The organism is Actinopolyspora sp. BKK2, from assembly GCF_011291845.1.
GTDB classification, from domain to species: domain Bacteria; phylum Actinomycetota; class Actinomycetes; order Mycobacteriales; family Pseudonocardiaceae; genus Actinopolyspora; species Actinopolyspora saharensis.
In genome coordinates this window covers 57,672-288,357 of record NZ_JAANTE010000004.1, presented here as the reverse complement: position 1 = coordinate 288,357, position 230,686 = coordinate 57,672, and the positions used below count along the sequence as shown (strand labels likewise).

Here is a 230,686-nt window from a genome sequence, read left to right as displayed (position 1 = left end):
CACTTTCCGCCCGGCGAGATCGCGCGGCACGGCGGCCGGATCGGTCAGCAGCAACCTGGCCAGGTCCACTATCTCTGCGGGGTCGGGCAGCCGCCCCTTGCCGGAGTCCGCCCCGGTCAGCCTGCCCGTGTCCGGTTCGGCCACAACGACTCCCCTGCTGCGCAGGGTCTCGACGTTGCGCCGGGTGGCGGCGTTCTCCCACATCTCGGTGTGCATCGCGGGAACGAGCAGCACCGGGCAGTGCGCGGTGAGCAGCGTCGAGGTGAGCAGATCGTCGGCTATGCCGTTCGCCGCGCGGGCGATCAGGTCGGCCGTGGCCGGGGCGACCACGACCAGATCGGCCTCCTGCCCCAACCGCACGTGCGCCACGCTCGGCACGTCCTCGAACACACCGGTCCGCACCGGGTGCCCGGACAGTCCCTCGAAGGTGGCCGACCCGACGAACCGCAGCGCGGCCTCGGTGGGAACGACCTGGACGTCGTGGCCGCTCTCGGTCAGCCCGCGCAGCACCTCGCAGGCCTTGTACGCGGCGATGCCGCCGGAGACCCCGAGAACGATCCGGGAGCCGCCCGACCCGCTCCTGCCTTCGCTCACGCGCCCTCGGAGTGCTGCAGGACGCCCGCGTGGATCTCGCGCAGGGCGATGGACAGCGGCTTCTCCCGCGGGCCCGGCTCGACCAGCGGGCCGACGTACTCCAGCAGTCCCTCACCCAACTGGGCGTAGTAGTCCTGGATCTGCCTGGCGCGCTTGGCGGCGTAGATGGCCAGCGCGTACTTGGAGCTCACGTTGTCCAGCAGATCGTCGATCGGCGGATCGGTGATGCCCTCGGCCACTAGGCTCGACTGGGACTGGGTGTTCGAGGACTGGCCGCCGGGAAAGGCGGTCAGCGAGTTGGGGATGCTCACGTGCGTGGCTCCTGTGCTCTCCGACGGCGATCGGGTTCGGTCGATCCGGGTGACTCGACTCGGCGCGTGAAACGCGCACCGGGCCGACATCCGCCCCGCCCACCGGCCGCTCCGCGGTGTCTCGCGCTCTTCGACGCGGAGCGCGACGAACCACTACGCGGTCGGCCGCACCTGGGCGGCCGACCGGAAGTCCGCAGCTAACCGGGGGTCGGACCGGTAATCAATCGTACCAACTCGTCCACCGCCCGCTGCACATCGGCGTTCACGACGGTGGCGTCGAACTCGGAGCGCGCCGCGAGCTCGGCACGCGCCGTGTCCAGTCGCTGCCGGAGAACCTCGGAGTCCTCCGTGCGACGGCCGGTCAGCCGTTGGACGAGATCCTCCCACGAGGGCGGCAGGAGCATGACGAGCTGCGCTTCGGGCATGCTGCGCCGCACCTGCCGGGCGCCCTGCAGTTCGATCTCCAACACCGCGGGTCGCCCCGCGGCCAGCGCTCGCTCCACGGGAGCGCGCGGTGTTCCGTAGTAGTTGCCCGCGTAGTGGGCGTACTCCAGCATCTCGCCCGCGTCCACCATCCGCTCGAACTCGGCCCGGTCGACGAAGTGGTAGTGCACCCCGTCGACTTCGCCCGCACGAGGGGCTCGGGTGGTCACCGACACGCTGAAGTAGACGTCCGGTGCCTGTTCGCGCAGTTCGTCGAGCACGCTCGACTTGCCGACACCGGAGGGGCCGGAGACGACGGTGAGCCGGGGAGTGCCCGTCCGGACACTCCCCGGCCGCACGCCGTCGTCCGCGTCGATCACGCCGCGTTGAACTCGGCGAGCAGCGCCTTGCGCTGGCGCTCGCCGAGACCACGCAGCCTGCGGCTGTTCGCGATCTCCAGCCGCTCCATGATCTGTTGCGCGCGGACCTTGCCCACGCCGGGAAGGGCCTCCAACAGCGCGGAGACCTTCATCTTTCCGAGGGTCTCGTCGTTGTCGGCACTGTCCAAGACCTCGGCCAGGCTGGTCCCACCGCGCTTGAGGCGCTCCTTGAGCTCAGCGCGGGCGCGACGGGCGGCAGCCGCCTTTTCGAGTGCCGCAGCCCGCTGCTCCTCGGTCAGCTGGGGAAGGGCCACCATGTCCTCCGTGATGTGGGTTTTCTTGATCGGTGCGGCGACGGTACCGACCCAGGTCAGGTCGCTACGAGGCGGGTCCTCCTTTTTCGAGTCGGTTTCATCGGCTCTTCCGCCGCCCGGCCTGTCAGGTGACTCGCCCACGACACTGACGAGCACCGGCCGCTGCAAGTACTACCAACAACCACGCTGCAGTGCACTAACCCGGGGCAAAACTGTTCCGAACTGTCCGATTTCCGGGCAGTTGAGCGACGCTCAGCGAGTCATAGCAGGTCAGTGCACGACAGAACGGCCGAATCAGCGGCTGTGTGAGCGAAACCGCACTCCACCCCTCCACCGGGACCGAATCGGACGATCGCGAGCACCGCCGCACCCGAGGCGCACTCCACCGAAAAGTGTTCGACATCACGTGTTTGCTGTGCTGTGCGCCTCCCGAAAACCTGGCGAGCGGTTCGTTCCGGCCGGGATTCCCGGCTCGAGGATCCCGGCTCGGGAGTCCCGGGCGAAGGACCGCCACGGGCCTTCGGCACGTCACCGGGCGAGGAAGTTCTAGCTCGCTCGACGGGGGTCAGCGGGACGGTCCGCGCGCAGGTGTCGCCACAGCGCCAGCAGCGCCACCACGGCCGGCAGCACGTAGCAATTGCCGACCAGGTGCTGCAGCGGTCTCCAGGACAGTTCGCGTCGCCGTCCGTGCGGCAGGAAGTGATAGGGCGCCACGACGACGATTGCGCCGCGAGGAGCCCGGACGCGAGAGGAGCGGGAACCTGTTGGCCGCCCCGGCGAGAACGCGCGGAAAGAGCACGCGGATCACCGGGCGGAGCCCGACCGCCGCGACGAGGAGCGGGCGGGAAAGTCGACGCCGCACGAGCAGCTCGACGGCGTGGTTCACGGGTCTTCGACGTCGCAGCGGTGAACGAAAACGACGCCGGGGGCGCGGTGTTGCTCCGAGGGGCCGCGAGACCGCGTCATCGCCCCGGAGCACACCACGCCCCCGTGATCCCGAGAACTCACCTGCCGGTGATTCCGGACAGGTCGTCGCGCATCCTCCGGGTCGCGGAGCGCAGGTCCTCCACCCCCGGACCGTGCCGCAGCAGTTCCCGCGCCACCGCGGGAATCACGTGCGGCAGCGCGGAACCGAACACGGAACGCAGCCCGCGCACAGTTCCGCCCTGGGCTCCCAGGCCGGGGACGAGCACCGGACCGTTCAGCTCGGACAGATCGAGCTCCCCGGAGCGGATCGTGGCGCCCGCGACCACGCCGACGTGCCCCATCGGGCTGGCACCCGCGTTGCTCTCCGCCGCCGCGTCCACGATGGACTGGGCGATCGTCGTGCCCTCAGCGGTGCTCGAACGCTGCAGCCCGGCCGACTCCGGGTTGGAGGTCCGGGCGAGCACGAAAACGCCCCGCCCTGCCTGGGCGGCGATGCCCAGGGCCGGAGCGAGCGAACCGTAGCCCAGGTAGGGCGAGACCGTTATCGCGTCGGCGGCCAGCGGCGAGTGCTCGTCCAGATAGGCGTTGGCGTAGGCGGTCATGGTCGAGCCGATGTCGCCCCGCTTGACGTCGTGGATCACCAGGGCCCCGGCCTGCCGGGCCTCGGCGACCACGCGCTCCAGCACGGCGATGCCCCGCGAGCCGTACGCCTCGAAGAACGCCGACTGGGTCTTGAGCACCGCCACCTCCCCGGCAACGGCCTCCAGCACCGTCATGGCGAAGCGCTCGAGGGCGGCCGGGGTCTCCTCCAGCCCCCACGCGTGCAGCAGGGCCGGGTGCGGATCGACGCCGACGCAGAGCGGACCCCGCGCGTCGATCGCCTCCCCGAGTCGCTGCCCGAAAGCCGCCTGCACCGCCGTCATCCTGCTTCACCCGTCCGATCACTACGCAGCGCTGCCTGCAACCGTTGCAACGGTCGCACACCGATGTTGCCCCGGATGGCCGCTTCCACACCCTGCACGGCCGCGGCAGCACCCTGCACCGTGGTGATGCACGGGATGTCCCGCGACACGGCGGCAGTGCGGATCTCGTAGCCGTCCACGCGCGGTCCCGGGTTCCCGTAGGGCGTGTTGAACACCATGTCGATCTCACCGGTCTTGATGAGATCGATGACGTCGCGCTCGGCTCCGGAACCGCCGTCGTCGGCGGCACCGGTCTCCGCGGAGGCCTCGTTGTGCTTGCGCACCACCGAGCAGACGATGTCGTTGCGCTGCAGCACCTCGGCGGTTCCCGACGTGGCGCAGATCTCGAACCCGAGGTCGGCGAGCCGCTTGACCGGGAACACCATGGACCGCTTGTCCTTGTTGGCCACCGAGACGAAGACCTTGCCCGAGGTCGGCAGTGAACCGTAGGCCCCGCTCTGCGACTTGGCGAACGCCTGCCCGAAGGCGGTGTCGATGCCCATGACCTCGCCGGTGGACTTCATCTCGGGCCCGAGCAGCGAGTCGATCCCGTGCCCCTCGGGGGTGCGGAACCGGTGGAACGGCAGCACCGCCTCCTTGACCGCCACCGGCGCGTCCATCGGGAGGTCGGCGCCGTCCCCCTGGGCGGGCAGCATCCCCTCCGCGCGCAGCTCGGCGATCGTGGACCCGAACATGACCCGCGCGGCGGCCTTGGCCAGCGGGGCCCCGGCCGCCTTGGAGACGAACGGCACCGTGCGGGAGGCGCGGGGATTGGCCTCGAGCACGTAGAGCACGTCGTCCTTGAGCGCGTACTGCACGTTGAGCAGCCCGCGCACTCCGATGCCGTTGGCCAGAGCCTCGGTGCAGCGCCGGACCTTCTCGACGTCCTGACGCCCGAGGGTGATCGGCGGCAGCGCGCAGGCGGAGTCACCGGAGTGGACCCCGGCCTCCTCGATGTGCTCCATCACCCCGCCGATGTAGACCTCGTTCCCGTCGGCCAACGCGTCCACGTCGATCTCGATCGCGTCGTCGAGGAAGTTGTCCACCAGCACGGGGTGCTCCGGGGTGACCTCGGTGGCACGCGCGATGTAGTTCTCCAGCGAGGCCTCGTCGTAGACGATCTCCATGCCCCTGCCGCCGAGCACGTAGGACGGCCGGACCAGCACCGGGTAGCCGATGTCGTCGGCGATCCGCTTGGCCCCCTCGAAGGAGGTGGCCGTGCCGTAGCTCGGCGCGGGCAGGCCCGCCTTGCCCAGGACCTCGCCGAAGGAACCGCGGTCCTCGGCCAGGTGGATGGCCTCCGGCGGGGTTCCGACCACGGGGATGCCCGCCTCGGTGAGCTTCCGCGCCAGGCCGAGGGGCGTCTGCCCGCCCAGCTGCACCACCACCCCGGCGACGGTGCCCGAGGCCTGCTCGGAGTGCACGACCTCGAGCACGTCCTCGAAGGTGAGCGGCTCGAAGTACAGCCGGTCGGAGGTGTCGTAGTCGGTCGAGACGGTCTCCGGGTTGCAGTTGACCATCACGGTCTCGTAGCCCATCCCGGAGTTGTCCGGAGCCGAGCCCAGCCCCATCGCCGCGTGCACGCAGGAGTAGTCGAACTCGATCCCCTGCCCGATCCGGTTGGGCCCGGAGCCGAGGATGATCACCTTCGGGCGCTCGCGCTGCCGCGCGACCTCGGACTCGGCGCCGGGATCGGACTCGTACGCCGAGTAGTGGTACGGCGTGGAGGCCGCGAACTCGGCCGCGCAGGTGTCGACGGTCTTGTAGACCGGGCGCACCCCGAGTCGGTGCCGCAGGGAGCGCACCCCGTACTCCCCGGCCAGCTCGGGGCGCAGCGCGGCGATCTGGCGGTCCGACAGCCCCGCCCGCTTGGTGCGGCGCAGCAGCTCCGCGTCCAGCACGGGAGCGGCCAGGACCTCCTCGCGCAGCTCGACCACTCCGGCGATCTGGTCCACGAACCAGGGGTCGATTCCCGAGGCCTCGTGCACCTGGGCGACGGTGGCCCCCATCCGCAGGGCCCGCTCCACCGTGTAGAGCCTGCCGTCGTGCCCGTTGGTCAGCTCGTCCAGGGTGGACTCCAGCGTCGCCCCCTCCGGGTCCGGCGCGGTCCAGAAACCGGAGCGCGCGGACTCCAGCGAGCGCATGGCCTTGCCCAGCGCCTCGGTGAAGTTCCTGCCCAGCGCCATGGCCTCGCCGACGCTCTTCATCGTGGTCGTCAGCCCGGTGTCGGCGCCGGGGAACTTCTCGAAGGCGAACCGCGGGGCCTTGACCACCACGTAGTCCAGCGCGGGCTCGAAGCTGGCCGGGGTCTTCCTGGTGATGTCGTTGGGGATCTCGTCGAGGCTGTAGCCCACGGCCAGCTTCGCCGCGATCTTGGCGATCGGAAAGCCCGTGGCCTTGGAGGCCAGGGCCGAGGAGCGCGACACCCGCGGGTTCATCTCGATGACCACCATGCGCCCGGTGCGCGGGTGGATGGCGAACTGGATGTTGCAGCCCCCGGTGTCCACCCCGACCTCGCGCAGCACGTCGATGCCCACGTCGCGCATGTTCTGGTACTCGCGGTCGGTCAGCGTCATGGACGGGGCCACGGTGACCGAGTCACCGGTGTGCACGCCCATCGGATCGACGTTCTCGATCGAGCAGACCACGACCACGTTGTCCGCGTGGTCGCGCATCAGCTCCAGCTCGTACTCCTTCCAGCCGAGCACGCTCTCCTCGATGAGCACCTCGTGCACCGGGGACTCCGTCAGCCCCAGCGAGGCCATCCGCTCCAGCTCCTCGTGGGTGTGCGCCATGCCGGAGCCGAGCCCGCCCATGGTGAAGCTCGGGCGGATCACCACGGGCAGGCCGCACTCCGCGACGAAGTCGCGCACCTCGTCCATCGAGTTGCACACCCGGCTGTCTGGGACACCGCCGCCCACCGAGCGCACGATGTCCTTGAAGCGCTGGCGGTCCTCACCGCGCTGGATGGCGTCGATGTCGGCGCCGATCAGCTCGACCCCGTACTTCTCGAGCACGCCCTGCTCGTACAGCGACACGGCGGTGTTCAGCGCGGTCTGACCGCCCAGCGTGGCCAGCAGCGCGTCCGGGCGCTCCGCGTCGATGACCTTCTCCACGAACTCGGGGGTGATCGGCTCGATGTAGGTGGAGTCGGCGAACTCGGGATCGGTCATGATCGTCGCCGGGTTCGAGTTGACCAGGCTCACTCGGATGCCCTCGGAGCGCAGCACCCGGCAGGCCTGGGTACCGGAATAGTCGAACTCACACGCCTGGCCGATCACGATCGGGCCGGATCCGATGACCAGAACGTGGTTGATGTCGGTCCTCTTGGGCATCAGCGTGCCTCGCTCATCAGTCGTACGAAGGAATCGAACAGGGGTGCCGCGTCGTGGGGGCCCGCGGCGGCCTCCGGGTGGTACTGCACGCTGAACGCGGGGGTGTCCAGCAGCCGCAGTCCCTCGACGGCTCCGTCGTTCGCGCAGTGGTGGCTGACCATCGCGCGGCCGAACTCGGTGTCGAAGCGCTCACCCGGCTCCCCGCGCACGGCGAAGCCGTGGTTCTGCGCCGTGATGGCCACGCGGCCGGTCTCGTCGTCGATGACGGGGATGTTCACCCCGCGGTGGCCGTAGGGCAGCTTGTAGGTCTCCCGACCCAGCGCCCGCCCCAGGATCTGGTTGCCGAAGCAGATCCCGAACAGCGGGATCCCCGCCCCCAGGACCTCCTTGGTCAGCTCCGTGGCGTGGTCCGCGGTGGCCGGGTCCCCCGGCCCGTTGGACAAGAACACCCCGTCCGGGGCGAGGGAGCGCACCTCGGACAGCGAACTCGTCAGTGGCAGCACGTGGGTCTCGATCCCCCGCTCGGCCATCATCCGGGGGGTGTTGGACTTGATGCCCAGGTCCAGCGCCGCCACCGTGAAACGGCGCTCGCCGCGCGCCCGCACCACGTAGGACTCGCCGGTGGTCACGTCACCCGCCAGATCGGCGCCGACCATCTCCCCGGAGGCGGCCACCCGGTCGATCATCTCCCGGTCCGTGGCCAGCTCGGCGCCGGAGAAGATGCCTGCGCGCATCGCGCCGCGCTCCCGGATGTGCCGGGTCACGGCCCGGGTGTCGATACCGGAGATACCGACCACCCCCTGCCTGCTCATCTCGGCGGGCAGCGAGCGCGCGGAGCGCCACGAGGAGGGCGTGCGCGCGGGGTCGCGCACCACGTACCCGGCGACCCAGATGCGCTGCGACTCGTCGTCCTCGTCGTTCCACCCCGTGTTGCCGATCTGCGGTGCCGTGGAAACCACGATCTGGCGGTGGTAAGAGGGGTCGGTCAGAGTTTCCTGGTAGCCCGTCATTCCGGTGCTGAATACGACCTCACCGAGGCAAGAGCCCTCGCTGCCGAAAGCCTCGCCGCGAAAGATCCGGCCGTCCTCAAGCACCAGGGCGGCTGGCGTCTGCGCGGTCATGTCTCCTCCTGCCGCGGAGTCGCGGTCTCGTAGTCGTGCTCGGATTCGGAACCGGTGGAGTCGGCGGGCGGCAGCGCGTCGAGGGCGCGCACCCATTCCCCCGGGTCGGTTTCGCCCTCGGGACGAAACCCGCTGTCCAGCAGGTGGTCCCCCACCTTCCAGGTGACCACCAGCATTCCCACGCCGGGAACGACCTTGTTCGCCAGTTTGTGGTCCACCCGTGCGTCGCGCACCGCCGAGACCGGTATCCACAGCGGGTCCGTTCCGACCCGCTCGAGGAGCAGCCCCGCGCGGTACAGCCGGGCCCGCGCGCTAGCGCGGTGCCCGAGCGTTCCGGCGCTGACCCGGTCCTGCCAGTCCCCCGCGACGGTCGTGCCCACGTAGAGCCCGTCGGCTGCGGGCAGCAGCTCGTCCTGCCGGGACGTCCCGGAAGGGGGGTCGGGAAGCAGCCCGGGCAGGTCCGCGTGCCTGCGCGCGCGGTTGAGCCAGCCCCGGCGCATCCCGTACACGACCAGCAGCGCGACCAGGGCCAGTCCCAGCACCCACAGTGCTCGTGCCATCAGGATCGACCTCCACGCGGTTCCACTTTGCCGTCCAGTGCGGTGACGCGTCCGCGCGAGATCGTCGCGAACACTCTGGCGGGCAGCACCATTCCCTCGAAGGGGGTGTTGACCGCAGTTCCGGCCAGTTCCGTGCCGTGCACGGTCCACTCGCCTTCCGGGTCCACCAGCGCGATGTTGGCCGGCTCCCCGACCTCGAGAGGACGCCCCTGGTCGGTCAGACCGGCGATGCGGGCGGGCGCCTCGCTCAGCACCCGCGCGACGCCCCGCCAGTCCAGCAGCCCGGGGCGGACCATGCCGCGGACCAGCACCGACAGCGCGGTCTGCAGCCCGAGCATCCCGGGGCGCGCGGCGGACCACTCGCAGTCCTTGTCCTGCTCGGCGTGCGGGGCGTGGTCGGTGGCCACGCAGTCGATCACCCCGGAGGCCAGGGCCTCGCGCAGACCGCGCACGTCGTCATCGGTGCGCAGCGGCGGATTGACCTTGTAGCGCGGGTCGTAGGTCTCCAGCAGCTCGTCGGTGAGCAGCAGGTGGTGCGGAGTCACCTCGGCGGAGACGCGGCCCCGAACGTCGCGGGAGCGCCACCAGCTCAGGAAGTCCGCAGTTCCCGCGCTGGACACGTGGCACACGTGCAGGCTTCCGCCGGTGTGCCCGGCGAGCATGCAGTCCCTGGCCACCACGGACTCCTCGGCGGGGGCGGGCCAGCCGGCCAGGCCGAGCCGCGCGGCGTTGCCCCCCTCGTGGGCCTGGGCGCCGGGAGTGAGTCGCGGGTCCTGGGCGTGCTGGGCGACCACGCCGCCGAAAGCGCCGGTGTACTCCAGGGCCCGCCGCACCAGCAGCGGGTCGTCCACGCAGTGGCCGTCGTCGGAGAACACGCGCACCGCGGCGCTCGAGCGGGCCATCGCCCCGATCTCGGCCAGCTTCGCACCGCCCAGCCCGGCCGTGACCGCCCCCACCGGGTGCACGTCGACCAGGCCGACCTCGTCCCCGCGCCGCCGGACGTGCTCGACGACGATCGCGTTGTCGGCCACCGGATCGGTGTTGGCCATCGCGAACACCGCGGTGTAACCGCCGAGCGCCGCCGCGACCGAACCGCTCTCCACGGTTTCGGCGTCCTCGCGCCCGGGTTCGCGCAGGTGGGTGTGCAGGTCCACGAAACCGGGCAGGGCCACTGCTCCCTCGGCGTGGACGACCCGGTCGGCCTCGACGTCGAGGTCCGCCCCGAGCGCCGCGATCCTACCGTTCTCCACGAGCAGGTCCACCGGATCGCCCGTGCCGTACGGCCGCACCGAACGCAGCAGCACCCGCCCTCCGGACTCCTCCGTCGGTCGTTCGACACCGTTCACGCCGCGTTCTCCTCTCCGGCCAACAGGTGGTACAGCACAGCCATGCGCACGTGCACCCCGTTGCGCACCTGCTGTTCGACGGCCGCGCGCGGCGAGTCCGCCACCTGCGGAGCGATCTCCATGCCGCGCAGCATCGGGCCGGGGTGCAGCACGACCGCGTGCTCGGGCAGCTTCGCCGCGCGGGCGGAGTTGAGGCCGTAGCCGACCGAGTACTCCCGCTCGGTGGGGAAGAACCCGCCGTGCATCCGCTCCGCCTGCACGCGCAGCGCCATCACGGCGTCCAGCCCCGGCAGCTGGGCGTCCAGGTCGTGCGTGACCTCGACGCCCCAGTGCCGCGCCCCCTCGGGGACCAGCGTCGGCGGGGCCATCAGCACCACCTCGGCCCCGAGGGTTCGCAGCAGGTGCGCGTTGGAGCGGGCCACCCTGCTGTGCAGCAGATCGCCGACGATGCCGACCCTGCGGCCGGATATCGATCCGAGCCGCTCGCGCAGGGTCGCCGCGTCCAGCAGCGCCTGGGTCGGGTGCTCGTGCATCCCGTCACCCGCGTTGACGACCTTGGTCCCGGTCGGATCCAACCACTCGGATATCCGGTGCGGAGCGCCGGAGGCCTGGTGCCGCAGGATCACGCAGTCCGCCCCCGCGGCGGACAGGGTGCGCGCGGTGTCCCGCAGGGACTCCCCCTTGCTCGTGGACGAGCCGGAGGCCGAGACGTTGATCACGTCGGCGCTCATCCACTTTCCCGCCACCTCGAAGGAGACCCTGGTGCGCGTGGAGTTCTCGTAGAACATCGTGATCACGGTGCGCCCGCGCAGGGTCGGCAGCTTGCGCACCTCCCTGCCCAGCAGGGTCTGCTTGAGCGCGTCGGCGGTGTCGAGCACGGCGGTCGCGGTTTCCGCGTCGAGCCGCTCGGCCGTGAGCAGGTGTCGCATCACTGTTCCTCTCCGGCCGAACCGGCGGCGCCGGAATCCGCGCCGTCCGGGTGGTCGGGCCTGCCGGTGGGATCGGAATCGTCCGCCGCGCTCCCGGAGGCGGACTCGGGGCGCCGCAGCAGCACGGCGTCGGTGCCGTCCACTTCGGTCAGGCGCACCGCGACGTCCTCGGTCCGGGCAGTGGGCACGTTCTTGCCCACGTAGTCGGCCCGGATGGGCAGTTCACGGTGCCCGCGATCCACCAGCACGGCCAGTTGGACGGCTCGCGGGCGTCCCTGGTCGCGCAGCGCGTCCAGCGCCGAGCGAACCGTGCGCCCCGAGAACAGCACGTCGTCGACCAGCACGACCAGCGCGCCGTCCACCCCTTCCGCGGGGACGTCGCTGGCCTCGAGCGGACGATTCGGCTGCTGACGCAGATCGTCGCGGTACAGGGTGATGTCCAGCGCTCCGGCGGGCGGGCGCACCCCGGTGAAAGTGGCGATGCGTTCCGCGACGCGCCGGGCGAGCGGAGCGCCCCGGGTGGGAACACCCAGCAGGACGACGTGATCACCGCCGCTGTCGAGCGCGGTCTTTTCGATGATTTGATGGGCCATTCGGGCGACAGTGCGCGCGACGTCACCGGCCGAAAGCAATTCGCGTTGCCCGGCCGGAGCCGTCGCGCCCGCCGTTTGGCGTGACGCCACGGGGACCTCCTTCCCCGCCTCACTGGACGGGCCGTTAAAGGACGCCTGGATCCCGGCAACCGCCGGGCTTGCCCTGTACGCTATCAGCGTCGGGGGGTCAATCGCCGGGGTGGTGTAGCGGGATTCGTGCCACATTCACGCCGAGAGCAACTTGACCTGGTGACGCTCGCGAGCGACCATTACTCTCCGTATCAACACAGAGCGTTCCTCCCCGGCAACTGAAACTAGGCTGACGGGGCGAATGAAACGGAGAAACGCCACATGGGCGACTACGCCAAGGCGCTGGGCAACAAGCTCCGCGCTATCCGCCAGCAGCAGGGTCTTTCGCTGCACGGCGTCGAGCAGAAGTCAGGCGGGCGGTGGAAGGCCGTGGTCGTCGGGTCTTATGAACGAGGTGACCGCGCGGTCACCGTGCAGAAACTCGCCGAACTCGCCGACTTCTACGGAGTTCCGGTAGCCGAACTACTTCCGGAAGGCCGTGTCCCCTCCACCGCTGAGCCGGCGACCAAGGTCGTCATCAATCTGGAGCGGCTGCAACAGCTCCCGGCCGAGAAGGTCGGTCCGCTGGCGCGCTACGCGGCCACCATCCAGAGCCAGCGAGGTGACTACAACGGCAAGGTCCTGTCCATCCGGACCGAGGACCTGCGCTCCCTGGCCATCATCTACGACATGTCCCCGGGAGAACTCACCGAGCAGCTCATCGACTGGGGAGTCCTTCCTCCGGAGGCCCGCCCGTCGCACGAGGAGTGACGACTCGGCGCCCGCATCCGCCCCGGCGGATGCGGGTCCACGCGGGAGGGTGAACCCGCCGAAACGTTTCGGTCCCGTCTCCCCGCGGTCGGGAAGACGGGACCGAAAGCCTCTCCACCACCGCGCCCGGCTCCGGGCGCGAGCACGCGCGGCGGGCGCTGCAGGGCGCGCAGCGCGGAGCGACCGCGCGGGAGGAGCCGGGCGCGAACGACGCCCCGGAGTCAGTCCTCCTCCTGGCCGCCGCGCCCCGCTTCGGCACGGCGCTGACCGGAGCCGTCGGCGGCGTCCTCGAAATCGGCGGAGTCCTGCGCTGCGGTCCCACCTCGGTGGTCCCGCTCCGCGGTGCCGTCGCGCGAACCGCGCATCGATTCGCGCTCGTTCTCGTCGATGCCGGACAACCTGCCCAGCACGCCGTTGATGAAGCGGGGGGAGTCGTCCGTGGATAACGCCTTGCCCAGCTGAACGGCCTCGTCGATCACCACGGCGGGCGGGACCCCGTCCCCCCACAGCATCTCGAAGAAACCGAGGCGCAGCACCGACCGGTCCACGATCGGCATCCGCGACAGCGCCCAACCCTCCGAGTAGTTGACGATCAGCTCGTCGATGCGTTCCCTGTGCTCGGCGACCCCGGAGACGAGCTTCACGGCGTAGTCGCTGACGGCGGGAGCCTCCGTGGAACCCACGCGCTCCTTGAGCAGGTTCTCGGGCTCCAGTTCCCTCAGGTCGGCCTCGTACAGTACTTCCACCGCGCGTTTGCGGGCCTCACTACGTTCGCCCAACTCATACCCTCTTTCCGGCGCGCGGCCCTCGACGGAACGGCCGTACCGACGAGCTGTTCGAACTGCGGAAGCCGGTCACTTGACACGCCCCAGGTAACGACCGTCCCGCGGATCCACCTTGATCTTCTCGCCGGACTCGATGAACAGCGGCACCTGGACGGTGGCCCCCGTCTCGAGCTCGGCGGGCTTGCTTCCCCCGGTGGAGCGGTCCCCCTGCACACCGGGGTCGGTGTGCGCGATGCGCAGTTCGACGGAGGCGGGCAGCTCCACGTAGAGCGGCTCCCCCTCGTGGCGGGCCAGTGTCACGGTGCTGTTCTCCAGCATGTAGCCGGCGACGTTGCCCACCGTCTCCGGCGAGACGCTGATCTGCTCGTAGGTGTCGGGTTCCATGAACACGTAGTCGACGCCGTCGTTGTAGAGATAGGTCATCTCACTGCGGTCGACGTTGGCGGTCTCCACCTTGACACCGGCGTTGAAGGTCTTGTCCACGACCTTGCCGGAGAGCACGTTCTTCAGGGTGGTGCGCACGAAGGCGCTGCCCTTGCCCGGTTTCACGTGCTGGAAACTGGTGACGGTCCAGAGCTGGCCGTCGATGTTGAGCACAATTCCGTTCTTCAGGTCGTTCGTGGTGGCCACGGTCGGAGTCTCTCCTGTGGTGCAGGCTGCAGATGTTCGCCGTTTCGAGCTGGCGCGCGACCGAGAAGCGGGTTCGAGCGCGCGTTGCCTCACCTAGAGAACGACGAGTTCCTTCGTCGTCAAGGTGAGCAACTCCGGCGTGTCCGCACGCGCGACCAGCGTGTCCTCGATGCGGACGCCGCCCCACCCCGGTAGGTACACACCGGGCTCGGCGGTGACCGCCATTCCGGCCCCGATGGTACCTTCTCCCCTCTGGGACAAGGCCGGTGCCTCGTGGATCTCCAGGCCAACGCCGTGGCCGAGACCGTGCAGGAACTGTTCGCCGTACCCCGCCCCGGTGATCACGTCACGTGCCGCCGAGTCGACGTCGCGCACGTCGGCGCCGTCCCGGATGGCCGCGCGCGCGGCCGCTTGCGCGGTCGCCACGAGATCGTAGACCTCGCGTTGCCAGCTCGCGGGCTCACCGAGCACGACGGTGCGCGTCATGTCCGAGTGGTACCCGTCCACGAGCGCTCCGAAGTCCATCTTCACGAAGTCGCCCGCGCTCAGCCGGGTCGACGTCGGCCGGTGGTGCGGCACGGCCGAGTTCGCACCGGTGGCCACGATCGTCTCGAAGGACGGCCCCGTGGCGCCGTTGTCCAGCATCCGGCTCTCGAGCTCCCGGGCCACTTCCAGTTCGCTGCGTCCCGGACGCAGCCCCCCGTGCTCGATCAGCTCCGCGAGTGCCCGATCCGCTGCCGCACAGGCCGCCCGCAGCGCTTCGATCTCGTCCGCGTCCTTGACCAGACGCTGCCGCTCGACCAGGCCGGGCGCGCGGACCAGCTCCGCGGAGGGGGCCGCGCTCTCCAGGGCGTCCCTGCCGTCCACCGTGACGTGCTGGCTCTCGAAGCCGACGCGGCGGTACGCCTCGACGCGGGACTCGACGTGCTCGGCGAGCCGCTGCGCGCTGGCCCTGTCGATGAGGTGCTCCAGGTCGGGCACCTGCTCGGAGGCCTGGGTCCGGTACCGGCCGTCGGTGCAGAACACCGTGTTGCGCTCGCTACCGGCAGAGTCGGCCGCGTGCACCAGCAGGGCCGCGTTGGAGCCCGTGAAGCCGGTGAGGTACCTGATGTTGAGCAGGTCGGTCACCAGCACCGCGTCCACCTCGCTGTCGCGCAGGTGGGCACGCAGGGCATCCCGGCGGTGTACGTGCGTTTCGGGCATGCCTGGCAGCTTAAAACCCGCCCCTCGGAAGCCACCAATTCGGTCGGGGCGAAACCGGTGTGCCGTTCCGCACTGTCGGGTGCGCTCGCCCCGCACTCACTCTTTCGAGTGAGCGAACTCCGGTGCACCTGTCCCGCCCGTCGGTATCGGGCGACCGGGTCCGGCGAGAGGCCGCCCGGCGAGCACATGCGGAGCGCGGAAGAGCGGGCGACCTCGATCAGTCGCCCAGCCGCTCCCCCGTCAGGGCCGAGAAGGCGTGCACCTCGTCCGCGCGGAAGCCGACCCGCACCCGCTCGCCCGCGCGCGGCGGGGTGCGGGAGTCGACGCGCACCACGAGCCGCTGCTCCTCTCCCTCCCCGGTGTCGACCACCCCGTGGCACAGCGCCTCGGCGCCGAGCTCCTCCACCAGCTCCACCGTGAGCGGGATCCCCTCGGTGTCCAGGTGCAGCGCTTCGGGGCGCAAACCGACCCGCAGGGTCTCGCCCCCCTCGGCCTCGGCGGCCCGCAGCACCTCGCGCGGCAGTGGAACGGTCGTTCCGCCGAGCGAGGCCCCCTCCGCGTCGAAGGGGGCGGTCGGCAGGTTCATCGGGGGCGAACCGGTGAACCCGGCGACGAACGCGTTCGCCGGGTGATCGTAGAGCGCGCGGGGAGTGTCGCACTGCTGCAGCACTCCTTCGTCCAGGACGGCGACCCGGTCGCCCATCGTCATCGCCTCGACCTGGTCGTGGGTGACGTAGACGGTGGTCACCCCGAGGCGGCGCTGCAGCGCGGCGATCTGGGCCCGCGTGGAGGACCGCAGTTTCGCGTCCAGGTTCGACAGCGGCTCGTCCATCAGGAAGACCTGGGGCTCGCGCACGATGGCCCTCCCCATCGCGACGCGCTGCCGCTGCCCTCCGGACAGCTCCTTCGGCTTGCGGTCCAGGAACTCCTCGATGCGCAACAACTGCGCCGCGTTGCGCACCCGCTCCGCGATCTCGGTCTTGTCCATCCCCGCCATGCGCAGCGCGAACCCCATGTTGCCCGCCACCGACATGTGCGGGTACAGCGCGTAGTTCTGGAAGACCATCGCGATGTCCCTGTCCCGCGGCGCCAGGTGGGTCACCTCGCGCGAGCCGATGTGTATGGCGCCGTCGTCGACGTCCTCCAGACCGGCCAGCATGCGCAGGCTGGTGGACTTCCCGCATCCGGAGGGTCCCACGAGCACCAGGAACTCCCCGTCGGCTACGTCGAGCCGCAAGCCGTCCACGGCGGGGTGCTCGGCCCCGGGGTAGTGGCGGGTCGTCCGGTCGTAGGTGATCGTTGCCATCGTCGACTCCTCTCTCCTGCCTTCTTCGAAGATCTCCGGTCGTGCTGACGACCGACGTGGTTCTCGCGGTGCCGGCGCTGGACCCCACCCGATCCACCGGCACCGCCCGCCCGCACCGTCAAGCAACCGGCACCGGCGACCTGCACCTCAACTCCCCGGCAGCACCTGAACCTTCCGCCCCGTCCCCGCGCGGAAGTCGCCGACCGCCTGCTCGTACGAGTCGAGCCCGAAGGCGTGGGTGATCATGGTCTCGGCGTCGACCACCCCGGCACCCATGAGCTCGACCGCTCGCCCGTAGCTGTGCAGCACGGCCATGCTGCCGACGATGTCGATCTCGTCGTTGTAGACCCGGAAGGGGGAGAACGAGGCGGTGGCCTCGCCGGGAGCCACGCCGAACTGCTGGAAGGTCCCACCGCGGCGCACCCGGGTGAGTCCGTCCTCGATGGCCGGGATCGCGCCGGTGCAGTCCACCACCACTTCCCAGCCGTCCGAGTGGTGCAGCCGAGCCGCGTCCGTGCTGGTCACGTCGGCGCCGAGCTGTTCGGCCACGCGGATCCGCTCCTCGTTGAGGTCGACGACCGAGACCGAGACGGCGCCGTTGCGCTTGGCGAGCTGGAGCATCAGCAGCCCCATCGTGCCCGCCCCGTAGATGAGGTAGTGCTCACCGAGCCCGCGGGGAAGCCGGTCGAAACCGCGCACCGCGCAGGACAGCGGCTCGATCAGCGCGGCGTGCGCGGTGCTGACCCCCTCCGGCAGCCGGTGGCAGTTGGCGGCGGGCGCCAGCGCGTACTGGGCGCAGGCACCGTCGCGGGTGACCCCGACGGCGTTCCAGTTCTCGCAGAGGTTGCCGCGCCCCACCTCGCACTGGCGGCAGGAACCGCAGAACAGCGAGGGGTCCACGGCCACCCGATCGCCGATCCGCGGCCCGGAGACCGCGTCACCGGTGGCGACGACCGTCCCGGCGAACTCGTGACCGGGGACGATCGGGTAGGGCGTCGGGGCGAAGTCCCCGTCGAGTATGTGGATGTCGGTGCCGCAGATGCCGCAGGCGTCCACTTCGACGACGACCTGACCGGCGCCGGGCGTCGGGTCCGCGACGTTGGTTACCGACACCTCGCCCGGCTTCTCGATGACTACCGCACGCATGAGTTCAATCGCTCCTTCGGTACTGGGGGACGTCACCGGGAAAGTCCTCGGCAGCGGGAACGGGGGTGACCCGCACCTCGGTGCCGCGCTCCCGGATGGCTGCTATCTCCTCGGCCGGGGTGGCCTCGTCGGTCACCACCAGGTCGTAGGCGTCGACGCCGCCGTGCGCGTAGGTGGCCGTCTTGCCGAACTTGGAGTGGTCGACCAGCAGCACCCTGCGCTCGGCCGCCGCGCACATGGCTTCCTTGATCTCGGCGAACTCCTGTATCGGGTGGAACAGCCGCCCCTGCGCGATCGCGGTGGCCGAGGTCACCGCCAGATCGGCGCGCAACCGCGAGAGCCCGCGCAGCACGTCCGGGCCGGTGCACGAGTCGAACTCCTCGCGGAAACGTCCGCCGATCATCAGCACCTCGCGCTCACCTCCGGCCAGCGCGCGGGCCACCCCGAACGAGTTGGTGGCAGCGGTCAACCGCTCGATCCCCGCGAGTCTGCGGGCGAACGGCAGCAGCGTGCTGGAGTCGTCCAGGATCACCGTGCTGTTCGGGCGCACCTCCTCGACGGAGGCCGCTGCCACGGCCTCCTTCTCGACCACGTGCAGCCCCACCCTGAACCGGGTCGCCGTCTCCATGGTCAGCGAGGGGAACGACTCCACCCGGCCGCGGAACTTGCGCAGCAGTTGTCTGGCCGCGAGGTCGTCCAGATCGCGGTGCATCGTCATGAGACTCACCCCGAACCGCGCTGCCAGCTCGTCTATGCGGACTCCTCCGCTGTCGACGACGACGCGCAGGACCTCCTGCCTGCGCTGCTCCACTGCTGCTTCCGACGGTCTGGCGGCGACCATGGGACCTCTCCGGGATTCGCTGTCGGGGTGTCGTGGGTGATCACTCGGGACTCGCGCGGGGCGGGCGAGCGCTCGTGCGGTCGGGGCCGCTCGTCGGACGAGTGCCCCGACCTCCTGCCGAGCGCGCTCACCCACCAGCCACCGCGGGGCCTCCCGCGATGCTCCCGCGCGGGCGGTCCCGACGGTGCGCAGGCCGCGACCCGAGCTCGGAGCCACCGCTCGCGGGACCGCGCGAGGTTCCGCCACCCGCACTGTCACCCGCACCGCCACGCGAACCCCGGGCCGCGAACACGTCACCCGCGCCTCACTCCTGCGGGTGCACCACGGCCTTGACCACCGTCTCGTCCCGCGCGGACGCGGTGAGGGCCTCGGGAACCGCGTCCAGCCCGAAGCGGTGCGTCACGAGCCGGTCCAGCTCCACCGCACCGGAGGAGGCGAGCGCTATGGCCGTCGGCCAGGTGTTGGCGTACCGGAAGGTGCCCGTGACCTCGATCTCCCTGGTCTGCACGTGGGACAGCGGCAGCGGCAGCTCGTCGCCGCCCATGCCGACGAAGACCACCCGTCCGGCCCGGACGACGGTGCGCACCGCCTCGGCCGCCGCGGTGGGGTTGCCGGAGCACTCCAGCAGCACGTCGGGTTCGTGGCCGGACTCGGCGAGCGGGTGGTGCCGGACGTTCACGGCCGTGCAACCGGTCAGTTCCTCGGCCATGCGCAACCGGTGGTCGACGACGTCGGTGACCACGATCTCGGTGGCTCCGAACGCGCGAGCGGTCTGGGCGGCGAGCAGACCGACCGGCCCCGCCCCGGTCACCAGCACCCGCGCGCCCGGCGCTATCCGCGCCTTGCGGCAGGCCCACACGGCGACCGAGAGCGGTTCGATCAGCGCGGCCGCCTCGTCGGACAACTCCTCGGGGACCGGGTAGGCGAACTGCTCGTGCAGCGTGACGTACTCGCTGAAGGCCCCGTCCACCGGCGGGGTCGCGAAGAACCGCACCTCGGGGCAGAGGTTGTAGCGCCCCGAGCGGCACTCGTGGCAGGACAGGCAGGGCACTCCCGGTTCGAGGGAGACCCTGGTCCCCGACTCCAGGCCGGTGACCTCGGAGCCGCGGGCCACGATCGTCCCGGAGGCCTCGTGCCCCAGGACCAGCGGCTCGCGGACCACGAACTCGCCGACCCTGCCCCGCTCGTAGTAGTGCGTGTCCGAGCCGCAGGTCCCCACCGCCGAGACCCGCACCAGCACCTCGTGCGGCCCGGGTTCCGGGATCGGACGCCGCTCCACGGCGACGTCCTCGACCGCGCGCAGCACGGAGACGCGCATCGATTCCGCTGATTCGGTCATTCTCCAGTCACCGCTCCAAGGGTCAGGCCGGTTACCAACCACCGGCGAACTGCCAGTCCCGCCAACATCATCGGGACCACGACGAAGGTGCCGATCGCGCAGAGCTGGCCCCAGTCGATTCCGGCTTGGGTGACCAGCTGGCTGGCCGCTATCGGCAGAGTCTGCGAGTCCGGGCCGCTGAACACGAGCGCGAAGGCGTAGTCGTTCCACGCGAACACGAGGCAGAGCACGAAGGTGGTGACCAGGCCTGGTTTGGTCAGCGGCAGGGCGACGTGCCGGAACGCCTGCCACCTGGTGCACCCCTCGACCAGCGCGGACTCCTCCAGGGCCGGTGGCAGGTCGGAGAAGAACGAGCTCAGCAGCCAGATCGCGAACGGGAGGTTGAACGTCATGTAGGCCAGCACCAGGCCGGGGATCGTGTCGATCAGGCCGACCTGGCGGAACATCAGGAACAGCGGCAGCACCACGGCGGCGATGGGGGCCATTCGCGTGGAGATGATCCAGAAGGACAGGTGCCGCTTGCCGCGCATCCCGCTGCGGGCGAGTCCGTAGCCTGCCGGTGCTCCCAGCACCACGGACAGCACCGCGGACAGCCCGGCCGCCGCCACGCTGTGCCACAGGTACGGGATCAGCTCGTTGCCCCCGGTGAACAACCCCGCGTAGTGCTCCCCGGTCGGGGTGAACAACCAGCTCGGCTCGGCCGAGGTGATGGCGGTGGCCGGTTTGAACGAGGACAGCACCATCCACACGAGCGGAACCAGGGTCCACAGCAGCGCGAGGCCGAGCACCACCGCGATCACGACTCCGGTGCCCGTGCCGGTCCGGTCCAGCGGACTCGACCGCGATCCCCTGCGGGCCGCTCGCCGCGCGCTCGCTCGCCGCCCGTCCTGCTCAGCGGTTTCCTGTTGCCCCGCCGATTCCGCCCGGCGGGGGTTCGGGGTGTCCACCACGCTCATCTGGCGAGTCCCTTCGTGTCCAGCATCCGCACGAACATCCGAGCCACCACTATGGACGCGAACAGCATCGCCAACCCGACGACGGCGGCGTAGCCGAAGTCGAAGAACCGGAAGGCCGTCTCGTACAGCCGCACCGGGACGATCTTGGTCGCGTTGGCCGGACCGCCGTTGGTGGTGACCCAGATGATGTCGAAGTAGCGGATCGCGTCCATCGCGCGGATCAGCAGCGCGACCAGCAGCACGTTGGATATCGAGGGCAGCACTATGTGCCGCAGCGTCTGCCAGCGCCCGGCACCGTCCAGCGCGGCCGCTTCGCGCAGCGTGGGCGGCACGGCGGACAGCCCGGCCAGGGTGATCAGCGCGATCAGCGGTGTCCACTCCCAGACGTCCATGGCCACCACGGCGGCGAAGGCCGTGAAAGTGCCGCCCAGCAGGTCGCCCTCGTAGCCGACCCGTTCCAGCAACCAAGTGTAGAGTCCGAACGTCGGATCGGTGAGGAACCTGCCCAGCAACCCCACGATCACCGGGGCGACGAACATGGGCAGCAGCAGCAGACTCAGCACGAGGTTGCGCCCGCGGACGAGCCGCCACAGGCACAGCGCCAGCACCACGCCGAGCACCATCTCCAGCCCCAGCGTCAGCGCGAAGTAGACCGCCGTCCGCAGCCAGAACCACCCCATGTCCGGGTCGGTGAAGAAGCGCCCCCAGTTCTTCAGCCCGGCGAAGTCCAAGCGCATCCCGCCGAGCAGCCGGACGTCGCTGAAGCTCATCACCACGATGGTCAGGAACGGCAGCACGGTCAGCGCGGCCAGCGGGATGATCCCGGGAAGCATCATGCGCCCGGTGAACCCGATGCGGCGCGCCGACCCGTTCCGCCTGCGCCGCACCGCTTCTCCTGCGTTCTCGGAAGCGTTCATTCCGCTGCCACCCACCCTCGGGAGACGATGCGGTCGATGTGGTCGCGCGCGTCACGCATCGCCCGGTGCGGCGCGACGTCCCCGGCCAGCATTCTCGACAGTTCGGTGTATATCGCGGTGTCGCACTCGTTCCACATCGGAATCTTCGGGCGCAGCCCCGAGTACTCGGGTTTCCAGGCCTGCTGCACGGCGGGTGCGGTCAGCATGGTCGGCATCCCGGTCGGGCGCTGCTGCGCGCGCCGGATCTCGGGGGTGCTGTAGATGGAGCTCCGCGTCGGGGTGGCCCCTCCGACCTCCCCGGTGAGGTTGCGCAGCTGGGTCTTGCGGGAGGTGGCCCACTTCAGGAACAGCCAGGCCGCGGCCCGCTCGTTGGGGGCGGTGTTGCCGTTGATCGCGATCCCGGCCCCTCCGTACATGTTCGCCGACCTCGCCGGGCCGCTCGGCAGCGTGGTGTAGCCGACCTTGCCGGGAAGGGCCCGCTCGTTGTCCGCGGCGAACTCGTGCCAGTTCGGGCACATCGCGACCCTGCCCGCGGCGAACGCCGCGCCGAGGCCGGTCCAGTCCCACGTGGTGGAGGCGGGGTCGGCTATGGAGAGCAGCCTGCTGTAGAACTCGGCTCCGGCCAGGGCCTCCTCCGAGCCGAGCGTGCTCGGGCCCGGATCGACCGCGCCGAAGCGTCCGACGTGCTCCCCGTTCTCGAAGTACTGCCCGCCGTGGGCGAACAGCACGTTGGAGAAGTCGCACATCAGGGAGTCGTGCTGCTTGGCCTGGTGGCCGGTGCCGTAGGAGACCTCGTCGACGTTGTCGTTGAACCACCGGGCGATCCGGTAGTACTCCTCCCAGCTCCGCTGCGGCCCCGGGGTCGGATCGAATCCCAGGTCGTCGGCCATCCGGTCGTGGTGGGCCTCGAACAGGTCCCTGCGGTACTGCCAGATCATCGTCGCGCAGTCGTAGGGCAGCGCGAGCACCCGGTCCCCCTCGCCGAACCGTCCCGAGACGTCCATCTGCAGCGGGAAGAAGTCGGCCAGGTCCGAGTCGTCCCCCGGCAGCGAGTCGTCGGATGCCGGTTCCCGCAGGTCGACCAGTCCGTCCGCGTAGGGAGCCAGCACCTGGTAGGAGTCGGCGTAGATGATCTGGTACTGGGACTGCCCGGAGGCCAGGTCGAGCGCGACCTTCTGCACCAGCGCGGACAGTTCCAGGGTCACGATGTTGACGTGGATCCCGGTCAGCGCGGTGAAGCGCTCCGCGTCGGCCGCGATGGCGCTGGTCGGGGCGGTGTTCTCGGAGACGAAGTTGAGCGTGCACCCCGCGAACTGTCTCCACGGGTCGGCGGTGTCGCGCCGTCGCACGTCGCTGCGCGCGGCGCAGCCGTTCAGCAAACCTCCGGCCGCGAAGGCGGCTCCGCCCGCGAGCGCACCCCCGAGGGTGCGTCTCCTGCTGATCGCGGACGGTTCCTGATCGACCATCAGCCCTCCCGACACTCACTCTTGCGTGTGATGCGAGCCATTCTTATCAGAGAAGACTCACTCTGTTAACACTTTCTGCGATATCTATTCATCGAGTACGCGCCACCGGCGTCCGCACCGACCGCCGCCCCAGCGCGCCACGACCGGCGCGCCGCGGCGGGATGAGGCATCGTCACGGGCGGAGAGGAGGGGAGCATGACACCGAGCCCGACCTCGCGCGGAAGCGACGAAGCCGAGGTGGCGATCGTCGGAACGGGGCCGAACGGCCTGGCCGCGGGCGCGCTGCTCGCCCGCAGCGGATTGCGGGTTCATCTCCACGAGGCCGCGGAGGAACCGGGCGGCGGACTGCGCTCGGCGCGGCTGTTCGACAGCTCGGTGCGCCACGACATCTGCTCGGCGGTGCACCCGATGACCGCCTCGCCCTTCTTCCGCCGCTTCGGACCGGTCCGGGACGGGGTACGGATGCACACCCCGGAGATCAGCTACGCGCACCCCCTGGAGGACGGCGAGGCCGCGCTGGCCTACCGCGACCTGTCCGAGACCAGCGCACGTCTGGGCGAGGACGGACCCGGCTGGCACCGGCTCATGCGGCCGCTGCTGGACCACACCGGACGAGTCACCGAAGCGATGCTGTCCGACCTGCGGAGACCGCCGTCTCCCCGCGCCGCCCTGCTGCTCGCCGAGCGGATGCTGCGGCACGGAACCCCGCTGCCCACTGGTTTCCGCGGGGCGAAGGCCCCCGCGCTCTTCGCCGGAGTGGCCGCGCACGCGGGCAGCGCACCGCCCCACCCGGCTGGAGCCGGTGTGGGGCTGCTGCTGGGCCACCTCGCGCACGCGGGAGGCTGGCCGATCCCCGAGGGGGGAAGCGACCGCATAGCGGCGGCCGCGCTCGACGACCTGCTGGCCCACGGCGCCCGCGTGCACACCGGACAGCCGATCGATGACCTGCGGCGACTGCGCTCGGCCCGCGCGGTCCTGCTCGACGTGGCCCCGCGCGGACTGCTGGCCATGGCCGGAGAACTGCTTCCGGACGGCTATCGCGGGCAGTTGGAGCGCTACCGCTACGGAACGGCAGCGGCCAAGGCCGACTTCCTGGTCTCCGAGCCGATCCCGTGGCGGAACCCCGAGATCTCACGGGCCGGCACGGCGCACCTCGGCGGAACGGCCGACAGGATCCGCGCGGTCGAAAGGGCCACCGCACGCGGTGAGCGAGTCCCGGACCCGTTCACGCTGGTCTCCGAACCGGGCAATCTGGACCCGACCAGGGCGGCACCCGGCAAGTACCCGGTCTGGGCCTACTGCCACGTGCCCAACGGCGACACGCGCGACCCGGTGGAAACGACCCGGAGGCGGATCGAGCACTACGCTCCCGGCTTCTCCGAGACCGTCCTGGAAAGCAGCGGGACCTCGGCGGCGCGGCTCGAGGAGTACGACGCGAACTACCCCGGAGGGGACATAAGCACCGGAGCCGTGGACCTGCTCCAGACCCTGGCCCGCCCGGCGTGGCGGCTCGTGCCCCACAGCACTCCGCTGCGCGGGGTCTACCTGTGCTCCGCCGCCACCCCGCCGGGGCCCGGGGTGCACGGCATGTGCGGCTACTGGGCGGCCCGGGCCGCGCTGCGCCGGGAGTTCGGCGTCAGGGAGCTACCACCGCTCGACTGAGGCAGCCGGCCACTCGATTCGCTACGCCGCGCAGCCGGCGCCGCGAGAACGCCTCGGAGGTCTCGGACGTTTCGCGCGAGAAGTCCCCGGCGCGGCGCCACCGGGGCCCGGGAACCGGTCACGCCTGGTTCTCGGTCACGTCGAGTTCTCGGCCAACCAGCGCAGGGACATCGCGTAACCGAACACACCGAAACCGGCGAGCACGGCGGTGGCGATGTCCGAGAGGTAGCTTTGCCCCCTGAACTCCTCGCGTCGGTGCACATTGGACAGGTGCACTTCGACCAGCGGGGCTTGCAGCTGGGCGCAGGCGTCGCGCACCGCCACCGAGTAGTGCGTCCAGGCCGCGGCGTTGAGCACGACGGGACGCCGCTCGTCGGCGGCCTCGTGCAGCCAACCGATCATCTCGCCCTCGTGATCGGTCTGGCGGATCTCGACCCCGATCCCGAGCTCGGCGGCAGTGCGCTCGCACAGCTCCACCAGGTCGGCGTGGGTGGCGTGCCCGTACTTGTCCGGTTCGCGCTTGCCCAGCCTGCCGAGGTTGGGGCCGTTGAGCACCAGCACGTTCACAGGAAGACCCCCCGGTCCGATGACTTGGCCCCGCCCTCGGCCAGCGCGGAGTAGGCCGCCGCGAGCAGGGACGGATCGGGGGCCTCGAGCCTGCCCGGCTTGGCCAGACCGTCCAGCACGACGAAGCGCAGCATCCCGGAACGGGTCTTCTTGTCCACCTTCATGAGCTCGAGCAGATCGTTGAGCGCGTCCGGGTCGTAGGAGGTCGGCAGCCCCAGCTGGTCCAGGACCGCGCGGTGCCGATCGGCCGTGGCGTCGTCCAGCCTGCCCGCGAGACGCGCGAGCTCGGCCGCGAACACCAGACCGATGCTCACCGCGGCTCCGTGCCGCCAGCGGTAGCGCTCCCGGCGCTCGATCGCGTGCGCGAGAGTGTGCCCGTAGTTGAGGATCTCGCGGTGGTGCGACTCCCGCAGGTCGGCCCCGACCGCGGCGGCCTTGACCCTGATCGCCCGCGCGACGAGGTCGGGCAGCACCGAACCGGTCGGGTCGAGCGCGGCCGCGGCGTCCTGCTCGATGAGCCGCAGGATCTCCGGGTCACCCACGAACCCGCACTTGACGATCTCTGCCGTCCCGGCGAGCAGTTCGTTGCCGTTGAGCTCCTCCAGGGTGGCCAGGTCCACGATCACCTTCGACGGCTCGTGGAACAGCCCGACCAGGTTCTTGCCCGCCTCGGTGTTGATAGCCGTCTTGCCACCGATCGCGGCGTCGACCATGCCCAGCATCGTGGTGGGCACGTGCACCACGCGCACCCCGCGCATCCAGGTGCCCGCGACGAAACCGGCCAGGTCGTTGACCGCGCCTCCGCCGAAGGAGACCACGACGCCCTCGCGGTCCATGCCGATCTTGCCGAGCACCTCCCAGCAGAACCCCGCCACGGACAGCGTCTTGCCGTCCTCCGCGTCGGGGACCTCCACCCGGTGGGCGTCCAGCCCGGCCTCGGAGAGCTCCTCGCGGACCGTCTCGACGGTCTCGGTCAGCGTCGGCTGGTGCACCAGGGCCACCACGGAGGCGTCCCCGAGGACTTCGACGAGCTCACCGAGAAGACCGCGCCCGACCAACACTTCGTAGGGTGTCTCGGCGTTGACTGGAATCCGCTCCGGCTCGCTCATCGTGTCCTCTCACTGAAGTGTTCTCGTTCGGGCTCTCGGACGCTTCGCCGGAGCGGAACCGCCCACCCGGTCCCGCCGCCGGAGCCCCGGCGTCGGGCGGCCGCAGCGCTCAGCCTCCGAATGTCCTTCACATTGTCGCGCCGGCGCTCCGGGCGGCCGAGGGGTGGGTGATCGACGGGGGCGCTGCCCGGCAGACCTGGCAGGCCCGGCAGGCCCGCTACTCCGCGGGAACACCACCCGCGGCCGCGTCCCCCATGCGCAGGACCGCCCGCTCGACCACCGTTTCCGGGTCGAGCTCGTCGGTGTCGACCTCCCAGTCCGCCACCTCGCGGTACAGCGGCAGCCTGTCCCGCAGCAACGCCTGGAACGTCGCTCGCGGGTTCACCCCGGTCAGCAGCGGTCGCGGAGCGGACAGACCGGTCCTGCGCACGCCCTCGGCGAATCCGACGGACAGGAACAGGACCGGTCGATCGGCCAGCAGCTTCCGGGTGCCCTCCGCCATCACGGCACCGCCTCCGAGGGCCAGCACCCCGGTGTGCTCGCCGAGCGCCTCGGCCACCGCGCGCTCCTCGATCTCGCGGAAGGCGGACTCGCCCTCCACGGTGAAGATCTCCGGTATCGGCCTTCCGGCCAGCCGTTCCGCGTCCGAGTCGGTGTCGCGGAACCCGACGCCGTACCGCTCCGCCAGCAGACGTCCGACGACCGTTTTGCCCGCCCCCGGGGGGCCGACGATCACGAGCCGAGGAGTCATTCCCCTGCCCTCCAGCTCTCGGCACGCCGACTCAGTGCCGCGAAGTAGCCTTCCACGTTACGCCTGGTCTCGCCGAGGGAGTCGCCGCCGAACTTCTCGAGCGCCGCCTGGGCCAGCACCAGCGCCACCATGGTCTCGGCGACCACGGCCGCGCGCGGGACCGCGGTGACGTCCGAGCGCTGGTGCATCGCCTGGGCCTGCTCGCCGGTGCGCACGTCCACCGTGGACAGGGCGCGCGGCAGGCTGGAGATCGGTTTCTTGGCCGCGCGCACGACCAGCGGCTCACCGTTGGTGATGCCGCCTTCCAGGCCGCCGGCCCTGTTGCTGGAGCGGTGCACCCACTTCGGCCCCTCGGCCGGGTGGAGCTCGTCGTGCGCGGCGCTGCCGCGGCGCCGGGCGTTGGTGAACGCCTCGCCGATCTCGACTCCCTTGAGGGCCTGGATGCTCATCAGGGCCTGGGCCAGCCGCGAGTCGAGCTTGCGGTCCCAGTGCACGTGCGAGCCCAGCCCCGGGGGCAGCCCGTGGGCGATCACCTCGACCACCCCGCCCAGCGTGTCACCGGAGGACTTGGCCGCCTCCACCTCCGCCATCATCCGCTCGGTGGCACCGCTTCCGAAGGCGCGGACCGGGTTCTCGTCGATGGCCGGCAGGTCCGCTGCGGTCGGCAGCGTCTCGCCCGCGGCGTCCACGTCCCCGAGCGAGACCACGTGGCTGACCAGCTCCACTCCCAGCAGCTGGCGCAGGAAGCACCGCGCCACCGTGCCGACGGCCACCCTGGCGGCCGTCTCCCGCGCACTGGCCCGCTCCAGCACCGGCCTGGACTCGTCGAAGTCGTACTTCTGCATGCCGGGCAGATCGGCGTGACCGGGCCGCGGGCGGGTCAGCGGCTCGTTCCTGGCCAGCGAGGCCAGCACCTCCGGGTCCACGGGGTCGGCGGCCATGACCTGCTCCCACTTGGGCCACTCCGTGTTCCCGATCCGCACGGCCACCGGACTCCCCTGGGTGAGCCCGTGGCGAATCCCTCCGACGATTTCCAGCTCGTCGGACTCGAAATTCATCCGGGGACTCCGGCCGAATCCCAGTTTTCGGCGTTCGAGCTGGGCGAAGATGTCGGACGTGGTGACCTCCACTCCGGCCACCATTCCCTCCAGCACCCCCACCAAGGCGGGACCGTGCGATTCCCCGGCGGTCATCCAGCGCAGCACGACTGTGATCCTGCCACGAAACGCCCTCCGCCCAGTACCTCGGGTGCGCTTCGGACGGCGGACTCCGGCAGAACGCCCCGGAGGACGTCGCTGTCCCGAGAAGCGTTCGAACCACGTGAGCAGTCGGCACCGCCGACCCCATCAAAAAACAGGAGCCCCGATCACCAACCACGCCGACAGCGCCATCGCCGGGCCGTGCGGCACGGCCCGCCTGCGCAGGAACCCGGCCGTCACCAGCGTTCCCACGGCGGCTCCGAGCATCACCACCGGCACCAGCAGCGGTGTCACCCCTCCGATCGCGAGCCCGAGCAGCACCGCGAACTTGACGTCACCGGCGCCGAGCGAGCAGGGCGCGATCAGGCGCACCACCGCGTAGGACCCTCCGAACACCACCGCCCCGACCAGTCCCCACAACGGCAGCCGGGTGGGGGCTCCGAGCACCACGGCGAGGAGCAGCGCTCCGAGAACGAGCGGGCAACCTCCCAGGGTGAGCACGTCCGGCAGCCGCCGGTGCCGGAGGTCGCAGGCGGTGAGCAGCACGAGCAGCAATCCCGTGATCAGCTGGGTCGGAAGCCACCACGGTGGGAATGCCCCGACCACCACCGAGGCCACAGCGCAGCTCCACACTGCCGCCACCGCGAGGTGGCACCAGCGGGCGGGCACCTCCGGGATCGGGCACCGACGTCGCGGGCCCCACCGCCCCGTCCGTCCGCGGAGCGGACCGGGCAGTCCCGCCGTCGCGGCGGGCACCAGCTCGAGAAGGATCATGCTCCGAGGGTCGCCGCTCCCGCGCCGCCGACGCCGTCCAGCTCAGCCGCCCCGGGGCGTGTCGGACGCGACGGACGCCGAGCCCCGGTTTCAGGGGCACCCGCCCCGGGGCCGAACGGGAGGTCGCGGCGGAGCGGGTGCCCGACGGAGCGGAAGGTCCGCTCAGGAGTCCACCGCGAACAGCGGGTCCCCGGCGGCGACCTGCGCGTCCTCGGTCAGATCGGCCAGTTCCTCCTTGGCCACCTCGAGCGCCACGACCGGGCACACCGCGGAGTAGCCCTGCTCCTCGACCTCGGTCGGGTTCCAGGTGACTATCCCCTGACCGGCCCGCACCCGGTCGCCCTTGGCCGCGTGCAGGGTGAAGCCAGCGCCCTCGAGCTTGACGGTGTCGATTCCGAGGTGGACCAGTATCGCCCTGCCGTCCTCGGTGCTCACCACGAAGGCGTGCGGGTGCAGGGTGGACAGCGTGCCGTCCACCGGGGCGACCGCCTCGGCGCTTCCACCGTTCGGTTTGACGGCCACCCCCGGTCCCACCATCTCCTGGGAGAACACCGGGTCGGGGACCTCACCGATCGGGGCCGCGAGTCCGGACACCGGGCTGCCTACTCGAATGCTCACAACAAGTCCTCGATATCGCTCGCGATGGTGTCCGCCTCCGGACCGACCACGACCTGCACGACGGTGCCCTGCTGCATGACACCGTGCGCACCAGCGGTCTTCAGTGCGGCCTCGTCGATCTTGGAGCCGTCCTCGATCTCGCAACGCAGCCGTGTGATGCACGGTTCTATCTCGACGATGTTCCCCTGACCGCCCAGGGCGGCCAGAATCGCCGCCGCCTTGTCCTCAGCCACCGAAGTCCTCCAATTACGATTCTGCTCACGCCGAAGCGTGCTCCCCCTCAGCCAACCATGCCGCCCCGCTCTCCTCCGATGTCGAACCGGCAACGAATCCGCCATCCGCTTGACACCCGTTCGACCGGAGGCGCAGGGTTCCCTCCAACTGGTTTAGACCTTACCGTACCAATCTCGGGAGACGGCACGAGCGACTCGACGGGCGGCCCGCCCGCGGTGCCCTCCACCCCGAGGGGAGCACCGCGGCGAACCGCACGCCCACCAACGAGACCCGTCCCCCAAAAGCACCGGCGTGTCCAGGAGGTACTCGATGAGCACCAGCGCCAGCCCGTCCTCGGGCGGCAGTAAGACCTTCGCCCAGTTGCAGCGGCTGGGCAAGAGCCTGATGTTGCCGATCGCCGTGCTGCCCGCTGCGGCGCTGCCACTTCGCCTCGGTCAGGACGACCTGATCGGGGCCATCCCCGGTATGGGCGAGGTCGGAGCCGTGATCAGCTCCGCGGGCGGGGCGCTGTTCGACAACCTGCCGCTGCTGTTCGCCATCGGTGTCGCGATCGGCTTCGCCAAGAAGGCCGACGGGTCCACGGCGTTGGCCGGGGCCGTCGGGTACCTGGTGCTTTCCGGAGTTCTCTGGGGGATGACCGACACCGAGGCCTCCACCGTCTACAACAAGGGCCCCTACGGGGTGCTCGGCGGCATCATAGCCGGTCTGGTCGCCGCCGGACTGTGGCAGCGCTACCACCGGATCAAGCTCCCCTCCTATCTAGGGTTCTTCGGCGGACGCCGCTTCGTCCCCATCGTTACCTCCGGGGTGATGCTGGTCATCGGTGTGGTGCTCGGCCTGATATACCCCTACTTCGACCTGGTGCTCACCGGTTTCGGCGAGGCGGTCACCGGAAGCGCCGTGGCGGGCGGTGGTATCTACGGAGTGGTCAACCGGATGCTGCTGCCCTTCGGGCTGCACCACATCCCCAACTCGGTGGTCTGGTTCCTCACCGGGGATTACCAGGGCGAACGAGGCGACATCAACCGCTTCTTCGCCGGCGACCCGACGGCGGGAACCTTCATGGCCGGTTTCTTCCCGATCTTCATGTTCGCCCTGCCCGCGGCCGCGCTGGCGATCTACCACTGCGCCAAGCCGGCACAGCGCAAGGTCGTCGGGGGGATCATGTTCTCGACGGCGCTGACCGCCTTCCTGACCGGCGTCACCGAGCCGCTGGAATTCTCGTTCATCTTCGTGGCCTGGCCGCTGCTCATCGTGCACGCGGTCCTGACCGGAACCTCGATGGCGCTGGTCAACTGGCTCGACATCCACCACGGCTTCGTCTTCTCCGCGGGCGGCATCGACTACCTGCTCAACTTCGGGATCGCGCAGAAACCGCTGTGGCTGATCCCCATCGGGCTCGGCTACGCGGTCATCTACTACTTCCTCTTCCGCTTCATCATCACGAGAATGAACCTACCGACTCCCGGCCGGGAGGAGGACGAGGACACCGAAGGAGCCGATTCCGAGCCGAGCGCCACCCCCTCGGGCAGCAACGGTGATTCCGGCACCCCGAAGACGGGCGGGACCTGAGGCACCGTCGGCGCACGGCCCGCGACATCGGAACAAGAGAACGGAAGCGAACGGATGCCAGAACGACACGTCACCGTCGCGAGCAAGGTGGGGCTGCACGCACGTCCGGCCGCCATGCTGGCGAAGGCCGCTGCCGCTCAATCGGTCAAGATCACCATCCGCAAGCAGGAGACCGAGCCCGTCGAGGCGGCCAGCATCCTGGGGCTGATGACGCTGGGCGCCGCCCACGGCGACGAAGTCGTGCTGGCCGCCGACGGCGAAGGCGCCGAGGACGCGCTGGACCACATCGCGGAGCTGGTCGGAAGCGAGCTCGACGGTTCCTGACCGAACGCGGGAACCGGTTCGCGGCGAGCCGGTTCCCGCGCGGCTCACTCGCCGCGCTCCCCGATCAGCGGCAACGGCAACTCCCCACCCGTCGCCGCGGAGAGCGCGTCACGCATCACCGCTCCGGGCGCCCGCTGTCCGGTGAACTGCTCCACCTGACCGAAGGACTGGTGCAGCAGCATGTCCAGCCCGGTCGCCAGCCTTCCGCCCACCTCGTGCACGGCGCTGGCCAGCGGGGTCGGCCACGGGTGGTAGACGACGTCGAGCACGACGGGCCCCCGGGCCAGCTCGTGGGCGCGCTCGTCGACGGCCCCTGCGGGCAGGGTGGAGACCACCACGTCCGACTCCGCGGCAGCGCGCGCCAGATCCGTGGAGCCCAGCCGCCGCGCGGTCACCCGCAGGCCCAACCGCTCGGCAGTGGCCAGCGCTTCCTCCGCCCGGGCGGGCTCGCGGACGGCGAGGGTCACCTCGGCGATCCCCAGTTCCGCGAACGCGGCCAGCGCGGCCAGCGCGGTGCCCCCCGCCCCGAGCAGCAGAGCGGCACCGCCCCCCGTGAAACCGCCCGCGGCGCGCAGCGCGCCGACGATCCCGTCCACATCGGTGCAGTCGGCCGCCCAACCGGCCTCCCGCCTCCGGACCAGCGTGTTGGCGGCTCCCACGGCGCGTGCCCGTTCCGTGGCGCTGTCCGCCAGGGCCAGCGCCGCCTGCTTGCCCGGCATCGTCACGGAAAGCCCGACCCAGTCCTCGTCCAGCTCCCCGACCAGCCGGTGCAGCCCGTCCGCGTCCCGCTCGACGCGCTCGTACGACCAGTGGTCCAGCCCCAGCGCACGGTAGGCGGCACCGTGCAGCACGGGGGACAGGGAGTGCTCGACGGGCGAACCGACCACTCCAGCGCGGCGGGGTCGTGGCTGCTCGTCCCGCGACGCCCCCTCGGTCATCCTCACCACCTCGCTCTTTCTCCTACCGGAACCGCCCGGACTCCTCGGCGCCGCGCGCTGAGCTGCGCTCATCAGACCCACCGAGCAGCTCGAGTCGTGGAAAATCTGCCGCTCCAGCGCGAACGCTCCGGGACTACGCAGTCGGCACCGCCACGAGCGGCCCGAGTCGACGAAATCCGAACAGGACTCCCGGCCGAAGGGGTCCACCCCAACGCAGGCGCTTACGAGCCTGCGCAGCCGCCACCGCCGCGGGTTCTCCCGTGGTGCTCTCGCGAGGACGGCCGGAGACGTTGTGCAGGTCGCTACCCGATGTCGGGGCCCCGCAGCGAGAGCCCGCGAGAGGTTCCGCCACCCGCGCCGCCACGCGAACCGGGATGTCGCGCTCTCCTGCTCAGTAGGCGCCGTTGCGCTGGGCCTTGTCCTTGGCCCTCTCGTGCCCCTCGATCGTCTTCGAGAAGCACGAGGTGCCGTCCTTCTGGCACTTGACGAAGTACATCCACTCCCCGGGCGGCGGATCGGCCGTCGCCTCGACGGCCGCCGCGCTCGGCGCGGAGATCGGGGACGGGGGCAGGCCCTTGCTCTGGTAGGTGTTGTACGGCCCCTCCTTGGCCCGGTTCTTGTCCTCGGTCAGCAGCGAGGGCTCCTTCAGCAGGTAGTTGATCGTCGAGTCGAACTGCAGCCTCATGTCGCTGTCCAGCCGGTTCTCCACGACCCTCGCCACCTTGCCGAAGTCCTTCTCGATCCCCTCGCTCTGGACCAGGGAGGACACCTTGAGCAGCTCGTAGGGGGAGTGACTCGTGCCGTCCGCGATCTCGGGGAAACCGAGGGACCGCATCTTCTCGAACGAGCTGCTCAGCACCGAACGCAGCACCTGGGACGCCGCGGCCGAGGGCTCCACGTGGTAGATGCCGGGCAGGATCAGCCCTTCCAGCCGGTGCTTCGGGTCCGGCGCCTCGGACGCCCCGGAGGCGGCCCACTCGGGAACACCGAGCTCGGTCAACGGCGTCTCGGAGGCGGCCTTGACCAGGCTCTCCTTGTTCGCGCAGTCGGCGGAGCCCCCGCTCCCGCCGCAGGCGGCCTGCCCCAGCAGCGAGTAGATGCCGGGAACGACCTCGTCGTCAGGACCCACGTGATCCGCGAGCTGCATCCCGCCGCGGATCTCGACCCGACCGGCCCTGGCCTCGTCCGAGACGATCCTGCTCACGGCAGCCGATCCGGACATCCTGGAGCGCATCGAGTAGAAGCCCGGCTGGATGCCGGTGATCTTCCTGTTCTCCTCGGCCGCCTCGACGAAGGCGGCGGGCGAGGCCACCACGTCCTTCTCCGCGAGCGTCCGCCCGATGGCGCTGGTGGTGTCCCCCTTCTCGACCTGGACGACCACCTCACCGCTGCCGGAGCCCTCGTAGTCCTCGTAACCGCCGAGGCTCAGCAGCTGCGACGTGCCGTAGACGGCGCCGCTGACGACGATCAGCAACACGAGCACTCCCGCCACGGCCGTGACGACCCTGCGCCGTCTCCGCCTGCGGAACCGTTCGTCCTCGGTTTCCTCCTGCCTGCGCAGATCCGATTCGTCACCGGCTTCGTCGGTGAACAGGTCGAGATCGTCGTTCACGCCAGTGTCCTCCCAGCGAGCCTTCCGCAAAGCCCCGTCCGCGTCACTCGGTCGACCGGGCCGGGCGCGGCGCTCCGCTCCGCCCCCTCCGGTTCGACACGGCGCACCGCGACGACCGGTCCGACCGAGTCCGTCAACCGCCTCGTTCCGCAGCACGGCGGAACGCGCGCGAAGCCGACCCGACGAGTACGGCCCCGATCATCCGGGGAACCCTCCTCACTCGCTTCGGCCACGCGCGTCCAGCCAGGACTGCAGGATCTCCACCGCGGCGGCCTGGTCCACCACGGCACGCTGACGCTTACCACGAATCCCGCGGTCGGAAAGCATCCGTGTGGCCGTCACGGTGGTGAGGCGCTCGTCACTCAACCGCACCGGCACCCCGCCGGCACGTGCTTCCAGGGCGTCCGCGTAGGAGCGCGCGATGTCCGCCGACCGTCCGTGCCGCCCCGCCAGGGTGACCGGAAGACCGACCACGATCTCGACGACCTCGTACTCGTTCACCAGCTCGACGAGCCTGATCAGGTCGGTCTTGCCGGACCGGTCCCTCTTGAGCGTGCTGAGCGGAGTGGCCAGCAGGGGCGCCGGGTCGCTCACCGCGACACCCACCCTGGCCTCGCCCACGTCCACGCCGATGCGCCTGCCGGGGCCCGGATCGGTGCGGCCCCCGGCTCTGGCACCGCTCGTCCCGGGCTCGGATTGTTCGGCACTCACGCCCGTGCCACCACCTGCTCCAGCTCCTTGCGCAGCGCGGCCACGGCGGTGTCGATCCCGGAGGGGTCGGACCCGCCGCCCTGGGCCATCTCGGCCTTGCCGCCACCGCGTCCACCGATGTGCGCGGCGAAGGACGGGACCAGCTCTCCCGCTGCCACTCCCCTGTCCTGGGCCTCGCGGTTGGCCGCGACGACGAAACCGACCTTGGAGGTCTCCGGGTCGCCGGAGAACAGCGCCACGACGGAGGGGCGGGAGCCGAGCTTGCCGCGCACCTCACCCGCCAGGGCCCGGAGGGAGTTGCCGTCCACGCCGTCGGCGACCTGCTCGGCTGCCAGGCTCACACCGTCGATGTCGACGGCTCGCCCGGCGATCTCGCCCGCGGACTGCAGCACCTTGGAGATGCGGAGCTGCTTGAGCTCCTTCTCCGCATCACGCAACCGGGTGAGCACACTGTCGATGCGGTCCGGCAGGTCCTCGGTCTTGACCTTGAACTTGTCGGCCAGCTCGTTGACGAGCATGTGCTCCTTGTTGATGTAGCGCATCGCGTCCATGCCCACCAGCGCCTCCACCCGGTGCACTCCCGAGCCGACGGAGGTGTCGTTGACGAGCTTGACGACGCCGAGCTGACCGATGGAACCCACGTGCGTTCCCCCGCACAGCTCCCTCGAGTAGTCGCCCATGTCGATGACGCGGACCTGGTCGCCGTACTTCTCCCCGAACAGGGCGACGGCCCCCAGCTCCATGGCCCGGTCCATCGAGGTGGTGTAGGACTGCACCTCGGCGTCGCTCTGCAGGTAGTCGTTGACTTCCTCCTCGACCCCGCCGAGCACCGACTCGGAAACGGCCGAGGGCGCGGTGAAGTCGAAACGCATCCGGCCGGGCGAGTTCAACGAACCCGCCTGGGCGGCACGCTTCCCGTAGGCGTTGCGCACCGCCGCGTGCACCAGGTGGGTGGCCGAGTGCGAACGGGCGATCGCGTGCCTGCGCTCCGCGTCGACGCTGGCCTCCAACCTGGTGTCCACCCCGACCTCACCGCCGAGGACCTTGGCGCGGTGCACGAACAGCCCGGGCACGGCCTGCTGCACGTCGGTGATCTCCAGCTCGACGCCGGGACCGACGAGCCGCCCCGTGTCGGCTATCTGCCCACCGCCCTCGGCGTAGAAGGGAGTGCGGTCGAGGACCAGCTCGACCTGGCTGCCCTCGCCCGCGGCCGGAACGGGGGTCCCGTTCTGCAGCAGCCCGAGCACCCGGCTGGTCCCCTGCAGGTCCGTGTAGCCGATGAACTCGGTGGACCCGTTCTCGTCCAGCAGGGTACGGTAGGTGGACAGGTCCCCGTGGGCGGTCTTGCGCGCCCGCGCGTCCTCCTTGGCGCGCTGACGCTGCTGCTCCATCAACTCCCGGAAGCCCTGCTCGTCGACGGACAGCCCCTTCTCGGCCGCCATCTCCAGCGTGAGGTCGATCGGGAAGCCGTAGGTGTCGTGCAGCTGGAAGGCCTTCGACCCGGGCAGCTGCGCGGAACCGGACTTGCGGGTCTGCTCCACCGCCGTGTCGAAGATCTTGGAACCGGCCGACAGCGTGGACAGGAAGGCCTCTTCCTCGTTGCGGATCACCGAGTCGATCCGGTCGAACTCGGTGTCGAGCTCGGGGTAGCCCGGCGACATGGCCTCCCGGACGATCTTGGTGAACTCCCCGAGCACCGGTTCGTGCACACCGAGCAGCCGCGTGGAGCGCACCACCCGGCGCAGCAGCCTGCGCAGCACGTAACCGCGCGTCTCGTTGCTCGGGGTGACCCCGTCCGAGACCAGCATCATGCCGGAGCGCATGTGGTCGGCGATCACCCTGAACCGGACGTCGTCGGAGTGGTTGTCCCCGTAGCGCTTCCCGGAGAACTCCTCGGCCTTGGCGATCACGGGCCGGACCAGGTCGGTCTCGTAGACGTTGTCCACTCCCTGCAGCAGGCAGGCGACCCGCTCCACGCCCATGCCGGTGTCGATGTTCTTCGTCGGCAGCTCACCGAGCACGGAGTGCCCGTCCTTGGGACTGCCCTCGCCCCTGATGTCCTGCATGAACACCAGGTTCCAGATCTCGATGTAGCGGTCCTCGTCGACGACGGGGCCGCCCTCGCGACCGTACTCGGGGCCGCGGTCGTAGTAGATCTCCGAGCACGGTCCGCCCGGACCGGGCACCCCCATGTCCCAGTAGTTGTCGTGCGCGTCCCTGCGCTGGATGCGCTCCGGGGGGAGGCCGCTGACCTTCTGCCACAGCCGCTCCGCCTCGGCGTCGTGCTCGTAGACGGTGACCCAGATCCGGTCCGGGTCGAAGCCGAAACCACCGGAGTCCTGCGAGTTGGTGACCAGGCTCCAGGCGTGCTCGATGGCCCCCTCCTTGAAGTAGTCCCCGAAGGAGAAGTTGCCCGCCATCTGGAAGAACGTGTTGTGCCTCGTGGTCTTGCCCACCTCGTCGATGTCACCGGTGCGCACGCACTTCTGGATGCTCGTCGCACGCGGGTAGGGGGCGGGTGCGTCCCCGATGAAGTAGGGCTTGAACTGCACCATCCCCGCGTTGACGAACAGCAGGTTCGGGTCGTCGAGGATCAGCGAGGCGCTGGGGACCACGGTGTGGCCCCGCCCTCGGAAGTGTTCGGTGAAACGTTTGTTGATCTCGTGGGTCTGCACGGTGAAGTCCTTCTACGCGGATGCGGCTGCCGGCGCGGAACAGGCGGGGCGCCTGGTCGACGTGAGCACGACGGGCTCGCGTCGAGGGTCAACGCCCCGCCCGACGAGCTCGGCGCGCCCGCGAGTCCGCACCGTCGATGGTTCCGGCCATCCTGGTGACGGGCCTGTCCCCATTGTCGGGGCCGTCGATGGTCCGCCGTTCGCGGCCACCGGTCACTATCCCGGTCCGCTCGCTCACGCTCTCGTGGAGTTCGTGCTCGCGCTCGGTCATCCCGGCGCGTACGTCCGCGCCGAACGAACCGACCGCTCCGGCCAGCTCGCGCACCGCGTCACCGAGTTGATCGGCCACACCGACCGGGGTGGCCTTGCGCGCGGTCTGGCCGACCTTGCGACTCAGCGCGACGCCCGCGGCGACACCGGCGCCGAACAACAACAGACGACTCACTTGCGCCCCCTTTTGCGCCTGCGGGAGTGCCTGCCCACGGGCTCCTCGCCGCGCTTGCGACGGGCGCGCAGGGCCTTGCTCACGCCGTAGGTGAAAGCGGCTGATTTCACCAGCGGGCTTCCCAGTGTAGCGGTGAACAGCGAGGACAGTGCGGACACGTTGCTGGAGACCGACTGGGCGTTGGCCGTGATGCCGTCGACGCGGTCCAGTTGGGTGTTCACATGGTCCAGAGTCGTGTTCGCGCCGGTGAACAACGGATCGGAATTCTCCTGCGCCTTGCGGATCGCGTTGGTCGCCTCGTCCAACGTGCGGCCGAGCTTGACCAACGGGATCGCCAGCAGCACGACCAGCAGCACGAAAGCGCCTGCTGCGATCAGCGCGGCGATCTCGGTGGGCGTCACGTGTCCTCCCGGGTTCCAGCTGATTCGTGCGGCCGCCCCGCCGAAGGGCTCGGCACGGCGGCTGTGATCGCGGTCAGGCTATCGCGCCCGTCGGGCCGACACGCGCACGGCATTCCGCGCAGGTCGTTTTCGACCGTTCGCGGCGGGGCCCACCGGTGCCCGCTTCCGCCGCGCGGGACGACCTGGCCGGCCCCGCCCCGGGCCACCGCGAGCGACGGCGCACCGGAACGGCTCCGCGGAGCGGAGCACCGCACCCCGGGTGACGCACCGGTGAGCGGGGTGGGGACCCCGCTGCCAGGTGGCAGGCGCAGAGTCGGCTACAAGTACACGATAGATTGCATTGTCGTCCACACTTCCGGCGGCGACGGAACATCAAGGGGGAACGCTCCGAATGGGCGGAGGGGCCGGCTCGGCCGGATTACCGAGAAAGCTCGCCAACCGCGGCACGCTGTCGGTCGTGTTGGTGTTCGCCTTCCTGCTGAGCCTCACAAGCGGGGTCAGCTCGGGAATGCACGCCGCCACCGAGCGCGACGTGCTGCGCGCCGACGGCGCGGACCGCCTGGTGGTCTCCTCGCTGCCGAGCATGACCACCGAGGGCGATCTCAACGCCAGGAAGCTGAACCTGATCAGGGCCGTACCCGGGGTCGAGCAGGTCATCCCCGACTACCCCTCCTCGCTGCGCTCCCCGAAGGACAGCTCGTTGCCGAAGTTCTCGCTGGCGGTGCACTCCTGGGGCAGCTACGTCCCGCCACCGCTGACCGGGGGAAGCGTGCAGGAGCCCCTGCCCCCGGACGCGATAGTGGTGCCCGCCCGCACCCAGGGGGCCGACTTCACCCGGTTCCTCGGTCGCGAGATCCGGCTGAGCTACACCGTCGCCTCCTCGGAACCGCAGGAGCCGCCGCGCGACGAGGGCTCCGACGAGGGAAGCGCCGAGGAGGAGAGCGCCGCCGAGCAGCAGGCGGGCGACGAGAAGGCGGCCGCAGGCCAGGAGGGCGACGAGAGCTCCAAGGAGGAAGGCGCCCAGGAGAAGGGTCCTCCGGCGGGGCAGGGTCCGGGCGCGCAGGCCCCGGAGGCCCCGAGCTCTCCCCCCGACTTCAGCGAGACCATCGAGCTCCGCGTCGCCGCGACCTACGACCACCGCTGGCACGCGGACGGATCCGACACGGCCTACGTCGCTCCGCGCACGGCAGCGATGCTCGCGGCCGCCGACTCGGGGCAAACGCCGGAGCAGCTGCACGGCGGACCGGGAGCCGACCGGCTCGGCATCCTGGTCGAGGAGGGCAGCGACGTGAACTCCGTCGGCGGGCGGCTGCGGGAGATGAACGTCGGCGCCTTCCCCGCGTTCGAGCGAGAGAAGAACCTGAACAGGACGGTCGAGCTCTGGCGCTACGTGGCCCTGTTCGGAGTGCTGATCAGCGCGGGCCTGCTCGGCGCCCACGAAGTGCGGCGAGCCGTCCGCGGTGGGCGCGCCGGGCGCGGCGAACTCGGTCGGGCCGCGAGCATCGGACTGGTCACCGGGGCGCTGGCCACCGGACTGGGAGTGCTGGCCGCCCTGGCACTGCGCGCCCCGATGGAGGAGTTCCTCGGGCTGCGGATCCAGTGGTTCACGCTGGTTCCGGGAGGCGCGCGGATCGCGATCTCCGTGCTCGCACCCGCCCTCGCCGCGGTCGCGGGAGCCGCGATCGGCTCGGTGCGCAGCCTTCGCACCGGGTGGACCGGGTGATTCCCGGACCGGTGCTTTCCGGGTGATCGTGGCCCCGGGGCGACCGCGACTCGAGCGCCCCGCGGTCACGATCACCGGGCCCGCAGGCCGAGCACGTCACGGTGGCCGCCGCGGAGTTCGTCAGAGCCGTCCCGTCCGCACAGCCGCGAGGAAGGACGAGAAGGCGGACCTGTCGAAGGCGGGCACCGCACCGTGCGGCTCCTTGGAGTCGCGCACCCCGACCCGGTCGGTCGTGACCGCGACCTCGACGCGCTGACCGCCGCTCGAACTGCTGCGGCTCGCTCTGCGCCAGCCGGCCCGCGAAAAGTCGGTGACAGCCATCGACTCCTCTTCCTCTCCTCCGTCAGTCGAGCGTCGAGGCCACTCTATCGATCAGCTCGCGCGACTCCTCCGCACGTGAGTTGGCACCTTGCCGTGCTGGGCCGCTCTTGAGCAGCGACTTCGGCACAGGAAGCACAGCCCCTCCGCGGCCGCTGGGTCACCGCGGAGGGGCCGGAGCTCACCTCATCCGTTGACCGGCGTGACCGGCCCGCCGCCGTCGAGCACCCCGACCACGTTGCGGGCGGCCAGCATCGCCATGGCCGTGCGCGTCTCCGTGGTGGCCGAACCGAGGTGCGGCGCGAGCGCCACGTTGTCCAGCTCGAGCAGCTCGGGCTCCACCTCGGGTTCGTTCTCGAAAACGTCCAGCCCGGCCCCGGCTATGACACCCTCCCGCAGCGCCCGCGCCAACGCGCGCTCGTCCACCACGGGGCCACGGCTGGTGTTGAGCAGCACCGCCGAGGACTTCATCCGCGCCAGCGCCGAGCCGTCGACCAGGTGACGGGTCTCGCTCGTGAGCGGGCAGTGCAGGGAAACCACGTCGGAGCTCTCCAGCAGCTCCTCCATGGGCAGGTACTCGGCGCCGACCTCGCTCTCCGCCCGCTCGTCGGCCCGGTTCCGCCCGGTGTAGACGATCTCCATGCCGAAGGCCCGCGCCCTGCGGGCCACCGCCCGGCCGATCTGGCCGAACCCCACGATTCCGAGCCTCTTGCCCTGCAGTCCGGAACCGAGCATGAAGGAGAAGTGCCACGCCCAGGGCGTCCGGGAGCGGATCAGGCGCTCGCCCTCCCCCAGCCTGCGCGTGCACATCAGCAGGAGCCCGAAGGCCAGGTCGGCCGTGGCGTCGGTGAGCACCCCCGGAGTGTTGGTCAACAGCACCCCGCGCGAGTCCAGCGCGGGAACGTCCACGTTGTCGTAGCCGACGGCGACGTTGGCCACCACGCGCAGCGAGGGACCCGCCGCGTCCAGCATCGCCCCGTCCACGCGGTCGTGCAGCATCGACACGACCGCGTCCGCGCCGCTGACCTCCTCGGCCAGCTCCTCCGGGGTCATGGCCCGGTTCTGACTGCACAACCGGACCTCACCGACCGACTCCAGCAGTTGCACCGCCGAGTCGGGTATCCACCTGGTCACCACTGTTCGGGCGTTCACTCACTCGTCCCTTCACCGAGATGGGTAGCAGGGACCCCGCAGGGGCCCGCTCGGCAAGCGGGAGAGCCGCTTGCCGCGTCCGTGGTGCCGCGCGAGTCCGCACGCGCGGGCCCGGCCGCCGCGCGGACCGGTCCCGCGCGAGGTGTCAGTCCCGCCCATCGGGCTCGCCGCGCACTATCCCGCGCAACTTCGGCAGCCGTTCGGCCAGCGTGCGCTCGCCGCCCCGGCCGCTCGGTTCGTAGTAGTCCGTGCCGACCAACCGGTCCGGCGGGTACTGCTGCGCCAGCACCCCCTCGGACCTGTCGTGCGGGTAGCGGTACCCGACGGCGTTGCCCTGCCGGGTCGCTCCCGCGTAGTGCCCGTCCCGCAGGTGGGCCGGAACCGTTCCCGCCTTTCCCGCTCGCACGTCGGCCAACGCGGCATCCACGGCGGTGATGATCGCATTGGACTTGGGGGCCGTGGCCAGATGCACGGTCGCCTGGGCCAGCGGCAACCGCCCCTCCGGCATCCCGATGAACTGGACCGCCTGACTCGCGGCCACGGCGCTCTGCAGCGCCGTGGGATCGGCCATCCCCACGTCCTCGCTCGCGTGCACCACGAGACGACGCGCTATGAAACGCGGGTCCTCCCCCGCCTCGACCATGCGGGCCAAGTAGTGCAACGCGGCGTCCACGTCCGACCCGCGGATCGACTTGATGAAGGCGCTGATCACGTCGTAGTGCTGGTCACCGTCCCTGTCGTAGCGCACCGCGGCCTTGTCCACGGTGGTCTCGACGGTGCTCAGGTCGATCGTGCCCGCCCCGTTGGTCTCCGCGGCCTCGGCCGCCGCCTCGAGGGCGGTCAACGCCCTGCGCGCGTCCCCGTTGGCGAGCGCGACCAGGTGCTCCTCGGCCTCCTCCGCGAGCCGGTACGCCCCGGCCAGACCGCGCTGCTCCGCGGCGGCTCGGCGCACCAGGTCCCGCACCGCCTCGTCGTCGAGCGGTTGCAGCCCCAGCACCAGGGAGCGGGACAGCAGCGGCGAGACCACGGAGAAGGACGGGTTCTCGGTGGTGGCCGCCACCAGCAGCACGGTGCGGTCCTCCACCGCGGAGAGCAGCGCGTCCTGCTGGGTCTTGGAGAAGCGGTGCACCTCGTCGATGAACAGGACGGTGGCCTCCCCGGAGTGCCCCAGCCTGCGCCGCGCCTCCTCGATCACGCCGCGGACCTCCTTCACGCCCGCGGACAGGGCGGACAGCGCGACGAACCTGCGCCCGGTCGCCTGCGAGACCAGCCCGGCCAGGGTCGTCTTGCCCGTGCCGGGCGGCCCGTGCAGCAGCACGGAGGCCGGAGCGGCCCCCTCGACCAGCCGACGCAGCGGAGCTCCGGGGCCGAGCAGGTGGTCCTGCCCGATCACCTCGTCCAGGCTCCGCGGACGCATCCGCACGGCCAACGGCGCGTTGTCGGCGAGCCGTTGCTCCGCGCGCTCCTCGGCGTCGTTTCCGAACAACCCGTCATCGAGAAGCCGGTCGTCGAACGAACCGGTGTCGAACAGCCCCTCACTCACGCCTTCGACGCTACCCGCGGCACCCCGCACCGGTGTCGCGGGACGACCCCGGCGCGGGGTTCACGAGAAAACCCGCGGATCGCGAGAGGCCTCGACCGGTGTGCCCCTCCGGTCGTCCGGCACCGGGCGTCCCCCGACGCGGGCAGCGCCGAAGGACGCCCGAGCGCTCGGTGCGCGGCGAAAGAACCCGCGGGGCGAGCACCTCCACCGACCGGAGGGCGAGCTCCTACCGGAAGCGGCCCCCGGGGATCACCTGGAGCTCGGCATGGCGAGCTCGACCTCGCAGTCGCTCTTGCGGCGCTGCTCCGCCCAGTTCTCCACCGCCTGGTGGCAGGCCAGGTCGAGGTGGCGCACCGGGGTCATGTCGACGTGCGCACTGCTGGTCACCGGCAACTGCTCCAGCTTGTCCTGCAGCTGGGGCAGCCGCAGGAAGGTGGCGTTGCCGTGCAGGCGCACCTGGGCGTGGTCCTCCTCGTCCTCGTGCTCGACCTCGACCGAGAGCCGGGAAACCTCCCAGGCGGTCTTGATCACGGCGGCGACCAGCCCGGTCAGCGTACCGATCAGCAGATCGGTGCCCAGGATCATGCCCGCCGTCAGCACCAGGACGAACGCCTCGGCCCGCTGCTCGCGGAGCAGCTTGGCCACCTGGCGCACCCCGAGGAGCTTCCAGCCTGCGTGCAGGAGCAGCGCACCGAGGGTCGCCAGGGGGATGTAGGAGAGCACCCCCGGAAGCAGCATCACGAACAGCAGCAGCCAGATCCCGTGCATCACCCGCGAGAGCTTGGTCCGCGCCCCCGCGTTCAGGTTGGCCGTGCTGCGCACGATGACGGCGGTCATCGGCAGCGCACCGAGCACACCGCAGATCGTGTTCCCGACCCCCTGGGCCATCAACTCGGTGTTGAAGCGGGTCTTGGGGCCGTCGTGCATCCGGTCGATCGCGGCCGCGCTGAACAGGCTCTCGGCCGAGGCGATCAACGCGAAGGTCAGTATCGACCCGAGCACGGCGAAACTGGTCGCGGCCCCGAAGGAGTCCGGGGTCACGAGGTTGACCGTCTCCAGCAGCGAGCCCACCTGGATCGTCTCCAGCGGAAGCCCGAGCACGGAGGTGAGCAGGGCGGCCACGCCGACGCCGACCAGCGGTCCCGGGATGAGGCGCAGTCGCTGGGGCATCCTGCCCCACAGGGTCATGGTCAGCAGGGTGACCACGGCGATGGCCAGCCCGGACCTGCCGGTGGAAGTGGTCAGCAACGAGTTGAGCAGTTCGGGGAGTCCGGAGAACTTGGCGCCCGTCTCGGAGGGCTGCTCCATCCCGCCGACGGGGTAGATCTGGCCCAGGATGATCACGAGGCCGATCCCGGCGAGCATCCCCTGCACCACGGAGGGGGATATCGCCCGGAACCACGTTCCTATGCCGATCAGCCCCAGCAGGATCTGCAGCAGCCCCGCGCCGAGCACGATCACTCCGAGAGTGGCCAGGCCGTGATCGGCGACGGCGGAGGACACCAGCACGGTCAGGCCCGCTGCCGGTCCGCTCACCTGCATGGTGCTACCCGGCAGGCAGCCGACCACGATCCCGCCGACGACACCGGTGATGATGCCCAGTTCCGCAGGGACCCCGGAAGCGACCGCGATGCCCACGCAGAGCGGCAGCGCCACCAGGAAGACGACTAGGGAAGCGCCGAGGTCGAAACCGAAGGTCTGCTTGTGCCGGCCTATGAGCCCCGCTGTGCTTTCCGAGTCGGGGCGGGGCGATTCGAGCTGTGCAGTCACGTCTCACTCCGTGTAGGTCATACAGGCCACGCGCGGCCTCATCGGACACGCGTGGTCCCGCAGGAGTCGTCAGTCGAAATAAGTCGCTGGTACGCGTGGCAACCTTTCCGAACACGAAGCCCTCGCGGGAGTCACTCGTTCTCGGAAAAGAAGTTCGAACGAACTCGCGTATTGGCGAGGGAGAATTCGGCGGACACCCGCGGACTTGGGCAGGCAGTTTTTCGAAGCCGATTCGGATCCGTTCGGTTCCGAATCGTTCGATCCCGAGTCAGCCCTCGGACGACTCGGGGCGCGGCCGAGCGGAATCGGCGTTTCCCGAAAAAGACCTGCCAGTGCCCGGCGGTGGAGCCTGTCGCCGCGCAGCCTCGAACGACTCCGCAGCTCCACGGCCCGTCCTGCCGGAGCAGTGAGCCATCACCTGCGATACACCTGAAGTCTGGCCTGTGAGTGGGCGGATTCGCACAAGCCGCGTCTACTCCCGACGGCCCGCACTACCCTCGAGCAGTCCTCGTGCCTGTCGTGCGTCAGGCTCGTCCGCCGCCCGGCGGCCTTGCCCAGCAGGACCTGGTTACCCTGTTCGCCGGCTCTGCGAACGAGCACGGCGACGCCGGAACGCTTGCGCAGCTTCTCGGTCTCGCAGGGAACTCCGTGCTCGGTTTTGTGCTCCGAGGACACCGACCTGGACACCTGAGCCGTCGCACTGGACACGTGCACGGGGGAGAAGACGACGAGCACCACCGCGAACAGCAGGAACAGCGCTGTTCGCAGCGCCGCACCAAGCCTGGTGTCCACTGTCACCCCCGCCGAACGCCCGGACGATTTCCTCGGCCGATCGCAGCTCTCCGCTCGGATCTCCACCGGGTCGCCCCGAGTTCTCGTCCGACGAAACCTCGCGCCACCCCACGAGCGGAAACCCCGACATCGAGCTGCATCGGTCGGCTCGATCCGCCGACACGTTCAATACTACTGAAGAAATGTTTCCTCGAGGTGAACCAGCACTAGTCCGAACCGGTGGGGAAATGCCGCACCGCCCCGCCCGGACACAAGAAAGTGAGAATTTTTTCAGGTCAGCCGGGGGTCACCCGCACTTGAGACCCACTGAAAGTGAAAAACGTCTCATTTCGAAGCCCGGCACGCGAGAACACGGCGGAGGCGCCCCCACCATTCCGGTGAGTAACAATTTTCTCGTATGCCGGGACGCGACTCACTCTTTCAGCGGAAAGCGGGATAGGGCCGCAGTTCCAGAATCTCGGAGCCGAAACGCTCGACCAGGGCACGCACGACCCGATCAGCGCACTCGGCCACCTCGCTCAATCCCGCCGACCGCGCGTCCTCACCCAGCCGACGCCAGCGGTCGGCCAGCGCGGTACTGCGTCGCGGCGAGGGCATGTGAGCGTCTATCGGACCGTCCGACTGGCCGTCGCGCGGCAGGAACCACCAGGTCGAAACCCACACCCAGAGCAGCTGCGCGTCCAGCAGCCTGGGGCGCAGCACTGCGTCGTCGTCCAGGTCCGACCAGACCTCGACCACCTCCGAACGCCAGGTGGCCAGCATGTTCTCCGCCATCCCCTCGGGCAGGGCGTAGGAGCACCACGAGGACGGGAACGGGAACAGCAGATAGGCCGCGTCCAGGGCGACGTCGCGCACACAGGCCCACTCGAAATCCAGGAAGCGCACCCCGTTGCCCGTGACCAGGCTGTTGTCCGGGCAGATGTCCGAAGGGCTGAACGAGCGGTACTTGGTCGAACCGAGCAGCCCGGAAGCGGTCGAGAGCCGCTCGCGCACCTCCTCCGCGGGCGAAACGCCCAAGGTCCGCTCCAGCAGCTCGGGAAGCTCGCTCAACGAGCGCCTGATGTCCACGGCCACCGGGTCGGCCCACGAGTCGCCCCCGACCCGGCGCATCAGCGCGTCGAAGTCGGCCTCCCTGCCTGCCATCGAAGTGTGCAGCCGCCCGAGCGCACGCGCCCAGGCGAGCATCGACCGCTCGGCCGCCTTCGGGTCGTCGCCGAAGAGCACGTCGGCCAGGGTGGCTCCCCGGCCGAGGTCCTCGAGCACGAGCAGTCGCTGCTCGATGTCCTGGGCGATCAGCTCCGGCCCCACCCGCAGCTCGGGCGGAAGCGCGGTGGCCAGCTGACAGCTGGCCGCCTCGTGCGCGAACGGATCGGAACACCCCTCGTCGGGGACGGCTCCGTAGTGCTTGATCACGAGCGTGCGCGGAAGCTCGAAAGGCGTCTCGGCCACCCGCACCCTCATGACGACCGAGCGACCACTACCCCCCAGATCCTCCGGATCGGCGAGCCGGACGGATGCCCCCGTTCTGCGGGTGAGCACGGCCTCGGCCGTACCGATCGTATCGGTGACCTCCGCACTCGCGGGCACGCGAACCTCCGGCGGACCGGTGGTGATTTCCACGCTCATCGTCTCCAGACCCTACCGCCACCGCCCGTTCTTCCACGGGCCTGACCGGTCAAGTTGTCCCCGGATCGGGGGTCGGTCTCCGCACCTGGACGGTACCGGAGAGAGCACGACCACCTCCACCGTTACTCGGACGACAACGGCTCGGCAACCCGTGCCGCCGTGGTGCATCACCCGGAACGACGAGACCCCGGAACCCCACGGGAAGCACGGGTTACCGGCTCGTTATGAAACGGCGACCCCCAGCAGGACTGCGTCGTCCCGGCCCGCGCGGGTGATTGCTCGGCGGAACCTCCCGCGGGGGCGCGAGCAGCTCAGGTGGCCCCTTCTGAGCCACCGCCGATCTCCGAGCGCTGCCGCGCCGGGGGGGCGAACCCGCACTCCCGGACCAGCACGCCCGGCAAACCACCGGGAGGGGACGACCGAACAGGTCACTCCGAGTCCGGACTCCGCTCGCCCGCCGCGTCGGCGGTCCCCTTGGAACCGCCGCCACCGCGCGCGGCCGGTTTGGCGTCGACCCCGGCCTCCTTGCGCTGGGCGGCCGTGATCGGCGCGGGCGCGCCGGTGAGCGGGTCGAAGCCGCCACCGCTCTTCGGGAAGGCGATCACGTCCCGCAGCGACTCGGCTCCCGTCAGCAGCATGCAGATCCGGTCCCAGCCGAACGCGACGCCACCGTGCGGCGGCGGGCCGTACCGGAACGCCTCCAGCAGGAAGCCGAACTTCTCCTCGGCCTGCTCCCTGGAGATCCCCAGCACCTCGAACACGCGCTGTTGCATCTCCCAGCGGTGGATGCGGATCGAGCCACCACCGATCTCGTTGCCGTTGCACACGAGGTCGTAGGCGCTGGCCAGGGCGTTGTCGGGATTCCGGTCGAACTCCTCCGCCCACTCCGGCTCCGGGGCCGTGAACGGGTGGTGGACCGCGGTGAAGCCGCCGCTTCCGACCGCCACGTCGTCGCTGTCGTCGACGGACTCGAACATCGGGGCGTCCACGATCCAGACGAAGGACCAGGCCTGCTCGTCGATCAGGTCACACAGCTGTGCGATCTCCAGGCGAACCGCGCCCAGCAGAGCGCGGGACGGGGCGGCCCGCCCCGCGGCGAAGAACACGCAGTCGCCGGGAGCCGCGCCCACGGCCTCGGCGAGGCCCGCGCGCTCCTCCTCCGACAGGTTCTTGGCCACCGGGCCGGAGAGGGTGCCGTCCGCGCCGACGAGCACGTAGGCCAGTCCCTTGGCACCCCGCTGCTTGGCCCACTCCTGCCAGGCGTCCAGCTGGCGACGCGGCTGGTCGGCACCACCCGGCATCACCACGGCCCCGACGTAGGGGGACTGGAAAACCCTGAAGGGGGTGTTGCGGAAGTACTCCGTGAGCTCGGTCAGCTCGATCCCGAACCGCAGGTCCGGCTTGTCCGTGCCGTAACGGGCCATCGCATCGGCGTAGCTCAGCTGCGGAATGGGCGTGGAGATCTCGTGACCTGCCAGCTCGCTCCACAGCGCGGCCACGATCCGCTCGCTGATCTCGATCACGTCCGCCGCGTCCACGAAGCTCATCTCGATGTCGAGCTGGGTGAACTCGGGCTGACGGTCGGCGCGGAAGTCCTCGTCGCGGTAGCACCGGGCGATCTGGAAGTAGCGCTCCAGCCCGCCGACCATCAGCAGCTGCTTGAACAGCTGCGGCGACTGCGGGAGCGCGTACCAGCTGCCCGGCTGCAACCGCGCCGGGATCAGGAAGTCCCTGGCCCCCTCCGGGGTGGAGCGGGTCATGGTGGGCGTCTCCACCTCGACGAAGTTCCGCTGGTGCAGCACCTCGCGGGCGATGCGGTTGGCTTCGCTGCGCATCCTGATCGCGCGAGCGGGCTCGGCTCGCCGCAGATCCAGGTAGCGGTGGCGCAGCCGGACGTCCTCGCCGACCTCCAGGTGCTCGTCCAGCGGGAAGGGCAGCGGAGCCGACTCCGAGAGCACCTCCAGGTCGGTGACGGTCACCTCGATCGACCCCGTCGGGATCTCCGGGTTCTCGTTGCCCTCGGGCCTGCGCACCACCTCACCGGTGACCCGGACGCAGAACTCGGCGCGCAGCCGGTGGGCCCGCTCGGCCATCTCCCCCTCGCGGAAAACCACCTGAGCGACGCCGGAGGCGTCACGCAGATCGCTGAAGATCACTCCTCCGTGATCCCGGCGACGCGCCACCCATCCCGCGAGGGTGACGGACTGCCCTGCGTGGTCGGCGCGAAGCGAGCCGGCCTCGTGCGTGCGCATCACGGGTGTTGATCTCCTCTTCGGTGTGTGGGCTGGCCGTTGTCGGCGCGGACCACTCCAGGTTAGCCAATGCCGCGCACGTCCCTCGCAGCAGGTTTCACCGGCGGCACCGGGTGCGGCCGCCGCCGGTCTGCCGCACCTGGCGCCGCTCCGAGCTCCGCGGTCCCCGAGTCGAGCCGGGCCACCCGCCCCGCGCGAACGAAGCAAAGAGGACATTCCCGACACCACTCGCCGTTTCGCGCGATCACATCTTCTTTCAAAGAATTCTCATCGACAAAAGAACGAACAACGGTCATCCTCCGAGGACGTCTATTTCTCGCAACCTCGTTGCACGCCCGTGATCGATACAATTAGCGTTCCGCACGAGATCGGTCGGCACGAGGAGCGGTGATGGTGGTTCCCCGCACACGAACACCTTCCACGTCGTCTCCGGTGGTCGGGCACGGACAGCGACACCTCTCGCCCGAGCTGAAGAACCTCCTGCACACGGGCCCCTTCGATGTCGCGCTGCGCGCCGCCATTCGCACGAGCAGGCTCAGCCTGGAACGCATCCAGCACCGCCTCCACCTCCGGGGAACCCCCGTGAGCATCACCGCGCTGAGCTACTGGCAGTCCGGCCGTCGTCGCCCCGAGCGCCCCGACTCGCTGGCCGCGCTCCGCGAGCTGGAGGACGTGCTCGGAATCCCCGGCGGCGCGCTCTCCGCGCTGCTCGGTCCGCCCAAACCACGCGGCAGGAGCAGGGCCGAGAGCTCGGCCCCTCCGCTGACGAGCATCTGGTCCGACAACGCCTCGGCCGCCGGGATGCTCAGCCGGCTGGACACCAGCGCGGACGCGCACCTCACCAGGCTCAGCCAGCACGACGTCCTCGACATCGACGGAGCGGGCAAGCAGCGCGGCCTGCACGTGCGCCAACTCGTGCAGGCCGAGCGCAACGGAGTGGACCGCTGGGTCACCGTCTTCGACAACTCCGGAACCAACGTCGCGCCCCCGGCGATCCGAACGCTGAACGGCTGTCACCTGGGGCAGGTCCTGTCCGACCACGAGAACGGAGTGGTCGTGGCCGAGCTGCTGTTCGAGCGCGCGCTGGAGAAGGGCGAAACCGCGCTGCTGGAATACGAGATCGCCCACGGCCCCGAAGGTCTGGTGGGAACGGACCAGGACCACACCTATTCGCGCAGATTCCGGCTCCCCGTGCGGGAATATCTCGTCGAACTGCGTTTCGACCCCGAGAATCCACCCGCGCGCTGCGAGAACTTCACGGTGTGCTCCGACGGTTCGGAACGGGAGGCACCCAGCTCGATGTCACTGGACTCCCGCGGGCGCACCCACGCCGTGGCGCTCGACTTCGGCAGGGGATCCTTCTGCGTGCGCTGGGAACCGGCCCGCAGCACCGCTACGATCCCGGCCGCGCGGCTCCCGCACGCCCTCGACGAGGAAGACCCGGGGGGCCACGCGCGACGGTTCCGCTGACCCGGACCGCTCCAGCCCCAGCTCTCCCGCGGCGCCCCCTGTCCCGACCGCGGCCGTCGAACCGCCCATACCATGATCCGGTGCCCGACGATCGCAGTTCCGAGGGAGTCCCGCAGCTGCCCGACCACGGCCACGGACACGGCCATGGACACGGACACGACGCACCACCGGCCTCCACCGGCACCAGAGCGCTGCTGACAGCGGTCCTCGCGCCCTTCGCGCTCGCCGCGCTGATCGGCGCGCTCCTGCTCTACCCCTTCGGCGAGCACCCCTCCCCGACCAACCCCACCGGGTTCGCCCGCACCCCAGTGGACGGGCAGATCGCGGGCGCCGAAACAGGCGACTGCACCCTGCCCGGCTCCGGAGCCGACCCGGCCACCTCCGCGCCCTCGGGAAGCGGAGCCCGGGGTGACTGCCTGCGGCTGCGGATCGAACTGCGCAACGGTCCGGCCGCCGGAGCGACCATCGAGCAGAACGTGCCGGTGGAACCCACCACTCCCGAGTTCGATGTCGACGACGAGGTCGTGCTCGCCTACTCGGGAACAGCTCCCCGGCAGGGCACCTCCTACCAGATCGTGGACTACCAGCGGGGTCACTGGATGCTCCTGCTCTTCGGGTTGTTCGCGGGGGCGGTGGTGGTGCTGGGCCGCTGGAAGGGCGTGGCCTCGCTGCTGGCGCTCGGGGCGGCCTTCGCCGTGATAGCGGGCTTCGTCCTGCCCTCCATCCTCGCCGGACGGAACCCGCTGCAGGTCGCCGTCGTGGGAGCGGGGCTGATCATGTTCTTCGTGCTCTACTCCACCCACGGGTTCTCGGCGCGCACTTCCACCGCCGTGCTGGGAACCCTGTCCAGTCTCGCCCTGATCGGCCTGCTCAGCTCAGTCTTCGCCGCGCTGACCCAACTGACCGGTTTGGACGATTCCACCTCGGCGCTGGTCGGCGCGCTGGGGCACGGCATCGACGCGCGGGGGCTGTTGCTCGCCGGGATCGTCATCGGCGCGCTCGGGGTGCTCGACGACGTGACGGTCACCCAGACCAGCGCGGTGTGGGAACTGCACCGGGCCAATCCCGACCTGCGGTGGAGGCAGCTGTACTCGGCCGCGCTCCGGATCGGGCGGGACCACGTGGCCTCCTCCGTGAACACCCTGGTGCTCGCCTACGCCGGCACCGCGCTGCCGTTGCTGCTCACCTACAGCCTGTCCGGGCGCTCGTTCGTCGACATCGTCACCACCCAGGACGTCGCCCAGGAAGTGGTCCGCACCCTCGCCGGCAGCCTCGGGCTGATCGCGGCCGTCCCGCTGACCACCGCGATCGCCGCGCTGATCGTCATGCGGGAGAAACCGAGCGCCGCCCCCGGCGGGCGGGCGCACGGCACGGACGCGGCGGAGCTGATCGCGCGCGGAGCTCGCTCTGGGGCCGCACGGGCCACGTTCGGCACCGGGAACGCCCCGGCAACGGGCGCCGAGCACCCGTTCCGCACCGATCCGGGCCTGGAGCTGCCCCCCACGGGGATCCCGCCGCGATCAACCGGATCCCCGCGCCCGCTGCGGTCCGAGCCCGCCGAGTGAACCGCGCGAGCCGAGCCGAACAACTCCCTCAGCCGAGCCCGGCCACGAACTTGGCCACGTCCTCGTTGGCCAGCCGCTGGGCCATGGTCCCGGAAGGGGCCACCGAGGCGAGCCGGTAGAGCGGACGATCCGCGGCGGCGTCCCCGCGCGCCTCGGACTTGAGCTGGGCCACGATCAACTCCGACAGCACCAGAGCCCGCGTGTCCCCCGTGCTCGCCAGCGTGTCGGCCAGCTGGCGGAGCTCGTAGACGCCGAGCTCCTTGCCCCCGGTGCCTGCGTACATGGCCAGCGCGACGTTCAGCGCCCGGTTCTTCGGCGGCCCCGCCACGAGCAGGCTGATCGTCCGCGCTCCCCGCACATCGGTGACGAGCACGTCGAGCCTGGTCGCCGAGCTCAGGTCCACTCTGCGGGTTCCGAAGGCCCGGGCCGCCACCTCGGTGCCGCTCAGCCAGTAGGTCTTCCTGGACTCGCTGAACGCCATCAGCAGCAGTGGCAGGGCCAGCACGACGAAGGCCACGAAGAACCCGGCCGGACCGGCGAACAGCCCCGCGATGCCGCCGATGGCGGCACCGACCAGCACCGCCGCGATCGCGACGCTGATCGCGCGCCTGCGCACCACGCGGCGGTCGAGCAGGTCCAGCGAGACGGCGCTCTCCTGCCCGCTCATCGGGCCAGCACCGTCCGCACCTGCTCGACCACGTCCTCCAGCGAGACGCTGCGCTGCTCGCCGGTGGCCAGCTCCTTCAGCTGCACCGAGTCCGCCTCCAGGTCGCGGTCACCGAGCACGAGCGCGTAACGGGCGCCGGAACGGTCTGCCGCCTTCATCGCGCCCTTGAGCCCCTTGCCGCCGTAGGAGACGTCGACCCGCAGGCCCGCCGCCCTCAGCTGCCCCGCGATCGAGACCAGTCGCCGCTTGCCCTGCTCGCCGAGCGGCACGCAGTAGACATCGCACCGCGTTTCGTCCCCGACGGAGACCCCCTCGACCTCGCAGGCGAGCACGGTCCGGTCCAGTCCGACCCCGAAGCCCACTCCGGACAGCTCCGAACCGCCCAGATCGGCCATCAACCCGTCGTAGCGACCACCACCGCCGATCCCGGACTGCGCGCCGAGCCCGTCGTGCACGAACTCGAAAGTGGTCTTGGTGTAGTAGTCGAGCCCCCGCACCAGGCGCGGGTTCTCCGTGAACGGGACCCCCAGGTCGCGCAGGTGCGCCTTGACCGACTCGTAGTGCTCGGCGGCCTGCTCGGACAGGTGGTCGGCCATCAGCGGGGCGTCGGCCACCATCTCCTGGACCTCGGGGCGCTTGTCGTCGAGCACCCGCAGCGGGTTGAGCTCCACCCGACGACGCGTCTCCTCGTCCAGCGGAAGCCCGCGCAGGAACTCCTGGAGCTTGGCGCGGTACTCCGGGCGGCAGGTGCTGTCCCCGAGGGAGGTGAGCTCGATGCGATGCCCGGTCAGCCCGAGCCTGCGGTAGCCCTCGTCGGCGACCGCGATCACCTCGGCGTCCAGCGCCGGGTCGTCGACACCGATGGCCTCGACCCCGACCTGCTGCAGCTGGCGGTACCTCCCGGCCTGCGGCCGCTCGTACCGGAAGAACGCGCCGCTGTAGTACAGCTTCAGCGGCAGCTGCCCCCTGTCGAGGCCGTGCTCGATGACCGAGCGGATCACCCCGGCCGTCCCCTCGGGGCGGAGCGTGATCGAACGTCCCCCCTGATCGGGGAACGTGTACATCTCCTTGGTGACCACGTCGGTCGACTCGCCGACCCCCCGCGCGAACAGGGCGGTGTCCTCGAACAGGGGGAGCTCGATGTAGCCGTACCCGGCCCTGCGCGCGGCCTCGCCCAGGGTGTCCCGCACGGCGAGGAAACGCGCTGATTCCGGGGGGTAGTACTCGGGGATGCCCTTGGGGGCGTTGAACATGCTCATTGCCGGCTTCTTCCGGGTTCGGTGGTTCCTGTCGTGCTCGCGAGCGGGTCAGCTCGCCGCGTCGTCGGGGGCGCGCAGGTCCTGCAGGAACGGGTTCCCCGCACGCTCACGGCCGACGGTGCTCGTGGGGCCGTGCCCGGGGAGCACGGCCGTCTCGTCCTCCAGCGGCAGGACTTCGGAGCTCAGCGTCCCCAGTATCCTCTCGTGATCGCCTCCGGGCAGATCGGTGCGCCCGATCGCCCCCGCGAACAGCGTGTCCCCGGTGAGCAGCAGCCGTCCGCCCTCCTCGGTGACGGCCTCGAACAGCATCGACCCACCCGTGTGGCCGGGAGCGTGGTGCACCGCGAACCGGATTCCCGCGACCTCCAGCGTCGTGTCCCCGGACAGCGCGCGCAGGTCCTCCGGAACCGTCACGGAGACCCCGTCGAAGAGCTGACGCCCCTCCGGTCCCAGAGCGGCTCCGGGATCACCGATCATGTACTCGTCGGCGGGGTGCACCCAGGCCGGTATCCCGTGGGCTCGGCACAGCTCGCCCGCCGAGAAGACGTGGTCGAAGTGGCCGTGCGTGAGCAGCACCCCCTCCGGGGTGAGCCCGTGCTTGTCCAACTGGCCGTTCACGGCGTCGACGGCGTCCTGTCCCGGGTCCACCACGACACAGGGACCGCCCTCGTGCGGCGCCAGGACGTAGCAGTTCGCCTGGAGCTGTCCGACTGGGAAACCGACAACAAGCACGGAGTGCTTCCCCTTCGCCTTCGGGTACGAGCTACGACCGGGGTGCGCACCGCTCGCCGCGCACCCGGATCACTCAACTGCTTCCAGCTTAGAGGGTCGGCGGCTCGGCCCGAGTAGATGGTTCCGCGGCGGTGTGCGGGTAGGCGGCTCCCGCTGCTTGGCGGGTCGCTCGGCGGAACCTCAGCCGGGGTCAGTCCGGCTGCTCAGGCTCGAAGCGCCCGCGTTGGAGTGGGCCCTCCGATCGGGAGTTCCGGTCCGGGAACTCTGCGCACTTCAGATGGAAGGTTCCGTTCTACACTCCCCTGCGAAATGATCCGCGCGGCGGCGCTTCGACCGGGCCTCCGCGCGGATCGGCCCCGTGTGTTCGACGACCGCACCCGACCGGGAGAGGAAATCGTTCATCCGCACGCCGGTGATCCGCGCAGCGCGGACCTACGGCCCCGGCCCGCGAGCGCGACCGGCACGCGGTGCGGGTTCCGCCTCGCGGAACCCGCACCGGCCGGGGGCTCACGTGCCGGAACCGAGCCCCCACGACTCAGCCACGCGGGGACTGCCCAGCCGACCGACCGCGACCACGGAGTGGGAACAGTTGTCCAGCAACGAACAACGCCGTCAAGCCGCCAAGAGCAAGCTCGAACGCCAGCTCGCTCGCCGGGAGGAGCAAGCGCGCAAACGCAGGACCGTCGCCGTGACGACGACCATCGTGGTGGTGATAGCCGCCGTGGTCGGGGTGTACTTCCTGACCCGAGCGGGCGGGGGCCAGAACAACGCGGCCGGCGCTCCCTCGAGCACCGGCGCCGCGGAGTCCACGCAGTCCCAGGAGTCGTCGGTCTCCATCCCGAGTGAGCGCGCTCCGGCCCCCTCCCGTCCGGAGCCGCTGCCCGCGCAGGTCTCCTGCGAGTACCGCCAGGCCGGCGAGCCGGCGAAACCGGTGGATCCCCCGGAGAACGGGAAGGTGAGCTCTGAGGGGACCGTCGACGCCACGATCGAGACGAACCGCGGCAGCATTCCGATCACCCTGGACCGCTCCCTGGCCCCGTGCACGGTCAACAGCTTCGTCCACCTCGCCGAGGCCGACTTCTACGACGGCGCGCCGTGCCACCGGCTCTCCACGCAGCAGCTGCAGATGCTGCAGTGCGGCGACCCGAAGGGCACCGGCAAGAACGGCCCCGGCTACCAGTTCGACGACGAGACCTACGAGAACATCGACTACGGGCGCGGCTACCTCGCCATGGCCAACTCCGGGCCGGACACCAACGGCAGCCAGTTCTTCGTCGTCTACGGCGAGGCCCCGCTGCCGTCCAAGTACACGGTGTTCGGAACCGTCTCGGACGAGGGGCTGAAGGTGGTCGACGAGGTGGCCCGCGCGGGCCACGACGGCGCCTTCTCCCGAGCGGGCGGTGGTCACCCGAACAAGAAAATCAACTTCGAGGACGTCAAGATCTCGTCCTGAGCACGGCGTGCCGGGGGCGGGGAACGTCCCCGGCACGCACCCGCCTCCGCCGGGGCGCGTCCCGGCGGAGGCGGGAACTGCGCCCCGCGCCCTCGAGCCCCGCGTCCGCGACCACCACGTCGTCGATCAGGGCCTCGTCCGGCGGGGCCTCGTCGGTCAGGACGCCGAGGTCATGCGGTAGACGTCGTAGACCCCCTCGATGTTGCGCACCGCCTTGAGCACGTGCCCGAGGTGCTTGGGATCGCCCATCTCGAAGGAGAACCTGCTCACCGCGACGCGGTCCTTCGAGGTGGTCACCGAGGCGGACAGGATGTTGACCTTCTCGTCGGCGAGCACCTTCGTCACGTCCGAGAGCAGCCGGTGCCGGTCCAGCGCCTCCACCTGGATCGCCACGAGGAAGACCGAGGAGTTCGACGGGGCCCAGTAGACGTCGACCAAGCGCTCGGGCTTGTTGCGCAGGTCCTCGGCGTTGTTGCAGTCGGTGCGGTGCACGCTGACCCCGCCGTCCCTGGTGACGAACCCGAGGATCTCGTCGCCGGGAACCGGGGTGCAGCAACGCGCCAGCTTGGCCCACACCTCACCGGCGCCCGCCCCCTCCACGCGCACTCCGGAATCCCCGGAGGACCTGCGCTGCTGCTGTTGGACCGTGGAGGGGGTGGCCCGCTCGGCGATCTCGTCCTCGGCCTGCTCCACCCCGCCGAGGGAGGCCACCAGCCGCTGCACCACGTGGTGCGCGGAAACCTGGCGCTCCCCCACCGCCGCGTAGAGCGCGGTGACGTCCGTGTAGTGCAGCTCCTTGGCGACCGAGCCGATGGAGTCGGCCGAGACCAGCCGCTGCACCGGCAGGCCGAGCCTGCGCAGCTCCTTGGCGATGGCCTGCTTGCCGGACTCGATCGCCTCCTCGCGGCGCTCCTTGGCGAACCACTGCTTGATCTTGGTCTTGGCCCGCGGCGAGGCCACGAAGGACAGCCAGTCGCGGCTGGGCCCCGACCCCTCCGCCTTCGAGGTGAAGATCTCCACGACCTCGCCGTTCTCCAGCTTGCGCTCCAGGGCGACGAGCCTGCCGTTGACCCTGGAACCGATGCACCGGTGCCCGACCTCGGTGTGCACCGCGTAGGCGAAGTCGACCGGGGTGGCCCCCGCGGGCAGCGTGATCACGTCGCCCTTGGGGGTGAACACGAAGATCTCCCTCGTGTTGAGGTCGTAGCGCAGCGACTCGAGGAACTCGCCCGGGTCGGCGGCCTCGCGCTGCCAGTCCAGCAGCTGGCGCATCCAGGCCATCTCGTCGATTTCGACGCCCGCGCCGCCCCGGCCGCGCCCCTTGGACTCCTTGTACCGCCAGTGCGCGGCGATGCCGTACTCGGCGGTCCGGTGCATCTCCTCGGTGCGGATCTGGATCTCGAGAGGCTTGCCCTCCGGCCCGATCACGGTGGTGTGCAGCGACTGGTACACGCCGAACTTCGGCTGCGCGATGTAGTCCTTGAAGCGCCCCGGCATCGGCTGCCACAGCGCGTGGACCACCCCCATGGCCGCGTAGCAGTCCCGCACCTGGTCGACGAGGATCCGCACGCCCACCAGGTCGTGTATGTCGTCGAAGTCCCTGCCCCGCACGATCATCTTCTGGTGGATCGAGTAGTAGTGCTTCGGCCTGCCCTCCACCTTCGCCGACAGGCGCGCGGCGTCCAGGTTCCCGGAGATCTCGTCGACGACCTGGCGCAGGTAGATGTCCCTGGAGGGGGCCCGGTTGGCGACCAGCCGCACGATCTCGTCGTACTTCTTCGGCTGCAGGATCGCGAAGGCCAGGTCCTCCAGCTCCCACTTGATCGTGGCCATGCCGAGCCGGTGCGCCAGCGGGGCGAGGACCTCGAGGGTCTCGCGCGCCTTGCGCACCTGCTTCTCCGGTGGCAGGAAGCGCATGGTGCGCATGTTGTGCAACCGGTCGGCCAGCTTGATCACGACCACGCGCGGGTCGCGGGCCATCGCGATGACCATCTTGCGGATGGTCTCGGCCTCGGCCGCGTTCCCGAGCTTGACCTTGTCCAGCTTGGTGACCCCGTCGACCAGGTGCGAGACCTCCTCGCCGAAGTCGGCGCGCAACTGGTCCAGCGGGTAGTCGGTGTCCTCGACCGTGTCGTGCAGCAGCGCCGCGACGAGCGTGGTGGTGTCCATCCCCAGCTCGGCGAGGATGGTCGCCACGGCCAGCGGGTGGGTGATGTAGGGATCGCCCGACTTGCGCTGCTGCGTGCTGTGCTGCTCCTCGGCCACGTCGTAGGCCCGCTGGAGCAGCCCCAGATCGGCCTGGGGGTGCAGCTCGCGGTGCACCGAGGCCAGCGGTTCGAGGACCTGCTTGACCTGGGTGGGTCGCTGCGCGGTTATCCGCCGGGCCAACCGCGCGCGAACCCGTCGGGGCGCCGAGGCCGGTCGCTGCGCGGAGGACTCGGTCGCAGGGGACTCGGCTTCTTGGCTCACAGCACGCTCCCGGGTATTCGAGGATCCGCTCGCCCCGGGTCCACTCCTCACGGCACACCCTAGGTGTCCGGTGTACGACCCGGACACCGAGCATAACGCCGCACCGGCCGATCGAACTTCCCCGTCACCCCTGTGCCGCGCTCGGCGGTCGAGAAGTGCTGCGGATCACCGCCGCCGTCATCGGCCGAACCGATCTGAATCGATTCCGCGACCCGTTCGGCCGATCGCTTCGCGAAAGCGCTCCACCCGCTCACGACGGGCGAGGCGGTCCCGCGAAAAATCCGCCGTGCGGCCCGGCGGGGGCCGCACGGCGGATCGTCACGGGTTGAAGGAGTCCACGGGCGGGATGAGCGCTCGCTCGTGCCGAGCGTCGGGCAAGCGGCCGCGCCACTTGCCCGGCCGCACGCTCTCCGAGAAGCTCACCTGCGCCTGCGCGCCCCGGCGCGACGTTGCGCCTTGCCGGACGGGCGGGCCTGCTCCGCCGAGCCGGATCCCTTCGCGGCCCCGGCACCGGCCAGTCGGGACGCGGAGCCGTTGCGCCTCGGCTTCTCGTCGGCGCCCGCCGCCGGGGCGTCGCCCGTGCTCGACTGCTCGTCGGCCTCGCCGCGGTTCTCCCTGCGCTGCAAGACCTTGTCCCGCTGCGCGCGGTACTTGGGGTCGCGCATCTTCAGGTCGACCAGCAGCGGGGTGGCCAGCAGCAGCGAGGAGAACACACCCGCGATCATGCCGATCCCCTGGACGAGCGCCAGGTCGCGCAGCACGCCGACGCCGAGCATCCCCGCCCCGACGATCAGCAGCCCCAGCACGGGCAGCAGGGCGATCACCGAAGTGTTGATCGACCGCATCAGGGACTGGTTGACCGCGAGGTTCGCCGCTTCCGGATAGGTGCGGCGGGTCACGCTCAGCAGACCGGAGGTGTTCTCCTTGACCTTGTCGAAGACCACGACCGTGTCGTAGAGCGAGAACCCGAGGATGGTCAGCAGGCCGATCACCGTGCTCGGGCTGACCTCGAACCCGGTCATCGAGTAGATCCCCGCCGTGACCAGCACGTCGTGGATCAGCGCGACCAGCGCTCCCACGGCCATCCAGCGCTCGAAGTAGAACGCGAGGAACACGGTCACCAGCGCGAGGAACACGCCCAGCGCGATCAGCGCCTGCCTGGTGATCTCGTTGCCCCAGGTTCCGCTGACGGCGCTGTCACTGATGGCCTCGGCACTGGGCTGACCGTTGGTCCCGAGCGGGCGCAGCTCCTCGTAGAGCGCCGTCTTGACCTCGCCGACCTGCTGGACGCTGAGCTTCTCGGTGCTGATCTGCACCGTCTGCGAGCCACCGCTGCCGACCAGCTGAACCGAGGAGGGGTCCTCGTCGAGGGCGTCCCGGAACGTGTTCTCGACCTGCTCGGTGGTGATCTGCCCGGAGGCGCCCTGAGCGGGCATCGAGATGTTGGTCCCGCCCTCGAACTCGAGGCTGAGGTTGAACCCCTTGACGCCGATCGAGGCGGCCGAGGCCAACATCAGCAGCCCGAGCAGGACGTACCAGTACTTGCGCTTGCCGACGATGTCGAAGGCGCCGGTGCCCGTGTAGAGGCGGTGCAGCACCCCGCTCTTGCGCCCCGTCGCGTTCGCGCCGCTGTCCGCGGCCGGAGCCTTCCCGTTGCTTCCGGTGGTGTCCACGCCTCAAGCCTCCTTCGGAGTGCCGCCCGAAGCACTCTGCTGCTGGTTGCCCTGCCGTTGTTTCCTGGCACGCTCACCCATCCGCTGGACGGCGCCGAGCCCCGAGAGACCGGGACGCGAGAGGAACTTGTTGCGGGAAGCCAGGGCGACCAGGGGATGCGTCACCAGGAACACGACGATCAGGTCCAGCACCGTCGACATCCCGAGCGTGAACGCGAAGCCCTTCACCTGCCCGACGGCGAGCAGGTACAGCACCCCGGCCGCGAGGAAGCTGACCGTGTCCGCGGAGAGGATGGTTCTGCGTGCTCGTGCCCAGGACCGCGGCACCGCGGACCGGAAGGTCCTGCCCTCGCGGATCTCGTCCTTGAGACGTTCGAAGAACACGATGAACGAGTCCGCGGTGATTCCGATCGCGATGATGAAGCCCGCCATGCCGGGCAGGTCGAGCGTGAAGCCGATCCAGCGCCCGAACAGCACCAGCACGCCGTAGACGACCGCGCCGGACAGCACCAGCGAGAGGATGGTCAGCACCCCGAGCAGCCGGTAGTAGACCAGGCAGTAGGCCGCGACCAGGATCAACCCGATGCCGCCCGCCAGCAGGGCCGCCTCCAGGGAGACGATGCCCAGGGTGGGCGAGACCGTCTCGGCGGTCGACTGGTCGAAGGCCAGCGGCAGGGAGCCGTACTTGAGGGTGTTGGCCAGGTTGTCGGCCTCCTCCTGGGTGAAGTCACCCTCGATCTGCGTGTTGCCGCCGACGATCGCAGTGTTGATCGACGGGGCGGAGACCACCTGGTTGTCCAGCACGAAGCCGACCTGCTGGCCGACGTTCTGGGAGGTGAAGTCGGCCCAGGTCTGGCTGCCCTGCTGCTTGAAGTTCAGGTTCACGGTCCACTGCGGCTTCTGCTGGCCCGGCGGGGCGGAGTTCGCGTCGGCGATCTGGGTGCCGGGGATCAGCACCGGCTCGAGGATGTACTTGGTGTTTCCGTCCTGACCGCAGGTCACCAGCGGCTTGTTCGGATCGGCGTTGCCGCGCAGCGGGTCGGGGGCGCTGCAGTCCAGCGCCATGAGGGCCTGCCGCTGTATCGCGGGGTTCTCGCTCTGGCGCAGCTGCTTCGCCTGCTCGATGCGCTCGGCCCTGGTGGCCTCCTCGCCGCTCTGACCGGGTGCCTGCTGCTGGCCCGAGTCCCCCTGCTGGCCCGAGTCCTGCTGCTGGTCCTGGGCCTGCTGGACGGCAGCCTGCGGAGCCGTGTTCGCCGGGCCGTCCTGGCCCGAGCCGCCGGCGCCGTTGCCCTGCTGGGAGGCTCCGCCCTGACCGCCCTGGCCCGGAACCCCCTGCCCGGGGACACCCTGGCCCTGGCCGCCCTGGCCCGGAACGCCCTGGGTGGCCGACACGGGAACGGCCTGCTTGACCTGGCGGAGGTTCAGCTCCGCGGTCTGACCGAGCCGTTTGGCCTGCTCCCCGTCCTTGCCGGGCACGGTGATGACCAGGTTGGTCCCGTCGATGGTCACCTCGGAGCCGCTCACCCCGAGCCCGTTGACCCGTTGTTCGATGATCTGCCGAGCCTGCTTCAGCGACTCGTCGCTCGGTGGCTTCCCGTTGGGAGTGCGGGCCGTCAACGTGACCCGGGTGCCACCCTGTAGATCGATTCCCAGCTCCGGGGTGGGTTTGCGGTCGCCGGTGAAGAACACCAGGCTGTATATACCCAGGAGAATCACCACGAAGGCCAGCAAGTAGCGTGCCGGCCGGATCTGCCCGCGTGGAGGTGCCACGTTAGGTCTGTCTCCTCGTCCGAGGTCGGTGCCGAAGGTCCAGCAGTCGTCCAGAGCCACGCCGTCGCACCGCTCCGGCACGACGCGACGCGCCGCACGGTGACTGCGCGACAGCGCTGTTCAGTTTGACAGGTCACATGTTCGCCCCCTCCCGTTGGGAGGGGACGTCGGCAACATATCCGCGGACCCGCGTGCTTGCCACCATGATTCGGATCGCTGTCCGCGCGTTCGCCCCGGCGCGCGGCGTTCCGCGTGTTCAGCCGGTAGGACCGGGCGCACGGGTGGCGAGAACCCGCCACCGGACACGAATCGCCTCGCGGGCACGTGTCCGGTGCGGCTTTTCGATCCTCAGCACGACGCGCGGGCCGGCGGAGGGACCGACGAACGTGCCCGTCAGCTGGTCTTCTGCTTCTCGGTGCTGTCGGCCGTCTCCTCGTCACCGGAATCGGCCGGTTCGTCGCTCGACTCGTCGTCCGAGTCCTCGTCGCTGTCGTCCTCGTCGGACTCGGAGTTGACCTTCTCCCTGATCGCCTGACGCAGCCAGGTGGTGACGACACCATCGGCGATTTCGAGATCGAGGGAGTCGTCGTCCGTGTCCACAACGGTGCCGAAAAGCCCCGAGGTGGTCATGACGCGGTCGCCGACCGTCAACGAGTTCTGCAGTTTCTGCTGTTCGCTCATCGCCTTCCGCTGCTTGCGCATCTGGAAGAACAGCATCGCGGCGATGCCGACGAGCAGAATCGGGAAAATCAGGCCTTCCATCTTGCTCCATCCACGGACGTCTCCCGGACGGCGCGGCGACCGCGACCACGGAGCCGTGCACCACCGGCGCCCGGACTGTTCGGATGTACCGCCTCCAGTGTGCCAGGCTCACCTGCGGTGAAACGGGCCTACCCGAAGACCCCGGCTCCGGCGGGCTGTGTCCCAGCGCACAGCGTCGATCGGCGCGCACGCCCCGGGCTCGACCGCCGACAGCGCGCGAACGTGGGCAAGGCCACCAGCCCGGTCCCGATGAGACGTCGCCCTCCCGGCCGCGCGAGCGCTCACTGCTGCGCCGAACTCCACCGGGAACTCCCGACCGAGGCTCCGTTCGATGCAAGCGCTTACGAGCCTGCGCAGTCGGCACCGCCGCAAGCACCCCGAACCGCCCGAGACCCCCGGACAGGCACTCCCGACCGGGGGGCTTCACGCCAACGCAGGTGCTTTGAGCCTATCCAGCCCGACCGACCGCGGGTTCTCTCGTGGTGCTCTCGCGAGGAAGGCCCGACGTTGTGTAGGTGGCTACCCGATGTCGGGCCTCCCCGCAGCGAGAGCCCGCGAGAGGTTCCGCCAAGCGACCACCTACGACAACCGAGCCGCCGACCCTACTCCTCGAAGAGCGTCGGTTCGGCTGTGCCGAAAGCGTTCGCCGGGGGAACCAACCCCAGGTGCTGCCACGCCGCCGCCGTGGCCACCCGCCCCCGCGGGGTGCGCGCCAGCATCCCCGCCCGGACCAGGTAGGGCTCGCAGACCTCCTCGATGGTGGTCTGCTCCTCCCCCACCGCCACGGCCAGGGTGGAGATCCCCACCGGTCCGCCGTTGAAGGAGCGGGCCAGCGCGCTGAGCACGGCCCGGTCCAGCCGGTCCAGCCCGAGCTCGTCCACGTCGTAGACCTCGAGGGCCGCGCGGGCCACCTCCACCGTGACGGTGCCGTCGGAACGGACCTCGGCGTAGTCCCGGACCCGGCGCAGCAGGCGGTTGGCGATGCGCGGAGTCCCGCGACACCGCCGGGCGATCTCGTGCGCCCCGTCCTCGCGCAGCCGCACCCCGAGAATTCCCGCCGACCTGCGGATGACCTCGCCGATCTCGGAGGGCTCGTAGAACTCCATGTTGGCTGTGAAACCGAACCGGTCGCGCAGCGGCCCGGTCAGCGAACCGGAGCGGGTGGTGGCTCCCACCAGGGTGAACGGAGCTATGTCCAGGGGGATGCTCGTGGCGCCCGGCCCCTTGCCCACGACGACGTCCACCCGGTAGTCCTCCATCGCGAGGTAGAGCATCTCCTCGGCCGGGCGGGCCATCCGGTGTATCTCGTCGATGAACAGCACGTCGCCCGCGGTCAGGTTGGACAGCATCGCCGCCAGGTCGCCGGGACGTTCCAGCGCGGGGCCCGAGGTGACCCGGATCGAGGCCGAGAGCTCGGAGGCCAGGATCATCGCGAGGCTGGTCTTGCCCAGCCCGGGTGGTCCCGCGAACAGCACGTGGTCGGGCTGCTCACCACGTCCCAGCGCGCCGTGCAGCACGAGCTTCAGCTGCTCGCGCACTCGCTGCTGCCCCACGAAGTCGGCGAGCGTGCGCGGACGCAGACTCGCTTCGATCTCCTGCTCGCCACTGCTCTGGTGCGGTGACAACTCCTCCTGCGGCCCCACGTCCTCGGCCGGTGGAGCACCGGAGCTCTCCCCCCACTCGTCCTCGTGCATCGGTCTGCTCGAAGCCTCCTCCGTGCTGGTCCGAAAAACCCGCGCCCCACCTCGACGGGCTCTCCACGTCCCCTGGCGCCGCGAACGGGGCGGAGAACTCCCCGTGCCCGTTCGCCGGGCGGGCCGGTCCGCGCACCCGCTCACCCCCAGTGTTCCAGGGATCCGGTGCTTCAGGGCCGCGCGACTGCTGCCGGGCCGCGGCGCTAACTCTTGGGGCCGAGCGTGGCCAACGCCCTGCGCAGCAGGGTCGAGGTGTCGAGCCGGTCCTGTCCGTCCTCGGCGAGCACCGCGTCCACGCTCTGCTCGGCCTGCTTGGCGGAGAAGCCGAGCCCGACCAGGGCCTCGCCGACCTCGGAACGCAGCCGCGCGGTGGAGGCCGGGCCGGGGTCCTCCGCGCCGCGCACCCCGTCCACCGGCTCCCCCTGGGGCCCGGCGGCTTCGCCTCCCGGAGCGGCCTGGTGACCGGACAGCGCGTTGACCTTGTCCCGCAGTTCGAGGGTCAACCGCTCCGCATTCTTCTTGCCGATCCCGGGGACCCTGGTCAGCACGCCGATGTCGCCCTCGGAGAGGGCGTCGCGCAACTGCCGCGGTTCGAGCACGGCCAGCGCGGCCAGCGCCAGCCGCGGTCCCACTCCGGAGGCGGTCTGCAACAGGGCGAACAGGTCGCGCGCCTGGGTGTCGGCGAAGCCGTAGAGCGTGAGCGAGTCCTCGCGAACCACCAGCGAGGTGGCCAGCCTGGCCTCCTCCCCGCTGCGGATCCCGCCGAGGGTGGCCGGGGTCGCGTACACGGCCATCCCCACGCCACCGACCTCGATCACGGCGTGGTCCAGCCCGACGGACAGCACCTCACCCCGAACCGAAGCGATCATCGTTGTTGCCCTCCCGTCCCGGACGAATCACGAGCGGCCCGGCGCAGCCGCTGCTGGTGGTTGCGGGCGAGCTCGGCCGCCCGCTGCTCCGCCTCGGCCAACCTGCCGGTCATCGGCGCGCGCCACAGGTGGCACAGTGCCAGCGCCAGCGCGTCGGCGGCGTCGGCGGGTTTGGGCGGTGTGCTCAGCCCGAGGACCTTGCTCACCATCGAGGTCACCTGGCGCTTGTCGGCCCGGCCCGAACCGCTGATGGCCGCCTTGACCGAGCTGGGGGTGTGGAAGGCGACCTGGATGTCCCTGCGCGCCGCGGCCAGCGCCACCACGCCGGAGACCTGGGCGGTTCCCATGACCGAGCGCACGTTCTGCTGGCTGAAGACCCGCTCTATCGCCACCACGTCCGGCTCGTGCGCGCGGATCCACTCCTCGACCCCGTCACTGATGGTCATCAGGCGCTGCGGCAGCTCGTCCTCGACCGGGCTGCGCACGACACCGACGCCGAGGCAGTTCACACCCCGCCGGTGTCCTTCTTCGATGACGCCGATCCCGCAGCGGGTCAGCCCCGGGTCGACTCCGAGTACGCGCACCCCGTCATCCTCTCGCACGAGCCTTCGTTGAACAGACGTTCGAATCCTATCGCCCGCCCGAGCCGTCCGGCACGGACGACACACCGAAGCCTCCGCGCGGAGGGGCGCGCCCGGAGGGCTCAGATCCCGTCGCGGCCGGGGACCCAGCTCTCGGGCAGGCCGGAGTCGGTCAGCACGGGCTGGTACGCGGCGAACCCCTCCGGTGCCTGGTCGGACCAGGGGAAGACGCCGGTGTCGGGGGTGGGCAGCAACAACTGCACGGCGGGGAAGTCCGCGTCGCCGTACAGCAGCATCGCACTCCCGAGGTACTCCGGGTAGTGGACACCGGCGACGCGTTCGAAGGTGACCGGCTGCTCGGCCAGGAACCCCTCGTAGAGCCACCCCGGGACGAACCGCTCACCCCGGCCGACCCGGGCCGTGTAGGTGTTCACCACGGTCTGCGCGACCTCCTGGGGGAGTCCGACCACCACGACCTCGGGCTTGCCGAACCGTCTCCAGGCACCCACCGAGAAGGCGTACGGCGGGCGCTGTTCCTCCTCGTCGACGTGCACGACGGCGGCACCGTGGCGTTCGGAGGTACGTAACAGCCAGTCGCGCATCTCTTCGGGGGCGTCCGGGGTGGCGGTCATCGCGCTTCGCCTCTCCGTCGGGTGGTACGCGTTCGCGGCCGCCGCGGGCGGTGTCCGGCCCGCGCGACGTCGAGGCGAAGCCTAGTTCACCGAGTCACCGCCCCACAGGGGTGCTCCGCGGGATCGGCGATTGACTTCGAGTTCGATCGAACCCGCACACTCCACCGGAACCATCCGCTCCACGGGCCCATCCGCCCCGGACGCGGAACGCACGAAGGAGGCGAGCAGCACCATGGACACCTCGATCCCGCGCGACAACTTCGAGAGGGCCTACGCGGAGGGCTCCCCGCCCTGGGTGATCGGGCAATCCCAACCCGCGCTGGTCGAACTGGAACGAGCCGGGCACGTGTCCGGCTCGGTGCTCGACCCCGGGTGCGGCACCGGGGAGAACACGATCCTGCTCGCCGAGCTCGGTTACGAGGTGCTCGGCATCGACGGCTCCGAGACGGCCGTGGCCACGGCGCGGCGGAAGGCCGCCGAGCGCGGGGTTCCCGCCCGGTTCGAGGTCGCCGACGCCATGAACCCGGGGACGAGCCCCCGTTTCGACACGGTGGTGGACAGCGCGCTGCTGCACGTCTTCGGACAGCGGGACCGCCTGGCCTACACGCGGGGCCTGCACGCGGTGTGCCGCCCCGGCGCGGTGCTGCACGTGCTGGCGCTGGCGGACGTCCAGGACGCCGGAGGCCCCCGGATCAGCGCGGAGGCGCTCCGCGACTCCTTCGGCCCCGGCTGGGAACTCGAGGAGCTCCGGCAGGACCGCTACCGCGGCATCGCGGGCGAGCAGTACGCCGAACAGCTGGGAGTCCGCCCGGAAGACGCGGTGGACACGGCGGCCTGGCTGGCACGGGCCCGCAGGCGCTGACGAGCGCGGTCCGCCGGAGAGGTGCCCGCGGTCGCCGGTGGGGAGCTCTCGGGGCCGGCAGCGAGCCGCCCCCGAGAGCTCTCCGCCTCACGCGGAGACCTGCGCCATGACCTCGTCGCTGACGTCGAAGTTCGAGTACACGTTCTGCACGTCGTCGCAGTCCTCGAGCGAGTCGATCAGCTTGAAGACCTTGCGCGCACCGTCGCTGTCCAGCGGAACGTTCACCGAGGGCAGGAAGCTCGGCTCGGCCGAGTCGTACTCGAAGCCCGCGGCCTGCAGCGCCTTGCGCACCGGAACGAGGTCGCTCGGCTCGCAGAGCACCTCGTACTTCTCCCCGAGGTCCTCGATCTCCTCGGCACCGGCGTCCAGCACGGCGCCGAGCACGTCCTCCTCGCTCAGCCCGTTCTTGGGCAGGAGCACCACCCCACGCCTGTTGAACAGGTAAGACACCGAGCCCGCGTCGGCCATCGAGCCGCCGTGGCGGTTCATCGTGGTCCGCACCTCGCTGGTCGCGCGGTTGCGGTTGTCGGTCAGGCACTCGATCAGCACCGCCACACCGTTGGGTGCGTACCCCTCGTACATGGCCGTCTGCCAGTCGGCGCCGCCCGCTTCCTCACCGGCACCGCGCTTGCGGGCGCGCTCGATGTTGTCCTGCGGCACCGAGGACTTGCGCGCCTTCTGCATGGCGTCGTACAGGGTCGGGTTGGCCTCGGGATCGCCCCCGCCCATTCGCGCGGCGACCTCGATGTTCTTGGTCAGCTTCGCGAAGAGCTTGCCGCGCTTGGCGTCGAGGGCGGCCTTCTTGTGCTTGGTAGTGGCCCACTTGGAGTGGCCGCTCATCAGTCCTCCGTGGTTTCTGCTCTTGCCGGAGTGGTGTCGCGGGTCTCTCCGGCACCGCTCTCGTGGATTACCCGCACGAACAGGCGATGCACCCGATCGTCCCCGTCGACCAGCTCCGGGTGGAAAGCGGTCGCGAGCACCGGACCCTGCCGAACGGCGACGATGGTACCCGTCCCGGATCCGGGGGCCGAGTCCTGCGACGACCGCTCCGGCACCTCGGCCAGCACCGCGACTCCGGAACCCGCCTTCTCCACGACGGGGGCGCGGATGAACACGGCGTGCAGCGGATCCCCCTCGATCCCCGCGAACTCCAGATCGGCCTCGAAGGAGTCGACCTGACGTCCGAACGCGTTGCGCCGGACCACCACGTCCAGCGCTCCGAGCGGGCGGACACCGGCACCGCCCCGGTCGTCGGAGCGGTCGTCCAGCACGCTGCCCGCGAGCAGCACCATGCCCGCGCAGGATCCGTAGGCGGGCATGCCGTCCCGCAGGCGCTGCCGCAGCGGTTCGAAGAGCTCGAAGTTCTCCAGCAGGCGGGTCATCGTCGTCGACTCGCCTCCCGGGAGCACGAGCCCGTCGACAGCGGCGAGTTCCTCGGGCCTGCGCACGGGTAGCGCCGAGACCCCGATGCGCTCGAACGCCTCGAGGTGCTCGGCGACGTCGCCCTGCAGGGCGAGCACGCCCACCACCGGTTGAGCTTGGTTCACACCCCCGATTGTCCTGCACACCAGCTCGCGGGCAAAGCCAGGGTCACCCCTGCTCGGAAGCTCCGGAGCGACGGCGGACGACGCTCCAGCCGAACCATATCGCCACGATCAGCAGCGGGACGGCGTACAGCGACCAGCGGGCCGCCACGTCCGAGGAGAACCCGGCCAGCACGAGCACGAGTGCGAGGAAGCCGAGCACGACCCAGTTCGTGTAGGGCGAGCCTGGCATCCGGTAGGAGGGGCGCCGCAACTGCCCCAGCTCGGCGAGCCTGCGCATCCTGAGCTGGCTGTACAGCAGCGCCGCCCAGGTGGCGATCACGCCGAGCGAGGAGATCGAGGTGGCGATCTCGAAGGCCTTGTCCGGGACCGCGTAGTTGAGCAGCACCCCCAGCAGGAAGACCGCCGCGGTGAACAGCACGGCTCCGTAGGGGGCGCGCTGCGCGTTCATCCTGGCGGTGAAGGAGGGGGCCTCCCCGTTGAGCGAGAGCGAGCGCAGGATGCGCCCCGTCGAGTACAGCCCGGAGTTGCAGCTGGACAACGCCGCGGTCAGCACGACGAAGTTCATGATGTCACCCGCCCACGGAATGCCGATGCTGGAGAACACCGTCACGAAGGGGCTCTCCGCGCCGCTGTAGGCGGTCCAGGGCAGCACCATGCACAGCAGCAGCAGCGAGCCCACGTAGAACAGCGCGATGCGGGCGATGACGCTGTTGATGGCGCGCGGCATCACCTTGGCCGGGTTCCGGGTCTCCCCCGCGGCGATACCGGCCATCTCCATCGAGGCGTAGGCGAAGATCACGCCCTGCAGGCTCATCAGCACCACCGGCAGCCCCATCGGGAGGAAGCCGCCGTGCTCGAAGAGGTTGGACACGCCCGCCGTGGTCTCGCCCACCTGCGCGCCGGTGGCGACCAGCCAGACGCCGACGACCAGGAAGCTGATGATGGCCAGCACCTTGACCACCGAGAACCAGAACTCGAGTTCGCCGAACAGCCGGACGGACAGCAGGTTCACCACCAGCAGGACCAGCAGCGACAGCAGCGCGGTGATCCACTGGGGGAACTGCGGGAACCACTTCCCGATGTAGATCCCGGCCGCGGTGATCTCGGCCACTCCGCTCCCGACCCAGTTCACCCAGTACATCCAGCCCGCGGCGAAGCCGGCCCACGGACCGATGAACTCGCGGGCGTACTCCACGAAGCTTCCCGAGACCGGGCGGTACAGCACCAGCTCGCCGAGCGCGCGCATCACGAAGAAGACCGCGATGCCGCAGCCCAGGTAGGACAGGATGATCCCCGGGCCCATCTCCTTCAGGAGGCCGCCCGCCCCCAGGAAGAGTCCGACTCCGATCGCCCCGCCCATGGCGATCATCTGGACCTGGCGGTTGCCCAGTCCGGCCGCGTAGCCTTCCCACTCGCCCCGCTCACCCGTCCGGTCGGTCGTGACCGCGCTGTCGTTCGGCGGCTCGGGTGCGCTGACCAAGGTCTGCCTCCCACTGCGCATCGGCCGGGTGCGGATGGCCCGGCGCGGTACGGCGACCGAACCCGTGGTGCGGGTTCGGCCCGATCGACAAGACCCTAATCAGTCGTTTCTCATCCCCCGCACGGGGGGTTAACGAATGTTTACACAAAGGACATATCGAGCAGCGCGCGCAGCCCCGCGGTGACTCCGGCGGCGGCCAGCACCACCACCACGAACGGGGCCCGCCGCCAGGCCAGCACCCCACCGGCCACGACTCCGGCCAGCCGCGCCACTCCGGCGAACGTGCCCGACTCGTACAGCGTGCTGGTCACCACGAAGGCGCCGAGCAGCACCAGGGCGGCCGTGGACAGCATCCGCCGCCCCTCCTCGGGCAGGTCCAGCCTGCCGCGCAGCAACGGGCCTGCCACCCGCAGGGCGTAGGTGCCCGCGGCCAGCGCCACCACGATCCCCAGGTTCATGCGGCCTCCTCCTCGCGCGCTCCGCTGCGCTCTCCCCGGGAAGCCGGGAGCGCGGCCAGGGTTCCGAACAGGGCGAGCAGCACGGGGAGCCCTTCCGCCAGCAGCGGGGTCAGCACCACGGCCACCACGGAGCCGAGCACCACCGCCCGGAGGGTGGGGCGATCCCGCAGGGAGGGCAGCACCAGGGCGAGCAGCCCGGCAGGCAGGGCCGCGTCCAGCCCGAGGGCGCGCGGGTCCCCGACGCCGTTGCCGATCAACCCTCCGACGAACACGGAGGGCGCCCAGACCCCGTACAGGGTCAGCCCGGCGACCCAGAAGGCGCGGCGCTGGCGCTGCGGGTCCGACTCGGCCAGCGCGAAGGCCACCGCCTCGTCCACCAGCAGGTGACTGCCGAACAGCCTGCCGAGCGGACCGCTCCGCCCCAGCACGTTCCCGAGGGCCAGCCCGTAGGGCAGGTGCCTGGCGTTGAGCAGCACCCCACCGAGCACCACCGCGAGCGGAGCCGCCCCCGAGGTGGCCATTCCGACGGCCATCAGCTCGGACCCACCCGCGAACACCAGGGCGCCCATCAGGGTGGCCAACCAGAGCGGGACGCCCCGCGAGACCGCGATGGCCCCGAGCGAAGCTCCGATCACCGCGAGCGCGAGCCCCATGGAGGCCACGGGGGCGAACAGGGAGGTCTCGTCCCCGGAGCCCCTCGCTGTTCGTTTCATTGAACGCATAGTCAGCTATATTGAACACGAGCACGATTGTTCGTCAAGTCGAACAAAAGGAAGGACACAGCGAACAACAATGAACGACGGCAGGCCCACCACCGCCCTGGAGGTCATCGCCCCCGCGCTGCGACGTGCCCGCGAGGAGGCCGGCGTCTCCCTCAACGAGCTCGCCAAGCGCGCCGGACTCGCGAAGTCCACCCTCTCCCAGCTCGAGTCGGGGGCGGGAAACCCCAGCGTGGAGACGCTGTGGGCGGTGGCGGCGACCCTCGAGATCCCCTTCAGCAGGCTCGTGGAACCTCCCGCCCCGCACGTGAAGGTCATCCGCTCCGGACACGCCCCCAGGCTGGGCTCCGAGCAGGGGGACTTCGCCGCGGGCCTGCTCTCGTCCTGCCCAGCGGGCGCCAGCAGGGACCTCTACGAGATCACGCTGCCCCCGGAGCAGGAACGACACGCGGAACCGCACCACCGGGGGACGGTCGAGCACCTGGTGGTGACCTCAGGGACGCTGCGCGCGGGTCCGGCGACGGAGCCGGTCGAGCTGCACCCCGGCGACTACCTCACCTTCTCCGGCGAGGTCGCCCACGTGTACCGGACGCTCTCCCTCCCGGCCACGGCGCTGCTGGTCATGGAACACAAGTAGGGGCTCCCCCACTTCGGCGGGCGAGCCCCGGATTCGTGCTGACAGTTCCGCGCGAAACGTTCTCTCCGGAACGGTTCCGGAGTGACCGCTTCGCGCGAAACGTCCCGGCGTGACGGGACGAGCGGTCACCAGCCGCGCTGCGCGTAGTGCTGCTCCTCCGGCAGGTCCGCCACGTTGAGCCCGACCATGGCCTCACCCAGCCCGCGCGAGACCCTGGCGAGCAGGTCGGGGTCGTCGTAGAACGTCGTCGCCTTGACGATCGCCTCGGCCCGAGCCTTCGGGTCACCGGACTTGAAGATCCCCGAACCGACGAACACGCCCTCGGCACCGAGCCTGCGCATCATCGCCGCGTCCGCCGGGGTGGCGATGCCTCCGGCGGTGAACAGCACCACGGGCAACTGTCCCGTTTCGGCGACCTCCCGCACGAGCTCCACCGGCACCCGCATCTCCTTGGCCGCCGCGTACAGCTCCGAGCTGTCCAGCACCGAGAGCTTGCGCAGCTCCGCGCGGATCCGGCGCATGTGCCGGGTCGCCTCCACCACGTTGCCGGTCCCGGCCTCGCCCTTGGAGCGGATCATCGCCGCGCCCTCGGCGATGCGCCGGAGGGCCTCCCCCAGGTTGGTGGCGCCGCAGACGAAGGGGACCGTGAACGGCCACTTGTCCACGTGGTTGTCCTCGTCCGCCGGGGTCAGCACCTCGGACTCGTCGACGTAGTCGACCCCGAGCGACTGCAGCACCTCCGCCTCGACGAAGTGCCCGATGCGCGCCTTGGCCATCACCGGGATGGATACCTCCCAGACGATCTCCTCGATCATCGCGGGATCGGACATCCGGGCCACCCCGCCCTGGGAACGGATGTCGGCGGGCACCCGCTCGAGCGCCATGACGGCGACCGCTCCGGCCTCCTCGGCGATCCTGGCCTGCTCCGGGGTCACGACGTCCATGATCACGCCGCCTTTGAGCATCTCCGCCATGCCCCGCTTGACACCGTCCGTGCCCGTGGAAGTCCGCGCGGGGCGGCTGCTCGCGACGTCGCCGTTGGTCACCTTGGTTCGATCCTTTCTCACGACCACGATCCGTCATCGGATTGCGGATTCGACGTTAGGCAACTCCCCGCCCGCGGACACGGGCCACTGCCCGGGTTTCTGGCTAGGCCACTGGGCCACTGGGAGCAGCGGCCTCGCCGATGATCGCGTGCACCCCGAGCGGAGCGTCCCGACGTCGAAGAGCGCGAGCATCACCTCCAGGTCGGAGCCGCTGATCGTGTTGCGCGTGCTCTCCATGCGGGCAACCTTCGCCGAGTTGCAGCGCAACCGCTTGACCACATCGGACTGCTTCAGTTCTGCCGCCTCGCGGAGCCCGCGAACCTCCTGAGCCAACCAGCGCCCGCCGACCGACAGCTGCGCAGAGTTCTGCTACGAGTCCTCAGGCCCGACAGGAACCGGCCAGGCGCTGACCGACGGTGTAGATCGACATCGCGGCCAGCCCCCACAGCGCGACGTCCAGCACGTAGGGCACGCCCATCCCGTGCAGGCCGGTGCCGACGAGCAGGACGACCATCCGCTCGGCCCGCTCGGCCACGCCCGCCTCGACCTTCACCCGCTGGGCCTGCGCGCGGGCCTTGACGTAGGAGATCACCTGGGCCGCGACCAGGCAGATCAGCAGCGCCGCCCCTCTCCAGTGCTGGTCCCCGACCAGGGCCCACCAGACGAGCGAGCCGAACACGGCCCCGTCCGCCACGCGGTCGCAGCTCGCGTCCAGCACGGCCCCGAATCCGTCCTCCGCGCCTGCCGCCCGCGCCGCGGCCCCGTCGAGCAGGTCGAACAGCAGGAAGAAGGTGACCACCAGGGTCCCGGCCAGCAGGTGCCCGAGCGGGAACAACGTCACAGCCGACAGGACGGTGCAAACCGTCCCGATCACTGTCACCACGTTGGGTGACATTCGATGCCGCACCAACCACGCACCCACCGGATCGGTGAGCCTGGACACCGAAGCTCGCGCGAAAAGGTTCAACATCGTTCCGACTCATCCACTCCCGCACGGGAGTTTCCCGCACGAAGCAGCTTAACCGGCGACGATCGTCGATCCCCACCCGCACCACCAACCGCGGAAAAGACCGCGGGAAAACCGCGAGGATGATCCATGACACACCCGGAAATGAGCCGCGGAACCGGCTAGTTGGACACCGGTGAGAACAACCTCACCGATTCCACGGAGGTCCGGTATGACAGACGCTACGCAGATCCCCGGTTACACCACGGGAACCTGGGACATCGACGCGGTGCACTCCGAGGTCGAGTTCACCCTCCGGCACATGGGGGTCGGCCGCTCCCGCGGTCGGTTCGACAAGTTCGAGGGCCAGATCGTGACCGCGGAGAACCCGCTGGACTCCAGCGTCTCCGCCACCATCGACGCCGCCTCCATCAACACGGGCAGCGCCGACCGCGACGCCCACGTGCGCGCCGAGGACTTCCTGGACACGGACAACTACCCCACGGCGGAGTTCCGCTCCACCGGCATCAGGCAGAACGGTGACGACTGGATCATCGACGGAGACTTCACCCTGCACGGCGTGACGGTTCCGGTCTCCCTGGAAGCCGAGCTCGGCGGCTTCACCGACACCTCCGACGGGGGCAAGCTGCTCGGCCTCTCGGCGAACACCACCCTGAACCGCACCGACTTCAAGGTCGGCCCGAACGGCGGCGCCATGCTCGGCGAGAAGGTCAAGATCAACCTGGAGATCGAGGCCACTCTGCGCGGATGACGGACGTTCCGCTTCGATCGGCGCAGGCGTGGGCAGCTGCGGCTCCGCCTGCGCCGACGAAAAACCCGGCCCGAACGGCCAACTCGGCCGGGCAGATCCGCTGGGCGGCGCCGCTCACCCGATCCGCTTCCAGGCCTCGGCGAGCAGCTCACGGGTGTCGGCCAACAGCTGGGGCAGCACCCTGGTGTGGCCGATCACCGGCATGAAGTTCGAATCGCCGCCCCAGCGGGGAACGACGTGCTGGTGCAGGTGCGCCGCGATCCCCGCACCGGCCACCGGCCCCTGGTTCAGCCCGATGTTGAAGCCGTGCGGAGCGGAGACTCCGCGGATCACGCGCATGGCCCGCTGGGTTAACTCCGCGACCGCGACGGTCTCCTCCCCGGTCAGCTCCGTGTAGTCCGCGACGTGGCGGTACGGCAACACCATCAGGTGACCGGGGTTGTACGGGTAGAGGTTCAGCACGGCGAAGACCAGCTCGTCCCTGGCCACGATCAGCGTCTCGTCGTCGGAGCGCTCGTCGGCCAACAGCCCGCAGAACGGGCACTCGTCGCTGTCGTCCCCGGTCGGCTTGTTCTCCCCCTGGATGTAGGAGAGCCGGTGCGGGGTCCACAGCCGCTGCAACGCGTCCGGGACCCCGATACCGTGCTGCCCGGCGAACTCCGCGCCGGACTCCGCGGAAGAATCCCCCGCGGAGTCCGCGAACCCCTCGTTCGATGCCCGCTGTGTCACTCCAGCTCCGCTCCGAAGTTCTCCGCCGTCGGCGAGGCGTTCTCGCGCCGCCCGACCCAGCGGCCGAGCGCCTCGACGGCCTGCTCCACGGGCACCCCGTTGAGCTGACTGCCGTCGCGGAAGCGGAAGGAGACCGCACCCGCCTCGACGTCCTTGCCACCGGCCAGCACCAGGAACGGAACCTTCTGGGTGGTGTGGTTCCTGATCTTCTTCTGCATCCGCTCGTCACCGGTGTCGATCTCGACGCGCAGCCCCTTCTCCCCGAGGCGCTCGAAGACGCCCTCCAGGTGCGGGACGTGGTCGTCGGCGATGGGGATGCCCACCACCTGCACCGGGGAGAGCCACGCGGGGAACGCGCCCGCGTAGTGCTCGGTGAGCACGCCGAAGAAACGCTCGATCGAACCGAACAACGCGCGGTGGATCTTCACCGGCCGCTGCTTGGAGCCGTCGGCCGCGGTGTACTCCAGGTCGAAGCGCTCCGGCATGTGGTAGTCCAGCTGGATCGTGGACATCTGCCAGGTGCGCCCCAGCGCGTCCTTGGCCTGCACCGAGACCTTCGGCCCGTAGAAGGCCGCCCCGCCCGGATCGGGCACCAGCTCCAGACCGGAGTCCTCGGCGGCGCGCCGCAGCGTCTCGGTGGCCTCCTCCCAGAGCTCGTCGCTGCCGACGTACTTCTCCTCGTTGCGGGTGGACAGCTCCAGGTAGAAGTCCTCCAGCCCGTAGTCGCGCAGCAGGTTCAGCACGAAGCTCAGCAGCGACTTGAGCTCGGACTGCAGCTGGTCCGGAGTGCAGTAGATGTGCGCGTCGTCCTGGGTCATGCCGCGGACCCTGGTCAGCCCGTGCACTACGCCGGACTTCTCGTAGCGGTACACCGAGCCGAACTCGAACAACCGCAGCGGCAGCTCGCGGTAGGAGCGTCCGCGCGAGCGGTAGATGAGGTTGTGGAACGGGCAGTTCATCGGCTTCAGGTAGTAGTCCTGGCCGGGTTTGCGCACCTCGCCGTCGGCGTCGCGCTCCTCGTCGAGGTGCATGGGGGGAAACATCCCGTCGCCGTACCAGCCGAGGTGCCCCGAGGTCTCGAACAGCGCGCTCTTGGTGATGTGCGGCGAGTTCACGAACTCGTAGCCCGCCTGCTCGTGCCTGCGCCGCGAGTAGTCCTCCAGCTCACGACGGATCACCCCGCCCTTGGGGTGGAAGACCGGAAGCCCCGATCCGATCTCCTCCGGGAAGGAGAACAGGTCCAGCTCCGCACCCAGGCGCCGGTGGTCCCGCCGTTCCGCCTCGGCCAGCCACTCCAGGTGGGCGTCCAGGGCGTCCTTGGACTCCCAGGCGGTTCCGTAGATCCGCTGCAGCTGCCGGTTGCGCTGATCGCCCCTCCAGTACGCGGCTGCGACCCGCGTCAGCTTGAAGGCGGGCAGGAACCGCGTGTGCGGGACGTGCGGCCCCCTGCAGAGGTCTCCCCAGACCGTCTCCCCGTGCCGGTCGATGTTGTCGTAGACGGTCAGCTCACCGTCCCCGACCTCCATCACCTCACTGGTGTCCACGTCCTCCGACCCCGACTTGAGGTCGACGAGTTCCAGCTTGTACGGCTCGGCGGCCAGCTCCGCGCGCGCCTCCTCGACGGAGCCGAGCTCGCGGCGGGAGAACTTCTGGCCGGACTTGACGAGCTGCTTCATGCGCTTTTCCAGCGCCTGAAGGTCCTCCGGAGTGAACGGCCGCTCGACGTCGAAGTCGTAGTAGAAGCCGTCGGTGACCGGCGGGCCGATCCCCAGCTTGGCCTCGGGGAACAGTTGCTGCACCGCCTGGGCCAGCACGTGGGCGGTGGAGTGCCGGATGACGCTGCGCCCCGCCTCGGAGGCGGCGGGCACCGCTTCGACCTCCACGTCGACCGGGGGAGCCCAGGCGAGGTCACGCAGTTCCCCGTCGCCGTCGCGGACGACGACGACCGCCTCGGGACCTTTGGAAGGCAATCCCGCCTGCTGGACGGCATCACCAGCCGTAGTGCCCGCCGGTACCTTAACCCGGGACTCCTGCTGGGTTTGGAGCGGCGAGACTGACACGGTTACTCCTACGATCGTTGCTCGAATGGGATCCGCGCGGCCCGACCACGACCGAAGGAGCACTGGCGACGACGGGGTCGGGACGGGCGAACGTTTTCGTCCCGATGCTATCGGCCACCGGTGTCCCCGCCGCGATCCGGCCGAGCGGTGACCAACGGTGAACCGTCCGGGCGATTCCTCGCCTCCGGGCAGCGCACCCGGAGGCGAGGAGATCGTCAGGCGCCCGCGCCCAGGATCTCGGCCACTTCCAACGCCGAGACGGGCTCGCCCACGTGCTGCCCCTGCGCGGCGTACACGTTCATCGCACGCAGCCGGTCACCCTGCAGATCCGTGTCCACGCCGTCGGCGATCACGGCCATGCCCAGCAGGTGGGCGGCCGAGACCACGCTGCTGACGAGGTGCTCGTCCAACGGGTCGGGGTGCTCCGGCTCCGACAGGCGCTTCAAGTACTCGCCGGAGATGCGCACCGAGGTGGCGGGCAGTTCCCGCAGCCTGCGCACTCCGGTGTAGCGGGCCCCGAAGTCCCGGACGACGAAGGCCGCTCCGAGCTCGCGGACGATCTCGACGGTGTCGACCGGATCGTTGTCCTCGTCGAACAGCGCCGCCTCCGGAACACCGAGACGCAGCTGCTCCGCGGGCAACCGCGTCTCCGCCAGGATGCCCTTGAACCGGCTGACCAGGTCGGGATCCCGGAAGTGCCGCTCCGACAGATCGACCGTGACCAGCGGGGCGTCGGCACCGAGCTCCCGAACCCACCGGGAGGCGTGCTCGCAGGCCTGACGCAGCAACCAGTCACCCAAGCGAGCGATAACACCGGTTTCCTCCGCCAGATCCACGAAGTCCTCGGCACCCAACTCGCCGTACTCGGGGTGATCCCAGCGCACGGCCGCGTGCAACGCGACCACGCCTCCGTCGGAGAGCCTGCGCACCGGCAGGTACTCGACGAAGAACTCGTGGTTGTCCAGCGCGGCCGGCATCGTGGCCGACATCCGGAAACGACGCCTGGCAGCGGCGTTGCGCTCCGAGTCGAACATCGCCCACTGCGCCTTGCCCTCGTCCTTGGCCCGGTACAGCGTGATGTCGGCCTCGCGGAGGAGGTGATCGGCGTCCAACCCCGTCACCGACTGCTCCACCACCCCGGCGCTGGCCGAGGCGTTCAGCTCGTGGCCTCCTATCCGCACCGGACGGTGGATCTCCTCCAACAACCGCTCCACCAGGTGGATCACCCCCGCGGGGCCGTCGGTGTCCGGCACGAGGACGACGAACTCGTCACCGCCCATCCGGGCGGCCAGCGCTCCCCGGCCGGTGGCCAGGGCGTTGACCCGGTTGGCGACCTCGCGCAGGAGATCGTCCCCGATGGGGTGGCCGAGACTGTCGTTGATCGTCTTGAACCCGTCCAGGTCGAGGTAGCAGATCCCCACCCTGCGGTCGGCGGGAACGGCCCGGAGCGCCTCGTCCATCCTGGTGCCCAGCAGGGTGCGGTTGGCCAGGCCGGTGAGCGGATCGTGCGTCGCCTGCCTGCGGAGTTCCTCCTGCAGGAGGTACCTGTCCGTGATGTCGGCGTAGAGCACCACTTGGTACTCGGGCACTCCCTCGGAATCCTTGACCAACGCACCGGACACCTGCGTCCACACCGTCCGCTCGTCCGGGGCCGTGAACTTCGTGTCCACCGCGAACTGCTCGGTCGACTCGTCCAGCAGCCTGCTGTCGGCCTCCCGCAGCACCTCGACCCAGCGGGAGTCGGACAACTCCAGCATGTCCCGCCCCACCAGCTCGGCGCGCGGAACACCGAAGATCGCCGTCATCGACTCGTTGACGTCCTGCAACACCCCGTCCAAGCCGACGATGGCGATTCCGAGAGCGGAGGAGGTGAAAACGGCCCTGAACCGCTCCTCGCTCGAACGCAGGGCCTCCTCGGCGGCGTCGCGAGCGTTGAGCACGGCCTGCTGGATGACGCCCTGCTCGGCGAGGACCCGCTCCTGGGCCGCCCGCTCGAACCCGGCTCCGAACGAGGCGAGCAGTTCGTTGAGCCGCCCCGGCACCACTGTGGTGTCCGGCGCGAGCCTGTTCGCCAGCCCGGGCAGTTCGGAGCCGAGCAGGCGCACCGTCCGCCGCAACGCCTCCGGCGCGAGCACGTGCGCCCGCACCAGATCGGCTCCCACCTGGGCGCAGCCCTCGTCGTCGTGGCTCTCGGCCCACAGCACCGCGAGCAACCGCTCGGTGCGTTCCTCGAGGAACTTCCACAGCTCGGGCCGGGCCATCGGGATGTAGCTCGTGCCGATGACCAGACGCGCCCACTGCCGCGCGAAATCCACCGCGGTGGTCATCTCCACCGCGCTCGGGTCCGCTCGCCCGCGCTCACCGTCGAGGACGGGTGATTCCTCGGAGGAAGTGCCGCTCATCGATCACACCTTGTATCCGACCGCTCCGTACACCAGCGAACTCGCCGGATCCTGCCAGCGGTCCTCCTCGGTGTCCGGACACCACTCCGGCACGTAAACCAGCCCCGGCTCGACGAGCTCGAAATCGCCGAGCAGCTCCGCCACCTCCGCGTGACTGCGCACGGTTCCAGGGTTGCTGCTCTCGGCGTACAACTCCACGAGACTCCGGGTGTACTCGGGGTAATCATCGGGGGTGACATGCGAGAGCCCGAGGAAACTTCCCGGCGCCATGCGTTCGTGATAGCCGCGGATGATCTCACGTGGCCGCGCGGAATCCGGGACGAAGTGCAGCAGGGCGATCATCATCACCGCGATCGGCTCCTCGAGGTCGAGCAGCCGCCCGGCCTCCTCCGAACCGAGGATCCCGTCGACGTCCTGTAAGTCGGCCTGGACAACTCCGGCCCGGTCGTTGCCCTCCAGGATCGTGCGACTGTGCGCCACGGCGACGGGTTCGTTGTCGACGTAGAGCACCCGCGCCTCGGGGTCGATCTCCTGGACGATCTCGTGCACGTTGCCCACGGTGGGGATCCCCGAACCGATGTCCAGGAACTGGCGGATCCCCCTGTCCAGGCAGTAGCGCACCGCGCGGCGCAGAAAGGCCCTGTTGTCCTGTGCCAGCGGTTTCACCTGCGGGACCTGGGCCTCGACCTTGTGGGCCAGTTCCCGGTCGACCTCGAAGTTGTGCGACCCGCCGAGGTAGTAGTCGTAGCAGCGCGCCGCACTGGCCTTCTCCAGATCGACGTCCGCGGGCAGACGGTTCGGCTCTGACATGGAAGCTCCCTGTCGTCACGGGCCACCAGCAGCGCCCCCCGATACCAAGGCCCTCGTAGCTGTGCGTACTTGATCACCGATGCAACTCCCCCGCCCGAACTTCCGGAGCTGCCGCCGGGTGATCAACACTAATCCTACTGTGACAGCCCGAGTTCAGTCATTCACGGTCGGCTGTCACGAAACGAGAGCGCATCACCCCTTCGGGGGTTTCTCCTCCGTGTAAGCAGCCTCACGCGTCCACATCACGGGCCGCCGGATTAGGTATGCCTAAGCTGGCACGGGACAGCACGTCGCGCTCCACGGACCCGAAGTCGGCGCGGTAACCCGGTTCCCGGGTGCTCGCGCACGGCGGACCACCGCTACGACCCCAGGACACCGAGCCAGCGACGACCACGACAGCCACGCGAACAGGGAACAGCCGCAGCCGCACGTCGCCCAGGAGGAGAACCGTGAGCAACCCGCTCCGAGTAGCCGTCATCGGCGCAGGACCCGCAGGCGTCTACGCCGCGGACATCCTGACCAAATCGGAAACGACCACCGAAGTCGACCTCTTCGACCGGATGCCCACCCCCTACGGACTGGTCCGCTACGGCGTCGCCCCGGACCACCCGCGAATCAAGGGGATCGTCAACGCGCTGCACAAGATCCTGGACAAGCCGGGCATCCGCTTCCTCGGACACGTCGAGTACGGGGTGGACTGCAAGCTGGAGGACCTGCGCAGGCACTACGACGCCGTGGTGTTCGCCACCGGCGCAGCCGACGACAGGAACCTGGGCATCCCCGGGGCCGAGCTGCCCGGCAGCCACGGCGCCTCCGAGTTCATCTCCTTCTACGACGGCCACCCGGACTCGCCCCGCGACTGGAACCTCGACGCGCGGAACGTGGCCGTCCTCGGGGCGGGCAACGTGGCGCTCGACGTCGGGCGGGTGCTGGCCAAGCAGGCCGACGACCTGCTCGACACCGAGATCCCGGACAACGTGCACAGCGCGCTGAGCCGGTCCAACGTGACCGATGTGCACGTGTTCGCCCGCCGGGGTCCCGCGCAGACGAAATTCACCCCCCTCGAACTGCGCGAACTCGACCACGAACCGAACACGGAGCTGATCGTGCACCCCGAGGGCTTCGAGATCGACGAGGCCGGCGAGGAGGCGATGCGGACGAACAACCAGGTCAAGTCCGTGGTCAAAACCCTGCAGGACTGGGCGCTGCGGGACCCCGTGGGCAACACGGCGCGCAGGCTGCACTTCCACTTCCTGCGGCGTCCCGTGGAGATCCTGGGCGAGGACGCCGTCAGCGGGCTGCGCACCGAGGTCATGGAACTCACCGGTGACGGCTCGGTCCGCGGGACCGGCGAGTACGAGACCTACGACGTGCAGTCCGTCTACCGCGCGGTGGGCTACCTCAGCTCGGCGCTGCCGGACGTGCCCTTCGACCACGGCTCGGGAACCATCCCGCACGACGGGGGCAGGGTGCTGGACCTCGACGGGGACCACGTCCCCGGCGTGTACACGACCGGTTGGATCAAGCGCGGCCCGGTGGGGCTGATCGGTCACACCAAGGGCGATGCGCTGGAAACCGTCAACAACCTGCTCTCCGACGCCGAGAACCTCCCGGAACCGGCCGAGCCCGAGCGGGACGCGATCCTGCGGATGCTCGACGAGCGCGGGATCTCCTACACCACCTGGGAGGGCTGGAACCAGCTCGACGCGCACGAGCGCGCCCTCGGCACCGAGCGGGGCAGGGAGCGCCTGAAAGTCGTCGAGCGCGAGGAAATGGTGCGGATCAGCCGCGAAGAAGCCGAGGTCTGACCGGACGGTTGCCACACCCCGGTTGACCCGGGTGCTCGCCCGGCGGAAGCTCTCGCGGCGGCGCGCGGAGCTGTTCGGGAGCCGCTCTTCGGCGCCGCCTGCGCCGAAGAGCTGGCTGCGCCGAAGAGCTGGCTGCGCCGCGCAACAGCCCGGCCGGAAGGGCCTCGTGCGCTCGCAGCCCTGCGGCCGACCCCGCTGACCGGGGTCGGCCCGCACCTCGCCCCGAATCACTGCGACCATCGCCGCCGCGCCGTACTTTCGAGCGCGGACCGGTCCTGCCGTGCTTCACACACGCGGGGGTGCGATGAGCTGGGAATGGTTCTGGGCGCCGGAGTACGGACCCGCTCGGTTCGTGTTCCAGCACCTGCTCGCCGCCACGTACGTCCTGGCCTTCGTCAACGTGCTCGCCCAGTTCCGGCCGCTGCTCGGCGAGCACGGACTGACGCCGGCACCGCGCTTCCTGCGCAACGTCCCCTTCCGCAGGGCGCCCAGCCTGTTCCAGCTGCACTACTCGGACCGCCTCCTGCTGGTGGTCGGCTGGTGCGGCCTGCTGCTGAGCCTGGCCACCTTTCTCGGCGCCGCCGACACGCTCCCGGTGTGGGCTTCGACGGCGGTGTGGTTCGTGCTGTGGGCGGTGTACCTGTCGATCGTCAACATCGGCCAGCTCTGGTACGCCTTCGGCTGGGAGTCGCTGCTGCTCGAGACCGGCTTCCTGGCGATCTTCCTGGGCCCGGCCCACACCTCCCCGCCGGCTCCGGTGATCTGGCTGCTGTGCTGGCTGCTCTTCCGCGTGGAGTTCGGCGCGGGTCTGATCAAGGTCCGCGGGGACCCGGCATGGCGGGACCTGACCGCGCTGTACTACCACCACGAGACCCAACCGATGCCCGGCCCGCTGAGCCGCCGGTTCCACCGGGCACCGCGCGCGCTGCACAAGGTCGAGGTGCTGGCCAACCACTTCACCCAGCTGATCGTCCCGTTCGGGCTGTTCCTCCCCCAGCCGGTGGCCTCGATCGCGGCGGTGATCATGATCCTCACCCAGGCGTGGCTGCTGCTCAGCGGCAACTTCGCGTGGTTGAACCTGATCACGATCACGCTGGCCTGCGCCGCGCTGGACGCCGACCTGCTCCGGTGGGTCCCGGTGGAGGCCCTCACCCCGCCCGGGCTCCTCGCGGAGCAGGACGCCGCGAGCCCGCTGTGGCACCGGGCCGCAGTGCTGGCGCTGACCGCGCTGGTGATCGTGCTGAGCTACTGGCCGGTGCGCAACATGCTCGGACGCGGGCAGGTGATGAACCGCAGCTTCAACAGGATCCACCTCGGCAACACCTACGGGGCCTTCGGCAGCATCACCCGCACCCGGTACGAAGTGGTGCTCGAGGGCCTGGGCGATGACGACTCCGAGTGGCGGGAGTACGAGTTCCGCGGCAAGCCGGGGGACGTCACGCGCCGCCCACCGCAGATCGCGCCCTACCACCTGCGGCTGGACTGGCTGATGTGGTTCGTGGCGATCTCGCCCTCCTACGGGAGGGGGTGGCTGGAGCGGCTGGTGATCGCGGCACTGCGCGAGGACCGCCGGATCCTGCGGCTGCTGCGCCACGTCCCGTTCCGGGAGGCTCCCCCGCGCCACGTGCGGGTCCGCCTCTTCGAGTACCGCTTCAGCACTCCGGAGGAGCACCGGGAGTCCGGGGTGTGGTGGGTGCGCACCCCGATCACCGAGCTGATACCCCCGGTCTCCGCGGAGGACGTGCGCGCGCAGCGATGAGCGGGCCGGGGCGCGGGTGGCTGGTCCGCTCACCCCGGCGGCGGCCCCGGCCGGACGGGCGTCCGGCCGGGCCGTGCGAACCGGACCGACTGCGCAGCGCCGCGCTCATCGGGAGCCGCGCTCACCAGTCGGGGCGCAGCGGCATCGAGCTGACACCACCGTCGGAGCGCACCCCCAGCGTCTGGTGCAGCTGGATCTCGTTGCGCTCGAAGGCCAACCGCGAGGCGGCCATGTACAGCCGCCACACCCGGGCACGACCGGGACCAACCTCGGCCACGGCCTTGCGCCAGTTGCGATCCAGGTTCGCGCACCACCCGGCCAGCGTCAGGGCGTAGTGCTCCCGGAGGTTCTCCTCGTGGCGCACCTCGAACCCGTTGTCGTTCATCCGCCCGAGGATCTCCGCCGGGGACTCCAGCTCACCGTCCGGGAACACGTAGCGGCCGATGAACTTGCCCGGACGGGCGGGGTAGGAACCGTCCGGCCTGGTGATGCAGTGGTTGAGCAGCCGTCCCCCCGCCTTCAACTTGTCCCGCAGGGTCCGGAAGTAGCCGGGCAACTGGTCCCGTCCGATGTGCTCGGTCAACCCGATCGAGCTGATCGCGTCGAATCCCGACTCCGGGACGTCGCGGTAGTCCTGGTACCGCACCTCGGCCAGGTGGCTCAGCCCTCGTTCGGCGATGACCTGCCGCGCCCAGTCGGCCTGCTCCTCGGAGAGGGTGACGCCGATCGCGCGCACACCGTAGTTCTCGGCGGCGTGCAGCACCATGCCACCCCAGCCCGCCCCGATGTCCAGTAAGCTCATCCCCTCGCGCAGCCCGAGCTTGCGCGCGACGAGGTCGTGCTTCTCGCGCTGCGCCTGTTCCAGGGTCGCGTCCTGGCGCTCGAACACGGCGCAGGTGTAGGTCATCGACGGGCCGAGCACCCACTCGTAGAACTGGTTGGACACGTCGTAGTGGTATGAGATGCTGCGGCTGTCCCTGCTCTTGGAGTGCCGTCTCCCGCGAGCGGCCCGGTTCTCCTCGGCGGGGGGACTCACCGGCCACCACACCCGATGCGCTCCGAGACGCGCCGCGAGCTCGATCCGCTGCCTCAGGGGGATGTCGCTGATCCTGATCGGCGGAAAGGCCGCCAGCGCGGTGTACATGTCCCCTTCCACCTCGATGTGCCCGTTCACGTAGGCCCGTGCCAGCCCCAGCTCCCCCGGAGCGGAGGCCAGATGACCCAACGCCAGGGGGGACTTGAGCACTATGGCGGTCGAACAATCGGAAGGCCCGTGACGGCTGCCGTCGTAAGCCCGGAACTCGATCGGCAGATCGTCCCCGAACACGCGTGCGAACACGGTTGCCAACGCCATTTACCGTTCCTCCATCGCGACCAGAGAAGAAGAGAGTCGTGCCGTGATCCCCGAGCGGGCCGTGCGCACCCGGGCGGTCAGCTCCCCAACACGCACTTTTCGTACAGCCCCGGCAGTTTTCCCGCCTGGTCGTACCGGTCTTTGAGGCGCCGGTACGTCTCCCCGTCGTAGTGCTTCCAGAACTCCTCGCGTTCGTAGTAGGCGCTCGAGTACAACGACTTGTGCCCGTCGAGCTCGCTCACCTTCTCCTCGATGAGGCGATTGTGCGCGCCGAGCTCCTGGTCGGCACGCAGCGGCACAGTGGCCCAGAAGCCGACGTTGACGTACAGCGTCGCCGGATCCATCGGGTACAGCGGCCAGCCGGTCGCGTCCCGCAGCCGCACCGGGCACAGCCACACGGGACTGATCCCGATCTCGTCGTGGAAGAAGTCCAGGAACTCGGCGAGCCGGTCCACCGGGATCTCCACGTCCTGGAACACCTGTTCCCGGCGCGGATGTCCGCGCAGCCGGTTGAACCGGTCGGAGAGCCCGAAGCGCTGGTCGAGGGCCACGACCCTGCGGTAGAAGTCGGAACGCAGGAAACGCCGCGGCCAGATCGAGCGCAGCAACGGGTGCTGCGCCCCCAGCGCTCGCGAGCACCAGAACCAGTCGGTGTCCCAGCGCCACAGGTAGTCACCGACGCGCAGGTGGTCCACCTCCCGCTCCCGGACGGACCGGTAGTAGATCCTCCTGCCCCCGTAGTCGCTGGTGTAGGGGGCCTCGTCCTCGAAGGTCCCCAACGTGAGGTACAGCTCGGACCGGTCGAACACCGTTCCGTCCACGAAGTCCACCCGCGTGCCCCGCCAAGTGCCGGAACCTTGGATCTCCTCGATCGCGGCCGCGCACTCCGCGGCCGAGGTGAACCGAACGTGCCGCAGCCGCACGTGGTCCCGGACGGGTTCGAGATCGATGACCAGCCGCAGCGCGTACCCCAGGGATCCGTAGGAGTTCGGAAAGCCCCGGAACAGCTCGGCGTGCTCGTTGTCCGGCCTGGCCGGCACCACCTGGCCGTCCCCGGTGAGTATCTCCATCTCGCGGACGGACTCGTGGGGAAGACCGTTCCGGAACGAGGAGGCCTCGATCCCCAGCCCCGCCACGGCGCCGCCGATGGTGATCGTCCGCAACTGCGGAACCACCAGCGGCATCAGCCCGTGGCGCAGCGTCTCGGCGACCAGGTCCTCGTAGGTGGTCATTCCCTGCACGTCGGCCGTCATCGTTTCCGGGTCCACGGACAGCACCCGGTCGAGCCCGGTCACCTCGAGCCCGCTCCCGCTCACGGGCGAGCGGAAGCGAAAGAGGTTCGAAGTGGACTTGGCCAGCCGGACGCGCTCGGAAGCCGGGATGCGGCCGTAGCGCGCGGCCAGCGCGGTGACTTCGTCCGCGTGTTCGGCACCGGTTGAGGGCTCTGGGGGATCGGTCTCCATGATCTCCGACCATATGCCGCTCACCCGACGATGGCATCCCGTTTTGCCCTGGAACACCCGACGGTCCCCGGATCGGCGACACAACGTGCTCCCGAGGACGCGCTCGATGTGGTCCCGGCCCCGCGCGAACGCCCCTCCCGGAATCGTCGCCACGGGAACCCGGCCGAACCCGCACCGAGCGGAGATCGACCGTCAGCCGGCTCGGCGCAGCGCCCAGGCCTCCAGCCCGCGGAAGCCGGACACCTTGTTCGGTCCGAGCGCGATGAGCTCGAAGCGGGACAGCCCGCGCAGCTCGCTCGCGCACTCGCGGTCCACCAGCACCGAGGCGGGCCGCGCCAGGGTGGTGAGCCTGCTGGCTATGTTGACCGTGGAACCGTAGACGTCACCGAAGCGGGCCAGCACTTGCCCGCTGGCCAAGCCGATGCGCAGCGGGGGCAGTCGCGGTTCCTCGGCCACTCTCTCGTTGAGCGCCAGGGCGATCTCGCTGGCGTCCTCGGCCGTGTCGGCCACGAACAGCACCTCGTCGCCGACCGTTTTCACGACCCTGCCGTGGTTCTCGGCGATCACCCCGGTGACCAGCTCCTCGAAGGTGTCTATCAGCCCGGCCAGCTCGATCTCGCTGTAGTCGCGGATCAGCCTGGTGTAGCCCACGATGTCTGCGAACCCGACCACCAGGGTGGGTTCCTCGGCCCGGTTCTCGTCCTCGTTGAGCTCCCGGGCCGCGATGGCGGACAGGTGCCTTCTCCAGACGTAGTCCTGGAGGTGCTCCATCACCGGCAGGATCGCCTCGGCGACCTGGGCCGTGGTCTCGAGGTCACCGGTGAAGCTGTCCCCCAGCACGGACTTGAACAGCCCCATCTGCCACTCGGCCAGCCGGGACATCGTCTGCGCGAGCGAACGCGCCACCGCCGTCTCCAGCTCGGGAGGGATCACCTCCGCCGAGACGAGCCTGACGACGGTGCGCAACGCCGCGATGTCGAAGTCGGTGAACACCACGGCCTCGTCCGAGACGTGCGCGAACCCCATCGCCTGCCAGAGCCGTTCCGCCCTGGAAAGCTCCACACCTGCCAGCCGCGCGACTTCGCTCTTCCGATAGCGCGGTTCGCCACCCAGCAGTGATCGCTCCACCGGGTGATCGGGCGCCACGAAATCATCGTGCGGTTCGAACGACGAGCACATCACTCTCCGAACGTCGTGAGATCTCCGAGGGGACCGATCCCGAAATGCGCCCCTTCGACGTGTCCAGCCCACGGCTCCTCGACCACGAGCAACTCGGTCGAGCCACGTTCGGCCGCTCCGCTCGGCGACCCGACCGGCTCGCCGAGCACCGCCACGGTACCGACCGCACGCGCACCGGCCGAACGGGCGTGATCAGCGGTCGCGCGCGGACCGTCCTCGCCCGGTGCTGAACCGTCCACCCGGAAGGCCTCCCGTCCCGTCTCGTCCCCGGCGTGCTCGACCTCACGCCTGCTGTTCGGATGATACGCGCGAACGATCACCGGTTCGGCGGAGTCACCCGCGACCACCGCGCCTTCCCCCACGAGCGGGCTCCGCGCGGGCCGGCTCAACGGCGCGGAACGGCCTCACCCCGGCGGGCCGCCAGCAGCTGCAGGTGCACGCTCAGCCGTTCCGCCGGGTCGTCGAGATCGACACCGCAGATGTCGACGGCCCGGCGAACGCGGTATCGCAGGGTGTTCGGGTGGACGTGCAGGGCCAGGCTGGCCGCGCGCACCTCCCCGAAGGACTCCAAGTAGGACAGCAGGGAGCGGCAGAACTCCGTCCCGTTGTCCCCGTCGTAGGCGCGCAGCTTGGCCAGGCGCGGATCGCGCATCCGCTCGTTGTCCCGCAAGGTGGTCAGCACCTCGCTGAGCAGCACGCGCGAGCGGACATCGGCGATCGTGGCGACCTCGGTGCCCGGCTCGTGCCCGAGCGCGTCCAGGATCCGGTCCGCCTCGGCCCTGGACGAGGCCGCCTCCTCCAGGGTCGGCACGACCGAACCGATGCCCGCCTGCACCCTGGAGCGGAGGTGTCCGCGGGCGGCGGTGACTATCTCCTGGGTCAGCCCGGAAACGGCCGCCTCGGCCTGCCGCTCGGACAGGTCGGGCAGCAGCACGTAGACCCGGGATCCGATCGTGGTGACCAGGGCGCTGCGCCTGTAGGCGGCGGCGTGCACCGAGATCAGGCTGGTCATCTCGGCACGTTCCAACTCGATCTCGGATCGGTTGGACGCGCCGGTCTGCTCCCGCGGGCGCAGGGTGAGCACCACCACGGCGACGGGCTGGCGGAGGTCGGCACCGATGTTGGACGCCGCGGACTCCCCGTCGATCCGGTTCTCCAGCAGGCCGGCCAGCAGGTTCTCCCGGAACCGCGGTCCCATCGTCGACTCGGTCCGCTGGCGGATCAGCTGCAGCGCCGCGACCCTGGCAGCGCCGACGAGCGCCCGCTCGGTTCGCTCGCTCAGCGAGCGCCTCCCCTCCTGGACCCAGATCGTGCCCAGGGGCTGCGCCCCGGCGTGAATGCCCACGGCCATCCTGCGGCGGATCCCGAGGTCGGGGCGCTCCTCGATCCGGACGACCTCCTCCCCGCCGCGCAGGCGCTGGTACACCCCCCATTCGCGCAGCATCGCCAGGTACGACTCCGGACCGCGCCTGCCGAGGATGGACAGCCTGCGCAACTCGTCGACCTCGTCATCGGAGCGCGAGTAGGCCAGCACCCGGTTGGCCGTGTCCTCGATGCTGACGATGCCATCGGTCATCGCGGCCACCGTCTGCGCCAGCGAGAACAGGTCCCCCAACGCCTCCCCGACGTCGGGGTCACCGGTGATCCGCGCGTTGTCCAGGGCCGAACGGGCGAACGACTCCAGCTGCTCCCAGCGCACCCCGGGACGGACCCCGAGCAGGGCCACCCCCTCGTCGATCGCGGCCTCGCGCAGCGCGCGCACGTCCTGCTCCGCCTCCACCTTCACCGCCACCGCGGCGACGCCCGAGCGGGCCGCTCTCCGGACCAGGCGCACCGCCGAGCGGCCACGCGCTCCGATGACCAGCACCAGATCGCAGGCGCCCGCCCCGGAGTCCTCCTCCGGATCGACGATGACCACATCGCGCACGTCGACGTCGAACCCCGCGGGAGCGGCGAGCACGTCCACGAGCGGCTCGCCCACGGCGATCAGCAACTGCCGCAGCGGAACCCCCTCGGCCCCGCCCGCCGCGGAGGACTCGGGGTCCGCCGCCGGGGTTCGCGTGGGACCCGAGTCACTAGCGATTTGTTCGATCGGCCAATCCATTACCGACAACGATAGCCGCGCGCACAAGCCGCCGAACGGCCGGAACCCCTATTCTCGACGGGTGAGGGAACCGCCCCGCGGGGCGAGGTCACCGACCCGAGACGGAAGTCGCGCGAGGAGGCGCAACGGCCATGGATGCCATCACTTCGGTCCCCGTACCGGCCAATGAGCCGGTCAAGACCTATGCCGAGGGAACGGCCGAGCGACAGTCCCTGCAACGGCGCCTCGCCGAGCTCCGGGCCGAACCCGTGGAACTGACCATGACCATCGCGGGCAAGCAGCGCATGGCGAGCGGTGAGCGCTTCGACGTTGTGGAACCGCACAACCACTCCCACGTTCTGGGCGTCTGCGCGCAGGCCACCAACGAGGACGTGGCCGAAGCGGTGCGCGCCGCCAAGGACGCAGCCGCGGAGTGGACGGACACGCCGTTCGACGAGCGCGCCGCCGTGATGCTGCGCGCCGCCGACCTGCTGTCCGGCCCGTGGCGGGACACCATCAACGGCGCGACCATGCTCGGCCAGTCCAAGTCGGTGCACCAGGCCGAGATCGAAGCGGTCTGCGAGATGGCCGACTTCCTGCGGTTCAACGTGCACTTCGCACGGCGCGTGCTCGCCGAGCAGCCCAACTCCGTGCCCGGCGAGTGGAACCGCATGGAATACCGGCCGCTGGACGGGTTCGTCACCGCGATCACCCCCTTCAACTTCTCGGCCATCGCGGCGAACCTGCCGACGGCCCCCGCCCTGATGGGCAACACCGTGGTCTGGAAACCGACTCCGACCCAGCAGTTCGCCGCGCACCACACCATGCGGATGCTGGAAGCGGCCGGGCTTCCCCCCGGGGTCATCAACATGGTCACCGGCGACGGGCAGGCCGTCGGCGAGGTCGCGCTCACCGATCCGGACCTGGCCGGACTGCACTTCACCGGTTCCACCGGAACCTTCAAGAAGCTGTGGAAGACCATCGGGCAGAACCTGGACAACTACCGCACCTACCCCCGGATCGTCGGAGAGACGGGCGGGAAGGACTTCGTCGTGGCTCACCCCTCGGCGGACTCCGCCAAGCTCGTGACCGCGCTGGTGCGCGGAGCCTTCGAGTACCAGGGGCAGAAGTGCTCCGCGGCCTCCCGCGCCTACGTCCCCCGGTCGCTGTGGGAGTCCGGACTCCGCGAGGACCTGATCGCCGCGACCCGCGACATCAGCTACGGCGATCCCACCGACTTCGGTCACTTCGGCGCGGCGGTGATCGATTCCCGCGCCTTCGCCAAGCACAAGGCCGCCATCGACCGGGTGGCCGGCGAGCCCTCGCTGGAGATCCTGGCCGGCGGTGAGTACGACGACTCGGTCGGCTACTTCGTCCAGCCCACGGTGCTGCTGGGCACCGATCCGCACGACGAGGCGTTCACCACGGAGTACTTCGGCCCGATCATGGCCGTGCACGTCTACGACGACAACCGCTACTCCGAGATCCTGGACACCATCGACGAGACCAGCCCCTACGCGCTGACCGGGGCGGTCTTCGCCACCGACCGGGACGCCATCCAGCAGGCGCACCACCGGCTGCGCCACGCCGCGGGCAACTTCTACGTCAACGACAAGCCCACCGGATCCATCGTGGGACGTCAGCCCTTCGGCGGGGGGCGCGCCTCGGGCACGAACGACAAGGCCGGTTCGATGTTCAACATCCAGCGCTGGGTGAACCCGCGCGCGGTCAAGGAGACCTTCGACGCACCCACCAACCACACCTACCCGCACCAGGGCTGAACCCCGGGGCCCGTCCGGGAGGACGTTCCGGACGGGTCCAGCCCGCGTCCACGAGGAGACAAGATGCTGCGCACCACGATGCTGGCCGCGGCCCGTTCCAGTGCGGTACGTCGGCTGGTGGAGGCCAATCCGCTGACCCGGACGGTCGTCGACCGCTTCGTCGCGGGCGCCGACACCTCGGCGGCCATCGGGGTGACCGGTCGGCTCGCCGAGAAGGGCCTGCACGTGACCCTCGACCACCTCGGCGAGGACACCACCGACTCCAGGCAGGCGGACGAAACCGTGCTGGCCTACCAGGGGTTGCTCGCGGAACTGCGCCGGGCGGGCCTGGCGCACCGCGCCGAGGTCTCCGTGAAGCTCTCCGCGGTCGGGCAGCAGTTGGGCCCGGACGGAGAGAAGATCGCGCTGGACAACGCCCGGCGGATCTGCGAATCCGCGGCCGAGGCAGGCACCACGGTCACCCTGGACATGGAGGACCACACCACCACCGACACGACCCTGCGGACGCTCTCAGACCTGCGGGTGGACTTTCCCCAGGTCGGGGCCGTGCTGCAGGCCTACCTGCACCGCACCGAGCAGGACTGCCGCGAGCTGGCCCGCGAGGGGTCCAGGGTCCGGCTGTGCAAGGGCGCCTACTCCGAGCCCGCCTCGGTGGCCTTCCAGGACAAGCACGAGGTGGACAGGTCCTACGTGCGCTGCCTGCGTGCCCTGATGGAGGGGCAGGGCTACCCGATGGTGGCCACGCACGATCCACGCATGGTGCGCATCGCCTCCGAGCTCGCCGGAAGCGCCGGACGCGCGAAGGACAGCTACGAGTTCCAGATGCTGTACGGCATCCGTCCCGCCGAGCAGCAGCGCATGGCGGAGGACGGTGAGCGGCTGCGAGTCTACGTGCCGTACGGCCAGGAGTGGTACGGCTACTTCATGCGCAGGTTGGCGGAGCGCCCCGCCAACATCGGGTTCTTCCTGCGTTCCCTGCTCACCCGCTGAAAGCCCACCCGTCGAAACGCGTCCGTCGACGGGCGGGCGCGTTCGGCGCTCGCGGCGGCTCCGCGACGCGACGTCCCCGGGGGAGGATGCCCGCTTCACGCGGTCAGCGGGATTCGGCGCTCCCGCCGTGGTAGCGAACGTGCAGCTCGCGCACCCGATCGACGAGTTCGGGAACCGGCCCTTCCACCCGGACCCGCGGGGCCACTTCCCCCACCGGCAGTGCGGCCACCGGGGAAGCGGCCGCGCCCAGTTCGTCCAACCACTCGACCAGCTGCGCCGAGGAGACGACGTAGACGATCCGTCCCAGACCGACCCACCCGTGGGCGGCGGCGCACATCGGGCAGTGCTCACCGGAGGTGAACACGGTGGCCGCCGCTCGCTGCGGTCGCGTCAGGTTCTCGGCCGCCCAGCGGGACAGGGCGAACTCGGGATGTCGTGTGTCGTCCCCGCCCGAGACGCGATTGCGGTCCTCGGCGAGCACAGTTCCGCCTGCGTCCACGAGTACCGAACCGAACGGTTCGTCCCCGGCGCGCAGCGCCTCCTCCGCCAACTCCGCGCACCGACGCAGGTGCTCGAACTCGTGCTCCGAAACGGTGGACATGCCGCGGAGGATACGGACATCCGGGAACTCACACAGCTGGGCGAGCATCCGGATGATGTGCTACTCGGTCGCCCGGAACCAACACGGGCGCGTGGTGCGCGATGCTGGGATCGAACCAGCGACCTCTACCGTGTCAAGGTAGCGCTCTCCCGCTGAGCTAATCGCGCGAGGCGGAGGCGGGAATCGAACCCGCGTACAGGGCTTTGCAGGCCCTTGCCTAAGCCACTCGGCCACTCCGCCGAATCCACCCTTCGGCCGGAGGCCGGAACCGGGTGGCACCAGAGCGGATGACGGGATTCGAACCCGCGACCCTCAGCTTGGCAAGCTGATGCGCTACCGCTGCGCTACATCCGCGTTCACGACGGGACCGAAGATCCGGCTCGGCCGTTCCGCCGTGTTGCACCAAAGACTCTAGACCACGCGCTGAACGGCGATCAAACCGGGGGGCCTGTTCCACGACCACGGCCCCGCCGGAGCCGCCCCTCCGCGCCGGAAATCACGAGAGGTCGTGCGGAAGAAGCCTGGTCAGCGCCTCGTCGATGCTGACCCACAGGCTCTCGTTACCCGGCACGACCACGTCGTAGGTGCGGTCGAGAAAGTCCGCCAGCTCCTGGGCCGACGCCTCGAAGACGGCGTGACCGGAGGGCGAACTGAGCTCGATCACCACCACCTCCGGGTCGTCCGCCGCGGGGCGAATGGCCACGTCGCCCTCGCCCGCGTAAGCGATCAACCCGTCGGCCAGCAGATCACGCGCGAAGACCCACTCGACCCATCCCGCGCGGCCGGTGCGGAACGCGGCCACCACGGCGTACGGATCGCGGGTGTCGTAACGCAGTTCCACCTGAACGGGCACAGCAGGCGTCTGCGGCGCCAGCAGGTCGAACACCGCTGTCGAGCGAAGAGTCACATGATCGTTGCGCATCGTCCTCGCCTTTCTTGCTCCCTCCCGGTCTCTGTGAAAATCGACCGAGCAACACAGTTGTGACGGCTGTCCGGGTTCGTTCGCTCGCCACTCACGAACAGATCACCCACACGGGGGAAAATTAATTCGCTGAGCTACCAGTGAACTCCGCAGAGTAACCGACAACCCAGGTGGCCGAGGCGGCTCCCCGAGATTCATCAACACGGCTCTCACCGCCCGACATCAACGAGGAAAACCACCGAGTGCGCTGACCACGTATTCGGGAACCACACCGGTTCCGATATCAACGTGATACTTCCTTTCGGATCTCACACCCACACACGACCGTTCAACGGCCGGATATGGCACGAACCCGTTGTCAACACCCCGAAACGACCATCGCAGCACTCGAAATCACGATCCGTCTTCCACGGCCACCACGGGGCGCTGCTTTCAGGATAGTCGATACTCATACGGCGGGCCGTTTCACACAAGTGCCCCAGGAGAGGCACACCACAAACATTCACCGAAACGGGCGAATATCAAATACTCCGAAGTCGCGCTCTCACGCCTGAAACGCCCTCCGAAAAAGAGATCGGGGTCACATTGTGAGATGGCCTGCTCCGCTCCCGCCGAGATCGGAGCGAGCCCCGACGAACGAGCGCTACCCTCGGGGTACGCCCGACGGAGAGCCTCGCTCACCGGCCCGGCACCCACCCCGGCCGCCTCTTCCTGGGAGCGCCGGGCGGCGGAACGACCGACACCGTCCACCCTACGGGGAGGCGGCACTGCAGTAAGCTGAGAGACATTGAGGAAGCGGCCGCTCGCCCGCGGGAGCGACCGGTGGAGAAGACCCCTGAAGCTGGCAGGTGTGTTCTGAGCAGGACGGCGGGACCCGACTCGCGACAAAACCGGGCAACCCCTCAGGGAGCCACTTCGTCCCTGCGCACCAGGCTGCACGAGCTGCGTGAGCACTTACGGGCACGCAGGGAGCGGATTCGCGCCAGGCGCGGGCTGAACGCGCTGTACCGCTTCACCCTGGGGTTGACCGGCGGATTGGTGCTCGTCGTCGGCATCGTGATGATTCCCTACCCCGGACCGGGGTGGTTGTGCGTTTTCGCAGGACTGGGACTGCTGGCCACCGAGTTCGCCTGGGCGCACCAGGTGAACATGTTCGCCAAGCACCACTACCAGCGTTGGGTCGGCTGGCTCTCCCGCCAGCACCTCCTCGTCAAGCTGGCGGTCATGGCAACCACCTGCCTGATCGTGCTGGCCACCCTCTGGCTGATCGGAGCGTTCGCCCTGGTCGGAAACCTGTTCGGCCTGGACTGGCCGTGGTTGACCTCCCCCCTGTTCAGCCCCTGAGAGCGATCGTGTAAGCTTTTGGTTGTCGCTGACAGGGGACAACGAAGACCAACAGAACACGGGCGATTAGCTCAGCGGGAGAGCGCTTCGTTCACACCGAAGAGGTCGCTGGTTCGATCCCAGCATCGCCCACGCGCACGATTCGGCCGCTCGGGAGCACTTCCGGGCGGCCGGATTGTTATCATTTTCACCACGGCCCATCGAAACCCCACGGCCCATCGAAACCGGGGCACTCCGAAATTGCCGCCCCCTCCGGTGCGGACGGGTGCCGGCTCCCGCATTTCGCCGACCGCGTCGCGCCCCACCGGCGATCCCGCGCCAACGCAGCGAGACCACCCACGCCTTTCCGTGATCCGCGTTCCCGCGATTCCACGGGACGAGGAGCGCGGTGAGCGCTTCCCGGGAAATCGGCACCGGGGCGCATTTTCGAACGGTCGCGCACTTTCCGTGCTCGACCGAACACGAAAGGTTAACACCGCTTCCCCTCGGAAGTGATTCCAGCCTCCGCGCGGACGAATCACCCGGGCGGCGGACCCGACCGGAACCCCGCTGCCGAGCAGCTCCCCGCACCCCGCACGAGCGGAGCGGAGTGACGACGCGCTCCCGCTCGATCCGATCGAGCGGATGATCTCGGCCGATCGGCCGATAGCTCCCGGCCGAATTACTGATCCCGCGGAGGAGGACCTCCTCCAGACTGGGCGCATGAACGAATCCGCTCCCCGCACGCACCGGGAACCGCCGGGCGGCACGCAAGCGTCGCCCGAGCGAGCCCCCTCGAGTTCCACAGCCGAGCCTCCCACCGCCCGGGCCGGCGGATCGACGACGAACTCCACGACGAGGATGACCGAGCTCGATGCGCTGCGCGGTTTCGCCCTCTGCGGCATCATATTCGTCAACGTCCCCGGGGTCATGCACATGACCGGGACAGTCGACGGTGCGGTCCAGCCTGTCAGGCACGTGCTGGACCTGCTCGTCCAGCAACGCTTCTTCCCCCTGTTCTCGCTTCTTTTCGGCATCAGCTTCGCTCTGATGCTGCGCAGCGCACGAGACGGGCACAGCCGCTCAGAAGCGGTTCTGGCCAGAAGACTGCTGTTCCTCGTCGCTCTCGGTGCCCTGCACCACCTGTTGCAGCCGGGAGAGGCGCTGCTGTACTACGGGATCGGCGGACTCGTTTTCCTCCTGCCGCTCACCCGAGCTCCGCTTTGGCTCAACGGCCTGCTGGCAGGTGGCCTGACCGTCGCGGGCGTCACTCTCACCAGCGGTGGAATCGCCCTCGTTCCCGGGTTGCTGCTCGCGGGATTCGTCATCGGGCGAACCGGTCTGCTGCACCGGACGAGGCAAAGCACCACCGGACTCGCCACCGCCTTCTGCGTGTCGCTCCTACTGGCCACCAGTGGTCTGCTCTGGCAGGAGCAGGAGCCGCTCTCCGCCGGATTCACCCGCTCTTCCGCGATCGCCGGACTGTGCCTGGCCGCGGTCTACTCCACCGGCCTGCTGCTCGTGCTCCGCACGCCAACGGGCAGGTGGCTCTCCGACGTCTTGGAACCGCTGGGGAGAACGGCGCTGACGAACTACGTGGGCGCCACTCTGATATTCGTTCCGACCGGTCATCTGACCGGCCTGTGGCAGTCGAGCCACTGGGGCGGGTTGCTGGGACTGTGCGCCGGGATCCTGGCCGTGCAAGCTATCGCGAGCAACCTGTGGTTGAAGAAGTTCCGCTACGGTCCGCTCGAGTGGGTCTGGCGATGGGTCACCTGGTGGCATCCGGTCCCCCTGCGCAAGGACACTTCGTCGGCTCGATTCGCGTGAGTGGTTCCGATGATCGGCCCCGGAAGCTCGCTCCCCGAACCGCGCGAGCTCTCCCCATCGGGGGCTGGCGGCCGTCCGAGGCCCCGCGGCGGTTCGGGTCCGCTTTTCCCGAGCGGACGACTCGGCGAAGATGTGCGGCATGACAGCCACCAGGGACGTGACGGTCGTCGGCGGAGGAATCGTCGGGCTGGCCACCGCCTACGCCCTCGCCATCACGGGGGCCGGAGGACGCGGAAACACGAGGGTCACCGTCATCGACAAGGAGCCCGCGTGGGCGGCGCACCAGAGCGGGCGGAACTCCGGGGTGATCCACAGCGGCCTGTACTACAGCCCGGGCAGCTCCAAGGCACGACTCGCACGGGCGGGCGGCGAACAGATGTACGAGTTCTGCGCTCGTCACGGGGTGCCCGCCGAACGAACCGGCAAGGTGGTGGTGGCCACCGAGACGCGCGAACTGCCCGCTCTGGAGGAACTCGCCCGCCGCGGCAGGGCCAACGGGGTCGGTGTCCAGGAGCTGGACGGTGCGCAGCTGCGGGAGCGCGAACCCGAGATCAGCGGTATCCGAGCGCTGTTCGTCCCCGAGGCGGGTGTGACGGATTTCGCCGCGGTGTGCCGCAAGCTGGCCGAGCTGCTGGCCGAGGCCGGTGTGGAGCTGCGCGCGGGGACGGAGCTGCTGAGCAGCACGTCGAGAGGTGACGAGCTGGTCCTGACCACCACCTCCGGAGAGATCCGCACTCGGAGGGCGGTCAACTGCGCCGGGTTGCACAGCGATCGGGTCGCCCACCTGGCCGGTGGCGACGTCCCGGTGCGGATCCTGCCCTTCCGGGGCGAGTACTACGAGGGCTCCACCTCCAGTGACCTCGCGGTGCGCTCGCTGGTGTACCCGGTCCCGGACCCGGCCTTTCCGTTCCTCGGGGTGCACCTGACCCGGATGCTCGACGGAAGCCTGCACGTGGGGCCGAACGCCGTGCTCGCCCTGGCGCGCGAGGGCTACGGCCGGCGGGACTGGTCCGCCGCCCACCTCCGCGAACTCGCGGGGGATCCGGGGCTGCGCTCCCTGGCGCGCAGGTACTGGCGCCCCGGTCTCACCGAGGTGGCCCGCTCGCTGGTCAAACCGCTGTTCGTGCGCGCCGCCCGCAAGCTGGCCCCGCGCGTCGGCTCCGCCGATCTGGTCCCCGCCCCCGCCGGGGTGCGGGCGCAGGCGGTCCGGCCCGACGGGACGCTGGTGGACGACTTCCTGCTCACCGAGGACGCCCACTGGGTGCACGTGCTCAACGCGCCGTCTCCGGCGGCCACCGCTTCCCTGCTGATCGGTGAGGAGATCGCCGCCCGCATCCGGCACAAGACACCGGACTGAGCCTGCGCCGCGCGACCCCGCGGCTCCGGACCCCGCAACCGGAGCAACCGGCGCCGGATGGGGTTCCCGGCGCGGGCCTCGCGCGGGCAACCGGGACGTCATGGGGCCGGGCCACCCGATGTCCCGGTTCCCGCACGGCCGCTCCCGGCCGAGGTTCCGCCGAACGGGCACCCCGAGCGAACCGGCTCCAGGGGACCGCTCCTAGTCGTCGACGGAGGCAACCCGCCGCACGATCGCGTGCAGCAGACTGCTCACCACGGTCACGACGATCGCTCCCCAGAACGCCGCCCAGAAACCGTCCACGTGGAAGGGCAGGTCCAGCCTCGTGGCCACCCAACCGGTCAGCCAGAACAGCAACGCGTTCACCACGAGGCCGAACAGGCCGAGGGTGAGGATGTAGAGCACGCACCCCAGCGTTTTGGCCACGGGTTTGAGCACGGCGTTGACGATCCCGAACACCACGGCCACCACGAGCAGCGTCAGTGCCTGGTCGGCCACTCCCTCGGTGAGGTCTCCCGGCCCTCCGAGGGTGATGCCGGGAAGAGCGGTGGTCGCCCACACGGCCACCGCTGTGATCAGAATATGCACTACGAGTGCCACGATGCGTCCCTCCGCGGTCGCTGCCGTTTCCGCGGTGCTCACGCTACTTGCACTGATCGCACTCCGCGTAAGGACACGGTCTCCCGCACGGGCGGGTTACCACCCCCGTGGGCTTTTCCGGTGGGCAGCGCGGCGTTCTCGTCGAGCGCGATTTTTCGAGCGCGAAACGGGCGCGACCGCGCACAGGGACTGCCCAACTGCCGTACTCGTCGGTAACCTGTATGTGATCCGTCGAACCACCACGGGTGGTGGACACCACGCGAGAGCGGGACCGATCCCCGGCAGAGAGCGAGAGACATGCGCATCGGTATGCCGCTGAGTTTCAGCGGGGGCTTCAAGGAGACCGTCGACGAGCTCGTCGAGCACGAAAAAGCCGGGTTGGACATCGTCTACGTCCCCGAGGCGTACTCCTTCGACGCGGTCAGCCAGATGGGCTTCATCGCGGCTCGCACGCAACGACTGGAGATCGCCTCCGGCATCATGCAGATATACACCCGCACACCGACGCTGACGGCGATGACCGCGGCCGGGATGGACTACGTGTCCGACGGGCGGTTCACCCTGGGAATAGGCGCGTCGGGCCCGCAGGTGATCGAGGGGTTCCACGGGTTGCCCTACCGGGCTCCCCTCGGCCGCACCCGCGAGATCGTGGACATCTGCCGCAAGGTGTGGCGCAGGGAGAAGCTGACCCACGAGGGCAAGAACTACAACGTCCCCCTCCCGGAGGAAGAGGGCACCGGCCTCGGCAAGCCGCTCAAGCTCGTCAACCACCCGGTGCGGGAACGCATACCGATCATGATCGCCGCCATCGGCCCGAAGAACGTGGCCATGACCGCGGAGATCGCCGAGGCCTGGGAACCGATCTTCTACGTCCCCGAGAAGGCCCACGAGGTGTGGGGGGAGTCCCTGGCCGCGGGGAAGGCCAAGCGGGATCCCGCTCTCGGGGAGCTGGACACGGTGGTGCAGGCCCCGCTGGCCATCGGCGAGGACCTCGACGAGCTGCTCGACTCGATGCGCCCCATGCTCGCCCTCTACATCGGCGGCATGGGCGCCAAGGGCAAGAACTTCTACAACAACCTGGCCCGCCGCTACGGCTACGAGGAGGAGGCCGAGCGCATCCAGGACCTGTACCTCGACGGGAAGAAGGAGGAAGCCGCCGCGGCGGTTCCCCGGGAACTGCTGACCAAGACCTCGTTGATCGGCACCGAGGAGCACGTGCGCGAACGACTCGCCGCGTTCGCGGAGTCGGGCGTGACCACCCTCAACGTGACCCCGCTGGCTGGCTCCGCGGTCGAGCGGACGCGTCTGATCGAACGGGTGCGCGAACTCGCGGACTGACAGCTCGCGGCGGAGCTCCGCCCGGGTTGGCCGACGCCCGGGGTGCCGTGCGGTTCTCCGAACTCCCGGAGCACCGCACGGCCGGGACCGCTGCTCCTTTCAGCGGGAAGCCGGCCGACTCCCCGTCAGCCGCCGTTGAGTACCCGCACGGGGCTGCCCTGCAGGAAGCGGCGGATGTCCTCGACCGTCTCGGTGTAGAACGCCCGATAGGTGGTCTCGCTGACGTAGCCGATGTGCGGGGTGAGCACCGTGCGCGGAGCGCTGCGCCAGGGGTCGTCGGCGGGGAGCGGTTCACACCCGTACACGTCGATTCCCGCACCGCCTACGCGGCCCTCGTGCAGCGCGGCGATCAGCTCGGGCTCGTCCACGATCGGACCGCGGGAGGTGTTGATCAGGTAGCCCTCCGGACCCAAGGCGTCGATCTCCGCACGTCCGACCAGCCCTCGGGTGCGCTCGCTCAGCCGCATGTGGATCGTGACCACGTCGGAGGCCGTGAACAGCTCCCGCTTCCCGACGGCCCTGGCTCCGAACTCGCTCGCCCGCTCCTGCGTGAGGTTCTCGCTGAAGGCCAGCACCTCCATGCCGAAGGCGCGCCCGACGGTGGCGACCTGCCCACCGAGACGTCCCAGTCCGAGCACCCCGAGGGTCCGTCCCCCCAGGTCCACACCGATGGTGTGCTGCCACCCACCCGTGCGCACCGCGCGGTCCTCGCGCGGGATCCCGCGCGCCAACGCGAGGATCAGCCCCCAGGTGAGCTCCGCCGTGGGAGCCCAGTCGTCTCCCGCGGCGGAACCGTTGCCGGTCCCGCAAACGGTCACCCCGTTCTCGGCAGCCGCCTGCATGTCGATGGCCGCGTTTCCCATCCCGGTCGTGACCAGCAACCTCAATCTGGGAAGCGCTTCCAGGACCTCCCGGGGGAACGCGGTCCGCTCCCGCATGGCCGCCACGACGTCGAACCGCGCGAGCCTGCGCACCAGCTCGTCGCTGTCGGCGATGTGCTCGTCGAACACCACCACTTCGGTGCCCGCGGGCAGGCTCTCCCAGTCCCCGTAGTCGCGCGCGACGTTCTGGTAGTCGTCCAGCACCGCGACGGCGACGCCTGCCGCGTCCGAGGCGTGCGCTGCGTCCCGCTGCACGGCTTCCCCGGGGCCCTGTGCGCTTTCTCCCGGCATGGCACTCCCAGTCACTGCTCGGGTTTCGGTCAACGGCTGATCTCCTCCGGAGACGGCAGGTTACCCGCAGGGGGAAGTCCTTCGCGGCAGCACGTCCTGGATGGCGCGCGGGGCGGTCAGCGGCGAGCTTCGGTGAGACCGGTTCACTTCGCGCTCCGGCCCGGAGATACTTGGGTGCGTGACCACAACGACGCTGTTTCACCTGCTGCCGTTGCGGGAGTACCGCGCGGAGAGCACGAGCCCGATCACGGCCGACTCGCTGGAGCACGAGGGGTTCGTGCACTGCTCCCCTGACCCGGAGACCACACTGGCCGTGGCCAACGGGATGTACCGCTCCGCCCGGGAGCAGCTGGTGCTGCTCGAGCTGGACGCCGCCGAGCTGTCCAGTCCCGTCCGCTGGGAAGCCCCCACGCCGCACCCGCCGGAAGGGGTGGATCCGCAGACCCCGTTCCCGCACGTCTACGGCCCGTTGGACCGCGCCGCCGTTCGCGGTGTCCGCTACGCGCGCCGCGACGTGCACGGCGAGTTCGTGGCTTTCGAGACCCGCCCGGCGACCGCGCGGCACCTCGACCTGCTCCCGCACCCCGAGGGCGGCTGGTACCGCCGCACCTGGACCTGCGCCGAGCGGGCACTGCTCACCGACCGCGGCGAACGCCCGAGTGCCACCTCGATCTACTACCTGCTCGCTCCCGGTGAGCACTCACGCTGGCACTCGGTGCGCTCGGACGAGCTGTGGATGTGGCACAGCGGGAGCCCGCTGGTGCTGTCCACGGCCGGGCGGGATGCGCGACCGGCCGACTCGCGGGCGGAGGCGGTCACGCTGGGCCCGGACCTCCACGCGGGGCACAGTCCCCAGTTCCTGATTCCCGCCGGGACCTGGCAGTGCGCCGAGCCCGCGAGCTCAGCGGAGGAGACCCTGGTCAGCTGTGTCGTCTCCCCCGGATTCGACTTCGCCGACTTCGAAGTCTCCCCCTGAGCGGGATCCCGGTAGCGGCACCGGTCACCGCCTCGCGCGCACCGGTGACCGGACCGCCCGCTGAGTGAGCACGCAGACCAGGACCACGGCCACGCAGGCCCCGGACCACGCCAGTCCGCGAACGTCGTCGGTGGGCGCACTCGTCGACCTTCCCGCCGCAGCTCTGCCGGTTCGGCGCACCGCCGCCGACAGCGGCGGCCCCGCGCGTTCACCGCTCGGCTCGGGCGGGACCGATCCGGAACCGACCGGCTCGGAGGAGCAGGACTCGGGTTCGCTCCCGGCCGCGGCGGGCGGTCTGTCCGCGGTGGGGATCTCGCCCACCCGCGTGGGGGTGAACGGAACGGTTCCCACCCACCGCTGCTCCACCCAGCTCATCGCCACCAGCGCGGTCACGATCGAGCTCGTGGTCCCCGTGGCCACCATCACGAAGACGGCAAGACTGTTCACCAGCAATCCCCCCGGACGTCCCGAAGCAAAGGGGCCACCCACGAACGCACGTTTCGCGGCTCACCGAAAAGCGGGAAACCGGTTGCGCGACATCGTGCTTCGGAAAGCGCATCGACCTGTCGACCACGGTAGGGACGAACGCGGAGTGATGTCGGAAAACCCTCCGAGAGGTCCCCTGAAAGAGGGATACCGGGCATCGCAGGTGGCAGCACCGCCCGAGGCGGCCACTTACGGGCAAGAAAGCGACCGCCGCTGCGAAGCTCATGAGTGGTTCCGGGGCCACTCACCGGGAAGGACCACCGCGGCGCGCCCCAACCGAGCGGAGACCCCTCCGGAGCCTACGCTCCGGTCAGGACTCAGCGGCGGAAACGCCGTGATCCACCGGTTTCTCGACCGAGCGGTTCCGAGCCGAACGCCGAGCCGCCTCGATGATCGCCAGCCCGCGCGCGGCGTCCTCGACGGCCACGGGAGCCGCGCTCCCGCTCTCCAGCGCGGAGGCGACCCCGGCGTAGAAGTCCTGATAACGCCCCGGTTCGCTCGGCAGGGAACGCGTTTCGGAGCCCACCCCGACCACGGCCCGGGTCTCCGCGGGCTCGACCCCCCAACCGGGGTCGCCCGGCAACCCTCCGGCGCGCAGCGCCGCTTCCTGCGGATCCGTTCCGTACTTGGTGAACGCGCCCCGGTCGCCGAGCACGCGGAAGCGGGGACCGTACTGGGCGGCCAGCTTGCCCGTCCAGAGATGGCTGATCACACCGTTGGAGTGCTCGAGCGCCACGAAGGTGTCGTCGTCGGCCTCCACACCGGAGCGCAGCGTCCTCATCTCCGCGTACACCGACTCCACCCCGCCGAACAGCTGAGTCGCCTGGTCGATGAGATGGCTGCCGAGGTCGTAGAGCACCCCGGCCGCGTCCTCGGGACCACCGCTGTCCCTCCAGGAGTCCTTGGGCGTGGGGACCCAGCGCTCGAACCGGGACTCGAAGCGGTGCACCTCGCCGAGCTCGCCCGCTTCGAGGGCCCCGCCCAGGGTGAGCATGTCGCTGTCCCAGCGCCGGTTCTGGAAAACCGTGAGCAGCACCCCGCGTTCGCGGGCGAGGACGATCAGCTCCCGAGCCTGTTCGAGGCTCGGGGTCAGCGGCTTGTCCACCACCACGGGCAACCCCGCCTCGATCGCGCGCCGCGCCAGCTCGGCGTGGCTGCTGTTCGGAGTGGCCACGACCACCAGATCCAACTCCGCGGCGCGCTCGAAGAGCTGCTCGGCCCGCGCGTGCACCCGCGCGTCCGGGTGATCCCGCCTCACCTGCTCGGCGCGCTGCGCGCTGCCGGTCACCACCGCTTCCAGCCGCGTACGCGGTTCCGCCTCGATCAACGGCGCGTGGAACGCCGCACCGGCCAAGCCGTAGCCCAGCAGGCCAACACGCAACTGCCCCGAGGAATCCATGCCCTCATTACATCAACGGCCTCGGCCACCGGATCGGGCGGTGACCGAGTCGCGACGAGCCGCGCTCCTCCGCGGAGCGCACCAGCCCGGAAAGCCCGCGCGAAGCTCCCCGGAAGCCGGGTGACCGCGCGCAACCGACCACTACGAGCTCAGGCGCTCTTGCCCCTGGGAGTGCGCACGGCCGCTCCCGCCCCATCGGACGATTCGCCCGCGGCGCCGTCCCTGCCGGGGCAGACCAGCCCGGTCTCGTACGCGGTGATCACCAGCTGGGTGCGGGAGCTGAGACCGAGCTTCCGCATCACGTGGTAGACGTGCGACTTCACCGTCAGCTCGGCCAACCCCAGGTTGGCGGCGACGTCGGCGTTGGAACCGCCTCGGGCGACCTCGAGCAGCACGTCCCGCTCACGGCCGGTGAGCGCGGCCAGCTCGCTGGAGGCCTCGCGCACCTCGAGAGAGGCGAACCTGTGCAGCAGGCGGCGCGTCACGCTGGGGGCCAGCAGGGCCTCCCCCGCCGCGACGGTGCGCACCGCTCGGACGAGTTCCTCCGGGGGCGCGTCCTTGAGCAGGAAGCCGCTCGCTCCGGCGCGCAGCGCCGAGTAAACGTATTCATCGAGGTCGTAGACGGTCAGCATGATGACGGCCGTGCTGCCGCCGGTGCTGTCGATGATCTCGCGAGCGGCGGCGATGCCGTCCAGCCCGGGCATCCGCACGTCCATGAGGACGACATCGGGTCTGCGCCGCCGCACGGCCGCCACCGCGGCCTGACCGTCGTCGGCCTCGGCCAGCACACGCAGGTCCGGCTCGGCTGACAGCAGGGCCACCAGACCGCCACGAATCATCGCCTGGTCATCGGCGACCAGCACGTCCGTGCTCGACTCCGTCATCGCCAGCGGACCTCCTCAGGCTCACCTCGGGCCCGAAGTTTCGGGGCAAGGTAGCACGGCCGACAAATGAAACCCGTTCGGAACAGGGTGTGCGGTAAGCGTCCCTCCGAGCAACGACACGCGCTCGCGGAGACCGATCAGACCGTGCCCGGCCGCACCGTGGTGCTCCTCCGCGACGTTCTCGCCCGCACCCTCCGCACGGCTCCCCGAGAGAGCCCCGTCGCCGACGACGAGCGGCTCGGTGGCGTGGTTGCTCACCTCGATCGCCAGCTGGTCCCGCTGGTACTTCACCAGCACCCGCGCGTAACCGGACCCGGCGTGCTTGAGCACGTTGGTCACCGCTTCCTGGACGATCCGGTAAGCCGTCATCTCGATTCCCGGCCCCAGGTCCCGCGCTTGGCCGCAACGTTCCAGGCGCCAGGCGACCCCCGTTCCGCGCACCGAGTCGATCAGTTCGTCCAACCGGGCCAGTCCGGGGGAGGGTCGTCGCTCGGCCCGCTCCGGTTCCCCGGAAGCAGGACCGTCCACTTCGTCTTGATCAGTACCGGTGCGCAGCGCGCCCAGCAGCTGACGCATCTGCTCCAACGAGGAACGCGAGACCCGCTCCAGCTCCCGCAGGGTCTCCCGCGCGTGTTCGCGATCCTCGTCCACGAGCGAACGCGCCACCCCCGCCCGCAGGGCGACCACGGAAAGGTTGTGCGAGACGATGTCGTGGAACTCCCTGGCGATCCGGGCCCGTTCGACGGTCGCCGCCTCCTCGGCGAGCTGGCCCCGCGCCTCGTCGAGCAGCTGCACGGCCTGCTCCAGCTGAGCGGCCTGCCTCCGCTTGACCCGCATCGACCAGCCCCACCCCAGCACCAGGACCAGGTTGGCCAGTGCTCCGGTGAGCATCACCGTTCCCGCGCCCACCGACATCAGCGGCAGCTTGCTCACCGGCCAGGCCATGGCCGCCGTCCCCGCACCCAGCGTGGCCGGGAGTCCACCGCGGACGCAGACCGAGTAGACGCTGGCCAGCACGGCCAGGTTCAACGACCCGACCGGCTCGTCGAGCCAGGTCAACAGGATGATCACTGCCAGGAGCACGCTCAGGCTCACCCAGGGCAGGTGACGCCGCAGCAGCAGGGACCCGAACGCGGGCATGCTGAGCAGCACCGACCACCACCAGAACGGCTCCCTCGGGTGGGGCGAGAGCAGCATCACGAGCACGTGGCAGCCCGCCAGCACCAGCACGAGCCCCACGTCGAGCGAGGCACCGCGCCGCGAGGGCTTTCCGCGAGCTCCCGGCGCCGTTCCGGACGCACCGACGGTCCCACCGCGCAACAACCCCATCGGCACCGCTTCCGATCCGCACCTTCGCCTTCGATTCCCCGGGCGTTTCCCGGCACGGACGGGAAACGAGCGGAAGACCCCCGCACCGCGTCCCCGTAAACCTCCCGCGAGCACGACCCGTTCGGACCAATCGGGACGGGGCGCGCATCCGGCGAGATCACCGCCGATACCGGCCACTTCAGGCAAAAGTAGCAATGATCACCCGTCCGGAGGTGACACGGATATTACGCAGCGGATCAGCGAGGCGACTTCCCGACGAACCGGAAGCCCAAAAGGACAAAAGTGACGCACGCCATCTCCGCACCGCCCCGAAGTTGAAGTACGATCAGTCACAAGATGACTACTTTGTGAATTCGAACCGGCGAACCACTTGCACGGCAGGCGAGCAGTGTCGGACGTTTCCGGCCCAACCTTCGTGAAGTGACCACTGCGGAGGGGCGGCGGAGCAGTTCCGCGGAGGCTCCCTCCGCAACCGAGGTCACCCCGGGTGCGGCTCCACGGCGCGATTCGGAGAAACAGGCGGAATGACCACGGAAAATCCAGGCCACGAGCGCGAAATGGACCTGACGCGTCCGTGCGCGGCGCGCATCGCCGACGCCTTCCTCGGAGGCTGTCACAACTTCGGGGCCGAGCGGGGCTTCGTGGAGCGGGCCGAACTGGAGCTGCCCGGAATCACCGGGACCTTCCGGAGAAGCAGGGACTTCCTCCGCCGCGCCGTCGACCACGCGCTCTCCTGCGGGATCCGGCAGTTCATCGACCTCGGTTCCGGACTGCCGACGGTGGGCCACATCCACGAGATAGCGAACAGGATCACCCGGGACCACCGGGTGGTCTACGTGGACAACGAACCGTTGACGGCCAGGCACGGAGCACGCCTGCTCGCCGGACAACCACGGGCGGCCCTGCTGCACGAGGACTGCCGTGACGCGGAAGCCGTGCTGAACTCGCCCGAACTGCGCCGGCTCATCGACCCGGACGAGCCCATCGCGCTGGTGCTGTCCGGCACGCTGCACTTCCTGCCGGACAGCGCCGAGGCACGCGCGGTCGTCGACACCTACCGCGACGCCGTTCCAGCGGGCAGCCACCTGGTCCTGGGGCACTTCACCGACAGCCTCGCCCCCGAGAGCGCACGAGCGCTGCGCCGACTCTACGCGGAGAGCAGCGACCCGCTGTTCACCCGCGGAACCGACTGGATCGAGACCCTGTTCGGCGACTTCGAGCAGCTCAGGCCGGGAACAGGACTGCTGGCCTCGTGGCGCCCCGACCCTCGCTCCGGACCGGATGACGAGGAGGAACACCCGGTCCTCTACGGAGGTGTAGCACGCAAGAGGGTCCGCTCGACCCGCTTCCGGAGCGGCTCGTTCTCAGCCGGAGCGCTGCGCCGCGACGCTCCTGCTGGCGAGCCACAGCAGCACGCCCCCGAGCACGGCGACACCACCAGCGGCCATCCACGCCGCGGACAGACCCGCGTGGGAGGCCAGCACCCCGAACAGCAGCGGGCCGCTGCTACCACCGACGTACACCCCGGTCTGGCTGATCGAGGTGGCCCCGGCCACACGATCGGGATACAGCGCGGCCACGGCGAAGTTGAGCAACCCCGGCCAGGCCCATCCCGCTCCGAAACCGATCACGGCTCCCACCGGGAAGACGAGCGGAACCGACAACGCCATGAGAGCGAATCCCGCGGAGCCGACCAGCAGCATCAACGTGATCATCACGATCGGATCGGGATTTCTGCGGTCGGTCAGCACCCCGACCGCCAGCCGCATGCACAGCCCCACTGCCGACCCCACGACCAGCACCATCCCGGCGGAAGCCTGGGTGAACCCCACGTGCACACCCGTCGTTGTCACGAAGGAGCCCAGTGAGTTGGCCGCCGCCGAGCCGAGCCCGGCGGCCGCCGCGATCAGCAGCAGCACTCCCCTCCCCGGCGACGCCCCTCGTTCCTCGGTGGAGGTGGGACCGGCGGACTGCTCCGCGCGCACCCGCACCGGTGACAGCAGCACGACGCACACCCCGGCGAACGCCGCCATCGCGAACGCCCAGCGCCAGCCGAGCGTCAGTGCGACGGTCGGCACGGCCACCCCGGACAGGAGGGTGGCCGTGGGGATCGCGGCCTGCTTGACCCCGAAGGCCGTGGCCCGGTGACGCAGCGGCACGCACCGGGCGATCAACGAGTTCGAGGCGGGCTGCCCGAGCGCGTTCGGCACTCCCGCGAGCCACAGCACCGCCAACAGCCAGAACCAGTTCGGCGCCACGGCCGTCCCCACCAGGCACAGCGAGCTGCCCGTGGCAGCCACCCGCAGCGAGGTGACCGTCCCGATCCGTTCGGCCACCCATCCCATGGGGCGGGAGAACAGGGCCGCGACCGCGAAGAACCCCGCCACCCCCAGGCCGAGCACGGCAGGGCCGAAGTCCAGCCCCTCCTGCAGCTGCACGCCGAGTCCACCGACCAGGAAGACCGGGAGTATGCCGATGGTGACCACTCCCGACACCGCCGGAACCACGCGTCCCGGGCCGTAAGCGGTACGCGGTCGCACGCTCACGGGAACTCTGGCCATCACCGCACCTGCCGTTCGGTCGACTTCGGGGCCCACCGCGTCATAGCACCCGAAGGGCCACCTCCGAACGGCTCAGTGACCGATCCCTCGAACATCGGAGTGTCAGCTCGGCCACGGCGAGTACCGCGCGGCGCGACCGCCGCCGGGCGAGCTAGTCGCGGAAGGCGTCCACACCGGTCAGTGCCGACCCGATGGTCAGCGCGTGCATCTCGGAGGTGCCCTCGTAGGTGAGCACGGACTCCAGATTGGTCATGTGGCGCATGATCGGGTACTCCATCGAGATGCCGTTGGCGCCAAGCAGGGTCCTCGAGGTGCGCGCGACCTCGAGAGCACCGCGCACGTTGTCCAGCTTGCCGAAGCTGACCTGCTGGGGCAGCAGCGTCCCCGCGTCCTTGCGCCGACCGAGGTGCAGCGCGAGCAGACGTCCGTTCTGCACCCGCACGGCCATGTCGGCGAGCTTGGACTGCGTCAGCTGGTGCCCAGCCAGGGGCTTGCCGAACTGCTCGCGGGTGGTCGAGTACTCCAGCGCCGTTTCCAGGCAGCTGCGCCCCGCTCCGCAGGCCCCCCACACGATTCCGTAGCGGGCCTCGTTCAAGCAGCTCAGCGGCCCGCGCAATCCCACGGCCTCCGGCAGCACCGCCTCGGCGGGCAGCCGGACCTCGTCGAGCACCAGCTCGCTGGTCACCGAGGCGCGCAGGGACAGCTTGTGCTCGATCTCCGGTGCCGCGAACCCCGGAGTGTCGGTCGGGACCACGAAACCGCGCACGCCCTCCTCGGTCTGGGCCCACACCACGGCCACATCGGCGATGCTGCCGTTGGTGATCCACATCTTGCGTCCGTTGAGCACCCAGTCCGAGCCGTCCCTGCGCGCCGAGGTCCGCATCGAGGACGGGTCCGAGCCGTGATCCGGCTCGGTCAGCCCGAAGCAGCCGATCGACTCTCCCGCGGCCATGCTCGGCAGCCAGTGCTGCTTCTGCTCCTCCGAACCCCAGCGCCACATCGCGAACATGGCCAGCGACCCCTGCACCGAGACCAGCGAGCGCAGCCCGGAGTCGCAGGCCTCGAGTTCCTCGCAGACCACCCCGTAGTCCACTGCGGACATCCCCGCGCACCCGTACCCGTCCAGGTGCATACCGAGCACGCCGAGCTCACCCAGCTCGCGAGCCAGCTCACGGGCACGGGGAAATTCGCCGCGTTCGAACCACTCGGCCACGTGCGGCCGCACGCGATCCCGGCACAGCGCGCGCACGCTGTCCCGGACGGCCAGTTGCTCGGAGCTGAGCTCGTCGTCGATCCCGATCGGGTCGCGCGGATCGAAGGCGGGGCGCTTTCCGGAGTTCATCTGCTCCATCCTCCAAGAACGAGATCAGGAGATTCGGCCGTTCGGCCCGTTCCCGGACACGTCGGAAACCCGCGTTTCCGGCTCGGGGCCGCCGAGGGGGTGGGAGTACGGACGGGACAGCCAGTCGAGCACCTCGACGGTGTGCTCGCCCAGCGCGGGCGGAGCGGTCGGAAGGGTCCGCGCCGCTCCGGGGAGGTCGACCGGAAAACGCATCCCCGGTGTTCCACCGCCGGAGGGGGTGACCGTCGGGTCGAGGCCGAGCGACTCCGCGTACCGCACGGCTCCGGCGAGGTCGTTGACCTGACCGCAGGCTATGCCCACTCTTCGCAGCCGTTGCTGCCACGCCGCGGCCGGTCTGGCGCCGAGCACGTTCTCCAGTTCCGCGACGAGCGCCTCCCTGTTGCGCACCCGGTCGGCGTTCGTCGCGAACCGCGTGTCATCGGCCATGCCGACCAGCCCGAGGGTCTCCGTGAGCCTGCGGAACTGCTCGTCATTGCCCACCGCGACGGCCAGCAGGGTGTCCTCGCAGCGCAGGGTCTCGTACGGGGCGATGCTCGGGTGCCGGTTGCCCATGCGTTCGGGGCTCTCTCCGGTGGCCAGGAAACTTCCGGCCTGATTGACCAGACCGGACAGCAGGCTGGAAAGCAGGTTGACCTCGATGTGCTGGCCCCGGCCGGTCGACTCCCGCTGCCGCAGCGCGGCCATGATCCCCAGCGCCGCGTCCTTGCCGGTGAGCACGTCGACGACGGCCACTCCCACCTTGGTCGGCGGACCGCCCGGATCGCCGGTGATGCTCATCAGACCGCCCACCGCCTGCACCACGAAGTCGTACCCGGCCAGGTCCGCACCCTCGGCACTGCCGAAGCCGGAGATCGAGACGTAGAGCAGGCCGGGGTTGTCGACGCTGAGCGCGGGGTAGTCCAGCCCGAAGCGCTTCAGCGCCCCCGGCTTGTGGTTCTCCACCAGGACGTCCGCCCTGTTGGCGAGCTCGACCGCTGCGGCGCGGTCCTCCTCGACGGTCAGGTCCAGGGTGACGCTGCGCTTGCCCCTGTTCAGCGATTCGAAGTACGCGGAGCTCCCCTCCGTCCACGGAGGACCCCAGGCTCGGGTGTCGTCCCCGGTTTCCGGACGTTCCACCTTGACGACGGTGGCCCCGAGATCAGCGAGCATCATCGTCGCGTAGGGCCCCGCGAGCACCCGGCTGAAGTCGGCGACCAGCACCCCCTCCAGCGGCAGTGTCCGCGTCATTCGGCTCCAACCTTTCCGCACTCGTCGACCGGGCTGGACGGCTTGCATCGACGCAAAGTTGGATCCAATATACAGTCGGGCAGTCATCGGTCAACCCGGACGAAACATGCGCGGAGCCACCCAGCTCGACCGCATCGGTCAAGTTCCGGGAACAGGGCTTCGGGATGTCCGGTTCCGGGGATCGACCCGTGTCGACGCCGACTCACGAGGATCCGATGTCCCGACCGCCTACCACCCAGCAGTTCGTCCTGGCCGAACTGCGCAGGGCGATCCTTGCGCGCGAGCTCCTGCCCAACCAGCCCATAAGACAGGACAGCGTGGCCCGTGGTCTCGGAGTCAGCCGCGTACCGCTCCGGGAGGCGCTGAAGATCCTCGAGGCCGAGGGGCAGGTGGTGTACCGCCCGCACCGCGGCTACACGGTGGCCGAGCTCTCGCTGCCCGACCTGCTGGAGGTCTACCGGTTGCGCGAGCTGCTGGAGTCCGAGGCCGTCACCCTGGCGGTGGATCACTACGGAGCGGCGGAGTTGGAGCGCGTCAAGCGGGAGCACCGCGCGGTGGTCGACGCGGCCGAGCGCGACGACCTGGTCGAGATGATCGCGGCCAACCGCAGGTTCCACTTCGCCCTGCTGGAGCCCGCCGGGATGCCGCGGTTCATGCGCGTGATCCGCACGCTGTGGGACGCCACCGACGCCTACCGCGCCGTGTACTACAACTCCGCGGACAACCGCTCCAGGGTGCTCGACGAGCACGAGGCGATCGTGCGGGCCGCACGCGAGTACGACGGCGCCGAACTCGTCCGGTTGTTGCGCGCGCACCGGCAGCACGCCGTGGAATCGCTGCGGGAGACGGTCGACACCGGAGATTCCTCCGGGTGGAGCTCCGGCGGGAGCAGCGGAGCGGATCCCCGAGCGGAGTCGTGAGCACGACGCCGCCCGGGCGCCATCCGGCTTCGCTCCCTGTGGACAGCTCCCAGTTGCAGGCAAAACTGGAATCCCGGGCCCACCGGGGAGGGCACCGCGGAAACCGCGGCTCAGGAGTAGTCGTAGAAGCCCCTGCCCGACTTCTTGCCGTACAACCCCGCGTCGACCATCCGGCGCAGCAGCGGCGGCGCCGCGTGGCTCGGATCCCTGTACTCGGCGTACATCGAGTCGGCGATGGCGACAACCGTGTCCAGCCCGACCATGTCGGCCAGGGTCAACGGCCCCATCGGGTGAGCGCACCCCAGCACCATGCCGTTGTCGATGTCCTCGGCCGAGGCGAAACCGCTCTCGAACATCCTCACGGCCGAGAGCAGGTACGGAACCAGCAGGGCGTTGACCACGAAACCGGCCCGGTCCTGCGCGCGGATCGCCTGCTTGCCCAGCTGATCGACCGCGAACGCCGCGGCCCGATCCACCGTGCTCTCCTCGGTCACCAGCGCGGGAACCAGCTCGACCAGCTTCAGCACCGGCACCGGGTTGAAGAAGTGGATGCCGAGCACCTTGCCCGGCCGCTCGGTGGCAGCGGCCAACTGCGCGATCGGGATCGAGGAGGTGTTCGAGGCCAGGATCGCCTCCCGGTCGGTGACCACCCGGTCCAGCTCGCCGAACACCGCGCTCTTGACCTCGGGGTTCTCCGCCACCGCCTCGACGACCAGCTGTCGGTCCGCGTGCTCGCCCAGGCTCGTGGCGAACCGCAGCCGCCCGAGAGCCGCGTCCCGCTCGGTCTCCTCCAGCTTGCCGTTGCGCACGGCGCGGTCCAGCGACTTCCGGATTCGCGAACTCGCCGCCTCCGCGGCCGAATCGTCCACCTCGGAAACCACCACGTCGAGCCCGGCACGGGCGCCCACCTCGGCGATGCCGGCCCCCATCAGGCCGCCGCCCACGACCCCCAGTCGTTGGATCTGCTCCACCACTCGCGTCCCTTCGACTCGAAGAACGGCGGGCAACGAGGACAACCCCGCTGACCGCCGACTGCCACGGATCCAAAGATTACCGTTCGGTAACCATACTGGCCGCCATTGTGCCCGCGACAGCAAGACGGGAAACGGCAAGGTCCGCCGGAGCGTCCGGAGAACGCGCGCAGGCACGCCGCCGCGCGAGCCTCCCCCAGGACGAGCGCTCAGGACGACGTGGCGGAGGGTTCGAACAGGTAGTGGGCGAACCACGCCCGCGCGGCCTGGCCCACCTGTTCCAACGCCCCCGCCTCCTCGAACAGGTGCGTCGCCCCGGGAACCCGGTGAACCTCCTGCTCGGCCGGGATTCTCCGGGCGACGTTCTCGTTGAGCTGCAACACCTCGCTGTCTCGCTCACCGACGATCAACAAGGTGGGCGCGTGCACGTCTTCCGGCCGCTCCGGCGCGAGATCGGGACGGCCACCGCGCGAAACCACCGCCCGGGCCGCCCGCGGACGACGCGCGACGGCCCCGAGCGCGGCGGCAGCCCCGGTGCTCGCACCGAACAGCCCCACCCTGCGCGTGTTCAGATCGGCGCGTTCGGACACCCAGTCGAGCACCCCCAGCACGCGATCGGTCAGCAGCTCGATGTCGAAGCGTAGCCTGCCCGTCCGCTCGTCCGAGGTGTGCTCGGTCGGAGTGAGCAGATCCATCAGGAGCGTGGCGAACCCGGCCCGGTTCAGCCCGGTCGCCACGGCCCTGTTCCGCGGGCTGTGCCGCGAGGAACCGCTGCCGTGGACGAACACGACCAGTCCGTCACGATTGTCGAGTCCGGCCAGATCTCCGCCGAGCCGCTCACCGGAGGCGTTCCCGCTCGCGGGCAGCAGGACCTCCCCCTCGGCGGCCCCCGCCTCGTGATTCCCTCGTTCAGCGCCCACTGTCCTCAACCCGTTCGGCGTCTTCCTCCGGGTTCTCGTCCACGACCCGGGACTCGTCCGCCTCGAACCCCTCGACCGAGGAAGCGCTCCTTCCGGTCTCCTCGGTCTGCTCCGCCCCGACGACCGTGCTGTGCTCCGCGGCCACCGGTTGGTCGGCGTACTCGTCGGCGTCCGCCCCGTCGGCCACTTCGGCGGAGGCCCGCTCGTCGACCGACTCGTCCAGATCGATCGTCCTGGTCTCACCCACCGACCTGGTGTCCTCCTCCGCGGTGACGTCCGGACGTTGCTGCGCCAGGCGCTCGTCCAGATCGTCGGCCTCGAACTGATCACTCGGCGTCGGAGGGTCCCTGCTCACCGACGACCAGCGCTGCGGCGGTTCCATACCGCCCTCCAGCGGGTCGGTGTCCAGTTCGTCCTCGTCCAGATCGCCCGCCGACTGAAGCTCGGCAGGGTCCCTGGTGCCTCCCTCGTCCTGAACCTCGTCCGCCGAGGGAGTCTCCGCGTCGTACGGATCCGACATGCTCACTCCTTCTCGTCGGGACTCCACGTACCATCCGCACCCGGCCGATTACCCGAGAATCACCGAGTCAAACCAGCCGCTCACGAAGACGACCCCGGCCGCGGTCCCGGAATCACGGGCGGGCCATCGAGCCCGGAAACGCGAAACCGGCGTTGCGCACGAAGCGTCCCCGCGTACGCGGCGCCCCTCGCGCGGATGCAGCAGAATGCGAGCGGGGCCGTACTCCGCGCGGGCACCCGTTGCGTCCTGTCCCCGCGTACCCGAAGATCGGCGACGAGCGGAACCCGGTGGTCGTAACCGGCACGGAGAGGAGTTCGGCGTGGGGCAACTGCAAACCGAGGTCGCGCCCGCGGACGTGGGGCTCGACCCCGAACGGCTGCAGCGCATCGAGGACCACTTCGCGAAGTACGTGGCCGACGGCAGACTGCCCGGCTGGCTCGTGCTGATCGCCAGGCACGGCAAGATCGGCTACCTGCGCACCCACGGACTGCGGGACGTGGAAGCCGGGCTCCCCGTGGAAAGCGACACGATCTTCCGCATCTACTCGATGACCAAACCGGTCACCTCCGTGGCGGCGATGATGCTCTACGAGCAGGGCCTTCTCCAGCTGACCGATCCGGTGGCCGACCACATCCCGGAGTTCGCCCAGCCGCGCGTCTACGTCAACGGCCCGGCCGAAGCCCCGCAAACCCGTCCGGCGACCGAGCCGGTCCGGATCTGGCACCTGCTCACCCACACAGCCGGGCTCACCTACGGTTTCCACCGCATCCACCCGGTGGACCAGATGTACCGGGAGCGGGGGTTCGAAGCGGGCTACCCCGAGGGGACGGACCTCGCCGGGGCCTGCGCCGCCTGGGCCGAACTGCCGCTGCTGTTCGACCCCGGGCGGTCCTGGAACTACTCGGTGGCCACCGACGTGCTCGGGCGCGTCGTCGAGGTGATCAGCGGCAGAACGCTGGACGAGTTCTTCCGCGAGAACGTGTTCGAGCCGCTGGACATGCGCGACACCGGTTTCGCGGTCGGCGAATCCGAGCTCGATCGACTCGCCGCGCTGTACAGCGCGGACAAAAACGGCCTGGCCGTCCGCAACACGCGGCTGAACCGGGTGAGCAGCCACCGGCCGCGCGTGCTGTCCGGTGGTGGTGGACTGGTCTCCTCCGCACGCGACTACCACAGATTCACGCAGATGCTGCTCGGCGGCGGAGCTCTCGAGGGAACCCGGCTGCTCGGCAGCAGGACCGTGGGGTTCATGACCCGCAACCACCTGCCCGGAGGGGCCGACCTGGCCGACATCGCCATGGGCGCCTTCTCCGAGACGAGCAACGCGGGCAAGGGATTCGGTCTCGGCTTCTCGGTCAACGAATCCCCGCAGGCCGCCAAGGTGCTCGCCAGCCAGGGACAGTACGCATGGGGCGGCATGGCCAGCACGGCCTTCTGGGTGGACCCGGCCGAAGAGCTCACCGTGCTGTTCCTGACCCAGCTCATGCCCTCCAGCGCGCACCCGATCCGTACCCAGCTGCAACCCCTCGTCTACCAGGCCCTCGTGGACTGAAAGGGTTCATCGGCTCGGTTGGCACAGGGGCTCACTCGGCGGGCCCGGTTGCTCGGGCAGATGTTCCGGCGCCGGGCCCCGGACCCCCGCCACGGCGTCGACGCAGCGCGGTGCCACGCCGTGGCGGGGCGGAGCCGGTGCAGGGTCAGCTGCCGCGGTTCTCCCCGAGCTCCTCCACGATCGGATTGCTCGAGGTCCTGGTCTCGTGCTCCGCCAGGCCGTCGGCCGTGTGCCTGGTGTTCTGCTCGGCCTTGTCCGCGTCGCTCTGTCCCTGCTCGGCCGCCGTGTCCGACAGCACGGACCGCTCGACCTCGGTAATGTTGCCGTAGTCATCCGCGCGCGGCATCGCACGCAGGGCCGCCAGGGTCTCCGCGTCGGCCCCGTTGTTCTCGGCGTGCGTCACCAGGTCTTCCTTACTCGCCGGAAAATCCACGGAAGACAGGCTCTCGTGCAGGCTCTTCCTGTCGGTCGTAGTCACCGTCTCTCCTCCAATCGGTCTCTACGGGCGCGGATCAGTTCCCGCCGCCCGAGTCGCTGTAACGCAGGACGCTTCCGATTCCCGCGGTCAGCCGACTCCGTTCCGGATCGATCAGCACGAGCTCGGCATCGGTGCCGATCAGCGCGCGCACCACGGCGGCATCGGCGGAGACGCTTTCGGGCTCCGCGACGCCCAACTCGGTCAGGGTCCGCCGCTCGGTGGCGATCTGATTCGGTTCCGGCCCCGTCCAGAGGGTCTCCGGAGGTTCACCGACCTCCTGCCTGCTGCGCAGCAGTGTCCGCACCTGACCGCGTTGCAGTGCTCCCACGGTGTCGGCCCAGCCGTTCACCGCCCGGTCGTGCTGACCCAGCTCACGGTCGAACTCCTCGACCGTCGCGTTCACCCGCTCCCGCACGGCGGACCGCACGGTTTCGCTCACCTCACGCTGGAGGCTCTCCTCCGAGGCGTTGCGGTCCCGATGGCTCGCCTCCGTCGCGTGGACCGAGTCCTGCAGTCCCTTGCGCATGTTCTCGTGCACCAGCTTGCGCATCTGCACGTCCCCGGCGAGCACGATGATCTCGGCCCCGACGTGCAACGACTGTTTGTCGATCTCGTCCGCTATCTGCTTCGCATTGCGCTGCCACTGCTCCTCGACCACGTTCTGGTGATGCTTCTCGGAGCCCTCACCGGCCTGGCTGCTCTTGTGGACCGGCTCCCCGTCCCCCTGGACGGTGGTGCTGCCGCTGTGTCGCCCGGCATCGACCACGTGCAGGTCGCCCCCGGTCTGGTCCACCAGGGCCAGCACGTAGGGAATCCGGGAACTACGCAACCGCAGGTAGGGCATCAGATGCGGCAACGGTCCGACCCTCGCGAGTTCGTCGTCCGAGAACTCCTCGGGTGCCTCGGGCAGCTCGTCCTGGAAAACGACCTCTCCGCCTGCAGCGACCAGCACCTGACCACGTTTCCCGGCACGCCATCCGTGCTCGGCGACGACGTTCTCGATGGCCCGCAGGTCGTGCTCCTCGGCCCCGTTCCGGGACAGCTGCTCACGCGCGGACCGCCAGCGCAGCGCTATCTCCTTGCTCGCGTCCTGGTCGTCGCCGGAAGTGTCCAGGTAGACCGTGACGAACGGCCCACTGTTCTCGTACACGTCCTGCAGATACCCGAGCTTCATGGAAGTCGTTCTCCTATTGATGATCTCGTGGCCTTCTTCCAGCCACCGTTGTGTCTCTCTCGAACGCGGAACGGACCCACGGCACCTGCTCCGTTACCAGGCGCCGGAGTTTCACTAACCCGTTTCCGCTTCCTCCCGATGCGCACTGCGGGCCTGGGCACGGTGCTTGCCCTCGGCGACCTCCTCCACCAGCTTGGCGCAGAACGCGTTCAGGTCATCGGGAGTGCGGCTGGTGACCAGCCCCGAATCCACGACGACTTGCTCGTCGGTCCAGTTCGCCCCGGCGTTGCGCAGGTCCGTGGCCAGACTGGGGTAGGAGGTGACGTTCCTGCCCCGCACCACATCGGCTTCGATCAACATCCACGGGGCGTGACAGATCGCTGCCACCGGCTTCTGCGCGGCGAAGAATCCCCCGACGAAGCGGACGGCCTCCGGATACCGCCGCAGCGCGTCGGGGTTGGCCACACCTCCCGGCAGCACGAGCCCGTCGTAGTCCGCGGCCCCCACCCGGTCGACGGTTCTGTCCACGGTGAAGGTGTCCGCCTTGTCCAGGTGGTTGAACGCCTGGACGGCCCCGGAGGAGACCGAGACCAGCTCGGCCTGACCACCCGCTTCACCGACAGCGCGCCACGGTTCGGTCAGTTCGACCTGCTCCACGCCTTCCGGTGCCACCAGGAAGGCGACCCGCAATCCATCCAAGCTCGCCGCCATCCGACGATCACCCCATTTCGTTCAACGGTCTTCAGCCGGACCAACGTGAACCGGCCCGTGATCGGCTCGTCCGCACGCCGGGACGTTGACGACGGTGCTCGCCGACCGGCTCGTCACCCCGCTTTACCCGCTTCCGCGGAAGCCGAAACCTCGACCGCGACCACCGATCCCGGCCGAACAGGTAGGTTGGGACACGACCGAAGCCGACCAGCGGAGGTATCAGTGCAGTCTGGGGAGCTCGCGCCGGATTTCGAACTCGCCGATCAGCACGGAACTCCCCGCTCGCTGTCCGGCCTGCTCACCGGGGGTGTCGTGGTCCTGTTCTTCCACCCCGCCGCGATGGCCGCGGGGTGTGGCGCGGAGAACCGCCACTTCAGGGACCTGGCCAACCGATTCGCCACGCTGGGGGCGCAGCCGGTGGGCATCAGTCCCGCCCCGGTGGACGAGCAGTCCCGTTTCGCCGCCGAGAACTCCCTGGGGTTCCCGCTGCTCTCCGACGGGAACGCGGAGGTGGCGCGGGAATTCGGCGTACGGCGCGGGTTCGGGCCGCTGCCCGTCAAACGGCACACGTTCGTCCTCGACCGCGACCGGCGGGTGCTGCACGTGATCCGCAGCGAGTTCCGCACGGCGGCACACGCCGACAGGACGATCGAGTTCCTCCGGGCCCGGAACTGAGCGAAGCGCTCCTACCGTCCCGTCCGCTCCGCGCACCTCGGGCCGTCGCCGGCCACGTGCTCCCCGACCGGTTCGTGCACCACCGGTGAACCGGAGCCCGTACGCTTGGGAACGAATCGGTGAAGGGGGACGATCTCAGTGCAGCCGTTGCTGGCCGGCGATCCGGACAAGATCGGCGACTACCGGCTACTCGCCCGCATCGGCAAGGGCGCGATGGGCGCGGTATACCTCGGGGTGTCCAGGGGAGGACGCCCCGTAGCGGTGAAAGTGGCCAAACCGGAGCTCGCCGAGGACTCCGAGTTCCGCGAACGATTCCGCCGCGAAGCCAGCATGTCGGCCGCGGTAGGTGGTTTCTGGACCGCCACCGTGGTCGATTCCGACCCGGAGTCCGCTCATCCCTGGCTGGCCACCGAATACGTTCCGGGGCCCACGCTGCACCAGGCCGTCGCCGAGCACGGCCCGCTCCCGGAGAGCACGGTGCTCGGACTCGGCGCCGGGCTGGCCGAAGCCCTGCAGGCCGTGCACCGGGCCGGACTGGTGCACCGGGACCTCAAACCGGCGAACGTGCTGCTCGGCCCGGACGGCCCCCGAGTGATCGACTTCGGGATCTCCCGCGCCATGGCCGCGACCGGCATGACCGCAACCGGGATGTTCTTCGGAACACCGGGATTCTTCTCCCCCGAACAGACCACAGGCAGCGAGGTCGCCCCACCGAGCGACGTGTTCTCGCTGGGAGCGGTGCTCGCGTTCGCGGCGACCGGCGCGGCCCCGTTCGGCAACGAGAACACCGCGGCCATGCTCTACCGCGTGGTGCACAACGAGCCGGACCTGAGCGCGCTCCCGGAGGCGGTGCGCTCCCCGGTCGCCGCCTGTCTCGCCAAGGATCCCAACGCGCGACCGAGCACCGGCGAACTGCTCGACACCCTCGGGAATTCGGAGCGCTTCTCGGCCGAGTGGCTGCCCGCGGACGTGAAAGCACTGATCAACGGGCACACCGCCCAGCTGGAACGGGTGCTCCACGGGCAAGCACCGGACCACGAGCAACCGCCCGCCCGGCGGGAAGGAGCGGGCGGCACCGCAGTGGCCCCCGCCTCGGCCACGGTGACGGGACCAGGGCCGGACTCGGGGCACGGCCCCTCGGTTCGCGCACCGCAGTCGCCTTCCGCAGCCGGAGCGGCCGCACCACCTCCTCCCGCGGGTTCCCCCGCCACGGCGGGCAACGCCGACTCCGGACACCACCGCGCCGATCCACCGCAGACGGTGCGGGACGAGCTGCCCGGCCCCGTGTTCCGCACGGCGGGCAGGGCGGGCGCACTGCTGTGGTCGGGGTTCTCGGCGCTGCTCGCCTACGCGACGGTGCGGACGGGAACGGACTTGAGCGTGTCGGGCGAGACCGCGGCAGTGTTCATGCTCGCCGTCTTCCTGCTGCTGCTCAGCGCAGTGCTCTCCCTGGCGAACGCACTGATACCCGCGATCCGACTCAAGATCAACCCCGACGGGATCCGGGTGAGCCGGATGGGACTGCACCGGGACATCCCCTGGAGCAGGGTGGGCCGGGTCGGTCTCGTCGGCTCCGGCAAGAAGCAGGCCCTGGCCGTGTGGGTCCCGCCGAGCTCCCTGCCCGAGTCGCGCTGGTGGCACCGCGTTCGCGAGTACCACGGCGGAAGCAGGATATTCACCATCGGTGCCAGTGGCGGCTGGTGGAAGCGGCGGCGCGAAGCCAGACGTCTGCGCGCCGCGCTGCAGCAGTACGCGCCGAGCAGGTACGACCCCCGACTGCTCTGATCGTCCACGAGCGCCGGTCCGGCCTCCGCGCCGGCCGGACCGGCGCTCGCCCGGCCGACCTCGTGAGGGGAGCCGCGCCACCTCCGCGCAGCACCGTCAGCTCGCCGAAGGCGGCACCGAGCTCGTCCGCTGCGCTCCGGACAGGAACTCGACCACGCTCGGCAGCATTCCCCGCTCGTGCCCGGCGGCGTTCGGGTGGTACGACTCCCCGACCGGGTAGGAGACCCCGTTGATCCAGGGTTGTGCCCCGCACGCGCCGTGCCCCTCGAAGTCGTCCTCGACGTCCAGGAAGGTGAAGCCCGCGGCGCGCGCCTGCTCGGAAATCGCCCGGTTCAGCGTCTCGGCCGCCTCGTTGAGGCGCTGCCGCTCGAATTCGCTCAGCGGGGACAGGCAGGCACCGAGCTCGAACAGGCGTGGGTATCCCACCACGCCCACTCGCGCTTCGGGGGCCTTCGCGGCGATGGCGTCGTAGGTGTCGGCCAGCTGCCCGGGAAGCTGTTCCGCGGCGTAGTTCTCCGCTTCGGTGACGGCGTCGTCGCAGGCCTGGTCTCCCCCGGTCGCGCAGCTCGTCACCACGGGGACGAACCCGGCGTCGTTGCCGCCGACGGAGACCGTGACCACGTCGGTGCTCCGGCTCAACGGGGTGAGCTGCCCGTCCAGGACGTCGGCGGTCTCCGCACCGGCGCAGGCGGCGAAGGCGAAGCTCTCGGCTCCCGCCTCGGCCGCCGCCAGGCTCGGATAGGCCAGTTCGCTCCTGCGGCAGTCACCGCTTTCCCCGATGTAGTCTCCCGTGCCCACCCCGGAGGCGTAGGAGTCCCCGAGCGCCACGTACTCGAGCGAGTCGGAGCTCTCCGCGTCCGCGGCCGTGGCCACGGGGGCGGACAACGGCAGCAGCGTTACGGCGAAGGCGGTTGAAAGACAACTGGACAGCACGGACCTGCGCACGGCTCACCTCCGGTGACCTTGATCGACGCACTGTGACTATCAGTGCGCGAAGAGCCACAAAAGGTACGCGCGGAGGATCAAGTGCGAATCGCTACGATCGTGTGACACCGCTCGGCGGGAGCTCCGCGCTCGAATCCCCCGGTTTTCCGCCCCGGCGCCCCGCGGTGTCCCTCCACCAACGACGACGGCCGCGCCCCCGATCAGCCGTTGCAGCGGGCACCACCGATTCACCGTTCGGGAAACGCGCAAACCCCCTCCCCTGACGAAACGGTCCTTGGCTGCCCGGCGGGACAACGAAACAAGCCGGTGGCCCGGAACGACGCAACGAAGCTTCGGAAAAAGCAATGCGTCCCGGCTGAAACTGTCGCTGCGAGGACATAGCCTGTTGCCATGACAGCGGCCGTACCCGGCGTGCGCGACACGCCCTCCGAGACTTCCGACTTCATCGCGCTGGACGAGGCCCACTCCACGCACAACTACCACCCGCTGCCGGTGGTGCTGGCGACGGCGTCCGGAGCCCGGATGACCGATGTGGATGGTCACAGCTATCTGGACTTCCTCGCGGGGTACTCGGCGCTGAACTTCGGACACCGCCACCCCGATCTCGTCGCCGCCGCCACGGAACAGCTCAACCGAGTGACCCTCACCAGCAGGGCCTTCCACCACGACCAGTTCGGACCGTTCTGCCGCGAGCTGGCCGAGCTCACCGGCACGGAGATGGTGCTGCCCATGAACTCCGGGGCCGAGGCGGTGGAATCAGCGATCAAGGTGGCCCGCAAGTGGTCCTACCGGGTCAAGGGGGTTCCCGAGGAGCGGGCCGAGATCATCGTGGCCGGCTCGAACTTCCACGGCCGGACCACCACGCTCGTCTCCTTCTCCACCGATCCCGACGCCCGCGCCGAGTACGGGCCCTACACACCGGGCTTCGTCGTCACCGAGTACGGCGACGCCGAAGCCGTCGAGGAGGCCATCACCCCGAACACCGCGGCGGTGCTCGTCGAACCGATCCAGGGCGAGTCGGGGGTCGTGGTCCCGCCGGAAGGATATCTGCGCGGGCTGCGACAGCTGTGCGACGACAACAACGTGCTGCTGATCTCGGACGAGATCCAGTCCGGGCTGGCCCGCACCGGGAAGCTGCTGGCCACCGACCACGAGGGGGTTCGCGCCGATCTGTACACCCTGGGCAAGGCCCTGGGAGGCGGGATCGTCCCCGTGTCGGCCGTGGTCGGCGACCGCTCCGTGCTCGGAGTCCTCCACCCCGGCGAGCACGGGTCCACCTTCGGCGGGAACCCGCTGGCCTGCGCCGTGGGACGTGCCGTGGTGCGCCTGCTGTCCGACGGGTGGTTCCAGGAAAGGGCCCGCGAACTCGGCGAGCGGTTGCACCACCGCCTCGACGAGCTCCGCGGTCACGGCGTCTCCGAGGTGCGCGGACGCGGCCTGTGGGCCGGGGTGGACATCGCCCCCGGAGGCCCCACCGGTCGTCAGGTCTGCGAACAGCTCCTCCAGCACGGCGTGCTGTGCAAGCAGACCCAGGACAGCACGCTGCGCATAGCCCCGCCCCTGGTGATGTCCCCGCAGGACCTCGAAACCGGGCTGGACGCGATCGCGGAGGTGCTGACCACCAGCTGAGCCGCGCCGAGGGAGGCTTCCCCTCCCGCGGGCGAGCAGGTCCCGCCCGACGGGCCCACCGCCGGGCGGGTCACGACCTGACGAGCTCGTTGGACAGCGCGGTGAGCCTGCTCAAGGCGCGCAGGTACTTCTTCCGGTAACCGCCCTCGAGCATCTCCTCCGTGAACAGGGCGGACAGCGGACTCCCCGAGTTCCGCACGGGCACCGCCCGGTCGTAGAGCCGATCGGCCAGCGCGACCAGTCGGAGGGCCACCCCCTGGTTCGGAGCGGCGCGCACCCCGCTCAGGTGCACCGCGGACACCTCGTCGACCATCCGCCCGTACTTCGACGGGTGCACCCGCTGCAGGTGCGCGCACAGCTCCTCGAAGTCGTCGAGGGTGCTGGCAGGGGTGGCTTCGGCCAGCTCGCGAAGCTCCGCGTCGTCCCGGGGCTCCGGTGGTTCGACCACGTCCCGGTGACGGTAGTCGGGCCCGTCGATGCGCACCACGTTGAACCGCTCGGCCATGGCGTGGATCTCGCGCAGGAAGTCCACCGCGGCGAACCTGCCCTCCCCGAGCTTGTCCGGCAGCGTGTTCGAGGTCGCGGCCACCCGCACCCCGGCCTCGGTCAGCTTGGACAACAGCTGGGTCACCAGCATCGTGTCCCCGGGGTCGTCGAGCTCGAACTCGTCGATCGCCAGGAAGCGATGCCCGGACAGCCTGCGCACGGCCTCGTTGAACCCGAGAATTCCCACGAGGTTGGTGAGCTCGACGAAGGTGGCGTAGGCCTTCGGCCCCTCCACGGCGTGCCAGATCGAGGCCAGCAGGTGCGTCTTGCCCACGCCGAAGCCGCCGTCCAGGTACAGCCCGGGCCGCCGCCCGCCGCCTGCCGAGGACTTGGAACCACGACCGAACAGCGCCCGGAACCACGAACCGCCCTTGGCGGAGGAGTCGCCGACCTCGGAGGCGAACTCGCGGCACCTGTCGACCGCCTCCGCCTGGCTCGGTTCCTCCGGGTTCGGAACGTAGTTCTCGAACCGGGCCTCGTCGAAGCGCGGCGGCGGCGCCAGCGCGGCCACCAGCTCCTCGGAACCCAGTTCGGGATGGCGTTCCACCAGGCGCGCGGTGCTCATGGGGGAACTGTAACCGTCCGCCCGCACTCCTCGAACGGCATGCTGAGATGGTGCAATGCACCAGCTGTGGCCGACTTCCGCAACGAAACAGGTGGACAGCGCCCTTCCCGGCGTCGATGCCCTGGAGGAGTTCTACGCCTACCCCGCCGCGCTGGGCCGCCCGTGGGTGAGAGTGAACTTCGTCTCCAGTCTCGACGGGGCGGTCGCGGTGCACGGCAGTTCGCGGGGCCTGTCCAGCCCGACGGACCAACGCGTGCTCGGCCTGATCAGGGATCTCTCCGATGTCGTGCTCGTCGGCGCCGGGACGGCGTTGGCCGAGGGATACCGCGGGGTGCGCCGCACCGAGGTCCGCAGCAGGCGGCGCAGTGAGCACGGGCTGAGCGAACTGCCCCCGATCGCCGTGGTCAGCTCCAGCGGCTCGGTCCCCGTCGACTCCCCGCTCATAACCGACACGATCGCGACCCCGATCGTGTTGACCAGTTCGGCGGCACCGCGGCAGTGGCGCTCCGAGCTGGCGAGCGCGGGGGCTGATGTCATCGTCGCGGGCACCGAGGAGGTCGATCCGCCCACCGCGCTGCGGGAGTTGGGGGAACGCGGGCTGTACCGGATCGGCTGCGAAGGGGGTCCCGAGCTGTTCGACTCGCTCATAACCGCTGATGTGGTCGACGAGCTCTGCCTGACGATCTCTCCGCTGCTGACCGGGGGGAGGACCGGCCGGATCGCCGCGGGCGACGGTGCGGGGACGCCACGCGGGATGCGGCTGCTGTCGGCCCTGCACGTCGACGACTCCGTGCTGCTGCTCCGCTACGGAAGAGCTCCGGAGTGATCCGCAGCTGCCGAGGCGCGCGGCACCAGGGGATCCGCTGCGCAACCACTTCCCCCGATCGGGTGGCATCACGCATCGCGCCGGAACAGCGGAGACGGAACTAACATCTTAACGGGAGCACGGCCTCTTCACCCCGGGGTCTCCCGGGAGGGTGAACGGCCACGACGAGATCCTTCCCGAAGGGAGTCGAACATGACCCAGTCCGGTGGCACTCAGTCGTCCACGAGCTCGACCGCGACGCGTTCCGGCTCGGAGCAGTCGAGCGGCAGCGACGTGGCCGGCATCCCGGAATCCCGCTCCGGGGGGACCCCGGCCCGACTGGCCGACGACACCAGCGAGGGCAAGACCAGCATCGCCTCGTCCGTGGTGCAGAAGATCGCGGGCATAGCGGCCCGGGAGATCTCGGGGGTTTACTCGATGGGCGGAGGGGTCTCCCGCGCCTTCGGCGCCCTGCGCGAACGGATCCCCGGCGGTAACGGGAGTTCCAACATCTCCGGTGTGCAGGTCGAGGTCGGCGAGCGGCAGGCCGCGATCGACCTGGACATCGTCGTGGAGTACGGGGCCGCCATCGTGGATCTCGCCCGTTCCGTGCGCCGCAACGTGATCCACAGCGTGGAGCGGATGTGCGGGCTCGAGGTCACCGAGGTCAACATCTCGGTCAACGACGTCCACCTGCCCTCCGACGACGAGGAGGACAGCGGTGGAACTACCGGAAGCGGATCACGCGTGCAATGATCGCGTCCGCCCCGATCCGCTCGGACTCCGCCCGGACCGGAGGGCCCGGGTCCGCTGGGCCCGTGCTGCCGAAACCCGAAAGAGAGACCCTTGAACAGCGGAAACGCCGATGACCTCCGGGGGGCACACGCCGAACGGATAGCCGAGGCGGTGCTCGGGCACCCCTGTGTCGTGCGACTCGACGGTGGGGAGCACGGCACCGTCGCCACCTACCTGCCCGGACGGCGGGTGACCGGAGTGCGGGTCGATCCGGACGGTGTCGGCACGGCGGAGGTCTGCGTGGTGCTGCGACTGCTGCGACCGGTCCCCGAGCTCGTGGACGAGATCCGGGCCGGGCTGCGTGAGGTCGTCGGGGACTCGCCCGTCGACGTCACGGTGGCGGACGTGCTCACCCCGGACGAACCGGAGGAACCCCCTCGGACGGCAGGTGATCGCGGTGAGCTCACCGAATGAGCGCGCGGCGGACGGAACCGACGCGCGGGCCAGGTTGCGCGAGTTCGTGCGCACCAACCACCCGGACGTCGGCGGGGATCCCGAGCTCTTCGCGGCACGCGTGGCCGAGCTCCAGGCGGTACGGGACGGGGCGTGCGGGCACTCCCGACCGACGGCCCCCCGACGTGCGGAGCGGGGTGAGGCCCCGATCGTGGTCGTGCGGCGGCGTGGTCCGCGCGGTCTGCTGGCCCGGCTGCGGGAGTGGCGGGCTCGCCGCAAACGTGGTCCGCGGGTCGTATGAGAGCGAAGAAGCACCACGCACCCCGCGCGACGGAATAGGAAGGTTTTCGCCTTGAACGCAACCCAGACCGGTTTGCTGGCCGGACTGATCCTCGGAGTAGCGGTGGCCGTGGGCGGCTTCACCGCCTTCCTGATCACGATAGCCGTGGGTGTGATCGGTTTCGGCGTCGGCCGCTTCGTGGACGGCGGAATGGAGCTCGGAGATCTGTTCGGGCGGGGCAGGGACCGTTGACCGGCACACTCGATTCCACGAAACCCTCCGTCGAGGACGAGCGCGCCGAGCCCGCCCGCAGGGGGAAGCTGCGGATCGACCGGTCCGTGCTGCGCAAGATCGCCGAACACGCCGCGAACCTCGAACCGGACTGCGTGCCGGTCGCGCGCCGCGTCGCGGGGATCGGAACGGGCAAGCACGGTGCCACGGCGCACGTGACCGGCCCCGACCGGCAACTGCACGTGCACCTCGATCTCGCGTTGCGCTATCCGGCCCCCGTGGCGAGCACCGTCCGGGCCGTGCGCGAACGCGTGGGGGGCGAGCTGGAGCGCCTCGCGGGGTGTCGGGCCGCCTCGGTCGACGTACGGGTGACCGCGCTGGTCCCGCAGGCGTCCGCCCCCCGAGTGGAGTGATCGATGCGCCCATTCGTCCGTTTCCTGACAGCGCTGCTCGGCCTGCTCCTGCTGGCGGCGGGAGCGGTGCTGCTGGCCGAACTCGTGTGGACGGCGATCCCTCCGCTGGAGGGGACGTTCCTGCTGGAGCGGACTTCTCTCGAAGCAGAGCTGCGGACGCTCTCCTGGAACGCGCCCGTCGTGCGAGCGGGAGCGGCGGTCACGGCCGTTCTCGGTGCGCTGCTGCTGCTCTTCGGCTTGCGGGCCGGGCGCGGGGACGTCCGACTGCACGATCCAGCCGAGGGCGTCGCCGTGGTCACCGGACCGCGCTCGCTCGCCAGGCTGGTGGGGCGCAAGGTGCGTGAGCAGGAGGGCGTGGCCAAGGCCACGGTCGTGGCGCGGCGCAAGGCGGTGCGCGTGACCGCGGTCAGCGAGTTCACCGAAGTCGGCGACCTCGAGCGAAGGCTGGCGGACACGGCACGCGCCACGATCGACGACCTGCCGCTGGTGACCACCCCGCGGGTTTCCGTGACGGTCCGCCCCACCAAGCGGAGCTGACCGGTGTTCTCCGCTGCTCCCCTCGCGTGGGCGCCCGCTCGGCGGAACCTCTCGCGACCCCGTGAGCGGGTGTCCCGACACCGGTCGGTCACGTTCGGAAAAGCCCTGTGAGAAGCCGAGGCCTCGTCCGGGAGAAACCGATGATTGCAGAACAGTCGAGCAGGACAGCGGTCGGAAAGCACTCCCCTGCCGGAGTTTCCCGCCCACTGGCCTTCGAACGGGCGGTCACCTCGATCGTGGGGGTGATCGCCCTGGCCGCGGGGGTGCTCGCGCTGTTGGTCGGCTCCGGAGTTCTCGGCACCTACCGCGCCCGTCGTCCGTTGCTCGACCCGCTCACGCGCAGCTGGGTGATCTCGAACCCGGGCATCGCCCTCGCGGTGGCGGCGGTGCTGGGGATCGTGCTGGTGGTGCTGGGGGTCTGGTGGATCACGCACGCACTGCGCCCCGAAGCGCGGCCGAATCTCCACCTGGGGGGCGGAGCCGCGGGCAGGACCTCGCTGTCCGGTTCGGCGCTGAGCGAGGCCGTCCGCGCGGACGCGCACGAGGTGACCGGTGTCGTCGGGGTCAGGGTGCGCACCACGGGGACCCCGGAACACCCCGGGCTGCGCATGGTGCTGTCGCTGCGCGACGACACGGACGTCCGCCAGGTGTGGGACGAACTGGACCACAAGGTGCTGTCCAGGGCACGGAGCGCCCTCGAAACCGATTCGCTGCCCACCACCATCAAGCTGGAGCTGGACCGCTCCCGCGGCCAGCGGGTTCGCTGAAACCGCCGACCCGCTAAGACGGCCGAACGCTCGACGTGCGAGCAGCACAACCACCGGCACCCACCCGAGCAACCACACCGCCGCGGGATTCCGCCAAGCGACCGCCCACGGCAAGCCAGTCCCCGGAAAGCCGCCACTCCAACGCGAGCGCTTTGAGCCCAAGCCGGAGGAGAAGCTCCGGTGCGTGAGTCGGATGCATTGCAAGGCCGGGCCGCTCGCCGCGTAGGTCGCTACTCAAGAGCGGCCCAACACTCCCAAGGCACCGACCGAGGCTCCGCCACGCAACCACCTACGACAAGCCAGTCCCCGAAAAGCCTGCCACCCCAACGCGGGCGCTTACGAGCCTACGCAGTCGGCACCGCCGCGGGTTCTCAGTCGAGTGCCCGGCGAGGATGGCCCCGACGTTGTGTAGGTCGCTACCCGATGTCGGGGCACCCGCAGCCGGGCGCCGACTGAGGTTCCGCCAAGTGACCACCCACGACAAGCCAGTCCCCGAAAAAGTCTCACCCCAACGCGAGCGCTTTGAGCCTGAGCAGGAGGAGAAGCTCCGGTGCGTGAGTCGGATGCATTGCACGGCCGGGCCGCTCGTCGCGTAGGTCGCTACTCAAGAGCGGCCCAACACAGCAAGGCGCCGACTCACGTGCCGGCTAAGCAACCACGCACGCAGCCCAGCCAGCGCACGTCTATCCGCGTTGGCCGCTCCTGGTTGCCCCGACGGAAGCAACCACCACGCACCCGACGGCCAACCACTGCAGGGCGCTCAGCCCCTCCCGCAGCACGATCAGCCCCGCAAGCGCGGCCACCGCCGGTTCCAGGCTCATCAGCACTCCGAACACCCGCGCAGGTATGCGCCGCAGGGCCTCCAGTTCCATCGAGTAGGGGACGACCGAGGACATCAGGGCGACCACCAGTCCCATCGCCAGCACTTCGGGGTTCAGCAGGGCGGTGTTCGACTCGACCACCCCGAACGGCAGCACCAGGACGGCTCCGACGGCCATCCCCACGGCGAGACCCCCGCCACCGGTGGTCCGGTCGCCGAGCTTGGCCCCCATGATGATGTAGCCGCCCCAGAACGCGGCCGCCAGCAGCGCGCAACCGACACCGACGGGGTCGAGTCCGCCTTCCACTCTGGACAGCAGCAGCACCCCGAGGGCGGCCAGCACGGCCCACACCACGTCGAGCTTGCGCCGCGATCCGAACACGGCCACCGAGAGCGGCCCCAGGAACTCGATCGTGACGGCCACTCCGAGCGGGATGCGTTCGAAGGCCTGGTAGATGCTGGCGTTCATCCCGGCCAGCACAGCGCCGTAGCCTGCGACCACGAGGAAGGTCCTCCGGTCCATCCGCGGGGACGGGCGCCACACCAGCAGCAGCACCAGCGCTGCGAAGGTGAGCCGGACCGCGCTGACCCCGAACGGTCCGGCTAGTGCGAAGAGCTGCTTGGCGAAGGCAGCACCGACCTGCAGGCTGATCATCCCGGTGACCACGAGCATCGGCGGCGGAACCGCTCCGAACGCCCTTCCTGACAGCCTGCCGAACCGTCCGAGGGGATGCCGACTGACGGTTCGCTCTTCCGTGTGCTCCACGTTCGTGTTCCACTCCGTTCCGACCGATCACGGCCGATCGACGTTTCCGCGGTTGCCGAAGACCGCTCCTGCCCCGCGACACACCGCCGGTGAGAATATGCGAACCGCGCAGTCCGGTGAGTTCCCGGAGGTCCCCTCGGCTCCCGCTGGACGGGGACCGCCTCGCGGATCGAGGTGTTCGGCGGGGCGCGGAAGGGTTCCGGGCGCTCTCTTGCGCGTGAACCCGTTAACTCGCGGCTCACGTCCGCCGTGCGATGCTCTCGACGGTGAGGACCATCCGCTGGAGGGACCGCCGCACAGCGTACGAAGGAGCATCCGTGCCGCGCATCATCGGACGAGCCTGCGCCGTCTTGTTGCTACTGGTGGTCGCGGGGTGTTCGGCGGGCCCCTCGGACCGCCCCGCTGTGGCCTACCGCGGCAGTGAGCAGCAGGTTCCTCCCGACCGCGGGACTCCTCAGCAGCAGCCGGTCCCCCCGCTCGGCCCGCGGAGTCAGGACGCGCTCGGCTGGCGCGACTGCACCACGGCGACGAAGAACGAGCTCGGCGACGTCGAGGTCCCCGCGGGAACGCGTTTCTCGTGCACGCACCTGAACACCAGCCTCAGCCCCACGGGGACGCGACACCGGGGGACGATGCGGCTCTCGCTGCTCGGCGTCGGAACCGGCAAGGTCCCGCTGGTCGTGGTCAACGACATCCGCGGCGAGCCGGGCACGACCTTCGCCGCCCGGCTCGCGCTGCGCCTCCCCGAGCGGGTGCTGCGCGAGTACACCGTCATCGGACTGGACCGCAGGGGCACCGGTGAATCGGACGCCGCCAACTGCGTCCCAGCGCAGAACCGCGCGACCATAACGGGATTCGACCCGCGGGCCACCGAGAAGTCCGAGTTGGACGAGTTGAACGACTCGATCCGCTCGGCCAGCAAGGAGTGCCTGCTCGAGCTCGAACAGCGCGCCCAGGCCTACGACACCAGACGGGCCGCCGACGACCTGGAGGAACTGCGCATCGAGCTGGGGGTGCCCCGGCTGCACGCCATCGGCCGGGGCGAGGGCTCGCGCGTGCTCACGACCTACGCCCAGCAGCATCCCGGCTCGGTGGGCAGGACGGTCCTCGACGGCGCTCCCGACCCGGTGCTCGAGACGTTGGCCCGCACGAAGCAGCGGGCGCGCAGCGCCGAACGCACCTTCGACGCCTTCGCCTCGGCGTGCGGTGATTCGGGGAACTGCCCGTTGGGCGACGAGCCGCGCGCGCTGGTGGACGACCTCGTCGAGCGTTCCCGGGCGGACGGTCTGCCCACTGCGGACGAACCGCTGCGCTCCGGCGAGCTGGTGCGCGCGGTGCTGCACGGGCTCACCGACCGGGAGTCCTGGCCGCGCCTCGAGAGGGCGCTGGCCGCTGCGCGCGACGGGGACGCGAGCGAACTCGCCACGTTCGTCCGCTCCCCGGATCCGGGGGTGAACCGACTGGACGCGCGCATGATCACGCGCTGCAACGACACGATGTTGCGCCTTCCGCCCGAGCGCGCGAGCAACGTCGCCCGCGAGTGGACCAACAGTCTCCCGCTGTTCGGCGGGGTGTTCGCGCAACGGCTGGTTCAGTGTTCGCTGTGGCCGCGCCCCCAGGAAGCGCTTCCGGCGCCCGAGCGCGGTGAGCTACCGCCCGTTCCGGTGATCAGCACCAAGCACGATCCGCTCACCCCTGCCGAGGGGAGCAAGAACACGGCGGGCAGGTTGTCCAGCGGTGTCGAGGTGAACTGGCTGGGAAGCGGGCACGGCGCGATCGGCGAGTCGGACTGCGTCACCAGGATCGTGGGGCGCTTCTTCACGGAGGGCGCCGTTCCTCCCGAGGGGACGGCCTGCCCGGCGTGAGGGGGTCGACGACTCGGTCGTCGCAGGTGGTCCCGCGGTGGAACCTCCTGCGGGGGCGATAGCCGAGATCTCGATCTCGCCGAGAGCGAGCCACACGACGTCGGGATCGCGCTCGCGAGAGCACGTCGTGGGAGAGCCAGCGGCCGTTCGGTCCGCCGGAGCCGGCCTCGGCACGGCGGCGCGAGGGAAGACCGGACCCCGGCGGGCCGAACGAGCACACCGGACGGAGCGCTGTCAGCAGCTGCTGCAGCACCCGCAGGACGGTCCGCTGCAGCTGCTGCAGCAGCTGCAACCGCTGAAGTGGGTCTCCGTGGCGACGTACACTACCGTTCGTTCCATGACGGCCTCCCGATCGCAGGAACTTCGACGGGCCGATCCTCTCCCGTCTCCGATCCGCATCGCTACCGCCGTACGGGCGAGAGGCAATCGCTGAACATCACTGTGGGGAACCGAGCAAGCGATGCTCCCGCCTTCGAAGCACTGTCCCTGCCTACGACGGTGTGAAATCTTCCGCACACCCCCGCACCGAAAGTTACCGTTGTGACCATGGCACGTGCCGAGCACGGCGAACCGGACGAGCCGGCCGGCCGCTTCGCCGACGATCTGATCGGGCTGGACCCGCACGACCCCGAGGCCCAGGAGTTCGCCGCGCATCTCGACCGCATACAGCGGTGCGAATCCAGGGCCACCGTGGAGGGAATGCTGCGCGGGGTGGGGGACTTCGCGCACAGCACCAACCGACTACGCGGCGAACGCAGAATCGTGGCCGTGCTACTGGTCGTGCTGATGCTGTTCGGGGTCGGGCTCACGGTGTGGAACGCCCTGGTGTACATGACCGCGACCTTCGCCGGTTGATCCCTTCACCGGTTGGTGGAGGCCTTCCTGTGAGTATCGCGACAGGAACGGCAGCAAGTCCTCGAACGGCGTGCTCACCGACTGGGCCGGCGCACCTCGCCGGATTATCGTGGAGGTATGGATCCGGTAGTGGGAGCCACCCCCAAGGTCGCCAGAACTGAACAGCAGTGGCAGGAGCAGCTCGGCGCCGAGGAGTACGCCGTGCTGCGCAAGGGAGCCACGGAACCCCCGTACAGCGGGGAGTACGTCGAGGAGAAGTCCGAGGGCGTCTACGAGTGCCGGGCCTGCGGGGCGGAGCTCTTCCGCAGCACGACCAAGTTCGAGTCGCACTGCGGTTGGCCCTCCTTCTGGGACCCGAGTGATTCCGACGCCGTGCTGCTGCGCGAGGACCGCTCGCACGGGATGGTCCGCGTCGAGGTGCTCTGCGCCTCGTGCCACGGCCACCTCGGGCACGTTTTCGAGGGCGAGGGTTACCCCACCCCGACCGATCAGCGCTACTGCATCAACTCGGTCGCGCTGCGACTCGTGAAAAGCGGCGAGTCCGAGAGCTGACCCCCGGGCCGGGACCGCTCCTTCAGCTCATCGGAAACTGCGACACCGAGCGGGGTGCCCCGCTCTCGGTGACAGCGGTCTCGGCCACTTCCTCGGTCGCGAGCTCCTGCTCGGCGCCCGGGACGACGTCGCGCTCCCGGGAACGCCTCGGAAAGCACCGCCGCGGGCGACGAGGGTGCTCGGCAGCGCCCCGCCGCGGGAACCGGACCGACAGCCCGGGCGGCCGGCCCCGGCCGCCCGCTCCCGTCGAGCACGACCGAGCGGAAGCCGTCACACGACCGGGGACCGGGTCGGGGAGCCGAGTCCTCACGGAAGCCGGGCGACCAGCTTCTCCGGCTCGACGCGGTGACCGGTGTAGAAGGGCGTCTCCTCGCGCACGTGCAACCGGGCCTGGGTCGCGCGCAGCTTGCGCATCACGTCGACCAGCCTGTAGAGCTCGTCGGCCTCGAAGGACAGGATCCACTCGTAGTCGCCCAGCGCGAAGGCCGGGACCGTGTTGGCGCGCACGTCGGGGTACTCCCGCGCCTCCTTGCCGTGCTCGACGAGCATCTCCCGGCGCTCCTCGTCCGGGAGCAGGTACCACTCGTAGGAACGCACGAACGGGTAGACGCACACGTAGGCACGGGGTTCCTCGCCCGCCAGGAAGGCCGGGACGTGGCTCTTGTTGAACTCGGCGGGCCGGTGCACCGCCACGTTGCTCCACACCGGGTCGCTCGCCCGGCCCAGCGGGGTGTCGCGCCGGAAATCCGTGTAAGCGGCCTGCACGTCCTCGATGCGCGGGCCGTGCCACCAGATCAGGAAGTCGGCGTCCGCCCGCAGACCGGACACGTCGTAGACACCGCGCACCACGACGTCGGAGGAGTCCTCGAGACCGTCCAGGAACTCCTTGGTCGCGACCCCGGCCTTCTCCCTGTCCTCGGGCAGCTCCCCGGGGCGAACCCGAAACACCGACCACATGGTGTAACGGATCGTCTCGTTCAGTTCGGCATAGTTCAGGCGGGCCATACCGCTAGTCTGCCACCGGCGCGGGCGAGTTTCGTGGAGAGGTCGACCACGCTGCGCGCCACCGCGCGACCGCGCGCTCAGCCCGGTCCCGCGAGGAATTCGCCGATCCGCACCGCGGCCGTCTCCCCCGTGCCCACGCAGGCGGGCACCCCCACCCCGTGCAGCGAGGCACCGGCGACCTCGAGCCCGGGGGCGCGGGAGACCGCGTCCTCGATCCCGGCCACCTTCTCCGCGTGGCCGACCCCGTACTGCGGCAGCCCCCCACCCCAGCGAACGACGGCGGTGTCGAGGGGCTCGGCCGTCGCACCGGTCAGCTCGGCCAGATCGGCGCGGACCCGGCGCAGCAGCTCGGCGTCGTCGATCCGGAGCTCGCCGGGTTCGCCCCTGCCGACCGAGGCCCGCACGAGACGCTCACCGCCGCGCCCGCGCAGGTGCGGCCACTTGCGGCTGGAGAGGGTGAAGGCCTTGGCGGTGAAGGCCGTTCCGTCCCGGTGCCGCTCCCCGCGCGCGACGAGCACCCCCGAGGACGCGGGCAGCTCGACTTCGGCAGGCAGGGCCAGGCCCACCACGGCCATCGACGCCAGCGAGATCTCCGCGAATCCCGCCGCGGCCTCGGGAACGCTCTCGGCCAGCAGCCCGCGGGCGGCCGGGGCGGGCACGGCGAGCACCACGGCGTCGGCGTCGAGCCTCCCCGGCCGGGCGGCCGATCCCGTGACGAGGGACCAACCACCTCCCTCGCGCCACAACCGGCGCACGGTCACCCCGCGTTCGACTCGAGTCCCCGAGCGACGTTCCAGGGCGTTGACCAGGGTTTCGTAGCCCTCCTCGAAGGCTCCGAACACGGGAGGCTTGGCACTTCCCCGCGGGGTCGGGGCGGGCATGGCCTCGTTGACCGCCTCGGTCAGCGACTTCGCGCCCGCGTCCAGCGCGTCGGCCAGCCCCGGCATCGTCGCGCGCAGTCCCAGCGCGTCGGCCGACCCGCCGTAGACCCCGCCGAGCAGCGGCTCCACCAGACGCTCCACGACCTCGGCGCCGAACCGCTCGCGGAGCAGTTCACCCAGCGAGGCGTCGTTGCCCGTCATCCGGAGCGGGGGCAGTCCGGGCTCAGCTGCGACCGCGCGGCACGCCCCGGGGGAGAGCACGTGACTCACGGCCTCGGCCGAGGCGGGCACCCCCATGAACATCCCGCTCGGCAGCGGATGGCTCGCACCGCCCGCCCTGATCCGCGCCGAGGCCCCGCTCGGGTACACCAGCTCCGAGCCGAGCCCCAGTTCCTCGGCCAGCCGGGTGACTTCGGGACGGCGGGCGAGGAAGGCCTCGGCCCCGAGGTCGTAGCCCCTCCCCGCTACCCGGGGAGTGTGCAGCTTCCCCCCGATGCGCTCCGCCCGGTCGAGCACGACGATCTCGGCGGTCTCGCCCAGCAGGCGGCGCAACCGGTAAGCGGCGGTCAGCCCGGATATCCCGGCTCCGACGACGGCCACCCTGCGCATCGGTCACCTCACCGCCGACTCGCGCTCGAGGAGTGCACGAACTCCACGATCCGCGTGAGCACGTCGGGGTCCGTGTCGGGCAGCACGCCGTGCCCGAGGTTGAATATGTGCCCACCGGCGGAACGCCCCTCCGCGAGCACCCGCTCGGTTTCGCCCCGCACGGCGTCCCAGCCGGCGAACAGCACGGCCGGGTCGAGGTTGCCCTGCACCACGGGCGGCTGGTGCCCCTGGGGATCGAGCCTGCTCACCGCCCGGTCCAGCGGGACCCTCCAGTCGATCCCGACCACGCTGGCCCCCGAGTCCCGCATCGCCGTGAGCAGTTCACCGGTGCCCACGCCGAAGTGGATCCGCGGCACCTCGTCTCCCGAGTACTCGGCCACCCCGCGCAGGATCCTGTTCGTGTGCGGCTGCACGTAGGTGGCGTAGTCGTGCGGGGAGAGCGCGCCCGCCCAGGAGTCGAACAGCTGGACGGCGTCCACTCCCGCGTCGATCTGGACGCGCAGGAACTCGAGCGTGGTCTCGGCCAGCTTGCCGAGCAGGGCGTGCCACGTCTCCGGTTCGGAGTGCATCAGGGCCTTGGTGCGCTCGTGGTTGCGGCTGGGGCCTCCCTCGACGAGGTAGGAGGCCAGGGTGAACGGCGCCCCGGCGAACCCGATCAGCGGAGTATCGCCGAGTTCCGCGACCAGGGTCCGGACCGCCTCGGCCACCCCTTCCACCTGCTCGGCCCGCAGCGCGGGCAGGGCGGCGACGTCCGCCGCGCCGCGCACCGGCCGGTTGACGACGGGTCCGGTCCCGGCGACGATGTCCAGCTCCACTCCGGAGGCGTACAGCGGGAGCACGATGTCGCTGAACAGGATCGCCGCGTCCACCCCGTGCCTGCGCACCGGTTGCATCGTTATCTCGCTGACCAGGTCCGGGGTCAGGCACGCCCGCAGCATCGGCACCCCTTCGCGGGTGCGGCGGTACTCCGGCAGCGAGCGCCCCGCCTGACGCATGAACCACACCGGCGTGTGCGCCGGAGTGCCACCACGTGCGGCCACGAGCAGCGGCGCCTCGTCGAGTTGACGGCGGTTCGACACGTTCGCGGGAAGGCTCATGAAAACTCCGCTGGTCGTAAGGGCGGAAGGGCCGTGGGCTGGCACGGTCCGCAACGGTCACGGCGAAGCGCCGCAGGGCAGGGCGGGGTGCATCGTGGCAGCGCACCGCGTTTCCCGTCACGCGAGGCAGGCGGGAGCACGGCAGGAACGAGCCACTGTACGCCCCTGCGGGTGATCGGATCCGTCGGGACGGACCCGAGGTCATGCTCGCACGCCGTGCACGACGGACCTCGTCCGGTCCTGCCTCGCGCGCGACCCCATCCCCGGTCCGCGCGACCCGCTGTTCCCGGCACAGCCGGGAATCCGACTTCCTTCGGAGGAAGTTGTCGATGATCCACGGCGTGGCGTCACCACTCGGGAGCGTAGCGGGCTTACAGTTACCTGCCGTGACCGAGATGTCGGCGATTCCCCTTGTTTTTCGGGACGCGGTTGCCGCGTTGAAGTCCCTCACACCACGTAGGGAGATTGAACTCGACGAGATCCGCCCACCGAAACGCCTCGCTCCGTGGACCTACGCGCTGGGTGCGGAGACGTGTGGACCGAGCGGGACCGAGGTGACCGCGCGGCTGGTGCTGCTGCACGACCCGGACGGGCCGCCCTCGTGGCAGGGCGTGCTGCGCCTGGTGGTCTACCTGCGCGCCGAGGTGAACCAGGACCTGGCCGGGGACCAGGGAATAACCGAACTCGGCTGGTCCTGGCTGACCGGAGCGCTGCGCTCCTGCGGCACGTCGCACACCGCCCTCGGCGGGACGGTCACGGTCTCCTCCTCGACGAAGTTCGGCGAGCTCGCCCTCCCGGAGCAGGAGCACGAGCTGGAGCTGCGTGGCTCCTGGACCCCGTTGGACGAGGAGCTGTCCGCGCACGCACGTGCTTTCCACGAGCTGCTCTCCGCGGCAGCGGGCCTGCCCCCCGTGGGGGTGAGCGTGCTGAGCAGCCGCTCCGCTGAGCGCCGCAGGAACCTCTGACCCCGCCTCCGGGGGCGCACCGGGGAACCACCGGGCGCCCCCGGACCGCGACCGAGCACCTCGGGTGCCTCGCTGACCCCGGCGAGACGAATGGCACACCTGCCCGCTGCTCCCGCATGTCGGGAGTCACTTCCGCGAATGGGAAAACCGGCAACAATCGACGTGGCGTCCGCGCGGCGCCGCCGGTCCTCGCCGGTATCGCCTCCGCACGCCTCCGCGTGGCGCGACGCCCCCGCTCCCTACCGCTGAGCGCGTACTCGTCCCACCAGGAAAGTTCTTTATCGAATGAACACGCACTGGTGTTAACACCGTTTTCGACTACCACCCGAAAGAGTGAAGAAGAGTCCCTTCGAGAACAACTCGATCGGGATACATACCCATTTGATCGTCCCAATAATCCGCTCGGACGGTTACGCTACAACTTGAACGACACCACTTTCGGTCGATCAGTGGCGCGGCTGATTGGCCGAGAGTCCCGGTGCCGGTCGGGGGGCACGACCGACTCCAGGGAGGTAGTGACGTGGCTGCCGTCGGCTTAGGTCAGGCCGCTCGTACCACGCCAGCCGGCACACTGCCGGCGAACATGGTTCCGCATCCGCGGGAAGAGCTGTTCACGGTGCTCGTGGTGGACGATCATCCGCTGCTCCGGGAGGCCATATCCTCCCGGCTGCTGCAGATGGGCGCCGGCACGGTGCACGAAGCCGCATCGATGGCCGAGGCCAAGGCACGTGCCTTGGCAACCGGTCCGTGCGATCTAGCAGTGCTCGATTTGGGGCTGCCGGACGGGACAGGCGTTGACCTGGTTACCGAATTACGTACCCAGGGCTGGCCGCGAATCGTGGTGCTCGCCTCTTCCGACGACCCGTACGCGGTGCGCGCCGCCTTTCAGGCAGGAGCTCAGGCTTACCTGCTGAAATCGGCCTCACCCACGGTCGTGACGGACGGGGTGCGCCGCGTACTCGACGGCGGGGTGTACGCCGACCCGAACGTGGCCCCGGTGCTCGCTGCCGGTACCCGAGTCCCGGGAACCGACAACACACCGCGTGAGCTGTCCGCTCGCGAGATCGAAGTGCTGCAGCTGGTGGCCGATGGCCGATCGAACAAGGAGATCGGCGAGACGCTCAACTTGTCCGCTCTCACGGTGAAGAGTCACCTGTCGCGGATCGGGCGCAAGCTGGGCACCGGCGATCGCGCACAGATGGTCGCTCTGGCGATGCGTGCCGGGGTGATTCGATGATCGGATAACGCTGTTGCGCGGGCCGGGTCGACGAAATCGGACCATTTGGCTCACCAGGTCGGAGGCAGGACGTATCGTCTGGGAGCCGTGGATACTGTTCACTCCGATTCCGTCGACCCGGACCGTTCCGAACCGGTACTGCTGACACGTCCCTCCGGTGGTGTTCCACCGGTGGTCGAGCAGACCCGGTCCCTTCGTCTCGCCGCCGCGGCACTGGCCGCGGGCAGCGGGCCGGTCGCGATCGACACCGAACGTGCCTCGGGCTACCGGTACTCCCAGCGGGCGTACCTGCTGCAGTTACGCCGCGAGGGCACCGGAACGGTGTTGATCGACCCGATCGCGCTGGCGGGAGAGCTGGGACCGCTCATCACTGCGCTGAGCGACGTCGAGTGGATACTGCACGCCGCTTCGCAGGACCTTCCGTGCCTTGCCGAGCTCGGGATGCAACCGAAGCTGCTCTTCGACACGGAACTGGCGGGACGCCTGGCCGGTTACGAGCGCGTCTCCCTCGGGGCGCTGGCCGAGAAGCTGCTCTCCTACCGCCTGGAGAAGGGCCACGGTGCGGCGGACTGGTCCCGCAGGCCGCTGCCCCGCGAGTGGCTGGTCTACGCCGCTCTCGACGTGGAGCTGCTCATCGAACTCCGCGCCGCCCTGCACGAGGACCTGGAGCAGCAGGGCAAGCTCGACTGGGCGTTCCAGGAGTTCGAGGCCGTGCGCACGGCTCCCCCACCGGCCCCGCGGGCGGAACCGTGGCGGCGCACCTCCGGGATACACCGGCTGCGCGACCCCAGGCAGCTGGCCGTCGTGCGGGCGCTGTGGCGCACCCGGGACGAACTCGCCCGGCGCAAGGACATCGCGCCCGGACGCGTGCTTCCGGACAGCGCGATCGTGCGAGCTGCTCAGCAGAACCCGAGCACGCGCGAGGAGCTGGTTGCGCTGCCGGTCTTCAGCGGCAAACAGCAGCGCAGGCGTGTCGCGCAGTGGTTCGACGCGCTGAAGTCCGCCCAGCAGCTGCCCGCGGACCAGCTTCCCGAGATCAACCCGGCCAACGACGGTCCTCCCCCGACCAGTCGGTGGCACGATCGGGATCCGGCCGCGGCTGCCCGGTTGAACGCCGTGCGCAACGTGCTCAACGGGATCGCCGAGGCGAACGCCCTGCCGGTGGAGAACCTGCTGCTCCCCGACCTCGTGCGCAGGTTGTGCTGGCAGCCTCCCGAGGAGTGCGGACCGGAGCGGGTGGCCGAGGTGCTGAGCGAGCGCGGCGCGCGGCAGTGGCAGGTCGAGCTGACCGCTGCGGCGATCGCGGACGCGTTGCGCACGGCCGGGGAGTGACCCGGAGGAGCCGCGCCGGGCGCGGATCACCGCGGAGGGCCGGAACCACGTGTGACCGTTGGATTCGTAGTGTGGTTCAGCAGACAGCGATCCCGCTGGTTACCGATCGGTAATAAGCGCTAGAGTGCACGTTACCGGCCGGTAGCGGCGTAGCCCTCCGTCGGGCTGCCATCTCCGCCCGGCCTGGCGCGTACCCATATCGAGAAGGAGCACGCCGTGGCAGCACCTGCGTCGGCATCAGCCGACACGAGCAGCGGCCCCGCATCGGCGGGAGCACCGCGTGCCCCCAGGAACGTGGTCTTCGTCGACGGCGTCCGCACGCCGTTCGGCAAAGCCGGTCCGAAGGGCATGTACGCCGAGACCCGCGCGGACGACATGATCGTCAAGGTCATCCGCGAACTGTTGCGCAGGCATCCCGAACTTCCCCCCGAACGGATCGACGAAGTCGCGGTCGCGGCCACCACGCAGATCGGTGACCAGGGACTGACCATCGGCAGGAACGCGGCGCTGCTCGCCGGTCTGCCCAAGTCCGTCCCCGGGTTCGCCATCGACCGGATGTGCGCCGGAGCCATGACGGCCGTGACCACCGCGGCCGGCGGCATCGGGATCGGCGGCTACGACGTCGTCTTCGCGGGCGGAGTCGAGCACATGGGCAACCACCCGATGGGCGAGGGCGTCGACCCGAACCCCAGGTTCGTCTCGGACAACCTGGTCGACTCCTCCGCGCTGGTGATGGGCTCCACCGCGGAGAACCTGCACGACAGGTACCCGAAGCTGACCAAGCAGCGCACCGACGCCTACGCCGCCCGCAGCCAACAGCGCTACGAGGCGGCGGCCGCGGCGGGCAAGATCGCCGCGGACCTGGCCCCGGTGGCCACCCGCTCCGCCGAGCACGGCTGGGGGCTGGCCACGGCCGACGAACCGCCGCGCCCCGGCACCACCGTGGAATCCCTGGAGGGCCTGAAGACTCCGTTCCGCCCCCACGGCAAGGTGACCCCCGGGAACTCGGCCGGGCTCAACGACGGCGCCACCGGCTGCCTGGTCGCCGACGAGCACACCGCGAACGACCTCGGACTCCCGGTCGGGATGCGCATGGTCGGCTACTCCTTCGCCGGCGTGGAGCCGGAGGTCATGGGAGTGGGCCCGGTACCGGCCACCGAGAAGGCCCTCGCCCGCGCCGGCCTCACCATCGACGACATCGGCCTGTTCGAGATCAACGAGGCGTTCGCCGTGCAGGTGCTCGCCTTCCTGGACCACTTCGGCATCGCCGAGGACGACGAACGGGTCAACCCCTGGGGTGGCGCCATCGCCTGCGGGCACCCGCTGGCCTCCTCCGGGGTCCGCCTGATGACCCAGCTCTCCAGGCAGTTCGCCGAGCATCCCGAGGTCCGCTACGGCATCACGACGATGTGCGTGGGCTTCGGCATGGGCGGCACCGTCATCTGGGAAAACCCGCACCACGACGAGACCGCTGGGGGCGCCAAGTGAGCACCGAGACCGATTTCGCAGCGCTGTTCCCCGACGAGGTCGTCACCGAGGCCCGCACCCGCCTGGTCGACGTCCCCGGGCTGAGCGGCAAGCTCGCGCTGGTCACCATCGACAACGGCCACGACCACACCAAGCCCTCCACCTTCGGTCCCGCCGGGCTCACCGCGCTGGACGAGGCGCTGGACGAGGCCTTCGCCGCGGAGCCCGCGGCGATCGCGGTCACCGGCAAGCCCTTCGTGTTCGCGGTCGGGGCCGATCTGAGCGGGATCGGCCGGATCACGGAGCGCGAGCACGCGCACCGGATCGCCAAGACCGGGCACGACGTGTTCCGCAGGCTCACGGAATCGCCGGTTCCCACCTTCGCCTTCGTCAACGGGGCCGCGCTGGGTGGCGGGCTGGAGCTCGCCCTCTCCTGCCACTACCGCACGGTGGCCGACAACGTGAGCGCCATCGCGTTCCCGGAGTGCTTCCTCGGGTTGTTCCCCGGCTGGGGCGGCACCCAGCTGCTGCCGAACCTGATCGGCGCGGACCAGGCCGTCAGCGTCATCCTGGAGAACGCGCTCAACCAGAACAAGATGCTCAAGCCCGGCAAGGCGACCGGCATGGGCATCTTCGACGTCGAGCTGGAGTCGGCGGACTTCCTCGAGGAATCGGCGCGCTGGGCCGCCCGCGTGGTCAACGGGGAGCAGACCGTGCGGCGCCCCGAGATCGACCGGGGGCAGGCCTGGGACGACGCGATCAACCGCGCCAAGGAGCTCGTCGCCTCCAAGACTCACGGGGCCTCCCCCGCCGTGGACAAGGCTGTCGAGCTGATCGAGCTCGCCAGGAACAGCGACCTGGACGAGGGCTACGCGGCCGAGACCGAGGCGCTGGCCGACGCCCTGATGTCCGACGAGCTGCGGTCCGGGCTGTACGCCTTCGACCTGACCCAGAAGCGGGCGAAGAAGCCCGCCGGAGCTCCGGACAAGTCCCTGGCCAGGGACGTCAACAAGGTCGGTGTGGTCGGCGCGGGCCTCATGGCGGGCCAGCTCGCCCTGCTGTTCGCGCGGCGCCTGGAAGTGCCCGTCGTGCTGACCGACGTCGACCAGGAGCGCATCGACAAGGGCGTCGCCTACGTGCACGGCGAGATCGACAAGCTCGCGGAGAAGGGCCGTCTCTCGGCCGACGGAGTGAACCGGCTCAAGGAGCTGGTCACCGGTTCGCTCGACAAGCGGGCCTTCGCCGACGCCGACTTCATCATCGAGGCCGTGTTCGAGGAGATGTCGGTCAAGCGGCAGGTCTTCGGCGAGCTCGAGCAGCACATCTCCTCCGAGGCCGTGCTGGCCACCAACACCTCCTCGCTGTCGGTCAGCGAGATGGGCGCGGAGCTGGCCCACCCGGAGCGCGTCGTCGGGTTCCACTTCTTCAACCCCGTGGCGGTGCTGCCGCTGCTGGAGATCGTGCGCGGTGAGCGCACGGACGACGCGACGCTGGCCACGGCCTTCGCGGTCGGCAAGAAGCTCAAGAAGTCCTGCGTGCTGGTCGCCGACGCGCCCGCTTTCGTGGTCAACAGGCTGCTGACCCGCTTCCTCGGCGAGGTCATCGCCTCGGTCGACGAGGGCACCCCGTTCGAGGTCGCCGACCGGGCGCTGGAGCCGCTGGGCCTGCCGATGAGCCCGATGGTGCTGTTGCAGCTGGTCGGTCCGGCCATCGCCCAACACGTCAACGAGACCATGCACGCCGCCTACCCGGACCGCTTCGGGCTCAGCGACAACCTGCAGCGGTTCGTCGAGGCGGGCAAGACGTCCGTGTGGACCACCGACGAGGCGGGCAACCAGATCGTCGACCCCGAGGTCGCCGAGCTCTGGAAGCAGGGCGACAACCCGCTGTCCGCGGAGCAGGTCCGCGACCGGGCGCTGCGCGCGCTGGCCGAGGAAGCCCGGATCATGCTGGACGAGGACGTGGTGGTCGAGGCCCCCGACCTCGACCTGTGCATGCTCCTCGGCGCGGGCTGGCCCTTCTGGTTGGGCGGGATAACTCCCTACCTGGACCGCGCGGGCTACTCCGAGTCGGTCAACGGCAAGCGGTTCCTCGAGCCGGGAGTCGCGAGCGTGCCGAACTCCTGACCGGAGCTCTCCGGTCGGGTCGGTGCCGACCTCGCCCCGGTGGTCGCTCCGGCGCGGCCCGCGCCGCGCCGACCGAGTCGGGGCACCCCCTTCGGGCCGGGACGGTTCGCGAACCGTCCCGGCCCTCTCTCGTGCGCGCTCGTGCCGGTGCCGCCGCGGTTCCACGCTGTGGCACGATGAATCGCGAACGAGGTGAGGTGATGCTCGGTGACCGCCCTTGTACAGCACGAGATCGGCCCGTTCACGATCAACGACTGGCACGCGCTGCCCGCCCGCGCCGACGGGTCGCGCCTGGAACTGCTCGAGGGGTACTGGCTGGTGACGCCACCGCCGAGCGGCCCGCGCCAGTGGGCCGAGAACGAAATCATCCTGCTGTTCAAGAACGCGTTGCGTGAGGCAAGCCGTTCCGAGCTGTACGCGGTGGGCGGCGTCGGGGTGGAGATCGGCTCCGAGCAGCAGACCGCGCTGATCCCGGACTTCGTCGTGCTGGACACCGCGCCCGTCGGGACCTCGTTCGGTCCCGAGCACGTCCTGCTCGCGGGTGAGATCTGGTCCCCGGGAAACAGCCCGCGGGAGCAGCGGGACAAGCTGGACGCCTACGCCCGCGCGGGAGTGCCCTCCTTCTGGAGCGTGGCCCAGGACAACCGGGGGCCGACCGAGCTCGTCACCTACCGGCTGGACCGGGGGCACTACGTGCCGGCCACTTCGGTCCGCGCCGGCGAGGGGGCGGTGCGCGTCGCCGAGGCGCCCGAACCCGTCGAAGTCGACATCGCCGCGCTGCGCCTCTAGGACGTGCCGCCCCTCCGGGACGTGCCGGACGTGGCGGTTACTCCCCCGCCGCGGGCACCCACACCGTCACGGTCAACCCCCCACCGGCGATCGGCTCGGCCCGCACATGCCCGCCGTGCGCCGCGGCGGCGGCACGCACGACGGAGAGCCCCAGCCCCGCCCCCGTGCGACTCGTGCGCTCGGCTCCCGCCCTGCGGAAGGGCTCGAACAGGTTCTCCACCCGTTCCGCGTCCACCCGATTCCCGGAGGAGGAAACCGTCAGGAAGGCCCACCTGCCGGAAACCCCGGTGTCGACCTCGACCCATCCGCCGTGGACGTTGTGCCGCACCGAGTTCTCCAACAGGTTGCCCGCCACCCGTTCGAGCAGCGCGGAATCGCCCATCGCGACCGCGGGGGCGCAACCGGTCGTCACGCGCAGCTCCGCGGCGGTGACCTCGGTGGCGATGCTGCTCAACGCGTTCCCCGCGATCTCGGTGAGATCGACCCGCTCCCGGTCCGGGAGCTCGGTTCCCTCGGTGCGGGCCAGCAGCAGCAGCGACTCGACCAGCCGCTCCGACTTGGCCGTGGCCTCGCGGACCACCTCGGCCATCCTGCGCAGCTCCGCGGCGTCGGCCCGCGGATCGGACAGCGTGACGTCCAGCTCGGTGCGGATGACCGACAACGGCGTGCGCAGCTCGTGACTCGCGTTCGCCACGAACCGGTGCTGCGACTCGAACGCCGTCTGCAACCTGTCCAGCATCCCGTCGAAGGTGTCGGCGAGCTCGGCCACCTCGTCCCGCGGACCGTCGAGCTCGATCCGGCTGCCCAGCGAGCGTGCGGTCAACCTCCGAGCCGTTCCGGTCACCTCGTTGAGGGGGCGCAGCACCCTCCCGCAGACCGACCAGGACAGCACGGCCGCGGCGAGCACGACGCTGACGAAGGCCACCGCCCCCACCGACAGGATCTGGCTCCTGGCGTGGTTGCGCAGCGCGGCCCCCACCTCGTCCGCGGAGACCACGGCCCCGTCCAGTCGCACGGTCGTGCCCTCGGGCATGCGGGGCACAGCCGCGACCACGTCGCCCACCAGCAACCAGCCGAGCCACAACAGCAACGCACCGACCGCGGCCACGAGCGCCGTGGCCAGCATCGTCAGTCGAAGCCGCAGCCCGGGGCCACGCCTGGTCCGGCTCGGCGCGGAGAACCGCCCCGGGGAATCCTCCGGGAAGGACATCAACTCCGACCCGCGTCGGAGGTGTCCAGCACCACCTCGGCCCCCGCCGAGGGGATCCGGTAACCGGATCCGACCACGGTGTCGATCACTCCCGGCTCACCGAGCTTCTTGCGCAGGGTCATCACGGTCACCCGAACGGTCGTGGTGAAGGGGTCCGCGTGCTCGTCCCACACCCGCTCCAGCAGTTCCTCCGAGCTGACCACAGCCCCGTCAGCGGCGAGCAGCACCTCGAGAACGCCGAACTCCTTGCGGGTCAGGTCCATCTCCCCGCCGGGTCTGCGGACCCTCCTCCGGGCTGAGTCGAGCACGAGCTCGGTCGCCGTCAGCACCGGAGGGACCGCAGGAGTGGAACGTCTGCCCAAGGCGCGCACCCGGGCGACGAGCTCGTTGAAGGCGAACGGCTTGGCCAGGTAGTCATCGGCTCCCAGTGAGAGCCCCTCCACCCGGTCCTCGACGCTGCCGCTGGCCGTGAGCATCAGCACCCTGGTCAGCGCCTCGGAAGCGACGATCTCCCTGCAGAGCTCGTCCCCGGAGAGCCGGGGCAGGTCCCGGTCCAGCACGATCACGTCGTATCTGGTGACCGCCGCCTTCTCCTGGCCGTCGGGCCCGTCGTAGGCGATGTCGACGGCCAGGCCCTCACGCCGCAGCCCACGCGCTACGGCGTCGGCCAGCGGCTGTTCGTCCTCCACCACAAGGATCCGCACGTCTTCAGCCTGCCACAGCGACGCTCTCGTCGACGATCAGGACTCCGAGAGATCGCTCGCCTCCGAACGGGAGGTGTCCAGCTCCGCGACCTGGGGAGCCGAGCCCTCCAGACGTCCCTCGAGCCGGTCCGCCACCCACTCGGTAATCCGCCGGGCCACGTCCTGCTCCGTCAGCCCCAGCTCGGCGAGCACCTCGCTCCGCGAGGCGTGGTCCAGAAAGCGGTTCGGGATGGCGAGATCCCGCAGCGGGACGTCCATCTCGGCGTCGCGGAGCGCGGCGGCCATCGACCAGCCGAAGCCGCCGTGCCTGCCGCAGTCCTCCAGGGTGACCACCAGGCGGTGCCGTCCGGCGAAGTCGAGCATGGCCTCCGGCACGGGACTCACCCAACGCGGGTCGACCACGGTCACCCCGATGCCCTGGTCCGAGAGCCGCTCCGCCGCGGCCACGGCCATCTCCGCGAAGGCCCCCACCGCTCCCAGCAGCACATCGGGGTTCTCGTGCTCGGCGGGACGACGCAGCACGTCCACCCCGTCCACCCGCTCGAGCGCGGGGACCTCCTCGATGACGGTGCCCTTGGGGAAGCGCACCGCCGTGGGACCGTCGTCGACGGCGACCGCCTCGCGCAGCTCCTCGCGCAGGGTTTCCGAGTCCCGCGGGGCGGCCACCCTGAGCCCGGGGATCATGCCCAGCACAGACAGGTCCCACATCCCGTTGTGGCTGGGGCCGTCGTCCCCGGTCACCCCGGAGCGGTCCAGCGTCACCGTCACCGGCTGGCGGTGCAGCGCCACGTCCATGAGCAGCTGGTCGAACGCCCGGTTCAGGAACGTGGAGTAGACCGCGAAGACGGGGTGCAGCCCCGCCATGGCCATCCCCGCGGCCGAGGTCATGCCGTGCTGCTCGGCGATGCCCACGTCCACGCACCTGTCGGGGTAGTGCTTGCCGAACTTGTCCAGTCCCGTCGGCCCGAGCATCGCGCCGGTTATCGCCACGACGTCCTCGCGCTCCCCGCCGATCCGGACCAGTTCGTCGGAGAACACGCTGGTCCAGCTGGTCGCGCTCGGACCGGTCGGGGCGCCCGTGTTCGGGTCCATGACCTTGACCTGGTGCATCTGGTCCGCTTCGTGATTCTCCGCCGGAGCGAACCCGTTGCCCTTCTGGGTGACCGCGTGGACGATGACCGGACCGCCGAAGGTCTTGGCCATGCCCAGTGCGTAATCCAGCGCCTTGAAGTCGTGGCCGTCGACCGGTCCCAGGTACTTGATCCCCAGGTCGGAGAACATCACCTGCGGGCTCAGCGCGTCCTTGATCCCGCGCTTCGCCGCGTGCAGCCCCGTGTACAGGGGCCTGCCCACCACGGGCAGGTTGCGCACGGTTCGCCTGCCGTTCTCCAGGGCCCGTTCGTAGCCGGGGCGCAACCGCAGCGAGGCGAGGTGCTCGGCCAGCCCGCCGATCGTGGGGGCGTAGGAGCGGCCGTTGTCGTTGACGACGATGACGAGGGGACGTTCCTGGTCGGCGGCGATGTTGTTCAACGCCTCCCAGCACATGCCTCCGGTCAACGCGCCGTCGCCGACCACGGCGACGACGTGCCGGTCGGTCCTGCCGAGCTGAAAGGCCCGCGCCAGCCCGTCCGCGTACGACAGGGAGGTGGAGGCGTGGCTGTTCTCCACCAGGTCGTGCTCGCTCTCCGCGCGGGAGGGGTAGCCGGACAGCCCTCCGCGCTTGCGCAGCCGGTCGAAGCCCTCCTGCCTACCGGTGATGATCTTGTGCACGTAGGCTTGGTGCCCGGTGTCGAACACGACCGCGTCGTGCGGTGAGTCGAACGCCCGGTGCACGGCCAGAGTCAGTTCAACCGCACCCAGGTTCGGCCCGAGGTGCCCTCCGGTGCGCGAGATCTTGTCGATCAAGAAGGATCTGATCTCGGCGGCGAGCTCAACCAACTCACCGTGCTCCAGGCGCTGTACATCGGCCGGACTGTGCACGGACTCCAGCAGCGTCACCGCTCCACCTCGCTCGTCGTGCCCGACTACAGGTCGAATCGTGGACCGACCGTAGTGGAACGGCCGGCCGGCGTCGTGGGCAACCGACTGCGCGGTTGCCCGGAAACACGTTTTCGGGCCCTCGTGCTTCCGCCGCGTGCCCTTCTGGTGTTCTGGGCTAGCCCTCGCGACCGTGCCAGTCTACTGAGCCGTACACGAGTCCGGTCCAGACGGCTGCCCGGAGTGCTCACTCACGAAGGTGACTCGTCCGGAGGACCATCACCGGATGGAGTAACCGCGCGCCGGAACCTCCCGCGGTGCTCCCCCCGCTGCCGGAACGTGGGCCCCGACCGACACCGCGAGCACCGCGGTACCGCGCCGGTCGCGGACTCCGCGGGGCAGGGCCTCAGTCAGCGACCTCCAACAGGGCGATGCACTCCACGTGGTGCGTCATCGGGAACGCGTCGAAGGCCTCCAACCGGGTGAGCCGGTACCCGTCCCGCTGGAACAGCTCCAGGTCCCGGGCCAACGCCGCCGGGTCGCAGGCGACGTAGACCACCCTGCGCGGCCGGGAGCCCGCCACGGCACCGACGACGTTGCGCCCGGCCCCCTTGCGCGGCGGATCGAGCACCACGACGTCCGGGGCCGGCATCGTCGGGTCCGCGACCACGTCCTCCACCCTGCCCTCGCGCAGCCGCACCTGCGGCATGTCCGCGAGGTTGGCGGTGGCGTCCCGCACGCTGGTCCGGGCCGACTCGACGAGCACCACGTCCCCCGAGTCCCCCACCCGGTTCCCCAGCACGGCGGCGAACAAACCGACCCCTCCGTACAGGTCCCAGGCGCAGCCGCCCGGCGGCACCTCGACCATGTCATCCACCACTTCGGCGAAGCGCTCCGCCGCCTGCCGGTGAACCTGCCAGAATCCGTGCGCGGCTATCGCCCACTCACGGCCGGCAGCGGTCTCGTGAGCGACTCCCGAGCCGCGCACCTTGCGGGTCCTCGACGGTTTCGCCCCGGAGCGACGGCGCTTTCCACGTGCGGGAGCCCCTCCGGGAAGGTGCTCGCTCACGTGCAGCTCCCCGGAAGCGTCCGCGGTCACCTCGACCTCGGATCCGGGGGTCCAGGAACTCGAAGTGACCTGATCCACCGCTCCCTCGACGGTGATCGGGCAGTCCTCCGCCGGCACCACGCGATGACTGCGGTGCGCGCGGAATCCGACGCGACCTCGCTCGTCCACGGCCAACCGCACCCGGGTGCGCCAGCGCAGCGCCCCTCCGGGGAGGGATTGCACCTCCACCGGGTGCTCGATCCCGGCCAGCCTCCACAGCTGCTCGGCCACCACGGAGGCCTTCAACTCGCGCTGGGTCGCCGGATGGGCGTGCTGCCAGTCGCAGCCCCCGCAGCGGTTCGTCCCCAGGGCCATGTCCGCCAGGGGGCACGGCGGTGTCACCCGTCCTTCGGCCGCCTCGACGACCCGCACGGCATCGGCTCGGCAGAACCCGCCACCACGGTCCTCGGTCACCTCGGCCTCGACCGTTTCCCCCGGCAGCGCGTGCCGCACGAAAACGACTCTTCCCTCGTGGCGGGCCACGCAGTGCCCACCGTGCGCGACCGGCCCGACCTCGAGCCGGAGGCGTCGTCCGTTCCAGTCCGGTTTCTCGTTCACCGCTGGTCGCTTTCCTTCCCCTCTTGTCCGGCACCCCAGCGCACCGAACGACGCGGTGTCGGCGCGCGCAGATCGACCCTGTTCGAGGACTCGAGCTGCCAGGGAACGCTGGTGACCATCACTCCGGGCTCGAACAGCAGTCTGCTCTTGAGCCGAAGGGCACTCTGGTTGTGCAGCAGTTGTTCCCACCAGCGCCCCACCACGTACTCCGGAATGAACACCGTGACGACGTCGCGCGGACTACCTTTACGAATTCTTTTCACATACTCCACGACCGGGCGCGTGATCTCCCGGTACGGGGACTCGAGGACCTTCAGCGGAACGGAGACGCCGAACTCCTCCCACGCGGCCACGAGCTGCCTCGTCTCCGAATCATCCACGTTGACCGTGATGGCCTCCAGCTCGTCGGGCCGCGTGGCCCGCGCGTAAGCCAGCGCCCGCTTGCTCGGCAGGTGCAGCTGGGACACCAGCACGAGACCGTAGTTGCGCGCGGGCAGGACCGTCTGGCCCTCGGCGCGGCGCAGCTCCTCCGCCACCCGCACGTAGTGCTTCCGGATCCCCACCATGAGCAGGTAGCTGGCCACCATCGCCACCAGAGCTATCCAGGCCCCGTGCACGAACTTCGTGACCAGCACTATGACCAGCACCGTAGCCGTCATGGCCAGCCCCACGGAATTGATCGCACGCGCCCTGCCGATCTGCTTGCGCGCCTCCGGGTCGGTCACCTCGCGCAGCCTGCGGTTCCAGTGCCGGATCATCCCGCTCTGACTCAGGACGAACGAGGCGAACACGCCGACGATGTAGAGCTGGATGAGCTTGGTCACCTCGGCCTCGAAGACCAGCACCAGCACGATGGCGAACCCCGCCAGGAACAGGATGCCGTTGGAGAACGTCAACCGGTCCCCCCTGGTGTGCAGCTGGCGGGGCAGGTACCGGTCCTGGGCGAGCACCGAGCCCAGCAGCGGAAAACCGTTGAAGGCCGTGTTGGCCGCAAGCACCAGGATCAGCCCGGTGAAGAAGATCAGGTAGTACACGGCCGGCTGGAAACCACCGAAGACCGCACCGGCCAGCTGGGCGATCAGCGTCTTCTGCTCGTACCCGGCCGGGGCCCCGATCAGCTGCTGCTCCGGGTCCTGCACGACCAGCACCCCGGTGATCCTGGCCAGCAGCAGCAGCCCCATGAACATGGCGACCGCTATCAGCCCCATCATCAGCAGCGTCGTGGCCGCGTTGCGCGACTTGGGCTTGCGGAAGGCGGGCACGCCGTTGCTGATCGCCTCCACCCCGGTCAGCGCGGCGCTGCCCGAGGAGAAGGCCCGCAGCACCAGGAAGACGAACCCCAACCCGGCCAGCTGGGAGGGCTCCTGGGCCAGTTCGAATCCCGCGCTCTCCGCGCGCAGCTCGTCCCCGAGCACGTAGGTGCGGTACAGCCCCACGCCGATCATGCCGAGAACCCCGACGGCGAAGGCGTAGGTGGGAACGGCGAACATCGTCCCCGACTCCCGCACTCCGCGCAGGTTCACCGCGGTCAGCACGAGGATCGCCCCCACGGCGAACGCCGCCTTGTGGGCGGCCACGAACGGCACCAACGAGCCTATGTTGGCCGCGGCCGAGGAGATGGACACCGCCACGGTGAGGACGTAGTCGACCATCAGCGCACTGGCCACCGCCACGCCCCACCTGGACCCGTGGTTGACGGAGGCCACCTCGTAGTCGCCCCCGCCCGAGGCGTAGGCCCGCACGTTCTGGCGGTAGGAGGCCACCACGACCAGCATCACGGCGGCGACCACCAACCCCACCCACGGACTGATCGCGTAGGCCGACACTCCGGCCACGGAGAGTGTGAGAAGGATCTCCTCCGGCGCGTAGGCGACGCTGGACATCGGATCCGACGCGAACACCGGCAGGGCGATGCGCTTGGGCAGCAGCGTGTGCGACAACCGATCGCTACGGAAGGGTCGCCCCACCAACAGACGCTTGGCCACGGTCGCGAGCTTGGGCACGACCAAGAGAGTAAGGGCTGGGATCACCGGACTCGGTGACCCTCGGGCCTCATCACGTCCACCGCGTCCCGCGAGGACCCGACTGCCCGGAACGCTCGCGGGCGCTGTCCACCCGCTCGTCCACCGGAGCGGGAGCGCACGAGCGGCCGGCGTTCGGCGCTCCTCCCGGGCACGGACGGGAAAACCCCTGTGGACGAACGATTCCACTCACCCGATACGGTGCATCAGCCCGGATGCGATGGCCCCGTTCGCGGGAGTGGATTCCGCCCGACGAGGAAGCACGCGTTCAACGGCGCGGAATTCCGCCATCCGAGGAGTACTGTCATGGTCGTGGGACGGTTCACCGATCGCCCCGCGGTCGATCCGGCAACCAGCCGAGAGCGAGGAAACCGGTCGTGCATGTTGTGATCCTGGGCTGCGGCCGAGTCGGAGCTTCCCTGGCCGCGGCACTGCAACGGCTCGGTCACACCGTGGCGGTGGTGGACAAGGACCCCGAGTCCTTCCACCGACTGGGCAAGGAGTTCCGCGGAAGACACGTCACGGGCAACGGTTTCGACAAGAACGTGCTCGCCGAGGCCGGCATCGAACAGGCCGGGGCCTTCGCAGCCGTCTCCAACGGGGACAACTCCAACATAGTCTCCGCCAGGGTGGCCCGCGAGACATTCGGCGTGGAGCAGGTCGTCGCCCGCATCTACGACCCCAAACGGGCCGAGGTCTACCAGCGTCTCGGGATCCCCACCGTGGCCACCGTCCCCTGGACGACGGACCGCTTCCTGCGCATGCTCCTCCCCGAAGGGGCGGCCACGGAATGGCGGGACCCCTCCGGATCGGTCGCCGTGCTGCGATTGCCCCTGCACGAGGACTGGGTCGGCAAACGGGTCCGCGAGCTGGAAACGGCGCTCGGTTGCCGGGTCGCGTTCGTGATGCGCTTCGGCAACGGGGTGCTCCCGCAGTCCAACACCGTCGTGCAGGCCGACGACACCGTATACGCGGCCACCCTGTCCGGAACTGTCACCGAGGTCACGGCCACCGCGCAGCGCCCACCCGAGGAGAGCGAGTAATGCGTGTCGCGATCGCCGGCGCAGGCGCCGTCGGGCAGTCCATAGCCAAGGAACTGCTGGAGGGCGGGCACCAGGTCATGCTCCTCGAGCGCTCCACCGCGAACTACCACCCCAGAACCATCCCCGATGCCCAGTGGGTGCACGCCGATGCCTGCGAGCTCTCCTCCCTCGAGGAGACGGGCATCGAAACCTGCGACGTCGTGATCGCCGCCACCGGCGACGACAAGGTGAACCTCGTGGTCTCGCTGCTGACCAAGACCGAGTTCGCGGTCCGTCGCGTCGCGGCCCGCGTGAACGATCCCCAGAACGAGTGGTTGTTCACCGAGGCCTGGGGCGTGGACGTGGCCGTGTCCACCCCGCGGATGCTCGCCGCCATGGTGGAGGAAGCGGTCAGCGTCGGGGACGTCGTCCGGCTCATGACCCTGCGCCAGGGTCAGGCCAACCTCGTGGAGATGACCCTGCCCGAGGGGACACCGCTGGCGGGGCACCGGGTCAGGGACCTGACCCTGCCCAGGGACGCGGCGCTCGTGGCGATACTCCGGCGCGGACGGGTGATCGTCCCCCAGTCCGACGACCCGTTGGAAGTGGGCGACGAGATGCTGTTCATCGCCCCGGAGGAGCTGGAACACCGCATCAGCGAACTGGTCCACGACCCACCGGGGCTCGACTGAGCGGTGCCCCATGACCGGGTGACCGGGTTTGGTCCCCCATGGCCGGGCGGAGCCCCTTCACCCGCTCTCACCCGGTGGCGGGCCGCCCGGAGGCGGGAGGCTCCTCTCCCTGCGGTGCTCCGGGGCCGGAAGCCGTCGTCACCGTCTGCAGTTCGGCGATCTTGTTGGCCCGTCGAATCGCCCAGACGGTAATCAGCAGGGCCAGTGCAGTGAGCGGGTAGCTCATCACGATCCGCGCGAAGGCCAGCCAACCCGTCTCGTCCGCCGCGTAGAGCCACTGCTGCACCACGAACTTGGCGAAGAAGACCACGGTCCAGGACAGCGTGGCCAGGTCGTATCCGCGCAGCGCTCTGCGCTGGTGACGCCAGGAGAAACCGCTGCCGTTGAGCACCGACCAGGCGACACCGACCAACGGCCACCGCACGATCGTCGAGATCAGGAAGACTCCGCCGTAGATCAGGCTGGTCCAGATGCCGAGCAGGAAGAACCCCTTGGCGTCGCCGGTGCGGTACGCGATGAAAGAGCAGACCACGACACCGAGCACACCCGATATCGCCGGTTGCAGGGGTTCCTTGCGGATGATGCGCGCCAGCGCTATCAGCAGCGAGACCGCGATGGCGATCCAAATGGCCGGCATCATTCCGACCAGCGAGTTCGCCACCACGAACACGACGATGGGCACCGCGGAGTAGGCGAGTCCGCTGACGCCGCCCATCTGTTGCAGCAACGTCTGCTCGGCCCCACCGGATCCCGCCGGGGGACGTAACCCGAACGGTGCCTTGGCGCCGCCTGACGAGTCGGACGAGAATCCGGATTCGGCAGGATCGGCCGGCGCCGCGTCAGTAGACCTCCCGAGAGGAGCTCGTCCTTCGGGAGTCGATGAACTGGATTCGGTCATGCGGTGTTCTGCAACTCGTAGTAGGGGTTGTAAAGAACCTTGTGTCCGTCACGATCGGCAATTCGGCCCCGCGCCTTGATGGTTCGGCCGGGATCTATCCCGGTGATCTTCCTCCTGCCGAGCCAGACCAACGTCACGCCCTCGGTTCCGTCGTACAGTTCCGCCTCCAGGGTCGGAACCGAGGCCTTCGGGACCATGCCGACGCAGCGAAGCCTGCCGAGCACCTCCGCCTGCTCGCCACACTTGCAGTCACACGCGCGCCGCGCCCCGCTAGCCTGTGACATCTCGGAGAGGTCATCGGCATCAAGTTCGGCGACGTCGCTGGTGAGACGGCGTACGAGACGGCGCAGGTAGCCGTCTCCGGTGTTGCTCATCTCGCGCTCCCGTGCGCAGTGGGCCTCGCGACCCGTGCAGGTTACACCCGTGCGATTACAGCCTAGTCGTGTCCGATTCCCGCGTCCGCGAGTCGGCGGAAAACGGCCACCCTCTCCTGTCGGAGGGCCGGTACGGGACCACCCGACCGGGAAACACCCGTCAGGCCTGCGCCTGTTCCTGCTGTTGTTGAATGTGCGCGGCGATCTCCTCGGGCAACTCGATCGGCAGCGGAGTGCGCACCGGCATCGGCTCCGAGCCACGGTCGACCACTGTCTCGTCGATCACCGCGTAGAGCAGCTTCGTGCAGGCGTCGAGATCGGAGGCCGGGCTCGCCGCCACCCCGCGCAACAACCAGCGCGGACCGTCCACGCCCACGAAGCGCAGCGAGGTCTTGGCGGTCTCGGCGATCAGCTCGGTGTCCCAGCCCCCGTCCTCGAAGCGCACGGTCGCCCCGTCGGAGCGCAGCTGCTCCACCAGTTCCTGGCGGACCTCCTGCCAAAGATCACCCGTTCGTGGGGCGGCGAAAGCGCTCACGGTCAGCCTTCCCGAGGGGGTGAGCAGGTGGACCGCCCGCACCGGCCCCTCCGGGTCGATCTCCACCTGCAGTTGGCTGTTCTCGGGAACGGGCAACTGCACGGAGCCGAGGTCCAGTCGCTCGATCTCGTCGTCCGGGGCTTCCTGCTTGTCGTACGGGCCGCCCTCGACGACGGACTCGTCCTGGTCCTGCCCACGGGGTTCGTCGCCGAATCCGGAATCGTCGTCCACTCGGTCGTTCCGCCCGCCGCGACGGCGCCATCCGAACATCCCCTCAGACCTCCGTACTACCGGTCGTGTTGCCCACGGTCCCGGCGTCGATCGAATCCATCAACGTCCCGTGGCCTCCGGTCGAACCATATCCGCCGGTGCCACGCACGGACTCTGGCAGTTGGGCGACTTCTTCGAAAGCGGCCTGCTCGACACGCTGTATCACCAACTGGGCTATTCGGTCCCCGCGCAGCAGATTCAGCCTCTGCTCCGGATCGTGATTGATCAGACACACCTTGATCTCGCCACGATAGCCCGCGTCGATGGTGCCCGGTGCGTTCACCACGCCGAGCCCCGATCTGGCCGCCAGGCCGGAACGCGGGTGCACGAACCCCGCGTACCCCTCGGGCAGAGCTAGCGCGATTCCGGTGCCGACCACGGCGCGTTCCCCGGGGCGCAGCTCGAGGTCCTCGGTCGTGACGAGGTCGGCCCCCGCGTCCCCCGTTCGGGCGTAGGACGGCAACGGTACTTCGGGATCGGTACGAGTCAACAGGACCTTCACGCTTGGCACGAGGAACAAGACTACCCTGGAGACGTGTCGGAAAGTTCAGAAGCAGGGCTCGTGGGCGGTGCGCCCTCCGAGACGCCGAACAGGCGCGGACACTTCCGCTACCGGGAACGGGTGCACGCCGCGTGGTGGAGTTGGCCGCTGCCCCTCGTCGCGGCGACTCTGCTCGCGGCCGAGGTGCACATGGGCTACCCGGGCCTGCGGGCTTGGCTTCCCTACGTGGTGCTGATCCCGCTCGCGCTCGCGCTGCCCCTGCTGATGAGCAGGTTGCGCATCCTCGTCACCGACGAGGAGCTCGTGGTCGGCAACGCGCGGTTGCCGCTGCGCTTCGTTTCCGAGGTCGAGGTGATTCCGCGCGAGCGCAAGCAGCGTGCCCTCGGCCCCGAACTCGACCCGGCGGCTTTCCTGGTCCATCGACCGTGGGCGCCGACAGCCGTGCGGATCTGGCTGGACGACCCCGAGGATCCGACACCCTACTGGGTGATCAGCACTCGCCACCCCGAACGGCTGGCCGCCGAGCTGAACCCGGAACGGCCCCAGAACCGATGACCCCGGAGGGCTCAACCTCCCCGGAGCCACGCTCCTGAAGCTCGTCCGCGAGAACGGCGGGCTGGACATGCGCGTGCGCACGCTCACATCCAGCCCGCCTCAAGCCGCCGTGAACATGCGGATCAGGCCGCGCAATCGCGGCACACGTACTTTCCGTTGCGCTCCTCGGCCAACCGGTTGCGGTGGTGCACCAGGAAGCAGCTGGAGCAAGTGAACTCATCGGCCTGCTTCGGCAGCACCTTGACCGTCATTTCCTCGCCGGAGAGATCGGCTCCCGGCAGCTCGAAATTGTCGGCCATTTCGCCTTCGTCGGTGTCCACGGCCCCGGACTGCGCGTCGTTGCGCTTGGCCTTGAGTTCCTCCAGCGAATCCTCCGGCAGGTCTTCGCTCTCGTTACGGCGTGGAGCGTCGTAGTCGGTCGCCATTTCCTTTCACCCCTGCATTGTGGAGACTTGCAATGGTGTGCCGCTGGTCAACGATCCAGGGCCCCGTTTTGTGCCCGCACACTCGAGTGGCGGAGGTCTCGTCTTACCTGCGCTCCAAGTTCCCCCGAAACGAGCGACTACCTCCGTTGGCACAGCGTGGAGCGCGGGAAGGGTAGCTCATGAGGGCGCGGAACACGCACCGGGTCACCCACAGGTGTGGCTTGTACTGCACTCGCCGAACCAACCGCCGGGTGATCTCGACTGCGGCATGGCATCCTCGGAGCATCCGTGACCCGGGTACCCGAAGGGCATCATCATGAGTACGTGATCGCACGTTCGGAGGATTCCGGACGGGCTCGGTGGCGAATCGAACTCTTCCGCACAACAACTTCGACACGACCGTCCGCACGATGCCGCACTGAAGCGGGACAGCACTTAAGCTGACTGACGACGGAGCTTCGACGAGTCTCCGGACCGACGAACTCACCGGCAAGGCGAAGGCTCGACCAGGGAGGCTGGCAGAACGTGTCCACCGCGAGCACAGGACAGGGGCCGCGGGGTCCGCGGTACCGGCGCCGCCGCCCGTTGCCCGCACTGATTCTGCTCGCCGTGCTCGTCGTGCTGTCCGGATTCGTCTGGACGAGAGTGTTCGAGTCGACCGAATCGGTCGAGATGGCCACCCGGTGCAACGTGCCCGGTGCCGAACCGGGCAGCTCGGACGCGCGTCCGGGCAAGCCGCCGACCGAGACGGCGGCGGGGACGATGCTGTCCAGGAAGGCGCTGAACGACACCACACCGGTTCCCCCGCAGGACGTCTCGGTGCGGGTGCTCAACGCCAACGGCAAGGTGAACCAGGCCACCCTGGTCAGCGAGGAGTTGTCCAATCTGGGTTTCGGCCGGGGCGGCCCGCCCGGCAACGACTCCGTCTACACCGAGATGAACCTGAAGTGCCACGCCCAGATCCGCTACGGGGAGGCCGGCGCCAGAGCAGCGCGCACCCTGAGCCTGATCGCACCGTGCGCCCAGCTGGTCCGGGACCAGCGTTCCGACGCCAGCATCGACCTGGCCCTCGGATCCGAGTTCGACGGGGTCAAGGCCACCCAGGAGGGGCACCAGACGCTGCAGCAGCTGAAGAACTGGGCCAAGCAGAGCAGGGGCCAGACCGGGGACCGGACGCAGGCCGCCAAACCCGGGATCAACCCGGAACTGCTCAAGGCCGCTCGCGACGTGCACTGCTGATTCGCCTCGCACGTCCCTCAGCCGGAGCGGCCGGTTCCCCCGGAGAGGTCGGGAGCGAAAACGCGGAACGGTCCGGACGACGCCGTCGTGTCGAACTTGGCTCGCGCGGGCGGCACGCACCGCCCGCGCGCACCGAGCGAGTGAAGCCCCGCTGGCTCAGATCGCCGCCGCGTTCCGCTCCAGGAGGGCACGGGTGAGCTCGTCGGCTATGCCCGGGGTCGCGCACAGGATGGCCTCGTCGCCGAGACCGTCCGCGGACCCGGCCGCGGGCAGCCGCGTGCGGGCTCCGGCCTCGGCCGCGATCAGGCTTCCCGCCGCCCAGTCCCAGCGGGACAGCCCGTGCTCGTAGTAGCCGTCCGTCCAGCCCGCCGCGACCGCGCAGAGCGCGAGCGAGGCGGCACCACCGCGCCGGATATCGCGAATCTCACCCAACAACTCGGTCAGCAGCGCTGCCTGCCTGCCGCGTCGTTCCGGGAGGTAGCTGAAACCGGTCCCGATCAGGGAGAGATCGAACCTTCGCGCGGTCGACACCTCGAGCGGACGGCCGTCCAGATCGGCTCCGCGTCCGTCGGCCGCGCTCCAGACCCTCCCGGAGCGGGGTTCCACCACGGCCCCCGCCAGGGAGACACCGTTGAACTGAACGGCGATGGAGACCGCGTAGTCCGGATGGCCGTAGAGGTAGTTCACAGTTCCGTCGATCGGGTCGACCACCCAACGCAGTCCTTCCTGGTCAACGGCACCACCTCCCTCCTCGCCGAGGACCGGGTCCCCGGGGCGCAGCTCGGCGAGTCGATCACGGATCAGCCGTTCGACGGCGCGGTCCGCCGCGGTCACCACGTCGGTCTCGGTACTCTTCGTGTCGACGACACCCTCGGCGACGACTTCGTTGCGCATCTTCTCCGCGAGCTCCGCGGCCTCCTCCGCGACCCGCACGGAGATGCTGCGTAAACGCTGGACGTCATACTCGTGTGTCAAACCCACGTTCACATCGCAACACAGCGCGGTTAAGGTCTGCACACCTCGTCCTGAATCGAATAGGAAGGATCAGGCATGGGCACTGCCCGTGGTTTCGGCGTGGACGTCGGCGGTTCCGGCATCAAGGGATGTCTCGTCGACGTCGAAGGCGGAGTTCTGGCCGACGATCGACTGCGTATCTCCACTCCGCAGCCCTCCACCCCCGACTCGGTTGCCGAGGCGGTGGCCGAGATCGTCGGCAAGTTCGGCTGGGAAGGCCCGGTCGGCATCACTCTGCCGTGCGTGATCAAGAACGGCACCGCCATGACGGCGGCCAATATCGATGAGGACTGGATCGATACAGATGCGCAGGGGCTGTTCGCCAAGCGGCTCGGTCGAGCACGCGAGGAGATCGTAATGCTCAACGACGCCGATGCGGCAGGGATAGCCGAGATGCGTTTCGGAGCGGGCGCGGACCGGAACGGGCTCGTGGTGGTGCTCACCTTCGGCACCGGCATCGGAAGCTCCACGTTCCTGAACGGGCGGCTCGTGCCCAACACCGAGTTCGGCCACATCGAAGTGGACGGCCGGGACGCGGAGGAGGAGGCCGCCGCTTCCGTGAAGGACAACCTCGAGCTCAGCTACGAGGAGTGGGCCCCCCGGGTGAGCAGGTACATCAGAAGCCTGGAGAAGTTCATGTGGCCGGACCTGATCATCGCGGGCGGCGGCGTGAGCAAGAAGGCTCACAAGTGGCTCCCCCTGCTGCAAACCCGTACTCCGATCGTGGCAGCCGACCTCAAGAACGACGCGGGTATAGTCGGAGCCGCATCAGCCGCTGCGCAGAGCGCGTAGTATCGGTTGCAGCGAGAAACACGGACGCCGCATCGTTCGAATCACGATGTTGAGCCCGCCCCGTTCGGGTGGCAACAGCGGTTCGAGGGCTGCGGCGTGTGGTCCGATGAGGGCGGATTCGAACGGCTGGAGCAGCACGAACACGTGACATCGTGCTCTGATCAGCCTTGCAGCGGAACCGCGCTCACCTGACGCAGTTACAATGGAACACGTCCCACCGAATTCACGGCCTTCCGGCACGCCTCGTAGGGCTCGAACGGTGGGTTGTCCCCGACCCCTGGCGGCCGAGGTTTCGCGCCCCCGGCCAGCCCTGGCAGACCGTCGCGAAAGGGCGTACGTGGCAGCCGCAGAAACCGCAACCCGACGCTCCGGCTCCGCTGCAGCATCAGGCGGGGTCCGGTCCGAGCCCAGTGAGACGAACACCGCTTCGACGACCGAGGCGGTTTCCGGGTCCGAAACCGACGGGACGAAAAAATCCTCGTCCTCCGGGAAGAAGACGTCCAAGGGCTCCACCGGAACCAAGTCGAGCGGAACCAAGTCGAGCGGAACCAAGTCGACCAGCCGCAAGAGCACTTCCAAGTCGACGGCCAAGAAGGGCACGAAGTCGACCTCGAACAAGAGTGCCTCCCAATCGAGCACCGACTCGACTTCCGACCAGGCCAATGCCGACAACATGGGCATTGACGAGCCGATCGAGACGGACCTCACCTCGGCGAACATCGGCGATCTCGACGACATCGAGGTCGACATCCCCGAGGAGCCGGAGGTCGTCGAGGACGAAGAGGGCAAGACCGACCCCGACTTCGTCTGGGACGAGGAGGAGTCCGAGGCGCTCAAGCAGGCACGCAAGGACGCCGAGCTGACGGCTTCGGCCGACTCGGTTCGCGCCTACCTGAAGCAGATCGGCAAGGTCGCCCTGCTCAACGCCGAGGAGGAGGTCGAGCTGGCCAAGCGCATCGAGGCCGGCCTCTACGCGGCGGAACGGCTACGACAGGCCGAAGAAGCAGGCGAGATGCCTCCGCTTCAGCTCCGCAGGGATCTTCGTTGGATCGTGCGGGACGGTGAACGCGCGAAGAGCCACCTGCTCGAGGCCAACCTCCGGTTGGTGGTCAGTCTCGCCAAGCGCTACACCGGGCGCGGCATGGCCTTCCTCGACCTCATCCAGGAGGGCAACCTCGGCCTGATCCGCGCGGTGGAGAAGTTCGACTACACCAAGGGCTACAAGTTCTCCACCTACGCCACCTGGTGGATCCGCCAGGCCATCACCCGCGCCATGGCCGACCAGGCCCGGACCATCCGGATTCCGGTCCACATGGTCGAGGTGATCAACAAGCTCGGCCGGATCCAGCGTGAGCTCCTGCAGGACCTGGGCCGGGAGCCGACTCCGGAGGAGTTGGCCAAGGAGATGGACATTTCCCCGGAGAAGGTGCTGGAGATCCAGCAGTACGCCAGGGAGCCCATCTCGCTCGACCAGACCATCGGCGACGAGGGCGACAGCCAGCTCGGAGACTTCATCGAGGACTCCGAGGCAGTGGTCGCCGTCGACGCCGTCTCGTTCACCCTCCTGCAGGACCAGTTGCAGTCGGTGCTGCAGACCCTGTCGGAGCGCGAGGCGGGCGTCGTCCGGTTGCGCTTCGGGCTCACCGACGGACAGCCGCGGACGCTGGACGAGATCGGACAGGTCTACGGCGTCACGCGGGAGCGTATTCGACAGATCGAGTCCAAGACCATGTCGAAGCTGCGGCACCCCTCGCGTTCGCAGGTGCTGCGCGACTACTTGGACTGACGGACCGGCCGGCAGCCTCTTGGGCTGCCGTGCCACGCCCCGCACTCCCGGATCCCCAGCCCGGTCGAGTGCGGGGCCTTTTCATGTGCTCCCCCGCTCGGTCTCCGGGGCGGACCGCTCCGCGGGGATCCGCCGTGAAGCGAGAGCCCTCCACTTTCCTGTGATTTGCGTCACCAATTCGGGGTTTTCTTGCCTTCGCGCGGGGGCGGAAACTGTTCGCCCACAGCGGAACACCGCCGCCGAAAACCGGGCGAAAATATGCCGAAAAACACGTTTTCGCCCTTGACTCCGCAGTCAACAGCAACGGAACGCACGAAAAACGAAGGATGTTTTCGCAGGTCATAGCGCTAACAGCGGAAATGGTCACGCTGTGCTCCCAATCACTGCGCCATCCGGGCATTTCCCAGTGACTCAAGTCGCTGATCGACCCTGGAACAGTGACGCGGCTTCAAGTGTCTGTAAGAGTGGAACTTGCGACACCGGCCCCGTCGCCAGCGGGCTACCGGTGGTTGCAGCAGGATCGAGGCGCCGGGTGCCCCCGGCGCCGGGACGGAGGGAGATTCCGATGCCTGACACACTCACCCGCCCCGAGTTGACCGCCGCCGACCGCTGTGACCGCTGCGGGGCCGCCGCAAAGCTCAGGGCAGTTCTCCAGTCCGGCGGGGAGCTGCTGTTCTGCGGACACCACGGCCGCGAATTCAAGGCCGGTCTCAGTGACATCGAGGCGGAGCTGCAAGAGGACGAGGAGATCGACCTCTGACACCTCGGTAAGGGGCTCTTAGGGATCCGAGGACGGACAGTGAGCCGAAGTGCCCGGTCGGAAAGGGTTCCGGCCGGGCACTTCGTCTTTCCCGACCCGATCACGCCTGAGGGGCCGTCCCGCGGCTGTGGGGCGGCCCCTCAAGTGTCACCGGGACGCGCGGTCACCAGGACCGGAGCGTGGCGATGCGCTCCTCCAGCTGCTCGATGGTCGCCGAGGCCGTGGGCGGCCCCCCGCAGGTACGGCGCAGCGCGCCGTGGATCACTCCGTACGGCTTGCCCGTGCGTTGGTGGTACAGCGCCACCAGGCTGTTGAGTTCCTTGCGCAACGCCTTGAGACGCTCCTGAACGCTCTGTGGGCGCTGTTTGTCCCCTTCCGCGCCCGGTTCCGCCGAGCGGGCCGCTTTCGCGGTCTCCGCGGCCTTGTGCTGCTGCTCGCGCTTGTCCACTTCCTGCACCTGCTGTTGCTGGCGCTGTTGCAGCAACGCGCGAACCTGATCGGGTTCCAGCAGCCCCGGCAGCCCCAGGTAGTCCTGTTCCTCCTCTGTGGTCGCGAAGGCCGCGGTGCCGAACGAGGAACCGTCGTAGATGACCTGGTCGAGCTCGGCCTCGGCCCCCAGCGCCGTGTAGGCCTGCTCCTCCTCGCCCGGCTCGTCCCGCTGACGGTTGGCCTCGGCCAGCTCCTGGTCGTCCCAGCCCTCCTTCTCGCGCTGCGGCTTGCCGAGCACGTGGTCCCGGTCGGCCTCCAACTGGCTGGCCAGGTCCAGCAGCACCGGCACGCTCGGCAGGAAGATGCTCGCGGTCTCGCCCGGCTTGCGCGCACGCACGAACCTGCCGATCACCTGGGCGAAGAACAGCGGGGTCGAGGCGCTGGTCGCGTAGACCCCCACCGCCAGCCTGGGGACGTCGACCCCTTCGCTGACCATGCGCACCGCGATCATCCAGCGGTCGTCGGACTCGGCGAACTCCGCGATCCGCTCCGAAGCCTGCGGATCGTCCGAGACGACGACCACCGGTTCCGCCCCGCTGATCCGTTGCAGGGTCTTGGCGTAGGCCCGGGCGCTCTTCTGGTCCGAGGCGATCACCAGTCCCCCCGCGTCGGGCATCCCCTCGCGACGCAACTGCGTGAGCCTGGTGTCGGCCGCTTGCAGCACCGAGGGGATCCACTCCCCGCCCGGGTCCAGCGCGGTGCGCCAGGCCCGGGCCGTCTGCTCCGCGGTCAACGGCTCGCCCAGTCGCGCCGAGAACTCGTCCCCCGCGTTGGTGCGCCAACGCGCTTCCCCCGAGTAGGCGAGGAAGATGACCGGACGGACCACACCGTCCCGCAGCGCGTCGGCGTAGCCGTAGGAGTGGTCGGCCTTGCTGCGCTGCGCACCGTCCGAATCCGTTTCGTAGTTGACGAAGGGGATCGGGTTGTCGTCCGAGCGGAAGGGAGTGCCGGTGAGCGTGAGCCTGCGCACCGCGGGAGTGAAGGCCTCCCGCACGGCGTCGCCCCACGACTTCGCGTCCCCGGCGTGGTGGATCTCGTCCAGGATCACCAGCGTCTTGCGCCGTTCGGTGCGCAGCCTGTGCAGGTTCGGGTGAGCGGCGACCTGAGCGTAGGTGAGCACCACTCCCCGGTAGTCCCCGGAGGTGGTGCCGTCGGAGTTGCTGAACTCCGAGTCGAGCGGGATCCCCGCCCCTCCCGAGGCCAGGGACCACTGGTGCTTGAGGTGTTCCGTCGGAGTGACCACGGTCACGGCCTCCACCGTGCGGTCACTCAGCAGTTCGGCCGCCACGCGCAAACCGAAGGTGGTCTTGCCCGCGCCCGGGGTCGCGACGGCCATGAAGTCCCGGGGCTTGTTGGTCAGATACCGCGTCAGCGCCCTGCGCTGCCAATCACGCAGCGGCTTGTCGTTCGCCTGCGACGGATCACTGAGCACTGAGCGAACGGATTGGTCAACCTGCGTCTCGGACACGCCCGTCTGCCGCTCCCTTCCAATCAACGCCGTTCGACAAGCCGGTGAAGGCGCTCTCGGCCGCCGTCCCGCGGAACAACGTCGCTTCCGTCCCGCGACCCGCGGGACGGTACGCGGCGCCACGAGGTTTCCACGTCGCCCCCGGCCCGCGTCAGCACGACACTTGGCCGCGGCGGACGGGCCCGGCGAGCAAAGCCGCGCACGGAGCACCGCACGGGCCACGGCCACGTGGACCGGACACCTCCGAACGAACCACGGCGTCGAGCGAACCACGCCCGGAACGGGCACGAGGCCCTGCTCCACCAGTTCGACGCGACACGCCCGGAAGTACTCTTCCAACCGTGCGCCCACTCCGCGAGAGTCCGATCACGACCGGATGCGCCCGCACGACGAGTCACTTGGAAACCGGCGAATCCGCCCTCACGCGGACCGGCTCTGACCGGCGTGAACGGGCGCCGTGCCGGACGGTCACGCCCCGGGCGGGCGGTGTCCGCGTGTCGCCGCGGGCCCGGGCAAGCCTACCGCCTCCACCCCAGCCAACGCGCCCTCCGGGGCGGTCGCCCAGGAGAATGAGACCCCGCCGGACAACACGCCGAGATCACGATCGTCGAACACTTTGGAAGCGGGATGGGGTCAGCGAGTCCGCAAGAAGGGGGCCGGCCGGTTCCGCGGTCGGGCACCGCCGGAACCGCTCGGCGCGGGCCACTGCGTCTCGTGACGCGCACCTTGCGCAAGTCCTGGGACGACGACATCTTCTCCGAGGCGGCCGCGGCGGCCTTCTGGCAGACCCTCTCGCTGCCGCCCCTGCTGCTCGGACTGCTGAGCAGCCTGGGGTTCATCGGAGGGTGGCTGGGTCCGGAAGTCGTCGAGACCATGCAGCGCAGAATCGTGGACTTCGCCGGGACGGTCTTCAGCGACAGCGTCGTCGACCAGATCATCCGTCCCACCGTCGGTGACATACTGACCAGCGGGCGCACGCGGATCGCCTCGGTGGCCTTCCTGCTGTCGCTCTGGGCGGGTTCCTCGGCGCTGGCCTCGCTGATCGAGTCGATCACCCTCGCCTACGACCAGTACATGGTCCGCAACGCGATCTGGCAGCGCGTGCTCGCGCTGTTGCTGTACTTGATCAGCCTGGTGCTGGCCGTGCTCGTGCTTCCCCTGACCGCACTGGGGCCTCGCTGGCTGCTCACGGTGTTTCCCCCGTGGCTGCGCGAGGACGTGGCCACGCTGATCCGGCTGCTCTACTTCCCGGTGACGGGCGTCCTGCTGGTGCTGGGGCTGGCGACGCTGTACAAGCTGGCGCTGCCCCGCAAACTGCCCTGGCACCGGGGGCTCCCGGGGGCGCTGCTGGCGATGCTGGTGTTCCTGTGCTCCAGCTTCGGCCTCCGGATCTACATCACCTGGGTGACATCCACCGGCTACACCTACGGGGCCCTGGCCACACCGATCGCCTTCCTGCTGTTCGCGTTCTTCATCGGATTCGCGATCGTGGGAGGCGCCCAGTTCAACAACGCCATCCAGCAGATGTGGCCAGCCGGCATGACCAGGCGGGAACGCAAGCGGTGGCATCGGCTGGAAAAGCGGCGCGCCGCCCAGCGCTTGCGCACCGAGCAGGGGTATCAGGCCTGGCGCGGCAAACGCGCGCGGCGCGACGACCTTCCGGGATCAGAGCCGGAGTGAGCGGAAAACCCGGGTGATCGAAGGACGTTCAGAACCGGGGCGTCACTCGTCGTCGCCGCCGGGAGGCAACCCCTCGAAGATCTCCTTGCACTCGGGGCACACCGGAGACCCCGGCTTCGCGGACTTGGTCACCGGAAACACCTCACCGCAGAGCGCCACCACGTGGCTGCCCATCACCGCGCTCTCGGCGATCTTGTCCTTCTGCACGTAGTGAAAGACCTCGGGCCGGTCATCGCTGGTCTGCTCGGTGGTTTCCGGATTGGTATCGGTTTCGGGAAGAGTAGTGGTCATAACCCCATGATGCCGCACCGAGGAGTCCGGTGTCCCCTCGGTCGCCGCCCGCTCCGGTACGAGCTCACTGGCTGTCGACGACCCGGTGCTGCGGATCGTCGAGCTCACGGGCGCTGCGTTCCCCCTCGAAGCGGCTGACGTGCTCGCTCTTGCGCGGCGGTCGGTCGTTGGCCACGAGCACCGCTATCCAGGGCAACGGGATGGACACCGCAATGATGATCAGCGAAAGCCACCAGATCGGGTAGACCATCACGGCCGCTATCAGGCAGGGAATGCGCAAGGACATCATCAATGCGTACTTCTTGCGCCGCACCGCTTGCTGATCGTCGTACGACGGCTCGGCCTCGGTGATAAGCACCGGGGTGTCGTCACCACGCTGGAAGCCACTCACGACACCACCTCCACTCGCATCGTCCCACTTACCCCCTCGAGGACGCAGGACCCCCGAAGCACCTGAGGGCGAACCGCTGCCGGAAACGAGCCCGGGGAGTGGCGGAGCGCACGGGGACAGCGGGTCGCGTCCTCCCGGGACGTGCGGGTCGTGTGAGGATCGCGGCGTGACTGCCGAACTCTCACACGACCGCATCGACCTCCTGCGCGAGGCGCTGCTCGCGGCGAACTACACGGCCGACGGCGTGCTGGAACTGCTGGGTCCGGAGGCCCACGCGGCGCTCGGAAGGGGAGAACCCGAGCCCGCGTTCCGCGCCACGGCCGAGGCCGGCACGTTGGGAACCCTGGTACGCGTGTTCCTGCTCGGTGACCCCGTGGCCCCGGACTCCGCCGAGCGGGCACTGGCCCCGCTGCCGCTGTCCGAGGCCGCCGCGGCGGGCATCGTCGTCGTGGAGGGGGACTCCGTCCGGGCGGGGCTGGACATCCGTCCCCACGCCGCAGCGGAGGACTCCTGGTGGGTCGTTTCCGACCTGGACGCCGAGATCCGCTCTCCCGCGGATCCGGTCACCGAGGAGCACGTCCTCGGAGTCGGCCAGGCCTCGATGAGTCTGGTGCAGGCCACTCCCAAGCGTTCCGCGGGCTCCGTGCTGGACCTCGGAACCGGTTGCGGGGTGCAGGCACTGCACGCGAGCACCCGTGCCGAGCGGGTCACTGCCACCGACGTATCGGACCGGGCGCGCGCCCTGGCCGCGGCGACCTTCCGCCTGAACCGCGTCGACGTGGAACTGCACGGCGGCGACTGGTTCGACCCGGTGGCCGGAAGTCGTTTCGACCAGGTGGTGTGCAATCCCCCGTTCGTCGTCGGCCCGGCGCGGACCGACTTCGTCTACCGCGACTCGGGGCTGCCGGGCGACCAGGCCAGCGCCCTCGTGGTGCGCAGGACCCCTGAGCTGCTCAACGAGGGCGGGACCGGGCACCTGCTCGCCTCCTGGCTGCACCGCGCGAACGAGGACTGGCGGGACCGCGTCTCCTCCTGGATCGACTCCCCCGACGTGGACGCCTGGTTCGTGCAGCGCGACGTCGCCGACCCGGCGCTGTACGTGGGCACCTGGCTGCGGGACGCGGGCATCGACCCGCGCTCGGAGCTCGGCAGGCGCAAGTCGGCGGAGTGGCTGGACTGGTTCGCGGACAACGACGTGATCGGCGTCGGCTTCGGCTTCGTCACCCTGCGTCGCACGCACGGGGAACGCGGGCAGACGGTCTGCGAGGAGCTGCGGCAGAGCTTCGACGCCCCGCTCGGCGAGGAGGTCGACGGCTGGCTGCGCCGTCTCGACTGGCTGCGCGCCCACCCCTCGGAGGAGGACCTGCTCTCAAGCACGCTGGTCACCGCCTCAACGCTGGTGCTGGAGCAGGTCAGCTCCCACGGCTCGGAGGGCTGGGAGGAGTTCGTGCACCGGCTGCACCGCACCGACGGCCCCGGGTGGCAGCACGAGGTGGACGAGGTCGGTGCCCGGCTGGTCGCGGGCTGCCAGGGCGCCCTCCCGGTCGACGAGCTGCTCGAGCTGCTGGCCGCCGCGTACGGGGCCGATTCGGAGGAGCTCACGCGATCCGCCGAACCAGTGCTGCGCGAGCTGATCCAGCACGGCATGCTGCTGCCCGCGGAATGGCAGGAGTCGCGGGAATGAGAGCGGTCGTGACCCGAGTGCTGCGGGCCTCGGTTCGGGTGGACGGCGAGGTCGTCGGTTCCCTGGAGGAACCCGGCCTGCTCGTGCTGGTCGGCGTCACCCACTCGGACACCGCCGAACAGGCCGGGGTCATGGCACGCAAGCTGCACGAGCTGCGCGCGCTGCGGGACGAGCAGTCGTGCGCCACGGCGGACGCGCCGCTGCTGGTCGTCAGCCAGTTCACCCTCTACGGCAGCACCCGGAAGGGGCGTCGCCCCTCGTGGAGCGCCGCCGCTCCTCCGGACCACGCCGAACCCCTGGTCGAGTCCGTGGTCGAGCGGCTGCGGGAACGCGGGGCACGGGTGAGCACGGGAAGCTTCGGGGCAGCGATGGAGGTGGACAGCACCAACGACGGCCCGTTCACCCTGCTCGTCGAGACGTGACGAGCCTCCGCTCCGGCGGCGGATCGCCCGTTCCCGTTCCGGAACGGGAACGGAGCCGATAAAACCGCCACTCCAACAGCGGATCACCCCCGCCCCGGAATAGTTCCGGGGACGTTTCCGTTGCACACCACGAGTCGTTCGCAAAAGCCGTCCTCCGGCAGGCACCGCCCGAGGACGGCTTCCCCCGAAAGGGATCGGGGGCTTTTCCACCGGTGGCCGGACACTTCGCCGAGCGTCGAACCCGAACCTTTTTGGAATAACTTTCTTACTCTGCTCCGTTGCCCACCGCCGCAGCGAGCACCGGAGCAGCGAACCCCGACCCCGCGCACGCGGGAGCGGCAGGGCTCAGCCGGACCGACCCGCACGACCGCTCCCGACCCCCGCACCGAAACACCCCTCGACAGGAGCGACCGGAACGAGAACTCAGCGAATTCTCAGGTTGGGCCGACCCGAGTGTGACGACGCTGACGTCCTTCGATCGACGAATCCGGGAACGATTTCGACGAGCCAAGCGTTTTCCGGGTAGCCAACTCAACACAGCCTCGGTAGCCGTCAGTCATCAGCCGCCGGCCACCAGTCGGCTGCGACCGACTTTCCGGCGATCACGACACCATCACGCCGGGTGTGGATCGACCGGGAGCGGACGGCAACCAACGACGAGACATGCGACAGCCCACGGAACGAACGTTTCGCAAGATCCCGACCAGACGATCCCCCCGAGCGGTGGACCCGGCCGATCCGGGGCCACAGCCGAACCGACAGCTTCGACCAGTACGCGAAACCGAGCCAACACAACCACCGGCACCACCGGTCACCGGTGTTACCGACGAGGTACGACCTCTCTCCTCCACACCGAGCGTACCCGTCCTTCGAGCGGCGCAGTGTCGCGCCGATGCACCGGCACCCGACAACCAGCCCGTCAGGGAGGTAGCTCTATGACCGTCCCGCAGACCGTCGCCCCGGATGTCACCAACGAGGCTGACCTCGACAACCAGGGCCCCTCGGCCGACCTGGTGCGGGTCTACCTGAACGGCATCGGTCGCACGGCACTGCTCAGCGCGCAGGACGAGGTGGATCTCGCCAAACGCATCGAGGCGGGCGTGTACGCCAAGCACCTGCTGGACACCTCCGAGGACCTGAGCAGGGAACGCCGCGCCGACCTCAAGGCCGTCGTGCGTGACGGCAGCGACGCCAAGAACCACCTCATGGAAGCCAACCTGCGGTTGGTGGTCAGCCTCGCCAAGCGCTACACGGGCAGGGGCATGCCGCTGCTGGACCTCATCCAGGAGGGCAACCTCGGCCTGATCCGCGCGGTGGAGAAGTTCGACTACACCAAGGGCTACAAGTTCTCCACCTACGCCACCTGGTGGATCCGCCAGGCCATCACCCGCGGCATGGCCGACCAGAGCCGGACCATCCGGCTCCCCGTCCACCTGGTCGAGCAGGTCAACAAGCTGGCCAGGATCAAGCGGGACCTGCACCAGAAGCTCGGCAGGGAGGCCACCGAGGAGGAGATCGCCGCCGAGGCGGACATGACCGTGGAGAAGGTCGTCGACCTGATGGACCACTCCAAGGACCCGGTGAGCCTGGACATGCCCGTCGGTTCCGAGGAGGACGCCCCGCTCGGGGACTTCATCGAGGACTCCGAGGGCGCCGACGCGGAGAACGCCGTCATCTCCGGTTTCCTCCAGGACGACCTGCGTCGCGTGCTGGACACGCTGGAAGGGCGTGAGCAGCAGGTCATCCGCATGCGCTACGGCGTCGACGACGGCCAGCCGCGCACCTTGGACCAGATCGGCAAGGCCTTCGGCCTGTCCAGGGAACGCGTCCGGCAGATCGAGCGCGAGGTGATGTCCAAGCTCCGCCAGGGCGACCGCGCGAACAAGCTGCGCTCCTACGCGAGCTGAGGCGGAACCGGGCGCGTCGGACGCCCTCCGCCGGCCAGCGCGCCCGGACCGCCCGTGGCCGATGGGTGGTCGAACGGGGTTCGGCGTGGCACGCCGAACCCCGGGGATCGGTCAGTCGGCCGGTTCGAGGAAACGACGCCGCCAGCGTTCCAGCTCCTCGACCGTGGCTCCCTGCTCCAGCAGCCACCCGGCCGCGCCGCCCTCCGCGGAGTCCAGGAGTTCCAGGGCGTGCTCGATGGCCTCTCCCGGAGCGGAGATGAGCTCGTTCACATCGGCTTCGTCCACTCCCGGGGGAAGTGCGGGCGCCACCCGCAGCCGCTGCAGCACGCGGCGCATGTTGCGGTCGGTGCGCACGTAGTCCGCGACGATCGCGTCGTGCCGCACTCCAGCGGCCCGTAACAACAGGGCGCAGGCGACACCGGTCCGGTCCTTGCCCGCGGCGCAGTGGATCAACACCGGCCCGTCCGCCTCCACGGTGATGCGGAACACCTCGAGCAGTCGCTTCGGAGCGTGCCGCACCATGTAGGCGTACAGCTCGTCCAGGGTCAGCCACGGATCCTCCCCCGACTCACCGCGCAGCCCCTCCAGCACCGGAACCCGGTGAACCGCGCTCGTCGAGTCCAGGGGGTGCACGACGTCGGACTCGGCATCGGTGTCCCGCAGGTCGATCACCACCGCCGGTGGCCACTGCTCGGCCCCCTCCGGGGGGTTGTCCCCGACGTACGGCGCGTCCCCCCTGTAGAGAACCCCGGATCGCGTGGTCACCCCGTCGTCCGCGGGAAGTCCCCCCAGGTCCCGAAAGTTGACCAGCCCGTCCGGGCTGCCGTGGATCTGTTCGCTCATGTGAACGTGCCCTTTCGCCGTCGGCCTCGCACCCGCGCACAGGATCGCAGCTCTGCCTGCGGGCTTGAAGGGAATCCCTCCGTTTCGATCCCGCTCAGCGCTGCCCTTCCTCCCGGCACAGGACGGCCCCCGCGGGAACGACTCCCGCGGGAGAGCTCGCGAAAGAGCACGGATCACGCGACCGTCACCGACGTTCAGCCGCCGGATACGGTGGTCTCCCGCTGGGAGAGCACCACCTGGCGACCACCGAGCTCCTCGTCCAACTGGGCGGTTACCGGCGGATAGCGCAGATCCATCGTGCACGGCCCGGCGTCCTTCGGAGTTTCCTCGACGAGCTCGAGCCCGACCCGTTCCGGGGTCTGCTCGGTCACCCGCGCGCGAACGCTGCTGCAACCGCCCTCCTGACCGGTCGCCACGAGCACCGCGCCCTCGCGCTGGGTCCAGACCTCCTTCGGGTACCCCTCGGGAAGCCCCGAGGCGTCCACCTGCTCGGCGGGCACCCGGGTGCGCTCCTCCTTCGGTACGGGTTTGATGTTTCCGTCGGTCGACTGCTCTTGCCCGGACCGGCCTTCCTCCGTGGCCGAAGGAGGCTGGCCACCGAATCCGACGTCGGGCTGCTGCTCACCGCAGGCAGTCAGTGCGAACAGCACCATGCCCGCGCCCAGGAGAGTCTTCAGGCGTCTCATACCTCGAGGACGAAGGCACGTTGCCCCTGGGTTGCGTGCGTTCTTCGTGTTGGCGACATTTCGACAACCACTCGGCCACGCACCGCACCGCCGGGGCGGTGCCGGACTCATCTCAGCCTCCGCGGCCCGGAGTCGGGGGAGTCGGGAGTGCGCCCCAGCCCGAGCGCGGCTCCGGCGACGTGGGCTCCCGAAGGAGTCGCCAGCACCGGTTCCAGCACCAGCTCCCGCACCTCGGGCAGGTCGTCGGCCAGACTGGCCACCCGCAGCACCAGGTCCTCCATGGCCGCCATGTCCGCGGGCGGGGCACCGCGGTATCCGGTGAGCATCGGGGCCGCGCGCGGCGCCCGGATCAGGTCGGACACGTCGGTGTCGGTCAACGGAACCGCACGGTAGGCGCGGTCCCCCAGCAGGTCGTTCGCCAAACCGGCCAGTCCGAAGGACACCAGCGTGCCGAACGAGGGGTCGTCCATGAGGCGGATGACGCACGAGGTCCCCTTCGGGGCCATCCGCTGCACGTACAGCTCCCCGCTGCCCCCGAGTTCGCTCAGGTCCGAGTAGGCCGTCCGGACCGCGTCGACGGTGCCCAGATCGAGGCGCACCCCGGCCAGGTCCGTGCGGTGGCGCAGCTGTTCGCTCGCGGACTTCAGCACCACGGGAAAACCGACTTCCTCCGCGGCCGACGCAGCGGCCTCGACGTCCGTGACGAGCCTGAAGGGCGAGACCTCGATCCCGTAGCACTCCAGCAGCCGCACCGTGTCGGCGTCGGACAACCGCTCCACACCCCGCTCGATCCACTGCTCGACCAGCTCGCGGGCGCGCTCGGAATCCACTCCCTCCGGGCGGACGAACTCGCCCTGCGGTGCGGCACGCCAGTTCGCGTACCGCACGGCCCTGCCCAGGGCCAGCACCGCTCGCTCCGGCGTCGGGTAGGAGGGGATCGAACCGTGACCCGGAGTTCCGTCCTCACCCGTGACCGCGAGCTCGTCCGGAACCCCCTCGGCCGCCAGGAACGTGCTCACCACCGGTTTGCTGTGCGGCGTGTCCGCCTCCTGCAGGGCCTCCCGCAGCTGACGCGCGTAGGCGGCCCCCGGGACGGCCACCGGAGGGGCGAACACGGTCACCAGCGCGTCCACCTCCTCGTTCTCCGCTGCGGAGCGGACCGCCGCGGCGAACTCCTCCGGCCCAGCGGAGGCTCCCACGTCGACGGGGTCGAGCACCGGCCGCATCCCCTGTTCCATGGCGGCGTCGGCGGCCAGCATCCCCAGGGCGCTCGAATTGCCCACTATCGCCACGCGATCCCCGCGGGGAAGCGGCTGGTGCGCCAGCAGCAGCGCCGCGTCGAACATCTGCGCCACGGATTCGACCCGGATGACACCGGCCTGGTCGAACAGCGCCTGCACGCTGGTCTCGTCGATCCGCACCGAAGTGGCCGCCAGCCCGGCCCGCACCGCGTTGCGCCCCGACTTGACGGCCACGATCGGTTTGCTGCGTCCGAGCCTGCGGGCGAGCCTGGCGAACTTGCGCGGGTTGCCGAAGGACTCCAGGTACAGCAGCACCACATCGGTGGTCGGATCCGTCTGCCAGTACTGCAGCAGGTCGTTGCCGGACACATCGGCCCGGTTGCCCGCCGAGACGAAGGTGGACAGCCCCAGACCGCGCTCGGTGGCCGCGGCGAGGATCGCCACCCCCAGCGCCCCGGACTGGCAGAAGAAGCCGGTGCGCCCCCGGTCCGGCAGCTGCGGGGCCAGGCTAGCGTTCAACCGCTGCGCCGGATCGGTGTTGACCACTCCGAGCGCGTTCGGCCCCACCACGCGCATGCCGTGCACCCGGGCCTCGTGCACCATCCGGCGCTCCGCCTCGCGCCCGCTCGGCCCCGCTTCGCTGAAGCCGGAGCTGACGATCAGCAGCGCCTTCACCCCCTTGGTCAGGCAGGCGTCCAGGGCTTCGGCGATGCCGCTTGCCGGGATGGCCACCACTGCCAGGTCGACGTCGTCGGGGATGTCCAGCACCGAGGAGTAGGAACGCACCCCGCGGACGGCCCTGTGCTCCGGATTGACCGGGTAGATCGGCGCGGCCGAGTCGGCCCCCAGCAGGTTCGCCAGCACCGTGTGACCGATCTTGCCCGGGTCCGTGGAAGCGCCGATCACCGCCACCGAACGCGGGTGCAGCAGGTTGTGCACGCTGCGTGCCTCGGCCGCCTGCTCGCGCGCCCTGGACACGGCCAACGACTCCTCCGTCGGGTCGAGCGGGAACTCCAGGTGCACGAGCCCCTCCTCCATCGCTCGCTTCACCTGGTAACCGGCGTCCCGGAAGACGTGAACCATCTGGGAGTTCTCCGCCAGCACCTCGGCGACGAACTTCCGCAGCCCGCACTCCCTGGCGGCCGCGGCCAGGTGCTCGAGCAGGATGGATCCGAGCCCCCTGCCCTGGTGACCGTCCTGCACCACGAAGGCGACCTCGGCCGAGTCCTCCTCGCCGAGCCGGTCGAACCTGCCCACGGCCACGATGTTCTCGCCGAGCAGGGCGACGAGGGCCACCCGGTTGACGTAGTCGACGTGGCTGAAGCGCTCGACATCGCGCTGCGGCATTCGGGGGTAGGGGGAGAAGTAGCGATAGTAGCGGGTGCGATCGCTGAGCCTGCCGTGGAACGCGACGAGCTGGTCGGCGTCCTCCGGGACGATCGGCCGCAGGTGAACCGTTCCGCCGTCGGAGAGGACCACATCGGCCTCCCAATTCCGCGGGTAGGCACTCCCCTCCACGTCTCCTCGCTCGAATTCGGAAGAATCGCCCATAACGGCCCTCTCAGCGCGTGATCGCCGAACCTGCTCGGTGTTTTCCCGGGAAGAACGCTGCCTCATCAGTCGCCGGACAACCACCGGATCCCGCCCCGGAGCACCCCACCACCGTCGCGGCCGGACTCAATCACGGCTGTCGGCCGGATCCAAACCGTGCAGCGGGAAAACGGCGTGGCGGGTGTCCCTGATCGCCGCGTCGACCGACAGCTCGGTCACTCCGTCCCACGGGGTGAACCTCGGATCGCCCCCGTCGCTCATCGTGGTCGGCAGGGCCACGTCCGAGGCCAGCGTGGCGGCGTGGGCGGTCCACTCGGCGGGCACGAGCCGCGCGGGATCCACGTCCCTGTCCAGCATGGTGGCCAGCAGGTGGGTCCACGCCCGCGGAACCACGCGGTGCAAGGCGTACCCGCCCCCTCCGAGCGCCAGCCACTTCCCACCCGCGTGGCGATCGGCGAGATCGCGCAGCGCGCCGTACAGGGCCCGCTGCCCGTCCACCGACATCCTCAGGTCGGCCAGCGGATCCTCCCGGTGCGGATCGGCCCCGCACTGGGTGACCAGCACCTGGGGCGCGAAGGACTCCAGCACCGAGGGAACCACCGCCCACAGGGCACGCAGCCAGCCTGCGTCGTCCGTACCTGGAGGCAGTGCCAGGTTCACCGCACTGCCCTGGGCGTTCTCCGCCCCCACCTCGTTCGGGAACCCGGTTCCCGGCCACAGGGTGAACGGATGCTGGTGCAGCGAGATCGTCATCACGCGGGGGTCGTCGTGAAAAGCCGCCTGCACCCCGTCCCCGTGGTGCACGTCGACGTCCAGATAGGCGATCCGGTCGACCCCGTTGGCCAGCAGCCAGGCCACGGCCACGGCGCAGTCGTTGTACACGCAGAACCCGGAAGCGTTGTCCGCCATCGCGTGGTGCAGCCCGCCGGAGAGGTTCACGGCGCGGTTCGCGCCGCCCGACAGGATCCGCTCGGCTGCCGCGATGGAACCACCGGCCACGAGCGAGGCGGACTCGTGCATCCGGTCGAAGACCGGGTTGTCGGCCGTGCCCAGCCCGTGGCCCACGTCCCCTGCGGCCGCCGGGGCCGCGCGCACGGCCTCCAGATAGTCACGGGTGTGGATCCGCGCGAGGTCCTCCTCGGTCGCCGGCTCGGGGGACACTGGATCGACACCGTCCAACACACCCAGCGAGCGCGCCAGCCTCATGGTCAGATCCAGGCGGACGGGATGCAGCGGATGGTCCCCACCCAGGTCGTACGCGAGCAGTGACTCGTCCCAGATAACGGCGCACTCGTTGCCCATGGGGTGAAGCTACCCCTCAACGAGGCGAACGCCACACCCCTTGAGTACGTTCGGCGGCTCGGTTTGTGTAGCGGGTCACTTGGCGGAACCTCAGCCGGCGCCCGGCTGCGGGTGCCCCGACATCGAGTAGCCACCTACACAACGTCGGGGCCGTCCTCGCCGGGCACTCGACTGAGAACCCGCGGCGGTGCCGACTGCGCAGGCTCAAAGCGCTCGCGTTGGGGTGGAGACTTCTCAGGGCCTCGCTCTGCATGGCGATTCCGCGGCGGAACCTCGGGTGGCGGGAGTACTCGGCGGGTGCCCCCAACATCGGGCAGCGAGCTCGGTCACCCCGCTTCTTGGCCGACCGCCGCCTCCCGCTGCGGATCACCGGCCCATTCCGACCACGATCCGGGGTAGAGCACGGCAGGATCCTCCGGGGAGCGCAGTCCGGCCTGCTCCAGCGCGAGCACCACGGAGCAGGCGTTGACCCCGGACCCGCAGTAGGCCCCCACTTCGTCCGTTCCCGAAACGCCGAGCCCCGCGAAACGATCCGCCAGCTCCTTCGGAGCCCGCCACCGACCGTCCGCGGTGACGTGCTCGGCAGCTGGAGCGTTGACCGCGCCGGGAATGTGCCCGGCACGGGGATCCACGGGTTCGCGCTCGCCGCGGTAGCGCTCGCCCGCACGCGCGTCCAGCAGCACCCCGGTGCGCGCCAACCGCGCCGCGGCGTCCGCATCTGCGGTGGGCATTCCTCCCGGGCGGACCACGAAGTCACCCGGTTCGGGGTGCGGAACCCGCGTCGTGGTCGCTCCCCCTTCCTCGACCCAGGCCGCGAAACCTCCGTCCAGCACGAACACGCGTGCGTGCCCGGCCCAGCGCAGCAACCACCAACCGCGCGCCGCCACCGAACCGTCCCCCGCGTCGTAGACGACCACCGGCCGCTCGGAGTCCACCGCGGCGTCCCGGAACGCGCGCTGCAACTGCTCAGCCTCCGGCAGGGGATGTCGCCCACCGGGCCCCGCTGGGGCGGCCAGCTCGGTCTCCAGGTCCACGAAGACCGCCCCCGGGAGGTGCGCTCGGTCGTACTCCTGGCGTCCCGGTGGCCCCATCAGGTTCCAGCGAACGTCCAGCAGCGCGGGAGCCGGTTCCCCCTCCAGCAGGGAACGCAGCTCGGACGGGCTGATCAGCGGAGTCATCATCGCCTCCGATCGGTCGAGGTCGAAACTCACATGCTGCCAGGGAATGAGGCGGCACGACCGCCCCGTTGTTCTCGATGCGACTGCCGAACGGGCGGTCCCCTCGAGACGTCGACCGGGCGGGCTTCGACGTCGCCCGTTGCGGCTAGCATTGGTGCTGGACCGAATGGGGAGCTGGCGTGAACGATCTCATCGATACCACCGAGATGTACCTCAAGACCATCTACGAGCTTGAGGAAGAAGGACTCGTGCCGCTCAGAGCCCGCATCGCGGAGCGGCTGGAGCAGAGCGGGCCGACCGTCAGTCAAACGGTGGCTCGCATGGAGCGGGACGGCCTGCTGGCCGTCGCCGAGGACCGGCACCTGGAACTGACCAAGTCCGGTCGTGCCCGCGCCATCGGAGTCATGCGCAAGCACCGCCTGGCCGAACGGCTTCTCGTCGACGTCATCGGACTCGAGTGGGAGCACGTGCACAGCGAGGCGTGTCGCTGGGAGCACGTGATGAGCGAAGCGGTGGAGCACAAGCTCATCAACCTGCTCGGCGGCCCGGAGACCTCGCCCTACGGCAATCCCATCCCCGGGCTCGACGACCTCGGGATCGAGGAGGCCGCACCGACCGTGGACAACGAGCTGCAGCGCGTGGACGAGATCGCGCGCAACGGCGGTGGCCGCGCTCTCGTGTGCCGGATAGCCGAGCACGTGCAACTGGACCCCGAGCTGATGAACTCGCTGAAGACCGCCGGGGTGGTCCCGGACGGAAACATCGAGATCGTTTCCGTGGTGGGCGGCAACAAGCCCATCGACGTCCACGGCGCCTCGGGGACCACGCAACTTCCCCCGTCGATCGCGCACGCGGTACTGGTCAGGCCACGATGAGCGGGGCGGCGGAACGTGCCACGGAAACGTTCGTGGCGGAGCACCGTACGGAGCCGGAATCGGTGTGGTCGGCCCCTGGCCGGGTCAACCTCATCGGCGAGCACACCGACTACAACGACGGGTACGTCTTCCCGTTCGCGCTGCCGCACCGCACCGCGGTGGCGGCGCGACGGCGCACGGACGGAAAGCTGTCGGTGACCAGTCTGGACGCGGACGGATCCCCACAGCGGGGCGGCACCGTGTCGATCGACGAGCTCACCCCCGGTGCGCTCCCGGGATGGGCGAGCTACCCGGCCGGGGTCACCTGGGTGCTGTGGAAGGCCGGGATCCAGCTGCCCGGAGCCGATCTCGTCATCGCGGGTGACGTCCCGACCGGGGCAGGCCTCTCCTCCTCGGCGGCCCTGGAGTGCGCCACCGCCCTGGCGCTGCTGGACACCGCGGACCGGCCCGCCGACGGTCCGAACGGTCCGGAGCTCTCCGAGGTGGCGCACTGGACGTGCCGGGCCGAGAACGACTTCGTCGGGGCACCGACAGGTCTGCTCGACCAGACGGCCTCGCTGCGCTGCCGTGCCGCGCACGCGCTCTTCTTCGACGTCCGCTCCGGGGAGACCGAGCAGGTTCCCTTCGACGCGGCGGGCAGCGGGCTCGAGATCCTGGTGATCGACACCCGGGTGAACCACTCGCACAGCGAATCCGGCTACGGGGATCGCAGGAACGGTTGCGAGGAGGCCTGCGCGCTGCTCGGCGTTTCGGCGCTGCGCGACATCACAGCGGCCGGGTTGGACGGTGCGCTGGACGCGCTTCCGGAACGGTTGCGTCCACTGGTGCGGCACGTGGTCACCGAGAACGACAGGGTGCTCAGGACGCTGGAACGGCTGCGGAGCGGCGCGTTGACCGAGGTGGGAGAACTGCTGACCGCCTCGCACGCGAGTCTGCGCGACGACTACCGCGTCTCCTGCCCCGAGCTCGACCTCGCGGTCGAGACCGCTCTGGACGCGGGCGCTCTCGGGGCGCGGATGACCGGGGGCGGTTTCGGTGGGTCAGCCATAGCCCTGGTGCCCTCCCACGAGCGGGAGCGCACCGAGCGGGAGATAACCGAGGCCTTCGAGCGGAACGGTTCGCGAGCACCGCGACTGTTCACCGCTGTGCCCTCGGCTGGAGCCGCGCGAGAACCGCGGTCGTGAGTCCGTCCGTGGGTGGCAGGCGGTGTCACCGCCCCACCCGCGGGCCTCACCTCCCTTCCCCCGCCGCAGGACACCTGACTTGTTCCGCGACGCTCCCCTCCGGCGCAGCACCGCCTGCGGCGCCGGGCCGGCAGTCTCCCGTCGGCTCACAGCCGAGCGGTGTACGTTGGGGGCGATCTTTTCCGTTCGGACTCGCCCCGGCCACCGCGCTCGCGTGGTAGCCGAGCGTTTCCGTGAGTCACCGACGAGCAGGCCGAAGGGGAGAACGCGGTGAAGCTGCTGGTTACCGGCGGGGCGGGCTATGTGGGCAGTGTCTGCGCGGCCCGGCTCCACGAGGCCGGGCACGAGGTGGTCGTCCTCGACGACCTGTCCACCGGACACGCCGACGCCGTGCCGAGCGGTTGCCGGTTGGTAACCGGTGACGTGGCGGAACGGGCCACCGAGGTGCTGGCCGAGGGCTTCGACGGTGTGCTGCACTTCGCGGCCAAGTCGCTCGTGGCCGAGTCGATGCGTGACCCCGCCATGTACTGGCACGGCAACGTGGTCACCACCCTGCGCCTGCTCGACGCCATGCGCGAGCAGGGCGTCCCCCGGCTGGTGTTCTCCTCGACGGCGGCCGTGTACGGCCAACCGGACTCCGTTCCGATCCCGGAGGACGCCCCCACCGGGCCGACCAACACGTACGGGGCGACCAAACTGGCCATCGACCAGGCCATCGGCTCCTACGCGAGCGCCTACGGAATCGCGGCCACCAGCCTGCGCTACTTCAACGTCGCCGGTGCGCACGACGGTTTCGGGGAACGGCACACCGTGGAGACGCACCTCATCCCGATCGTGCTCGAGGTCGCGCAGGGACTGCGCGACCGCGTGCACATCGCCGGGGAGGACTGGCCCACCCCCGACGGCACCTGCGTGCGGGACTACATCCACGTCCGCGACCTCGCGGAAGCTCATCTCCTCGCGCTGGAGAAGGCCGTTCCCGGACAGCACCGGATCTACAACCTGGGCAACGGGACCGGCTTCTCGGTGAAGCAGGTGGTCGAGGCGTGCCGTTCCGTGACAGGACGGGACATCCCGGCGGAGACGGCCGAGCGTCGCCCGGGCGACCCAGCCACGCTGGTGGCTTCCAGCGAGCGGGCCCAGCGCGAACTGGGCTGGTCCCCTCAGCGCCGGGAGATCGAGGACATCGTGCGCGACGCGTGGAACTTCGTGCTCGACCGCGCCCGCTAGGACCTCGTGGTCCCCGGCGTCGTCCCGGTCAACACTCCTCCTGCTCGATCATCGCCTGCGCGTCGGCGACCGTGTCCCGCACTATCACCGACAACGCGCTCGGGCCGATTCCGGTGTCCAACGCCCTGCGCAGCAGCTCACCGAGGCGGTGCGCAGGGCGGGTCCGCTCCACCCGCTCCAGCGCGACCCCTGCCAGCGCCCCGTCACCGCGCAGGTAGGCGGAGAAGGCCAGCAGCACCGCCGCATCCGCGACCTCGGGCTCCGGCGCCTTGCGCACCAGGGTGAGCCAGAGCTGCTCCGCAGCACGCGCCTCGGTGCTCAGCGCGCTTCCCATCGCCAAGTCCCGCACCCGGTAGTCGGACAACGCGACGAGCACCCGCAGCAGGTCCTCCTCGGTCAACGCCTCCTCACGTGCCGTACGACGGATCGCGGCGAACACCGTCTCGACGTCGGCGCTGCACATGTCGGCCGCACCCCGGTGCGGCTCCGCGTCGTCCTGCAGCAGGTTCAGCCGCGCTGACCAGCGGGCCTGGGTCTCCGCGGACTCGGGAGCCACCGACTCGGCCAGCTCCGCTCTGCTGGGGAAGGTCACCGTGCCGGAGAGGGCCAGCGCCGCCGCCAGCGGAGACGCCTTCGGGTCGGGCGTTCTTCCGCTGCGCCCGTCGGTGTAGCAGTACCACGGGGACCCCTTGCTGATCTCCGGTGTCCAGAGGGCCTGGGCCAGGGACAGGTCCGCCTCGTACAGGGCGTCGTGGAAGAACCCGATCAGTTCGCTGTGAGGTGGCGCGGGAGCCCCGCTGTCCGCGGAGACCGGTTCCCCGGAGGGGGGCACCGCGCGTTCGCCCCCTCCGGACAGGAGTCCGCCGACCACGGCCAGCAGCACTCCCGTCGGTTCGTCGCGGGCGATCGGCCCCCGCACCAGTTCGGTGGCCAGTTCGGCACGTCTGCCCTCGGCGGGCAGGTCCACTCGTGCGGTGAACCCGAGTCGCGTCGCACCCGGCGCCCCGTGCAGCGTCGTGACGATCAGCGACTCCTCCGGGTAGAACCCGAGCAGATGCGGGACGGCGGCCACGAACTCGGCCGGGTCGGAAAGGTGTACGGTTTGCTGTTTCGCCGAAGAACTCATACTTCCCGCATCGGCGGGAGGCGCCGGGGACGAGATCCGCGGTTCGCAAAGCTGTGGACGCATCCGAGCGTTGTGGACGAGCACCGGCCCGCTGTCCCGGCAGGACGCGGGCGCATGGCACACGAGAAGCGGCCCGGCGGAGCCGCTCGCTCCGCCGGGCCGCTCCCGCGTGAAAAGTGCTCAGCGCCGATTCGGCCACCGCACCGGCCGTTCCGGCCCAGAGCTACCGGAACACTCCCCGGCCCGCCACGGCAGGCACGACCAGGCTGCTCCCCGCCAGGTCGAGACTCAGCTCTGTCCCGGGGGCGGGGCGAAGCGTGTACTCGTGATCGCTGGACAGCACGACCAGCCCGAGCTGATGCCCCCTGTCGAGCACGTAGTCGTCCGGCATCATCTCCACGTTCACCCGATACCGCTTCCCCGGCTCGATCGGAGCGCTGCGCTCGACGGACCTCCTGTTCTGCGGGTCGGTCCACCCCCGCGTGATCGGTTCGATCGAACCGTCCGGGGCGCGGTCGACCAGCATCGCGGTCACGTTGGCCGCGGGGCTGTCGAAGGACAGGGCCAGCTCGGCCCGCGCGGTGCCGCTGATCCGCACGGGGCGGGGCACACCGCGGGTGAAGTAGCTCAGCCGGTGCGGTGAGCTCCGGGCACGGGCCAGCTCCCCGGCGAGCACGCTCGCGTCGTCCCGGAGCGTCTCCACCACGTTTCCGGGGGTTCGCCCGCGCGGGCTCAGCCCTCCCCGGGCGTCACCGCCCGGGGTCGGAGTCAGCGAGACGTCCCGTGCCGCGGGGGCGGGCCACTCCCACTCCCGGTGCCAGCTGCCGTCGGCCCGCTGGATGGTCGCCCTGGGCTCGTGGGTGACCCCGTTGGCAACGCCGTGCAGGTAGTGCGTGAACCAGCGGTTCAACGTGCGCAGCCACTCCTGCTTCCTGAGCCCGATCGGATCGCGGTGGCCCTGCTGGTGCCACCAGATCCGGTGCTGCACCCCCTGCTCGCGCAGCGCGCGGTACCACTGCGCAGCCTGCCGCGTCTTGACGTTCCAGTCGTTGAGCCCGTGCACCGACAGCACCGAAGCCTCGATCCGGTCCACGTCGTCGAGGTAGTTGCGCTGGTCCCAGAACTCGTTGTAGTCGCCGGTCAGCCGGTCCTGCCCGGCGCGGAGGCGTTCGGTCACCGCAGCGCAGTCCCGGTCGTTGGTGTGCACGTACTTCGCCAGCACGTCGGCGTCCTCGCCCTGGTATCCGCCCGGTGCCACGACGGCGCCGTCCGAGCGGTAGTAGTCGTACCAGCTGGATATCGCCCCGATGGGCACGATCGTCTCGAGCCCCTCGACACCGGTGGTGGCCACCGCGTTCGGCAGCGTCCCGTTGTAGGAGACCCCCATCATCGCGACCTTGCCCGTGGACCAGTCCGCCCGGACCGGCTCGCCGTTCGCGTCGTGCCCCGGCGCCCTGCCGTTCAGCCAGTCCACGACCGACTTGGCTCCGAGGGTCTCGTTCCGCCCGCCCGTGGTCGGGCAACCGTCCGAAGCACCGCTGCCCAGCGACTCGGCGTAGACGACGGCGTATCCCCGCGCCAGCAGGAAGCGCTGGTAGGCCCAGTCGATCCCGGCCCGGGACGACCGCGGGGAGGCCGTCGCGGTTCCGGCCGAGCGGGTCCCGGCCCGGTCCGGTGCGTACAGTTCCCGGTCCACGTCGTGGTTCGAGACGGAGTTGCCGCCCGCGAAGTAGGGACTGGCCCGGTAGACGACGGGTACGCGCATTCCCCGCTCCGTCCCCTCAGGACGGACCACCTGAACGTGCACCCTGTCGTCCCGACCGTCGTGATCACTGTCCACACCGGCCGTCACGAACAGGTCCCGCCGCACGGCCTTCGACGGGTCGAACACCGGCTGGGCGGCACCGTCCTCCACCACCGGGGCGGAGGGTTCGGGGGCGGGGTCGGCGCTCGCCGTGGGAACACCGAGCAGCGGTAGGACGACCACCGCGGACAGCAGAGCGGTTCGCGCTCGCCACATGCGAACTCCCATCAGGTTTCCGAGGACGATCAGCAGCTTGCCAGCCACACCGGCGATGTCAATCACGCAGCGCGGCGTTTTCCGGACAAGCGGTGTCGTTCGGTGATCGTCCTCGGCCGTCCCGGTAGGACGGTCCGTCCGGGAGCGCGGAACGGGTCTCAACCGGACCTCCGGAGCTCGCCTGCGGGTACAGCGATCCGACACGAGCGGAAAGGAACGACGACGAACGAACGGCCGGCAACCGAGGACCACATCGAAAAACCGCGGAAACGCCACCACGTCCCACGTGACGCGCGGGTCTTCCGGGAAGCGCTCGAACCGGAGGACCGCACCGCGACAGTTCGGAGTCCCCTCCCCGAGACGAACGAAGGGGAGCCGGCCGCCGTGGCCGACTCCCCTCGCCTGCTTCCGGACCGGGACACCCCGCCCCGGAGCTCACCGTGCGCGGTCGAACCGCTCAGCTGCAGCCCGAGGTGGCTCCGCAGCCCTCACAGAGGTAGCACGACCCGGAGGGACGCATCTTGGTGCCGCAGGTCATGCACAGCGGGGCGTCAGCGGCCTTGCCCAGCTTCAGCTCCAGCAGCTCGGTCGAGCTTCCCGCGTCCGAGTCGTCGCTCGGGTTCTGCACCACGGGCTTGGGCTGCTCGGAGTACTCCACAGAACCACGCATCGAGTCCAGCTCGTTCTGCTCCTGCCCCGCGTCGGCACCGTTGGTCTGCTCGGTGCGCTCGGCGGCGGTGAAGATGCCCAGCTGGGCCCGCTTCTCGTAGGACAGGTGGTCCAGCGCGAGCCTGCGGAACAGGTAGTCCAGCACGCTGCTGGCCATGCGCACGTCCGGGTCGTCGGTCATGCCGGCCGGCTCGAACCGGACGTTCTGGAACTTGGACACGTAGAACTCCAGCGGGATCCCGTACTGCAGCCCGACCGAGATGGACATCGCGAAGGCGTCCATCACGCCCGCGAGCGTGGACCCCTGCTTGCCGAGCTTGATGAAGATCTCGCCGAGACCGTCGTCCGGGTAGGAGCCCGCGTGGAGGTAGCCCTCGGCGCCGCCGACCGTGAACGAGATCGTCTGGCTCGGACGCTTCTTGGGCAGGCGCTTGCGCACCGGGCGGTACTCGATCTCCTTCTCGACCTGCTTCTCGCCCTTGTCCTTGCCCCCGCTGCCCGCGGACAGCGGCTGACCGACCTTGCAGTTGTCCCGGTAGATGGCCAGCGCCTTGAGGCCGAGTCGCCAGCCCTCGAAGTAGATCTCCTGGACGTCCTCGACCGTGGCGTGCTCGGGCATGTTCACGGTCTTGGAGATCGAACCGGACAGGAAGGGCTGCACCGCGGCCATCATGCGGACGTGGCCCATGGGAGCGATGGAGCGCTCCCCCATGGCGCAGTCGAACACCTCGTAGTGCTCCGGCCGCAGCCCCGGCGCGTCCACCACGTGCCCGTGCTCGGCGATGTACTCGATGATGGCCTCGGCCTGCTCGTCCGGGTAGCCCAGCGCGCGCAGCGCGCGCGGCACCGTCCGGTTGACGATCTGCATCGAGCCGCCGCCGACCAGCTTCTTGAACTTGACCAGGGCCAGGTCCGGTTCCACGCCGGTCGTGTCGCAGTCCATCATCAGACCGATGGTTCCGGTCGGGGCCAGCACGGAGGCCTGCGCGTTGCGCCAGCCGTTCCGCGCGCCGATCTCCAGCCCCTCCTGCCACACCTGGGTGGCCAGGTCGTGCACGTTGACGTCGTTGTGGTGGTAGGTCCGCACCAGGTCGTTGGCGGCCGCGTGCTTGCGCATCACGCGCTGGTGGGACTCGGCGTTGCGCGCGTAACCCGCGTAGGGCCCCACCGCGCCGGCGAGCTCGGCGGAGCGCTTGTAGGCGGTCCCCGTCATCAACGAGGTCACCGAGGCCGCGAGCGCCCTGCCTCCGTCGGAGTCGTAGGCGTGCCCGGTGGCCATCAGCAGCGCGCCGAGGTTGGCGTAGCCGATTCCGAGCTGGCGGAAGTCCCGCGTGGTCTGCGCGATCGACTCCGTGGGGAAGTCCGCGAAGCAGATCGAGATGTCCATCGCGGTGATCACGATCTCGACGGCGCTCTTGAACAGCTCAGCGTCGAAGGTGAGGTCCTCGCGCAGGAACTTCATCAGGTTCAGCGAGGCGAGGTTGCAGCTGGAGTTGTCCAGGTGCAGGTACTCCGAGCACGGGTTCGACGCGGTGATCCTGCCGGACTCCGGGCTGGTGTGCCAGTCGTTGATGGTGTCGTCGTACTGGATGCCCGGGTCGGCGCACTCCCAGGCGGACTTGGCCATCTTGTTGAACACGTCCCTGGCGCGGACGGTGTCCGTCACCGAGCCGTCGGTGCGCGCCTTCAGCCCGAACTGGCCGTCGCTCTCGACGGAGCGCATGAACTCGTCGCTGACCCGCACCGAGTTGTTCGCGTTCTGGTACTGCACGGAGACCATGTCCGAGCCGCCGAGGTCCACGTCGAAGCCCGCGTCGCGCAGGGCGCGGATCTTGTGCTCCTCCCTGGACTTGGTCTCGATGAACTCCTCGACGTCCGGGTGGTCGACGTCGAGCACGACCATCTTGGCGGCGCGCCTGGTGGCCCCGCCGGACTTGATGGTTCCCGCCGAGGCGTCGGCACCGCGCATGAACGAAACCGGACCGGAAGCCGTGCCCCCGGAGGACAGCAGCTCCTTGGAGGAGCGGATGCGGGAGAGGTTCAGCCCCGCTCCGGAACCTCCCTTGAAGATCAGCCCCTCTTCCTTGTACCAGTCGAGGATCGACTCCATCGTGTCGTCGACCGACAGGATGAAGCAGGCCGAGACCTGCTGCTTGGAGCTGGTCCCCACGTTGAACCACACCGGCGAGTTGAAGCTGAACACCTGGTGCAGCAGCATGTAGGTCAACTCGTGCTCGAAGATCTCGGCGTCGGTCTCGGACGCGAAGTAGCCGTGCTCGAGGCCGCTGTGCACGTAGGTCTTGACCACGCGGTCGATGAGCTGCCGCAGGCTGCTCTCGCGTTCCGGCGTGCCGAGTGCGCCACGGAAGTACTTGCTCGTGACGATGTTGGCCGCGTTCAGCGACCAGAACTCCGGGAACTCGACGTCGCGCTGTTCGAAGTTGATCGAACCGTCGCGCCAGTTGGTCATCACGACGTCCCGGCGCTCCCAGGTCACCTCGTCGTAGGGGTGCACTCCCTCGGTCGTGTAAACACGCTGGACCCGGATTCCCGCCGTGCGGGTTCCTGCCTCCGACTCCCCTGCGGAGGCCGGACTACCGACGGTCTCTGTCATGGCGTGAGTCTCTCCCTCGTCGCTCGCTCTCCTGCTGCCACCGTCCGGGTTCCCCGTCCGGCCCGGTCGCTTCTTTCCCTGCTCGGGGCCGCCCGCGTGGGCCACCCGTTTGCGCTTGGCCGCGCCGCTCCGGCGCTGCGCCGCTCCCCGCCCCGGTTTAGGCATTCGCGTTCGCTTCGCTCGTTCGTCCGGGTTGCTCGTCCGCGTCGACCCCGTTCCGCGGAGCCTGCTGCCCGCCGGCAGCGTCGGCGGACTCCTCGTCGGCGTTGCGCAGGTCCGCGATCTCCCGCTCGAAGTCCTCGACCGAGGTGAACGACCTGTACACGCTCGCGAAGCGCAGGTAGGCGACTTCGTCCAGCTCGCGCAGCGGCCCGAGAATCGCCAACCCCACCTCGTGGCTGGGCACTTCCGGCACCCCCAGCGACCTGATCGTCTCCTCCACCCGGTGGGCGAGCTGCTGCAGCGCGTCCTCCTCCACCGGGCGTCCCTGACAGGCGCGGCGCACCCCCCGAACGACCTTGTCCCGACTGAACGGCTCGGTCACTCCCGAGCGCTTCACCACCGTGAGCACCAGCTCCTCGACCGTGGTGAACCTGCGGCCGCAGTTCGCGCAGGACCGCCTGCGCCGAATCGACTGCCCTTCCTCCACCTCGCGGGAGTCGACGACGCGCGAATCGTCACCTCGACAGAACGGACATCGCAACGCGAGTCATCTCCTCGACACAACCCGACCGGCCGCCGGTGCGCATCACGCAACACACTGTGTCGTGCGGACAGTCGGCACGATACGACTCGAGCAACTGCTCAACGGCCAGTATACCCAAGTCATTGATTAATTACACCGATGAAACTACTAGATGTTGTGGTCGACTTTAGCTCCCGGGCACATCCTAAGCAAATCGGGGCCCGGTTTTTCGGCGACTCGCCGGAGCTACCTGCACAAGCCCGGCGACCCCACCGCGCCCCTCGCCCGAGGAGTTCCGGCCTCCCGAGGCACCACCCCTCGCACGAGATCACCGCGAACACGGAAAGTCACCGAACCGCGTTCCGGGAAGAACGCGGAGAGGCCGAGCGGGCGGGGTCGGCGAACGGACCGGCCGAGCACTCGGGCACGTCGAAGCGCCGCGGGAACCACCCCCGGACGAACGATCGCCCCGGGAAGAACCGGACGGGGTGCTCGCTCGTCGGCGCACGCGGAGGGACGGTTGGCGGGACCGTCGGCACGCCCCACGGGAAAATACCGCGCCGGAGATCGCGCGCAACCACGGCTCCCCTCACCCCGTCCCGACCGACTCACGAGGGACCAGCGCTGTGACCAGCGGTTTCGCGAAATCGACCCACTGCTCCCCCGAAGCGGCAACCCGAGCAGTGACCCACTCGCGCGTGAGCGAGACATCTCGCACTCGCCCCTGCAACGGCGCCACGGGCAAACGAGCTCGAACACCAGTACGAGTCGTGTACGATCGACCACCAGCGAACACGAGAAACACCGGTCGAAGTCATCGACGTGGCCGCGACCGGCTCACTCGAACTGGTGTTTGGTGTCGTTTCTCCGTGCCGTCTACCGTGGAGGTGTGCGGGCACGTGCGGGCAGTGGTGGACAGGAGGCCGTGACGGTGAGTGACCATTCCGACCCCACCGGCAACGGGGACGCCGAGGGCACCGCGGGGGCGAGCACGCAGCCCGACGGGTCCGCTCGGACCTCGGAGTCCGAGCGCGGCTCCGAACTCACGGAACGCCGGGAACTCACGGAACGCCAGCGCCGCGTCCTCGACACCATCCGCGACTGGATGCACGATCACGGCTACCCGCCGAGCGTGCGGGAGATCGGCAACACCGTCGGGCTGACCTCGACGTCCTCCGTCGCCTACCAACTGCGCGCGCTGGAGCGCCGCGGCTACCTGCGCCGCGACCCGCACCGCCCCCGGACGGTCGGGGTGCTGACCGCGGAGGAGACCTCCTCGACCTCCGAGTTCACCGAACGGGCTAATCCCGCCTACGTGCCGGTCGTCGGACGCATCGCGGCCGGCGGTCCCATACTCGCGGAGCAGTCCGTCGACGAGGTGTTCCCGCTCCCCAGGGAGATCGTGGGAGAAGGCTCGCTGTTCCTGCTGAACGTGGTGGGCGACTCCATGATCGACCTGGCGATCGCCGACGGGGACTGGGTCACCGTCCGCCAGCAACCCGACGCGGAGAACGGCGACGTGGTCGCCGCGATGATCGACGGGGAGGCCACCGTCAAAACCCTCAAGCGCACCGAGGACCACGTGTGGTTGCTGCCGCACAACGCGGACTACGAACCGATCCTCGGCGACGAGGCCACCGTGCTGGGCAAGGTCGTGGCCGTCCTGCGGAAACTCTGACCGAAGGTCGCGTCAGCTTCCGCTCCGAGCGGGTTTTCGTTCCCACCTCAGCACCTGCGCCGGGGAAACGACACCTCGATCAACCACCGCGCCTGCGACGCAGGCGCAGCACCACGGACAGCACGGCCAGCAGCGCGAACACCGCACCAGCCGTCAGCACGACCTCCCGCGGCGCGGGCGGCCAGACCGCGGAGGAGTCCGCTCCCGCGGTAGTGGACCCGTCCGAACCGGCAGCACCCCCGGTGGCTCCGCTGCCGCGGCCGCGCTCGACCACCAGCCCAACCGCGTCCGGCACCACGCGCACCGGGGCCAGCTGCTCGGAGGCGGACAGCAGGTCACCGTCCGGTTCGAAGGCGATCGCCTCGCCCTGCGGTTCGTCGGCCAGCGGTACCCGCAACGGCTCACGGTTCAGCGCTTCGAGCACCCCGCCGTTCGGGGCCGGGTACAGATAAACCTCGGTGTAGGTGCGGACGGCCACCACTTCGCGTCCGGAGCTGACCGCCGCCCCGGTCACGGTCACCGAGCCGAACGAGCTCGGCAGCGGACCGCCGGGGGTGCCGGTCGAGTTCAGGCTCAACGTGCCCACCCGCTCCAGGTCCACCGGGGAGCGCTCGCTCGGTTCCGCGGCCGGCCGATAGATCCCGGCCTCCCCCAGGGGATTCTTGGTGATGATGTGGGGCACGGTCCCGCGACCGAGCAACAGCGCCTCCGCGTCGTGCGGACCGTCCGGGTAGCGGAACCGGTAGAGCCTCGTGCTCGGCTCCCCCGGGGAGAGCACGTGAACGGCGACCGTCTCCCGCTTCCTGCTGTTGTCACCCGTGTCCGCCAGCCACAGCTTCCCGTCCTCCGTACGCGCCAAGTCCTCGACGTCGTACGGGTCCACGGCCCAGCCGTGCGTGTCGACGACCGAACAGTCCCGCGGATCCATCTCGTGGACCCGCAGGGCACTTCCACCGTCGCCCACGGCGTACCAGCCGTGCGGCCCCGCGGACAGCCCGGACAGCTCGGACAGTCGCTCGTCCCGCGGGGTGCAGCCGGTTCGCGGGGCGGGCACCTCGGCCTCCGAAGCCCCCGGGCGGGCACTCACCTGCCCGGCCCCCGCGCACACGGGGGCCACGGTCAGGAGAAGCGCTGCGGTCATCCGACCGAGCCGCGCGCTCAACCCGTCGTGGCGAACGGTTCGAGCGCGTTCGCCAGGTCGTTGCGCACCTTGGCGCGCAGCCGCGTTCCCTCGGCGGTGTGCTCCCGCTCGACGAGCTCGCCCTCGGTGTGCACCCGCGAGACGAGCTCACCCCTGGTGTAGGGCACGAGCGCGTCCACGTAGATGTCGGGCTTGGGCAGCCACTCGGCGATGGCCCGGTTCAGCTCGTCGATGCCCGCACCGGAGCGGGCCGAGACGAAGACGGCCTCGGGCAGCAACCGCCGCAGCTCGGCGAACTTGGCCGTGTCCAGCGCGTCGGCCTTGTTCACCACCACCAGCTCCGGCGGAACGGAACCGTCCTGCTCGGAGCCGATATCGGAGACCACGTCCCTGACGGCACCGACCTGCTCCTGCGGAGCGGGATCCGAGCCGTCCACCACGTGCAGCAGCAGATCCGCCCTGGTGACCTCCTCGAGGGTGGACCTGAAGGCCTCCACCAGCTGGTGCGGCAGGTGCCGGACGAAACCGACCGTGTCGCTGAGGGTGTAGGGCCTGCCGTCCACGGTCCGGGCCTGACGGGTCGCCGGGTCCAGCGTGGCGAACAGGGAGTCCTCCACCAGCAGACCGTTGCCCGTCAGCGCGTTGAGCAGGCTGGACTTGCCCGCGTTGGTGTAGCCACCGATCGCCACGGAGGGAACGGCGTTGGCCACGCGCCGGGAGCGCTTGGTCTCGCGGATCGTGCTCATCGCCGCGAGCTCCTTGCGCAGCTTGCTGATCCGCTTGTGGATGCGCCTGCGGTCGGTCTCCATCTTGGTCTCACCGGGACCACGGGTACCGACACCGCCCTTGCCTCCGCCGGCGCGCCCACCGGCCTGGCGGGACATCTTGTCGCCCCAACCACGCAGCCTGGGCAGGTAGTACTGCAGCTGTGCCAGCTCCACCTGGGCCTTGCCCTCCTTGGAGTTGGCGTGCTGGGCGAAGATGTCCAGGATCAGGGCGGTGCGGTCCACGACCTTGAGCTGGAGCTTCTCCTCCAGCTGCCTCGCCTGGCCGGGAGCCAGCTCGCCGTCGCAGATCACGGTGTCGGCGCCGGCGGCGACGGCGATCTCCCGAAGCTCGCGCACCTTGCCCGCGCCCACGTAGGTCGAGGGGTCGGGACGGTCCTTGCGCTGGACCAGTCCTTCCAGCACCTCCGAGCCCGCCGTCTCGGCCAGCCTGCTCAGCTCGGCCAACGACGCCTCGGCCTGTGCCGAGGTGCCCTCGGTCCACACGCCGACGAGTACGACTCTCTCCAGCTGCAGTCGCCGATACTCGACCTCGGTGACGTCGGAGAGCTCGGTGGACAGACCGGAGACCCGGCGCAGGGACGCGCGTTCCTGCCGCTCCATCTCCCCGATGGAGGGTTCGTCCTCGGGCGCGTTCGAGGGATCCCGGGTCGCTTGCGTGTCGAAGCCGTCGGTATCGGCCACGCGCTCCGCGGTGTCGAAGCGCTCGTCGGTGAAGTAACGGTTGGTCAAGTAATCCTTACTCAGCTGCTCGTGGATCATTCTCGAACTCGGTGCGGTCTCCCCGGGGCGGGACCACGGGAACAACCTCACCACCATGTATTATGGCACGTTCGTCCACCGCTTTTCAGGGAGAAACACCCGAAACGGTCAGCGGCTCCGCCTCGAGCGAACTCCACCACTCGGAACCCAACCGGCCCCGCGCCACCAGTTCGGCAGGCCCGGTGAGGGTACTGGTCACCGGTGTGACCCGGACCTCGACGACTCCCCCCTGGACGTGCACGAACCGGGAACCGTCCTCCTCGCCCGCAGCGCGCACCACGGCCGCGGTCGCCGCCACCGTCCCGGTCCCGCACGAACGGGTCTCGCCGACGCCTCGTTCGTGGACCCGCATGCGGATCCGCTCCTCGTCGAGCACCTCCACGAACTCGATGTTCACCCCGTCCGGGAACAGGTCCGGGTCGTAGCCCGGCTGCACCGACAGGTCGAGCTCGGAGAGCTCGCCGGTCAGGCAGACCAGGTGGGGATTTCCCAGGTCCACGGACAACGCCGACATGGCATAGCCCGCCACGGTGACGCTGGAGTGCCCCCGAACGGCGCTCGCGCCCATGTCCACCGTCACGCGCCCGTCCGGTTCCACCACCACGGTGCGCACCCCGGCACGGGTGCCCACGGGAACGCTTCCGGTGGAGACCAGCCCCGCGTCGAACAGGTACCGCGCGAACACCCGGACGCCGTTGCCGCACATCTCGGCCACCGAGCCGTCGGCGTTGCGGTAGTCCATGAACCAGGCGTCGGCGGGAACGTCGGCGGGCAGCTGCTCACCCAGCAACCCGCTCGGCACCACGCGCAGCACGCCGTCGGCTCCCAGGCCACGCCTGCGGTCGCACAGCGCCCGCACGCGCCGGGCCGTCAGCTCCAGTTCCCCACGCGGATCGGGCAGCACGACGAAGTCGTTCTCGGTGCCGTGCCCCTTGAGAAATTCCGGTCCCGCGTAAGACTGCACCGGACCAGTCTAGCCGCCGCCCGAAGGGACGGGCGCCACCCGACCGCCCCGCGGCGCGCTCCCGGCTCACTCGGCGTCCGCGCACTCCAGCAGGTTCAGCACAGCCCGCCCCGGATCGCCCGCGGTCGCGTCCAGCCAGTGGATCCGCCCGTCCCTGCGGAACCAGGAGCGCTGCCTGCGCACGAACCTCCGGGTGAGCCGAGCCGTCTCCGCGGCAGCCTCGCTCATGTCCCCGGAGGAGTCCAGCTCGGCCAGCACCTGCTGGTAGCCCAGCGCCCGCGAGGCGGTGCGCCCGTGCCGCAGCCCGACCCGCTCGAGTCCGCGGACCTCCTCGACCAGCCCCGCGTCGAACATCTGCGCCACCCGGGCGTTGACCCGCTCGTCCAGCTCGGCGACCGGGCGGTCCAGACCGACCAGCAGAGTTCCGTACCTGGGGGGTCCCGGTTCGGGGAGGTTGGCCGAGAACCGCCTTCCGGTGATCTCGATCACCTCCAGCGCCCGGACGATTCTGCGCCCGTTGGTGGAGGGGATGGACTCGGCCGCGGGGGGATCCAGCTCGGCGAGCTCCCGGTGCAGTCGCTCGGTGCCGACCCGCTGGAGGTGCTCCTCCCAGCGGGCACGCACCTCCGGATCCGTGCCCGGGAAGTTCAACTCGTCCAGCAGGGCCTGCACGTAGAGACCGGAACCACCGACGACGATCGGAACCGCCCCCTCGCCCAGCAGCCGCTCGACCGCCTCCCTGGCCTGCCGCTGGTACGCGGCCACCGAGGCGTTCTCGGTCACGTCGAGCACGTCCAGCTGGTGGTGCGGAATCCCCCGGCGCAGTTCCGGAGGGGTTTTGGCCGTCCCGATGTCCATGCCCCGGTACAGCTGCATGGCATCGGCGTTGACGATCTCGCCACCGAGCCGCTCGGCCAACCACAGGGCCACCTCGGACTTGCCGGTTGCCGTGGGGCCGACAACGGCCACGGGGCGCTGCATCATCGCGGACACGCCCTCCAGCCTAGAAAGTTCCCGGTAACAGTCCGAGCCGGTGGTCGGGCACCAGCGCCGTGGCGAACCCGTGCTACCGGGGCGGCTGCTCCGCACGTGTCCACACGGCCACGTGGTAGCCGACGCCGAACGGCGCGGCGGAGTGAATCAGTTCCCCGCGCCAGGCGGCGTCGTCGGCCCCGACCAGCCCGGAGAGGGCCTGCAGAGCCGCCCTGCCCACGACTCCGGAACGCCGCGCCGAGTCGACGTCCAGCTCGTCCAACTTCCCCGACCCGGGGACGGCCAGTCCGCCGCGGAGCAGCTCCGCCGCGCTCTCGGGGGTTCCCTCCCGCTCGTGCTCGCCGAACCGGCGCGGACCGTCGGCCAGGACCAGCAGCCCGCTCGGTTCGTCCCCGCTCCGGTTCGACAACCCGACACCGACCTGTCGCGCGGCCGCGGGGGAGGTGTCCTCGTCCAGCAACCTCATCCGCACCCCGGCGGCTCCCGCCCGTTCGCGCAGCCATCCGGCGATCAACGCGGGCAGCGGGAGCTCCTCGTCCGCACCGCCCCGGCCCGCCCCGTCCTGGAGGGAAACCGCGACGTCGACGCCGAAACCGGCGAAGCTCCCCGCGCTCCTCGGGGAGAGCTCGCCGCTCACCCGCCGGTCGGTGCCGAGCGCCAACCAGTCCGCGGAGACCTCCGTCAGGGCCGAGGCGGCGCGCAGGCAGGCCGCGCGCAGCTCCGCGGCCTCCGGCCTGGAGCGCACGGTCAACTCCGGAACAAGCAGGGGTGGTTGGGGCAGCACGGCGACACGGCTAATCACACCGTCGAACAGTAGAGGCCCGCTCCGGAACGCGCGGGAACGGGCGGGCGCGTCTCGCGAGCGACCTCCGGGAACCGACCTCCGGGAACACCGCCCCCGAGGGGCACCGCGCCGGTCCGCGAGGCCGCGGGAGAGCACCGCTTCAGCGCGAAAAAGGATTCCTGGCTCCACAGCCGTGGTGCCGTCCAATATCGTGGTGGGGCACACTCGTAGCGAGAGCTGTCACCGGGCGTCATCGACCGCACCGAGGACCGCGCCCCGCCCCGATGCGGGCACCGCGGACTGGTCGATGCGCGACCCGGCTGTTTGAATGCGCCGACGGCGGCACATCGAATCACGTGTCGCCGCGTGCTGGGCCCCGCCACGGCGGGGCGCTCGTGTTCGGCACGAGCACCTGAGCGGGCAGAAGGAGGAAGCCGGCCATGACAGACCAGGACACGACGCCGAACACCGCCGACGCTTCGGCGGCCGCGGACTCGACGACGAGCGGTTCGGGACGCGGCGCCGCGCCCGCGGTGCCGATCGCCTCCAGCGATCCGGCGCGCTGGGGCCGGGTCGACTCCGAAGGCCAGGTCTACGTGCACACCTCGACCGGGGAACGCTTCGTCGGATCCTGGCAGGCGGGCGAGCCGACCGAGGGACTCGCCCACTTCGCCCGGCGATTCGACGATCTGCGCACCGAGGCCGAACTGCTCGAGACGCGGATCTCGACGGGTTCGGGCGATCCCAAGCAGGCGCTGTCCAACGCCAAGCACCTGCGCGACGGACTGCCCGAGGCCTCGGTGGTCGGTGATGTGGACTCGTTGGCCGCGCGCATCGACCACATCGTCGAGCGGGCCGAGCACGCGGTGGAACACGCCAAGGCCGAGCGGGAGAAGGCCCGAGCCGAAGCGGTGGCCCGCAAGGAGGCGCTGGTCGCCGAGGCCGAGCAGATCGGTGCCGAGGCCACCAACTGGAAGGCCGCGGGGGACCGCCTCAAGGCCATCTTCGACGAGTGGAAAACCATCAAGGGGGTCGACCGCAAGACGGACGAGGCGCTCTGGAAGCGGTTCACCAAGGCCAGGGACGCCTTCAACCGACGCCGCGGATCGCACTTCGCCGAGCTGGACCGGCAGCGCAACGTCGCCAAGGAGCGCAAGCAGGAGCTGGTCAACGAGGCCGAGTCGCTGACCGAGTCCACGGACTGGGGGCCGACCGCCGACCGCTACAAGCAGCTCATGGCGGAGTGGAAGTCCGTGGGCCGCGCGCCCAGGGACAGCGACGAGGCGCTCTGGAAGCGGTTCCGAGCCGCTCAGGACCGGTTCTTCGCCCGGCGCTCCGAGGCGTTCGCCGAACGCGACGCGGAATTCGCCGAGAACGCCAGGTTGAAGGAGGAGCTGCTCGCCGAGGCCGAGCGGATCGATCCCGACGCCGATCTGAGCGCAGCCCAGTCGCAGTTGCAACGCATCCAGCGGCGCTGGGACGAGATAGGCAAGGTTCCGCGGGAGCGGATGCGCGAGCTGGAAGGACGGCTGCGCGCGGTCAACGACCGGGTTCGTTCCGCAGAGCAGGCCCACTGGCGCCAGACCGATCCGGAGGCGCAGGCGCGGGTCGACCAGTTCCGGGAGCGCGTGCAGCAGTACGAGCAGCAGGCGCAGAAGGCGCGCTCGGCCGGCGACGAGAAACGTGCCAAGGAAGCCGACCGGCAAGCCCAGCAGTGGCGGGAGTGGCTGACGGCCGCGGAGAACGCGCTGGCCGACAGGTGACCCAGCCGGGCAAGCGGATCCGATACTTCCGCGGCCCGGTCCCCTCTCCGGGAACCGGGCCGCGGAAGCCGTTCGAATCCCTTCAACCGGCCGCGGAGCGGCCCGCTCCCTCGCCGCGGTTCACGGTCGGGACCAGGCGATCCGCAGCCACTGGCTGGCCAGCACGGCCATCGAGACGGCGGCGAGCACCAGCCCGATGGACGGACCGGCCTGACCCTCGGGAACGGTCTGCCGCGACCAGATCGCGATGACTCCCTCGACGGTCACCACCGAACACGCCATGGCGGTCACCCACGAGATCGCCCACCGCCTGGTCACCAGCGTCAACGCGCCGAGCAGCACTCCGGCCACGGTGGCGTTGATCGAGAACAACCGCGGCAGCAGCTCGATCTCCAGCGCCGGATCGGCCTGTCCCGAGAGCACCTGCCACCCGCTCGCGCCACCGACCCACGGCAGGATCGCGGTGAGCACCAGCACCAGCATGACCCCGGCGATCACCAGGGCACGGCCACCGGGGTCGATCCTGCGACTCACGTCCCGCTCGGCACGCGACAGGTCGGCGCGGAACCGCTGCTGTTCACCGGACTGATCCACCACGGCGTCCTCCTCGGGGAGATTCCCGGCCCGGGCATTGTCACTCAACAGCCGCACCCCTGCTCCGCGGAGGCCGCGGACTCCGCGGACGGAGCCCCGAACGTGGGAAGTCCGAGACCGACCCCCGAGGTCTTGGGGCGCTGGCCGACCTCCCAGTGATCCCCCGCCTTCGTGCGGCGGTGCTCGCTCACCCCGTCGTCGGCGAGCAGGTGGTGCGGAGCCGCCTGGGTGACCCTGGTGCGCACCACGTCCCCGGGCCGGATCCGGTCCTCGACCTCCCCGCTCGGGGTGAAGTGCACCAGCCTGCCGTCCCGAGCACGTCCCGACCAGCGAGCGGTGTGCGCGTTCTTGCGCCCGGCGCCCTCGGCGACGAGCAGTTCGACCTCGCTGCCCACCAGCTCGGAGTTGGCCTCCAGCGAGATCTCGTTCTGCAGCTCGACCAGCCGGTCGTAGCGCTGCTGCACCACTTCCTTGGGGAGCTGCCCCTCCATCTCCGCGGCCGGGGTGCCCGGGCGCTTGGAGTACTGGAAGGTGAAGGCGCTGGCGAACCGGGCCCTGCGGACCACGTCGAGGGTGGCCTCGAAGTCCTCCTCGGTCTCACCGGGGAACCCGACGATGATGTCGGTGGTGATCGCCGCGTGCGGCATCGCCGCGCGCACCTTGTCCACGATTCCGAGGAAGCGCTCGGCGCGGTAGGAGCGCCGCATCGCCTTGAGCATCCGGTCGGAGCCCGACTGCAACGGCATGTGCAGCTGCGGGCACACGTTCGGGGTCTCGGCCATGGCGGAGATGACATCGTCGGTGAAGTCCCTCGGGTGCGGGGAGGTGAAGCGCACGCGCTCCAGCCCCTCGATGTCACCGCAGGAGCGCAGCAGCTTGCCGAACGCGTAGCGGTCGCCGAACTCCACCCCGTAGGCGTTGACGTTCTGCCCCAGCAGGGTCACTTCCAGCACTCCCTCGGAGGCCAGCGCGCCGACCTCGGCGAGCACGTCCCCCGGGCGCCGGTCCTTCTCCTTGCCGCGCAGCGCGGGCACGATGCAGAAGGTGCAGGTGTTGTTGCAGCCGACCGAGACCGACACCCAACCGGAGTAGGCGGACTCGCGCCGCGCAGGCAGGGTCGAGGGGAACTTGTCCAACGACTCGAGGATCTCGACCTCGGCCTCCTCGTTGTGCCGGGCGCGTTCTAGCAGCGTCGGCAACGATCCGAGGTTGTGCGTGCCGAAGACCGCGTCGACCCACGGTGCCCGCCGCACGATCTCGCCGCGGTCCTTCTGCGCGAGGCAACCGCCGACAGCTATCTGCATGCCGGGGTTCTCCTGCTTGGCGGAGCGCAGTCGGCCCAGATTGCCGTAGAGGCGGTTGTCCGCGTTCTCCCGCACGGCGCAGGTGTTGAACACGACCAGGTCCGCGGTGCCCTCCCCGGAGGACCGCACGTACCCCGCCTCCTCCAGCACACCGGAGATCCGCTCCGAGTCGTGCACGTTCATCTGGCAGCCATACGTGCGCACTTCGAATGACTGAGGCGCCCGATTGTCCGTCACGTTCCCACCATATCCCCTGGTGGGAAGCACTCTTCCGTGGTATGGGCCCAGCCGGTCCCGCCGCTGCTCCACCGAGAGGCGTCGCTGGTCACCGCCCGTCCCCGCACGAGCGAACGACGCCCCGGCGGGGCTATCACCCACGAACTGACCGCAGCTCGCCTCCCCCCGCGGCCGCGGTGGAGCACTTCCCGCGCCGGGCGTCGCGGGCGGGGCGCTCCACACGGCGCGTGACCGGCTGAATCCCCGCCGAGTTCACCGACCCGCCCGCGGGCGAACGTAATCGAGTTGCAACCTCAGTTGATCGATCGGTTATGGACTCACCGCCGTGCGCGGCTTAGGTTGCCGTCATCGTGTTCGCCGCTCCCGACCGGTCTGGAGATCGAATGACCGAAGCTTCCACGGACGCACCGATGATCCGGGTGTCCGCGGTCGACAAGTACTTCGGCTCGCTGCGCGTGCTCTCCGACATCGACCTGGAGATCCCGCGCGGACAGGTCGTGGTGGTCCTCGGCCCGTCCGGCTCGGGCAAGTCCACCCTCTGCCGCGTGCTCAACAGGCTCGAGGTGGCCACCTCGGGCTCGATCCTCGTGGACGGTGTCCCGCTCCCGGAGGAGGGGCGCGCGCTCGCCGAGCTGCGCGCCGACGTCGGAATGGTGTTCCAGCAGTTCAACCTGTTCGCCCACAAGAGCATCATCGACAACGTCACGCTCGGCCCCGTCAAGGTCCGCAAACTGGGCAGGAACGAGGCGCGCGAGGAGGGAATGCGCCTGCTGCGCCGCGTGGGGATCGCGGACCAGGCCGAGAAGTACCCGGCCCAGCTGTCCGGTGGTCAGCAGCAGCGCGCCGCGATCGCGCGAGCACTGGCCATGCGCCCCAAGGTGATGCTCTTCGACGAACCCACCTCGGCACTGGACCCCGAGATGGTCAGCGAGGTCCTCGAGGTCATGGCCGACCTGGCCGAGGAGGGCATGACCATGCTGGTCGTCAGCCACGAGATGGGCTTCGCGCGGCGCGCGGCGCACCGGGTGCTGTTCATGGCCGACGGCGAGATCGTCGAGGACACCACTCCCCAGCAGTTCTTCGAGCAACCGGAATCGGACCGCGCCAAGGACTTCCTCGGCAAGATCCTCACCCACTGACACCGAAGACTCATCGACACCGGCCGCCACAGCGGCCACCACCGGAAGGGACTCCCATGCGCAAAGGCAAGCTGACCGCTGCCGCCGTGGCGGCCTCGACGACCCTGTTGCTCGGTGCCTGCGGGGGCGGAGCGAGCTCCGACGGATTCTCGGCCCCCGTGGTGGAGGACCCCTCGTTCGAGCAGGGGACGACCATGGCCCACTACGCCGAGCAGGGTGAGATCACCATCGGAACGAAGTTCGACCAGCCGCTGTTCGGCATGAAGAACCTCCAGGGCGAGATGGAGGGATTCGACGTCGCCATCGGCGAGATCATCGCGGGCCAGCTCGGCATCCCCGCCGACAAGATCAACTGGAAGAAGACCCCGAGCAAGAACCGCGAGAAGTACATCCAGGACGGCACGGTCGACATGGTCGTGGCCACCTACACGATCAACGACAAGCGCGCCGAGCGCGTGAGTTTCGCCGGCCCGTACTACGAGGCCGGCCAGGACCTGATGGTTCGCGCGGACAACGACTCGATCACGGGCCCCGAGTCGCTGCGCGACAGCGACGCCAAGGTCTGCTCGGCGCACGGTTCCACCCCCTCCGAGCGGATCCGCGAGTACATCGACGAGTCCAGACTGGTGCTGTTCGACTCCTACTCCAAGTGCGCCGACGCGCTGAGCAACGGCCAGGTCCAGGCCGTCACCACCGACGACGCGATCCTGATGGGACTGGTCAGCGACTACGAGCAGGACAATTTCAAGGTGGTCGGCAACACCTTCAGCGAGGAGCCCTACGGCGTGGGCATCCTCAAGGGCGACACGGACTTCTGCGAGTTCGTCAACGAGAGCCTGCGCACCGCCGCGGAGAACGGCAGCTACGCGGAGGCGTGGGAGTCCACTGCCGGGAAGATCGCCGAGAAAACCCCGGAACTGCCCGAACTCCGCTCCTGCGGCTGATCCGTCTTTCCGCTGAGCGGAGCCCGTTCACGCCACCGGTGCGCAGCCGGGGATAGCTCACCCGGTGCGGCCCGCCCCGGGGCGCGCGCCTCGTGCTCCGGGCCTGCCGGGACCACCGGGACCGTCCGGACACCGAGGTACCCGCTGCCGGGCCCCGGGCCGGTGGAACGGGCTCCGCCGAGGGGGCATCGACGACTGCGGTGCCCCCTTCCGTTGGCTGGAGTGCACCGTGCAAGTCCTCACAGAGAACTACCAGCTCTATCTGAACGGTATCTGGACCACCCTGCAGATCTGCTTCTACGCGGGGATGCTGACCCTGCTCGTGGGCACGGTCATAGCGGGATTCCGCGTCTCGCCGCTGGCCCCGCTGCGCGCCTTCGGCACCGCCTGGGTGACGGTGTTCCGCAACTGCCCGCTGGTGGTGGTGCTGTTCTTCGTGGCGTTCGCGATCCCCACCCTCGGGCTCAACGCCTCCTACTTCGTGTTCGGCACCATCGGCCTCGCGCTGTACACCTCGGCGTTCGTCTGCGAAGCCATCCGCAGCGGCATCAACTCCGTATCCGCCGGACAGGCCGAGGCCGCCCGCTCCATAGGGCTCGGGTTCACCCAGACCCTGCGGCTGGTGATCCTGCCGCAGGCAGTGCGCAGCATCGTCCCCCCGCTGGGCAGCGTGATGATCGCGATGATCAAGAACTCCGCCATCGCCGGGGCCTTCGGAGTCGGAGGGGACCTGTACGAGACCGGGACCCGGTTGTCCTCCGCGCAGGGTGAGGCGATCGTGCCGGTGCTGCTGGGCGTGGCCCTCGGTTACCTGATCATCACCATCCCGGCGGGCCTGCTGCTGGGGTACGTGGAACGGAAGGTGGCGATCGCGCGATGACCGACTCGGTGCTGTACGAGGCCCCCGGCCCCCGCGCCAGGCGTCGGGCGCGCTACGCCAGCGTCGTGACCGCGCTCGTGCTGCTGGCGGGGCTGGCCTGGGCGATCCACCGCTTCGCGGCGGAAGGCGAGTTCGCCTACGACAAGTGGGGAGCGCTGGTCGACCCCACCAACGAGAACTTCAGCGCACTGTGGACACTGCTGGGCGGCGGGCTCGCCAACACGCTGATGGCGGCGGGCTGGTCCATCCTGCTCTCCCTGGTGCTGGGCACGCTGCTCGCGCTGACCCGGATCACCGCAGCCGCGTGGTACCGCTGGGCGGTGGTCGGGGTGATCGAGCTGCTGCGCGGCACACCGGTGGTCGTGCTGATCTTCTTCTCCGCCCAGGCACTGCCCGCGCTCGGGCTGGACCTGCCCCTGATGTGGGGGCTGGTCGTCGGGTTGACCGCGTACAACTGCGTGATCATCGCCGAGATCGTGCGCGCGGGCATCGCAGCTCTCCCCAGTGGACAGAGCGAGGCCGCCTACGCGGTGGGGATGCGCAGGCACCAGGTGATGTTCAGCGTGCTGCTGCCGCAGGCCTTCCGCGCGATGCTGCCTGCGCTGATAAGCCAGCTGGTCGTGGTGCTCAAGGACACCTCGCTGGGCTTCACCATCAGTTACCCGGAGTTCGTGCAACGCGGGGAGATCGCCATCGAGAACCTCGGCAACCAGATCCAGGTCTACCTGGTGGTGGCCGTGGTGTTCATCCTGATCAATTACACGTTGAGCAGAGTCGCGGTCCACACCGAACGCGCGCTGAGCAGGGGCCGCAAGACCTCCGCCGCCCGGGAGCCCGCGAGCGCCGCGACCACGGGGGACTGACCGGGGATCCCGGCTCGGCGCGGGGCCCGCGCCGAGCCGGATCGCCTACTGCCCGGAGAGCTCGGGGGCACGCGCGTTCGGACGCCGCTCCAGCAAGGTCCGCTCCGCGGCACGTTGCCAGCTCCCGTCCGACACGGCCTCGCCCAGGACCGTCCGCAGCCGCGCGCGGAACCTCTCGTCGCCGGGTTCGACACCGACGAACCGCTCCACGCGCTCACCGGCGGAACCGGTGGTCACCACGTAAGGGCCCACCACCCGCAACCCCTCCGTGCCGCGCTCGATCCCCCCGAGCTGCACGTCCACGCTGCCGCGGGCGACCGCCCCGCTGCGCATCCCCGGCGGGAGGCGCCGGAAAGCGAGCTGCTCGCGCGGATCCAGCCCCAACCCCTCGGCGATGATCCGCGCGATCCGCACGTCGAAACCGCGGTACCGCCCCTCGGAGCGCCGCACGAAGTCGGGGGCGTCCGTGGGAACCCCGACCAGCAGGGTTCCCCGACGGCGTATCTCGGCCACCGCGGGCGACTCGGGCAGCTCGTCCGCGGACCCCGCCCCGCTTCTACCCACAGTGGAGGAAGCAGCACCCGTCCCCCGATCCGGGAAAGATTGCTGGGCCGCACCGCCCCCACCGCATCCGGACAGCACCGTGCCGAGTACCGCACCGACCGCCGCCACCGAGATCGCTCTGCCCCGCATGCCCACGATCATCGTCGCCCGCGAGCCCCGTGTCCACTTACCCGAGGTGACCTCGGCAACGTGCGCGGATCGATTTGCCCAGCTGGTTCCGCGGCGAAGCCCAACCGGCGGCGTCGGTAGAACGGGGGGCCGAGCAGTCGACGCCGCTCACCCGACGATCGGCCCGGCCGAACGAGCGCTCACCCCGTCCGCACGGACAGTGGGATAGGCTGGGTGCCATCTGGATCGGTTGTGATGCGTGTTCCGCACGAGTTAGGGTCACATCGATTCGCACCAGTCGAGGCGCCAACGTCGTCGCCCACCCGTAGGAGCTCCTCCACGGAACCGGCTTTTCGGCCCGAATGCCCGGATCGGACACGGCACTTCCGTGCCGAGACCGGATCGATGCGTTGCCGAGCAACGGGGCACGCGGCACGACCGCTCGAGGCGCTCTCCCGGCGCGGCAAGGCATCGAGCCGACCACCAGGGTCGACCGGCCAGTCGTGAACGACCTCCAGCACCCATCCCCGTACGCATCGGGAGGCGATGAATGTCCCAGGCCAGCTTGCACCCAGTCATCCGACGCGTCACCGACCGCATCGCCGAGCGCAGCGCCACCTCGCGCCGCGAGTACCTCGAGCGGATCCGGGCCGCGAAAAGAACCGAACCGGCCAGAGCTGACATGGCCTGCAGCAACCTCGCGCACGGTTTCGCCGCGATCAACGGCACAGACCGCGAGTCCGTCAAGGGCCTCGTGCGCCCGGGTGTGGCCATCGTCTCCGCGTACAACGACATGCTCTCGGCGCACAAGCCGTACGCCGAGTTCCCCGAGTGGATCAAGGAAGCCGCACGCGGCGCGGGCGGGGTCGCCCAGTTCGCCGGCGGCGTCCCGGCCATGTGCGACGGAATCACCCAGGGACGCACCGGCATGGAGCTGTCCATGTTCTCCCGGGAGGTCATCGCGATGGCCACCGGCGTGGCCCTGTCCCACGAGATGTTCGACTCGGCACTGCTGCTCGGTATCTGCGACAAGATCGTCCCCGGCCTGCTGATGGGCGGGCTGTCCTTCGGGCACCTGCCGATCACGCTGGTACCGGCCGGACCGATGCCCTCCGGGCTCCCGAACAGCGAGAAGAGCAGGATCCGGCAGCTGTTCGCCGAGGGCAAGGCCACCAGGGAGGACCTCCTCGAAGCCGAGGCCGCCTCCTACCACTCCCCCGGAACCTGCACCTTCTACGGAACCGCCAACTCCAACCAGCTCGTCGTCGAGACGATGGGGCTGCACCTGCCCGGAGCCACCTTCGTCCACCCCGGGACCCCGCTGCGCAAGGCACTCACCGAGGAAGCGGGGCGGCAGGCGGTGCGCGCCGCGAAGGACGAGAACGCCCCCTCCATCGGGGAGATCGTCGACGAACGCGCCGTCGTCAACGGAGTGGTGGCCCTGCTGGCCACCGGCGGATCCACCAACCACACCATGCACCTGCCCGCCGTGGCCGCGGCAGCGGGAATCGAGCTCACCTGGGACGACTTCGCGGAGCTCTCCGCGGCGGTGCCGCTGCTCGGCAGCGTCTACCCGAACGGCTCGGCCGACATCAACCACTTCACCGCGGCGGGCGGGGTGCAGACCCTGATCAGCGAGCTGCTCGACGCGGGAATGCTCCACCCGGACGTGCAAACCGTGGCCGGGCCGGGACTGGACCGCTACCGGCAACAGCCCTTCCTCGAGGACGGCGAGCTGGTCTGGCGGGACGCCCCGCGGGAAAGCCTGGACACGGACGTGCTGCGCAGCGTCTCCTCCCCCTTCGACGACGAGGGAGGACTCCGGGTCCTGGACGGCAACCTCGGCCGTTCGGTGAGCAAGGTCTCGGCGGTCAAGCCCGAGCACCGCTCCGTGACCGCGCAGGCGCGCGTGTTCGACACCCAGGAGGAGTTCAAGGCCGCCTTCCAGGCCGACGAGCTGAACAAGGACGTGGTCGTGGTGGTGCGCAACCAGGGACCGCGAGCGAACGGGATGCCCGAACTGCACGGCCTGAGCCCGAGCCTCGGCGTGCTCCAGGACCGGGGACACCAGGTCGCCCTGGTCACCGACGGACGCATGTCCGGCGCGTCGGGCAAGATCCCCTCCGCGATCCAGGTGACCCCGGAAGCCAGCGCCGGAGGCCCACTGGGCAAGCTCCGCGACGGGGACGTGCTCCGCGTGGACGGTGAGCAGGGCACCCTCGAGGTGCTGGTTCCGGACGACGAACTGGGCTCCCGGGAGCCCGCCGCCCCCGCGGCCACCCAGCAGTTCGGCACCGGCCGGGAACTGTTCGCCACCTTCCGGCAAGCTGTCGGACGGGCGGACCGGGGAGCGAGCGTGTTCCCATCTCCCGAACGGCAGACCTCCTCCGAAGAAGTCTCCGCCTGATCCCACGAGCAGCAACGGAACGGAAAGAACCGATGCCAGCCGCAACCGACATCCTCGACATCAGCCCGGTCGTGCCGGTGGTCGTGCTCGACGACACGACGCACGCGGTGCCCCTGGCTCAAGCGCTGCAGCGCGGTGGAATACACACCATAGAAGTAACCCTGCGCACCCCGGTCGCGCTGGAAGCGATCGAACGGATCACCGGCGAGGTGGAGGGCATCTCCGTCGGCGCCGGAACGATCACCGCACCGGGCCAGGCCAAGGAGGCTGCCCGCGCCGGGGCGAGCTACCTGGTCACCCCGGGAAGCACCGACCGGCTGCTGGACGAGGTCGCCGACACCGGGCTGCCCGCGCTGCCGGGAATCAGCACGGTCTCGGAGGCGCTGCGACTCGCCGAACGCGGACACCGGGCCCTGAAGTTCTTCCCGGCCGAGCCCTCGGGCGGAGTTCCCTACCTCAAGGCGCTGGCCAGCCCACTGCCGGACCTGTCCTTCTGTCCGACCGGCGGCATCACCCCCGACAACGCGGGGAACTACCTCGCGCTGCCGAACGTGCGCTGCGTCGGCGGGACCTGGCTAGCACCGCGGGACGCCCTGGCCAAGGGCGACTGGGGGCACGTCGAGGCACTGGCCCGCCAGGCCGTTTCCCTGGGCTGAGCCGCTCCGGGCCCCCGCCGCGCCCGGAAGCGCTCCGCGGTGGCACCGGAACCCCACGTCCGTCCGGGGAGCGCGCATCCCGCCCCCGGACGGACGTGGGGCCTCATCCGCTCCCACCGCGGTCCCGGATCACCCCACCGGCTCGACCTCGGTGCTCGGATCGCCGTCGATCGCCTTGGCCAGTCGCGGGACCAGCCCGTCGAGAGCGATGGGCAGGCTCAGCGGGCTGGCGAACGAGACAGCGCCGTTGAGCTCGCTCTGCCGCGGCATCTTGATGTCGCGTCCCTGCCGGACCGTGTCGAGCCGCTGGTAGATGTCCCTGCGCGAGATGCTCTCCTCCGGGGAGCCGTAGATCCCGAGCAGCAGCGCGTCGGACTCGAGCACCCCCAGCCGCTCCTTGCTGAGCTGAACCGGCTCCCGGTTGTCCCCGGAGAACAGGTTCTTCGCGGCCTCGGGCATCCGGAAACCGAGCGAACGGAGCAACCGCGGGGCGGGCCCCTCCGCGTACACCCACACCTGGCCGCTGATCGAGGTGGCCAGCAGGCCGGTGGAATCCGCGAAACCGGGATGCTGCGACTTGGCCTGCTCGAAGCGGGACTCGATGTCGGCGACCATCCGGTCCGCCTGCTCCTTCTTGCCCAGGGCACGCCCGATGATTCCGGTCATCTCCTGCCAGGGGACGCCGTAGTCCGCGAACTCGGCGGGCTGGGCTACCGTGGGAGCCAACGCGGAGAGCTTCTTGTACTCCTGCTCGTTCAACCCCGAGTTCACCCCGACGATCAGGTCCGGTTCCAACGCGGCGATCCGCTCGAACTCGAGCTCCTGACGCGCCAGCACCGTCGGGACCTCGCGATCACCGAGAGCCTCGTGCGCCCACGGCCACAGCGCCCCGTCCTTGCCGCCGAACCACTCCCGCGCCGCCACGGGAGCCGTGCCGAGCGCGAGAACGGTGTCCTGGTCGGTGAGCCCGACGGTGACCACACGCTTCGGCCGCTCGGAGATCTCGGTGGTGCCGTGCTTGTGCTCTATGCGCACGGGAAAGCCGTCCCCGGACGAGCCACCGCCGGACCCCCCGTCCTTGCCCGGAGCGCACGCGGCGAGCAGCAGTGCTCCCGCTCCACCGATCAGCCCTCTGCGGCTGATTTCCGAACGTGCCGGACCGAACGTGTTGCGCGACATTGGACACCTTCACTGCTGGGAGCCGTGTTCAAAAGCCCTGCGAGGAGGCGACCACCGTCACCTCGCGGCGCGTGAGCCGCTCGCCACGCGGACCACCTCGCAAGAAATCCTTAGGTTAGGCTAAACAAAACCAAAACCCGGGATCAATACGCTCCAGCACTTCAGGGGTCCGAATCACAGCACCCGAGCACCGGCCAGTCGCTCCACGGCCTCCCCCAGCGAATCCACCACGGGACGACCGGTCGCCTCCAGCGACTCCCGCGACATCACCCCGGTGCTGACCAGGACGCAGCCCGCACCCGCCCACTCCGCCGCGGAGGCGTCGTCGGCCACGTCCCCGACCACCACCGCCTCGGACGGGTCCACACCGAGCGCGCCCAGGTGCGCGACGAGGTGCTCCGCCTTGGATCCGCCCACCGCCGGATCACGCAGGCCGTCGACACGGCTGAACACCGAGCTCAGCCCGAAGCTCTCCACCAGCGGAACCAGCTCCTCGTGGAAGAACATGGAAAGCAACGACTGGCTCCGGCCCGCGTTCCACCACCCGAGCAGCACTTCCGGAGCGTCAGCGGCCAATTCGCAGGTGTGCAGCAGCTCCCGGTAGGCCTCGTGGTAAATCCGGTCGATCCGCGCCCAGTCCCGCTGCGCGATCTCGCGGCCCAGCACCTTCTCGTAGGCGTGCCGCAACGGCCTGCCGAAAACCGAGCGCCAACGGTACAGATCCACGTGCTCGGCGCCGAAAGCCGAGCACACCACGTTCACCGCGGCGACAACGGCGTGGTTGTCGGCCAGCAGCGTGCCGTTCCAGTCCCAGACGATGTGGTCCGCGGTGGGCGAGGAGCTCGATTCGTTCATCGCCGCAGCCTAGTAACTCGCAGCCGGGCTTCGCGCGGGGTGCGCGCCAAGCCGTCGCACGAGGCGGCTCCCCGGCGGGGAGCCGCAGAGCACCTCGCACGGCGAGTTCCGCCGCTCTCCAGGGATTCCCGCCCCTCCGCGGGTCACGGATCGGGGTCCACGAGCTCCGCGTCGTCGAAGTGGCCCTCCTCGTCGAGGGCTTCCAGCTCCTCCCGGACCACCCGGAAGGCCAACGCCTCGCCGTAGCCCTTGCGGGCCAACATGCCCACCAGGCGCCGCATCCGCACCTTCGGATCGGTCACCGTCGTACCGGCGAGCTTGCGCCGCACCAGCTCCCGTGCGCGGGAGACCTCGTCCTCGGTGTCCAGAGTGCTCAGCGCGGCGGAGACGGCGTCGTCGTCGACCCCCTTCTCCCGCAGCTCTTCCTCCAGGGCCCTCCGGCCGAGTCCGCGCTGCCGGTGGCGGCTGCGCACCCACTCCGCGGCGAAAGCCGCGTCGTCGACCAGGCCAGCGTCCACGAACTTGTCCAGCACCGAGTGCGCCGTGTCGGAGTCCACCCCGGCCCGGCTCAGGGCACGCAGCAGCTCGACACGGCTGCGTGCCCGGACCGCCAGCAGGCGGTACACCGTCTCCCGTGCGGCCCTCTCGGCCTCGGCGGGGGAGACCTCGACGGCGGAGTCCGCCCCTTCCGAACCGGACGCCCCCTCCACGTGCGGCTCGTCCGCGACCCGATCGGTGCTGGGGACTCCGCCCTCGCTCGTGGTGTCCATGAGCTCGATCAGAACTCCACCGAAGCCGGTTCGCTCGACTCGGTCTCCTGCTCACCGGAGCCGGAACCGGAGTTCGAACCGATCCCCAGCTTCTCCTTGATGCGCCTTTCGACCTCGTTGGCCACGTCCGGGTTGTCCCGCAGGAACTTGCGCGCGTTCTCCTTGCCCTGCCCGAGCTGGTCGCCCTCGTAGGTGTACCAGGCCCCGGACTTGCGGATGAAGCCGTGCTCCACCCCCATGTCGATCAGCGAGCCCTCGCGGCTGATCCCGTGGCCGTAGATGATGTCGAACTCCGCCTGCTTGAACGGCGGGCTCACCTTGTTCTTGACCACCTTGACCCTGGTGCGGTTGCCCACCGCGTCCGAGCCGTCCTTGAGGGTCTCGATCCTGCGCACGTCCAGCCGCACCGAGGCGTAGAACTTCAGCGCCTTGCCGCCCGTGGTCGTCTCGGGAGAGTTGTGCACCATCACGCCGTCCACGAAGTAGTTGTGGTTGCCCTCCACCTCGATGTCGAACCGGTGCATGCTCCGTGTCTCCGGCTTCACATGAATATCGAGAATTCGTGACGGGACGAGCCGCGTCTCGGGTTCGTCGAAGACGGGAGCAACCGCACACTGTCCCCGGTAATCCGGCAACAACTTGTGCTCCATGCTCGAGGGGACGTAGGGAGCGATCAACTCGTGGAACCGGGCAGTGGCCGCGGTCGTGAAACGCAGCGTGGCCACCTCGCGCTCACCCTTGGAACAGAGTTTGACATCCAAGTCGTGAGTATCGCGCAGGTACTGCGCCATCCGTTCACGACTCCCCTCGCTGAAGGCTTCGACACAGATTTCTATCCGGCCGCTACCACCACGGGTCCGTTCCTGCGCCCCCTTGGAACGAAGAGTGAAGCAACCGTCGTCCATGTACCAGACGGCGAGCGCCAAGGGGGTCAACGTCTTGAGGTAGTCCCAGGAAATAACCTTCTTACAGTCACCGAAATACACGGATTCGTAGAGTTCGTGCAGTTCCGGAAGCGGTGCAAAATCGGCGAACTCGGCGCCACGCTCGTTTCGGGTGCGGCAGTGCGAGAGATTGCCGAGCAACTCGGTCTTCCATTCCAGGTACGCGGCCTGCTGCTGACCGTGCCCCATCCTGAAACGTACGCCCTGCCTGTCGCGACGGTTCGGTGACAGGTTGCCGTCCCCGAGCAACGAACCGAGCACCAAGTTCCACTGCTGCTCGTTGAGATAATGCTTTTCCGTCGTCAGCAGACGGTCGCCGGTGGCCAGCTCCCCAGCCTGCCTCCAGCCCCCCGGAGTGCGGACCAGGTGGTTGGGTGTGGCGGCGAACTGAGCACGCCCGTTCTTTCCGGACCTGGCCACCGTGAACTGCAAGAATTCATCGGCGACACCGTTGTCGAACCAGTCGACGATTTTACGGGGTACTATTTCGTCGGATTCGGGGTCGTAGGACATCACTTCGACGTCCTGTTTCTGATTGACGATCTTCCCGATCTTCTCCTGCGAACCATCGGCGAGCGTCACTCGAGTGTCATAGTTCATACATCCGAACATGACTCCGACTTTTTCGCGGAGCTGGTTGATGAACATCGCCGTGGTCTGCGAGGTGTACAGCGCCGAGGTCAGCTTGCGCAGCGCCTGGCTCATCAGCCGGGCCTGCAGGCCGACGTGGCTGTCGCCCATCTCGCCCTCGATCTCGGCCTTGGGCACCAGGGCGGCCACCGAGTCGATGGCGATCAGGTCCAGCGCGCCGGAGCGGATCAGCATGTCGGTGATCTCCAGCGCCTGCTCCCCGGTGTCGGGCTGGGAGACGAGCAGTGCGTCCGTGTCCACCCCGATGGCCTTGGCGTAGTCCGGGTCCAAGGCGTGCTCCGCGTCGATGAACGCGGCCGTCCCGCCCGCCTTCTGGGCGTTGGCCACCGCGTGCAGGGCCACCGAGGTCTTGCCGCTGCTCTCCGGACCGTAAACCTCGACGACGCGTCCTCTCGGCAGTCCGCCGATACCGAGCGCGACGTCCAGCGAGATCGATCCGGTCGGGATCGCCTCCACGGCCGGGCGGGTGTCCTCGCCCAGCCGCATGACAGATCCCTTGCCGAACTGCTTGTCGATCTGCGCGATGGCGAGTTCGAGCGCCTTGCTCTTGTCGTTGTTCTTGTCGCCACCCTTGTCGGATGCTGCTGCCATCGGGGCCACCTCGGTCGGGTCGAAGGTCGTGGTGTCACGACCGACGCTACGGGGAAGGGCCGACAGTCCGGCCGCTGGTTCGCGGCTCTGTGGACAACCGGGCCCGCTGTGGATCCATTCTAACCGAACTCATGTTCGATAACGTGGCGACATGCGAGTCGTCACGAACGCGCAAGCCGCTGATCAGGTGCGATCTTTCCCTCGTCAGGGGGACACTCGACTCACGTAGGGACCGACCGGGGTCCCACGGCCCCCGAGTACCGGGAGGTGCCCCGATGCGCATCGACCGCTACCTACCGCCGCACCACTGGCTGAGCAAGATCTACCGGGCGGGGGCGGCCGCCTTCGGAGGGGCGCTGATCGCCTTCGGGATACTCGGCTTCACCAACAACCTCGGTTTCCTCTCCACCAGCGGAACCACGATCCTCGGGCTCTCCACCAACGGGCTCCTCTCGCTGATCTCCGTGATCGTGGGGGCGGTGCTGATCCTCGCCGCCGCGCTCGGAGGTCCGCTGGCCTCGACGACGACCGCGGTGATCGGTGCGCTGTTCCTGCTGTCCGGGCTGGCCAACCTGGCAGTGCTCGAGACGGGGTGGAACCTGCTCGCCTTCGAGATGCAGAACGTCGTCTTCAGCCTCGTCGCCGGGATGCTGCTGCTGTTCGTGGGCCTGTACGGGCGCATAAGCGGAGGACTGCCCGAGGACAACCCGTTCGTGCGGTACCGGCACAACGAGCCCCCGGAGAGCGAGGTCCCCGAACAGCGCACGATCGAGCAGCAGCGCTCCGCGGAGCTGGAACCGCTGGCTGAGGCCGAAGTGGCCCTGGGCGAGGGACACGCCTCCCCGGAGCAGGAGAGGATGGTGCGGGCCGAGGCCGCGCGGCTGGCCAGGGCCGAGCGGCAACGTGCCCACGAGCACTACGCGCACCTCCAGCAGGCGCTGCGGGACCGGGCGCGGGAGTCCGGGGACGGAGACGACCGGACCGGCGACGAGCGCTGATCCAGGGCCCGCGGCGCCGTTCGGGGTTCAGCGCCTGCTCTTGGGCACCTCGAAGGCCTCGCAGATCACCAACCAGACCCGCTTGGGGTCCCAGCCGTCCTCCAGCGCCTCGTTGACCGTGCGCTCGCCCAGGGCGGCCAGCACGTGATCGCGGGCCAGGGTGTCGGCTCTGACCTCGCCGAGTTCCTCGACCATCCGCTGACGCAGAGCTGTGTAGCGCATTCCTCCCACCGTACGTGGCGAGCACGTCCTTCCGGTGGCGTGCCCGCTCCGCCGTGACGCCGCCCGGGCGTCCCGGACGGACCTCCCGGGTGCGCCCCGCGTCCCGGGCGGAGCGGGAAATCCACGCGTTGGCGGCGAAACGGATAGGCTGGGGGCATGTTGCAGGCCGATCCGTCCGGCTTCTCGTCCTTCTGGGGCCAGTTGGCCGTGGCCCTGATGCTGCTCGTGGTCGTGATCATGCTGTGGCGCAGGTTCCTCAACCAGCGCAACAAGTGAGCGCTCCCCCGCGGAGGGTGCGCGGATCGGCCCGCTCCCGGCCGGTCGGCGCGGTGCCGGGGCGCGGGAAACCCACCGCGTCGGTGCTCGGGTCCAGGATGGGCACGTGACCGACGACCCGCTGGCACCGTTCTCCCCCGCTACCCGCGACTGGTTCGGCGCGACCTTCGGGAGTCCGACCGAGGGGCAGCGCGCGGCGTGGGAGGCGATCTCCGCAGGCGAGCACACCCTCGTGGTGGCCCCGACCGGTTCGGGCAAGACGCTGGCCGCGTTCCTGTCCGCGTTGGACGGTCTGATCACGGCGGAGCGTCCCGCCGAGCCGCGCGAGCGCTGCAGGGTGCTCTACGTCTCGCCGATGAAGGCCCTGGCCGTGGACGTGCGGCGCAATCTCCGCTCCCCGTTGGAGGGCATCGGGGAGGCCGCACGAAGGTCGGGACTGCGGCCGCCGGACATCGAGGTCGGTGTGCGCACCGGCGACACCCCCTCCGCGGAGCGCAGGGCGTTCACCAGGCGCCCTCCCGACATCCTGGTCACCACGCCCGAGTCGTTGTTCCTGCTGCTGACCTCGGCGGCGCGCGAGTCGTTGCGCGGCGTGGAGACGGTGATCGTGGACGAGGTGCACGCGGTGGCCGGGGACAAGCGCGGGGCCCACCTGGCCGTTTCGCTGGATCGCTTGGACGAGTTGCTCGGGCGGCCCGCGCAGCGGATCGGTCTCTCGGCGACGGTGCGTCCGGTCGAGGAGGCCAGCGGTTTCCTCGCCGGTGGTCGGCCCACCAGGGTGGTCCGCCCTCCGGATCCGAAGCGGGTCGACGTCTCGGTGGAGGTTCCGCTGGAGGACATGACCGCTCCCGCGGCGACGGGGCAGGACGGGGCGGAACCGGACGGCGGTGGGATCCCGGGGATCTGGCCCGCGGTGCGGGAGCGCGTGCTCGAGCTGGTTCGCGAGCACAGCTCGACGATCGTGTTCACCAACTCGCGCAGGCTCGCGGAGCGGTTGACGGCCGGGCTCAACGAGCTCGCCGCGGAGCGGCTCGCCGGGTCCTCCGGTGACGGTGGCCCCGCGGGATCCGGTGCGGGGGAGCTCTCCCCCGGGCAGCGGTTCCCCGCCGAGGCGGTCGGGGCTTCGGGGGTGACGGCCGGTTCCGAGGTCACCGTCGCCCGCGCCCATCACGGTTCGATGTCCAAGCAGCAGCGGCGGCTGGCCGAGGAGGAGCTCAAGTCCGGCGCGCTCCCCTGCGTGGTGGCGACGTCCTCGCTGGAGCTCGGCATCGACATGGGGGCCGTGGATCTCGTCGTGCAGGTGGAGGCCCCGCCCAGCGTTGCCTCGGGGATGCAGCGCGTCGGGCGCGGCGGGCATCACGTCGGTGCTCCGTCGACCGGGGTGGTGCTGCCGAAGTTCCGCGGTGACCTGGTCGGCTGCGCGGTGGTGGCGGAGCGCGTGCGCGCCGGGCTGATCGAGTCCCTGTCCGTTCCGCGCGAGCCCCTGGACGTGCTGGCGCAGCAGGTCGTGGCCGCCGTGGCGATGGATCGGCGGGAGGTCGGGGAGCTGGCCGCGCTGGTGCGGAGGTCGGCTCCGTTCGCGGAGCTGTCCGACTCCGCGCTGCGCTCGGTGCTGGACATGCTGGCCGGGCGCTACCCCAGTGAGGAGTTCGGGGAGCTGCGCGCGCGGATCGTGTGGGACAGGACCACCGACGAGTTGCGGGCGCGTCCCGGTGCGCAGCGCTTGGCCGTCACCTCGGGCGGGACGATCCCGGACAGGGGGTTGTTCACCGTGGTGGCTCCCGACGGCGGGGCCGCCGGGGGTGCCGGGGGAACGCGCGTGGGGGAGCTGGACGAGGAGATGGTTCACGAGTCCCGGGTGGGTGACACCTTTCTGCTCGGGACCTCGGCTTGGCGGGTGGCCGACATAACCCACGACAGGGTGGTGGTGGAGCCCGCTCCCGGGAAGCCGGCCAGGATGCCGTTCTGGAAGGGGGACTCCCCCGGCAGGCCGCTGGAGCTCGGTCGGGCGGTCGGGGCGTTCCTGCGGGAGGTCTCCGCTGCGGACGAGGGGGACGCGGCGGAGCGGGCCCGGCGGGCCGGGCTGGACGAGTACGCGCGCAGGAACCTGCTGGCCTACGTCGCGGAGCAGCGCGCGGCGACCGGCCACGTTCCGGACGACCGCACGATCGTGGTGGAGCGCTTCCGGGACGAGCTCGGGGACTGGCGGGTGGTGGTGCACTCCCCGTTCGGCGCCGGGGTGAACGCTCCGTGGGCGCTGCTCGTCGAGGCCCGGCTGGGCGAGTTCAGCGGGGTGGACGCGCAGGTGGTCTCGTCCGACGACGGGATGGTGCTGCGGTTGACCGACGCTGCGGGCGGGTTCGGCGAGTCCGATGAAGGCGTGGTGCCGGGCATCGGGGACCTGGTCGTGGATCCGGGCGAGGTTCGGAGGCTGGTCACCGAGTCGTTGAGCGGTTCGGCGCTGTTCGCCTCCCGCTTCAGGGAGTGCGCGGCGCGGGCGCTGCTGCTCCCGCGTCGTGATCCGCGTCGCCGCTCTCCCCTGTGGCAGCAGCGGCGGCGTGCCGCCAGGCTGCTGGAGGTCGCATCCGGCTACGCGGACTTCCCGATCGTGCTGGAGACGATGCGGGAGTGCATGCGCGACGTCTACGACGTGGCCGGGTTGGTCGAGCTGATGTCCCGGATCGAGCAGCGCCGGGTGCGGGTGGTGGAGGTGGCCACCTCCACTCCTTCGCCGTTCGCGCGGACCTTGCTGTTCGGCTACGCGGGAATGTTCCTGTACGAGGGGGACGCCCCGCTCGCCGAGCGCCGTTCTGCCGCGTTGACGCTGGATTCCACGCTGCTGGCCGAACTGCTCGGTTCGGAGGCGCTGCGCGAGCTGCTCGTCCCGGAGGCCGTGGAGGAGGTGGAGTCGCGGCTGCAGCGGCTGGCTCCGGAGCGCCGTGCCGGGGGTGTGGAGGACGCGGCGGACCTGCTGCGCTTTCTGGGCGACCTCACCGAGCGCGAGGCGGCCGAGCGCGGGGTGGATCCCGCGTGGCTGCGGGAGTTGGAGCGTCAGCGCAGGGCGTTCCGGGCGTGCGTGGCGGGTGGGACCAGGTGGGTCGCCGTGGAGGACGCGGGCAAGGTGCGGGATGCGCTGGGGGTGGCGCTGCCGGAGTGGGTCCCCGGGGATCTCGCGCGGCCGGTAGCCGATCCGCTGGCCGAGCTCGTCCTGCGCTACGCCCGCTGCCGCGGTCCTTTCGACGTCTCGGGTTTCGCCGAGCGGTTCGGGCTCGGGACCGCGGTCGCGGCCGAGGTGCTAGATCGGTTGGCGGCTTCGGGGCACCTGGTTCGTGGCGAGCTGCGCCCGTTGGAGTCCGGGGGCGGGCGGGGTGTCGAGTACTGCGATCCCGAGGTTCTCCGCGGGCTTCGGCGGGCCTCCTTGGCGCGGCTGCGTTCCGAGATCTCCCCGGTCGGTCCCGCCGCGCTCGGACGTTTCCTGCCCGCCTGGCAGGGGGTCGGCTCCGTCGAGCGCGGTTCGGTGGCCGATGTGTTCGCCGCGGTGGAGCAGCTCGCCGGGGTTCCGCTGCCCTCGGGAGCTCTGGAGTCGTTGATCCTTCCCGCGCGGGTTCCCGATTACGAGGCCGCCATGTTGGACGAGCTCACCTCGAACGGTGAGGTGGTCTGGGTCGGTTCCGGTTCGTCGGGTGCTTCCGAGGGGTGGGTGGCGTTGGCTCCGGCCGAGTCGGCCGAGTTGGTGTTGCCGGAGCGCGCTGCCGAGCACGTGGAGACGTCCGTGCACGAGGCGGTGCGTGCCGCGTTGCGCGGTGGGGCGCTCTTCTTCCGCCAGTTGGCGGATCGCGTGGGTGAGTCGTTCGTGGAGCGGGGTGAGCGGGCACCGGCCGACACCGCGGTGAGCTCTGCCGTGTGGGAGCTGGTGTGGGCCGGGGAGGTCACCAACGACACGTTGGCTCCGCTGCGCACGCTGGTGTCCGGGGACGCGCGGCCTGCCCGCCGGGGCGGTGCGCGGGGGCGGCGTTCCGGGTTGCGCGCGGGGCGCGGCCGTGCTCCGGCGGTGGCGGTTCCGCCGGGCATGTCCGGTCGCTGGTCGCTGGCCCCGCTGCCTGCCGAGGACCTCACCCGGCGCGCCACGGCGCGGACCGAGGTGTTCCTGGACAGGCACGGGGTGTTGACCAGGGGCTCCTTGGAGGCCGAGCGAATCGTCGGCGGACCGTCCCGGGTGTACGCGGTGCTGCGCGGCATGGAGGAGGCCGGAAGTTGCCGGAGGGGCTATCTCGTGGAGGGGCTCGGTGCCGCGCAGTTCGCCGTTCCCGGTGCGGTGGACCGGTTGCGCGAGTTCGAGCGCGCGGCCGCGGAAGCCGGGCACGACTCCGGGGACGGTTCCTCGCCGGTGGGGGTGGTGCTCGCCGCGGCCGACCCGGCCCAGCCGTACGGGGCGGCGTTGCGCTGGCCGGACCCGGTGGGTGGGACGCGGCACCGGCCGGGGCGCAGGGCCGGGGCCGTGGTGGTGCTCGTGTCCGGCGAGCCGGTGTTCTACGTGGAGCGCGGGGGCAGGTCGTTGCTGTCGTTCACCGCGGACGAGGAGGTGCTGCGGGTGGCGGCGGAGCGGCTGGCCGACTCGGTGCGCACGGGAGGGACGGGGCAGCTGTCCTTCCGCACGGCGGACGGTGCCGGTGCCGTGGGGAGTCGGCTGGCCGGGATCCTGACCGAGTTCGGTTTCCGCCCCACTCCGCAGGGCTTGCGGTTGCGTGGTTGATTCGGCGGCTCGGGCGCGGCGTTGCGTGACCCCGCCGTGGCGCAGAGTCCGGCCGGCGGGCGAGCGCGACAGGGAATCCTCTAAGGTGCGGAGCTGTGACCGCTGCACCGTCTCCACGTTGCGAACGAGTGGTGGAACTCTCCGCCGAGGAACTGCGCGCCAGGCTGCCCGAAGCCGTGCGGGTTTACGTGACGGCGATGGGGTATCCCTCCTGGGCCACGCAACAGCGCATCCCGGTCTGGTCGGCGCACATGTCGCGTGCTGGGTGGCGCTGTGTCGCGGCCTTCAACGAGCGGGACGAGCTGAGCGGTGTCGGCTACGGCTACTCGGGGGACGCGGGCCAGTGGTGGCACGAGCAGGTCCGCCGTGGGATGCAGGAACGCCTGCCCCCGGAACGGATCGAGGAGTGGCTCGAGGACTACTTCGAATTGACCGAGCTGCACGTGCACCCGGATGCCCAGGGGCACGGGCTGGGTGAGCACATCCTGCGCACTCTGCTCGCCGCCGCCCCGGGGGCGAACGTGCTGTTGTCCACCCCCGAGGGGCCGACCAGGGCGTGGCAGCTGTACCGCAGGCTCGGTTTCACCGATGTGCTCCGCGACTACCGGTTCGCGGGTGATCCGCGCCCGTTCGCGGTGCTCGGCAGGCCGCTTCCGCTGGAGAGGTGAGTCGGCGGAGGTCTCTCGGCGGCCACCCGCGACTCCCCCCTCGAGGGTGGGCGCGGGTGGGACGTTCTACAGCCGGGCGAGCTGTTCGCGCAGCGTGTCCAGCCCCATCGAGCCCATCTCGAGGGCCTGCCGGTGGAAGCGCTTCAGGTCGAACTCGGCTCCGTGGCGTGCGCGGGCGTCCTCGCGCGCCGACAGCCAGAGTCGCTCGCCGAGCTTGTAGGACGGCGCCTGACCGGGCCAGCCCAGGTAGCGATCGATCTCGTCCCGAACGTTGGCGGTGTCGGTGATGGTGCGGGTGAGCATGAACTCCAGGCCGAGTTCCGGGGTCCAGATCTCGCCCTCGTGGAAACCGGTTCCGGCCGGGATCGGCAGCTGCAGGTGCATGCCGATGTCGACGATCACCCTGGCCGCGCGGAACAGCTGCTCGTTCAGCATTCCCAGCAGGTCGCCGTCGTCGGAGAGGTAGCCGAGTTCCCGCATCAGTCGCTCGGCGTACAGTGCCCACCCCTCCGCGTGCGCGGAGACGATGCAGGCGAGGCGCTGGAACTTGTTCAGCCGCTGCGCCTGGTCCACCGCCGTGGCGATCTGGAGGTGGTGGCCGGGGGCTCCCTCGTGGTAGACGGTGGAGACCTCGCGCCAGGTGGAGTACTCCTCCTTGTCCGGGGGCACGGACCGCCACATCCGTCCCGGCCTGCTGAAGTCGTCGGTCGGGGGCGTGTAGTAGGCCCCTGTTCCCCCGCCCGGGGGTGCGATCCTGCACTCGAGGTTCATCAGCCGTTCGGGGATGTCGAACTGCGTCTCCCGCAGTTCCCGCAGTGCCTGGTCGGACAGGCGCTGCATCCACTCGGCCAGTCCGCGTTGACCGTGGACCCGGTACCTCGGGTCGGCGTCCAGGGCCGCCGCCGCCTCGGCGAGGGTGGCGGAGGGCTTGATCCGGCCCGCCACGCGTTTCATCTCGGCCTCGATCGAGGCGAACTCGTTCCACCCCCACTCGTAGGCCTCGCGCAGGTCGAGGTCGGCACCGGTGAAGTACCTGGACCAGAGGCGGTAGCGCTGCTCACCGACGGCGTCCTCGGCCGGGGCCTGCGGCAGCAGTTCGGTGCGCAGGAAATCGGCCAGGTCCGAGTAGGCCTCGGAGGCCAGGGACGCGGCGGTGTCCAGCTCGCTCCGCAACCCGGGGTCCGCGAGCTGGGAGCGGGTCACCATGTCGGCGAAGAAGGACCCGCCGTCCCTCCTGCCGGACCAGGTGTCGCACTGCTCGGCGACGCGCTTGACCTGCCTGGCCGCGGAGACCTCCCCGTTCGCCGCGGACTCCCGCAGGCTCGCGATCAGTCCTTTCACCGCCCCCGGCATCGCCGACATGCGCTTGGCGATGTCGTGCCACTGCTCGGAGGTATCGCCCGGCATCAGGTCGAAGACCTGGCGGAGTTCCTGCACCGGGCTGGCGATGACGTTCAGGGAGGACATGTCGGCGCCCGCGTCGTGCAGCTCGACGTCGAGACCCACGCGTTCGGTGAACACGGCTTTGGCCACCGTCTCCGCGTCGTCGGCCGGTTCGGCCGCCGACATGTCGGCCAGGGTGCGGCGGGCCAGCTCACCGCGCGCCCGATGACCGTCCGGGGAGTAGTCCGTCAGCTCCTGCTGTCGGACGGGGATCCCCAGGGAGGTCGCGGTTATCGGGTCGAGCGCCGCGAGTTCCTCCACATATCGATTGCTGATCTCGTGCACACCTCGGGCCTCGGATGACATGGCAGCACGCTATCGCGTCCGCTTCGCGTCCTCGATACCGATCCGTTCCGAAAAGCCGGCCCCCGAACTCGTTTCAGCGGGTGAAAAGCGCCGTGACGTGGCACGATCACAGGAGTGCGGGGTGTGTGGTGCTGTGTCGACGTGGCGCGGTCCCGGTTGGGTGCAGCGCTGATGATCTTGCTCGTGGGCGTGCTGGTCTCCGGCTGCCTGAACGCGACCGTGTCGCTGAGCATCGACGAGCAGGACAAGGTCTCCGGAGAGGTCATGATCGCGACCCCTCCAGCCGCGAACCGGGGCGACCTTCGGATGCGGGTTCCGCGCGAGCTGTCCGACCGGGTGAGCGTCAGCCCCTACCGGGAGGGCGAACGGCAGGGCTCCAAGATCGAGTTCGACTCCCTCGACTTCGAGGAGCTGGAGAGGCTCGCCAGGGAGTTGAGCAGCTCCGACTCCAGGTACTCGCTCTCGCTGTCCCGCTCCGGAACCCTGGTCAAGTTGAACGGATCGGTGGATTTGACCCCGCTCGCCGAGACGAACTCCGACGTGCTGGTCGAGGTCAGCACCCCGGGGGAGGTGACCACCACCAACGGCGAGACCGACGCGGGGATGGTCAGCTGGCACCCCAGCCCCGGGGAGGTCACCGAGATGTCGGCGACCTTCCAGTTCAGCAGCAACCGCAGCGCGGGGCTCTTCGGCTGGTCCACGATCGTCGGCCTGGTGACCTTCGGCACGGCGTTCCTCGTGGCCGTGCTGGCGCTGCTCGCGCGTCAGCGCTACCGGAAGGAGGCGGAGCAGGGGTGACCCGCTCCCCTCCGCGCCGCGGCGGTCCCGCGGCAACACGCGCGGTCCGGAAACCGTGCACGGGGAGCCAACGCCCCCGGAATGCGGCTGCGCGGACTCGTCACGGAGGATGACCGGTATGCCCCTTGAGGATCTGACCACCGGACAGGGTGCGGCGGAGGTTGCCGTGGATGACGACATTCCGGAGCAGGTGCGGCAGACCCTGGCCGACTACCTGCGCATCCGGGTCCGCGAGTGCGGCGATCTGGACCCCGCAGTCGCCGGGGCCGCCGAGGAGCTGGTCGACTTCGTGCTGCGCGGAGGCAAGCGCATCCGCCCCACTTTCGCGTGGTGGGGTTGGCGCGCCGGGGGCGGTTCGGCACTGGGCTCCGCGGCGACCGCGATGCTGCGCGCGGCCAGCTCGCTGGAGCTGATCCAGGCCGGTGCGCTGATGCACGACGATCTGATCGACGACTCCGCTACCAGGCGCGGCAGCCCGACGGTGCACGTCCGGTTCTCCGAGTTCCACCGCGAGCGGGGTTACGCGGGCGATCCGCGGGACTTCGGGCGCGCCGCGGCGGTCCTGCTCGGTGATCTGGCCTTGAGCTGGGCCGACGACATGCTGCGTTCCGCCGGGCTCGAGTCCGGTGCGCAGGCCCGCGCGCTGGGGCCGTGGCAGGCGATGCGCACCGAGGTGCTCGCCGGGCAGTACCTGGACATGCTCGGGCAGGCCCGCGCCGACGAGACGCCGGAGGCAGCGCTGCGCATCGACGAGCTCAAGGCGGCCTCCTACACGGTGCAGCGCCCCCTCGAGTTCGGGGCGGAGATCGCCGGTGCGGACCGGGCCACGCTGGGGGTGCTGCGTCGTTTCGGCGCCGACATCGGGGTCGCCTTCCAGCTGCGGGACGACCTGCTCGGGCTGTTCGGCGACCCCGAGGTCACCGGTAAGCCTGCCGGGGACGACCTCCGGGAGGGCAAGCGGACGTTGCTGGTCGCCGAGGGGATGCTGCGCGCGAAGCAGCGCTCGGCCGAGGGGGCCCTGACACTGCTGGAGAGCTCGCTGGGCGCGGCGGAGCTGACCCGGGAAGGTGTGCAGCGAGTGCGCGACGTGCTGGACGGGCTCGGGGCGGTGGAGGCTGTCGAGAAGCGCATCGGCACGCTCGCCGACTCCGCCCTGGCCGCGCTGCACGAGGCCGAGATGCCCGAAGCCGCGGCTCGGGCGCTGGAGCGGCTCAGCGTCACGGTGACCGACCGCGACGCTTGAGCGACGGGTCCCCGCCCCGCGCGGGGGCTCCGGGGCAGCGCTGGACGGCGCTGGGAACGGGCCGGGACGACGCTGCCGCGCACCTCGGCGCGACAGCATCCCGGGACGGTCTTCGGGCTTTTCCGGAAGCGGCGCGGCCGCGTTTCCTCCGCGGGGCGGAATCAGGCCCGGTCGCGGTCCCGCCGGTATCACTCCGCGGACGGATCCGCGGGCACGCTCCGGGGACCTCCCGTCAGAGCGCCATCGCCTGCGCCCTGCGCTTGACCTCACGTCCCCGGTCACCGCGCAACGCGTCTATCGGTGTCCCGGGAAGGGTGTCGTCGGAGGTGAACAACCACTCGAGGATCTCCTCCTCGGTGTAGCCGTTGTCCCGCAGCAGGGTGATCGTGCCGCCCAGCCCTTTGACGACGCTCGTTTCGGTCAGGAAAGCCTCGGGTACGACGAACTCCCGCTCGCGACGCATCGCCAGCAACTGTCCGTCACGAATCATTTGGTGCACCCTCGTCGGCGGATGCCCGAGGCGTTCCGCGACGTTGGCTATGGATACGACCTCCACGTCGGAAGCGAGTACATCAGGAGCGCAAGGAACCGAACTCACGTGCTCCAGAGTGCCATCACCACGATCGGATTTCCACCGCGTATGCCGCGCACGTTTTCACGCGGGAGCTCACCTACCATCGGTAGTGTGTTCGAGAACGTATGCGGACTGCTCCGCGCGGGTGGCCACGCGACGATTTCGCCCCGGAGGCCGGACGCACCGTGCGTTCGGTCACTCCCGATCTGCTTACCACGGGCGGTGGCAACGCGATGACTTCCGGTTCATCGGCGAACGGGCAGCACGACCTGCTCGGGTACGCCTTGGAGCGCCGCTACCGAGTGGACTCCGTGATCGCCCGCGGTGGCATGTCCACGGTCTACAGGGGCGTCGACACGAGACTGGACCGCCCGGTCGCCCTGAAGGTGATGGACTCCCGCTACTCGGGTGACCAGTCGTTCACCGAGCGGTTCGAGCGCGAGGCGCGCGCGGCGGCGCGGCTGCACCACCCGAACATAGTGGCCGTCTACGACCAGGGGGTGGACCCCGGCGCGCACGGGGACCACCACGTGTACCTGGTCATGCAGCTCGTCGACGGCGGAACGCTGCGCGACCTGCTGCGACAGCGCGAGCAGCTGGTGCCGTCCGTGGCGCTGTCCGTGCTCGAAGCCGTGCTGTCCGCGTTGTCGGCGGCGCACCAGGCCGGGATGGTCCACCGCGACATCAAACCGGAGAACGTGCTGATCGGCAGCGGCGGTTCGGTCCAGGTCGCCGACTTCGGCCTGGTGCGCGCCGCAGCGGGCTCGGGAACCACCGGGGACAGCGTCATCCTCGGAACTGTGGCCTACCTCTCCCCGGAGCAGGTGACCAGCGGAGCGGCCGATGCCCGCTCGGACGTCTACGCGGCCGGGACCGTGCTCTACGAGCTGCTCACCGGATCTCCCCCGTTCACGGGGGACACCGCCCTGTCCGTGGCCTACCGCCACGTCAACAGCGAGGTGGACGCGCCGAGCGGGCACGTGCCCGGGCTGCCACAGCGCCTCGACGAGCTGGTCATGCGTTTCACCAGCAGGGATCCCGCGCAGCGGCCGGTGGACGGTGCAGCCGCCCTCGCGGAGCTGCGCGGGGTCCGCGCGGAGCTCGGCCTGGCGGCCACCCCCGTTCCCGAACCGGCCCCCCGTGCGGACGAGCAGCGCGCGGAAGGAGACGGGCCGCCCACGGAACGCCTCTCCCCCGTGACGACAACGAGCTCGGAGAGCAGCGGCCCCGGAGGCCCCCGAGGCACCCGCGCACTGCTCCGCCCAGGAGCGGAGCCCCCCTCCGGGGCGGACGAGTCCGCCGGTGAGACCACCAGCGAGTTCGCCGCGGTCCCCGCGAGCGGAACCGGCGAGGACCGCCGCGGACGCGCCGGGCGGGGCCGCGGCCGGGTGCTGACCGCCCTCGCGGTCGCCGTCGTGCTGATCGGAGCCCTGGTCGCGGGCGGTGCGTGGCTGTGGAGCGGCAGCTCCTACGTCGAGGTGCCCGAACTCGCGGGGCGCCCCGTCGCGGAGGCGAAGCAGGCCCTGAACTCGGCCGAGCTCGAACCCCACGTCTCCCGCTCGTTCCACAACACCGTTCCGGAGAACACCGTCATCAGCTCGGCCCCGGAGGGGGGAACCCGGATCCGCACCGGCGACCGGGTGGACCTGCGGGTCTCGCGGGGACGGCCGACCGTTCCGGAGATCCGGGCGGGAAGCCGCGTGTCCGAGGTGCAGAGCAAGCTGCGCAACGCCCAGCTCAGCCCCGAGGTGGACTCCTCCGCCGAGCGCTACCACGACAGCGTCCCCGAGGGGCGGGTCATCGGGGTCGAACCGTCCTCGGGGACCGAGGTCGCCACCGAGAGCCCGGTGAGGATCATCGTCAGCAAGGGGCCCGCCCCCGAACCGGTCCCCGACGTGGGCGGCGCCGAGCGGCAGCAGGCCATGCAGGCCCTGCGCGAGGCCGGGTTCGAGCCCTACGTGGCCGGGCACGAGTTCGCCGACGGAGTGCCGCGAAACCACGTGGTGCGAACGGACCCCTCAGCCGGCACCAAGGTTCAGACGAGCGGCAGCCCCCGCATCGGAGTCGTGCTGTCCAACGCGGTCAGCGTCCCGAACTTCTCGGGCAAGCAGCTGTCCGAAGCACGTGAGCAGGCCGAGCAGGCCGGGCTGAAGCTGAAGGTCCATTCCCTGATCGGCAGGGACGACGGCAGGGTGTTCGGCCAGTACCCCGTGGCGGGCAGCACCGTCGAGCAGGGCTCGGAAGTGCGGGTGACCGTTTTCTGACCGCTCGGGCGCTCCCCGAGGGGCCCTTCGGTGGGGTCCTTGCCTGGGAACCCGTGGGGGAGCCGGGAACCACCGGCGATTCCCCCACGGCATGCCCGCGGTGGTGCGCTCAGCCCCGCAGCATCTCCGCGATCAGGAACGCCAGTTCCAGGGACTGCTGCGTGTTCAGGCGCGGATCGCAGGCCGTTTCGTAGCGCCCCGCCAGATCCGTGTCCGAGATGTCCTGGGCGCCGCCGAGGCACTCGGTGACGTTCTCCCCGGTGTGCTCGATGTGAATGCCGCCGGGGTGCGTGCCCAACCTGTTGTGCACCTCGAAGAAGCCCTGCACCTCGTCGACGACCCGGTCGAAGTGCCGGGTCTTGTAGCCGGTGCTCGACTCGTGCGTGTTGCCGTGCATCGGGTCGCACTGCCAGATCACCTGGTGCCCCGAGGCCGTCACCTTCTCCACGATGGGCCCCAGGTGGTCCCGGACCTTGTCGTTGCCCATCCTGCTGATCAGGGTCAGCCTGCCCGGCTCGTTGTTCGGGTCGAGCCGCTCCACGTACTCCACCGCCTCTTCCGGGGTGGTCGTGGGGCCGAGCTTGATCCCGATCGGGTTGGAGATCAACTGGGCGAACGCGAGGTGGGCGCCCTCGAGCTGACGAGTGCGCTCCCCCACCCACAGGAAGTGCCCGGACAGGTCGAACAACCTCGGCTCCGGTCCGGAGTTGTCCAACCGCAGCATCGCCCGCTCGTAGTCCAGCACCAGTGCCTCGTGGCTGGAGTAGAAGTCCACCCCGTGCAGGCTGGAGTCGTCCACCCCGCACGCGGACATGAAGCGCAGGGCGCGGTCGATCTCGGCAGCGACCGACTCGTAGCGCTCCCCTGCCGGGGAGTTGAGCACGAAGTCCTTGTTCCAGTCGTGCACCTTGCCGAGCGCGGCCGTTCCCCCGCTCGTCAGGGCCCGCGAGAGGTTCATCGTCGCGCTGGCGTTGGCGTAGGCGCGGATCAGCCGGGAGGGGTCGTGCCTGCGGGCCTCCTTGGAGGCCGTCAGCGAATTGACCATGTCGCCGCGGTAGCTGGGCAGGCCGAGCGCGTCCGTGCTCTTGGAACGCGGCTTGGAGTACTGCCCGGCCATGCGACCGACCTTGACCACGGGCGTGCTGGCTCCGTAGGTGAGCACGACCGCCATCTGCAGCAACGTGCGGATTCCCGCCCGGATGTGCGGTTCGGTGTTGTCGGCGAAGGTCTCCGCGCAGTCCCCGCCCTGCAGCAGGAAGGCCTCACCGCGGGCCACGGAGGCCAGGTTGCTCCGCAGGTTGTCGACCTCGCTGGGCACGGTCACCGGAGGAACGCTCTCCAGCACCGAGCGCACGTTGCGCGTCTGCTGCGGATCCGGCCACTCCGGCTGCTGAGCGGCGGGACGGGAGAGTGCGTCGTCGAGACGGGTTCGCAGGTCTGTCGGCAGCGGGGGGAGCTCGGGCAGAGTGTCCATCGGAACATCGACGGTCCACGACCGCGAGGTGTCCGGACTCGTGCCTTGCGCTGCTGGTTCGGGGTCAACGGCCATGTCGCCCAGCGTAGCGGGTTCGTCTCGCATCCTGTGACGCTGTCCCGTGTGCTGAACGGCACCGTAGGGCTCCCGCCGGGCAGCCCGTCCCGAGCCCCGCCCGATCAGCCGAACAACGCCTGCGCCTCCGTGTAGCGGTGCGGCGGAACGGTCTTGAGCTGGGCGGTGGCCGCCTCCAGCGAGACCCGCACGATGTCCGTGCCGCGCAGGGCCACCATCCTGCCGTGGTCGCCCTCGGC

Annotated in this window: 201 protein-coding genes, 4 tRNA genes and 3 pseudogenes (2 of these 208 only partly in view); 72 read left to right on the top strand and 136 right to left on the bottom strand. The window is 70.0% G+C overall.

The genetic code is table 11. The features are described from left to right. The 12 genes from coaBC to pyrR all read right to left on the bottom strand — a co-directional run. On the bottom strand, positions 1-594 hold the 5' end (the start) of the coding sequence (gene coaBC / locus G9Q41_RS10900; RefSeq protein WP_347567522.1) for a bifunctional phosphopantothenoylcysteine decarboxylase/phosphopantothenate--cysteine ligase CoaBC. 660 nt of this gene lie to the left of the window's left edge; only the first 594 of its 1,254 coding nucleotides appear in the window; it begins with the start codon at positions 592-594; its stop codon lies beyond the left edge, outside the window. Further along, positions 591-833 (bottom strand): DNA-directed RNA polymerase subunit omega, encoded by a 243-nt coding sequence (gene rpoZ / locus G9Q41_RS10895; protein WP_026152570.1) that lies wholly within the window; start codon positions 831-833, stop codon positions 591-593. The genes coaBC and rpoZ overlap by 4 nt, the downstream gene beginning before the upstream one ends. A gap of 269 nt (positions 834-1,102) precedes the next feature. Next, a complete protein-coding gene (gmk, locus tag G9Q41_RS10890) occupies positions 1,103-1,708 on the bottom strand; it encodes a guanylate kinase (RefSeq protein ID WP_165632608.1) in 606 nt (201 codons plus the stop codon). Next, positions 1,705-2,022 (bottom strand): integration host factor, actinobacterial type, encoded by a 318-nt coding sequence (gene mihF / locus G9Q41_RS10885; RefSeq protein ID WP_026152571.1) that lies wholly within the window; start codon positions 2,020-2,022, stop codon positions 1,705-1,707. Before mihF ends, gmk begins: the two co-directional genes overlap by 4 nt. Positions 2,023-2,568: 546 nt before the next feature. Continuing rightward, entirely contained in the window at positions 2,569-2,736 is a 168-nt protein-coding gene (locus tag G9Q41_RS10880) for a hypothetical protein (protein WP_165632609.1), read from the bottom strand. A 290-nt stretch (positions 2,737-3,026) separates the two neighbouring features. After that, positions 3,027-3,872: an orotidine-5'-phosphate decarboxylase gene (gene pyrF, locus G9Q41_RS10875; RefSeq protein ID WP_092520458.1), complete on the bottom strand. Its 846-nt coding sequence runs from the start codon at positions 3,870-3,872 to the stop codon at positions 3,027-3,029. Beyond that, entirely contained in the window at positions 3,869-7,246 is a 3,378-nt protein-coding gene (gene carB / locus G9Q41_RS10870) for a carbamoyl-phosphate synthase large subunit (RefSeq protein WP_165632610.1), read from the bottom strand. The genes pyrF and carB overlap by 4 nt, the downstream gene beginning before the upstream one ends. Further along, a complete protein-coding gene (gene carA, locus G9Q41_RS10865) occupies positions 7,246-8,367 on the bottom strand; it encodes a glutamine-hydrolyzing carbamoyl-phosphate synthase small subunit (RefSeq protein ID WP_092520451.1) in 1,122 nt (373 codons plus the stop codon). The genes carB and carA overlap by 1 nt, the downstream gene beginning before the upstream one ends. Beyond that, positions 8,364-8,927 carry a transporter gene (locus G9Q41_RS10860; protein WP_092520449.1) on the bottom strand — a complete coding sequence of 188 codons (564 nt, stop codon included), beginning with the start codon at positions 8,925-8,927 and terminating at the stop codon, positions 8,364-8,366. Before G9Q41_RS10860 ends, carA begins: the two co-directional genes overlap by 4 nt. Next, positions 8,927-10,273, bottom strand: a complete 1,347-nt coding sequence (locus G9Q41_RS10855) for a dihydroorotase (protein WP_092520447.1) — start codon at positions 10,271-10,273, stop codon at positions 8,927-8,929. Before G9Q41_RS10855 ends, G9Q41_RS10860 begins: the two co-directional genes overlap by 1 nt. After that, the gene (locus tag G9Q41_RS10850; RefSeq protein WP_092522489.1) at positions 10,270-11,202 is read right to left on the bottom strand and encodes an aspartate carbamoyltransferase catalytic subunit; all 933 of its coding nucleotides are present in this window, start codon (positions 11,200-11,202) and stop codon (positions 10,270-10,272) included. Before G9Q41_RS10850 ends, G9Q41_RS10855 begins: the two co-directional genes overlap by 4 nt. Continuing rightward, complete coding sequence (gene pyrR / locus G9Q41_RS22325) at positions 11,202-11,885, bottom strand: bifunctional pyr operon transcriptional regulator/uracil phosphoribosyltransferase PyrR (protein ID WP_165632611.1); 684 nt, start codon at positions 11,883-11,885, stop codon at positions 11,202-11,204. Before pyrR ends, G9Q41_RS10850 begins: the two co-directional genes overlap by 1 nt. Before the next feature lie 261 nt (positions 11,886-12,146). Between pyrR and G9Q41_RS10840 the strand changes: the two genes are divergently transcribed. After that, positions 12,147-12,635 carry a transcriptional regulator gene (locus tag G9Q41_RS10840; RefSeq protein ID WP_092520443.1) on the top strand — a complete coding sequence of 163 codons (489 nt, stop codon included), beginning with the start codon at positions 12,147-12,149 and terminating at the stop codon, positions 12,633-12,635. A 353-nt stretch (positions 12,636-12,988) separates the two neighbouring features. Here the strand turns inward: G9Q41_RS10840 and nusB are convergent. The 10 genes and pseudogenes from nusB to G9Q41_RS10790 all read right to left on the bottom strand — a co-directional run. Further along, positions 12,989-13,414, bottom strand: a pseudogene (nusB, locus tag G9Q41_RS10835) (transcription antitermination factor NusB); the annotation flags it as partial. Between the two features lie 75 nt (positions 13,415-13,489). Next, positions 13,490-14,050, bottom strand: coding sequence for an elongation factor P (efp, locus tag G9Q41_RS10830; RefSeq protein WP_092520439.1), 561 nt, complete (start codon positions 14,048-14,050; stop codon positions 13,490-13,492). Between the two features lie 93 nt (positions 14,051-14,143). Continuing rightward, positions 14,144-15,253, bottom strand: a complete 1,110-nt coding sequence (locus G9Q41_RS10825) for a Xaa-Pro peptidase family protein (RefSeq protein WP_092520433.1) — start codon at positions 15,251-15,253, stop codon at positions 14,144-14,146. A gap of 217 nt (positions 15,254-15,470) precedes the next feature. Then, the gene (ugpC, locus tag G9Q41_RS10820; RefSeq protein ID WP_165632613.1) at positions 15,471-16,559 is read right to left on the bottom strand and encodes a sn-glycerol-3-phosphate ABC transporter ATP-binding protein UgpC; all 1,089 of its coding nucleotides are present in this window, start codon (positions 16,557-16,559) and stop codon (positions 15,471-15,473) included. Positions 16,560-16,706: 147 nt separating this feature from the next. Then, positions 16,707-17,705 carry a zinc-dependent alcohol dehydrogenase family protein gene (locus G9Q41_RS10815; protein WP_165632614.1) on the bottom strand — a complete coding sequence of 333 codons (999 nt, stop codon included), beginning with the start codon at positions 17,703-17,705 and terminating at the stop codon, positions 16,707-16,709. 4 nt (positions 17,706-17,709) lie between these two features. Beyond that, positions 17,710-18,546, bottom strand: coding sequence for a DeoR/GlpR family DNA-binding transcription regulator (locus G9Q41_RS10810; RefSeq protein ID WP_165632615.1), 837 nt, complete (start codon positions 18,544-18,546; stop codon positions 17,710-17,712). 304 nt (positions 18,547-18,850) lie between these two features. Further along, the gene (locus tag G9Q41_RS10805) at positions 18,851-19,885 is read right to left on the bottom strand and encodes an NAD(P)-dependent alcohol dehydrogenase (RefSeq protein ID WP_165632616.1); all 1,035 of its coding nucleotides are present in this window, start codon (positions 19,883-19,885) and stop codon (positions 18,851-18,853) included. After that, the gene (locus tag G9Q41_RS10800; RefSeq protein ID WP_207630939.1) at positions 19,882-20,841 is read right to left on the bottom strand and encodes a carbohydrate ABC transporter permease; all 960 of its coding nucleotides are present in this window, start codon (positions 20,839-20,841) and stop codon (positions 19,882-19,884) included. The genes G9Q41_RS10805 and G9Q41_RS10800 overlap by 4 nt, the downstream gene beginning before the upstream one ends. Next, the gene (locus tag G9Q41_RS10795) at positions 20,838-21,758 is read right to left on the bottom strand and encodes a sugar ABC transporter permease (RefSeq protein WP_165632617.1); all 921 of its coding nucleotides are present in this window, start codon (positions 21,756-21,758) and stop codon (positions 20,838-20,840) included. Before G9Q41_RS10795 ends, G9Q41_RS10800 begins: the two co-directional genes overlap by 4 nt. Then, positions 21,755-23,224 (bottom strand): extracellular solute-binding protein, encoded by a 1,470-nt coding sequence (locus G9Q41_RS10790; protein ID WP_092520422.1) that lies wholly within the window; start codon positions 23,222-23,224, stop codon positions 21,755-21,757. Before G9Q41_RS10790 ends, G9Q41_RS10795 begins: the two co-directional genes overlap by 4 nt. Positions 23,225-23,419: 195 nt before the next feature. Here G9Q41_RS10790 and G9Q41_RS10785 point away from each other — a divergent pair, with 195 nt between their 5' ends. After that, positions 23,420-24,886: an NAD(P)/FAD-dependent oxidoreductase gene (locus tag G9Q41_RS10785; RefSeq protein WP_165632618.1), complete on the top strand. Its 1,467-nt coding sequence runs from the start codon at positions 23,420-23,422 to the stop codon at positions 24,884-24,886. Positions 24,887-25,021: 135 nt separating this feature from the next. Here the strand turns inward: G9Q41_RS10785 and aroQ are convergent, their stop codons facing one another. From aroQ to G9Q41_RS22320, 7 genes are all read right to left on the bottom strand, one after another. Beyond that, positions 25,022-25,453 carry a type II 3-dehydroquinate dehydratase gene (aroQ, locus tag G9Q41_RS10780; protein ID WP_165632619.1) on the bottom strand — a complete coding sequence of 144 codons (432 nt, stop codon included), beginning with the start codon at positions 25,451-25,453 and terminating at the stop codon, positions 25,022-25,024. Then, positions 25,450-26,562, bottom strand: a complete 1,113-nt coding sequence (aroB, locus tag G9Q41_RS10775) for a 3-dehydroquinate synthase (RefSeq protein ID WP_092520418.1) — start codon at positions 26,560-26,562, stop codon at positions 25,450-25,452. The genes aroQ and aroB overlap by 4 nt, the downstream gene beginning before the upstream one ends. Before the next feature lie 217 nt (positions 26,563-26,779). Then, positions 26,780-27,313, bottom strand: a complete 534-nt coding sequence (locus tag G9Q41_RS10770) for a shikimate kinase (protein WP_165632620.1) — start codon at positions 27,311-27,313, stop codon at positions 26,780-26,782. Next, positions 27,310-28,518, bottom strand: a complete 1,209-nt coding sequence (aroC, locus tag G9Q41_RS10765; protein ID WP_165632621.1) for a chorismate synthase — start codon at positions 28,516-28,518, stop codon at positions 27,310-27,312. The genes G9Q41_RS10770 and aroC overlap by 4 nt, the downstream gene beginning before the upstream one ends. A gap of 141 nt (positions 28,519-28,659) precedes the next feature. Next, positions 28,660-29,286: an A24 family peptidase gene (locus G9Q41_RS10760; protein WP_165632622.1), complete on the bottom strand. Its 627-nt coding sequence runs from the start codon at positions 29,284-29,286 to the stop codon at positions 28,660-28,662. 162 nt (positions 29,287-29,448) lie between these two features. Continuing rightward, complete coding sequence (locus tag G9Q41_RS10755; protein ID WP_092520414.1) at positions 29,449-29,904, bottom strand: PTS glucose transporter subunit IIA; 456 nt, start codon at positions 29,902-29,904, stop codon at positions 29,449-29,451. Then, positions 29,901-30,137 (bottom strand): glucose PTS transporter subunit EIIB, encoded by a 237-nt coding sequence (locus G9Q41_RS22320; RefSeq protein ID WP_245695552.1) that lies wholly within the window; start codon positions 30,135-30,137, stop codon positions 29,901-29,903. Before G9Q41_RS22320 ends, G9Q41_RS10755 begins: the two co-directional genes overlap by 4 nt. Before the next feature lie 310 nt (positions 30,138-30,447). Here G9Q41_RS22320 and G9Q41_RS10745 point away from each other — a divergent pair, with 310 nt between their 5' ends. Beyond that, positions 30,448-31,710: a PTS transporter subunit EIIC gene (locus G9Q41_RS10745; protein WP_165632623.1), complete on the top strand. Its 1,263-nt coding sequence runs from the start codon at positions 30,448-30,450 to the stop codon at positions 31,708-31,710. Between the two features lie 54 nt (positions 31,711-31,764). Next, positions 31,765-32,034, top strand: coding sequence for an HPr family phosphocarrier protein (locus G9Q41_RS10740; RefSeq protein ID WP_165632624.1), 270 nt, complete (start codon positions 31,765-31,767; stop codon positions 32,032-32,034). Positions 32,035-32,078: 44 nt separating this feature from the next. Here G9Q41_RS10740 and G9Q41_RS10735 read toward each other — a convergent pair whose 3' ends face one another. The 6 genes from G9Q41_RS10735 to G9Q41_RS10710 all read right to left on the bottom strand — a co-directional run bounded on the left by G9Q41_RS10735 (position 32,079) and on the right by G9Q41_RS10710 (position 38,816). After that, positions 32,079-32,972: a shikimate dehydrogenase gene (locus tag G9Q41_RS10735; protein WP_165632625.1), complete on the bottom strand. Its 894-nt coding sequence runs from the start codon at positions 32,970-32,972 to the stop codon at positions 32,079-32,081. 391 nt (positions 32,973-33,363) lie between these two features. Next, positions 33,364-34,584 carry an endolytic transglycosylase MltG gene (locus tag G9Q41_RS10730; RefSeq protein ID WP_165632626.1) on the bottom strand — a complete coding sequence of 407 codons (1,221 nt, stop codon included), beginning with the start codon at positions 34,582-34,584 and terminating at the stop codon, positions 33,364-33,366. 216 nt (positions 34,585-34,800) lie between these two features. Continuing rightward, the gene (gene ruvX / locus G9Q41_RS10725) at positions 34,801-35,295 is read right to left on the bottom strand and encodes a Holliday junction resolvase RuvX (RefSeq protein ID WP_165632627.1); all 495 of its coding nucleotides are present in this window, start codon (positions 35,293-35,295) and stop codon (positions 34,801-34,803) included. Beyond that, positions 35,292-37,970, bottom strand: coding sequence for an alanine--tRNA ligase (gene alaS, locus G9Q41_RS10720; RefSeq protein ID WP_165632628.1), 2,679 nt, complete (start codon positions 37,968-37,970; stop codon positions 35,292-35,294). Before alaS ends, ruvX begins: the two co-directional genes overlap by 4 nt. Before the next feature lie 88 nt (positions 37,971-38,058). Continuing rightward, positions 38,059-38,415: a hypothetical protein gene (locus G9Q41_RS10715; protein ID WP_165632629.1), complete on the bottom strand. Its 357-nt coding sequence runs from the start codon at positions 38,413-38,415 to the stop codon at positions 38,059-38,061. Next, positions 38,412-38,816 (bottom strand): DUF948 domain-containing protein, encoded by a 405-nt coding sequence (locus tag G9Q41_RS10710; protein WP_092520399.1) that lies wholly within the window; start codon positions 38,814-38,816, stop codon positions 38,412-38,414. The genes G9Q41_RS10715 and G9Q41_RS10710 overlap by 4 nt, the downstream gene beginning before the upstream one ends. A 391-nt stretch (positions 38,817-39,207) precedes the next feature. Between G9Q41_RS10710 and G9Q41_RS10705 the strand changes: the two genes are divergently transcribed. Then, the gene (locus G9Q41_RS10705) at positions 39,208-40,539 is read left to right on the top strand and encodes a hypothetical protein (RefSeq protein ID WP_165632630.1); all 1,332 of its coding nucleotides are present in this window, start codon (positions 39,208-39,210) and stop codon (positions 40,537-40,539) included. Between the two features lie 120 nt (positions 40,540-40,659). Here G9Q41_RS10705 and G9Q41_RS10700 read toward each other — a convergent pair whose 3' ends face one another. From G9Q41_RS10700 to aspS, 7 genes are all read right to left on the bottom strand, one after another. After that, the gene (locus G9Q41_RS10700) at positions 40,660-40,860 is read right to left on the bottom strand and encodes a DUF397 domain-containing protein (protein ID WP_165632631.1); all 201 of its coding nucleotides are present in this window, start codon (positions 40,858-40,860) and stop codon (positions 40,660-40,662) included. A gap of 183 nt (positions 40,861-41,043) precedes the next feature. After that, positions 41,044-42,009 (bottom strand): D-glycerate dehydrogenase, encoded by a 966-nt coding sequence (locus G9Q41_RS10695; protein WP_165632632.1) that lies wholly within the window; start codon positions 42,007-42,009, stop codon positions 41,044-41,046. A gap of 145 nt (positions 42,010-42,154) precedes the next feature. Next, the gene (locus G9Q41_RS10690; protein ID WP_207631006.1) at positions 42,155-43,495 is read right to left on the bottom strand and encodes a replication-associated recombination protein A; all 1,341 of its coding nucleotides are present in this window, start codon (positions 43,493-43,495) and stop codon (positions 42,155-42,157) included. 306 nt (positions 43,496-43,801) lie between these two features. Beyond that, on the bottom strand, positions 43,802-45,322 hold the full coding sequence (locus G9Q41_RS10685) for a SulP family inorganic anion transporter (protein ID WP_165632634.1): 1,521 nt from the start codon (positions 45,320-45,322) through the stop codon (positions 43,802-43,804). A gap of 414 nt (positions 45,323-45,736) precedes the next feature. Next, a complete protein-coding gene (locus tag G9Q41_RS10680) occupies positions 45,737-46,114 on the bottom strand; it encodes a hypothetical protein (protein ID WP_165632635.1) in 378 nt (125 codons plus the stop codon). A 420-nt stretch (positions 46,115-46,534) separates the two neighbouring features. Continuing rightward, positions 46,535-47,740 (bottom strand): phosphotransferase, encoded by a 1,206-nt coding sequence (locus G9Q41_RS10675; protein WP_165632636.1) that lies wholly within the window; start codon positions 47,738-47,740, stop codon positions 46,535-46,537. Between the two features lie 428 nt (positions 47,741-48,168). Next, positions 48,169-49,995, bottom strand: coding sequence for an aspartate--tRNA ligase (gene aspS / locus G9Q41_RS10670; protein ID WP_092520381.1), 1,827 nt, complete (start codon positions 49,993-49,995; stop codon positions 48,169-48,171). Between the two features lie 387 nt (positions 49,996-50,382). On the opposite strand from aspS, the gene G9Q41_RS10665 reads away from it, so the two are divergent. Further along, entirely contained in the window at positions 50,383-51,462 is a 1,080-nt protein-coding gene (locus tag G9Q41_RS10665) for a hypothetical protein (protein WP_092520379.1), read from the top strand. Positions 51,463-51,542: 80 nt separating this feature from the next. Then, positions 51,543-53,027, top strand: coding sequence for a YibE/F family protein (locus tag G9Q41_RS10660; protein WP_092520378.1), 1,485 nt, complete (start codon positions 51,543-51,545; stop codon positions 53,025-53,027). Positions 53,028-53,055: 28 nt separating this feature from the next. Here G9Q41_RS10660 and G9Q41_RS10655 read toward each other — a convergent pair whose 3' ends face one another. Genes G9Q41_RS10655 through G9Q41_RS10645 form a run of 3 tightly spaced genes read right to left on the bottom strand, consistent with a single transcriptional unit; the run spans position 53,056 to position 55,685 of the window. Beyond that, positions 53,056-53,694, bottom strand: coding sequence for a hypothetical protein (locus tag G9Q41_RS10655; RefSeq protein WP_092520376.1), 639 nt, complete (start codon positions 53,692-53,694; stop codon positions 53,056-53,058). After that, a complete protein-coding gene (gene hisS, locus G9Q41_RS10650) occupies positions 53,691-54,953 on the bottom strand; it encodes a histidine--tRNA ligase (RefSeq protein WP_165632637.1) in 1,263 nt (420 codons plus the stop codon). The genes G9Q41_RS10655 and hisS overlap by 4 nt, the downstream gene beginning before the upstream one ends. 48 nt (positions 54,954-55,001) lie before the next feature. Continuing rightward, entirely contained in the window at positions 55,002-55,685 is a 684-nt protein-coding gene (locus G9Q41_RS10645) for an MBL fold metallo-hydrolase (RefSeq protein ID WP_092522481.1), read from the bottom strand. Between the two features lie 589 nt (positions 55,686-56,274). Between G9Q41_RS10645 and G9Q41_RS10640 the strand changes: the two genes are divergently transcribed. Continuing rightward, positions 56,275-57,138 (top strand): peptidylprolyl isomerase, encoded by an 864-nt coding sequence (locus G9Q41_RS10640; RefSeq protein WP_092522479.1) that lies wholly within the window; start codon positions 56,275-56,277, stop codon positions 57,136-57,138. A 156-nt stretch (positions 57,139-57,294) separates the two neighbouring features. Here the strand turns inward: G9Q41_RS10640 and G9Q41_RS10635 are convergent, their stop codons facing one another. The 8 genes from G9Q41_RS10635 to G9Q41_RS10600 form a co-directional block, all read right to left on the bottom strand. After that, positions 57,295-59,607 carry a bifunctional (p)ppGpp synthetase/guanosine-3',5'-bis(diphosphate) 3'-pyrophosphohydrolase gene (locus G9Q41_RS10635; protein ID WP_092520373.1) on the bottom strand — a complete coding sequence of 771 codons (2,313 nt, stop codon included), beginning with the start codon at positions 59,605-59,607 and terminating at the stop codon, positions 57,295-57,297. 419 nt (positions 59,608-60,026) lie between these two features. Beyond that, complete coding sequence (gene secF / locus G9Q41_RS10630) at positions 60,027-61,280, bottom strand: protein translocase subunit SecF (protein ID WP_165632638.1); 1,254 nt, start codon at positions 61,278-61,280, stop codon at positions 60,027-60,029. Positions 61,281-61,283: 3 nt separating this feature from the next. Next, complete coding sequence (gene secD / locus G9Q41_RS10625) at positions 61,284-63,050, bottom strand: protein translocase subunit SecD (RefSeq protein WP_347567523.1); 1,767 nt, start codon at positions 63,048-63,050, stop codon at positions 61,284-61,286. Between the two features lie 393 nt (positions 63,051-63,443). After that, positions 63,444-63,812, bottom strand: a complete 369-nt coding sequence (yajC, locus tag G9Q41_RS10620) for a preprotein translocase subunit YajC (protein ID WP_092520370.1) — start codon at positions 63,810-63,812, stop codon at positions 63,444-63,446. Positions 63,813-64,414: 602 nt separating this feature from the next. Further along, positions 64,415-65,506: a Holliday junction branch migration DNA helicase RuvB gene (ruvB, locus tag G9Q41_RS10615; RefSeq protein ID WP_165632639.1), complete on the bottom strand. Its 1,092-nt coding sequence runs from the start codon at positions 65,504-65,506 to the stop codon at positions 64,415-64,417. 203 nt (positions 65,507-65,709) lie between these two features. Further along, positions 65,710-66,375, bottom strand: coding sequence for a Holliday junction branch migration protein RuvA (ruvA, locus tag G9Q41_RS10610; protein ID WP_165632640.1), 666 nt, complete (start codon positions 66,373-66,375; stop codon positions 65,710-65,712). Then, the gene (gene ruvC / locus G9Q41_RS10605) at positions 66,372-66,959 is read right to left on the bottom strand and encodes a crossover junction endodeoxyribonuclease RuvC (RefSeq protein WP_092520366.1); all 588 of its coding nucleotides are present in this window, start codon (positions 66,957-66,959) and stop codon (positions 66,372-66,374) included. The genes ruvA and ruvC overlap by 4 nt, the downstream gene beginning before the upstream one ends. A gap of 119 nt (positions 66,960-67,078) precedes the next feature. Then, positions 67,079-67,588, bottom strand: coding sequence for a DUF4262 domain-containing protein (locus G9Q41_RS10600; RefSeq protein WP_165632641.1), 510 nt, complete (start codon positions 67,586-67,588; stop codon positions 67,079-67,081). A gap of 232 nt (positions 67,589-67,820) precedes the next feature. Between G9Q41_RS10600 and G9Q41_RS10595 the strand changes: the two genes are divergently transcribed. Next, positions 67,821-68,450, top strand: a complete 630-nt coding sequence (locus tag G9Q41_RS10595) for a class I SAM-dependent methyltransferase (RefSeq protein ID WP_165632642.1) — start codon at positions 67,821-67,823, stop codon at positions 68,448-68,450. 87 nt (positions 68,451-68,537) lie between these two features. Here the strand turns inward: G9Q41_RS10595 and G9Q41_RS10590 are convergent, their stop codons facing one another. The 5 genes from G9Q41_RS10590 to G9Q41_RS10570 form a co-directional block, all read right to left on the bottom strand. Next, on the bottom strand, positions 68,538-69,290 hold the full coding sequence (locus G9Q41_RS10590) for a YebC/PmpR family DNA-binding transcriptional regulator (RefSeq protein ID WP_165632643.1): 753 nt from the start codon (positions 69,288-69,290) through the stop codon (positions 68,538-68,540). Further along, a complete protein-coding gene (gene pdxT / locus G9Q41_RS10585; protein ID WP_347567524.1) occupies positions 69,290-69,997 on the bottom strand; it encodes a pyridoxal 5'-phosphate synthase glutaminase subunit PdxT in 708 nt (235 codons plus the stop codon). Before pdxT ends, G9Q41_RS10590 begins: the two co-directional genes overlap by 1 nt. A gap of 43 nt (positions 69,998-70,040) precedes the next feature. Next, entirely contained in the window at positions 70,041-71,477 is a 1,437-nt protein-coding gene (locus G9Q41_RS10580; RefSeq protein WP_092520361.1) for an amino acid permease, read from the bottom strand. Between the two features lie 140 nt (positions 71,478-71,617). Beyond that, positions 71,618-71,935: an AzlD domain-containing protein gene (locus G9Q41_RS10575; protein WP_165632644.1), complete on the bottom strand. Its 318-nt coding sequence runs from the start codon at positions 71,933-71,935 to the stop codon at positions 71,618-71,620. Next, positions 71,932-72,648, bottom strand: a complete 717-nt coding sequence (locus G9Q41_RS10570) for an AzlC family ABC transporter permease (RefSeq protein ID WP_242687338.1) — start codon at positions 72,646-72,648, stop codon at positions 71,932-71,934. Before G9Q41_RS10570 ends, G9Q41_RS10575 begins: the two co-directional genes overlap by 4 nt. 79 nt (positions 72,649-72,727) lie before the next feature. Here G9Q41_RS10570 and G9Q41_RS10565 point away from each other — a divergent pair, with 79 nt between their 5' ends. Beyond that, positions 72,728-73,291, top strand: a complete 564-nt coding sequence (locus G9Q41_RS10565) for an XRE family transcriptional regulator (RefSeq protein WP_092520359.1) — start codon at positions 72,728-72,730, stop codon at positions 73,289-73,291. Positions 73,292-73,416: 125 nt separating this feature from the next. Here the strand turns inward: G9Q41_RS10565 and pdxS are convergent, their stop codons facing one another. Genes pdxS through pgsA form a run of 3 tightly spaced genes read right to left on the bottom strand, consistent with a single transcriptional unit; the run spans position 73,417 to position 75,307 of the window. Continuing rightward, positions 73,417-74,337 (bottom strand): pyridoxal 5'-phosphate synthase lyase subunit PdxS, encoded by a 921-nt coding sequence (gene pdxS / locus G9Q41_RS10560; RefSeq protein WP_165632762.1) that lies wholly within the window; start codon positions 74,335-74,337, stop codon positions 73,417-73,419. Between the two features lie 33 nt (positions 74,338-74,370). Beyond that, the gene (locus tag G9Q41_RS10555; RefSeq protein WP_242687337.1) at positions 74,371-74,670 is read right to left on the bottom strand and encodes a helix-turn-helix transcriptional regulator; all 300 of its coding nucleotides are present in this window, start codon (positions 74,668-74,670) and stop codon (positions 74,371-74,373) included. 46 nt (positions 74,671-74,716) lie between these two features. Next, positions 74,717-75,307 carry a phosphatidylinositol phosphate synthase gene (gene pgsA, locus G9Q41_RS10550; RefSeq protein ID WP_165632646.1) on the bottom strand — a complete coding sequence of 197 codons (591 nt, stop codon included), beginning with the start codon at positions 75,305-75,307 and terminating at the stop codon, positions 74,717-74,719. Between the two features lie 208 nt (positions 75,308-75,515). Here pgsA and G9Q41_RS10545 point away from each other — a divergent pair, with 208 nt between their 5' ends. Further along, entirely contained in the window at positions 75,516-76,055 is a 540-nt protein-coding gene (locus tag G9Q41_RS10545; RefSeq protein WP_092520349.1) for a YceI family protein, read from the top strand. 114 nt (positions 76,056-76,169) lie between these two features. On the opposite strand, the gene G9Q41_RS10540 is transcribed toward G9Q41_RS10545, so the two are convergent. From G9Q41_RS10540 to G9Q41_RS10525, 4 genes are all read right to left on the bottom strand, one after another. Beyond that, positions 76,170-76,784 (bottom strand): HIT domain-containing protein, encoded by a 615-nt coding sequence (locus G9Q41_RS10540; RefSeq protein ID WP_281241046.1) that lies wholly within the window; start codon positions 76,782-76,784, stop codon positions 76,170-76,172. Continuing rightward, entirely contained in the window at positions 76,781-78,844 is a 2,064-nt protein-coding gene (gene thrS, locus G9Q41_RS10535; protein ID WP_165632647.1) for a threonine--tRNA ligase, read from the bottom strand. The genes G9Q41_RS10540 and thrS overlap by 4 nt, the downstream gene beginning before the upstream one ends. 215 nt (positions 78,845-79,059) lie before the next feature. Continuing rightward, a complete protein-coding gene (locus G9Q41_RS10530) occupies positions 79,060-81,246 on the bottom strand; it encodes an EAL domain-containing protein (RefSeq protein ID WP_165632648.1) in 2,187 nt (728 codons plus the stop codon). A gap of 3 nt (positions 81,247-81,249) precedes the next feature. Then, positions 81,250-82,056 carry an SAM-dependent methyltransferase gene (locus tag G9Q41_RS10525; RefSeq protein ID WP_092520332.1) on the bottom strand — a complete coding sequence of 269 codons (807 nt, stop codon included), beginning with the start codon at positions 82,054-82,056 and terminating at the stop codon, positions 81,250-81,252. A 449-nt stretch (positions 82,057-82,505) separates the two neighbouring features. Here G9Q41_RS10525 and G9Q41_RS10520 point away from each other — a divergent pair, with 449 nt between their 5' ends. Then, positions 82,506-83,864, top strand: coding sequence for an FAD-dependent oxidoreductase (locus G9Q41_RS10520; RefSeq protein ID WP_092520331.1), 1,359 nt, complete (start codon positions 82,506-82,508; stop codon positions 83,862-83,864). Positions 83,865-84,168: 304 nt separating this feature from the next. Next, positions 84,169-85,623 (top strand): lipase maturation factor family protein, encoded by a 1,455-nt coding sequence (locus G9Q41_RS10515; RefSeq protein ID WP_092520330.1) that lies wholly within the window; start codon positions 84,169-84,171, stop codon positions 85,621-85,623. A 121-nt stretch (positions 85,624-85,744) separates the two neighbouring features. Here G9Q41_RS10515 and G9Q41_RS10510 read toward each other — a convergent pair whose 3' ends face one another. The 5 genes from G9Q41_RS10510 to G9Q41_RS10490 all read right to left on the bottom strand — a co-directional run bounded on the left by G9Q41_RS10510 (position 85,745) and on the right by G9Q41_RS10490 (position 91,723). After that, positions 85,745-86,977, bottom strand: a complete 1,233-nt coding sequence (locus G9Q41_RS10510; protein WP_165632649.1) for a cyclopropane-fatty-acyl-phospholipid synthase family protein — start codon at positions 86,975-86,977, stop codon at positions 85,745-85,747. A gap of 77 nt (positions 86,978-87,054) precedes the next feature. Beyond that, the gene (locus G9Q41_RS10505; RefSeq protein WP_165632763.1) at positions 87,055-88,440 is read right to left on the bottom strand and encodes an FAD-binding oxidoreductase; all 1,386 of its coding nucleotides are present in this window, start codon (positions 88,438-88,440) and stop codon (positions 87,055-87,057) included. Between the two features lie 192 nt (positions 88,441-88,632). Next, positions 88,633-89,586, bottom strand: coding sequence for an adenylate/guanylate cyclase domain-containing protein (locus G9Q41_RS10500; protein WP_245695547.1), 954 nt, complete (start codon positions 89,584-89,586; stop codon positions 88,633-88,635). Between the two features lie 32 nt (positions 89,587-89,618). Continuing rightward, a complete protein-coding gene (locus G9Q41_RS10495; RefSeq protein WP_242687335.1) occupies positions 89,619-89,981 on the bottom strand; it encodes a universal stress protein in 363 nt (120 codons plus the stop codon). A 23-nt stretch (positions 89,982-90,004) separates the two neighbouring features. Beyond that, positions 90,005-91,723: a helix-turn-helix domain-containing protein gene (locus G9Q41_RS10490; protein ID WP_242687334.1), complete on the bottom strand. Its 1,719-nt coding sequence runs from the start codon at positions 91,721-91,723 to the stop codon at positions 90,005-90,007. 131 nt (positions 91,724-91,854) lie between these two features. On the opposite strand from G9Q41_RS10490, the gene pruA reads away from it, so the two are divergent. Continuing rightward, positions 91,855-93,483 (top strand): L-glutamate gamma-semialdehyde dehydrogenase, encoded by a 1,629-nt coding sequence (gene pruA, locus G9Q41_RS10485; protein ID WP_165632650.1) that lies wholly within the window; start codon positions 91,855-91,857, stop codon positions 93,481-93,483. A gap of 63 nt (positions 93,484-93,546) precedes the next feature. Further along, positions 93,547-94,473: a proline dehydrogenase family protein gene (locus G9Q41_RS10480; protein WP_092520319.1), complete on the top strand. Its 927-nt coding sequence runs from the start codon at positions 93,547-93,549 to the stop codon at positions 94,471-94,473. A 103-nt stretch (positions 94,474-94,576) separates the two neighbouring features. On the opposite strand, the gene G9Q41_RS10475 is transcribed toward G9Q41_RS10480, so the two are convergent. The 5 genes from G9Q41_RS10475 to G9Q41_RS10455 all read right to left on the bottom strand — a co-directional run bounded on the left by G9Q41_RS10475 (position 94,577) and on the right by G9Q41_RS10455 (position 95,996). Beyond that, positions 94,577-95,074 carry a nucleoside deaminase gene (locus G9Q41_RS10475; protein WP_092522469.1) on the bottom strand — a complete coding sequence of 166 codons (498 nt, stop codon included), beginning with the start codon at positions 95,072-95,074 and terminating at the stop codon, positions 94,577-94,579. Between the two features lie 92 nt (positions 95,075-95,166). Further along, a tRNA-Val gene (locus tag G9Q41_RS10470) sits at positions 95,167-95,241 on the bottom strand. A 1-nt stretch (position 95,242) separates the two neighbouring features. Further along, a tRNA-Cys gene (locus tag G9Q41_RS10465) sits at positions 95,243-95,314 on the bottom strand. 42 nt (positions 95,315-95,356) lie between these two features. Further along, positions 95,357-95,428 (bottom strand) — tRNA-Gly (locus G9Q41_RS10460). Between the two features lie 142 nt (positions 95,429-95,570). Beyond that, positions 95,571-95,996 (bottom strand): SsgA family sporulation/cell division regulator, encoded by a 426-nt coding sequence (locus G9Q41_RS10455; protein WP_017976071.1) that lies wholly within the window; start codon positions 95,994-95,996, stop codon positions 95,571-95,573. Between the two features lie 822 nt (positions 95,997-96,818). Here G9Q41_RS10455 and G9Q41_RS10450 point away from each other — a divergent pair. The 4 genes from G9Q41_RS10450 to lhgO all read left to right on the top strand — a co-directional run bounded on the left by G9Q41_RS10450 (position 96,819) and on the right by lhgO (position 100,506). After that, positions 96,819-97,340, top strand: a complete 522-nt coding sequence (locus tag G9Q41_RS10450) for a TIGR02611 family protein (protein WP_347567525.1) — start codon at positions 96,819-96,821, stop codon at positions 97,338-97,340. A gap of 60 nt (positions 97,341-97,400) precedes the next feature. Continuing rightward, positions 97,401-97,472: transfer RNA gene (locus G9Q41_RS10445), tRNA-Val, on the top strand. Between the two features lie 708 nt (positions 97,473-98,180). After that, the gene (locus tag G9Q41_RS10440) at positions 98,181-99,149 is read left to right on the top strand and encodes a DUF418 domain-containing protein (protein ID WP_242687333.1); all 969 of its coding nucleotides are present in this window, start codon (positions 98,181-98,183) and stop codon (positions 99,147-99,149) included. Between the two features lie 139 nt (positions 99,150-99,288). Next, positions 99,289-100,506 carry an L-2-hydroxyglutarate oxidase gene (gene lhgO, locus G9Q41_RS10435; protein WP_092520316.1) on the top strand — a complete coding sequence of 406 codons (1,218 nt, stop codon included), beginning with the start codon at positions 99,289-99,291 and terminating at the stop codon, positions 100,504-100,506. Between the two features lie 201 nt (positions 100,507-100,707). Here lhgO and G9Q41_RS10430 read toward each other — a convergent pair whose 3' ends face one another. Continuing rightward, entirely contained in the window at positions 100,708-101,106 is a 399-nt protein-coding gene (locus G9Q41_RS10430) for a phage holin family protein (protein WP_092522465.1), read from the bottom strand. Positions 101,107-101,397: 291 nt separating this feature from the next. Between G9Q41_RS10430 and G9Q41_RS10425 the strand changes: the two are divergent. After that, positions 101,398-102,444, top strand: a pseudogene (locus G9Q41_RS10425) (LLM class F420-dependent oxidoreductase); the annotation flags it as partial. A 125-nt stretch (positions 102,445-102,569) separates the two neighbouring features. Here the strand turns inward: G9Q41_RS10425 and G9Q41_RS10420 are convergent. After that, a complete protein-coding gene (locus G9Q41_RS10420) occupies positions 102,570-103,616 on the bottom strand; it encodes a D-2-hydroxyacid dehydrogenase family protein (RefSeq protein WP_165632651.1) in 1,047 nt (348 codons plus the stop codon). Between the two features lie 178 nt (positions 103,617-103,794). Between G9Q41_RS10420 and G9Q41_RS10415 the strand changes: the two genes are divergently transcribed. Next, positions 103,795-104,592: a cupin domain-containing protein gene (locus G9Q41_RS10415; RefSeq protein ID WP_165632652.1), complete on the top strand. Its 798-nt coding sequence runs from the start codon at positions 103,795-103,797 to the stop codon at positions 104,590-104,592. Between the two features lie 24 nt (positions 104,593-104,616). Here the strand turns inward: G9Q41_RS10415 and G9Q41_RS10410 are convergent, their stop codons facing one another. From G9Q41_RS10410 to G9Q41_RS10395, 4 genes are all read right to left on the bottom strand, one after another. Then, positions 104,617-105,039, bottom strand: a complete 423-nt coding sequence (locus G9Q41_RS10410) for a hypothetical protein (protein ID WP_165632653.1) — start codon at positions 105,037-105,039, stop codon at positions 104,617-104,619. Between the two features lie 349 nt (positions 105,040-105,388). Continuing rightward, positions 105,389-106,477: a Gfo/Idh/MocA family oxidoreductase gene (locus tag G9Q41_RS10405; protein WP_165632654.1), complete on the bottom strand. Its 1,089-nt coding sequence runs from the start codon at positions 106,475-106,477 to the stop codon at positions 105,389-105,391. 149 nt (positions 106,478-106,626) lie between these two features. Then, positions 106,627-107,361: a response regulator transcription factor gene (locus tag G9Q41_RS10400; RefSeq protein WP_165632655.1), complete on the bottom strand. Its 735-nt coding sequence runs from the start codon at positions 107,359-107,361 to the stop codon at positions 106,627-106,629. A 21-nt stretch (positions 107,362-107,382) separates the two neighbouring features. Further along, entirely contained in the window at positions 107,383-108,690 is a 1,308-nt protein-coding gene (locus G9Q41_RS10395) for a sensor histidine kinase (RefSeq protein ID WP_165632765.1), read from the bottom strand. Positions 108,691-109,214: 524 nt separating this feature from the next. Between G9Q41_RS10395 and G9Q41_RS21500 the strand changes: the two are divergent. Further along, positions 109,215-109,958: pseudogene (locus tag G9Q41_RS21500) on the top strand (SAM-dependent methyltransferase); the annotation flags it as partial. Positions 109,959-110,054: 96 nt separating this feature from the next. Here the strand turns inward: G9Q41_RS21500 and G9Q41_RS21495 are convergent. The 3 genes from G9Q41_RS21495 to G9Q41_RS10375 all read right to left on the bottom strand — a co-directional run bounded on the left by G9Q41_RS21495 (position 110,055) and on the right by G9Q41_RS10375 (position 113,841). After that, on the bottom strand, positions 110,055-111,251 hold the full coding sequence (locus G9Q41_RS21495) for an MFS transporter (protein ID WP_207630942.1): 1,197 nt from the start codon (positions 111,249-111,251) through the stop codon (positions 110,055-110,057). Between the two features lie 151 nt (positions 111,252-111,402). Beyond that, positions 111,403-112,593 carry an acyl-CoA dehydrogenase family protein gene (locus tag G9Q41_RS10380; protein ID WP_165632658.1) on the bottom strand — a complete coding sequence of 397 codons (1,191 nt, stop codon included), beginning with the start codon at positions 112,591-112,593 and terminating at the stop codon, positions 111,403-111,405. Between the two features lie 24 nt (positions 112,594-112,617). Next, positions 112,618-113,841 (bottom strand): CoA transferase, encoded by a 1,224-nt coding sequence (locus G9Q41_RS10375; RefSeq protein ID WP_165632659.1) that lies wholly within the window; start codon positions 113,839-113,841, stop codon positions 112,618-112,620. A 215-nt stretch (positions 113,842-114,056) separates the two neighbouring features. Here G9Q41_RS10375 and G9Q41_RS10370 point away from each other — a divergent pair, with 215 nt between their 5' ends. After that, positions 114,057-114,761: a GntR family transcriptional regulator gene (locus G9Q41_RS10370; protein ID WP_165632660.1), complete on the top strand. Its 705-nt coding sequence runs from the start codon at positions 114,057-114,059 to the stop codon at positions 114,759-114,761. A 110-nt stretch (positions 114,762-114,871) separates the two neighbouring features. Here the strand turns inward: G9Q41_RS10370 and G9Q41_RS10365 are convergent, their stop codons facing one another. From G9Q41_RS10365 to G9Q41_RS10355, 3 genes are all read right to left on the bottom strand, one after another. Beyond that, on the bottom strand, positions 114,872-115,732 hold the full coding sequence (locus G9Q41_RS10365; protein ID WP_165632766.1) for a 3-hydroxybutyryl-CoA dehydrogenase: 861 nt from the start codon (positions 115,730-115,732) through the stop codon (positions 114,872-114,874). A 209-nt stretch (positions 115,733-115,941) separates the two neighbouring features. Then, positions 115,942-116,652 (bottom strand): alpha/beta fold hydrolase, encoded by a 711-nt coding sequence (locus G9Q41_RS10360; protein ID WP_347567526.1) that lies wholly within the window; start codon positions 116,650-116,652, stop codon positions 115,942-115,944. Further along, positions 116,642-117,172, bottom strand: a complete 531-nt coding sequence (locus G9Q41_RS10355) for a hypothetical protein (protein ID WP_207630945.1) — start codon at positions 117,170-117,172, stop codon at positions 116,642-116,644. The genes G9Q41_RS10360 and G9Q41_RS10355 overlap by 11 nt, the downstream gene beginning before the upstream one ends. 319 nt (positions 117,173-117,491) lie before the next feature. On the opposite strand from G9Q41_RS10355, the gene G9Q41_RS10350 reads away from it, so the two are divergent. Continuing rightward, entirely contained in the window at positions 117,492-118,724 is a 1,233-nt protein-coding gene (locus G9Q41_RS10350; RefSeq protein WP_165632661.1) for a serine hydrolase domain-containing protein, read from the top strand. 145 nt (positions 118,725-118,869) lie between these two features. Here the strand turns inward: G9Q41_RS10350 and G9Q41_RS10345 are convergent, their stop codons facing one another. The 3 genes from G9Q41_RS10345 to G9Q41_RS10335 all read right to left on the bottom strand — a co-directional run bounded on the left by G9Q41_RS10345 (position 118,870) and on the right by G9Q41_RS10335 (position 121,087). Then, positions 118,870-119,202 carry a DUF2795 domain-containing protein gene (locus G9Q41_RS10345; protein ID WP_165632662.1) on the bottom strand — a complete coding sequence of 111 codons (333 nt, stop codon included), beginning with the start codon at positions 119,200-119,202 and terminating at the stop codon, positions 118,870-118,872. A 34-nt stretch (positions 119,203-119,236) separates the two neighbouring features. After that, entirely contained in the window at positions 119,237-120,376 is a 1,140-nt protein-coding gene (locus tag G9Q41_RS10340) for a Vms1/Ankzf1 family peptidyl-tRNA hydrolase (protein WP_165632663.1), read from the bottom strand. A gap of 114 nt (positions 120,377-120,490) precedes the next feature. After that, positions 120,491-121,087 carry a type 1 glutamine amidotransferase domain-containing protein gene (locus tag G9Q41_RS10335; protein WP_165632664.1) on the bottom strand — a complete coding sequence of 199 codons (597 nt, stop codon included), beginning with the start codon at positions 121,085-121,087 and terminating at the stop codon, positions 120,491-120,493. Positions 121,088-121,309: 222 nt separating this feature from the next. On the opposite strand from G9Q41_RS10335, the gene G9Q41_RS10330 reads away from it, so the two are divergent. Next, a complete protein-coding gene (locus tag G9Q41_RS10330; protein WP_165632665.1) occupies positions 121,310-121,762 on the top strand; it encodes a peroxiredoxin in 453 nt (150 codons plus the stop codon). Positions 121,763-121,900: 138 nt separating this feature from the next. After that, positions 121,901-123,547, top strand: a complete 1,647-nt coding sequence (locus tag G9Q41_RS10325; protein WP_165632666.1) for a serine/threonine-protein kinase — start codon at positions 121,901-121,903, stop codon at positions 123,545-123,547. Between the two features lie 96 nt (positions 123,548-123,643). On the opposite strand, the gene G9Q41_RS10320 is transcribed toward G9Q41_RS10325, so the two are convergent. Further along, positions 123,644-124,492 (bottom strand): SGNH/GDSL hydrolase family protein, encoded by an 849-nt coding sequence (locus G9Q41_RS10320; RefSeq protein WP_165632667.1) that lies wholly within the window; start codon positions 124,490-124,492, stop codon positions 123,644-123,646. A gap of 390 nt (positions 124,493-124,882) precedes the next feature. On the opposite strand from G9Q41_RS10320, the gene rocD reads away from it, so the two are divergent. Further along, on the top strand, positions 124,883-126,121 hold the full coding sequence (gene rocD, locus G9Q41_RS10315) for an ornithine--oxo-acid transaminase (protein ID WP_165632668.1): 1,239 nt from the start codon (positions 124,883-124,885) through the stop codon (positions 126,119-126,121). A 70-nt stretch (positions 126,122-126,191) separates the two neighbouring features. Here the strand turns inward: rocD and zapE are convergent, their stop codons facing one another. Next, entirely contained in the window at positions 126,192-127,232 is a 1,041-nt protein-coding gene (gene zapE / locus G9Q41_RS10310; RefSeq protein ID WP_165632669.1) for a cell division protein ZapE, read from the bottom strand. Positions 127,233-127,287: 55 nt separating this feature from the next. Between zapE and G9Q41_RS10305 the strand changes: the two genes are divergently transcribed. The 8 genes from G9Q41_RS10305 to G9Q41_RS10270 all read left to right on the top strand — a co-directional run bounded on the left by G9Q41_RS10305 (position 127,288) and on the right by G9Q41_RS10270 (position 131,453). Beyond that, positions 127,288-128,058, top strand: coding sequence for a pyrimidine reductase family protein (locus G9Q41_RS10305; RefSeq protein ID WP_165632670.1), 771 nt, complete (start codon positions 127,288-127,290; stop codon positions 128,056-128,058). Positions 128,059-128,250: 192 nt separating this feature from the next. Further along, positions 128,251-128,793: an Asp23/Gls24 family envelope stress response protein gene (locus G9Q41_RS10300; protein WP_092520280.1), complete on the top strand. Its 543-nt coding sequence runs from the start codon at positions 128,251-128,253 to the stop codon at positions 128,791-128,793. A gap of 90 nt (positions 128,794-128,883) precedes the next feature. Beyond that, the gene (locus G9Q41_RS10295) at positions 128,884-129,246 is read left to right on the top strand and encodes a hypothetical protein (protein WP_092520278.1); all 363 of its coding nucleotides are present in this window, start codon (positions 128,884-128,886) and stop codon (positions 129,244-129,246) included. Next, a complete protein-coding gene (locus G9Q41_RS10290; RefSeq protein ID WP_347567527.1) occupies positions 129,230-129,526 on the top strand; it encodes a hypothetical protein in 297 nt (98 codons plus the stop codon). Before G9Q41_RS10295 ends, G9Q41_RS10290 begins: the two co-directional genes overlap by 17 nt. 51 nt (positions 129,527-129,577) lie before the next feature. After that, the gene (locus G9Q41_RS10285) at positions 129,578-129,757 is read left to right on the top strand and encodes a hypothetical protein (protein ID WP_092520277.1); all 180 of its coding nucleotides are present in this window, start codon (positions 129,578-129,580) and stop codon (positions 129,755-129,757) included. Continuing rightward, positions 129,754-130,149, top strand: a complete 396-nt coding sequence (locus G9Q41_RS10280) for an Asp23/Gls24 family envelope stress response protein (RefSeq protein WP_165632672.1) — start codon at positions 129,754-129,756, stop codon at positions 130,147-130,149. The genes G9Q41_RS10285 and G9Q41_RS10280 overlap by 4 nt, the downstream gene beginning before the upstream one ends. Positions 130,150-130,152: 3 nt before the next feature. After that, positions 130,153-130,686, top strand: a complete 534-nt coding sequence (locus G9Q41_RS10275) for a DUF6286 domain-containing protein (RefSeq protein ID WP_092520274.1) — start codon at positions 130,153-130,155, stop codon at positions 130,684-130,686. A gap of 140 nt (positions 130,687-130,826) precedes the next feature. Beyond that, positions 130,827-131,453, top strand: a complete 627-nt coding sequence (locus G9Q41_RS10270; RefSeq protein ID WP_092520272.1) for an alkaline shock response membrane anchor protein AmaP — start codon at positions 130,827-130,829, stop codon at positions 131,451-131,453. 683 nt (positions 131,454-132,136) lie between these two features. Here G9Q41_RS10270 and G9Q41_RS10265 read toward each other — a convergent pair. Further along, complete coding sequence (locus G9Q41_RS10265) at positions 132,137-133,039, bottom strand: DMT family transporter (protein ID WP_165632673.1); 903 nt, start codon at positions 133,037-133,039, stop codon at positions 132,137-132,139. Between the two features lie 317 nt (positions 133,040-133,356). On the opposite strand from G9Q41_RS10265, the gene G9Q41_RS10260 reads away from it, so the two are divergent. The 3 genes from G9Q41_RS10260 (at position 133,357) to msrB (ending at position 136,311) form a co-directional block, all read left to right on the top strand. Further along, positions 133,357-134,904: an alpha/beta fold hydrolase gene (locus tag G9Q41_RS10260; RefSeq protein ID WP_092520268.1), complete on the top strand. Its 1,548-nt coding sequence runs from the start codon at positions 133,357-133,359 to the stop codon at positions 134,902-134,904. A gap of 546 nt (positions 134,905-135,450) precedes the next feature. Beyond that, positions 135,451-135,759 (top strand): hypothetical protein, encoded by a 309-nt coding sequence (locus G9Q41_RS10255; protein WP_092522453.1) that lies wholly within the window; start codon positions 135,451-135,453, stop codon positions 135,757-135,759. Positions 135,760-135,876: 117 nt separating this feature from the next. Continuing rightward, a complete protein-coding gene (gene msrB, locus G9Q41_RS10250) occupies positions 135,877-136,311 on the top strand; it encodes a peptide-methionine (R)-S-oxide reductase MsrB (RefSeq protein WP_092520266.1) in 435 nt (144 codons plus the stop codon). Between the two features lie 306 nt (positions 136,312-136,617). Here msrB and hemQ read toward each other — a convergent pair whose 3' ends face one another. The 3 genes from hemQ to hemE form a co-directional block, all read right to left on the bottom strand. Next, positions 136,618-137,316 (bottom strand): hydrogen peroxide-dependent heme synthase, encoded by a 699-nt coding sequence (gene hemQ, locus G9Q41_RS10245; protein WP_092520264.1) that lies wholly within the window; start codon positions 137,314-137,316, stop codon positions 136,618-136,620. A 77-nt stretch (positions 137,317-137,393) separates the two neighbouring features. Beyond that, complete coding sequence (gene hemG / locus G9Q41_RS10240) at positions 137,394-138,806, bottom strand: protoporphyrinogen oxidase (RefSeq protein ID WP_165632674.1); 1,413 nt, start codon at positions 138,804-138,806, stop codon at positions 137,394-137,396. Positions 138,807-138,814: 8 nt separating this feature from the next. Further along, a complete protein-coding gene (gene hemE / locus G9Q41_RS10235; protein WP_092520261.1) occupies positions 138,815-139,903 on the bottom strand; it encodes a uroporphyrinogen decarboxylase in 1,089 nt (362 codons plus the stop codon). A 386-nt stretch (positions 139,904-140,289) separates the two neighbouring features. Here hemE and G9Q41_RS10230 point away from each other — a divergent pair, with 386 nt between their 5' ends. The 6 genes from G9Q41_RS10230 (at position 140,290) to G9Q41_RS10205 (ending at position 147,819) form a co-directional block, all read left to right on the top strand. After that, on the top strand, positions 140,290-140,868 hold the full coding sequence (locus G9Q41_RS10230) for a DUF3000 domain-containing protein (RefSeq protein ID WP_165632675.1): 579 nt from the start codon (positions 140,290-140,292) through the stop codon (positions 140,866-140,868). A 583-nt stretch (positions 140,869-141,451) separates the two neighbouring features. Further along, positions 141,452-142,105, top strand: coding sequence for a response regulator transcription factor (locus G9Q41_RS10225; RefSeq protein WP_017976119.1), 654 nt, complete (start codon positions 141,452-141,454; stop codon positions 142,103-142,105). Positions 142,106-142,192: 87 nt separating this feature from the next. Then, on the top strand, positions 142,193-143,437 hold the full coding sequence (locus tag G9Q41_RS10220; protein WP_165632676.1) for a ribonuclease D: 1,245 nt from the start codon (positions 142,193-142,195) through the stop codon (positions 143,435-143,437). A 294-nt stretch (positions 143,438-143,731) separates the two neighbouring features. After that, positions 143,732-144,925 (top strand): acetyl-CoA C-acyltransferase, encoded by a 1,194-nt coding sequence (locus tag G9Q41_RS10215; RefSeq protein WP_165632768.1) that lies wholly within the window; start codon positions 143,732-143,734, stop codon positions 144,923-144,925. Then, positions 144,922-147,030, top strand: a complete 2,109-nt coding sequence (locus tag G9Q41_RS10210) for a 3-hydroxyacyl-CoA dehydrogenase NAD-binding domain-containing protein (RefSeq protein WP_165632677.1) — start codon at positions 144,922-144,924, stop codon at positions 147,028-147,030. The genes G9Q41_RS10215 and G9Q41_RS10210 overlap by 4 nt, the downstream gene beginning before the upstream one ends. 207 nt (positions 147,031-147,237) lie before the next feature. Next, positions 147,238-147,819 carry a Uma2 family endonuclease gene (locus G9Q41_RS10205; protein WP_165632678.1) on the top strand — a complete coding sequence of 194 codons (582 nt, stop codon included), beginning with the start codon at positions 147,238-147,240 and terminating at the stop codon, positions 147,817-147,819. A 37-nt stretch (positions 147,820-147,856) separates the two neighbouring features. Here the strand turns inward: G9Q41_RS10205 and G9Q41_RS10200 are convergent, their stop codons facing one another. The 5 genes from G9Q41_RS10200 to G9Q41_RS10180 form a co-directional block, all read right to left on the bottom strand. Next, complete coding sequence (locus G9Q41_RS10200) at positions 147,857-149,029, bottom strand: HAMP domain-containing sensor histidine kinase (protein ID WP_175454935.1); 1,173 nt, start codon at positions 149,027-149,029, stop codon at positions 147,857-147,859. Further along, entirely contained in the window at positions 149,029-149,733 is a 705-nt protein-coding gene (locus G9Q41_RS10195; RefSeq protein WP_092520242.1) for a response regulator transcription factor, read from the bottom strand. Before G9Q41_RS10195 ends, G9Q41_RS10200 begins: the two co-directional genes overlap by 1 nt. Before the next feature lie 36 nt (positions 149,734-149,769). Continuing rightward, positions 149,770-151,731, bottom strand: coding sequence for a 1-deoxy-D-xylulose-5-phosphate synthase (gene dxs / locus G9Q41_RS10190; protein WP_165632679.1), 1,962 nt, complete (start codon positions 151,729-151,731; stop codon positions 149,770-149,772). A gap of 385 nt (positions 151,732-152,116) precedes the next feature. Beyond that, the gene (locus G9Q41_RS10185) at positions 152,117-153,376 is read right to left on the bottom strand and encodes a class I SAM-dependent RNA methyltransferase (RefSeq protein ID WP_165632680.1); all 1,260 of its coding nucleotides are present in this window, start codon (positions 153,374-153,376) and stop codon (positions 152,117-152,119) included. After that, positions 153,373-155,379 (bottom strand): APC family permease, encoded by a 2,007-nt coding sequence (locus tag G9Q41_RS10180; protein ID WP_092522447.1) that lies wholly within the window; start codon positions 155,377-155,379, stop codon positions 153,373-153,375. Before G9Q41_RS10180 ends, G9Q41_RS10185 begins: the two co-directional genes overlap by 4 nt. Before the next feature lie 395 nt (positions 155,380-155,774). On the opposite strand from G9Q41_RS10180, the gene G9Q41_RS10175 reads away from it, so the two are divergent. After that, positions 155,775-156,440: a TrkA family potassium uptake protein gene (locus tag G9Q41_RS10175; RefSeq protein WP_347567528.1), complete on the top strand. Its 666-nt coding sequence runs from the start codon at positions 155,775-155,777 to the stop codon at positions 156,438-156,440. Continuing rightward, a complete protein-coding gene (locus tag G9Q41_RS10170; protein ID WP_092520235.1) occupies positions 156,440-157,111 on the top strand; it encodes a TrkA family potassium uptake protein in 672 nt (223 codons plus the stop codon). Before G9Q41_RS10175 ends, G9Q41_RS10170 begins: the two co-directional genes overlap by 1 nt. A gap of 67 nt (positions 157,112-157,178) precedes the next feature. Here G9Q41_RS10170 and G9Q41_RS10165 read toward each other — a convergent pair whose 3' ends face one another. The 4 genes from G9Q41_RS10165 to dut form a co-directional block, all read right to left on the bottom strand. Further along, positions 157,179-157,838: a DUF3159 domain-containing protein gene (locus G9Q41_RS10165; RefSeq protein WP_207630949.1), complete on the bottom strand. Its 660-nt coding sequence runs from the start codon at positions 157,836-157,838 to the stop codon at positions 157,179-157,181. Positions 157,839-158,005: 167 nt separating this feature from the next. After that, positions 158,006-158,383, bottom strand: coding sequence for an OB-fold nucleic acid binding domain-containing protein (locus tag G9Q41_RS10160; protein ID WP_092520231.1), 378 nt, complete (start codon positions 158,381-158,383; stop codon positions 158,006-158,008). A 160-nt stretch (positions 158,384-158,543) separates the two neighbouring features. Next, positions 158,544-159,188, bottom strand: a complete 645-nt coding sequence (locus tag G9Q41_RS10155) for a DUF3710 domain-containing protein (RefSeq protein ID WP_092520229.1) — start codon at positions 159,186-159,188, stop codon at positions 158,544-158,546. A gap of 4 nt (positions 159,189-159,192) precedes the next feature. Beyond that, positions 159,193-159,699: a dUTP diphosphatase gene (dut, locus tag G9Q41_RS10150; protein ID WP_165632682.1), complete on the bottom strand. Its 507-nt coding sequence runs from the start codon at positions 159,697-159,699 to the stop codon at positions 159,193-159,195. Positions 159,700-159,750: 51 nt separating this feature from the next. On the opposite strand from dut, the gene G9Q41_RS10145 reads away from it, so the two are divergent. Beyond that, positions 159,751-160,245: a DUF3093 domain-containing protein gene (locus G9Q41_RS10145; protein WP_092520227.1), complete on the top strand. Its 495-nt coding sequence runs from the start codon at positions 159,751-159,753 to the stop codon at positions 160,243-160,245. Between the two features lie 122 nt (positions 160,246-160,367). On the opposite strand, the gene G9Q41_RS10140 is transcribed toward G9Q41_RS10145, so the two are convergent. Further along, the gene (locus tag G9Q41_RS10140) at positions 160,368-160,670 is read right to left on the bottom strand and encodes a DUF4193 domain-containing protein (RefSeq protein ID WP_092520226.1); all 303 of its coding nucleotides are present in this window, start codon (positions 160,668-160,670) and stop codon (positions 160,368-160,370) included. Positions 160,671-161,195: 525 nt separating this feature from the next. On the opposite strand from G9Q41_RS10140, the gene cei reads away from it, so the two are divergent. Further along, complete coding sequence (cei, locus tag G9Q41_RS10135) at positions 161,196-161,909, top strand: envelope integrity protein Cei (protein WP_165632683.1); 714 nt, start codon at positions 161,196-161,198, stop codon at positions 161,907-161,909. Between the two features lie 156 nt (positions 161,910-162,065). Here cei and G9Q41_RS10130 read toward each other — a convergent pair whose 3' ends face one another. Then, positions 162,066-162,896, bottom strand: coding sequence for an inositol monophosphatase family protein (locus G9Q41_RS10130; RefSeq protein ID WP_165632769.1), 831 nt, complete (start codon positions 162,894-162,896; stop codon positions 162,066-162,068). 63 nt (positions 162,897-162,959) lie between these two features. Here G9Q41_RS10130 and ppgK point away from each other — a divergent pair, with 63 nt between their 5' ends. The 3 genes from ppgK to G9Q41_RS10115 all read left to right on the top strand — a co-directional run bounded on the left by ppgK (position 162,960) and on the right by G9Q41_RS10115 (position 166,261). After that, on the top strand, positions 162,960-163,715 hold the full coding sequence (gene ppgK, locus G9Q41_RS10125; protein WP_092520223.1) for a polyphosphate--glucose phosphotransferase: 756 nt from the start codon (positions 162,960-162,962) through the stop codon (positions 163,713-163,715). Between the two features lie 337 nt (positions 163,716-164,052). Continuing rightward, positions 164,053-165,501: an RNA polymerase sigma factor gene (locus G9Q41_RS10120; RefSeq protein ID WP_092520222.1), complete on the top strand. Its 1,449-nt coding sequence runs from the start codon at positions 164,053-164,055 to the stop codon at positions 165,499-165,501. A 565-nt stretch (positions 165,502-166,066) separates the two neighbouring features. Then, entirely contained in the window at positions 166,067-166,261 is a 195-nt protein-coding gene (locus G9Q41_RS10115; RefSeq protein ID WP_092520221.1) for a hypothetical protein, read from the top strand. 163 nt (positions 166,262-166,424) lie between these two features. Here the strand turns inward: G9Q41_RS10115 and G9Q41_RS10110 are convergent, their stop codons facing one another. Continuing rightward, positions 166,425-168,218 (bottom strand): DEAD/DEAH box helicase, encoded by a 1,794-nt coding sequence (locus G9Q41_RS10110; RefSeq protein ID WP_165632684.1) that lies wholly within the window; start codon positions 168,216-168,218, stop codon positions 166,425-166,427. Between the two features lie 627 nt (positions 168,219-168,845). Here G9Q41_RS10110 and G9Q41_RS10105 point away from each other — a divergent pair. Then, the gene (locus G9Q41_RS10105; protein WP_092520219.1) at positions 168,846-169,898 is read left to right on the top strand and encodes a YihY/virulence factor BrkB family protein; all 1,053 of its coding nucleotides are present in this window, start codon (positions 168,846-168,848) and stop codon (positions 169,896-169,898) included. Between the two features lie 42 nt (positions 169,899-169,940). On the opposite strand, the gene G9Q41_RS10100 is transcribed toward G9Q41_RS10105, so the two are convergent. Continuing rightward, positions 169,941-170,189 carry a DUF3039 domain-containing protein gene (locus G9Q41_RS10100; RefSeq protein WP_092520218.1) on the bottom strand — a complete coding sequence of 83 codons (249 nt, stop codon included), beginning with the start codon at positions 170,187-170,189 and terminating at the stop codon, positions 169,941-169,943. 64 nt (positions 170,190-170,253) lie between these two features. After that, positions 170,254-170,580 carry a DUF3099 domain-containing protein gene (locus tag G9Q41_RS10095; protein WP_092520217.1) on the bottom strand — a complete coding sequence of 109 codons (327 nt, stop codon included), beginning with the start codon at positions 170,578-170,580 and terminating at the stop codon, positions 170,254-170,256. Between the two features lie 166 nt (positions 170,581-170,746). On the opposite strand from G9Q41_RS10095, the gene G9Q41_RS10090 reads away from it, so the two are divergent. The 3 genes from G9Q41_RS10090 to G9Q41_RS10080 all read left to right on the top strand — a co-directional run bounded on the left by G9Q41_RS10090 (position 170,747) and on the right by G9Q41_RS10080 (position 174,593). After that, complete coding sequence (locus tag G9Q41_RS10090; protein ID WP_165632685.1) at positions 170,747-172,264, top strand: PqqD family peptide modification chaperone; 1,518 nt, start codon at positions 170,747-170,749, stop codon at positions 172,262-172,264. Beyond that, complete coding sequence (dtd, locus tag G9Q41_RS10085; RefSeq protein ID WP_165632686.1) at positions 172,261-172,686, top strand: D-aminoacyl-tRNA deacylase; 426 nt, start codon at positions 172,261-172,263, stop codon at positions 172,684-172,686. Before G9Q41_RS10090 ends, dtd begins: the two co-directional genes overlap by 4 nt. A gap of 935 nt (positions 172,687-173,621) precedes the next feature. Continuing rightward, the gene (locus tag G9Q41_RS10080) at positions 173,622-174,593 is read left to right on the top strand and encodes a sigma-70 family RNA polymerase sigma factor (protein ID WP_092520214.1); all 972 of its coding nucleotides are present in this window, start codon (positions 173,622-173,624) and stop codon (positions 174,591-174,593) included. Between the two features lie 111 nt (positions 174,594-174,704). On the opposite strand, the gene G9Q41_RS10075 is transcribed toward G9Q41_RS10080, so the two are convergent. The 5 genes from G9Q41_RS10075 to G9Q41_RS10055 form a co-directional block, all read right to left on the bottom strand. Continuing rightward, positions 174,705-175,436: a tyrosine-protein phosphatase gene (locus G9Q41_RS10075; protein ID WP_165632687.1), complete on the bottom strand. Its 732-nt coding sequence runs from the start codon at positions 175,434-175,436 to the stop codon at positions 174,705-174,707. 194 nt (positions 175,437-175,630) lie between these two features. Continuing rightward, positions 175,631-176,122, bottom strand: coding sequence for a hypothetical protein (locus tag G9Q41_RS10070; protein ID WP_242687331.1), 492 nt, complete (start codon positions 176,120-176,122; stop codon positions 175,631-175,633). A 107-nt stretch (positions 176,123-176,229) separates the two neighbouring features. Beyond that, the gene (locus tag G9Q41_RS10065; protein WP_347568690.1) at positions 176,230-178,881 is read right to left on the bottom strand and encodes a GNAT family N-acetyltransferase; all 2,652 of its coding nucleotides are present in this window, start codon (positions 178,879-178,881) and stop codon (positions 176,230-176,232) included. A 159-nt stretch (positions 178,882-179,040) separates the two neighbouring features. Then, positions 179,041-180,216 carry an acetoin utilization protein AcuC gene (locus tag G9Q41_RS10060; RefSeq protein ID WP_165632689.1) on the bottom strand — a complete coding sequence of 392 codons (1,176 nt, stop codon included), beginning with the start codon at positions 180,214-180,216 and terminating at the stop codon, positions 179,041-179,043. Positions 180,217-180,542: 326 nt separating this feature from the next. After that, complete coding sequence (locus G9Q41_RS10055; RefSeq protein WP_165632690.1) at positions 180,543-181,394, bottom strand: sulfurtransferase; 852 nt, start codon at positions 181,392-181,394, stop codon at positions 180,543-180,545. 179 nt (positions 181,395-181,573) lie between these two features. Here G9Q41_RS10055 and G9Q41_RS10050 point away from each other — a divergent pair, with 179 nt between their 5' ends. The 3 genes from G9Q41_RS10050 to galE all read left to right on the top strand — a co-directional run bounded on the left by G9Q41_RS10050 (position 181,574) and on the right by galE (position 184,683). Continuing rightward, the gene (locus tag G9Q41_RS10050) at positions 181,574-182,269 is read left to right on the top strand and encodes a metal-dependent transcriptional regulator (protein ID WP_092520205.1); all 696 of its coding nucleotides are present in this window, start codon (positions 181,574-181,576) and stop codon (positions 182,267-182,269) included. After that, a complete protein-coding gene (gene galK / locus G9Q41_RS10045; RefSeq protein WP_165632691.1) occupies positions 182,266-183,453 on the top strand; it encodes a galactokinase in 1,188 nt (395 codons plus the stop codon). Before G9Q41_RS10050 ends, galK begins: the two co-directional genes overlap by 4 nt. 270 nt (positions 183,454-183,723) lie before the next feature. Next, positions 183,724-184,683 (top strand): UDP-glucose 4-epimerase GalE, encoded by a 960-nt coding sequence (gene galE, locus G9Q41_RS10040; RefSeq protein ID WP_165632692.1) that lies wholly within the window; start codon positions 183,724-183,726, stop codon positions 184,681-184,683. A gap of 28 nt (positions 184,684-184,711) precedes the next feature. On the opposite strand, the gene G9Q41_RS10035 is transcribed toward galE, so the two are convergent. The 4 genes from G9Q41_RS10035 to nrdR all read right to left on the bottom strand — a co-directional run bounded on the left by G9Q41_RS10035 (position 184,712) and on the right by nrdR (position 191,815). Next, the gene (locus tag G9Q41_RS10035; protein ID WP_165632693.1) at positions 184,712-185,809 is read right to left on the bottom strand and encodes a DUF4192 domain-containing protein; all 1,098 of its coding nucleotides are present in this window, start codon (positions 185,807-185,809) and stop codon (positions 184,712-184,714) included. Positions 185,810-186,032: 223 nt separating this feature from the next. Next, positions 186,033-187,829 carry a Xaa-Pro dipeptidyl-peptidase gene (locus G9Q41_RS10030; RefSeq protein ID WP_165632771.1) on the bottom strand — a complete coding sequence of 599 codons (1,797 nt, stop codon included), beginning with the start codon at positions 187,827-187,829 and terminating at the stop codon, positions 186,033-186,035. Between the two features lie 457 nt (positions 187,830-188,286). Further along, positions 188,287-191,112 (bottom strand): vitamin B12-dependent ribonucleotide reductase, encoded by a 2,826-nt coding sequence (locus G9Q41_RS10025; RefSeq protein ID WP_165632694.1) that lies wholly within the window; start codon positions 191,110-191,112, stop codon positions 188,287-188,289. A gap of 157 nt (positions 191,113-191,269) precedes the next feature. Continuing rightward, positions 191,270-191,815 carry a transcriptional regulator NrdR gene (gene nrdR / locus G9Q41_RS10020; protein WP_165632695.1) on the bottom strand — a complete coding sequence of 182 codons (546 nt, stop codon included), beginning with the start codon at positions 191,813-191,815 and terminating at the stop codon, positions 191,270-191,272. 913 nt (positions 191,816-192,728) lie between these two features. Between nrdR and lexA the strand changes: the two genes are divergently transcribed. Continuing rightward, positions 192,729-193,475: a transcriptional repressor LexA gene (gene lexA / locus G9Q41_RS10015; protein ID WP_347567529.1), complete on the top strand. Its 747-nt coding sequence runs from the start codon at positions 192,729-192,731 to the stop codon at positions 193,473-193,475. Between the two features lie 79 nt (positions 193,476-193,554). Here the strand turns inward: lexA and G9Q41_RS10010 are convergent, their stop codons facing one another. The 5 genes from G9Q41_RS10010 to G9Q41_RS09990 form a co-directional block, all read right to left on the bottom strand. Further along, positions 193,555-194,616, bottom strand: a complete 1,062-nt coding sequence (locus tag G9Q41_RS10010; protein WP_242687330.1) for a hypothetical protein — start codon at positions 194,614-194,616, stop codon at positions 193,555-193,557. Between the two features lie 17 nt (positions 194,617-194,633). Next, complete coding sequence (gene hflX / locus G9Q41_RS10005; RefSeq protein ID WP_347567535.1) at positions 194,634-196,004, bottom strand: GTPase HflX; 1,371 nt, start codon at positions 196,002-196,004, stop codon at positions 194,634-194,636. 244 nt (positions 196,005-196,248) lie between these two features. Continuing rightward, entirely contained in the window at positions 196,249-197,127 is an 879-nt protein-coding gene (gene dapF / locus G9Q41_RS10000; RefSeq protein ID WP_092520188.1) for a diaminopimelate epimerase, read from the bottom strand. 66 nt (positions 197,128-197,193) lie between these two features. Next, entirely contained in the window at positions 197,194-198,111 is a 918-nt protein-coding gene (gene miaA, locus G9Q41_RS09995; RefSeq protein ID WP_165632774.1) for a tRNA (adenosine(37)-N6)-dimethylallyltransferase MiaA, read from the bottom strand. Between the two features lie 82 nt (positions 198,112-198,193). Continuing rightward, on the bottom strand, positions 198,194-198,922 hold the full coding sequence (locus G9Q41_RS09990; RefSeq protein WP_165632696.1) for a hypothetical protein: 729 nt from the start codon (positions 198,920-198,922) through the stop codon (positions 198,194-198,196). Positions 198,923-199,344: 422 nt separating this feature from the next. Between G9Q41_RS09990 and G9Q41_RS09985 the strand changes: the two genes are divergently transcribed. Next, positions 199,345-200,667 carry a DUF349 domain-containing protein gene (locus tag G9Q41_RS09985; RefSeq protein ID WP_165632697.1) on the top strand — a complete coding sequence of 441 codons (1,323 nt, stop codon included), beginning with the start codon at positions 199,345-199,347 and terminating at the stop codon, positions 200,665-200,667. A gap of 120 nt (positions 200,668-200,787) precedes the next feature. Here G9Q41_RS09985 and G9Q41_RS09980 read toward each other — a convergent pair whose 3' ends face one another. Together G9Q41_RS09980 and miaB are read right to left on the bottom strand one after the other, a co-directional pair. Next, positions 200,788-201,318: a hypothetical protein gene (locus G9Q41_RS09980; RefSeq protein WP_092520183.1), complete on the bottom strand. Its 531-nt coding sequence runs from the start codon at positions 201,316-201,318 to the stop codon at positions 200,788-200,790. Further along, entirely contained in the window at positions 201,306-202,802 is a 1,497-nt protein-coding gene (gene miaB / locus G9Q41_RS09975; RefSeq protein ID WP_092520181.1) for a tRNA (N6-isopentenyl adenosine(37)-C2)-methylthiotransferase MiaB, read from the bottom strand. Before miaB ends, G9Q41_RS09980 begins: the two co-directional genes overlap by 13 nt. A 410-nt stretch (positions 202,803-203,212) precedes the next feature. On the opposite strand from miaB, the gene G9Q41_RS09970 reads away from it, so the two are divergent. From G9Q41_RS09970 to G9Q41_RS09955, 4 genes are all read left to right on the top strand, one after another. Next, a complete protein-coding gene (locus tag G9Q41_RS09970) occupies positions 203,213-203,941 on the top strand; it encodes an amino acid ABC transporter ATP-binding protein (RefSeq protein ID WP_175455028.1) in 729 nt (242 codons plus the stop codon). Positions 203,942-203,997: 56 nt separating this feature from the next. Then, the gene (locus G9Q41_RS09965; protein ID WP_165632698.1) at positions 203,998-204,885 is read left to right on the top strand and encodes a glutamate ABC transporter substrate-binding protein; all 888 of its coding nucleotides are present in this window, start codon (positions 203,998-204,000) and stop codon (positions 204,883-204,885) included. A gap of 229 nt (positions 204,886-205,114) precedes the next feature. Next, on the top strand, positions 205,115-205,765 hold the full coding sequence (locus tag G9Q41_RS09960) for an amino acid ABC transporter permease (protein WP_092520175.1): 651 nt from the start codon (positions 205,115-205,117) through the stop codon (positions 205,763-205,765). Beyond that, positions 205,762-206,628 (top strand): amino acid ABC transporter permease, encoded by an 867-nt coding sequence (locus G9Q41_RS09955; protein ID WP_165632699.1) that lies wholly within the window; start codon positions 205,762-205,764, stop codon positions 206,626-206,628. Before G9Q41_RS09960 ends, G9Q41_RS09955 begins: the two co-directional genes overlap by 4 nt. Before the next feature lie 45 nt (positions 206,629-206,673). On the opposite strand, the gene G9Q41_RS09950 is transcribed toward G9Q41_RS09955, so the two are convergent. After that, positions 206,674-207,321: a hypothetical protein gene (locus tag G9Q41_RS09950; RefSeq protein ID WP_165632700.1), complete on the bottom strand. Its 648-nt coding sequence runs from the start codon at positions 207,319-207,321 to the stop codon at positions 206,674-206,676. A 529-nt stretch (positions 207,322-207,850) separates the two neighbouring features. On the opposite strand from G9Q41_RS09950, the gene edd reads away from it, so the two are divergent. Beyond that, positions 207,851-209,707 carry a phosphogluconate dehydratase gene (gene edd / locus G9Q41_RS09945; RefSeq protein ID WP_165632701.1) on the top strand — a complete coding sequence of 619 codons (1,857 nt, stop codon included), beginning with the start codon at positions 207,851-207,853 and terminating at the stop codon, positions 209,705-209,707. A 32-nt stretch (positions 209,708-209,739) separates the two neighbouring features. Then, entirely contained in the window at positions 209,740-210,363 is a 624-nt protein-coding gene (gene eda, locus G9Q41_RS09940) for a bifunctional 4-hydroxy-2-oxoglutarate aldolase/2-dehydro-3-deoxy-phosphogluconate aldolase (protein WP_092520169.1), read from the top strand. Between the two features lie 129 nt (positions 210,364-210,492). Here eda and G9Q41_RS09935 read toward each other — a convergent pair whose 3' ends face one another. The 4 genes from G9Q41_RS09935 to recA all read right to left on the bottom strand — a co-directional run bounded on the left by G9Q41_RS09935 (position 210,493) and on the right by recA (position 215,353). Further along, positions 210,493-211,542, bottom strand: a complete 1,050-nt coding sequence (locus G9Q41_RS09935) for an iron-siderophore ABC transporter substrate-binding protein (RefSeq protein ID WP_092520167.1) — start codon at positions 211,540-211,542, stop codon at positions 210,493-210,495. A 174-nt stretch (positions 211,543-211,716) separates the two neighbouring features. After that, entirely contained in the window at positions 211,717-212,397 is a 681-nt protein-coding gene (locus G9Q41_RS09930) for an HAD family hydrolase (RefSeq protein WP_165632702.1), read from the bottom strand. Between the two features lie 143 nt (positions 212,398-212,540). Beyond that, complete coding sequence (locus G9Q41_RS09925; RefSeq protein WP_165632703.1) at positions 212,541-213,167, bottom strand: regulatory protein RecX; 627 nt, start codon at positions 213,165-213,167, stop codon at positions 212,541-212,543. Positions 213,168-213,175: 8 nt separating this feature from the next. Then, positions 213,176-215,353, bottom strand: coding sequence for an intein-containing recombinase RecA (gene recA / locus G9Q41_RS09920; protein ID WP_165632704.1), 2,178 nt, complete (start codon positions 215,351-215,353; stop codon positions 213,176-213,178). A gap of 275 nt (positions 215,354-215,628) precedes the next feature. Here recA and G9Q41_RS09915 point away from each other — a divergent pair, with 275 nt between their 5' ends. Beyond that, positions 215,629-216,351 carry a DUF4383 domain-containing protein gene (locus G9Q41_RS09915; protein WP_092520160.1) on the top strand — a complete coding sequence of 241 codons (723 nt, stop codon included), beginning with the start codon at positions 215,629-215,631 and terminating at the stop codon, positions 216,349-216,351. A 27-nt stretch (positions 216,352-216,378) separates the two neighbouring features. Here the strand turns inward: G9Q41_RS09915 and G9Q41_RS09910 are convergent, their stop codons facing one another. Continuing rightward, positions 216,379-216,573, bottom strand: coding sequence for a DUF3046 domain-containing protein (locus G9Q41_RS09910; RefSeq protein WP_092520159.1), 195 nt, complete (start codon positions 216,571-216,573; stop codon positions 216,379-216,381). A 382-nt stretch (positions 216,574-216,955) separates the two neighbouring features. Here G9Q41_RS09910 and G9Q41_RS09905 point away from each other — a divergent pair, with 382 nt between their 5' ends. Both G9Q41_RS09905 and G9Q41_RS09900 read left to right on the top strand, forming a co-directional pair. After that, positions 216,956-221,602: an ATP-dependent helicase gene (locus G9Q41_RS09905; RefSeq protein ID WP_165632705.1), complete on the top strand. Its 4,647-nt coding sequence runs from the start codon at positions 216,956-216,958 to the stop codon at positions 221,600-221,602. Positions 221,603-221,697: 95 nt separating this feature from the next. Next, a complete protein-coding gene (locus G9Q41_RS09900) occupies positions 221,698-222,270 on the top strand; it encodes a GNAT family N-acetyltransferase (protein ID WP_165632706.1) in 573 nt (190 codons plus the stop codon). 66 nt (positions 222,271-222,336) lie between these two features. On the opposite strand, the gene G9Q41_RS09895 is transcribed toward G9Q41_RS09900, so the two are convergent. After that, on the bottom strand, positions 222,337-224,019 hold the full coding sequence (locus G9Q41_RS09895) for a DUF885 domain-containing protein (RefSeq protein WP_092520153.1): 1,683 nt from the start codon (positions 224,017-224,019) through the stop codon (positions 222,337-222,339). A gap of 171 nt (positions 224,020-224,190) precedes the next feature. On the opposite strand from G9Q41_RS09895, the gene G9Q41_RS09890 reads away from it, so the two are divergent. Further along, the gene (locus G9Q41_RS09890; protein WP_165632707.1) at positions 224,191-224,817 is read left to right on the top strand and encodes a DUF3153 domain-containing protein; all 627 of its coding nucleotides are present in this window, start codon (positions 224,191-224,193) and stop codon (positions 224,815-224,817) included. 118 nt (positions 224,818-224,935) lie between these two features. Next, entirely contained in the window at positions 224,936-226,060 is a 1,125-nt protein-coding gene (locus tag G9Q41_RS09885; RefSeq protein ID WP_165632708.1) for a polyprenyl synthetase family protein, read from the top strand. A 232-nt stretch (positions 226,061-226,292) separates the two neighbouring features. On the opposite strand, the gene G9Q41_RS09880 is transcribed toward G9Q41_RS09885, so the two are convergent. After that, positions 226,293-226,658 (bottom strand): Rv2175c family DNA-binding protein, encoded by a 366-nt coding sequence (locus G9Q41_RS09880; protein ID WP_347567530.1) that lies wholly within the window; start codon positions 226,656-226,658, stop codon positions 226,293-226,295. A 209-nt stretch (positions 226,659-226,867) separates the two neighbouring features. Here G9Q41_RS09880 and G9Q41_RS09875 point away from each other — a divergent pair, with 209 nt between their 5' ends. Beyond that, positions 226,868-228,898 carry a Stk1 family PASTA domain-containing Ser/Thr kinase gene (locus G9Q41_RS09875; protein WP_165632709.1) on the top strand — a complete coding sequence of 677 codons (2,031 nt, stop codon included), beginning with the start codon at positions 226,868-226,870 and terminating at the stop codon, positions 228,896-228,898. A 109-nt stretch (positions 228,899-229,007) separates the two neighbouring features. Here the strand turns inward: G9Q41_RS09875 and G9Q41_RS09870 are convergent, their stop codons facing one another. Together G9Q41_RS09870 and G9Q41_RS09865 are read right to left on the bottom strand one after the other, a co-directional pair. After that, positions 229,008-230,447: a 3-deoxy-7-phosphoheptulonate synthase class II gene (locus G9Q41_RS09870; RefSeq protein ID WP_165632777.1), complete on the bottom strand. Its 1,440-nt coding sequence runs from the start codon at positions 230,445-230,447 to the stop codon at positions 229,008-229,010. Between the two features lie 104 nt (positions 230,448-230,551). Continuing rightward, positions 230,552-230,686, bottom strand: partial view of a 6-phosphofructokinase gene (locus G9Q41_RS09865; protein ID WP_165632710.1) — the final stretch only. It continues 903 nt past the right edge of the window; only the last 135 of its 1,038 coding nucleotides appear in the window; the start codon falls outside the window, past its right edge — the gene reads right to left on this strand; its stop codon occupies positions 230,552-230,554.

What these genes read in the sequence shown, in the direction of transcription:
- G9Q41_RS10070 (WP_242687331.1), bottom strand. Translation starts at nt 176,122, where the DNA reads ATGAGACGCCTGAAGACTCTCCTGGGCGCGGGCATGGTGCTGTTCGCA.
- G9Q41_RS09970 (WP_175455028.1), top strand. Translation starts at nt 203,213, where the DNA reads ATGATCCGGGTGTCCGCGGTCGACAAGTACTTCGGCTCGCTGCGCGTG.
- G9Q41_RS10850 (WP_092522489.1), bottom strand. Translation starts at nt 11,202, where the DNA reads ATGCGACACCTGCTCACGGCCGAGCGGCTCGACGCGGAAACCGCGACC.
- G9Q41_RS10760 (WP_165632622.1), bottom strand. Translation starts at nt 29,286, where the DNA reads ATGATCCTTCTCGAGCTGGTGCCCGCCGCGACGGCGGGACTGCCCGGT.
- G9Q41_RS10270 (WP_092520272.1), top strand. Translation starts at nt 130,827, where the DNA reads ATGATTGCAGAACAGTCGAGCAGGACAGCGGTCGGAAAGCACTCCCCT.
- G9Q41_RS09870 (WP_165632777.1), bottom strand. Translation starts at nt 230,447, where the DNA reads ATGGCCGTTGACCCCGAACCAGCAGCGCAAGGCACGAGTCCGGACACC.
- ppgK (WP_092520223.1), top strand. Translation starts at nt 162,960, where the DNA reads ATGGGCACTGCCCGTGGTTTCGGCGTGGACGTCGGCGGTTCCGGCATC.
- recA (WP_165632704.1), bottom strand. Translation starts at nt 215,353, where the DNA reads ATGGCAGCAGCATCCGACAAGGGTGGCGACAAGAACAACGACAAGAGC.
- G9Q41_RS10700 (WP_165632631.1), bottom strand. Translation starts at nt 40,860, where the DNA reads ATGGCTGTCACCGACTTTTCGCGGGCCGGCTGGCGCAGAGCGAGCCGC.
- G9Q41_RS10675 (WP_165632636.1), bottom strand. Translation starts at nt 47,740, where the DNA reads ATGAGCGTGGAAATCACCACCGGTCCGCCGGAGGTTCGCGTGCCCGCG.
- ugpC (WP_165632613.1), bottom strand. Translation starts at nt 16,559, where the DNA reads ATGGCAACGATCACCTACGACCGGACGACCCGCCACTACCCCGGGGCC.
- G9Q41_RS09925 (WP_165632703.1), bottom strand. Translation starts at nt 213,167, where the DNA reads ATGGACACCACGAGCGAGGGCGGAGTCCCCAGCACCGATCGGGTCGCG.
- G9Q41_RS10790 (WP_092520422.1), bottom strand. Translation starts at nt 23,224, where the DNA reads ATGGTCGATCAGGAACCGTCCGCGATCAGCAGGAGACGCACCCTCGGG.
- G9Q41_RS10530 (WP_165632648.1), bottom strand. Translation starts at nt 81,246, where the DNA reads ATGAGCGGCACTTCCTCCGAGGAATCACCCGTCCTCGACGGTGAGCGC.
- G9Q41_RS10030 (WP_165632771.1), bottom strand. Translation starts at nt 187,829, where the DNA reads ATGTGGCGAGCGCGAACCGCTCTGCTGTCCGCGGTGGTCGTCCTACCG.
- G9Q41_RS10305 (WP_165632670.1), top strand. Translation starts at nt 127,288, where the DNA reads ATGCACCAGCTGTGGCCGACTTCCGCAACGAAACAGGTGGACAGCGCC.
- G9Q41_RS10100 (WP_092520218.1), bottom strand. Translation starts at nt 170,189, where the DNA reads ATGACCACTACTCTTCCCGAAACCGATACCAATCCGGAAACCACCGAG.
- pyrF (WP_092520458.1), bottom strand. Translation starts at nt 3,872, where the DNA reads ATGACGGCGGTGCAGGCGGCTTTCGGGCAGCGACTCGGGGAGGCGATC.
- G9Q41_RS10225 (WP_017976119.1), top strand. Translation starts at nt 141,452, where the DNA reads ATGGTTCCGCATCCGCGGGAAGAGCTGTTCACGGTGCTCGTGGTGGAC.
- msrB (WP_092520266.1), top strand. Translation starts at nt 135,877, where the DNA reads ATGGATCCGGTAGTGGGAGCCACCCCCAAGGTCGCCAGAACTGAACAG.
- G9Q41_RS10525 (WP_092520332.1), bottom strand. Translation starts at nt 82,056, where the DNA reads ATGTCAGAGCCGAACCGTCTGCCCGCGGACGTCGATCTGGAGAAGGCC.
- hisS (WP_165632637.1), bottom strand. Translation starts at nt 54,953, where the DNA reads ATGAGCATGTTCAACGCCCCCAAGGGCATCCCCGAGTACTACCCCCCG.
- G9Q41_RS10405 (WP_165632654.1), bottom strand. Translation starts at nt 106,477, where the DNA reads ATGGATTCCTCGGGGCAGTTGCGTGTTGGCCTGCTGGGCTACGGCTTG.
- G9Q41_RS10335 (WP_165632664.1), bottom strand. Translation starts at nt 121,087, where the DNA reads ATGGCGGCGAGCTTGGATGGATTGCGGGTCGCCTTCCTGGTGGCACCG.
- G9Q41_RS10340 (WP_165632663.1), bottom strand. Translation starts at nt 120,376, where the DNA reads ATGAAGCTCGGGTATCTGCAGGACGTGTACGAGAACAGTGGGCCGTTC.
- G9Q41_RS09885 (WP_165632708.1), top strand. Translation starts at nt 224,936, where the DNA reads ATGCCCCTTGAGGATCTGACCACCGGACAGGGTGCGGCGGAGGTTGCC.
- pruA (WP_165632650.1), top strand. Translation starts at nt 91,855, where the DNA reads ATGGATGCCATCACTTCGGTCCCCGTACCGGCCAATGAGCCGGTCAAG.
- G9Q41_RS10400 (WP_165632655.1), bottom strand. Translation starts at nt 107,361, where the DNA reads ATGACGGAGTCGAGCACGGACGTGCTGGTCGCCGATGACCAGGCGATG.
- G9Q41_RS10745 (WP_165632623.1), top strand. Translation starts at nt 30,448, where the DNA reads ATGAGCACCAGCGCCAGCCCGTCCTCGGGCGGCAGTAAGACCTTCGCC.
- G9Q41_RS10505 (WP_165632763.1), bottom strand. Translation starts at nt 88,440, where the DNA reads ATGGAGACCGATCCCCCAGAGCCCTCAACCGGTGCCGAACACGCGGAC.
- aroB (WP_092520418.1), bottom strand. Translation starts at nt 26,562, where the DNA reads ATGAGCGAGCCGGAGCGGATTCCAGTCAACGCCGAGACACCCTACGAA.
- hemG (WP_165632674.1), bottom strand. Translation starts at nt 138,806, where the DNA reads ATGCGCAGGGTGGCCGTCGTCGGAGCCGGGATATCCGGGCTGACCGCC.
- G9Q41_RS09965 (WP_165632698.1), top strand. Translation starts at nt 203,998, where the DNA reads ATGCGCAAAGGCAAGCTGACCGCTGCCGCCGTGGCGGCCTCGACGACC.
- yajC (WP_092520370.1), bottom strand. Translation starts at nt 63,812, where the DNA reads ATGGAAGGCCTGATTTTCCCGATTCTGCTCGTCGGCATCGCCGCGATG.
- carB (WP_165632610.1), bottom strand. Translation starts at nt 7,246, where the DNA reads ATGCCCAAGAGGACCGACATCAACCACGTTCTGGTCATCGGATCCGGC.
- G9Q41_RS10665 (WP_092520379.1), top strand. Translation starts at nt 50,383, where the DNA reads ATGGTGGTTCCCCGCACACGAACACCTTCCACGTCGTCTCCGGTGGTC.
- G9Q41_RS09955 (WP_165632699.1), top strand. Translation starts at nt 205,762, where the DNA reads ATGACCGACTCGGTGCTGTACGAGGCCCCCGGCCCCCGCGCCAGGCGT.
- G9Q41_RS10740 (WP_165632624.1), top strand. Translation starts at nt 31,765, where the DNA reads ATGCCAGAACGACACGTCACCGTCGCGAGCAAGGTGGGGCTGCACGCA.
- G9Q41_RS09890 (WP_165632707.1), top strand. Translation starts at nt 224,191, where the DNA reads ATGATCTTGCTCGTGGGCGTGCTGGTCTCCGGCTGCCTGAACGCGACC.
- G9Q41_RS10800 (WP_207630939.1), bottom strand. Translation starts at nt 20,841, where the DNA reads ATGAGCGTGGTGGACACCCCGAACCCCCGCCGGGCGGAATCGGCGGGG.
- G9Q41_RS10200 (WP_175454935.1), bottom strand. Translation starts at nt 149,029, where the DNA reads ATGTCCTTCCCGGAGGATTCCCCGGGGCGGTTCTCCGCGCCGAGCCGG.
- G9Q41_RS09875 (WP_165632709.1), top strand. Translation starts at nt 226,868, where the DNA reads ATGACTTCCGGTTCATCGGCGAACGGGCAGCACGACCTGCTCGGGTAC.
- G9Q41_RS09895 (WP_092520153.1), bottom strand. Translation starts at nt 224,019, where the DNA reads ATGTCATCCGAGGCCCGAGGTGTGCACGAGATCAGCAATCGATATGTG.
- G9Q41_RS10115 (WP_092520221.1), top strand. Translation starts at nt 166,067, where the DNA reads ATGCCTGACACACTCACCCGCCCCGAGTTGACCGCCGCCGACCGCTGT.
- edd (WP_165632701.1), top strand. Translation starts at nt 207,851, where the DNA reads ATGTCCCAGGCCAGCTTGCACCCAGTCATCCGACGCGTCACCGACCGC.
- ruvB (WP_165632639.1), bottom strand. Translation starts at nt 65,506, where the DNA reads ATGCACGAGGACGAGTGGGGGGAGAGCTCCGGTGCTCCACCGGCCGAG.
- G9Q41_RS09915 (WP_092520160.1), top strand. Translation starts at nt 215,629, where the DNA reads ATGCGCATCGACCGCTACCTACCGCCGCACCACTGGCTGAGCAAGATC.
- G9Q41_RS10810 (WP_165632615.1), bottom strand. Translation starts at nt 18,546, where the DNA reads ATGGTCGCCGCCAGACCGTCGGAAGCAGCAGTGGAGCAGCGCAGGCAG.
- G9Q41_RS10840 (WP_092520443.1), top strand. Translation starts at nt 12,147, where the DNA reads ATGGGCGACTACGCCAAGGCGCTGGGCAACAAGCTCCGCGCTATCCGC.
- G9Q41_RS10170 (WP_092520235.1), top strand. Translation starts at nt 156,440, where the DNA reads ATGCGTGTCGCGATCGCCGGCGCAGGCGCCGTCGGGCAGTCCATAGCC.
- dtd (WP_165632686.1), top strand. Translation starts at nt 172,261, where the DNA reads ATGAGAGCGGTCGTGACCCGAGTGCTGCGGGCCTCGGTTCGGGTGGAC.
- zapE (WP_165632669.1), bottom strand. Translation starts at nt 127,232, where the DNA reads ATGAGCACCGCGCGCCTGGTGGAACGCCATCCCGAACTGGGTTCCGAG.
- G9Q41_RS10010 (WP_242687330.1), bottom strand. Translation starts at nt 194,616, where the DNA reads ATGACCGCAGCGCTTCTCCTGACCGTGGCCCCCGTGTGCGCGGGGGCC.
- G9Q41_RS10815 (WP_165632614.1), bottom strand. Translation starts at nt 17,705, where the DNA reads ATGCGTGCGGTAGTCATCGAGAAGCCGGGCGAGGTGTCGGTAACCAAC.
- G9Q41_RS10590 (WP_165632643.1), bottom strand. Translation starts at nt 69,290, where the DNA reads ATGAGCGGCCACTCCAAGTGGGCCACTACCAAGCACAAGAAGGCCGCC.
- G9Q41_RS10155 (WP_092520229.1), bottom strand. Translation starts at nt 159,188, where the DNA reads ATGTTCGGATGGCGCCGTCGCGGCGGGCGGAACGACCGAGTGGACGAC.
- G9Q41_RS10575 (WP_165632644.1), bottom strand. Translation starts at nt 71,935, where the DNA reads ATGAACCTGGGGATCGTGGTGGCGCTGGCCGCGGGCACCTACGCCCTG.
- G9Q41_RS10860 (WP_092520449.1), bottom strand. Translation starts at nt 8,927, where the DNA reads ATGGCACGAGCACTGTGGGTGCTGGGACTGGCCCTGGTCGCGCTGCTG.
- hflX (WP_347567535.1), bottom strand. Translation starts at nt 196,004, where the DNA reads ATGGAGCGGCAGGAACGCGCGTCCCTGCGCCGGGTCTCCGGTCTGTCC.
- G9Q41_RS10395 (WP_165632765.1), bottom strand. Translation starts at nt 108,690, where the DNA reads ATGGGGTTGTTGCGCGGTGGGACCGTCGGTGCGTCCGGAACGGCGCCG.
- G9Q41_RS10035 (WP_165632693.1), bottom strand. Translation starts at nt 185,809, where the DNA reads ATGAGTTCTTCGGCGAAACAGCAAACCGTACACCTTTCCGACCCGGCC.
- G9Q41_RS10825 (WP_092520433.1), bottom strand. Translation starts at nt 15,253, where the DNA reads ATGCCCGAAACGCACGTACACCGCCGGGATGCCCTGCGTGCCCACCTG.
- G9Q41_RS10805 (WP_165632616.1), bottom strand. Translation starts at nt 19,885, where the DNA reads ATGACCGAATCAGCGGAATCGATGCGCGTCTCCGTGCTGCGCGCGGTC.
- G9Q41_RS10420 (WP_165632651.1), bottom strand. Translation starts at nt 103,616, where the DNA reads ATGCCGGGAGAAAGCGCACAGGGCCCCGGGGAAGCCGTGCAGCGGGAC.
- G9Q41_RS10570 (WP_242687338.1), bottom strand. Translation starts at nt 72,648, where the DNA reads ATGAAACGAACAGCGAGGGGCTCCGGGGACGAGACCTCCCTGTTCGCC.
- hemQ (WP_092520264.1), bottom strand. Translation starts at nt 137,316, where the DNA reads ATGGCCCGCCTGAACTATGCCGAACTGAACGAGACGATCCGTTACACC.
- G9Q41_RS10705 (WP_165632630.1), top strand. Translation starts at nt 39,208, where the DNA reads ATGGGCGGAGGGGCCGGCTCGGCCGGATTACCGAGAAAGCTCGCCAAC.
- G9Q41_RS10455 (WP_017976071.1), bottom strand. Translation starts at nt 95,996, where the DNA reads ATGCGCAACGATCATGTGACTCTTCGCTCGACAGCGGTGTTCGACCTG.
- G9Q41_RS10545 (WP_092520349.1), top strand. Translation starts at nt 75,516, where the DNA reads ATGACAGACGCTACGCAGATCCCCGGTTACACCACGGGAACCTGGGAC.
- G9Q41_RS10055 (WP_165632690.1), bottom strand. Translation starts at nt 181,394, where the DNA reads ATGACTCCGCTGATCAGCCCGTCCGAGCTGCGTTCCCTGCTGGAGGGG.
- carA (WP_092520451.1), bottom strand. Translation starts at nt 8,367, where the DNA reads ATGACCGCGCAGACGCCAGCCGCCCTGGTGCTTGAGGACGGCCGGATC.
- G9Q41_RS10140 (WP_092520226.1), bottom strand. Translation starts at nt 160,670, where the DNA reads ATGGCGACCGACTACGACGCTCCACGCCGTAACGAGAGCGAAGACCTG.
- G9Q41_RS10105 (WP_092520219.1), top strand. Translation starts at nt 168,846, where the DNA reads ATGGGGTCAGCGAGTCCGCAAGAAGGGGGCCGGCCGGTTCCGCGGTCG.
- G9Q41_RS09985 (WP_165632697.1), top strand. Translation starts at nt 199,345, where the DNA reads ATGACAGACCAGGACACGACGCCGAACACCGCCGACGCTTCGGCGGCC.
- G9Q41_RS10785 (WP_165632618.1), top strand. Translation starts at nt 23,420, where the DNA reads ATGACACCGAGCCCGACCTCGCGCGGAAGCGACGAAGCCGAGGTGGCG.
- G9Q41_RS09950 (WP_165632700.1), bottom strand. Translation starts at nt 207,321, where the DNA reads ATGCGGGGCAGAGCGATCTCGGTGGCGGCGGTCGGTGCGGTACTCGGC.
- G9Q41_RS09935 (WP_092520167.1), bottom strand. Translation starts at nt 211,542, where the DNA reads ATGTCGCGCAACACGTTCGGTCCGGCACGTTCGGAAATCAGCCGCAGA.
- miaA (WP_165632774.1), bottom strand. Translation starts at nt 198,111, where the DNA reads ATGATGCAGCGCCCCGTGGCCGTTGTCGGCCCCACGGCAACCGGCAAG.
- G9Q41_RS10600 (WP_165632641.1), bottom strand. Translation starts at nt 67,588, where the DNA reads ATGACCGCCACCCCGGACGCCCCCGAAGAGATGCGCGACTGGCTGTTA.
- G9Q41_RS10795 (WP_165632617.1), bottom strand. Translation starts at nt 21,758, where the DNA reads ATGAACGCTTCCGAGAACGCAGGAGAAGCGGTGCGGCGCAGGCGGAAC.
- G9Q41_RS10275 (WP_092520274.1), top strand. Translation starts at nt 130,153, where the DNA reads ATGCGCCCATTCGTCCGTTTCCTGACAGCGCTGCTCGGCCTGCTCCTG.
- G9Q41_RS10770 (WP_165632620.1), bottom strand. Translation starts at nt 27,313, where the DNA reads ATGACTCCTCGGCTCGTGATCGTCGGCCCCCCGGGGGCGGGCAAAACG.
- G9Q41_RS10515 (WP_092520330.1), top strand. Translation starts at nt 84,169, where the DNA reads ATGAGCTGGGAATGGTTCTGGGCGCCGGAGTACGGACCCGCTCGGTTC.
- G9Q41_RS21495 (WP_207630942.1), bottom strand. Translation starts at nt 111,251, where the DNA reads ATGGCCAGAGTTCCCGTGAGCGTGCGACCGCGTACCGCTTACGGCCCG.
- ruvA (WP_165632640.1), bottom strand. Translation starts at nt 66,375, where the DNA reads ATGATCGCTTCGGTTCGGGGTGAGGTGCTGTCCGTCGGGCTGGACCAC.
- G9Q41_RS10025 (WP_165632694.1), bottom strand. Translation starts at nt 191,112, where the DNA reads ATGACAGAGACCGTCGGTAGTCCGGCCTCCGCAGGGGAGTCGGAGGCA.
- G9Q41_RS10655 (WP_092520376.1), bottom strand. Translation starts at nt 53,694, where the DNA reads ATGAGCGGGCAGGAGAGCGCCGTCTCGCTGGACCTGCTCGACCGCCGC.
- rocD (WP_165632668.1), top strand. Translation starts at nt 124,883, where the DNA reads ATGACAGCGGCCGTACCCGGCGTGCGCGACACGCCCTCCGAGACTTCC.
- G9Q41_RS10060 (WP_165632689.1), bottom strand. Translation starts at nt 180,216, where the DNA reads ATGGGCAACGAGTGCGCCGTTATCTGGGACGAGTCACTGCTCGCGTAC.
- G9Q41_RS09910 (WP_092520159.1), bottom strand. Translation starts at nt 216,573, where the DNA reads ATGCGCTACACAGCTCTGCGTCAGCGGATGGTCGAGGAACTCGGCGAG.
- G9Q41_RS10355 (WP_207630945.1), bottom strand. Translation starts at nt 117,172, where the DNA reads ATGTCGGATCCGTACGACGCGGAGACTCCCTCGGCGGACGAGGTTCAG.
- G9Q41_RS10440 (WP_242687333.1), top strand. Translation starts at nt 98,181, where the DNA reads ATGACCGAGCTCGATGCGCTGCGCGGTTTCGCCCTCTGCGGCATCATA.
- G9Q41_RS10565 (WP_092520359.1), top strand. Translation starts at nt 72,728, where the DNA reads ATGAACGACGGCAGGCCCACCACCGCCCTGGAGGTCATCGCCCCCGCG.
- G9Q41_RS09930 (WP_165632702.1), bottom strand. Translation starts at nt 212,397, where the DNA reads ATGAACGAATCGAGCTCCTCGCCCACCGCGGACCACATCGTCTGGGAC.
- G9Q41_RS10475 (WP_092522469.1), bottom strand. Translation starts at nt 95,074, where the DNA reads ATGTCCACCGTTTCGGAGCACGAGTTCGAGCACCTGCGTCGGTGCGCG.
- G9Q41_RS10490 (WP_242687334.1), bottom strand. Translation starts at nt 91,723, where the DNA reads ATGGATTGGCCGATCGAACAAATCGCTAGTGACTCGGGTCCCACGCGA.
- G9Q41_RS10480 (WP_092520319.1), top strand. Translation starts at nt 93,547, where the DNA reads ATGCTGCGCACCACGATGCTGGCCGCGGCCCGTTCCAGTGCGGTACGT.
- G9Q41_RS10370 (WP_165632660.1), top strand. Translation starts at nt 114,057, where the DNA reads ATGTCCCGACCGCCTACCACCCAGCAGTTCGTCCTGGCCGAACTGCGC.
- G9Q41_RS10380 (WP_165632658.1), bottom strand. Translation starts at nt 112,593, where the DNA reads ATGAACTCCGGAAAGCGCCCCGCCTTCGATCCGCGCGACCCGATCGGG.
- lhgO (WP_092520316.1), top strand. Translation starts at nt 99,289, where the DNA reads ATGACAGCCACCAGGGACGTGACGGTCGTCGGCGGAGGAATCGTCGGG.
- galK (WP_165632691.1), top strand. Translation starts at nt 182,266, where the DNA reads ATGAGCGGGGCGGCGGAACGTGCCACGGAAACGTTCGTGGCGGAGCAC.
- G9Q41_RS10300 (WP_092520280.1), top strand. Translation starts at nt 128,251, where the DNA reads ATGACCCAGTCCGGTGGCACTCAGTCGTCCACGAGCTCGACCGCGACG.
- eda (WP_092520169.1), top strand. Translation starts at nt 209,740, where the DNA reads ATGCCAGCCGCAACCGACATCCTCGACATCAGCCCGGTCGTGCCGGTG.
- G9Q41_RS10595 (WP_165632642.1), top strand. Translation starts at nt 67,821, where the DNA reads ATGGACACCTCGATCCCGCGCGACAACTTCGAGAGGGCCTACGCGGAG.
- G9Q41_RS10075 (WP_165632687.1), bottom strand. Translation starts at nt 175,436, where the DNA reads ATGAGCGAACAGATCCACGGCAGCCCGGACGGGCTGGTCAACTTTCGG.
- pgsA (WP_165632646.1), bottom strand. Translation starts at nt 75,307, where the DNA reads ATGTTGAACCTTTTCGCGCGAGCTTCGGTGTCCAGGCTCACCGATCCG.
- G9Q41_RS10735 (WP_165632625.1), bottom strand. Translation starts at nt 32,972, where the DNA reads ATGACCGAGGGGGCGTCGCGGGACGAGCAGCCACGACCCCGCCGCGCT.
- G9Q41_RS10080 (WP_092520214.1), top strand. Translation starts at nt 173,622, where the DNA reads ATGACCGTCCCGCAGACCGTCGCCCCGGATGTCACCAACGAGGCTGAC.
- G9Q41_RS10160 (WP_092520231.1), bottom strand. Translation starts at nt 158,383, where the DNA reads ATGAGCAACACCGGAGACGGCTACCTGCGCCGTCTCGTACGCCGTCTC.
- G9Q41_RS10255 (WP_092522453.1), top strand. Translation starts at nt 135,451, where the DNA reads ATGGCACGTGCCGAGCACGGCGAACCGGACGAGCCGGCCGGCCGCTTC.
- hemE (WP_092520261.1), bottom strand. Translation starts at nt 139,903, where the DNA reads ATGAGCCTTCCCGCGAACGTGTCGAACCGCCGTCAACTCGACGAGGCG.
- G9Q41_RS10375 (WP_165632659.1), bottom strand. Translation starts at nt 113,841, where the DNA reads ATGACGCGGACACTGCCGCTGGAGGGGGTGCTGGTCGCCGACTTCAGC.
- G9Q41_RS10510 (WP_165632649.1), bottom strand. Translation starts at nt 86,977, where the DNA reads ATGGCGTTGGCAACCGTGTTCGCACGCGTGTTCGGGGACGATCTGCCG.